The 230,686-nt window shown below is 64.4% G+C and carries 193 protein-coding genes and 4 riboswitches (2 of these 197 running past the window's edge); of the genes, 47 read left to right on the top strand and 146 right to left on the bottom strand.

Going from position 1 to position 230,686, the window contains the following annotated elements; genetic code table 11:
• A protein-coding gene (locus B8V81_RS11950) for an iron ABC transporter permease (protein WP_043111473.1) crosses the window boundary here: on the top strand, positions 1–335 show its 3' end. The gene continues 1,681 nt to the left of window position 1, outside the view; 335 of the gene's 2,016 nt are visible here — the last part of the coding sequence; its start codon lies beyond the left edge, outside the window; it ends in the stop codon at positions 333–335.
• A gap of 110 nt (positions 336–445) precedes the next feature.
• Here B8V81_RS11950 and B8V81_RS11945 read toward each other — a convergent pair whose 3' ends face one another.
• On the bottom strand, positions 446–1,474 hold the full coding sequence (locus B8V81_RS11945; RefSeq protein ID WP_101808442.1) for an acetylxylan esterase: 1,029 nt from the start codon (positions 1,472–1,474) through the stop codon (positions 446–448).
• Positions 1,475–1,725: 251 nt separating this feature from the next.
• Between B8V81_RS11945 and B8V81_RS11940 the strand changes: the two genes are divergently transcribed.
• Positions 1,726–1,920: a hypothetical protein gene (locus B8V81_RS11940; protein WP_028599448.1), complete on the top strand. Its 195-nt coding sequence runs from the start codon at positions 1,726–1,728 to the stop codon at positions 1,918–1,920.
• 72 nt (positions 1,921–1,992) lie between these two features.
• On the opposite strand, the gene B8V81_RS11935 is transcribed toward B8V81_RS11940, so the two are convergent.
• From B8V81_RS11935 to B8V81_RS11890, 10 genes are all read right to left on the bottom strand, one after another.
• On the bottom strand, positions 1,993–2,964 hold the full coding sequence (locus B8V81_RS11935; protein ID WP_101808441.1) for an ABC transporter ATP-binding protein: 972 nt from the start codon (positions 2,962–2,964) through the stop codon (positions 1,993–1,995).
• 12 nt (positions 2,965–2,976) lie between these two features.
• Positions 2,977–3,954, bottom strand: a complete 978-nt coding sequence (locus B8V81_RS11930; RefSeq protein WP_028599446.1) for an ABC transporter ATP-binding protein — start codon at positions 3,952–3,954, stop codon at positions 2,977–2,979.
• A 140-nt stretch (positions 3,955–4,094) separates the two neighbouring features.
• Positions 4,095–5,036, bottom strand: coding sequence for an ABC transporter permease (locus tag B8V81_RS11925; protein ID WP_028599445.1), 942 nt, complete (start codon positions 5,034–5,036; stop codon positions 4,095–4,097).
• A 6-nt stretch (positions 5,037–5,042) separates the two neighbouring features.
• On the bottom strand, positions 5,043–5,969 hold the full coding sequence (locus tag B8V81_RS11920; RefSeq protein ID WP_028599444.1) for an ABC transporter permease: 927 nt from the start codon (positions 5,967–5,969) through the stop codon (positions 5,043–5,045).
• A gap of 138 nt (positions 5,970–6,107) precedes the next feature.
• Complete coding sequence (locus B8V81_RS11915) at positions 6,108–7,814, bottom strand: peptide ABC transporter substrate-binding protein (protein ID WP_028599443.1); 1,707 nt, start codon at positions 7,812–7,814, stop codon at positions 6,108–6,110.
• Between the two features lie 583 nt (positions 7,815–8,397).
• Positions 8,398–9,612 carry a response regulator gene (locus tag B8V81_RS11910; protein ID WP_028599442.1) on the bottom strand — a complete coding sequence of 405 codons (1,215 nt, stop codon included), beginning with the start codon at positions 9,610–9,612 and terminating at the stop codon, positions 8,398–8,400.
• Entirely contained in the window at positions 9,609–11,459 is a 1,851-nt protein-coding gene (locus tag B8V81_RS11905) for a cache domain-containing sensor histidine kinase (protein ID WP_028599441.1), read from the bottom strand. Before B8V81_RS11905 ends, B8V81_RS11910 begins: the two co-directional genes overlap by 4 nt.
• A 204-nt stretch (positions 11,460–11,663) precedes the next feature.
• Positions 11,664–12,488, bottom strand: a complete 825-nt coding sequence (locus B8V81_RS11900; protein WP_028599440.1) for a carbohydrate ABC transporter permease — start codon at positions 12,486–12,488, stop codon at positions 11,664–11,666.
• Between the two features lie 16 nt (positions 12,489–12,504).
• Complete coding sequence (locus B8V81_RS11895) at positions 12,505–13,398, bottom strand: carbohydrate ABC transporter permease (RefSeq protein WP_028599439.1); 894 nt, start codon at positions 13,396–13,398, stop codon at positions 12,505–12,507.
• A gap of 143 nt (positions 13,399–13,541) precedes the next feature.
• On the bottom strand, positions 13,542–14,912 hold the full coding sequence (locus tag B8V81_RS11890) for a sugar ABC transporter substrate-binding protein (RefSeq protein ID WP_028599438.1): 1,371 nt from the start codon (positions 14,910–14,912) through the stop codon (positions 13,542–13,544).
• Positions 14,913–15,201: 289 nt separating this feature from the next.
• On the opposite strand from B8V81_RS11890, the gene B8V81_RS11885 reads away from it, so the two are divergent.
• Genes B8V81_RS11885 through B8V81_RS11875 form a run of 3 tightly spaced genes read left to right on the top strand, consistent with a single transcriptional unit; the run spans position 15,202 to position 16,987 of the window.
• Complete coding sequence (locus B8V81_RS11885; RefSeq protein ID WP_101808440.1) at positions 15,202–15,522, top strand: PadR family transcriptional regulator; 321 nt, start codon at positions 15,202–15,204, stop codon at positions 15,520–15,522.
• Complete coding sequence (locus tag B8V81_RS11880; protein WP_028599436.1) at positions 15,519–16,079, top strand: HAAS signaling domain-containing protein; 561 nt, start codon at positions 15,519–15,521, stop codon at positions 16,077–16,079. The genes B8V81_RS11885 and B8V81_RS11880 overlap by 4 nt, the downstream gene beginning before the upstream one ends.
• Positions 16,076–16,987 carry a DUF4097 family beta strand repeat-containing protein gene (locus tag B8V81_RS11875; RefSeq protein WP_101808439.1) on the top strand — a complete coding sequence of 304 codons (912 nt, stop codon included), beginning with the start codon at positions 16,076–16,078 and terminating at the stop codon, positions 16,985–16,987. Before B8V81_RS11880 ends, B8V81_RS11875 begins: the two co-directional genes overlap by 4 nt.
• Before the next feature lie 146 nt (positions 16,988–17,133).
• On the opposite strand, the gene B8V81_RS11870 is transcribed toward B8V81_RS11875, so the two are convergent.
• From B8V81_RS11870 to B8V81_RS11855, 4 genes are all read right to left on the bottom strand, one after another.
• Positions 17,134–18,783 carry an extracellular solute-binding protein gene (locus B8V81_RS11870; protein ID WP_043111472.1) on the bottom strand — a complete coding sequence of 550 codons (1,650 nt, stop codon included), beginning with the start codon at positions 18,781–18,783 and terminating at the stop codon, positions 17,134–17,136.
• 160 nt (positions 18,784–18,943) lie between these two features.
• Positions 18,944–19,843, bottom strand: coding sequence for a carbohydrate ABC transporter permease (locus B8V81_RS11865; RefSeq protein WP_028599433.1), 900 nt, complete (start codon positions 19,841–19,843; stop codon positions 18,944–18,946).
• 17 nt (positions 19,844–19,860) lie between these two features.
• Positions 19,861–20,772, bottom strand: coding sequence for an ABC transporter permease (locus B8V81_RS11860; protein ID WP_043111471.1), 912 nt, complete (start codon positions 20,770–20,772; stop codon positions 19,861–19,863).
• A gap of 283 nt (positions 20,773–21,055) precedes the next feature.
• Entirely contained in the window at positions 21,056–23,269 is a 2,214-nt protein-coding gene (locus tag B8V81_RS11855; protein ID WP_101808438.1) for an AraC family transcriptional regulator, read from the bottom strand.
• 828 nt (positions 23,270–24,097) lie between these two features.
• Here B8V81_RS11855 and B8V81_RS11845 point away from each other — a divergent pair.
• From B8V81_RS11845 to B8V81_RS11835, 3 genes are all read left to right on the top strand, one after another.
• Positions 24,098–24,826, top strand: a complete 729-nt coding sequence (locus tag B8V81_RS11845; protein WP_101808437.1) for a futalosine hydrolase — start codon at positions 24,098–24,100, stop codon at positions 24,824–24,826.
• Between the two features lie 2 nt (positions 24,827–24,828).
• Positions 24,829–25,842 (top strand): 1,4-dihydroxy-6-naphtoate synthase, encoded by a 1,014-nt coding sequence (locus B8V81_RS11840; RefSeq protein WP_028599429.1) that lies wholly within the window; start codon positions 24,829–24,831, stop codon positions 25,840–25,842.
• 602 nt (positions 25,843–26,444) lie between these two features.
• Positions 26,445–27,611: a cation diffusion facilitator family transporter gene (locus B8V81_RS11835; RefSeq protein WP_084137383.1), complete on the top strand. Its 1,167-nt coding sequence runs from the start codon at positions 26,445–26,447 to the stop codon at positions 27,609–27,611.
• A 114-nt stretch (positions 27,612–27,725) separates the two neighbouring features.
• Here the strand turns inward: B8V81_RS11835 and B8V81_RS11830 are convergent, their stop codons facing one another.
• A complete protein-coding gene (locus tag B8V81_RS11830; RefSeq protein WP_028599428.1) occupies positions 27,726–27,935 on the bottom strand; it encodes a hypothetical protein in 210 nt (69 codons plus the stop codon).
• 148 nt (positions 27,936–28,083) lie between these two features.
• Here B8V81_RS11830 and B8V81_RS11825 point away from each other — a divergent pair, with 148 nt between their 5' ends.
• The 3 genes from B8V81_RS11825 to B8V81_RS11815 all read left to right on the top strand — a co-directional run bounded on the left by B8V81_RS11825 (position 28,084) and on the right by B8V81_RS11815 (position 30,050).
• Positions 28,084–28,491 carry a VOC family protein gene (locus B8V81_RS11825; RefSeq protein WP_028599427.1) on the top strand — a complete coding sequence of 136 codons (408 nt, stop codon included), beginning with the start codon at positions 28,084–28,086 and terminating at the stop codon, positions 28,489–28,491.
• A gap of 21 nt (positions 28,492–28,512) precedes the next feature.
• On the top strand, positions 28,513–29,763 hold the full coding sequence (locus tag B8V81_RS11820) for a copper amine oxidase N-terminal domain-containing protein (protein ID WP_028599426.1): 1,251 nt from the start codon (positions 28,513–28,515) through the stop codon (positions 29,761–29,763).
• A 68-nt stretch (positions 29,764–29,831) separates the two neighbouring features.
• A complete protein-coding gene (locus B8V81_RS11815; RefSeq protein ID WP_028599425.1) occupies positions 29,832–30,050 on the top strand; it encodes a hypothetical protein in 219 nt (72 codons plus the stop codon).
• A gap of 120 nt (positions 30,051–30,170) precedes the next feature.
• Here the strand turns inward: B8V81_RS11815 and B8V81_RS11810 are convergent, their stop codons facing one another.
• The 7 genes from B8V81_RS11810 to sdaAB form a co-directional block, all read right to left on the bottom strand.
• Positions 30,171–31,973, bottom strand: a complete 1,803-nt coding sequence (locus B8V81_RS11810; protein ID WP_228551236.1) for an ABC transporter ATP-binding protein — start codon at positions 31,971–31,973, stop codon at positions 30,171–30,173.
• 242 nt (positions 31,974–32,215) lie between these two features.
• On the bottom strand, positions 32,216–32,755 hold the full coding sequence (locus B8V81_RS11805) for a copper amine oxidase N-terminal domain-containing protein (RefSeq protein WP_127464475.1): 540 nt from the start codon (positions 32,753–32,755) through the stop codon (positions 32,216–32,218).
• A gap of 183 nt (positions 32,756–32,938) precedes the next feature.
• Complete coding sequence (locus B8V81_RS11800) at positions 32,939–33,757, bottom strand: carbohydrate ABC transporter permease (RefSeq protein WP_028599422.1); 819 nt, start codon at positions 33,755–33,757, stop codon at positions 32,939–32,941.
• Between the two features lies 1 nt (position 33,758).
• Positions 33,759–34,721: a carbohydrate ABC transporter permease gene (locus B8V81_RS11795; protein ID WP_028599421.1), complete on the bottom strand. Its 963-nt coding sequence runs from the start codon at positions 34,719–34,721 to the stop codon at positions 33,759–33,761.
• Between the two features lie 58 nt (positions 34,722–34,779).
• The gene (locus B8V81_RS11790) at positions 34,780–36,036 is read right to left on the bottom strand and encodes an ABC transporter substrate-binding protein (RefSeq protein ID WP_028599420.1); all 1,257 of its coding nucleotides are present in this window, start codon (positions 36,034–36,036) and stop codon (positions 34,780–34,782) included.
• Positions 36,037–36,293: 257 nt separating this feature from the next.
• Positions 36,294–37,178 carry an L-serine ammonia-lyase, iron-sulfur-dependent, subunit alpha gene (gene sdaAA / locus B8V81_RS11785; protein WP_028599419.1) on the bottom strand — a complete coding sequence of 295 codons (885 nt, stop codon included), beginning with the start codon at positions 37,176–37,178 and terminating at the stop codon, positions 36,294–36,296.
• Complete coding sequence (sdaAB, locus tag B8V81_RS11780) at positions 37,147–37,866, bottom strand: L-serine ammonia-lyase, iron-sulfur-dependent subunit beta (RefSeq protein ID WP_052333361.1); 720 nt, start codon at positions 37,864–37,866, stop codon at positions 37,147–37,149. The genes sdaAA and sdaAB overlap by 32 nt, the downstream gene beginning before the upstream one ends.
• Before the next feature lie 260 nt (positions 37,867–38,126).
• Positions 38,127–38,226: riboswitch (glycine riboswitch) on the bottom strand.
• A 333-nt stretch (positions 38,227–38,559) separates the two neighbouring features.
• Between sdaAB and B8V81_RS11775 the strand changes: the two genes are divergently transcribed.
• Positions 38,560–39,339, top strand: a complete 780-nt coding sequence (locus tag B8V81_RS11775; RefSeq protein ID WP_028599418.1) for an SDR family oxidoreductase — start codon at positions 38,560–38,562, stop codon at positions 39,337–39,339.
• Between the two features lie 1,060 nt (positions 39,340–40,399).
• On the opposite strand, the gene B8V81_RS11765 is transcribed toward B8V81_RS11775, so the two are convergent.
• The gene (locus tag B8V81_RS11765; protein WP_101808435.1) at positions 40,400–40,624 is read right to left on the bottom strand and encodes a hypothetical protein; all 225 of its coding nucleotides are present in this window, start codon (positions 40,622–40,624) and stop codon (positions 40,400–40,402) included.
• 96 nt (positions 40,625–40,720) lie between these two features.
• Positions 40,721–41,257, bottom strand: a complete 537-nt coding sequence (locus tag B8V81_RS11760; protein WP_101808434.1) for an RNA polymerase sigma factor — start codon at positions 41,255–41,257, stop codon at positions 40,721–40,723.
• Between the two features lie 198 nt (positions 41,258–41,455).
• Here B8V81_RS11760 and clpP point away from each other — a divergent pair, with 198 nt between their 5' ends.
• Both clpP and B8V81_RS11750 read left to right on the top strand, forming a co-directional pair.
• The gene (gene clpP, locus B8V81_RS11755; protein ID WP_028599416.1) at positions 41,456–42,031 is read left to right on the top strand and encodes an ATP-dependent Clp endopeptidase proteolytic subunit ClpP; all 576 of its coding nucleotides are present in this window, start codon (positions 41,456–41,458) and stop codon (positions 42,029–42,031) included.
• Between the two features lie 135 nt (positions 42,032–42,166).
• A complete protein-coding gene (locus B8V81_RS11750) occupies positions 42,167–42,370 on the top strand; it encodes a hypothetical protein (protein WP_028599415.1) in 204 nt (67 codons plus the stop codon).
• Positions 42,371–42,481: 111 nt separating this feature from the next.
• On the opposite strand, the gene B8V81_RS11745 is transcribed toward B8V81_RS11750, so the two are convergent.
• Together B8V81_RS11745 and B8V81_RS11740 are read right to left on the bottom strand one after the other, a co-directional pair.
• Entirely contained in the window at positions 42,482–43,048 is a 567-nt protein-coding gene (locus B8V81_RS11745; protein ID WP_146000490.1) for a hypothetical protein, read from the bottom strand.
• Complete coding sequence (locus B8V81_RS11740) at positions 43,045–43,434, bottom strand: hypothetical protein (RefSeq protein WP_101808432.1); 390 nt, start codon at positions 43,432–43,434, stop codon at positions 43,045–43,047. Before B8V81_RS11740 ends, B8V81_RS11745 begins: the two co-directional genes overlap by 4 nt.
• Before the next feature lie 111 nt (positions 43,435–43,545).
• Positions 43,546–43,651: riboswitch (guanidine-I (ykkC/yxkD leader) on the top strand.
• 118 nt (positions 43,652–43,769) lie between these two features.
• Here B8V81_RS11740 and B8V81_RS11735 point away from each other — a divergent pair.
• Together B8V81_RS11735 and B8V81_RS11730 are read left to right on the top strand one after the other, a co-directional pair.
• Positions 43,770–44,120 carry a DMT family transporter gene (locus tag B8V81_RS11735; RefSeq protein WP_028599413.1) on the top strand — a complete coding sequence of 117 codons (351 nt, stop codon included), beginning with the start codon at positions 43,770–43,772 and terminating at the stop codon, positions 44,118–44,120.
• 1 nt (position 44,121) lies between these two features.
• A complete protein-coding gene (locus B8V81_RS11730; RefSeq protein WP_028599412.1) occupies positions 44,122–44,436 on the top strand; it encodes a DMT family transporter in 315 nt (104 codons plus the stop codon).
• An 803-nt stretch (positions 44,437–45,239) separates the two neighbouring features.
• Here B8V81_RS11730 and hflX read toward each other — a convergent pair.
• Positions 45,240–46,547 (bottom strand): GTPase HflX, encoded by a 1,308-nt coding sequence (gene hflX / locus B8V81_RS11725; protein WP_028599411.1) that lies wholly within the window; start codon positions 46,545–46,547, stop codon positions 45,240–45,242.
• Between the two features lie 55 nt (positions 46,548–46,602).
• On the opposite strand from hflX, the gene B8V81_RS25260 reads away from it, so the two are divergent.
• Positions 46,603–46,770 carry a hypothetical protein gene (locus B8V81_RS25260; protein ID WP_180968436.1) on the top strand — a complete coding sequence of 56 codons (168 nt, stop codon included), beginning with the start codon at positions 46,603–46,605 and terminating at the stop codon, positions 46,768–46,770.
• A gap of 400 nt (positions 46,771–47,170) precedes the next feature.
• Here B8V81_RS25260 and B8V81_RS11720 read toward each other — a convergent pair whose 3' ends face one another.
• Together B8V81_RS11720 and B8V81_RS11715 are read right to left on the bottom strand one after the other, a co-directional pair.
• Entirely contained in the window at positions 47,171–47,473 is a 303-nt protein-coding gene (locus B8V81_RS11720; protein WP_028599410.1) for a hypothetical protein, read from the bottom strand.
• Positions 47,445–48,068, bottom strand: coding sequence for a DUF3990 domain-containing protein (locus B8V81_RS11715; protein ID WP_228551789.1), 624 nt, complete (start codon positions 48,066–48,068; stop codon positions 47,445–47,447). Before B8V81_RS11715 ends, B8V81_RS11720 begins: the two co-directional genes overlap by 29 nt.
• A gap of 230 nt (positions 48,069–48,298) precedes the next feature.
• Here B8V81_RS11715 and B8V81_RS11710 point away from each other — a divergent pair, with 230 nt between their 5' ends.
• Together B8V81_RS11710 and B8V81_RS11705 are read left to right on the top strand one after the other, a co-directional pair.
• Positions 48,299–49,945: a DNA-binding protein gene (locus tag B8V81_RS11710; protein WP_101808431.1), complete on the top strand. Its 1,647-nt coding sequence runs from the start codon at positions 48,299–48,301 to the stop codon at positions 49,943–49,945.
• A 395-nt stretch (positions 49,946–50,340) separates the two neighbouring features.
• Positions 50,341–54,081, top strand: coding sequence for a glycosyl hydrolase 53 family protein (locus B8V81_RS11705; RefSeq protein ID WP_101808430.1), 3,741 nt, complete (start codon positions 50,341–50,343; stop codon positions 54,079–54,081).
• Positions 54,082–54,525: 444 nt separating this feature from the next.
• Here the strand turns inward: B8V81_RS11705 and B8V81_RS11700 are convergent, their stop codons facing one another.
• From B8V81_RS11700 to B8V81_RS11680, 6 genes are all read right to left on the bottom strand, one after another.
• The gene (locus B8V81_RS11700) at positions 54,526–55,791 is read right to left on the bottom strand and encodes a hypothetical protein (protein ID WP_101808429.1); all 1,266 of its coding nucleotides are present in this window, start codon (positions 55,789–55,791) and stop codon (positions 54,526–54,528) included.
• Between the two features lie 67 nt (positions 55,792–55,858).
• Positions 55,859–56,335, bottom strand: coding sequence for a GNAT family N-acetyltransferase (locus B8V81_RS11695; RefSeq protein ID WP_101808428.1), 477 nt, complete (start codon positions 56,333–56,335; stop codon positions 55,859–55,861).
• Between the two features lie 350 nt (positions 56,336–56,685).
• The gene (locus B8V81_RS26150) at positions 56,686–57,753 is read right to left on the bottom strand and encodes a cupin domain-containing protein (protein WP_084137381.1); all 1,068 of its coding nucleotides are present in this window, start codon (positions 57,751–57,753) and stop codon (positions 56,686–56,688) included.
• Between the two features lie 112 nt (positions 57,754–57,865).
• Positions 57,866–62,425, bottom strand: a complete 4,560-nt coding sequence (locus B8V81_RS11685) for a carbohydrate binding domain-containing protein (RefSeq protein WP_180968435.1) — start codon at positions 62,423–62,425, stop codon at positions 57,866–57,868.
• 232 nt (positions 62,426–62,657) lie between these two features.
• Positions 62,658–62,783, bottom strand: coding sequence for a hypothetical protein (locus B8V81_RS26015; protein WP_267238402.1), 126 nt, complete (start codon positions 62,781–62,783; stop codon positions 62,658–62,660).
• Positions 62,784–63,799: 1,016 nt separating this feature from the next.
• Positions 63,800–64,873 (bottom strand): branched-chain amino acid aminotransferase, encoded by a 1,074-nt coding sequence (locus tag B8V81_RS11680; protein ID WP_101808426.1) that lies wholly within the window; start codon positions 64,871–64,873, stop codon positions 63,800–63,802.
• A 190-nt stretch (positions 64,874–65,063) separates the two neighbouring features.
• Between B8V81_RS11680 and B8V81_RS11675 the strand changes: the two genes are divergently transcribed.
• Positions 65,064–65,972 carry a LysR family transcriptional regulator gene (locus B8V81_RS11675; protein WP_101808425.1) on the top strand — a complete coding sequence of 303 codons (909 nt, stop codon included), beginning with the start codon at positions 65,064–65,066 and terminating at the stop codon, positions 65,970–65,972.
• Positions 65,973–66,698, top strand: a complete 726-nt coding sequence (locus B8V81_RS11670; protein WP_101808424.1) for an SEC-C domain-containing protein — start codon at positions 65,973–65,975, stop codon at positions 66,696–66,698.
• Positions 66,699–66,760: 62 nt separating this feature from the next.
• On the opposite strand, the gene B8V81_RS11665 is transcribed toward B8V81_RS11670, so the two are convergent.
• The 13 genes from B8V81_RS11665 to B8V81_RS11605 form a co-directional block, all read right to left on the bottom strand.
• A complete protein-coding gene (locus B8V81_RS11665; protein WP_101808423.1) occupies positions 66,761–71,266 on the bottom strand; it encodes a hypothetical protein in 4,506 nt (1,501 codons plus the stop codon).
• A 23-nt stretch (positions 71,267–71,289) separates the two neighbouring features.
• Positions 71,290–74,496, bottom strand: a complete 3,207-nt coding sequence (locus B8V81_RS11660) for a type I restriction endonuclease subunit R (protein ID WP_101808422.1) — start codon at positions 74,494–74,496, stop codon at positions 71,290–71,292.
• Positions 74,493–75,860 (bottom strand): restriction endonuclease subunit S, encoded by a 1,368-nt coding sequence (locus tag B8V81_RS11655; RefSeq protein WP_101808421.1) that lies wholly within the window; start codon positions 75,858–75,860, stop codon positions 74,493–74,495. Before B8V81_RS11655 ends, B8V81_RS11660 begins: the two co-directional genes overlap by 4 nt.
• On the bottom strand, positions 75,857–77,599 hold the full coding sequence (locus tag B8V81_RS11650; protein WP_101808420.1) for a type I restriction-modification system subunit M: 1,743 nt from the start codon (positions 77,597–77,599) through the stop codon (positions 75,857–75,859). The genes B8V81_RS11655 and B8V81_RS11650 overlap by 4 nt, the downstream gene beginning before the upstream one ends.
• A gap of 53 nt (positions 77,600–77,652) precedes the next feature.
• On the bottom strand, positions 77,653–78,951 hold the full coding sequence (locus B8V81_RS11645; protein WP_180968434.1) for an McrC family protein: 1,299 nt from the start codon (positions 78,949–78,951) through the stop codon (positions 77,653–77,655).
• Between the two features lie 23 nt (positions 78,952–78,974).
• Complete coding sequence (locus B8V81_RS11640; protein WP_219623321.1) at positions 78,975–80,495, bottom strand: AAA family ATPase; 1,521 nt, start codon at positions 80,493–80,495, stop codon at positions 78,975–78,977.
• A gap of 13 nt (positions 80,496–80,508) precedes the next feature.
• Positions 80,509–83,277, bottom strand: coding sequence for a DEAD/DEAH box helicase (locus tag B8V81_RS11635; RefSeq protein ID WP_180968433.1), 2,769 nt, complete (start codon positions 83,275–83,277; stop codon positions 80,509–80,511).
• 5 nt (positions 83,278–83,282) lie between these two features.
• Positions 83,283–84,536: an EH signature domain-containing protein gene (locus B8V81_RS11630; RefSeq protein ID WP_101808416.1), complete on the bottom strand. Its 1,254-nt coding sequence runs from the start codon at positions 84,534–84,536 to the stop codon at positions 83,283–83,285.
• Positions 84,529–85,107 (bottom strand): OmpA family protein, encoded by a 579-nt coding sequence (locus tag B8V81_RS11625; RefSeq protein ID WP_180968432.1) that lies wholly within the window; start codon positions 85,105–85,107, stop codon positions 84,529–84,531. The genes B8V81_RS11630 and B8V81_RS11625 overlap by 8 nt, the downstream gene beginning before the upstream one ends.
• A 177-nt stretch (positions 85,108–85,284) precedes the next feature.
• Positions 85,285–86,625 (bottom strand): coiled-coil domain-containing protein, encoded by a 1,341-nt coding sequence (locus B8V81_RS11620; protein WP_146000488.1) that lies wholly within the window; start codon positions 86,623–86,625, stop codon positions 85,285–85,287.
• 38 nt (positions 86,626–86,663) lie between these two features.
• On the bottom strand, positions 86,664–87,344 hold the full coding sequence (locus tag B8V81_RS11615) for a hypothetical protein (RefSeq protein WP_101808413.1): 681 nt from the start codon (positions 87,342–87,344) through the stop codon (positions 86,664–86,666).
• Positions 87,345–87,619: 275 nt separating this feature from the next.
• Positions 87,620–90,727 (bottom strand): S-layer homology domain-containing protein, encoded by a 3,108-nt coding sequence (locus tag B8V81_RS11610; protein WP_101808412.1) that lies wholly within the window; start codon positions 90,725–90,727, stop codon positions 87,620–87,622.
• A gap of 150 nt (positions 90,728–90,877) precedes the next feature.
• The gene (locus B8V81_RS11605) at positions 90,878–91,807 is read right to left on the bottom strand and encodes an aromatic acid exporter family protein (RefSeq protein WP_043111469.1); all 930 of its coding nucleotides are present in this window, start codon (positions 91,805–91,807) and stop codon (positions 90,878–90,880) included.
• Between the two features lie 188 nt (positions 91,808–91,995).
• Between B8V81_RS11605 and B8V81_RS11600 the strand changes: the two genes are divergently transcribed.
• From B8V81_RS11600 to B8V81_RS11590, 3 genes are all read left to right on the top strand, one after another.
• A complete protein-coding gene (locus B8V81_RS11600) occupies positions 91,996–93,387 on the top strand; it encodes a carbohydrate-binding protein (RefSeq protein WP_043111468.1) in 1,392 nt (463 codons plus the stop codon).
• A gap of 253 nt (positions 93,388–93,640) precedes the next feature.
• Positions 93,641–94,384, top strand: a complete 744-nt coding sequence (locus B8V81_RS11595; RefSeq protein ID WP_101808411.1) for a class I SAM-dependent methyltransferase — start codon at positions 93,641–93,643, stop codon at positions 94,382–94,384.
• Between the two features lie 485 nt (positions 94,385–94,869).
• Positions 94,870–96,054 (top strand): IS256 family transposase, encoded by a 1,185-nt coding sequence (locus B8V81_RS11590; RefSeq protein ID WP_101807766.1) that lies wholly within the window; start codon positions 94,870–94,872, stop codon positions 96,052–96,054.
• A 325-nt stretch (positions 96,055–96,379) separates the two neighbouring features.
• On the opposite strand, the gene B8V81_RS11585 is transcribed toward B8V81_RS11590, so the two are convergent.
• The 4 genes from B8V81_RS11585 to B8V81_RS11570 all read right to left on the bottom strand — a co-directional run bounded on the left by B8V81_RS11585 (position 96,380) and on the right by B8V81_RS11570 (position 100,913).
• A complete protein-coding gene (locus tag B8V81_RS11585; RefSeq protein ID WP_101808410.1) occupies positions 96,380–97,108 on the bottom strand; it encodes an ABC transporter permease in 729 nt (242 codons plus the stop codon).
• 288 nt (positions 97,109–97,396) lie between these two features.
• The gene (locus B8V81_RS11580) at positions 97,397–98,113 is read right to left on the bottom strand and encodes an ABC transporter permease (RefSeq protein WP_244912753.1); all 717 of its coding nucleotides are present in this window, start codon (positions 98,111–98,113) and stop codon (positions 97,397–97,399) included.
• Positions 98,113–99,072: an ABC transporter ATP-binding protein gene (locus B8V81_RS11575; protein ID WP_240479037.1), complete on the bottom strand. Its 960-nt coding sequence runs from the start codon at positions 99,070–99,072 to the stop codon at positions 98,113–98,115. The genes B8V81_RS11580 and B8V81_RS11575 overlap by 1 nt, the downstream gene beginning before the upstream one ends.
• A gap of 80 nt (positions 99,073–99,152) precedes the next feature.
• Positions 99,153–100,913, bottom strand: coding sequence for a glycoside hydrolase family 2 protein (locus tag B8V81_RS11570; RefSeq protein ID WP_180968431.1), 1,761 nt, complete (start codon positions 100,911–100,913; stop codon positions 99,153–99,155).
• A 461-nt stretch (positions 100,914–101,374) separates the two neighbouring features.
• Between B8V81_RS11570 and B8V81_RS11565 the strand changes: the two genes are divergently transcribed.
• Positions 101,375–103,852 (top strand): family 43 glycosylhydrolase, encoded by a 2,478-nt coding sequence (locus B8V81_RS11565; RefSeq protein ID WP_101808409.1) that lies wholly within the window; start codon positions 101,375–101,377, stop codon positions 103,850–103,852.
• A gap of 209 nt (positions 103,853–104,061) precedes the next feature.
• Here B8V81_RS11565 and B8V81_RS11560 read toward each other — a convergent pair whose 3' ends face one another.
• From B8V81_RS11560 to B8V81_RS11550, 3 genes are all read right to left on the bottom strand, one after another.
• Positions 104,062–105,513 carry a HAMP domain-containing sensor histidine kinase gene (locus tag B8V81_RS11560; protein WP_101808408.1) on the bottom strand — a complete coding sequence of 484 codons (1,452 nt, stop codon included), beginning with the start codon at positions 105,511–105,513 and terminating at the stop codon, positions 104,062–104,064.
• Positions 105,510–106,193, bottom strand: coding sequence for a response regulator transcription factor (locus B8V81_RS11555; protein WP_028599396.1), 684 nt, complete (start codon positions 106,191–106,193; stop codon positions 105,510–105,512). Before B8V81_RS11555 ends, B8V81_RS11560 begins: the two co-directional genes overlap by 4 nt.
• A gap of 253 nt (positions 106,194–106,446) precedes the next feature.
• The gene (locus B8V81_RS11550) at positions 106,447–111,936 is read right to left on the bottom strand and encodes an S-layer homology domain-containing protein (protein WP_101808407.1); all 5,490 of its coding nucleotides are present in this window, start codon (positions 111,934–111,936) and stop codon (positions 106,447–106,449) included.
• A gap of 600 nt (positions 111,937–112,536) precedes the next feature.
• Here B8V81_RS11550 and B8V81_RS11545 point away from each other — a divergent pair.
• The 3 genes from B8V81_RS11545 to B8V81_RS11530 all read left to right on the top strand — a co-directional run bounded on the left by B8V81_RS11545 (position 112,537) and on the right by B8V81_RS11530 (position 116,762).
• Positions 112,537–114,123, top strand: coding sequence for a CAP domain-containing protein (locus tag B8V81_RS11545; protein ID WP_180968430.1), 1,587 nt, complete (start codon positions 112,537–112,539; stop codon positions 114,121–114,123).
• A gap of 356 nt (positions 114,124–114,479) precedes the next feature.
• Complete coding sequence (locus B8V81_RS11535) at positions 114,480–115,478, top strand: TRM11 family SAM-dependent methyltransferase (RefSeq protein ID WP_101808404.1); 999 nt, start codon at positions 114,480–114,482, stop codon at positions 115,476–115,478.
• 237 nt (positions 115,479–115,715) lie between these two features.
• A complete protein-coding gene (locus B8V81_RS11530) occupies positions 115,716–116,762 on the top strand; it encodes a hypothetical protein (RefSeq protein ID WP_101808403.1) in 1,047 nt (348 codons plus the stop codon).
• Positions 116,763–116,794: 32 nt separating this feature from the next.
• Here B8V81_RS11530 and B8V81_RS11525 read toward each other — a convergent pair whose 3' ends face one another.
• Together B8V81_RS11525 and B8V81_RS11520 are read right to left on the bottom strand one after the other, a co-directional pair.
• The gene (locus tag B8V81_RS11525) at positions 116,795–118,342 is read right to left on the bottom strand and encodes an MFS transporter (protein ID WP_180968429.1); all 1,548 of its coding nucleotides are present in this window, start codon (positions 118,340–118,342) and stop codon (positions 116,795–116,797) included.
• A 291-nt stretch (positions 118,343–118,633) separates the two neighbouring features.
• Positions 118,634–119,839, bottom strand: a complete 1,206-nt coding sequence (locus B8V81_RS11520) for a substrate-binding domain-containing protein (RefSeq protein ID WP_028599388.1) — start codon at positions 119,837–119,839, stop codon at positions 118,634–118,636.
• Positions 119,840–119,990: 151 nt separating this feature from the next.
• On the opposite strand from B8V81_RS11520, the gene modA reads away from it, so the two are divergent.
• Together modA and modB are read left to right on the top strand one after the other, a co-directional pair.
• The gene (gene modA / locus B8V81_RS11510; protein WP_101808401.1) at positions 119,991–120,887 is read left to right on the top strand and encodes a molybdate ABC transporter substrate-binding protein; all 897 of its coding nucleotides are present in this window, start codon (positions 119,991–119,993) and stop codon (positions 120,885–120,887) included.
• Positions 120,884–121,585 (top strand): molybdate ABC transporter permease subunit, encoded by a 702-nt coding sequence (modB, locus tag B8V81_RS11505; RefSeq protein WP_028599386.1) that lies wholly within the window; start codon positions 120,884–120,886, stop codon positions 121,583–121,585. The genes modA and modB overlap by 4 nt, the downstream gene beginning before the upstream one ends.
• 106 nt (positions 121,586–121,691) lie before the next feature.
• Here the strand turns inward: modB and B8V81_RS11500 are convergent, their stop codons facing one another.
• From B8V81_RS11500 to B8V81_RS11480, 5 genes are all read right to left on the bottom strand, one after another.
• The gene (locus B8V81_RS11500) at positions 121,692–122,777 is read right to left on the bottom strand and encodes a tetratricopeptide repeat protein (RefSeq protein WP_028599385.1); all 1,086 of its coding nucleotides are present in this window, start codon (positions 122,775–122,777) and stop codon (positions 121,692–121,694) included.
• A gap of 358 nt (positions 122,778–123,135) precedes the next feature.
• On the bottom strand, positions 123,136–123,417 hold the full coding sequence (locus B8V81_RS11495) for a GNAT family N-acetyltransferase (protein ID WP_028599384.1): 282 nt from the start codon (positions 123,415–123,417) through the stop codon (positions 123,136–123,138).
• A gap of 87 nt (positions 123,418–123,504) precedes the next feature.
• Positions 123,505–124,263 carry an AraC family transcriptional regulator gene (locus B8V81_RS11490; RefSeq protein WP_164820117.1) on the bottom strand — a complete coding sequence of 253 codons (759 nt, stop codon included), beginning with the start codon at positions 124,261–124,263 and terminating at the stop codon, positions 123,505–123,507.
• A gap of 268 nt (positions 124,264–124,531) precedes the next feature.
• The gene (locus B8V81_RS11485; RefSeq protein ID WP_028599382.1) at positions 124,532–124,888 is read right to left on the bottom strand and encodes a transcriptional repressor; all 357 of its coding nucleotides are present in this window, start codon (positions 124,886–124,888) and stop codon (positions 124,532–124,534) included.
• 139 nt (positions 124,889–125,027) lie between these two features.
• Positions 125,028–125,441: a phage holin, LLH family gene (locus B8V81_RS11480; protein ID WP_028599381.1), complete on the bottom strand. Its 414-nt coding sequence runs from the start codon at positions 125,439–125,441 to the stop codon at positions 125,028–125,030.
• A 683-nt stretch (positions 125,442–126,124) separates the two neighbouring features.
• Positions 126,125–126,281, top strand: a riboswitch (cyclic di-AMP (ydaO/yuaA leader).
• A 154-nt stretch (positions 126,282–126,435) separates the two neighbouring features.
• Between B8V81_RS11480 and B8V81_RS11470 the strand changes: the two genes are divergently transcribed.
• The 4 genes from B8V81_RS11470 to B8V81_RS24805 all read left to right on the top strand — a co-directional run bounded on the left by B8V81_RS11470 (position 126,436) and on the right by B8V81_RS24805 (position 129,906).
• Positions 126,436–127,095 carry an HAD family hydrolase gene (locus B8V81_RS11470; RefSeq protein ID WP_043111467.1) on the top strand — a complete coding sequence of 220 codons (660 nt, stop codon included), beginning with the start codon at positions 126,436–126,438 and terminating at the stop codon, positions 127,093–127,095.
• 61 nt (positions 127,096–127,156) lie between these two features.
• The gene (locus B8V81_RS11465) at positions 127,157–128,410 is read left to right on the top strand and encodes a mannitol-1-phosphate 5-dehydrogenase (protein ID WP_164820116.1); all 1,254 of its coding nucleotides are present in this window, start codon (positions 127,157–127,159) and stop codon (positions 128,408–128,410) included.
• A 394-nt stretch (positions 128,411–128,804) separates the two neighbouring features.
• A complete protein-coding gene (locus B8V81_RS24810; RefSeq protein WP_028599377.1) occupies positions 128,805–129,305 on the top strand; it encodes a Panacea domain-containing protein in 501 nt (166 codons plus the stop codon).
• Positions 129,292–129,906: a hypothetical protein gene (locus B8V81_RS24805; RefSeq protein ID WP_127464385.1), complete on the top strand. Its 615-nt coding sequence runs from the start codon at positions 129,292–129,294 to the stop codon at positions 129,904–129,906. The genes B8V81_RS24810 and B8V81_RS24805 overlap by 14 nt, the downstream gene beginning before the upstream one ends.
• A 168-nt stretch (positions 129,907–130,074) precedes the next feature.
• Here B8V81_RS24805 and B8V81_RS11455 read toward each other — a convergent pair whose 3' ends face one another.
• Positions 130,075–130,752 carry a helix-turn-helix transcriptional regulator gene (locus B8V81_RS11455; protein WP_028599376.1) on the bottom strand — a complete coding sequence of 226 codons (678 nt, stop codon included), beginning with the start codon at positions 130,750–130,752 and terminating at the stop codon, positions 130,075–130,077.
• Positions 130,753–130,898: 146 nt separating this feature from the next.
• On the opposite strand from B8V81_RS11455, the gene B8V81_RS11450 reads away from it, so the two are divergent.
• Positions 130,899–132,194, top strand: coding sequence for an MDR family MFS transporter (locus B8V81_RS11450; protein ID WP_101808399.1), 1,296 nt, complete (start codon positions 130,899–130,901; stop codon positions 132,192–132,194).
• 147 nt (positions 132,195–132,341) lie between these two features.
• Here B8V81_RS11450 and B8V81_RS11445 read toward each other — a convergent pair whose 3' ends face one another.
• The 4 genes from B8V81_RS11445 to B8V81_RS25255 form a co-directional block, all read right to left on the bottom strand.
• Complete coding sequence (locus B8V81_RS11445) at positions 132,342–133,550, bottom strand: S8 family peptidase (protein WP_052333351.1); 1,209 nt, start codon at positions 133,548–133,550, stop codon at positions 132,342–132,344.
• 111 nt (positions 133,551–133,661) lie between these two features.
• The gene (locus B8V81_RS11440; RefSeq protein ID WP_101808398.1) at positions 133,662–134,894 is read right to left on the bottom strand and encodes a Fic family protein; all 1,233 of its coding nucleotides are present in this window, start codon (positions 134,892–134,894) and stop codon (positions 133,662–133,664) included.
• 205 nt (positions 134,895–135,099) lie between these two features.
• Positions 135,100–135,288 carry a hypothetical protein gene (locus B8V81_RS24800; RefSeq protein ID WP_146000487.1) on the bottom strand — a complete coding sequence of 63 codons (189 nt, stop codon included), beginning with the start codon at positions 135,286–135,288 and terminating at the stop codon, positions 135,100–135,102.
• Positions 135,263–135,439 (bottom strand): hypothetical protein, encoded by a 177-nt coding sequence (locus tag B8V81_RS25255; RefSeq protein ID WP_153782644.1) that lies wholly within the window; start codon positions 135,437–135,439, stop codon positions 135,263–135,265. Before B8V81_RS25255 ends, B8V81_RS24800 begins: the two co-directional genes overlap by 26 nt.
• Before the next feature lie 126 nt (positions 135,440–135,565).
• Here B8V81_RS25255 and B8V81_RS11435 point away from each other — a divergent pair, with 126 nt between their 5' ends.
• Both B8V81_RS11435 and B8V81_RS24795 read left to right on the top strand, forming a co-directional pair.
• The gene (locus tag B8V81_RS11435; RefSeq protein WP_101808397.1) at positions 135,566–137,404 is read left to right on the top strand and encodes an ABC transporter substrate-binding protein; all 1,839 of its coding nucleotides are present in this window, start codon (positions 135,566–135,568) and stop codon (positions 137,402–137,404) included.
• A gap of 173 nt (positions 137,405–137,577) precedes the next feature.
• Positions 137,578–139,026 carry a kanamycin nucleotidyltransferase C-terminal domain-containing protein gene (locus tag B8V81_RS24795; RefSeq protein WP_127464383.1) on the top strand — a complete coding sequence of 483 codons (1,449 nt, stop codon included), beginning with the start codon at positions 137,578–137,580 and terminating at the stop codon, positions 139,024–139,026.
• 134 nt (positions 139,027–139,160) lie between these two features.
• Here the strand turns inward: B8V81_RS24795 and B8V81_RS11425 are convergent, their stop codons facing one another.
• The 7 genes from B8V81_RS11425 to B8V81_RS26010 form a co-directional block, all read right to left on the bottom strand.
• Entirely contained in the window at positions 139,161–140,846 is a 1,686-nt protein-coding gene (locus B8V81_RS11425) for a PH domain-containing protein (protein WP_028599373.1), read from the bottom strand.
• Positions 140,836–141,486, bottom strand: a complete 651-nt coding sequence (locus B8V81_RS11420; protein WP_180968428.1) for a PH domain-containing protein — start codon at positions 141,484–141,486, stop codon at positions 140,836–140,838. Before B8V81_RS11420 ends, B8V81_RS11425 begins: the two co-directional genes overlap by 11 nt.
• Positions 141,487–141,580: 94 nt before the next feature.
• The gene (locus B8V81_RS11415) at positions 141,581–141,853 is read right to left on the bottom strand and encodes a hypothetical protein (RefSeq protein WP_101808395.1); all 273 of its coding nucleotides are present in this window, start codon (positions 141,851–141,853) and stop codon (positions 141,581–141,583) included.
• Between the two features lie 233 nt (positions 141,854–142,086).
• The gene (locus B8V81_RS11410; protein WP_101808394.1) at positions 142,087–143,760 is read right to left on the bottom strand and encodes a sensor histidine kinase; all 1,674 of its coding nucleotides are present in this window, start codon (positions 143,758–143,760) and stop codon (positions 142,087–142,089) included.
• The gene (locus tag B8V81_RS11405; protein WP_028599369.1) at positions 143,757–144,443 is read right to left on the bottom strand and encodes a response regulator transcription factor; all 687 of its coding nucleotides are present in this window, start codon (positions 144,441–144,443) and stop codon (positions 143,757–143,759) included. The genes B8V81_RS11410 and B8V81_RS11405 overlap by 4 nt, the downstream gene beginning before the upstream one ends.
• Before the next feature lie 220 nt (positions 144,444–144,663).
• Complete coding sequence (locus B8V81_RS11400; RefSeq protein ID WP_052333348.1) at positions 144,664–146,070, bottom strand: BclA C-terminal domain-containing protein; 1,407 nt, start codon at positions 146,068–146,070, stop codon at positions 144,664–144,666.
• 305 nt (positions 146,071–146,375) lie between these two features.
• Positions 146,376–147,776: a BclA C-terminal domain-containing protein gene (locus B8V81_RS26010; protein WP_052333347.1), complete on the bottom strand. Its 1,401-nt coding sequence runs from the start codon at positions 147,774–147,776 to the stop codon at positions 146,376–146,378.
• A 264-nt stretch (positions 147,777–148,040) separates the two neighbouring features.
• On the opposite strand from B8V81_RS26010, the gene B8V81_RS11390 reads away from it, so the two are divergent.
• Positions 148,041–148,676 (top strand): TetR/AcrR family transcriptional regulator, encoded by a 636-nt coding sequence (locus B8V81_RS11390; protein ID WP_028599368.1) that lies wholly within the window; start codon positions 148,041–148,043, stop codon positions 148,674–148,676.
• Positions 148,677–149,586: 910 nt separating this feature from the next.
• Here B8V81_RS11390 and B8V81_RS11380 read toward each other — a convergent pair.
• A complete protein-coding gene (locus B8V81_RS11380) occupies positions 149,587–150,333 on the bottom strand; it encodes an SDR family NAD(P)-dependent oxidoreductase (protein ID WP_028599367.1) in 747 nt (248 codons plus the stop codon).
• A 208-nt stretch (positions 150,334–150,541) separates the two neighbouring features.
• Between B8V81_RS11380 and B8V81_RS11375 the strand changes: the two genes are divergently transcribed.
• Complete coding sequence (locus B8V81_RS11375; RefSeq protein WP_028599366.1) at positions 150,542–150,778, top strand: DUF3977 family protein; 237 nt, start codon at positions 150,542–150,544, stop codon at positions 150,776–150,778.
• A 304-nt stretch (positions 150,779–151,082) separates the two neighbouring features.
• Here the strand turns inward: B8V81_RS11375 and B8V81_RS11370 are convergent, their stop codons facing one another.
• From B8V81_RS11370 to B8V81_RS11355, 4 genes are all read right to left on the bottom strand, one after another.
• On the bottom strand, positions 151,083–151,547 hold the full coding sequence (locus B8V81_RS11370) for a RidA family protein (RefSeq protein ID WP_028599365.1): 465 nt from the start codon (positions 151,545–151,547) through the stop codon (positions 151,083–151,085).
• 129 nt (positions 151,548–151,676) lie between these two features.
• Entirely contained in the window at positions 151,677–153,308 is a 1,632-nt protein-coding gene (locus B8V81_RS11365; protein ID WP_028599364.1) for an N-acyl-D-amino-acid deacylase family protein, read from the bottom strand.
• Between the two features lie 16 nt (positions 153,309–153,324).
• Positions 153,325–154,461 (bottom strand): alanine racemase, encoded by a 1,137-nt coding sequence (locus B8V81_RS11360; protein WP_028599363.1) that lies wholly within the window; start codon positions 154,459–154,461, stop codon positions 153,325–153,327.
• The gene (locus B8V81_RS11355; RefSeq protein ID WP_028599362.1) at positions 154,451–155,104 is read right to left on the bottom strand and encodes a helix-turn-helix transcriptional regulator; all 654 of its coding nucleotides are present in this window, start codon (positions 155,102–155,104) and stop codon (positions 154,451–154,453) included. Before B8V81_RS11355 ends, B8V81_RS11360 begins: the two co-directional genes overlap by 11 nt.
• 310 nt (positions 155,105–155,414) lie before the next feature.
• On the opposite strand from B8V81_RS11355, the gene B8V81_RS11350 reads away from it, so the two are divergent.
• Both B8V81_RS11350 and B8V81_RS11345 read left to right on the top strand, forming a co-directional pair.
• Entirely contained in the window at positions 155,415–155,882 is a 468-nt protein-coding gene (locus B8V81_RS11350; RefSeq protein WP_028599361.1) for a VOC family protein, read from the top strand.
• Positions 155,879–156,283 (top strand): hypothetical protein, encoded by a 405-nt coding sequence (locus B8V81_RS11345; RefSeq protein WP_028599360.1) that lies wholly within the window; start codon positions 155,879–155,881, stop codon positions 156,281–156,283. The genes B8V81_RS11350 and B8V81_RS11345 overlap by 4 nt, the downstream gene beginning before the upstream one ends.
• Here B8V81_RS11345 and B8V81_RS11340 read toward each other — a convergent pair.
• Both B8V81_RS11340 and B8V81_RS11335 read right to left on the bottom strand, forming a co-directional pair.
• Positions 156,280–156,693, bottom strand: coding sequence for a hypothetical protein (locus B8V81_RS11340; RefSeq protein WP_101808393.1), 414 nt, complete (start codon positions 156,691–156,693; stop codon positions 156,280–156,282). The two genes, B8V81_RS11345 and B8V81_RS11340, sit on opposite strands and share 4 nt — an antisense overlap.
• A gap of 305 nt (positions 156,694–156,998) precedes the next feature.
• A complete protein-coding gene (locus B8V81_RS11335; protein WP_028599358.1) occupies positions 156,999–157,931 on the bottom strand; it encodes an aldo/keto reductase in 933 nt (310 codons plus the stop codon).
• A 151-nt stretch (positions 157,932–158,082) separates the two neighbouring features.
• Positions 158,083–158,192: riboswitch (TPP riboswitch) on the top strand.
• 259 nt (positions 158,193–158,451) lie between these two features.
• Here B8V81_RS11335 and B8V81_RS11330 point away from each other — a divergent pair.
• The 3 genes from B8V81_RS11330 to B8V81_RS11320 are packed head-to-tail and all read left to right on the top strand — an operon-like array spanning position 158,452 to position 161,823.
• Entirely contained in the window at positions 158,452–159,069 is a 618-nt protein-coding gene (locus B8V81_RS11330) for an ECF transporter S component (RefSeq protein ID WP_028599357.1), read from the top strand.
• Positions 159,070–159,073: 4 nt separating this feature from the next.
• Positions 159,074–161,029 carry an ABC transporter ATP-binding protein gene (locus B8V81_RS11325; protein ID WP_101809391.1) on the top strand — a complete coding sequence of 652 codons (1,956 nt, stop codon included), beginning with the start codon at positions 159,074–159,076 and terminating at the stop codon, positions 161,027–161,029.
• Positions 161,026–161,823 (top strand): energy-coupling factor transporter transmembrane component T family protein, encoded by a 798-nt coding sequence (locus tag B8V81_RS11320; protein ID WP_101808392.1) that lies wholly within the window; start codon positions 161,026–161,028, stop codon positions 161,821–161,823. The genes B8V81_RS11325 and B8V81_RS11320 overlap by 4 nt, the downstream gene beginning before the upstream one ends.
• Positions 161,824–162,194: 371 nt before the next feature.
• Here the strand turns inward: B8V81_RS11320 and B8V81_RS11315 are convergent, their stop codons facing one another.
• From B8V81_RS11315 to B8V81_RS11275, 9 genes are all read right to left on the bottom strand, one after another.
• A complete protein-coding gene (locus tag B8V81_RS11315) occupies positions 162,195–162,395 on the bottom strand; it encodes a cold-shock protein (protein WP_028599355.1) in 201 nt (66 codons plus the stop codon).
• A 203-nt stretch (positions 162,396–162,598) separates the two neighbouring features.
• Complete coding sequence (locus B8V81_RS11310) at positions 162,599–162,832, bottom strand: DUF6953 family protein (protein WP_028599354.1); 234 nt, start codon at positions 162,830–162,832, stop codon at positions 162,599–162,601.
• Between the two features lie 265 nt (positions 162,833–163,097).
• Positions 163,098–167,381, bottom strand: a complete 4,284-nt coding sequence (locus B8V81_RS11305) for a glycosyl hydrolase (RefSeq protein ID WP_101808391.1) — start codon at positions 167,379–167,381, stop codon at positions 163,098–163,100.
• 180 nt (positions 167,382–167,561) lie between these two features.
• Positions 167,562–168,194, bottom strand: coding sequence for a hypothetical protein (locus tag B8V81_RS11300; protein WP_228551230.1), 633 nt, complete (start codon positions 168,192–168,194; stop codon positions 167,562–167,564).
• Between the two features lie 169 nt (positions 168,195–168,363).
• On the bottom strand, positions 168,364–168,795 hold the full coding sequence (locus tag B8V81_RS11295; RefSeq protein WP_180968427.1) for a type II toxin-antitoxin system RelE family toxin: 432 nt from the start codon (positions 168,793–168,795) through the stop codon (positions 168,364–168,366).
• Between the two features lie 6 nt (positions 168,796–168,801).
• Positions 168,802–169,101 carry a type II toxin-antitoxin system Phd/YefM family antitoxin gene (locus B8V81_RS11290; RefSeq protein ID WP_028599352.1) on the bottom strand — a complete coding sequence of 100 codons (300 nt, stop codon included), beginning with the start codon at positions 169,099–169,101 and terminating at the stop codon, positions 168,802–168,804.
• A 185-nt stretch (positions 169,102–169,286) separates the two neighbouring features.
• Entirely contained in the window at positions 169,287–170,417 is a 1,131-nt protein-coding gene (locus tag B8V81_RS11285) for a TolB-like translocation protein (RefSeq protein WP_101808390.1), read from the bottom strand.
• A gap of 92 nt (positions 170,418–170,509) precedes the next feature.
• Complete coding sequence (locus B8V81_RS11280) at positions 170,510–172,000, bottom strand: sensor histidine kinase (protein WP_101808389.1); 1,491 nt, start codon at positions 171,998–172,000, stop codon at positions 170,510–170,512.
• Positions 172,000–172,698 carry a response regulator transcription factor gene (locus B8V81_RS11275; protein WP_028599351.1) on the bottom strand — a complete coding sequence of 233 codons (699 nt, stop codon included), beginning with the start codon at positions 172,696–172,698 and terminating at the stop codon, positions 172,000–172,002. The genes B8V81_RS11280 and B8V81_RS11275 overlap by 1 nt, the downstream gene beginning before the upstream one ends.
• Before the next feature lie 140 nt (positions 172,699–172,838).
• On the opposite strand from B8V81_RS11275, the gene B8V81_RS11270 reads away from it, so the two are divergent.
• A complete protein-coding gene (locus B8V81_RS11270) occupies positions 172,839–173,351 on the top strand; it encodes a DUF6376 family protein (protein WP_052333341.1) in 513 nt (170 codons plus the stop codon).
• 256 nt (positions 173,352–173,607) lie between these two features.
• On the opposite strand, the gene B8V81_RS11265 is transcribed toward B8V81_RS11270, so the two are convergent.
• On the bottom strand, positions 173,608–174,174 hold the full coding sequence (locus B8V81_RS11265; RefSeq protein ID WP_028599349.1) for a DUF420 domain-containing protein: 567 nt from the start codon (positions 174,172–174,174) through the stop codon (positions 173,608–173,610).
• Between the two features lie 134 nt (positions 174,175–174,308).
• Positions 174,309–175,154, bottom strand: a complete 846-nt coding sequence (locus tag B8V81_RS11260; protein WP_101808387.1) for a class I SAM-dependent methyltransferase — start codon at positions 175,152–175,154, stop codon at positions 174,309–174,311.
• Between the two features lie 215 nt (positions 175,155–175,369).
• Here B8V81_RS11260 and B8V81_RS11255 point away from each other — a divergent pair, with 215 nt between their 5' ends.
• Positions 175,370–177,439 carry a beta-N-acetylhexosaminidase gene (locus B8V81_RS11255; RefSeq protein ID WP_101808386.1) on the top strand — a complete coding sequence of 690 codons (2,070 nt, stop codon included), beginning with the start codon at positions 175,370–175,372 and terminating at the stop codon, positions 177,437–177,439.
• Between the two features lie 378 nt (positions 177,440–177,817).
• Here the strand turns inward: B8V81_RS11255 and B8V81_RS11250 are convergent, their stop codons facing one another.
• From B8V81_RS11250 to B8V81_RS11050, 48 genes are all read right to left on the bottom strand, one after another.
• Positions 177,818–178,537, bottom strand: coding sequence for a transcriptional regulator (locus tag B8V81_RS11250; protein ID WP_240479036.1), 720 nt, complete (start codon positions 178,535–178,537; stop codon positions 177,818–177,820).
• 127 nt (positions 178,538–178,664) lie between these two features.
• Positions 178,665–178,889, bottom strand: a complete 225-nt coding sequence (locus tag B8V81_RS11245) for a hypothetical protein (protein ID WP_028599347.1) — start codon at positions 178,887–178,889, stop codon at positions 178,665–178,667.
• A gap of 33 nt (positions 178,890–178,922) precedes the next feature.
• Positions 178,923–179,585, bottom strand: a complete 663-nt coding sequence (locus tag B8V81_RS11240; RefSeq protein ID WP_028599346.1) for a peptide-methionine (S)-S-oxide reductase MsrA — start codon at positions 179,583–179,585, stop codon at positions 178,923–178,925.
• An 86-nt stretch (positions 179,586–179,671) separates the two neighbouring features.
• Complete coding sequence (locus B8V81_RS11235; protein ID WP_028599345.1) at positions 179,672–180,502, bottom strand: energy-coupling factor transporter transmembrane component T family protein; 831 nt, start codon at positions 180,500–180,502, stop codon at positions 179,672–179,674.
• On the bottom strand, positions 180,499–182,307 hold the full coding sequence (locus B8V81_RS11230) for an ABC transporter ATP-binding protein (protein ID WP_240479035.1): 1,809 nt from the start codon (positions 182,305–182,307) through the stop codon (positions 180,499–180,501). Before B8V81_RS11230 ends, B8V81_RS11235 begins: the two co-directional genes overlap by 4 nt.
• An 88-nt stretch (positions 182,308–182,395) precedes the next feature.
• Positions 182,396–182,950, bottom strand: coding sequence for an ECF-type riboflavin transporter substrate-binding protein (locus B8V81_RS11225; protein WP_028599343.1), 555 nt, complete (start codon positions 182,948–182,950; stop codon positions 182,396–182,398).
• Between the two features lie 99 nt (positions 182,951–183,049).
• Positions 183,050–184,639, bottom strand: a complete 1,590-nt coding sequence (locus B8V81_RS11220) for a stalk domain-containing protein (protein WP_164820115.1) — start codon at positions 184,637–184,639, stop codon at positions 183,050–183,052.
• Between the two features lie 236 nt (positions 184,640–184,875).
• Positions 184,876–186,255, bottom strand: coding sequence for an LLM class flavin-dependent oxidoreductase (locus B8V81_RS11215; protein ID WP_028599341.1), 1,380 nt, complete (start codon positions 186,253–186,255; stop codon positions 184,876–184,878).
• Between the two features lie 26 nt (positions 186,256–186,281).
• Complete coding sequence (locus B8V81_RS11210) at positions 186,282–186,752, bottom strand: DinB family protein (protein WP_028599340.1); 471 nt, start codon at positions 186,750–186,752, stop codon at positions 186,282–186,284.
• Positions 186,712–187,956, bottom strand: a complete 1,245-nt coding sequence (locus B8V81_RS11205) for an amidohydrolase (RefSeq protein ID WP_101808385.1) — start codon at positions 187,954–187,956, stop codon at positions 186,712–186,714. Before B8V81_RS11205 ends, B8V81_RS11210 begins: the two co-directional genes overlap by 41 nt.
• Positions 187,953–189,056, bottom strand: coding sequence for an MsnO8 family LLM class oxidoreductase (locus B8V81_RS11200; protein ID WP_052333339.1), 1,104 nt, complete (start codon positions 189,054–189,056; stop codon positions 187,953–187,955). Before B8V81_RS11200 ends, B8V81_RS11205 begins: the two co-directional genes overlap by 4 nt.
• 17 nt (positions 189,057–189,073) lie before the next feature.
• Complete coding sequence (locus B8V81_RS11195) at positions 189,074–189,826, bottom strand: amino acid ABC transporter ATP-binding protein (RefSeq protein WP_028599339.1); 753 nt, start codon at positions 189,824–189,826, stop codon at positions 189,074–189,076.
• The gene (locus B8V81_RS11190; RefSeq protein WP_028599338.1) at positions 189,823–190,533 is read right to left on the bottom strand and encodes an amino acid ABC transporter permease; all 711 of its coding nucleotides are present in this window, start codon (positions 190,531–190,533) and stop codon (positions 189,823–189,825) included. Before B8V81_RS11190 ends, B8V81_RS11195 begins: the two co-directional genes overlap by 4 nt.
• Positions 190,530–191,315 (bottom strand): amino acid ABC transporter permease, encoded by a 786-nt coding sequence (locus B8V81_RS11185; RefSeq protein ID WP_052333338.1) that lies wholly within the window; start codon positions 191,313–191,315, stop codon positions 190,530–190,532. Before B8V81_RS11185 ends, B8V81_RS11190 begins: the two co-directional genes overlap by 4 nt.
• Positions 191,316–191,353: 38 nt before the next feature.
• Complete coding sequence (locus B8V81_RS11180; protein WP_052333337.1) at positions 191,354–192,259, bottom strand: transporter substrate-binding domain-containing protein; 906 nt, start codon at positions 192,257–192,259, stop codon at positions 191,354–191,356.
• Positions 192,260–192,287: 28 nt separating this feature from the next.
• Positions 192,288–192,791 carry a GNAT family N-acetyltransferase gene (locus tag B8V81_RS11175; protein ID WP_028599336.1) on the bottom strand — a complete coding sequence of 168 codons (504 nt, stop codon included), beginning with the start codon at positions 192,789–192,791 and terminating at the stop codon, positions 192,288–192,290.
• Positions 192,792–192,902: 111 nt separating this feature from the next.
• Positions 192,903–193,784 (bottom strand): LysR family transcriptional regulator, encoded by an 882-nt coding sequence (locus tag B8V81_RS11170; RefSeq protein WP_101808384.1) that lies wholly within the window; start codon positions 193,782–193,784, stop codon positions 192,903–192,905.
• 168 nt (positions 193,785–193,952) lie between these two features.
• On the bottom strand, positions 193,953–194,789 hold the full coding sequence (locus B8V81_RS11165; RefSeq protein ID WP_101808383.1) for a formate/nitrite transporter family protein: 837 nt from the start codon (positions 194,787–194,789) through the stop codon (positions 193,953–193,955).
• Between the two features lie 156 nt (positions 194,790–194,945).
• Positions 194,946–195,176, bottom strand: coding sequence for a cold-shock protein (locus tag B8V81_RS11160; protein ID WP_028599334.1), 231 nt, complete (start codon positions 195,174–195,176; stop codon positions 194,946–194,948).
• Between the two features lie 86 nt (positions 195,177–195,262).
• Positions 195,263–195,466: a cold-shock protein gene (locus B8V81_RS11155; RefSeq protein ID WP_028599333.1), complete on the bottom strand. Its 204-nt coding sequence runs from the start codon at positions 195,464–195,466 to the stop codon at positions 195,263–195,265.
• Positions 195,467–195,640: 174 nt separating this feature from the next.
• Positions 195,641–196,306: a response regulator transcription factor gene (locus tag B8V81_RS11150; protein ID WP_028599332.1), complete on the bottom strand. Its 666-nt coding sequence runs from the start codon at positions 196,304–196,306 to the stop codon at positions 195,641–195,643.
• Positions 196,278–198,107, bottom strand: coding sequence for a sensor histidine kinase (locus B8V81_RS11145; RefSeq protein ID WP_180968426.1), 1,830 nt, complete (start codon positions 198,105–198,107; stop codon positions 196,278–196,280). Before B8V81_RS11145 ends, B8V81_RS11150 begins: the two co-directional genes overlap by 29 nt.
• Before the next feature lie 553 nt (positions 198,108–198,660).
• On the bottom strand, positions 198,661–198,840 hold the full coding sequence (comX, locus tag B8V81_RS24790; RefSeq protein WP_127464377.1) for a competence pheromone ComX: 180 nt from the start codon (positions 198,838–198,840) through the stop codon (positions 198,661–198,663).
• Between the two features lie 321 nt (positions 198,841–199,161).
• Positions 199,162–200,082: a polyprenyl synthetase family protein gene (locus B8V81_RS11135; protein ID WP_084137366.1), complete on the bottom strand. Its 921-nt coding sequence runs from the start codon at positions 200,080–200,082 to the stop codon at positions 199,162–199,164.
• A gap of 247 nt (positions 200,083–200,329) precedes the next feature.
• Positions 200,330–200,866: a GntR family transcriptional regulator gene (locus B8V81_RS11130; protein ID WP_052333334.1), complete on the bottom strand. Its 537-nt coding sequence runs from the start codon at positions 200,864–200,866 to the stop codon at positions 200,330–200,332.
• The gene (locus tag B8V81_RS11125; protein ID WP_043111465.1) at positions 200,863–201,633 is read right to left on the bottom strand and encodes a nitroreductase family protein; all 771 of its coding nucleotides are present in this window, start codon (positions 201,631–201,633) and stop codon (positions 200,863–200,865) included. The genes B8V81_RS11130 and B8V81_RS11125 overlap by 4 nt, the downstream gene beginning before the upstream one ends.
• Before the next feature lie 70 nt (positions 201,634–201,703).
• The gene (locus tag B8V81_RS11120) at positions 201,704–203,083 is read right to left on the bottom strand and encodes a YcaO-like family protein (RefSeq protein ID WP_028599329.1); all 1,380 of its coding nucleotides are present in this window, start codon (positions 203,081–203,083) and stop codon (positions 201,704–201,706) included.
• Positions 203,080–203,670, bottom strand: a complete 591-nt coding sequence (locus tag B8V81_RS11115; protein WP_028599328.1) for a TOMM precursor leader peptide-binding protein — start codon at positions 203,668–203,670, stop codon at positions 203,080–203,082. The genes B8V81_RS11120 and B8V81_RS11115 overlap by 4 nt, the downstream gene beginning before the upstream one ends.
• Positions 203,667–204,491 carry a daptide-type RiPP biosynthesis methyltransferase gene (mpaM, locus tag B8V81_RS11110; RefSeq protein WP_052333333.1) on the bottom strand — a complete coding sequence of 275 codons (825 nt, stop codon included), beginning with the start codon at positions 204,489–204,491 and terminating at the stop codon, positions 203,667–203,669. Before mpaM ends, B8V81_RS11115 begins: the two co-directional genes overlap by 4 nt.
• A 334-nt stretch (positions 204,492–204,825) precedes the next feature.
• A complete protein-coding gene (locus B8V81_RS11105; RefSeq protein WP_052333332.1) occupies positions 204,826–205,674 on the bottom strand; it encodes an SDR family NAD(P)-dependent oxidoreductase in 849 nt (282 codons plus the stop codon).
• Positions 205,675–205,686: 12 nt separating this feature from the next.
• A complete protein-coding gene (locus tag B8V81_RS11100; protein ID WP_052333331.1) occupies positions 205,687–206,928 on the bottom strand; it encodes an ABC transporter permease in 1,242 nt (413 codons plus the stop codon).
• Positions 206,925–207,821, bottom strand: coding sequence for an ABC transporter ATP-binding protein (locus tag B8V81_RS11095; protein WP_028599326.1), 897 nt, complete (start codon positions 207,819–207,821; stop codon positions 206,925–206,927). The genes B8V81_RS11100 and B8V81_RS11095 overlap by 4 nt, the downstream gene beginning before the upstream one ends.
• A gap of 33 nt (positions 207,822–207,854) precedes the next feature.
• Positions 207,855–209,057, bottom strand: a complete 1,203-nt coding sequence (mpaP, locus tag B8V81_RS11090; RefSeq protein WP_101808381.1) for a daptide biosynthesis intramembrane metalloprotease — start codon at positions 209,055–209,057, stop codon at positions 207,855–207,857.
• 197 nt (positions 209,058–209,254) lie between these two features.
• The gene (locus B8V81_RS25250; protein ID WP_164820113.1) at positions 209,255–209,392 is read right to left on the bottom strand and encodes a daptide-type RiPP; all 138 of its coding nucleotides are present in this window, start codon (positions 209,390–209,392) and stop codon (positions 209,255–209,257) included.
• A gap of 39 nt (positions 209,393–209,431) precedes the next feature.
• The gene (locus B8V81_RS26005) at positions 209,432–209,557 is read right to left on the bottom strand and encodes a daptide-type RiPP (RefSeq protein ID WP_255309619.1); all 126 of its coding nucleotides are present in this window, start codon (positions 209,555–209,557) and stop codon (positions 209,432–209,434) included.
• Between the two features lie 38 nt (positions 209,558–209,595).
• Positions 209,596–209,733, bottom strand: a complete 138-nt coding sequence (locus B8V81_RS25245; protein ID WP_164820112.1) for a daptide-type RiPP — start codon at positions 209,731–209,733, stop codon at positions 209,596–209,598.
• A gap of 41 nt (positions 209,734–209,774) precedes the next feature.
• Positions 209,775–209,891: a daptide-type RiPP gene (locus tag B8V81_RS26145; RefSeq protein WP_304363383.1), complete on the bottom strand. Its 117-nt coding sequence runs from the start codon at positions 209,889–209,891 to the stop codon at positions 209,775–209,777.
• A 45-nt stretch (positions 209,892–209,936) separates the two neighbouring features.
• The gene (locus B8V81_RS26140) at positions 209,937–210,056 is read right to left on the bottom strand and encodes a daptide-type RiPP (protein WP_304363382.1); all 120 of its coding nucleotides are present in this window, start codon (positions 210,054–210,056) and stop codon (positions 209,937–209,939) included.
• Positions 210,057–210,101: 45 nt separating this feature from the next.
• Positions 210,102–210,212 (bottom strand): daptide-type RiPP, encoded by a 111-nt coding sequence (locus tag B8V81_RS26135; protein WP_304363381.1) that lies wholly within the window; start codon positions 210,210–210,212, stop codon positions 210,102–210,104.
• Between the two features lie 164 nt (positions 210,213–210,376).
• The gene (locus B8V81_RS26000) at positions 210,377–210,508 is read right to left on the bottom strand and encodes a hypothetical protein (RefSeq protein WP_255309618.1); all 132 of its coding nucleotides are present in this window, start codon (positions 210,506–210,508) and stop codon (positions 210,377–210,379) included.
• 8 nt (positions 210,509–210,516) lie between these two features.
• Positions 210,517–211,935, bottom strand: a complete 1,419-nt coding sequence (mpaD, locus tag B8V81_RS11085) for a daptide-type RiPP biosynthesis aminotransferase (RefSeq protein ID WP_101808380.1) — start codon at positions 211,933–211,935, stop codon at positions 210,517–210,519.
• 17 nt (positions 211,936–211,952) lie between these two features.
• A complete protein-coding gene (locus B8V81_RS11080; RefSeq protein ID WP_028599324.1) occupies positions 211,953–214,319 on the bottom strand; it encodes a hypothetical protein in 2,367 nt (788 codons plus the stop codon).
• A 252-nt stretch (positions 214,320–214,571) separates the two neighbouring features.
• Positions 214,572–215,438: a DUF5808 domain-containing protein gene (locus B8V81_RS11075; RefSeq protein ID WP_240479034.1), complete on the bottom strand. Its 867-nt coding sequence runs from the start codon at positions 215,436–215,438 to the stop codon at positions 214,572–214,574.
• A gap of 63 nt (positions 215,439–215,501) precedes the next feature.
• A complete protein-coding gene (locus tag B8V81_RS11070) occupies positions 215,502–216,998 on the bottom strand; it encodes a TIGR02679 domain-containing protein (protein WP_101808379.1) in 1,497 nt (498 codons plus the stop codon).
• Complete coding sequence (locus B8V81_RS11065; protein ID WP_101808378.1) at positions 216,995–221,203, bottom strand: TIGR02680 family protein; 4,209 nt, start codon at positions 221,201–221,203, stop codon at positions 216,995–216,997. Before B8V81_RS11065 ends, B8V81_RS11070 begins: the two co-directional genes overlap by 4 nt.
• On the bottom strand, positions 221,200–222,405 hold the full coding sequence (locus tag B8V81_RS11060; protein ID WP_101808377.1) for a TIGR02678 family protein: 1,206 nt from the start codon (positions 222,403–222,405) through the stop codon (positions 221,200–221,202). The genes B8V81_RS11065 and B8V81_RS11060 overlap by 4 nt, the downstream gene beginning before the upstream one ends.
• Complete coding sequence (locus B8V81_RS11055; RefSeq protein ID WP_028599319.1) at positions 222,402–223,955, bottom strand: TIGR02677 family protein; 1,554 nt, start codon at positions 223,953–223,955, stop codon at positions 222,402–222,404. Before B8V81_RS11055 ends, B8V81_RS11060 begins: the two co-directional genes overlap by 4 nt.
• A gap of 190 nt (positions 223,956–224,145) precedes the next feature.
• Entirely contained in the window at positions 224,146–224,757 is a 612-nt protein-coding gene (locus B8V81_RS11050; RefSeq protein ID WP_028599318.1) for a YdhK family protein, read from the bottom strand.
• Positions 224,758–225,427: 670 nt separating this feature from the next.
• On the opposite strand from B8V81_RS11050, the gene B8V81_RS11045 reads away from it, so the two are divergent.
• Positions 225,428–225,784, top strand: a complete 357-nt coding sequence (locus B8V81_RS11045; protein ID WP_101809388.1) for a DUF2500 domain-containing protein — start codon at positions 225,428–225,430, stop codon at positions 225,782–225,784.
• A gap of 104 nt (positions 225,785–225,888) precedes the next feature.
• Here B8V81_RS11045 and B8V81_RS11040 read toward each other — a convergent pair whose 3' ends face one another.
• From B8V81_RS11040 to B8V81_RS11020, 5 genes are all read right to left on the bottom strand, one after another.
• Positions 225,889–226,335, bottom strand: a complete 447-nt coding sequence (locus B8V81_RS11040) for an SRPBCC family protein (protein ID WP_028599316.1) — start codon at positions 226,333–226,335, stop codon at positions 225,889–225,891.
• 131 nt (positions 226,336–226,466) lie between these two features.
• Positions 226,467–227,309 (bottom strand): aldo/keto reductase, encoded by an 843-nt coding sequence (locus B8V81_RS11035; protein ID WP_101808376.1) that lies wholly within the window; start codon positions 227,307–227,309, stop codon positions 226,467–226,469.
• Positions 227,310–227,412: 103 nt separating this feature from the next.
• Entirely contained in the window at positions 227,413–229,545 is a 2,133-nt protein-coding gene (locus B8V81_RS11030) for a pectate lyase family protein (RefSeq protein WP_244912752.1), read from the bottom strand.
• A gap of 298 nt (positions 229,546–229,843) precedes the next feature.
• Positions 229,844–230,350 carry an NAD(P)H oxidoreductase gene (locus tag B8V81_RS11025; RefSeq protein ID WP_280522974.1) on the bottom strand — a complete coding sequence of 169 codons (507 nt, stop codon included), beginning with the start codon at positions 230,348–230,350 and terminating at the stop codon, positions 229,844–229,846.
• Positions 230,351–230,429: 79 nt separating this feature from the next.
• Positions 230,430–230,686, bottom strand: the 3' portion of a protein-coding gene (locus B8V81_RS11020) for a carbohydrate ABC transporter permease (RefSeq protein ID WP_028599313.1). It continues 631 nt past the right edge of the window; only the last 257 of its 888 coding nucleotides appear in the window; its start codon lies beyond the right edge, outside the window; it ends in the stop codon at positions 230,430–230,432.

The raw sequence follows: 230,686 nt of genomic DNA, 5'->3' as shown, positions 1-230,686 counted from the left end.
ACAGCGCCGCCGGACTGGGCCTGCCGGTGCGCAAAACCCGATTGGCCGCGATGACGACAGGCGTCCTGCTCGCCGCAGGGGCCGTCGCCGTCGCCGGAACGGTCGGCTTCCTCGGACTGATCGTCCCGCACATGGTCCGCAGCCTGATCGGCCACAACACGCGCCGCTCGATCCTTTTGTCCAGCCTGATCGGAGCTCTCCTCATGGTGATGGCCGATGCCGTCGGCCGTACGATCCTCGCTCCGGTCGAGATTCCGTCCGGACTGTTCATCACCTTGATCGGGGCGCCCTATTTCCTGTTCTTGATGTTCCGGTCGCAGACGAGAAAGATCTGAGCATGGCGAAGCCCCCCTGCCGCTGCGCGCGGCCGGAGGGCTTCTTCGAGTTCAATTACGGAACAGGGCTGCCTGCGATCTCCGCAGCTGCGCGCCCGAGTCCGGCCGACTTAGCGTCCCGCATGCTCCAGCACGAACTGCAGCTTGTCCCGACGATGGGCGCCGTTCACCTCATGGCCGAGAAACGGGTAGTCGCGGATTTCCTTAGGCGCATGGATGCGGTTGTACGCCGCGTAGACCGTCTCCGGAGGACAGATCGGGTCCTTCCAGCCGACGCTTGCGAGCACCGGCGCCGAGATGCGGCAAGCGAGATTCATGTTGTCGAAGCAAGCCAGATGCTCCAGCAGCCGCGACAGCTCCTCCGGCTTGCGGCTCGCCAGCTGCCCGGCCTCGGACAGCGAGCCAGCCGAGCTGAAGATCGCCTGGTCGACATGACATAGGTTCGGGATGTCGGCGAGCACGGCCGCCAGATCGATGCCGGCGGGCGCCTCCAGGCCGCATAGCGCGGCCACCGCCAGCGCGAGGCCGCCTCCTTGGCTGCCGCCGCAAGGCACGAGCCGGCGCGCGTCGACCTCCGGCTGCGAGGCCGCCGCCTGCAGCGCCTTGAGGCTGTCGACAAAAAGCGCCATGTAATACGTCCGGTCCGGCCCCTCCAGCAGATTTTGCGTCATCCATCCTTTGGCCATGCCATGCAGCGAGGGCAGCAGGCTGCCCGTCTCGCCCCCCTGGCCTCTCGCATCGACGGCCAGCACCGCATAGCCCGCCAGCAGCCAGCCCGCATGATCCTCGGGGTAGCCGGCGCCTGCCGTGTAGCCGGGGTAGATGACGATGCACGGAACTTGCCGGCCCTCCCGGGCCGCTTGCGCGGGCACCATATACAGTCCGCTTACCGGCGTCTCGTCATAGCCCTCATACGTGATCCGATACACATCCGCATAGGGAAACAGCTCCTCGTCCACGCGCTTGCGCGTCTCGCGCAGCGGCTTGCTCCAAGCCTGCTTGAGGCGCGGCTGCCAGAACGCCTCGCTTTTCTCCTTCTCCATCGTCAGCGGCGGCATATACAGCTGCAGCTCCATCTTGCGCCGCTGTAGATGGTTCAGCTCGGTGTTGCCGGGTATGCTCGCATAAGAATTCATCATCCCGCCTCCTCGCCCGCTCGGGCTTCCTTCTGTGCAAAGGGTACCTGCTTCGCCCGCCCGCCGTCAACGCCTCGTTTCCTATTACCCATTCCGCTCTCGCTCCCCAGGAACATTTGTTCCGTCTTTTTTTGGATTGCTGCCACCCTGTTGTCACAGCTGCCGGTTAAGCTGGATTCAGATCGCAGCCCGGCAAGCTTGGACTAGGCATTCCCGCCTTTCCGCTTGACGGGGAACCCAAGGAGGAACCCTTTATGATGGCAGATGACCTATATCGCTACGAGCTGGAGCTGAAGCGGCATCACCGGCAGTCGGGCCAAGCGGCAGGAGGGCCGAGGCTTCCGGGACAGGCCGCGCCTCCGAATCCGCTCGTCCGCCCCGGCAGCGTTCGGCCCGGCACCGTGAGCCCCGGCGCCGGCCGCGCGCTCCTGTCCTGGTTCCGCAGCTGACCGGACGCAGGGCGCCGTCGGCAAAAAAAGCCTCCGCCCTCCCGGCAAGCGGGATGGCGGAGGCTGGATCGATCAGGCATAATGGCAGGCGGCCCAGTGGGACGGATTCGGTCCGACCTGGCGCAGCTCCGGCACTTCGGCCGCGCAGCGCTCGGTCGCCGCCGGGCAGCGGGTGCGGAACGGGCAGCCGCTCGGCGGGCTGATCGGGCTCGGCAGATCGCCGCGCAGCACGATGCGCTCCTTGTTCGCCTCGATCTCCGGATCCGGGATCGGGATCGACGAGAGCAGCGCCTGCGTGTACGGGTGGCGCGGATCGGCGTACAGATCCTCGCTGTCGGCGATCTCGACGAGCTTGCCGAGGTACATGACGGCGATGCGGTCGCTGATGTGCTTGACCATCGCCAGGTCATGCGCGATGAACAGGTACGTCAGGCCTTCGGCGCGCTGCAGGTTCTGCAGCAGGTTGACGACCTGCGCCTGGATCGACACGTCGAGCGCGGAGATCGGCTCGTCGGCGACGATGAATTTCGGATCGACCGCGAGCGCGCGGGCGATGCCGATGCGCTGGCGCTGGCCGCCGGAGAATTCATGCGGGTAGCGCGTCAGATGCGAGGGGTTCAGGCCGACCTTATCGAGCAGGAGCTCGACGGCGACCTTGCGCTCCTTGGGACTGGACACGAGCTTGTGGATGTCCAGCGGCTCGGCGATGATGTTCTCGACCGTCCAGCGCGGGTTCAGCGAGGCGTACGGATCCTGGAATACCATCTGCATCTCGCGACGGAAAGCCTTGAGCTTGGAGCCTTTGAGATCGTAGATGTTGGAGCCATTGTAGCGCACTTGGCCGGAAGTCGGCTCGTACAGGCGCATGATCGTGCGGCCGGCCGTCGACTTGCCGCAGCCGGACTCGCCGACCATGCCGAGCGTCTCGCCCTTGCGGATGGACAGGCTCAGGCCGTTGACCGCCTTGAGCGTCTTGCCCTTGCCGACTTCAAAAAACTTGCTGAGGTTGTCCACCTCGAGCATCGCGTTCGGTTGGCTTGCCATCGGTTCTCCTCCTTACTCCGGCTTGGCGTGGAGCCAGCACTTGGATTCGTGGGTGTCGCTGTGCGTAAACATATACGGATCCTGCTCGAGGCAGACCTCCATCGCGTACGGACAGCGGGCGGCGAACGCGCAGCCTTGCGGAGGATTCGCCATGTCGGGAGGCGTTCCATCGATCGGGATGAGCGGCTCGTCCTTGCGCTGGTCCAGACGCGGCAGCGACTTGAGCAAGCCTTGGGTGTACGGATGCTGCGGCGACTTGAAGATCTCGAACTTGTTGCCGCGCTCCACGACTTGGCCCGCATACATTACGATCACTTTATCACACATGTCGGCGACGATGCCAAGGTCATGCGTGATAAGGATGATCGACGTGCCGAGCTTCTCCTGCATGTCCTTCATGACCTGCAGGATCTGCGCCTGGATCGTCACGTCGAGCGCGGTCGTCGGCTCGTCGGCGATCAGCAGCGTCGGGTCGCAGCTGAGCGCGATCGCGATCATCGCGCGCTGGCGCATGCCGCCCGAAAACTCGAACGGGTACTGCTTCACGCGGGCTTCCGGGTTCGGAATGCCGACGAGGCGGAGCATGTCGACCGCCTTTTTGGAGGCGGCGTCCTTGCTCATGTTCTGGTGGCGCGTCAGCACCTCGACGATCTGGGAGCCGATCGTCATCGTCGGATTGAGCGACGTCATCGGGTCCTGGAAGATCATTCCGATATCGCGTCCACGCACGGATTCCATCTGCTTCTCCGTCTTCTTGAGCAGGTCGCTCCCCTCAAAGACGATCTGTCCGCCCTTGTACGTGCCGGGCGGCGTCGGAATGAGGCGCATCATCGACTGGGCCGTGACGCTCTTGCCCGAGCCGGATTCGCCGACGATCGCAAGCGCCTCGCCCTTGGCCATCTCGAAGGATACGCCGCGCACGGCTTGGACTTCGCCGCCGCGCACGCGGAACGAGACGCGCAGATCATCGACTTTAAGAATCGGTTCCATGGTGCTTCACCTTCCTCATCTATCGGTTGCTTAGCGCAGGGGCCGCGCTAGGCCCGCTGCGAGAAGTCATATGAAATGCTGCCGCCCTGCCTTCACCGGCAGCCGGCGGCGGCAGAACGTTCATGGTCGGATCGGACGTTTTATTCCACCCGGGTCTTCGGATCGAACGCATCCCGAAGTCCATCGCCGAAAATATTGAACGCGAGCATGGCGAGGCAGAGCATGCCTGCCGGGAAGAGCAGCGTCCACGGGTAGATCGTCCAGCTCGTAAGCGAGTCGTTGATCATGACGCCCCATGATGCGGCCGGGGATTGCACGCCGAGGCCGAGGAAGCTGAGGAACGCCTCCGCGAAGATGGCGCTCGGTACGGTCAGCGTCATCGTGACGATGATCGGGCCCATCGTGTTCGGGATGAGATGCTTGAACAGAATGCGGAAGCCGCCGGAGCCCATGGCTCTGGCTGCCAGGACATACTCCTGGTTTTTGAGCTGCATGATCTGGCCGCGCACGATCCAGGCCATGTTGATCCAGCCCGTCGCGGTGAGCGCGATGATGAGCGTCCACATGCCTTGGCCGAGCACGACGCCGAGCAGGATGACGACGAGCAGGTAAGGAATGGAGTAGAGAATTTCGCTGATCTTGTTGAGCACCTCGTCGACCTTGCCGCCGAAGTAGCCCATGATGCCGCCGATGATGATGCCGAGGATGACGTCGGCGATGGCGGCGACGATGCCGACCGTCAGCGAGATCTGAGCGCCTTTCCAAGCGCGGGCGAACAGGTCGCGGCCGAGCTCGTCCGTACCGAAGTAATGCGTGCCGCCTGGCGCGAGGAACGTGTCCAGCAGCTGCTGCGAGCGGAAGTCATGCGGCGTGAACAGCGGGTAGATGACCGCCATGATGATCATCAGCAGCAGCACGACACCCGAAGCCATGGCGAACTTGTTGGCCGTCAGCTTCATCATGGCCAGCTTCCAGGTCGTGTAGCTCGGCGCCATTTGCTGCTGCGCGAAATCGCGCTTTTTCAGCGGCACGAACTTCTTCGGATCGGGAAGAGGCCGTTTCGTTTCTTTGATCTGGTCCATTGTTGATCAGCCTCCCTTGCTGCTCTTCTTCATCCGCGGATCCACCATCGCGTAGCCGATGTCGGCGAGGAAGCGGGCGAACATCAGGATGACCGCATAGAACAGGGTAATGCCCATGATGAGCGGATAGTCGCGGTTCGTGACGCTGTTCGTGAAGAACTGGCCGAGTCCCGGCACGTTGTAGATCTTCTCGACGACGACGCCGCCGGTGATGATGTTGGCGCTCATCGGCCCGAGATAGGTGACGACGGGCAGGATCGCGTTGCGCAGGCCATGGCGGAGCGTGATGCGCAGCGGCGACATGCCTTTGGCCTTGGCGGTGCGGATGTAGTCGGCCGTCAGCACCTCCAGCATGGAGGAGCGGGTCAGCCGCGCGATGAACGCGATCGGCAGCGCCGACAGCGCGAACGTCGGCAGCACGTAGCCGAGCGGCGAGTTGAGGCCGGAAACCGGCAGCCATCTCCACTCTGCGCCGATATAGTACTGCGTGACGGAAGCGACGACGAAGTTCGGGATCGAGATGCCCAGGATGGAGATTACGACGGCGAACTTGTCGATGAGCTTGCGGTTGTACATCGCGGAGATCATGCCGAGCGCGACGCCGACGATGACCGAGACGATGATCGCGAAGATGCCCAGCTTGGCCGAGTAGAGGAACGACTGGGAGATGATCTGCGTGACGGTTTGGCCCGGCGTTTTATAGGAAATGCCGAGATCGCCCTGCACGATGTTGCCCAGGTAGACGAGATATTGCTGCCAGAGCGGCTTGTCGAGGCCGTAAAAGGCTTTGAGAGCTTCTTGCGCAGCCTTCGGAGTCTTTTCATCCAGGAAAGGGTTGCCCGGCACCGCCTGCATGAGGAAGAAGGTCAGGGTTGCAAGGACAAACAGAGACAGGAGAATGTTCAGAAATCTCCGGCCGATGAAACGAATCATTCCAGCACCTCTTTTCATTACCTTGCCCAACCGCAAAGAAAGAAGGGACGTCCGGAGACGGTCCGGCGCCGGAAAGCGCCGGACGACGGCTCCTGCCGCGGTCCCTTCTTCTCTCTGTCAGTTGCTCAGGCGGTATGCTTATTTGGAGATGTAAGCGTAGTTGTAGTTGATGTTGCCGTTGTACGTCATGAAGGCATCCTTCACATAAGCCTTGACGAGGGAAGAGCTGGTGTCATAGTAAACCGGCATGACAGCCATGTCGTCGATCAGGATTTTTTCCGCTTGAGCGAGCAGCTTCACGCGCTCAGCCTTGTCGGCGGAAGCGTAAGCGTCCTTGATCAGCTTGTCGTAATCGGCGTTTTTGTAGCCGATGTCGTTGTTGCCGCTGCCCGTGATGTAGAGGTCGAGGAACGTCATCGGATCGTTGTAGTCCGCGCCCCAGCCTGCACGAGCGATGTCGTACTTCAGGTTGGTGCGGTTGTCGAGGAAGACTTTCCATTCCTGGACTTCGGTCTTCACTTCGATGCCGAGGTTCTGCTTCCACATTTCCGTGATTGCGGTCGCGATCTTGGCGTGCTTGTCCGACGTGTTGTAGATGAGCGTCGTCGCCGGGAAGGAGTCCATGCCCTCTTCCTTGAGGCCTTCGGCCAGCAGCGTCTTGGCTTCATCGACGTTTTCGGAGAAGTACGTCTCTTGCGTCTCTTCGCGGAAGCTCTTCTCGGCGCCGGTGATGCTAGGCGGCACGAATCCGAATGCCGGCTTCTGGCCTTCGAGCACGACGCGGTCGATCAGCAGCTGGCGGTCGATGGACATCGACAGAGCCTTGCGGACCTTGGCGTTGTTGAACGGCTTTTTGCTTTGGTTGAAGATGTAGTAGTACGAGCTCGCGGCGTCGGTGATCTTCAGCTGCGGATCGTTCTCCTTGCGAAGCTTGTCGATCTGCGGGCCCGGAATCGTGCCCGTCGGCTTGCCGGCCCAGTCGAGCTGGTCCGTGTTGAAGTTGTTCAGCTCGGTGTTGGAGTCCGCCATCATGGCGAAGTCGACCTTGTCGAGCTTCACGTCGGCTTGGCCGTAGTAGTTCTCGTTGCGCTCGATCACGACTTTGGCGTTGTGCTCCCATTGGGTCAGCTTGAACGGACCGTTGCTGGAGAAGGTAGCGGCTTCGTTCGCCCAGTTGGGATCTTTTTCGACGGTGACTTTGTCGACCGGGTAGTACGTGTAGAAGTTGACGAGGCTGAGGAAGTACGTCGTCGGGTTGACGAGCTTCACTTCGAGCGTCGTGTCGTCGAGAGCCTTGACGCCTACGCCGGCTGCATCGCCCTTGCCGGTGTTGTAGGCTTCAGCGCCTTCGATGTAGTACAGCTGGTAAGCGTAAGGAGCCGGCTTGGCCGCGTTCGGGTCGAGCGTGCGCTTCCAGGAGAATTCGAAGTCATGCGCGGTGACCGGGTTGCCGGAAGACCATTTGGAGTCCGAGCGGATCTTGAACGTGTACGTCTTGCCGTCCTCGGATACTTCCCAGCTCTCGGCCATGCCTGGAACGGTCTCGCCGTTCTTGTCGTTCTTGGTCAGGCCTTCGAAGATGCCGTCGGCTACCGTGCCGGACACGTTGTCCTGCATCAGGGCCGGGTCGAGCGTCGGAGGCTCGGACGTGAGGTTCATGCGGAACACTTGGTCGCCGGAAGGAGCTGCCGCTTCTCCGCCTGCATTGTTCGCAGCCGCATTCTCGTTGCCCGTATTGGCTGCGCCGGTGTTGCCTGCATTGCCATTATTGCTGTCGCCGCATGCAGCAAGTACGCCGCCCGCGATCATAAGTGCCGCCAGTGTCAATCCTGTCTTTTTGTACACTAACCTTACACGCCCCTCACATTAATGGTTGAATAGCATATATTGAATTATACTATTCTACTTGATGAAGCACAACTTGCATTATTTTCTTTTGCCAAATAAATTTATCACTATGCACTCATCGTGTAAATCATTTAAATTTACTGATAATTATGCAGTTTTATTGACTAATACGTTGTCGCTTTATTCAATTAACGCAAATGTTTGATAAAGTAAAACATCTGCATAATATAAGCTTTTTTTGCTTCCATTCCCTTCCTTGTCCGCTTGCGGCCTCTTGGAAGCCAGAAACCGAAATGAATATCCATTCATCTTTATTCATAATATTTCACGCCACTCCCGGCTCCGCAACGGCCGGGGCATCCGCATCCGCTCGGCTCCGGATTCGCTTCTCCGTTTCCGAGGCTCCTTGACGGGATCGTCCGCCTGTGTATTTTTACCTGCTCTCCTTGGTTTTATGTATCTGTCCCAAGGCCCTCCCCGACGCCGCATCCGCCCTACGCCAAAATCGTTTTCTGCGAGAACGGACCTAAGCCTCCTGTCCTGTCGAGACGGGAGGCCGGCCATAGATTCCATTCTGATGTCAGGTATTCGAAATGCCTGGAGCCGTGTTCTTCTTCTCTTGCCGATATTCTGTCGGCGTCATCTGGAATCGCTTGCGGAACACCTGCGTGAAATGCCGCATGTCCTGATAGCCGATCCGCTCCGCGATCTCTCCGAGCTTCAGATCGGACTCCCGCAGCAGCTGGCGCGCTTCCTCCAGGCGCAAGCCGATCAGGTAGTCCTTGAAGCCCTGGCCCGTCTTCTGCTTGAACAGCTGGCTGAAATAGACCGGATTGAGATAAACGACGGCCGCGATCCGCTCCAGCGACAGCGACTCCTCCCGATAGTGGGCGGCGATATATTGAAGGGCGACCTCGATCGCCTTGTTGTCGCTGCCGCCCTTGATGCGCAGCGGCGCCTGGCCCGGCTCGTCCGCGGCCGTCATCGTCCGGTACAGCTTCCGCACGGCGTCCGGAACTTCCCCGATCTCGCCGATCCGGCCGCTGGAGGCGATCTGGAACGGAATCCGCAGGTAGCGGCCGAGGTAGCCGCGCAGGCTGGCCAGCAGGCCGGACAGCGCCTCCTCCGCTTCCACGGCGGCGACGCCGATGAGCGTATGCCGGTCATAGCTGACGACGAATCCGTCGCCGCTGCGCTCCAGCAGCTCGCTGAACACGTTGTCCACGACAAAATGCTCCAGCCCCGCGTCGCGCAGTCCCGGCTCGAGGCGCACCATGACGAGATGGAACGAAGGATAGCGGTCCATCAGGGAAGGCACGTCCAGCTGCCCGACATCCTGGCCCGAGGCGAGCCGCTGGAACATCGCCTCGCGCAAGTATTTGCGGCTGCTGCGCAGCAGCTCTCCCTCCTTGAGGGCGCTGCTCTCCGCCGCGAGCTCGGCCGCCAGCTCCCCGACGAGCTCCAGCAGCCGCTTCTTGCCGATCGGCTTCAGCAGATAGTCCTTCGCGCCGAGCTGCACCGCTTTTTGCGCGTAGGCGAATTCCGAATGAGCCGAGATGACGACCCATTTGATGGCGGGATAACTGCGCCGCGACAGGCGCATGAACTCCAAGCCGTCCATGCCGGGCATGAGGATGTCGGTCAGCACGATGTCGATGGGATGCTCCGACAGCACGCGCGCCGCCTCGTCGGCCGAGGCGGCCAGATGGATGCCGCAGTCCGGCATGGACTGCTCCAGCGTCCGGCGGATGCCGGTGCGGATGATGCTTTCGTCGTCTGCGATCAGGATGTTCATGACTGCTGCGTCTCCTCTCCCTTTTGCGAGTCGGCTGCCGGCGCAGGCTCCGCCTGCGCTTGCGTCCGTCCGGCCAGCGGCGGAATCGGCAGCGTCAGCCGGATGACGGTGCCGCCGTCCGGCTCGCGGTCCGCCTGCAGGCCGTAGCCGGCGCCGAACGTGTGGCGCAGCCGGCGATGCACGTTGGCGAGCCCGATCCCGCCCTGCCTGCGCTCGGCTCCCGGCTGGATCTTGACCTGCGGCGCAGCCTCGAACGAGGCGCGCAGCCGCGCGAGCGTCTCCTCCGGCATGCCGACGCCGTTGTCGCGCACCGTCAGCAGCAGCCGACCTTCCCGCGCCTCGGCCGTCAGCTCCAGCCGGCCGTCGCCGGACAACGGCTCGAGGCCGTGCTTGACGGCGTTCTCGATGACCGGCTGCAGGATCATTTTAGGCATCGGCACGTCCAGCCATTCCTCCGGAATGTCGATGCCGACCGACACCCGGCCCTCCAGCCGGATCGTGATGATCGTCAAATAGTCGCGGATCTGCTCCAGCTCCTCCCTCAGCGTCACCGGCGCGCCCTGCTCCCAGTGGCTGCTGTAGCGGAACATCCGCGAGAGCGCGAGCACGACCTCTCCGAGATCGTCCTCCTCCCGCTCGTCCAGCATCCAATAGATCATGTCGAGCGTGTTGTACAGGAAATGCGGATTGACCTGGGACTGCAGCGCGAGCAGCTCGGCGTTCTTCTCGCCGGCCGCGCTCTGGCGCACCCGGTCGACGAGCCGTCCGATCTGCCGCACCATGCGGTTGAACGAGGACGCCATCGCGTCCATCTCGCGGTAGCTGCCCGATTCGATGACGCCCTGGAAGTTGCCGAGCTCGACGCGCTTCATCTCGCGGATGAGGCGGCGCATCGGCGAGGAGATCATGTTGGACAGCACCGAGGCGGCGACGATCGACAGCAGCACGAGCACGACGCCGACGATGATGAGATAGCGCTGCATTTCGACGAGCTCCACCTTGAGGTCGCGCGCCGGCGTCACCGTGATCGCCGTCCACTCCGCGAACGGCAGGCGCGAGGAGACGACGAGCTTGCCGTCCTTCTCCGTGACGAGCGATTCCCCGGCCGTCTCCGGACGCGGCCCCTCGGCGATCGCCGGCAGCTGCCGCGCTCCGCCGGTCGAGCTCACGAGCCGGCCGCCCTCGTCGATCAGATACACCTCGCTGCTCGGACTCAGCTTGAGGTTGGCGAGCGCCGCGACGATGGGGGCTGGACTCGACTCGTACAGCACGACGCCGATCGGGCGATGCTCGTCGAGGTCGAACAGCTGCCGTCCGAAGGCAAGCACCGGACGATGCTCGTTCTGGTCCACGATCGACGACGGATAGATGCCGAGCCAGACGATCTTGCCGCCTTCCTCGACGATCGAGCGGTACCAGTCCGCCGAGCGGTAGCCGGGCACCATCTCATTGATGTAATTGCCGTAATTGTACACCGGCCCGCGGTCGGTGATGATATGGATGCCGATCATATCGTCGCGGGAGAAGTAGTTGGTGCCGATGATGTTCGTGATCGCCCGCTCGTTCGCGAACCGCTCGCGCGGCTCGGTCGGGCTCGCCTGCAGCAGCCGCACGAGGTCGAAGTTGTTGGAGATCGACTTGGACAGGCTGTCGAAGCCTTTGTCCAGCAGGTCGAACAGGCCGATCGTCTGCGACACGTTGCGCTGGGACAGGTCGGTGATCTTGCGCTGCAGCTGCTCGGTCGTGCGGTTGTAGAACAGCAGGCTGACGACGATGACGATCCCGGTCATGCAGCAGAGCAGCACGAGAAAGAGCCGTTGCTGGAGCGTCTGGCTGCGCGGCCACATGAGCTTCCCCCCTTTGGACGGCAGAATGACGGCAAAGCCCCGCGCTCCCGCGCGAAAAAAATTCGCGCGGGAGGCGGGGTTCGCTTTTGAAGCGGATGAACCGAATAAGCGGTTGACGATGAAGGCTCCGGACCGCTCCGGCTGGACCGGCCCTGCCCGGTTCTGCCCGGTTCTGCCCGGTTCTGCCCGGTTCTGCCGAGAGCGTCAGCCCTTGACGGCGCCGGCCACCATGCCCTTGGTGATGCGCTCGGACAGGATGAAGTAGATCAGGATGACCGGAATCGCGCCCATCACGAGGAACGCGCCGATGTTGCCGTAATTGGTCGTGTACTGGCTGACGAAGCTGTTGACGCCGAACGGCAGCGTCTTGAGCCGCTCCGAGGATATGAACGTCGCCGCCAGGATGTACTCGTTCCAGATGTTGATGAACGTCAGGATGCAGACGGTCATGATCGGCGGCACCGAGATCGGCAGGATGATGCTGCGGAAGATCCGGTACACGCTCGCGCCGTCCATGAACGCCGACTCCTCGATCTCATGCGGGATGCCTTTCATGAAGCCGCTCAGGATGAACACCGCGACCGGCGTCTGGAACGCGATGTACGGCAGGATGAGCGACCAATGCGTGTTGAGGATGCCGATGTTCTTGAACATGACCATCAGCGGCAGCAGCGTCGCCTGCATCGGGATCATGAGGCCGAGCATGAAGACGAGCAGCGCGGCCGGCGCCAGCTTCCAGCGGAAGCGGGAGATCGCATAGGCGACCATCGACGCCAGCACGATGACGACGACCATCGTGATGACGGTGACGAAGATGCTGTTGAACAGATAGCGCAGATAGTTGCCCTGCTCGTACGCCTCCGTATAATTCGCGAAGCGCGGAGACGCCGGGAGCGCGAAGAAGCTCCCGCCTAGGATTTCCTCATTGGTCTTGAAGGAATACAGGATGAGCCAGAGCAGCGGGTACACCTGCGTGACGACAAGGATGCCGAGGAGAAGATACACGACTCCTTTTTTGATGGATGCCATAGACCGTATCTCCCCCTTAGCCGACCTTTTTCTCGATGCGGTTGAAGACGCCGTTGATGACGAAGGTGAACGCCAGGCAGATGAACACCAGCGTCATGGCCAAGGCGCTGCCGTACCCGTACTTGAAGGTCAGGAACGTGTTGTTGTACATGAGCGTCGAGATGACGTCCGTCGCGTGGGCCGGTCCGCCGCCGGTCATGACCATGATGAGGTCGAATGCCTGCAGGGAGCCGATGAACGCCAGCACGATGGAAATCTTGAACACCGGCACGATGAGCGGCAGCGTGATGTAGCGGTCCGCCTTGAAGCCGTCCGCGCCGTCGATCTTGGCCGCCTCGTAGATGTCGGACGGGATGTTCTGGACGCCGGTGAACTGGATGATGAGGTGATAGCCGAAATACTGCCAGAGCGAGACGAAGTACAGGCAGTACATCGCGAACTGCGGCGAGCTCAGCCAGGCGCGCATATGCCCCTGCATGCCGAGCGCGTTCAGGATGCCGTTGATCATGCCGCCCATGTCGAGCGGGTTGTAGATCGTCTTCCACAGCTGGCCGATGATGACGACCGACAGGATGACCGGCATGAAGTAGATCGACACGAGCCGGTTGCCGCGCTTGACGTAGCGGTTGATCAGGATCGCGAACAGCAGGCAGATCGGAATTTCCGCCATGGAGAACACCGCGTACATCAGCGTGCGGCGCACCGCCGGCCAGAAATGCGGGTCATGGAACAGGATGTCGACGTAGTTGTCGAGGCCGACGAACGTCTTGTTGACGCCGATGCCGTCCCACTCGACCAGGCTCGTATAGCCCGAGATGACGATCGGGACGAATACCATCATCATATACAGCAGCAGACAAGGAAGCACGAAGATTCCGATCGTCCACCAACGCACTTTGAGCACATTCATGGTTTTATCTCTACTCCTCTCCCGCAGCGGACGAGAGCCGTCCGCTGTGCCGAAAAGGCAAGGACAGCCCCCTTTCGGGGAAACCGTCCTTGCCGCCCGGCCTTTCTTCCGGCCAGGGGGCCGGCTAGCTGCCTATCGCAGGCTTACTTGTTGGCCGCGAACGCGTCTTGATGCTCTTTCGCCACTTGCTTGGAATCGACCTTCTGCACGAACAGGTTCTGGATGCTGCTCAGATGAGCCTGGGCTACGGCCGGGTTCATCGTGTTGTCGAAGGCGAGGTCGCCGCCGCTGACGCTCTTGAACAGATCGAGGATGCCGACCGCCAGATCGGAGTAGCCCGCTGCCGCGAAGTCGCCTTCGACGACTTGGCCGAGGCCGACTGCGTCCTTCAGCTCGAATTTCTTTTTCGGGAAGTTCGTCATGAAGTAGTTCAGGAAGTCCTTCGTTTCTTGCGGATGCTTGCTGTTCGCGCTGATCGCGAAGCCGGAGCCCGGCGCCAGCATGAACTGGTTGACGTCGCCCTTGCCGTTCACCGTCGGGAAGGAGAACGCGCCGACCTTGCCCGCTACGCTGGAAGCGTCGATGTTGCCCGTTTCCCACGAGCCGATGATGAACATGGCCGCTTTGCCCGTCTTGAAAATGTTGCCGCCTGCGTTGGCGTCGATGCTCGTCGCGCCCTCTGGGAACGCGCCGGCCTGCACCAGCTCCTGGAACGCGTCGACCGCTTCCGTGAACGCCGGATCGTTGAAGTCCTTCTTGCCGTCCATGACGTCCTGCAGGAAGCCCGGGCCGCCGTTCGTGCGGAGCAGGATGTTCATGAACAGGAACGAGCCGGTCCATGTATCCTTCTCGCCGATCGCGATCGGCGTGATGCCTTTCGCCTTAAGCGCCTTGACGTCCTCGAGCATCTCGTCGAACGTCTTCGGCACGTCGGTGATGCCCGCTTGGGCGAACAGGTCCTTGTTATAGTAGACGACCTCGATGTTGTTGCCGTCCGGCAGGGCGTATACGTTGCCGTCGAAGCTGTAGTAGTCGAGCAGCCCTTTTTGGAACGTATCCTTCAGGCCGTTCTGGTCGAGCATGTCGTTGAGCGGCGCAAGCACGCCCGCGTCGACGAACGGCTTCATCTGGGCGGCCGGATTCACGATCGTGATGTCCGGCACTTCCTTGGAGGCCGCTTGCGTCTTCAGCTTCAGCTTCTGCTGGTCGGTATTGAGCGAGTCGAGCTCGATCTTGATGTTCGGGTTGGCCGCCTCGTAGTCGGCGACGAGCTCCTTCATGATCTTGTTCGTCACGGAGGTTTCGTCCGGGTAGATGTTCTGGAACGTGATCGTCACTTTTTTGCCGCTGTCGCCGCCGGAGGCTCCCGTATTGGCTGCCGCCTCGTTGGACGCGCCGCCCGTATTGGCCGCCGGCTCGTTGCCGCTGCCGCATGCCGCGAGGCCGACCGCCAGCGCGCCTGCCGTCAGCAGCAGCGCGGATTTCTTCAGAGCTTTCTTTTCGGACCTTCTCATCTGTTTTTCCACCTTTCAAGTCCCCCTTGGCAAGTTATATCTGGATTATGCGCTCGTGAAGCGGTTGCAACAAGGCAGGAACTTCAGGGGTGAGGTTTGATTTTTTCAGGTGTTGGTTCGGCGGCCCCTCCGTCTCGAGACGGAGGGGCCGCCGGGCTTTCGTCCGATTTTCGCGCCGCTATCTTGCCATGATGAATAGCGCATGGTATGTTGGTTCCAGCGAACGGTATTCCTCATCGACAGCTATTACACATTAATCAATACCGTGCATAAGATAGGAGCCATGCGGATGAACGTGCAATTCAAAAAAGGCGTGCTCGACCTGTGCGTCCTCTCCCTGACCGCTTGGGAGGACCGCTACGGCTACGAGCTGGCGGTGGCCATGTCGTCCAAGTTCGAGGTCGCGGTCGGCAGCGTCTATCCGCTGCTCAACCGGCTGACGCAGGAAGGGTACTTCACGACCTACCTGCGCGAGTCGACGGAAGGCCCTCCCCGCAAATACTACAAGCTGACGCCGCTCGGGCATCAGCATCTGATGGAGCTCGTGCGCGAGTGGCGGACCTTCTCGCATGCCGTCGACGAATTGATCAAGGAAGGTGTGGAACGATGACGAGGGAGCATTACTTGAACGAGCTGTGGCAGCAGCTCGCCCCCGTTCCCGAGGCGAAGCGGCGGGAATGGATGTATGACTACGAGGAGCATTTTCGGATCGCGGCGGAGCAGGGGCAGCCGGAGGAGCAGACAGCGGCGGAGCTCGGCGATCCGCGGGCGGTCGCGCGCGAGCTGCTGCTCGGCTACCGCGTCGAGGCAGCCAGCCAAGGAGGCGGAGGCGTGCGGCTCGTCTCGAGGGCGGTGTTCGCCGCGGTCGGGCTCGGCTTTTTCAATCTCGTGTTCGTGCTCGGCCCGTACCTCGCCCTGCTCGGGCTGCTGCTCGCGCTGTGGGCGGTCGCCGGCTCGTTCGTCATCGCCGCCTTCGCGGTCCTGCTGGAAGGATGGACCGGCGACGCGATCGCGATGCCGCTCGCTGTCTTCGGCGCGATGATCGCCGGCGGACTCGGGCTGCTGCTCGGAGCCGCGGCCTATAAGCTGACCGGAGGCATCATGCGGCTGACGCTGAAGTATTTGCTGGCCAACACGAAGATGATGAAAAGGAGCGTGGCGAGATGAACCGCAGCATGAGGAACGTCGTCCTGCTCGGCCTGATCCTGCTGCTCGGCGGCTTGATCGGCGCCGGCGTGACGTTTGGCCAAGGCGACCGGGAGTCGCTCCTCCAATTCGGCACGGAAGAAGTGAGGCTGAGCGAGGAGGTGCCGGCGGACGGCATCTCGCGCCTTCGGGCGGAGGCCGGCAGCATGGATATCGAGCTGGCGGCAGGCGCGAGCGACGACAAGATCATCGCGACGATCACCGGTCGCGCGAGCAAGAAGTCGCTCGACAAGATCAAGCTGGAGCTTGATCCGCAAGGCGACGAGCTGACGGTCAAGGGCAAGGAAGGCGGCGCCTTCACGTTCGGCTTCAACATCGTGAACGTGACGATGCGCATCGAGCTCCCGGCGCGGAAGTTCGAAGCGCTGCAAGCGGAGCTCGGCAGCGGCGATATCGACGCCCAAGGGGTCGAGGCCGGGGAGCTGACGTTCAAGACCGGCTCCGGCGACATCGAGCTGACCGGCGTCAAAGGCGGCGTCATCAGCCTGCGGTCCGGCTCGGGCAGCATCGACGGCGAAGGCGTCGTCGCGGAGGAGCTGGCGGCCAAGGCGAGCAGCGGCAACATCTCGCTCGAAGACGTGCTCGCCGCCCTCCAGCTCGATGCGGGCAGCGGCAACATCCGGGCCGAGATGGACCGGCTGGAGCTGCCGGTCACCGCGAGCAGCGGCAGCGGCAACATCACGCTGGCGACGAGGATCGCCCCGGCCTCCGCGACGGTCCAGTACTCGGTCGGCTCCGGCCGCTTCCGCAGCGACTGGAACGAGGACGAGGACGGCGAGCGCAAATCGCGCGAGCTGGTCTTCGGCGACGGCCAGGTGCAGGTGAAGCTGAGCACCGGCTCGGGCAACATCTCGCTGCGGGAGGAATGACGCCTTCCGGCCGGCCGGCCGGAAGGGCTCCGGCGCGGAGCGGATTGAAGCGCATCGCGAAAAACGAGAAAAAACCGGCTCTTTCCGCCGGTTTTTTCTCGTTTTCACGCCGCTTCGCGCGCTCGGCTCCCGCCGCGCCCGCTCGGCTACTTCTTCTCGATGGCCGCCTGATAGATGTCGATGTACTGCTTCAGGTTCAGGCCGTCGAAGCCTTTGACATACGCGTCCCAATCCGTGTCCAGATCCTTGTTGCCGATGACGAACTGGGCGAGGTTGGTCATGACGTACTCCTTGATTCCCGTCGTCAGCTGGGCCGCCGTCTCCGTATCCTCCGGCCGCAGGTACGCGCCGGACGGATAGAATTCCGCGGGAGCGTACGGCTCGTACAGCTTGGTCGCTTGGGCGAGCCGCGTCTCGTAGCCCTTCGAGCTGAGCGGGTTCTGGCTGGAGGCGAACGCGTCGCGGAACTCCTTGGACATATCCTTCGGTCCGAGCAGCGACCAGCTGTCGTTGCGGATCTCGTTCTCGTCGGCGGGCGGCAGGTTGTCGAAGCTGTACTTGGCCGGCTTGCCCCAGATGTTGAGCTCGCCCTCCTTCGCCTTGTTCCAGCCGATGCCCTCCTGGACGCCGTATTCGCTCAGCAGCGCGCCTTCCTCGCTGAACGCGTAGTCCACGAGATGAATCGCCGCGATCTGCTGCCGCTCGGACGCCTTGTTCGTCAGCGCGAAGGCGAAGTCGGTGATGCCCTGCTGCACGCCGGTCAGCTGCACGCCTCCCGGTCCCTTGAGCGGCGGCACGGCGACCCAATGCTGATGGCGCGTGATGCCGTCGTCCCACACATTGACGAGATAGCTGAGCAGCGCCGTCGTCATCGAGCCGACGATCTCGTCTCCCTCGCGATTGCCGAGCTGGCTGATCGCCTGGTCGTTCTGCGTGAACGCGGCCGGATCGATGAGCCCTTCCTTGTACAGCTTGCGCATATAGGCGAGGCCCTCCCTCCACTCCGGCTTGTCGGCCGCGAAGCCGACCTGGCCGTCCTGAAGCGTCAGGTACTTGTCGTTGTCGTTATAGATGAAGGCATTCATCAAATAAGCGTCGAAATTGCCGTTCCAGACGTTTTTGTTCGGAGCCCCCGTAAGCGGGATCTCGTCGGCCTTGCCGTTGCCGTTCGGATCCTTCGTCTTGAAGGCCCGGAGCACCTCGTACAGCTCGTCGGTCGTCGTCGGCACCTGCAGCCCGAGCTTGTCGAGCCAGTCCTTGTTCATCCAGTACTTCTCGGAATAAGTGCAGTGGTAGCACTCGTTGAAGCGCGGGATGCCGTAAATGTTGCCGTCGGGAGCCGTCATCGACTCCTTCAAGTACGGCTTCTTCTCCATGAGCGCCTTCAGGTTGGGCGCGTACTGGTCGATCAAGCCGTTGAGCGGAATCAGCACCCCCTGCTTGCTGTACGTCAGCAGGTCGGTGTTGGAGAACTTGCCCTCGAGGAACACCTCCGGGTAGTCGCCGCTGGCCAGCAGCAGCTGCCGCCGGTCCTTGAGCGCGTCCTGCGGAGCGAGATCCCACTTGATCTTGACGCCGAACTTCTCCTCCACCCGCTTCGTATACTCGTTCTCTTCCAGCGGAGCCTTGCCCTGGACGGCAAAAAACGTCATCTCGACCGGCTTTCCGTCCTCCGCCGCTCCCGCTGCCTCGCCCCCGGCCGCTCCGTTCTCGCTGCCGCTCGAGCAAGCTCCCAGCAGCAGGCCCGTCGCCGCCAGCAGCACGGCCAGCCGCTTCCCCTCGCGCTTCCATCCCATACGCTCAGCCCCCTTCGATATGGTCCAATCCAATCATGCGCAGCCTTGCTCCGGCCCGTCCGGCTTTTCGCGGACGAGCCGGCCGTGCTGTCTCCCGCGCCTCCTCCCAGGGAAGAGGCGCGCAGACGGAAAGCCTCACCTCCTTGAAGCCGCGCGCCGGTCAACCCTTCAGCGAGCCGACCATGACGCCCTTGGCGAAATGCTTCTGCACGAACGGATACAGAACCAGCACCGGCACGCTGGCGACGACGATGAGCGCATACTTCAGCGCCTGCTCAAAGCCCTGGTCGCGCATCCCCTTGGTCGTATTGGCCAGCATTTCCGGATCCGACGCGTTCAGGATGAGCAGGTTGCGCAGCACGTACTGCAGCGGGAACAGATGCTCCGACCGCAGGTAGATGAGCGCGTCGAAATAGGCGTTCCAGTGGCCGACCGCATACATGAGCGTGAGCACGGCGAGGATCGGCTTGGACAGCGGCAGCACGACGCTCCACAGGTAGCGGATATCGCGGCAGCCGTCGATCTCGGCGGCTTCCTGCAGCTCGGCCGGAATCGACGTCTGGAAGAAGGTGCGGGCGACGATGACCTGGAATACCGAGAACACGCCCGGCAGCCACATCGCCCAGCGGGTATCGAGCAGATGCAGCTCCTTCACGAGCAGATAGGTGGGAATGAGGCCGCCGCTGAAAAACATCGTCGTCATCATCAGCACCATGAAGAAGCCTCTTCCGGCCAGGCGCCGCTGCGACAGCGGAAAGGCCATGAGCACCGTGAACGCCACGTTCAGGAACGTGCCGACGACGGTGTAGACGATGCTGTTCCAGTAGCCGAGCATGAGCTGCGAGCTCTGGAAGATCGAGGCATAGGCCCGCAGCGAAAAGTCGACCGGCAGCAGCCACACCTGTCCGGAGACGACCGCTCGCGGAGAGCTGAAGGACGAGCTTACGATGTAGAGCAGCGGATAGGCGACGGCGACGGCGACAAGAGCGAGAGCCGCGTAGATGGCGGCGACGAGCATGCGGTCGCCGATCGGCTCCTTGATGCGCCGGGAGCGGAGCATGGGCATCCTCCCTTCTTTTACCACAGGCTGTTCTGCGACACCCTGCGGGAGATCGTGTTGACCGCGACGAGCAGGATGAGGTTGATGACGGAATTGAACAGGCCGACGGCGGACGAGAAGCTGAAGTTCGCCCCGAGCAGGCCGACCTTGTACACATAGGTCGCGATGACTTCGGAGGTGGCGACGTTGAGCGGGTTCTGCATGAGGTAGATCTTCTCGAAGCCGACGCCCATGATGTTGCCGAGGCTCAGGATGAGCAGGATGACGGTGATCGGCACGAGCGCGGGCAGGTCGATGTGGAGCATCTTGCGCAGCCTCGACGCGCCGTCCATCCTCGCCGCCTCGTACAGCGACGGATCGACGCCGGCCAGCGCCGCCATATAGATGATCGAGGCGTAGCCCATCTCCTGCCAGACGCCGGACCAGACGTAGATGGACTTGAAGAAGCCCGGCTCGCCCATGAAGTTGGGCGCGGTCCAGCCGAACAGGCCGTACAGCCGGTCGGCGATGCCCACATGCGGCGAGAGCATCAGGATGAGGATCGAGACCATGACGACGGTGGAGATGAAATGCGGCGCGTAGGTGACGAGCTGCACCGATCGCTTGAACAGTCCGGTCCGCACCTCGTTCAGCGCCAGCGCCAGCAGGATCGGCACCGGGAAGCCCGCTGCGAGCGAGTACAGGCTGATGAGCAGCGTGTTCTGGATGAGGATCGGAAAGTTCGGCGAGCGGAACAGCGCCTCGAAATGCTTGAGGCCGACCCATGGGCTCCCGAGGATGCCCTGGACGATGTTGAAATCCTTGAAGGCGATCAGGACGCCGAACATCGGAACGTACTTGAAGACGATCAGATACAGGACAGGCAGCAGCAGCAGCACGTACAGCTCCCAGCTGCGCTTGACCCTTGTCCATGCATGAGCCATAGGCATCTCCTTTCGCAACCGCTTGGATGGGACCGGCTCGGCCCGGGCGGCCGGCGTCGCTGATTCGATGGTAGCCCGCCCGCCGCCGCAGCCGCAATGCGTAAGATTCGTTGACTTCACGATTTTCTCCGCGCCGTTTCAGGCCGAAACGGCCGCCATTCCGATCCGGTCGCAGCCGTCTCTGTGACGTCCGCGTCACATTATCTGACCCGATCGGCGAGCGGAATAGAAAAAAGCCTTGCCTGCGCCAAATGGCGTAGGCAAGGCCGGAAGGCCGGAAGGCGGCGGATCACCCCGCGCTCGGTCGCGGCGCCCGCTTGCGGAAATCGCTCGGCGACATGCCGGTATGGTTCTTGAACGCGCGGTTGAAGGAATTGTAGTTGTAATACCCGATGTGCCGGCTGATCTCCTGCAGCGACAGCGACGGCTCGCCGAGCATGCGCTTCGCCTGCTCCATCCGTAGCCCCATCAGGAAGTCGATGAAGTTTTCGCCGAACTGCTCCTTGAACAGCTTGCTGATCGTCTTGGGATGGATGGAGAAGCGATCGCCGAAATAGTCCAGCGACAGCTCCGGGCTGCCGAAGTTCTCCTCCATGTAGGCCCGGATCTCCGCGATCTCGCTGCGGGCCGACTGCGAGTCGCGCAGCTCGCTCATCCGCGCGTCCATCCGCTCCAGCGCGCCGAGGCAGCCTGCCTCCAGCTCGTCCAGCGCCTCCCACTCCCGGTCGAGGGCGAGCAGCTCCGCCTCCGTTTCCTTCCACGCCGTCCAGTACTCCTTGGCCAGCTCCAGGAACATCCGATCCATCTGCTGGTACAGCACCTGCTGCAGGCTCTCGATCTCCTGACGCGAGAAGCAGGACTGGCGGATCTGCGCGTACAGGCTGCGCAGCCGCTCCCTCCAGCCGGGGTCGCCCGTGCGGAACGCCTGGGCGAGCTGCTGGATCGTGCCGAAATGATCATGCAGCGGACTGCCGCCGCTGCCGAGACGATCCGGCGTGATGACCTTGCCCGTGCCGAGCGCGGCCTTGTAGGCCAGCAGGCTGGCGGCGATGTCCGCCGAGCGGCGGATCTCCTCGAGCGGTCCGGCCGGACCGTGCAGCGCCATCGTGGCGCCGAACGCCAGATTGTCGCGGATCCAGTCCGACGCCTCGGCGGCCAGCCGCCTCGCCTCGTCCAGCCCCGCCTCCGGCGGCAGCCAGACGATCGCGCTCATGCGCCGGTCTCCCGTCCATTCCGCCCAAGCCGCTCCGCCGCCGCCCTGCACCGTCTCCGTTACGACGCTTGCGAGCACGAACTTGAGCATCGCCTGGTCGTGGGCGCTGTAGGCTCGGGAAAAAGCGGCATGGCGGTCGATCTCCAGCGTCCACGCAAACGCCGTCCGCCCGCGGGGCTCGAAGCCAAGACGCTCCAGATCGGACTCCCACTCGGCCTGGGAGATCGGAGCGCCGCCCGCCAGCGCCTCCAGAAAGCGATGCCGCTTGCGCAGCAGCCGGTTCTCCGTATCCTGCTGCTTGGAGCGCTTCATCTCCTCCATCAGCTGCTCCAGCGACAGGCGGATGAAGCCGAGCTCGTTGCGATCGGCTCCCGGGCCGTCCTGCGGTACGAGCGAGCTGGATCGGATCAGCGAGACGAGCTGGCTGATCGGCCGGTAATTGCGGCGGGTGACATGCACGACCCAGGCGATGCCGAGCAGGACGGCGCCCAGCGCCAGCACGAGCCAGACGCTGTACAGGTCGAGCGTCAGCTTCAGCCCTTTGCCCGTCGGGCCGCTGGAAACCGTCCAGCCTGTGTACGGCGAGACATACTGGGCCAGAACGAGCTCGCCGCCGTCCAGCCTCGGCCCGATCGCAGACTGGCCGCTGCGGTCGGACATGGCGATGAACGTCTGGCCGGGGTCGTACATGGAAGCCAGCTCCTGCCCCAGCTTGGACAAGCTGACGTTTACGACGACGTAGCCCGTCTTGGCGCTGGAAAAGCCCGGGTAGGCCCGCACGATCGTCATCACCTCCGCCGGCTTGGACATGGCATACGGCTGGAACGAGCGCTTGTCGCTCCATTGGCCGATCGGCCGCTCCCCGTCGAGATAGGATCGGAGGAAGGCGGCGTCGCGGAACGGCTCGGTCTTGAGCGAGCCGTCGCCGAAGACAAAGCCGTCGCGGGGGCGGTACAAATAAATGGAGTCGATGGCGGGATTGCCGAACGCCCATGAGTCCATCAGCCGGTCCGCCTGCAGGTTGACGAAGACGTCCTCCGCCTCCGCCCGGTAGAAATCCTTGAGCACGGCGGAGCCGAGGATGTCCTGCAGGATGCGGTAGTCGATGGCGCGCAACGAGTTGTCGGCATGGCGGATCGCCTGCTGCACGAGGAAGTCGTTCGCCTTGGCCGCTTCCTTGCGGCTCTGCTCGTTCAGAGCTTGAAAAAAGACGACGAACAGGATCGACACGACGATGAAAAAAGCGGGAAGGTACGAGAGCAGAAGCTTGCGGAACCAGCTGCTTTTCATGAAGATCCTCCCTTCAGCCATGGTAGACGAAGCCCGAAGCGGCCCTACGGCGCGGCGCTTGCGCGATTGGCGGCCGTTATTCAGACGCGAAGCCGCAGTATAGGCGCGATCGGAGCGGGACGGTCCGCGGCGGCTTCGGTTGCGGGGGGCGCGGATGCGGCGGCGGACTCGGGTGCGACGGATTCGGTTGCGGGGGGCGCCGAGACGGCGGTGGCTTCGGCTGCGGCCGCTCCGGCTGCGGGGGTCGCCGAGGCGGCGGATTCGGTTGCGGCGGATTCGATTGCGGGGGTCGCCGATGCGGCGGTGGCTTCGGCTGCGGCCGCTCCGGTTGCGGGAGGCGCCGAGGCGGCGGCGGACTCGGCTGCGACGGCTTCGGTTTTGGGGGGGCGCCAATGCGACGTCGGCTTTGGTTGCGTCGGCTTCGGCTGCGGCAGGACGAGGCCCGCCGGGGCTTTCTAGGCTTCGCTTTGCTTTTTTCTCCATGCTAACCTATCCTCCTCTCTCAGGTTACCATACGCAGGAAGACGAGCTTTGCCAATTCTCAACATTCGCCGACTTCACGATTTTCCCCGCCGCTGATCCGGCCTCCGCCGCAGCCCGCTTTTTCGCCGGTGATGCGGCATGCTCCCCCGCTTCGCCCCCTCTCCCTTGCGCCGCGCCGCCTCCCACGCGCTCACGCCGTTTTCCGTCCTGACGCGCGGCTTCCTTGAATCCGGCAGCCCGCAGGAGTATCGTTAGAGGAAGCAGCCGAACCTGCCCCGGCCTCGCCGCGCCTATGCGGCCCGAGGACCGGCAGGCGGCACATCCGAGGAAAGAGGTCCATTCCGAATGAAAAAACGTATCCTGCCCGACCCGCCCGCCTATGTCCTGATCGTCGCCGCCGTCGAAGCGGAGCGGGATGCCGTCGTGCGGGGCCTGATGAAGGCGTGCCCCGAAGAAAGCTGCGGCGAGGCGGAGGGCCCCCTGCGCCGGGTCGGGCGCTACATCGTCGTCGCCGGCGGCGTCGGCCCGGCCGCTGCGGCAGCCAGCACGGCGCTGGCGATCGCCGGCGGGCCGCCGCTGCGCTATGTCGTCAGCGCCGGCATCGGCGGCGGCTTCCCCGGAGCCGCGCCGGTCGGCTCCGTCGTCGTCGCGACCGAGATCGTATGCGCCGATCTCGGAGCGGAGACCGCGCAGGGCTTCGCCAGCGTGGACGAGCTCGGCTTCGGCTCGTGGCGCGTGAAGACGGACCGCGAAGTCGCCGAGGCGCTGGCCGAGGCGCTGCGGCAGGCCGGCATGGCCGCGACAGCGGCGCCGGTGCTGACGCTGTCCACGGTGACGGGCAGCGGAGAGACGGCCGCCGAGCTGCTGCGCCGGGTGCCCGGCGCGGCGGCGGAGGCGATGGAAGGCTACGGCGCGGCGCTCGCCGCCTCGATGCACGGCATCGAGGCGATGGAGGTCCGCGCCCTCTCGAACGCGGTCGGTCCGCGCGACCGCGACGCCTGGCGCATCGGCGACGCGCTGGCGGCGCTGGAGCGGACGGCCGCGATTTTGCCGGAGGTGCTGAACATCCGATGAAGATGAAAATCGCTTATTCTCCATGTCCCAACGATACCTTCGTGTTCCACGCCTGGGCGCACGGCCTGATCGCGGGCGCGCCCGAGCTCGACGTGACGTACGCCGACATCGACGTCACCAACGGCTGGGCCGCTCGCGGCGAAGGACCCGAGGTCATGAAGATCTCGTATGCCGCTCTCCCCTACGTGCTGGACCGCTACGCCCTCATCCCATGCGGCGGCGCGCTCGGCCGCGGCTGCGGCCCGCTCGTGCTGACGGCCGGCGGCGGCCGGATCGCTGCGGAGCGGGCGGAAGTTGGCGGCGCGGCGGAGCCGACCGCAGGAACGGATCGGCGAGAAGCCGGAGATGCTGCGGCGAGCTCGCAAGGCGGCAGCGGCGCAGCGGCACGCCCGTCGGCCGACGCGTCAGCCGGAGCGGCTCGCTCCCATGTCGGCGCTGCTGCGCCGGGCATGGACCCGTCCTGGCTGAGCGGCCGGACGGTCGCCGTGCCGAGCGACCGCTCCACGGCGTACCTGCTGTTCCGGCTGTGGACGGCGCAGCAGATCACCGGCGAGCCGCCGCGCATCGTCGTCCTGCCTTTTCACGAAATCATGCCCGCCGTCCGGGACGGCCGCGTCGATGCGGGCCTCGTCATCCACGAGGCGCGCTTCACCTATCCCGACTACGGCCTGACGCTCATGGCCGACATGGGCGTCTGGTGGGAGGCCGACACCGGCCTGCCGATCCCGCTCGGCGCGATCATCGCCCGCCGCGGCATGGACGTCGAGTCGCTGGCCCGTTGGACGCGCGCCTCGGTCGAATACGCTTGGGCGCATCCGGACGAATCGGCGGGCTATGTACGCGAGCACGCCCAAGAGATGTCGCCGGACGTCGCGCGTTCCCACATCGCGCTTTACGTCAACGAGTTCACCCGGTCGCTCGGCGAGGACGGGCTGGCCGCCGTCGAGTCGCTGCTCGGCCGCGCCGCCCGCGAGGGCCTTGTCCCCGACTTCGACCCGGCGCTGCTGCGGAGCTAAGCGCTGCGCGAATGTCCCGGTGCGGAGCCTTTGCGGGGATGGCGCCGCGGTCCTCCTGGCCATAAGAGCAATTAGCCTCGAACAGCTGCGATCCGCCCTGATTCGCAGCTTGGATCGGGGCTTTTTTGCAGCTATTCGAGCGATAAACCATGCCGGCCTCTTCGTCGCGCTTCGTCCCGATCGCGTGCATCGCACCTTCGCTCCAGCGGAAGGCGCTCCGTTTTGCAAGCGGCTTCTCCGGTCGATACATGACGGCTGCTGACGACGAATCAGATCGTTAGCAGCCCTAAATGGGACAGCTTCAAAATCTAACGACGCGCGAGGAGCTTAGCCATGCCAAAACGCCGGAAAAACATGCGGAAAGAGGCGAATTGCTAGTCTAAGCGTCTGAGGAGTCGTTCGATTTTTGGAGACGCGAAAAAAGGGCGGCTAAGCGTCTGAGGAGTCGTTGGCATCGAATGGGAAGCGCATGGTTCTCCAGGCGAGCGCCGTTCTCAACTCTCTATTCAGCCTCCCTCACGGCTTGACATGACGAGGCGGCTCAAGTAAACTCAATACATGAACAAGTGCTCATGTATTATTGAGGGATAAGGAGGCTCATGATGAGTCATGAACCGGATCTAAGGCGCAGAGTTGGAAAGGACACGCCTCCATTCGAAAGCACGCGCAGCCTTGGGCAGGCAGAGCCAGGGCAAACCCACAACCATGACCACCTCAGCCGCTCCCACGACGGACACAGCCACGCCCGCTCTGCCCATAGCCGCTCCCACGACGGACACAGCCATTCCCACTCAGGCCATAGCCACTCCGGCAACGGACACAGCCACTCCCACGCGGGCCATAGCCACTCCCACAATCACGGCCACTCCCACGCCGGGCACGGTCATTTCCACGGAGGCGGGAGCGGCAACAAGCGCGGACTGCTCATCGCCCTCCTCATTACGACCGGCATCATGGTGCTGGAGTTCGTCGGCGGCCTGGCGACGGGCAGCCTGGCGCTGCTGTCCGACAGCGGCCATATGCTCAGCGACGCCGGCGCGCTGCTGCTGAGCCTCGTCGCCGTCGGCTTCGCCGCCCGCCCTTCCTCGCCGAAGCGCACGTTCGGCTTCCGCCGGTTCGAGATTCTGGCCGCCTTGTTCAACGGCGCGACGCTGATCGCCATCGCGATCTTCATTGTCGTCGAGGCTTGGGGCCGATTCTGGGAGCCGCCGACGGTCGCCAGCCGCTCGATGCTGCTAATCGCCGCGGTCGGGCTGCTCGCCAATCTCGCCAGCGCCTGGTTCCTGATGCGCCAGGGCGACGTGAAGGGCAACGTCAACCTGAAGAGCGCCTATCTGCATGTGCTCGGCGACGCTCTCGGCTCGGTCGGCGCGATCGCGGCCGGGGCGCTGATGTGGGCGTTCGGCTGGTACTGGGCCGATCCGGCGATCTCCGTGCTCGTGTCGCTGCTGATCGTAAAAAGCGCCTGGGGCATGCTCCGAAGCACCGTCCATATCCTCATGGAAGGCGCTCCCGAGACGGTGGACACGCAGCGGGTGCAGCTCGAGCTGGAGTCGCTGCCCGGCGTCATCGACGTGCATGATCTCCATATCTGGACGATCACCTCCGGCTTCGACGCCATGACCTGCCATCTGCTCGTCGAGGACGACGCCGACAGCCGCCGCGTCCTGCAGCAGGCGATCGCCCTCCTGCGGGACGGGCACGGCATCCGCCACTGCACGATCCAGATCGAGGATTCCAGCGTCCGGCACGAAGAGCTCGGCTGCTGATCGCTCCGGCATTCGCCCCGAGTCCAGCCGCGAGGCCCATTGCCTTGCCGTTCCGCGTCAAAAGCCCACCCAAACGGGTTTCCCCGCCGGATGGGCTTTTGGACTTTTCTTTCCTCAAACGCGGATGAACTGAATGACGCCTATCGTAAATAGAAGTAGAACCAGCACGGCCGCGCCGATGCCGATGCCGATTAAAAACTTACCCCCGAGCCCGGTGTCCCTGCGCCCGACCGGCCCATATCCCCGCTCCGACGTCGCCAGCTCCCGCTCCTCCAACTCCTCGACCCGCCGCTTCAAGTCCTGCACTTCCCGCTCCAGATCCATAGATGCATCCCTCCTCGCCCTACCCTATCACAGTTCATCCGGATTTTGGAAGATCACAGAAACCTTTCCATTCCCTTTACGTCTAAAGGAAAGGAAAATAAGAGCCCCGCTCCTCAGGCTCCACTACAGCGCCAAGGAGAGAGAATTCATGCTGCATCACATCGAACTATATGTCTCCGATCTGCAAAAGTCCGCTTCCTTTTGGGGCTGGTTCCTCGGCGAGCTCGGGTACGAGCCCTTTCAGGAATGGCCGGAGGGCCGCAGCTGGAAGCACGGCTCGACCTACCTCGTGTTCGTGCAAGCGAAAGAGAAATACTTGGACGTGCCGTACCACCGTGCCCGGGTCGGACTGAACCATCTCGCTTTCCACGCCGCCTCGCGCGAGCAGGTGGACCGGCTGACCGACGAAGTCCGCGCCAGAGGAATGAACCTGCTCTATGAAGACCGCCATCCCCATGCGGGCGGGGCGGGGACGTACATCCTCTTTTTCGAGGATCCGGACCGGATCAAGGTCGAGCTCGTCGCGCCGGCCGAGGAGCAGAGACTGCCCGAATGACCGATCAAAGGAGATGAGCTTATGAAGCCTGTCCGCCATGCTCATGCAAAAGCCCCCCTCGGAACGAGGCGCGCCGGCCGCAGCGCGCTCGGAATGCTGCTCGCCGTGCTCCTGCTGTCCGGCTCGGCTACGACGCCCGCAGCGGCTGCCGAGCCGGCAGGGTCCCAAGCGCCCGCAGCGGCCGTCAAGCCGACTGCTTCTCCCACGCCAGCGACCTCCTTTAAGGAGCTGGCCGCGTCCTGCGGTCCGAGCACGCTGAAGTCGGTGCTAATCGGCGGGGCAAGCGGCGTCGACGACCAGTTGTACGGAGCCCGCAAGGAGGATGCCGCGCGGATCAAGAAGGTTTGCGGGATGGTGCAAGCCTTTGCGAAGAAAGGCAAGCCCGTCAAGGCTTTCGATTCTACGCCTTACAGCTTCTTCTATGGACTCAGCCTGACCTTCTCCAATAAGGGCGATGCCTCCATCTTCGGCTCGACCGGCGGCCTGTACCTGGAATCCGGCTCCACCTTCCTGCAGCTTGACGACATCAGCGTGTCGAAAGACTACAGCTCGCTGTTCGTCAGGAATGAGGAAATCGCCGAGATTCCCGCGACCGCTCGCTTCGGAGAGAAGATTCGGCTGAAAGGACATGATCCGCTCCTTTTCTCCCCGGAGCTCTTTGTGTATTGGACGCCAAATGCCGAAACCTATTCCTCCTCCTCGGATTCATCCGGTTATCCCTATGACCACTCCCTGCTGATCGGCACAGGCACGCAGCAATTCGGCTACTACGACTTCTCCATCACGCTGCCCGCCTATGGCAAAGCAAAGGATGGAACGATGAAATTCCTTGAATCAAAAGGTTCTCTCAGCCTATACGTCGCCTATGGAGGCAATGGCAGCCGAACGTTAGGGGAGATGTCGCTGCTCCCCGCCGCCGAGCCGTTCCTGTCCGTGGACGGCAAGCCCGCGCTGGACGCGGCGCTGCGGCCCATCCTGCGGGAAGGGCGCGCCCTGCTGCCGCTGCGCTCCATCGCCAAGCTCGCCGGCAAGTCCGTCGTCTGGGACAAGGCGTCGTGGAGCGCGCTCATCCGCTCCGAGCCGCCCGCTCCGCGCAAGGGCGCCTACTCCTTCCCGCAGCTGTGGATCGACGGCAAGCTCGCCGCTCCGGAGCTGCAGCCGATTCTGCGCGACGGGCTGACCTACGTGCCGATCCGCGCGCTGACCGCGGCGTTCGGCATCTCCGTCTCCTGGAATGCGGCCAGCCGCAGCGTCGATATCGAGCTGCCCTGAGCTATGGTATAATGGCCGGAGCCAAGCCCGATCCGGGCCATCCCCCTTTGCAAAGGAGCGCCGCCGCCATGGCCTATATCCGACCTCTCCATACCGATGCCGACTTCCAGGAAGCGCTCGACGAGCGCATCCCGGTCCGCGTCTTCCGCGACGACCATATGGTCGAGTCCGGCAGCTGCATCGTGCGCTTCGACGAGCGCACCGTCGTGCTGCAGTCGGGCGTCGCCGATCTCGCCTACCACGCGCGGGCGCAATGCGAGTTTTTCGAGCTGCGCAAAAAAAGCTGAACCTGCTCGGCTCACGCGCGCGGCGGAACTCCCGCATGCGCGGTCCAGATTTAAATCAAGCAAAAAAAGCCTGCCGCTTCGGCAGGCTTTTTTGCACTATTTAAACCATATACTCCAAGCCTACATCTGAAGCTGCTTGAGGTTGTAGAATTCGCCCTTGCGCGCGATCAGCTCGTCGAACGTGCCGACCTCGGCGATGCGTCCGCGCTTCATGACGACGATGCGGTCCGCATGGCGGATCGTCGAAAGGCGATGGGCGACGATGAACGTCGTGCGCCCCTGGATGAGCTGCTGCATCGCCTGCTGCACATGATGCTCGGAGGCGTTGTCGAGCGCGGACGTCGCCTCGTCGAGCAGGATGACGCTCGGATCGCGCACGAGCGCGCGGGCGATCGCGATCCGCTGGCGCTGGCCGCCGGACAGCTTGCCGCCATGCTCGCCGACCATCGTGTCGATGCCCTTCGGCAGGCGCGAGACCATCTCGGTCAGATGCGCCCGCTCCACCGCCTCCATCACCTGCTCCTCCGTGATGCCCTGCAGGCCGTAGGTGATGTTGTCGCGGATCGAGCCGGAAAACAGGATGTTCGTCTGCGGCACAACGGCCAGATGGCGGCGGTACTCGGACAGATCAAGCGCGGACAGCGGCACGCCGTCGACGAGCACCCGTCCGGAGGTCGGGTTCAAGAACCCGATGACGAGGTTGAGGATCGTCGACTTGCCCGCGCCGGACTCCCCGACGAACGCGATGCACTCGCCCGCGCGCACGTCGAGCGATACTTCCTCGAGCACATGCTGGTCGCCGTCCGGGAACTTCAGCTGCACGTCCTCGAAGCGGTACTCCCCGCTCAGCCGGGTCAGCTTGAGCTTGCCGGCGTTGTCCTCGATGTCGGTCGAGCGCAGGATCTCCGTGATCGAGGAGATCGACTCCGTGCCCTTGGCGATCATCGGGTAGACGTTGATGAGCGCCGTGATCGAGCCGAGGATCATGCCGAAGTAGCCCTGGTACATGACGATGTTGCCGACCGGGATGCTGCCCGTATAGGCGAGATAGGCGGTGAACAGCAGGCAGACGACCTGCACGATCTGGAACGTCACCCAGCCGGAGGCGCCGAAGTACGCCTCGACGAGGTCCATCCGGTACCCCTTGCCCTGCAGGCGCCGCAGCGTCGTGTCGATGCGGTCGATCTCGACCTGCTCGAGCCCGTGCGCCTTGGTGACGGGGATCATCTCCACCATCTCGGAGACGTGGCTGCTCATCGTCTCGATCTCCTTGCGGAACTCGCGATTGCTCTGCCGGATGCGCCGCTTGAACATCTGCATGACGCCGATCGCCGCCGGCACCGTCAGCACGTAGAAGAGCGAGACGAGCCAGTTGGAGTAGAGCGTCAGCCCGAAGGCGATGACGACGTTGAAGATGGCCGGGATGAACGCCAGCATGAGCTGCTTGCTCATGCCCTCGACGGCCTCGACGTCGCGCAGCACCTTGGACTGCAGCCGGCCGGCGGCGAGCTCGCGATGCGAGTTGATCGACAGCTGCTGCAGCTTGCGCACCATCGCGCCGCGCAGGCCCGCCTCGACCGAGCGGATCGCGCGGCTGAGGAAGCTGACGTAGGCGGCGTGGGTCGGGATGTTCTGCAGGACGACGGCGATCAGCACGGCGAAGTTGATCCACAGCTCCCGCAGGCTGTGCTGGTCCGGCTGCGCGACGATGTTGATCATGTTGGCCGTCACGATCGGCAGCACGTAGACGGGCAGGCTTTTGACGAGGAAAAAGACGATCGAGATCGTCAGGTTGAGGAAGTTCCCCTTGTACAGCGACATCAGATACTGGAATGCCGTCCGGTTCTCCGTCGTCGCCGCCTGCTGGAAGGCGCTCTCGAAGGAAGCGCTGGAAATCGGGGCCGGCGCGGTCCGGTTCATCATGTTGGATCATCCTCTTCCGTTAGGCTAACACCCGTTCGACAGGTCAAAGGAAGAATAAGAGATGGCCGGGCTCGGTGTCAATGGCCTGCATGCGGATGAGAGGGGACGAAGAAAGGAGGTCGAATTAGAAATGGAATAGTACTGGAAGGGGACGACATCGCCCCCGCAGCCGAACGATCTCGACCGAAAAAGGGACCTCTCCGCGCCTGATGGGCGGGGAAGGTCCCTTTCTCAAGTTGATCTTAATCAAAATCAAGGGTCACCGTAAGCGTGCTCTTGTCAAAGCCGACAATTCCGCCAAATGCTTCGGCGATGAATCGCACATTGACATACATCAAGTCATCATCGTCTGACAATGACGGACCTTGAATGAGCTTGATTTCCTTGCCGTTGATCGTCCCGGTCATTTTGCCGGCGGTCAAAGTAACGGTTGTCGTTTCGTTCTTGGCGGTCACCGTTTTGGTCTTGTTGTCGAATTCAGCATTCAGGTCCAGAGCTTCAAAAAAGGAACGAAACGGAACCATCGCCGACCCGCTTGGCGGGATCACGGCCTTCAGCTCGGCAACCTTGCCGTTGATGACAATCGCAGGGCGATGAATTCCGTCGTTATTCGATGGAGCTTTAGCAGCCCCTGCCAACCCGGCCCCAAAAACAGACAGTCCGACGATCAATGCCAGAAAGAGTACTTGGATTCGACGAGACAATTTTCTCAGCCCTTTCAAGATAAGGATCATATTCTCAAATGAGTAGACGCGATTTCCTCGAAAAGGTTGCTTTGTCAATCACAAGCAATTTCCACTGTATTGTTCGCATCCCGAGTAACGTCGCATGATCCACCAGAGGTGCGGAGAAGTTAGCCGATGTCCTTCCATCGACAGCCTTGATAGCCGATTCAGAAGGAGTATTTGCAATTTATTTTACAGATCCATTTATCAATCGGCTCGACTTATCCCGGCAGGAAAGCGTCAGCTCTTGATCGCGCCCGCGGCGATGTCGGAGATGAACTGCTTGCTGACGAACAGGAACAGGACGATGAGCGGGATGACGGCCAGCAGCGTGCCGGCGATCACCATCGAGTAGTCGGACAGATAGATGCCGTTCAGCGAGGCGAGCGCCACCTGCAGCGTGTACTTGCTCTCGTCGGTGAGGATGATGAGCGGCCACAGGTAGTCGTTCCACGCTCCGATGAACGTGAAGGCGCCGAGGAACGACAGCGCCGGCCGCAGGATCGGCAGCGCCACGTTCCAATAGAGGCGGAAGAAGCCGCAGCCGTCGATGCGGCCCGCGTCCAGCAGCTCGCTCGGCACCGACTCCTGGGCGTACTGCCGGATCCAGAAGATGCCGAACGCGTTGGCCATGCCGGGGATGATGAGCGCCTTGAACGAGCCGACCCAGCCGAGCTTGGCCATGATGACGAACGACGGCACGAGCGACAGCTGGGCCGGGGCCATCATCGTGGCGAGCAGCAGCACGAACAGGATTTTTTTGCCGGGAAACTCGAACTTCGCGAACGTGAACCCCGCCAGCGAGTCGAAGAACAGCACGAGCGCCGCGCAGGCCGTCGCGACGAACAGCGTGTTCCAAAACGCGCCGAAGAAGTCGATGTTCTCGAACACGCGGGAGACGTTGTCCCCGAGCTTCGTGCCGAACCACAGCTTCGGCGGGAAGCTGTAGATGTCCGCTGTCGTGCGGGTCGCCATGACGAGCAGCCAGTAGAACGGGAACACGGAGAGCAGCAGTCCGGCCGTCAGGCCGACATGCAGCAGGATCGATCGGGCTTTCATCTCACTTCACCCCCTGGTCATGGGACGGCCGGCCTTGGACGAACAGCCAGTTGACGATGGAGAAGAGGGCGATCAGGATGAACATCCCCCACCCGACAGCCGCGCCGTAGCCGAAATAGTTGTGCACGAAGGCTTCCCGGTACAGATAAAGGACGATCGTAAGGCCGCCGCCCCCGGCGCCGCCGTCGTTGCCGACGAGCACCTGGGGCTCGGTGAACACCTGCATCCCGCCGATGGTCGAGGTGATGAGCGTGAACAGGATGATCGGCCGCAGGTTCGGAACGGTGATGCGGAAAAACGCCTGCACGCCCGAAGCCCCGTCGATCTTGGCCGCTTCGTAGAGCACGGTCGGGATGCTCTGCAGCCCGGCCAGGTAGATGATCGCGTTGTAGCCCGCCCAGCGCCAGATGACCATGACGGAGATCGCGAGCTGGATGCCCCAGGTGCGGTTCAGCCACTCGATGGAATTCAGGCCGAGCAGGTTCAGCGTGTAGTTCAGCAAGCCGTAGTTGTTGGAAAAGATCGTGCCGAAGACGATCGCCACCGCGACGAGCGAGGTGACGTTGGGCAGGAAGTAGCCGACGCGGTACAGCGTCCGCATCCGCACGAACGAGGAGTGGAGCAGAAAGGCGACGACGAGCGCGAGGAACAGCATCGGGATCGTCGAGTAGATCCAGATCAGCAGCGTGTTGCCGACGGCTCTCCAGAATTCCGGATCGGTCAGCATGAAGCGGTAGTTGTTCAAGCCGTTGTAGCTCATCCGTCCGATTCCGTCCCATTTCTGGAAGGAGAGGTACATGGAGAAGGCGATCGGGAACAAGCCGAATACCGCGAACAGAATGTAGAACGGCGATATGGCCAGGTATTCCTTGCGATGCTTCCAGATGCGGGCGGCCAGGCCGCCCTCGGTCCGTCTGGACGAGGGGACGCGGGCGGGCTCCGGGTTCAGCATAGGTTTTCCCATCGGATGACCTCCTGTCAGCCATTGGTCTGTGGATGCGGCGGCCGGCGGACCGCGCCCGTCAGCGCAGCAGCTCCTTGCGGATCCGGCTCAGCGCGTCGCGCCACGCCTTGTCGGGGTCCTTGCCCTGCAGGGCGACCGAGTTCAGCTCGCGCAGGGCGATGCCGTTCACATTGGTGAATTTGTCTCCAAAATAAGCGGGCTTGACGCCCCGAGCGGATTCCGCGAAGATTTGCCCAGTCGCCTGATCGCCGAAAAACGGCTCCTTCTCCTGCAGGATGGGATCGTCCAGCGCTTTCGCCGCGGACGGGAACAGGTTGATGTTCTTGTACGTCCGGATCTGGTTGTCGGGGCTCTGCAGGTAGCGGATGACGTCGAACGCTTCCTTCGGATAGCGACTCGACTTCATGATGGCGAGGAACGATCCGCCGTTGTTGCCGTCTCCCCCAGGCGCCCGGGCGACGCGCCATTTGCCGGCCGTATCCGGTGCGCCCTGCTCCAGGATCTCCTTCATCCAGACGGCGCCGACAAAGGAGGCGATGCTGCCGTTGTTCATGGCGGCGTTCCACTCGCTCGTGAAGGCGTCCGCGTTGCCGGCCAGCTTCATCCGCGCGGCCTGGACGGCGAGATCCCACGCCTTTTTCACCGACGATTCCGGCTTGTCGCCGATGAACTCGCCGTCCGTGGAGAAGTAGATGCGGTCCGACTGGGCGTTGAACTGCGTGTAGATGTTCTTGACATTGTCGAGCAGCTTGACCTTGCCGCCAAAATGGTCCTGGAGCTGCCGGCCCGCCTGGAGGTAGCTCTCCCAGGTGCCGAGCTCCCGCTGGACGTCGGCCGGCTCGGACGGCAGGCCGGCCTCGGCGAACAGATCCGCCCGGTAGAACAGCGCGGTCGGGCCGGTATCGATCGGCAGCGCGATCATCGTCCCTTCCGCGGTGACGCCGAAGTTCCATTTCCAGTCGAGAAAGTCCGGCTCGATCTCCTTGGCGCCGAGCTCATACAGATCGTAGAAGCGGTCCGAGCTGACGAACAGCTCGGAGACCCAGTCGTTGAAGGCGACGATGTCCGGTCCGTCCGTGCCGGCGGCGAGCGTCGTCTTCAGCTTCGACTTGAAGTCGCCTCCGATCTTCTGGGCGTTGATCTTGATGCCGGGAAACTTCTGTTCGACCGATTGGATGAGTCCGTCGTCGAGGCTGCGGTTCCAGTACCAGAGCGTAAGCGTCTTCGTATTCTCGGCTGGAGCCGGGCCGCCGCAGCCGGCGGCGACCAGGGCGAGCGACAGCAACGGCAAGCCGATCCTTCGGAATTTGACCACTCCGCCATTCCTCCTGACATGCTGGACTTCGCCCGGACCAGGGACAGGCCTCTGCCGGTCCCGGAGCCGGGCGCCTGATTGATGTATCCGCTTTCAGTTTATTCCGCTTTTCACCTGAACTTGCTCGTCCGGCATGAATTTAGGCCCTCGGACCGAGGTCGGCGAAGAGCCGAAAAAGCCCGGCGAGGTCGTCTCGCCGAGCTTTTTGCTGCGATATTCCTTTAACCGGCGGCACGGTTGGCCGCATTCGAAAACCGCTAGCGCCGCTTCTTCTTGCGCAGGTCCTCCATCAGCTTTTTGCCAGTCGGCGTCTGGGCCAGTCCGCCGCCGGCGGTCTCGCGATGCTTCTCCGGCATCGCCGCGCCGACCTCGAGCATGACCTGCACGACCTCGTCGCTCGGGATGACGCTGCGCACGCCGGCCAGCGCCATGTCGGCCGCGGCGAGCGCGGTGACCGCGCCGAAGCCGTTGCGCACGATGCACGGGATCTCCACGAGCCCGCCGACCGGATCGCAGATGAGGCCGAGCGTGTTCTTGAGCGCGAGTCCGACGGCATGCACCGCCTGCTCCGGCGTGCCGCCGCGCAGCTCGGCGAGCGCGCCCGCCGCCATGCCGATGGCCGAGCCGACCTCGGCCTGGCAGCCTCCCTCCGCGCCGGAGACGAAGGAGTTGTTGGCGATGACGTAGCCGATCGCGCCCGCGGCGAACAGCGCCTCGGTCATGATGTCGTCGTCCCAGCCGAACCGCTCCTGCGAGCTGACGAACACGCCGGGGATGATGCCGCAGGAGCCCGCCGTCGGCGTCGCCACGATGCGGCCCATCGAGGCGTTCACCTCGGAGACGGCGAGCGCGTACGCCATCGCCCGTCCGGCGTCGCCGCCGAGGCTCGGCTCGGAGCTCTCGTTGTAGGCGGCGACCCGCTGAGCGTCGAGGCCGGTCAGTCCGCTGCGCGACGTCGTGTCGCGGGTCAGGCCGTTATGCACGGCGTCTTTCATGATGCCGTAGTATTCCTTCATCGTCGCGAATTCCGCCGCTTCCTCGCGTCCCGACTCCTTGGCCTGCTGCTGCAGCATGAGGCGTCCGATCGACAGGCCGCTCTCGCGGCAGCGCTCACTGAGCTCCTTCAGCGTCCGAAAGTTCATCCGCCATCTCCTCCTCTTCTCCGTTCAGATCGACGTAATCGGTGCCGAGCACATGCGGCAGCCGCCGCACCCGCTCCAGCAGCGTCACCGCCGCCTCGCCGTCCAGCTCGACGACCGCCAGCGCCTCGCCCTGCCGTTCCATCCGGCTCAGCGACAAGCCGGCGATGTTGAGCCCCGCCTCCTCCAAGGCGGCGGTCAGCCCGGCGATGACGCCCGGCTGGTCGCGATGGCGCACGAGCAGCGCCGGGCAGGAGCAGCCGAACTTGACGGCGAAGCCGTTCACCTCGACGATCTCCACGTTGCCGCCGCCGATCGAGGTGCCGAGCAGCGACAGCTTGCGCCCGTCCGCCGCCTGCAGGTCGAGCCGCACGGTGTTGGGATGGGGGAACAGCCCCTTGCCCTCGCGGAAGGTCAGGTCCATGCCCGCCTCCTCGGCGAGCTCGACCGCATCCGGCAGGCGCGGATCGTCGGTGCGCATGCCGAGCAGCCCGCCGGCGACGGCCGTGTCCGTGCCGTGGCCTTGGTAGGTCGCGGCGAACGAGCCGAAGAAGGAGACGCGAGCCGTCTCCGGCATCGCGCCGAGCAGCCTGCGGGCGGCCAGCCCGATGCGCGCCGCTCCGGCGGTATGCGAGCTGGACGGGCCGACCATGGACGGCCCGATGATCGAGAAGACATCCTTGAAGCGCATGCGCTTCCTCCTTTTTAGTGGCTGAAATGAAAAGGAACAGGGCGGCGGAATGCGTCGAAACAAAGGCTCGTGCGAGCCCTTTGCTTCCCCGTATTCCACCGCTCTGTCCCTTGTACCTGAGAGTTGCCCCCGACAGCGCCGCGATGCCGGCGCCATGAAGTTTCCCCTTGGGTGATTCCGACGCGCCGCCCTGCGGCCGGACCGGGCTTGGATGCCCGCTCGGCCGTCCGCAAGGCGGCGCGGAATGCTCTCCAGAGCTGCGTCCGGCAAAGGTCCTTTTGCCTGAGAGATTCCCCTGCGTGCAGGTTGCTCCTTCGGCGCTGCCTCGATCATGCAGGCAATCTCTCCCGCTGCCATCATCCGCTGTGCCTTCTCATTATATGCAGGAGGACAGCCGGCTTCAACCCGGGCGGGCAAGTTCGGCCTCAACCGCTCGGCAGCCCAGGCGATGGCACTAGGAGGGCAAGTTCGGCCTCAGCCGCTCGGCAGCCTGGACGATGCCAGCCGGGAGGGCAAGTTCGGCTTTAGCCGTTCGGCAGCCTGGACGATGCCAGCCGGGAGGGCAAGTTCGACTTCAGCCATTCGGCAGCCTGGACGATGCCAGCCGGGAGGGCAAGTTCGGCTTTAGCCGTTCGCCCCCCTACTCTCCGACGCCTCTGGGGCTTATGCTGGTTGCAGAAGGAGGAGATGCGCATGACGTTGAAAGGAAGGGCGGCTCTCGTCACCGGCGTCAGCCGGGAGGCGGGCATCGGCACAGCGATCTGCCGCGCGCTGGCGGAGGGCGGCGCCGATCTGTTCTATACGCATTGGCGCGCTTACGACGCGGAGGAGGGCTGCGGCCTGCAGGAAGGCTGGCCGGACCGGCTGCAGCAGGAGCTGGAGGGCATCGGCGTGCGGGCCGGGCAGATGGAGGCCGACTTCATGGACCCGGACGTGCCCTTGCAGGTGCTGGACGAAGCCGAGCGCGCGCTCGGACGGCTGCCCTCGATCATCATCCACAACGCGTGCTACTGCGCGCCGACCAGCTACCGGACGCTGACGCAGGAGTCGCTGGATCGGCATTATATCGTCAACAATCGGGCTCCGGCCCTGCTTAGCATGGAGTTCGCGCGCCGCTTCGAGCAGGCGCATCAGGCCGGCGGGGCGGGACGCATCCTGTTCCTGCTGTCCAAAGGGCCGGACGCCGACAACCTCGCCTACCTCGCGACCAAGCAGCTGCTGGCGGGCCTGATCGAGCCGCTGGCCGCCGGACTCGCTCCGCTCGGCATCACGGTCAACGGCCTCGATCCGGGCCCGACCGACTCCGGCTGGATGTCGGACGAGCTCAAGCGGCAGCTGCTGCCGCTGTTCCCGATGGGCCGCATCGGACAGCCGGAGGACGCGGCCCGCGCGCTCGCCTTCCTGGCGAGCGACGAGGCCCAGTGGATCACCGGCCAGTCGATCCGCTCGGAGGGCGGGTTCCTCGGGCGCTAGCGAAGGGGCGCTGGGGGACCGCCAGCCAAGGCACTCTGGACCCCCTGTTGTGCTGGTGCGCCGGGGTTCTGCGGGCCAAGGCACTCTCGACTCCCTGGTTGATTCAATGCGCCGGGGTTCCGCCAACCAAGGCACTCTCGACTCCCTCGTTGAGTCAATGCGCCGGAGTTCCGCCATCCAAGGCACTCTCGACTCCCTGGTTGAGTCAATGCGCCGGAGTTCCGCCATCCGAGGCACTCTCGACTCCCTGGTTGAGTCGATGCGCCGGAGTTCCGCCATCCGAGGCACTTTCGACTCCCTGGTTGAGTCGATTCGCCGGGGCTCTGCCGACCAAGGGACTCTAGACTCCCTCGTTGAGACAATGCGCCGGAGTTCCGCCATCCAAGGCATTCTCGACTCCCTGGTTGAGTCGACGCGCCGAAGTTCCGCCATCCAAGGCACTTTCGACTCCCTGGTTGAGTCGATTCGCCGGGGCTCTGCCGACCAAGGGACTCTAGACTCCCTCGTTGAGACAATGCGCCGGGGGGCTACCATTCAAGGCACTTTCGACTCCCTGGTTGAGTCAATGCGCCGGGGGACCGCCATCCAAGGCACTTTCGACTCCCTGGTTGAGTCGACGCGCCGGAGTTCCGCCATCCAAGGCATTCTCGACTCCCTGGTTGTGTCGACGCGCCGGAGTTCCGCCATCCAAGGCATTCTCGACTCCCTGGTTGTGTCGACGCGCCGGAGTTCCGCCATCCAAGGCATTCTCGACTCCCTGGTTGTGTCGACGCGCCGGAGTTCCGCCAACCGAGGCACTCTCGACTCCCTGGTTGTGTTGACGCGCCGGGGGACCGCCAGCCAAGGTACTTTCCACTCCCTGGTGCTGCCACTCCGGACGAACCGACGACGCATCACGTTGTTGTCGACCTCCGAGAAACGGTTGGCGAACCGGCTTGCTATTCCCTCGAGAGCGCGATGCGAAAAAGACCGTCCGCCGACCGCGATGCCGCCGCGCGCAGCAAAAAAGCCTTCCCGCCTCGATCCGAGGCTCGGGAAGGCTTTTATGCTTGGGCCGTGCTTAACCGGCCAAGCCCCAGATGGCGCAGCCGGCCAGACCGGCGGGATAGCCGGCTGCGGAAGCTCCGCTCCAGGTGGCACCAACGCCGCTCCAGGCGGCAAGCGCCTGCGGCGCGACCGCATCGGAAACGGCGTTCCAGCCGGCTTGCGCCTGCGGCGCGCCATCGCACGCGCCGCGGCCCTCCGCCGGCACGGCGGCTGCGCCGGCCGCGGCACGCGCCTGCACGCGCCCCGCCAGCGCGGCGGCGGCTACGGCCGGCTCCAGCGCTTCCTGCTCGGCGAGCGCCGCGATCGCGGCGGCGTCGCCCGTGCGCAGGCCCTCCTAGGCCGCGCACGCGCGCGAGCAGCGACTCGTCACGCTCGCGCACCCCGCCGGCTCAGGTCGCGGGCTAAATGCGCCGAGCGCGGCCTCGGGTGCAGCCCGCCTTCGACACGCCCTCGTCGGTATGCCGAGGCGGAGCGCCGTCTCGGCGATGCTGCTGCCGTGCATTTCACGCAGCAGCCACACCGCCAGCTGCAGCGGCGTCAGCCGCCGGCCAAGGGAGTGGAGCATCGTCTCCAGCTCCCACCCGCCGGCGGCCTCGCCGCTTGCTTCCCGGTTCGGCTCGGCTGCGGCAAGCTCCGGCAAGGAGCGTTGGTGCAGCGCCTTTTTCCTCTGCTGGTCGGTCCACAGATTGCGCGCGATGCGCAGCAGCAGCGCCTCGCGGTTGGCATGCGCCTCCCAGCCGGGGTAGGCCAGCGCGCGGCACCAGGCGGACTGCTCCAGGTCCTCGGCGTCCCAGCGCGAACCGGCCAGGGCGAGGCAGTAGCGGCGAAGGGCGCTGCGCTCCTCCTCGGCGGCCATGCGAATTGCGTCCATGCGGGCAGCTCCTTTCCAACGTGCGGATCTCGGTATTCGGTAAACGAACGGCCGCCTCGAAAGGATACGCGAACCGGCGAAATTTATTTCTCCCGCAGCCCCGTATCCTCGACTGGCGCCGGTTCGTTTACCGGGGGCAAAAAGCAAACCAGCGGCCGACCGCCCCTGAAGCGGCCCGGCTTACGAGGAGGAACCCCGATGAACCACGTGCCGTACGTCGTCGAGCAGACCGCCAAGGGCGAGCGCTCCTACGACATCTATTCCCGCCTGCTCAAGGAACGCATCATCCTGGTCGGCTCGGCCATCGACGACGCCGTCGCCAACTCGGTCATCGCGCAGCTGCTGTTCCTGGCGGCGGACGATGCGGAGAAGGACATCACCATGTACATCAACAGCCCCGGCGGCTCGACGACAGCCGGGCTGGCGATCTACGACGCGATGCAGCTCGTGAAGCCGGATGTCCAGACGATCTGCACCGGCGCGGCGTACTCGTTCGGCGCGATCCTGCTGCTCGCGGGGGCAAAAGGCAAGCGCAGCGCCCTTCCCCACAGCGAGGTCATGATCCACCAGCCGCACGGCGGCGCGCAAGGGCAGGCGAGCGACATCGCGATCTCCGCCCGCCGCATCCTGAAGACGCGCGAGACGCTCAACCGCATCGCGGCGGACCGGACCGGCCAGCCGCTCGAGCGGATCGAGCGGGATATGGACCGCGACTATTTCATGTCGGCGGAGGAGGCGCTGGAGTACGGGATCATAGACCGTATACAAATCTAGCGGCAGCGCGCTTGTTCCAAGCTCGATCATAGACCGCATACAGATTTAGCGGCAGCGCGCCTTTTCACCCATTCTATTCCCTGATAGGGTAAGATGGAAGCAAGACCTATTCCGCTCAAGCGAGGTGAACCGTTCATGCTGGATAAGCTCATTGGAAAAAAGGTTCTGATCCACTTCATCGACGGCACGCTGGCCGAAAACGGCGTCCTCGAGCAAGCCGACGACAAGTTCGTGAAGTACGTCACCGACTACCAGGAGCTGTACATCCCCATCACGTCCATCCGCACGATCAACCTGCCTCTGAAGGAGAGGGAAAAGCCGAAGGTCGGCTTCGCCTGACCTCGATGATTGCCGTTCCGCTCCGCCGCCTCGGCTGCTGCCGGGGCTTTTTCTTTGCCTCCGCGCCCCTCGCCCGCCTCCATCTCCGGATGAACCTTCATTGCCTCGCAGCTATGAAAAATAGCCCTGATGCTGCATCAGCAAGCCTAAGGGCCTCTCTCGACCCGCCAGCCGCCCCAGCAGCAGGTTCGCCCCCGCATACAGCAGCCCCGCCAGCCCGAACATCCACCACGACGTCCACGGGCTGAGGCCGTAGCCCTCCCGGAAGTCCAGCGGGTAATCCCGGTACTGCAGCTGCCCCGCCCATAGGAACAGCCCGGTGAACAAAGCCGTCTGCAGCAGCGGGTGGCGCAGCCAGCGGTTTGCCGCGAGCGTGATCGGCAGCATCACAACGGCATAAAGCGCGACCGCGAGGAGCAGCGTCAACGCGATGAAGATGCCTCCAATATTCATTAATCCGTAATACTCCGTCGTCGCGATCTTATACCCCTCGATCCGCTCCACGCCGAGCACCGCCCCCATGAACAGCGCGATGAAAATGAAATTCAGCAGCAGCAAATAAGTCACGATGGCGCTGCCGTTTTTTCGACCGTTTTGGGAGCCGCCGCCGGCTAGTTGTCCGGACCTTCCCGAAACCGCCGCTCGCTCCCTTGTCGTCGACCTGTTCTTCTCCATCATCGCCCGCCTCCTTCTCTGCGGAATCCCGGCGCAAGCGCCAACCAAGCCCTCGCCAACGCCAAAGCCAGCGCTCCGCCGCTGAACAGCAGCACGCCCCACAAGCCTGCCTGAGCAAGCGGCGATTCGTGGTCCCAAGGCGTATCGTCCGCATGGGTCAGTCCGTACCGCAGCAGCGCGAGGCTGCATCCCGCGAGCAGCAGAGAGCCGCCAAGCGCGGCGCTGACGAGGCGCTTCGCCCTCTTGTCCGCCCCGCCGGCCGGTCCGATCCGACCTTTGTGCCCACCCTGGCGCCCGCCCCGATCTTGGCCGCTGCCGGATTCGGCATGGCCGCCCGTCCCTTCGCCCCGCTCCTGCCGCCTCTTGTCCGAACCGCCGCCTCGCCTCATCCGGTCCCGCTCCTCTCCATAGCTCGCTGTTATCCGGTTAGACGCCTCTCCCTGCAAGAAAGTTCCAGATGCTGCCCTTGCCATCTGTCGCCCCGGTTGCTATAATGTCGGGAATCAGTTGCCTAGGGTTCCGCGGCGCAGCGCGCCGGACTGGTCCGAGAGGGAACGGCACGGCCGCATGGCCGCGCAGACACGGAGGGATAAAAGCCCGGGAGATGACCGCGTATTCAGCGTCGGGCATCTCCTGCGCGGGATGGGGCATACTGGAAACGGCGGTCGCACGGAGCGCGTCCAGCGAGCCGCAGCAAGTGCGGCATCAGAAAGGGGACTTCATCATGAATCGTTACTGGCTTCAAATCGTCGGCGCCTGCGTGTTCGAGGTAGGCTGGGTCATCGGTCTCAAGCATGCCGACACGGCGCTCGAATGGGCGCTGACCGCCGTCTGCATCCTGATCAGCTTCTATGTGCTGCTGAACGCGGCGCGCCACTTGCCCGTCGGCACCGTCTATGCGGTATTCGTCGGACTCGGCACGGCCGGCACCGTCCTGGCCGACATGATCCTGTTCGGCGACCCGGTCAAGCCGATCAAGCTCGCGCTCATCGGCGTGCTGCTGATCGGAGTCGTCGGCCTCAAGCTGCTCGGCCACGAGCCGGCGGCGGACAAGTCCGGAAAGGAGGCGGTCTGACATGGCCTGGGTGTATCTGATCGGCGCAGGGCTGTGCGAGGTGTTCGGCGTGACGATGATGAACCGGCTCAACGAACGCCGCAGCTTCGCGAACTTCGCCCTGCTGGCCGCCGGCTTCATCCTCAGCTTCCTGCTGCTCAGCCTGGCGATGCGCGATCTGCCGATGGGCACCGCGTATGCGGTGTGGACCGGCATCGGAGCGGCGGGCGGCGCGGTCGTCGGCATGCTGTTCTTCGGCGAGTCGCGCAGCGTCCTGCGCATCCTCTGCATCACGCTCGTGCTCGGCGCGGCCGTCGGCCTGAAGGCGCTCGGCTGAGCAGGATGAGCGAGAGAGCAGGATGAGCGAGGGAGCAGGATGAGCGAGGGAGCAGGGCCAGATGCAGCATGAAGGACAATTCAGGCAAGCGGCGGCATCCCTTTCGGCGAATCAGGATCGGCGAGCTCGGGCATCATTTATAAAAAAGCGTCCCGCCCCATTCATCAAGAATGGGCGGGACGCTTCTTTAATTGGGACCGAGCCGCGCTCCGGCTCATCCAAGGCACTTTTCTGCCTTGGATCCATCGCTACGGCCGGGCTCCGGCTCATCCAAGGCACTTTTCTGCCTTGGATCCATCGCTACGGCCGGGCTCCGGCTCATCCAAGGCACTTTTCTGCCTTGGATCCATCGCTACGGCCGGGCTCCGGCTCATCCAAGGCCCTTTTCTGCCTTGGATCCATCGCTCCGGCCGGGCTCCGGCCCATCCAAGGCACTTTTCTGCCTTGGATCCATCGCTACGGCCGGGCTCCGGCCCATCCAAGGCACTTTTCTGCCTTGGATCCATCGCTACGGCCGGGCCCTGGCCCATCCAAGGCACTTTTCTGCCTTGGATCCATCGCTCCGGCCGGGCTCCGGCCCATCCAAGGCACTTTTCTGCCTTGGATCCATCGCTCCGGCCGGCCGCCGGCTCATCCAAGGCACTTTTCTGCCTTGGATCCAGCGCCCCGGCCGGACTCCGGCTCATCCAAGGCACTTTTCTGCCTTGGATCCATCGCTCCGGCCGGAACCCAGCCCATCCAAGGCACTTTTCTGCCTTGGATGAGCCGCGCCTTTTCCACCGGATGCCGCTCGCCCCCTCGCCCTACTCCCGGACCGCCGGCTGCCGCTCCGCGCCCGTCTCCTGATAGAAGCGGTTCAGATCCGCCTCGCGCACCTCGAGCTTGAGGCGCGTGCCGGCCTCTTCGTACTCCGTCTCCTGCACATGAGCATGCTCGTTGAAAAACGACACCCAGGCGCCCTGGTGGAAAGGCACGACGACCTCGGCGGCGATATAGTCGCGGAAGATCTGCTTGCGGATCTGCGCGACGAGCTCGTCGACGCCCTCGCGCCTGGAGGCGGACAGATACACCCGGTCCTGCTCTACGCGCGGGTAGCTTCGGCCGGCGAGGTCGGATTTGTTGAACGCATACAGCATCGGGATGCCGTCCGCGCCGAGCTCCTTGAGCGTCTGCTCGGTGACCTCGATCTGCTGCTTGAACTCCGGGTTGGAGGCGTCGACGACATGCACGAGCAGGTCGGCCTCGGCGACCTCCTCCAGCGTCGAGCGGAACGCCTTGATGAGATGATGGGGCAGCCCGCTGACGAAGCCGACCGTGTCGGTCAGCAGGAACGACTTGCGGTCCGGCAGCTCGATGCTGCGCACCGACGTCTCCAGCGTGGCGAACAGCATGTCTTTGGCGAGCACGTTCTTGCCGGAATCGGGGTGGAACGTATCGACGAGCGCGTTCAGCAGCGTCGACTTGCCGGCGTTGGTGTAGCCGACGAGCGCGAGCACGGGGATCTCGTTCTTCTTGCGGCGCTTGCGCTGCACCTGGCGCTGGTGGACGAGCTTCTCGAGCTCCGTCTCCAGCAGGTGGATGCGCTCCTCGATCCGCCGGCGGTCGAGCTCCAGCTTGGTCTCGCCCGCGCCGCGGTTGCGCAGTCCGGCTCCGCCTCCGCCGCCTTGGCGGCCGAGCGACTCGCGCAAGCCGACGAGGCGCGGCAGCATGTAGTTCAGGCGGGCGACCTCGACCTGCAGCTGCGCCTCCTTCGTCTGCGCCCGCTCGGCGAAGATGTCGAGGATGACGATCGTGCGGTCGATGACCTTCGTCTTGACGGCGGCCTCGAGGTTGCGGATCTGCGAAGGCGACAGCTCGTCGTTGCAGATGACGGTCGGGGAATCGTACGCCTCCATGAGAGCCGCCAGCTCCTCGAGCTTGCCGGAGCCGAGGTAGTGCGTGCTGTGGATGCGCTCCGCCTTTTGCGTCAGCTCGGCCACGACCTCGATGTTGCAGGCTTCGGCCAGCCCTTGCAGCTCCTGCATCGAGTAGGCGAACTGGTGGTTGTTCTGTTCGTGCACGCCGACGAGAATCGCGCGCTCGCGGGGGTGTTGGTTGGAATGTGTTGTCATATGGGAAATCATCCTCTCTTGGGGCGGGTATGAAAAAACACGGGCCTGGCGGCCCGTGTTCGCAGTTATGCAGGATGGATCGGCTTCGTCCCTGTCCGCCTCGCCGCATGGCAGCGGCGCCCGGAGGGACGCGGACGGCAGCATGCCGCCGCGCCGCTCTCCGGCCGGACAGAAAGGCTCCTCCGCGGACGGAAGAGGCGGCCTCGCCGACATCTCCGCCTAAGGGGCCGAAGCCGCCGGGAGACGGGAGATGCGAAAGAGGCGCGTCAAAGCGATGAACGTGGATTCATCCACGATTCGAGATCCCTGCACAAAGGCAGAACATGGGCGTTATTCCATTAGCGACGCACCGTGCGGATCCGAATCGAATGAATCACACGCAACCCTCCGTTCGATCGCGAGCCGCCCGGCTGGAGCCTGACGGCCCGCGGACGGCTTTCGCGTTTGATTGCTACGAGTGTAGCATAGCCGCTTTCCGTCCCGCAAGCGCTCCACATCACTATAGGAGAACTTTACCACTCTAGTCTGGTCGCCAAGCGGGGGCGTTATCCGTTCATCGACTCTCGCTCCTTCAAGCGCGATGGATAAGAAAAACCCACCTCTACATGAGGTGGGTTTAAGTATTAGTGGGAGATTAACGCCGCAGCCATCTCAATCTTGGTAAGAGGATCTATGCCAGAGTCGGACTTGCTTTGCTTTGACACTTTGCGGATGTTGGCTGCGGAGCGGGCGGGGGAAATGTTTTTCTCCACGCACTTAGCAATGGCCTCAGCGTGCTCGTAAGGCGGGTCATAGCTACCAATAAGATGGATAGGAGTCCGGTAACGGATGACCAATTCTTCACCCTGCTCTTCGGAAAAGCCGAAGTGATGGTGCAATTCCCTGGCAATTGCCGTTTCATACGGAGTCAGCTTTTCGCTCTTCATGGTTCCACGCTCCTTCCTCGCTATAAACATAATACCCGGTGAGTGCCAGCCGCGAATCCCACACGTCGGAGCAAAATGCAATCTGCGTTCCTAATCTAGGGAGACTGAGCTTTTGATTTTGTCGGGAATGAATAATCCTGTCGTAGAACCAGTCGAACCCGTACTGGTATTGTATCTCTTGTTGAACAATAGCGCCAGTGTCGTTGTCGGCCATAGGCCCGATTACAACAGCGGGGTGTTTTTTACAAGGGTCTCCGGATTGGCTAGAAGCTAACCGGTGTTGATAAATAAAATACGCCCACGAGCGCGAGACACCACTGAAAATAGTCGTCTCGTTCTCCACGCCACCATCATCATCTATGTAGGGTTGAGGGAGAAAATCAACCTCCAGAACGCAGGGTCGGACAAACTCACCCACACGCGCTCGTTTCTCCGCCGCTTTGTGCGCCCATTCACGTGCTTGGTCAATGTCGGGCGTTGCGTAAAAGCCCGGTCCGAAATCTCGTCCCGGCCTCCAGTATTCGGAGTTGATCAGCTGACGGGAAAACCCAGCTAAGCTGTCATCTGTCGTTCCGTGGTAGAGCTTTTCAATCACGAGCTGCAAATAGGATCCTCCTAAGATCAGTCTATGCTCCCTATGTTATCATGTCGGTTGACTTAGAGGGAGTATCTTCCACTTGAACAGGAAAAGGTTCCCTGCCGACATTTACAAAAATATGACGGACATGCCCCTCACATCCCTCTATCCGAACTCCCTCCTCTCGCCTTATAGTAGTCTCAGCCGGAATGGAAGAAGATTCCGCGCCCATCGAAAGGGGACGAGTTATGAAACCAGCTTTGTCATGGAAGAAACGCCTGCTCGGCGCGGCCGTCGCCGCAGCCCTCCTGCTCCCTGCCCCGCTGGCGCAGCCCGGAGGCTACCGCGCCTATGCGGAGGGGCCGTCGGACCCTGCGCCGTCCATCGCCGCCAAGGTCGTGAACGGCAACGCCGGCAAGAAGATCCTTTTCGACAACACCCATGCCCAGACGGCCGGCGCCGCGGACTGGGTCATCGACGGCGGCTTCTCGGACTTCGGCAACGCGCTTGCGTCCGCCGGGTTCTACGTCAAGGAGCTGCGCAAGACGACTCCGATCACCCTCTCCGACCTGACGCCGTACAACGTGTTCATCACGGCCGAGCCGAACGTGCCGTACAAGGCGACGGAGCAGGCGGCGATGGCGCAGTACGTGCAGAACGGCGGCAGCATCTTCTTCATCGGCGACCATTACAACGCGGACCGCAACAAGAACCGCTGGGACGGCAGCGAGGCGATCAACGGCTACCGCCGCGGCGCCTGGACGAACCCGGCCAAAGGCATGAGCGCCGAAGAAGCCGCCTCCCCCGCCATGCAGGGCGTCGTCAGCTCGGACTGGCTCGCGACGAACTTCGGCGTGCGCTTCCGCTACAACGCGCTCGGCGACGTGAACGCGACGCAGATCGTCGCGCCGAGCCAGGCGTTCGGCATTACGCAGGGCGTGTCGTCCGTGGCGATGCATGCCGGCTCGACGCTCGCGATCATTGATCCGGCCAAAGCCAAGGGCATCGTCTACCTGCCGCAGACATCCGCCAAGTGGGGCAGCGCCGTCGATCAGGGCGTCTATGCCGGAGGCGGCGTCGCCGAGGGGCCGTATGTCGCGGTCGCGAAGAAAGGCGCAGGCAAAGCGGCGTTCATCGGCGACTCCTCCCCTGTCGAGGACGCCTCGCCGAAGTACAAGCGCGAGGACACCGGAGCGAGCAAGACGACGTACGACGGCTTCAAGGAAGTCGACGACGACACGCTGCTCGTCAACCTCGTGAACTGGCTGGCCGTGCCGGAAAGCTACACGAGCCTGTCGCAGGTGAGCGGCCTGACGCTCGACAGCCCGACGCCGCTGCTCGCCTTTGAGAATCCGGCCTCCTCGACCGAGCCGCAGGCGGAGCCGTGGGCCGCGCCTGCGGCCGGCTACAAGTGGTACGATTCCTCCACGTTCAAAACGGGCTCCTACGGCTACGGCGCCGCGTCTCCGACGCCGACGCCTACCGTGACGCCGACCCCTACGCCGACCGCTTCGCCGACGGCAACGCCGACTCCGACGCCGGGCGTGCTCAGCTACAGCTTCGTGACGCCGGCGACGCTGCCGAGCAACGGCACGTCGTTCCAGATCACGGTCAAGGCAACCGGCTTGACGCCGAACGGCACGACAAGCGGGTACAACGTCGGCATCTACCTCACCTCCGGCGGCACGCAGATCGCCCAGGTGCAAAACGCCGACGGCAGCTGGCCGACCGCATACGGCTACAGCTCTTCGTTCAGCCTGACGGCCGACAGCAGCGGCAACGCCTCCAAGCAGCTCACCGTCCGCATCAAGTCGGGCTCGAGCGGAGCCGCCAGCCTGCGCCTGCGGCAGAACAGCACGAACCTGACGACGGTGTCCGTCACGCTCGGCAGCTAGGCGCTTGAAGGAGCGGCCAGGCCAGCGCTCCGGCGCAAGGGCTTGGCGCGAGCTCCAGATCGGATCCGGAGCGTCGGCTTGCATCCCGTCAAATCGCATAGCAGCGAGTAGACCGCCTAACCTTTTACGAGGTTCGGGGCGGTCTGCTTTTTTTTTCGAGCGGCTCCGGCGGCTGGCGGCCGGGCTCCTCAGTGCCATATTTACCACTGATGAAGGCCTTTCCTCGGCAGCCGGGCCTCTCAGTGCCATTTTTACCACTGGTGAGAGCCGTGCCCCACGCTCCTTCCGCCCCGCATCGTTGAAAGTGTATCTCTTTTTGTTGACCCGCTGAATGGGTGCGCTTTCACCTGTTCCCTACAATAGGAGAGACAACGGTACAAGGGGGAATCATCATCGTGCATACCAAGCTGCTGCGCCGACTCGGCGCCGCCATGCTGGCGCTCGTCATCGGGCTCGCCGGACTCGGCCTACCGGCAGGAGGAGCGGTCGCCGACGCGGCCGCTTCGTCCGACCCGGACGGCTTCATCAAGGGCGTAGACATCTCCACGCTGCAGGCGCTCGAGGACAAGGGCGTCGCCTTCTACGACGACGGAACCGAGCGCGACCTGCTCGCGATCCTCAAGGAGCATGGCGTCAACTACGTGCGCCTGCGCCTGTGGAACGATCCCGTCCAGGCGGACGGCTACAACGACAAGGCCCATCTCATCGAGATGGCCAAGCGGGTGAAGGCCGCCGGCATGGGGCTGCTCGTCGACTTCCATTACAGCGACTTCTGGGCCGATCCCGGCCAGCAGGTCAAGCCCGCCGCCTGGGCTTCGCTCGGCTTCGACGAGCTGAAGGCGGCGCTCTACGGCTACACCCGCGAGGTGATGGACGAGCTGCTCGCCGAGGGCGCATACCCGGACATGGTGCAGATCGGCAACGAGATCAACTCCGGCATGCTGCTGCCGGACGGCTCGACGAGCCGCTTCGCGCAGCTGGCCCAGCTGCTGTCCGAGGGCGTGCGCGCGGTGCGCGAGACGACGCCCGCCGGGCACGAGACCAAGATCATGCTGCATCTGGCCGAAGGCGGCAGCAACGCGAAGTTCCGGACGTTTTTCGACCAGGCGCGGCTGCAGGGCATCGATTATGACGTGATCGGACTGTCCTACTATCCGTACTGGCACGGCACGTTCCAAGAGCTCAAGAGCAACATGGACGATCTGGCGGCCCGCTACGGCAAAGAAGTCGTCGTCGCGGAGACGGCCTACCCGTACACGCTCGAGGATGCGGACGGCCACGGCAACATCGCCGGCGAGGCGCAGACGAAGCTGACCGGCTTCGAGGCGAGCGTGGCGAGCCAGAAGCTCGTCACCGAGCTCATCCTGAACACCGTCGCGCATGTGCAGGGCGGCAAGGGGCTCGGCGTCTTTTACTGGGAGCCGGCCTGGCTGGCGGGCGTCGGCTGGAAGGCCGGCGAAGGCAACGCGTGGGAGAACCAGGCGATGTTCGACTTCGACGGCAACGCGCTGGAGTCGCTGGATGCGTTCCGGTTCGTGCCGGGCGATCTGGACGACATCAAGCCGCTGCTCGTCTACCCCTCCCTGGACGTGACCGCGAGCGCCGGCTCCGCGCCGGAGCTGCCGGCCGAGGCCGAGGTGCTGCTCAGCGAGGGCAGCATCGAGAAGCGGGCGGTCGTCTGGGACGAGCCGGCCGATCCGGAGCAGTGGAAAGTGCCGGGGACGTACGCGCTGCAAGGCTCCGTGCAAGGCGTGGACGCCGCGATGCGGGCCGCCGTGACCGTCAAGGTCGTGGACAATCCGAACCTCGTCCGCAACCCGGGCTTCGAGCAGGACGGCCTGGCCGGCTGGACGCTGAGCGGCACGGAAGGCGCGGCCAAGCTGTCCAAGGAGGCGGGCAACGCGCATAGCGGCGGGCATTCGGTCAACTATTATTACGGAACGGAGTACGGCTACCGCATCAGCCAGACGGTGACGGGGCTGGAAAACGGCACGTACCGCCTCAGCGCCTGGGCGTCGGGCGGCGGCGGCGAGACGAAGCTGCGGCTGTTCGCCGAAGGGTACGGCGGCGATCCGCTCGGCGCGGATGCCGTCAATGCGGGCTGGAACGTCTGGAAGCCGTATGCCGTCGAGGAGATCGAGGTGACGAACGGACAGGTGACGATCGGCTTCGACGTCGAGGCTCCGGGCGGCACATGGGGGTATTTGGACGATTTCGAGCTGGTGAAGGCGCCGGAGAAAAATCCCGTGCAGAACCCCGGCTTCGAAAGCGGCGACCTGACCGGCTGGACGCTCGGCGGCACCGCCGGCGCGGGCAAGGTCGAGAACAATGCGGCCAATGTCCACGCGGGCACGCATGCGTTCAACTATTGGTATGTGGATCCGTACCGCTTCACGCTGACGCAGATCGTGAGCCAGCTGCCGAAAGGCGTCTATGAGCTCACGGCCGCCGCATCGGGCGGCGGCGGCGAGACGAAGCTGCAGCTGTACGCCGAGACGGGCATCGGCTCGCGCTGGAACGCGGACATCGTCAACACCGGCTGGAATGTATGGAAGGAATACAAGGTCAGCGGCATCGAAGTGGCCAACGGCCAGGTGACGATCGGCTTCGACGTCGAAGCGCCCGGCGCGGCATGGGGCTGGTTCGACGACATTCGGCTGACGCGGACCGGCGACCTGCCGGGCACTGGCGAGCCTCCGGCGACCGGCGAGCCTCCGGCGACCGGCGAGCCTCCGGCGACGGGCGAGCCTCCGGCGACCGGCCAGCCTCCGGCGACCGGCCAGCCTCCGGCAACGGGCGAGCCTCCAGCAACGGGCGAGCCTCCGGCAACGGGCGAGCCTCCGGCGACCGGCGAGCCTCCGGCGACGGGTGAGCCTCCGGCGACCGGCGAGCCTCCGGCAACGGGTGAGCCTCCGGCGACCGGCGAGCCTCCGGCGACGGGCGAGCCTCCGGCAACACCGACGCCGACGCCGGAGCGGACTCCGGCGCCAACCGCTACGCCGGCGCCAAGCGCGGCCGCCTCGCCGACGCCGAGCGCCGGCAGCGGCATCGTCGCCGTGCAGGCCGGCCAGCTGTCCGGCGATGCCGGAGCCGCCGCCGTCCTCAAGCTGGACGGAGCGGCGACCGTGCGCCTGGGCGCCGAGCTGAAGCCGCGGCTGGCGGACGGCCTCCGCCTCGAGCTGCCCGGCCTGAGCGCCGAGCTGTCCGGCGACGAGCTGCGCCAGCTTTGGCAGCAGGCCGGCGATGCGCCGCTGTCGATCCGCCTGAGCGCGGCGGCCGGCGTAGGAGAGCAGCTGGCTCCGCTGCAGCAGCCGGGCAGCCGCGCGTATGCCGCCGCAGGCGGCAGCGTGGAGCTCGCCATCGGCTCGATCGCCGCGGACGGCCGGGAGCTGCCGCTTGAAGCGGCTTCGATCCGGCTGAAGCTGAGCGCGGCAGCCGGCTTCGATCCGGAGCGCTCCGGCATCTTCCGCCTGGACGCGAACGGCGCGCCGGCCTACCAGCTCGGCTCCCGGCTCGCAGGCGGCGATTGGACCGCCGACGTCCGCTCCGCCGGACGCTACGCCGTGCTGGAGCTGAGCGTCGCGTATGCCGACGTGCCGGCCGGCCACTGGGCGCAGGCGGGCATCGCCAGCCTGTCGGCCAAAGGCATCGTGCAAGGCGCAGGCGCGGCAGGCTTCCTGCCCGCCAAGTCCGTCAGCCGCGCGGAGCTGGCGGCCATGCTCGTCCGGGCGCTCGGCCTGAGCGCCTCCGGCAGCGCCGCGGCAGGCTTCGCCGACGTCTCGGCGGACGCCTGGTATGCCGGAGCGGTCTCGGCCGCTCTGGACGCGGGCATCCTTCGCGGCCAGGCGGACGGCATCGCCGCTCCGCAAGCTTTGCTGAGCCGCGAGCAGATGGCGGCGATGCTCGTGCGCGCCGCCGCCGCAGCGGGCAAGCCGCTCGTGGCTGCCGCCGGCGAACGGCCGGCTGCCGCCGACGCGGGAGCGATCGGTGCCTGGGCGGCGCCGTCCGTCGCGGCCGCCTACGAGGCCGGCCTGCTGCAAGGCGACGCGAACGGCGCGTTCCGGCCGCAGGCGGAGCTCACCCGCGCGGAAGCCGCCGCCGCGGTGCAGCGCCTGCTGAAGCTGCTGCAGGCGTAGGTTCATTCGCCCGCAGCGGTCCGTTCTGACGCAAGCACCCTCATTAAAGAGGCTAACGACGAATCCGCTCATTAGACGGCCGAATTCAGCCCTCGCCGAACTTTAATGACTCGTGAGAAGCTTAGCGTCGGGAAAACAGCGTCCAACGAGTAGAAATACCGCCATGCGAACGTTTAAGCGTCTGAGGAGTCGTTAACGCAGAGGAAAGCGGAAAAACAGGCGTCTAAGCTTCTGACCCGTCGTTAGAACACAAACCCGCATCGAAGCAAAGCGGCTCCGAAAGGCTGCTGCCTATATCCTCAAGCCCGCCACCGGCCTCGGCCGGTGGCGGGCTTTTTTATCGCGCTGCACGGGGCGAACCGCTTCCCGATCCGCCGCGAAGCGCTCACCCGGCCGCGGCCAGCGCCGGCCGATCGAGCTCCCTGCCGATGGCGGCAGCGCTCGTCAGGCAGGCTCATCCTTCGGCTTGCGGGCGGGCAGACGCTTGAGCTGCCGGGCCAGCCTTTTCAAATACAGCGCCTGGAGCAGGAAAACCAGTCCATATAGACCCGGCAGCAGGATGATCTCGAACGGATAGCCGCCCAGGCGGGCGATGTAGACGACCACAAGCGCGAGGCCCAGCCCCGAACCGATCAGCGAAACCCAGAAGCGGCGAAGCCTGCGGGCGAGATCGCCTCCGTACAGCGTCAGCGCCGCCGCCGTGATCAGCACGCAGAGATTGTAAAAAAGCTGGCGGTTGATCGGGAAAAGGAGCCTCTTCGAAGAGGCATAGCTGATCGTCCACTCCTCCAGGGGCAGGCGGTCGAGCTTCACCCGGCAGACGCCGTCCTCGCAGCGCAGCGGCACGTTGCTATGCAGCCTCCAGCCCCAGCTATCCGGCAGCCGGGCCTCCAGCTCGACTTCAGGCTGCCCTTTCCAATAGGCGGCCGGCGAAAGATAGTACCGATTCGCCCCGACCGCAGTCGCCACCGAGATCGTCTCCATCCCGCCCTGGTCGCGGTAGCGGATGGACAGGCGCTTCGTTTCGCCGGGAGCGAACGTCAGCGAGTAGCGCGAGCCCGCAAGCGTGAGCAGCTCGGAGGGAGGCGGGAAGGCGCGTCCGTCGATCGGGTCGATAATCGTCTCATCGTTGCGCCGGCTGTTCATCATCCCCTTCAGCGAAGCCGGATCGACCGCCTGCGCGGGCAAAAGGCCGCCGTCCGCCTCGCGAACGTCCACGCTCTGCTGCCCCGGTCGGACGAACAGCATTTCGACGCTCTGCCTCGCTTCGCTCTCGTTCTGGAGCTCGTACTCGACGGACACCTCGGCTTCTTCGTGCGCCTCGATGCCGGCCGGCAGCTCGAGCACGACCTTCTCGCGCACGAGCCGGATCGTCTCGGAGGGTTCGAATGTCAGCGGTCCGAAGCCTGGGGCAGCTTCCCGGACCGGCCCTCCGTTGGCGGCGGCAGGCTCAGGCGCAAGCGCGGCGCTTGCCGCGAGCAGCAGGATCAGCGCAAGCGGCGCCCGCCGCAAGGCCGCGAGAATGCGCCAAGCCTTCGACAAGCCTCCCGATGCGCCGCCATCCGCAAAGCCGCGCAAGCCTCTCCCCACGCCTCGGCGCGGAGCCTCCTCCGCAAGCCCGCGCGCCGCGCCGACCTGCGCCCGAGACGGCAAGCCTTGCGCCGCGTCCGCCCCTTTTGCCGCAATCGCCATCCGCGCCCTTTGCTGCATCCACCGTCCGCCCCTTTTGCTGCATCTGCCATGCCCCTTTTGCCGCATCCGGCCGTCCTCCTGTCCCTTACTCCTCATCCCGGCGCTCCCGCTTCGGCAGCCGCTTCTCCAAAAAGACGAGCGTCAGCCGTTCGTCGACGAGCCTTTCCTTGAAGGGCTCGTAGCCGAGCTTGCGGTAGAACGCCAGATTTTTCATGCTGCGATGGCCCATGAACAGCTCTGCGCGCGCCGCATCCGGCCAAAGCCGCTCCGCCTCCAGCAGCAGCCGCTTGCCGAGGCCTCGGTTCTGGGCGGACGGATGCACGATCAGCTTGCCGATGCGCACGCTGTCCCCGTCGCGCTTGGCGCGGACGGAGCCCACGATGTCGCCGCCTTCCACGACGATCAGCACGACGCCCTCCCGATGATCCTGCTCCAGCTCCTCCAGCGTCTGCGTCAGCGGGGGGATCGCCATGCCGTCATACAGCTCGGCCTCGCTCAGATAAGCGAGCCTCTGCAGCGAAAGGATGGCCGGCAGGTCCTCCCGTTTCGCTCGTTCGATCATCCGTTCTCCTCCTCCTGGATCGATTGCGGCCATCCCGGCCGGCGGATGGTCCGGATGCCGCTTCCATCTCTTCCAGTATATCGAGGATTTCCCGCTTGCCTAGAGCGCTTTGCGCTGGAATCTCCCGCTGCGAGGAGTGCGGCGCCCATGCCGATCGCACGTCAAAAAGCCGGCCCCCGAGGGCAATGCCATCAAGTCAAGCTGATCTTGATGGCATTGCCCCTGAGGGACCGGCTTGGCGACAAGCTTGAAGCCGCTCGCAGACGCCTGCGAGCGGCTCCTGCATCGGCGCTGCCCTGGCGGCGGCGAGGCCGGCTCGCCTCAGCGGCAGGCGAGGCCGCCGCTGGCGCTCAGCGCCAGCCGCCGCCGGGCGCCTGCTGCGGCGCATACGCCGCTGGCGAGCCGTAGCTCCGCTGCGCGTACGCCGCGGACGCTCCGTAGCCCTGCGGCGCGTAGGCCGCCCAGCCCTGCTGCGGCTGCCCGTAGCCGGCGTAGTAGGCCGCCTGCGGCGCATACGCCCGGGCGGCGGCCGCCTGATGAGCCGCGTAGCCGGCCGCATACGGCTGGCCGGCCTGCGCGTAGGGCTGGCCGTACGGCGGCTGCGCCTGGAAAGGCGACTGGCCGTACACATAGGCCGGCTGGCCCGACACGCCGGTGCCGGCCCAGGAAGGCGCGGTCCGGTAGGCGGAGATCGCGCCGACCGTCGGCGCGTCCTCCAGCTCCTCCGCTCCCTGCGGCCCTCGAGCTCCTTGAGCTCGCGTCTCCCTCGCCCCCTGCGGGCCTTGAGCTCCTTGAGCTCGCGTCTCCCCCGCTCCCTGCGGCCCTCGAGCTCCTTGAGCCCGCGCCTCCGCAGCCTGCCCTTCCTCCCCGCTCTCGCGCGCCTGCTTGCAGCTGTCGAGCGGACCGATCGCGACGGTCTGCTTGATCGGCGCGATCGCTTCCTTCCATTTCGCCTCGTCGAGGCAGTACGTCTGGGCGATCGCCTTGGCCGGCGTCAGCCGCAGGATGTCGGAGCCGAGGATGACCTGCGGCGTCGGCGCGTCGAAGATCGCCAGAATATGCGTGTCGTCCGAAGTCGCCTCCTCGAAGTGCCACCAGCCCTGCGGCACGATGACGACCTCCTGCGGCACGATCGGGATGGAGATGAGCTTGTTCGTGAACGGATTGATCATGCTGACGGTCGCGCTGCCCGAGATCAGATAGACGAGCTCCGAGGCGTTCTGATGATAGTGCGGCTCGACATAATGCCCCCGGCTCAGGAAGATGTCCAGCAGCGAGGCCGAGCCGAGCGTCGGCAGCTGCTTGTAGCCGAGGATGTTGATGTAGTTGCTCGCGTTCGTCTTGAACGCCGTGCTCTTCTTCATGTCGAACGAGAACTTGAGATCGGGATCCGTATAGTCCATGTACGAGACGGTCATGTTCCCCATCCTTCCCCCTGCGTGATGCCTACTGAAAAGGATATGAAGCTCGGAGTCCGTCCCATTCCCGCCACCCGTCCATTCGGCTGCAGCCGGACCGGCTTTGCTCTGCCTAAGGCAGCAGCTCGCGCACGGCGACGTCGTCGATGCGGATCGCATGCGGAGCGTCCGGCGTCGCGGCCGCGCCGTCGACGACGTTGCCGAGCAGGAACTTGAGCTCTACCGTGCCGTCTGCCGCGGGCGTGACGACGACGCGGTGCACGCGCGCGCTGTCTCCCGTCAGGCGGACCGCCGACTTGCCGACGCCGGCCGCGCCCGTCCATTCAAGCTCGATCGGACGGTCGGCGTCGCTCCATGCGCGGAACGTCAGCTCGTAGCTGACCCCGCCTTTGAGCTTGAGGCCGCCTTGGATGAGCTGGCTCGACCAGCTCACCGGCACGTTCCACTGCGGATGGATGCCCCCGTGGTAGAAAATGTCGATCTTCGCCGCCCCGTCCTCCACGGCGAAGGCGGAATCTCCGCCTTCGCCTTTCCAGTACGTCCAGCCGGCCTCGCCGCTTGCGAACGAGCCGTTCGCGAGCAGATTGCCGTCCGCCTCCATGACCGGCTGCCGGACGGAGGCGTCGGCATAGCCTTCCGCCTGCACCGTCACCGTCGCCGTGCCGGCCGAAAGCCCGGCTGCCGGCAGCAGCCGCAGCACGCCCGGCTCCAGGACGTAGGCGTCCGGCGCCAGCGTCCTTCCGTCCGCCGCCACCGAGCGGACCGCCGCCCGCCAGTCGGCATCGTCGGCGAACGTCAGCTGCAGCTCCGAGCCGGCATAGTTGCCGTCCAGGTCCTCGTTCAGCCGCACCGGCCGCTTGAACGGAGCGTCGGCGACCTCCAGCACGACGTTGCCGATCCAGACCTGATGGCTTCCCGCCGGCGTGCCGGGCAGCCTGCCGAGCAGGAACTTGAGCGCGAGCGTCTCGTCGGCGGTCGGCCGGAACGTGTAGGCGAAGCGCTGCCAGTCGCCGGTCAGCGCCTTCTCTCCGGAGTCGAAGCGCCGCGCGTAGGAGGCGTTCTCCAGCGTCGCCTGCAGCGGCCGCGCCTCGCTCGCCTTGGCGTCGAACTCCAGCTTGTAGGCGAAGCCTTTCTTGAGGCTCAGGCTGCCTTGGTTCAGCATGACGTTCCAGCTCTCGCTCCCGGCATTCGAGATGTCGATGCGTGCCGCGCCGCCATCCGCCGCGAAGGTCGCTCCGGCTCCTTGGACGAACGGCTCCCACGAAGCCAGGCCGCCGCTGAAATCGCCGTTCTGCAGCGGGAACAGATCCACGCCGGAGTAGTCGACGTTGCGGTCCGACAGGCGGAGCAGGCGAACCTCGTCCAGTACGATTTCGCCCGCGGCGCCTCCGAACAGGAAGGACAGTCGTCCCAGCGGATCGCTTTCGCCCGCCGGCATCGTGAAGGCGAGCTTATGCTCGGCCATCGCCGTCCCGGCCGCCATCTCCTGCGAGGCGTACGTCCGGCTGCCGCCCTGGCTGCCGAGCTGCACGCCGACCGTCCGCCCCGCCGTGGAAGCCCGGGCGCGGAACGTCAGCTCATAGTCGTCGCTTTGCAGCAGCTGCAAGCCGTCCTGGCGCAGCGCCGCGTCCTGCGGCGCGCCTGCCGCTGCGGTCGTCAGCCGGACCTCGCGGGCGGACGGATCGACCGATGCGGACGCGCCGGCGGTCGGCGCCGCATCCAGCGTCCAGTAGGTCAGCCGGTCCATCTTGCCCAGCTCGAAGCTGCCGTTGTAGATATGGTTGCCGTTCTCGAGCGGCTCCTTGGCCGCCAGCGGGTCGCGCAGCTGCTCGACCTCCTCCAGGCGGACGTTGCCGATCCAGACGTCGCCGGCCGCGAGGCCGACGTTGAACTCCAGCCGCGCCGTGGAGTCGGTCGCGTTGCCCATCGCGAAGCGGTATTCGAACGGCTTGACCTCCGTGCCGAGCTGCGGCGCGAACTGGTCCGTGTAAGCGGCCCAGCCGTTGTCGGCGTCGCCGCCCAGCTTGACGGCGATCGCGCGCGGAGCCGAGGCTTTGGCGTCGAAGGCCAGCCTGTAGTTGCGGCCCTTGACGAGCGTCCCGTGCTGGATCAGCTGCAGCGAATAGTTCTGTTGGCCGCCGTCCGTCGCCGTGATGCGGGCCATCGGCGTGCCGCCGACCGTCTCGATCTTGGCCGTGCCGGCCCCGCCGAATTCGCCGGTGTGCAGGAAGTTCCAGTAAAGCGGATCGAGCGTCGCCCCCGGAGCCGCGACGTCGGTCAGGCCGCGCGCGAATTCCCGGTCATGGATCCAGCTTCCGTCCACCGGCTGCTTGGCGTCTGCCGGGATCGGCTCCTTGACCCCGCTCGGCTCCTGCGGCGTACGGTAATCGCGGCCCGTCAGCTCGTACGCGCGGACGTAGTCGACCTCGACGCGGCCCGGAAGGTCGGAGTCCTGGGGCGTCCGGCCGCCGTCGTAGTTGCCGCCGACCGCCAGGTTGACGATGAGGTGGAACGGCTGGTCGAACGGCGCCGGGAACGCGTACTTGTCCGGCTGCCCGACGCCTTGGCTGCTCCACTCGTTCTGCGTCTGGTACAGCTTGCCGTCTACGTACCAGCGGATCTCGCCGGGCTCCCACTCCACGCCGTACGTGTGGAATCCAGTGATGTCCTCGCCTTCGGGGAAATGGTACTCCTTGCCGGTGTAGCGGTTGTCCGGCCAGGTCTTGCCGTGGTGGAGCGTGCCGCCCACCTCGCCGAGCAGCCGGCCGCGCGCCTCCATGATGTCGATCTCGCCGGAGGACGCCCAGACGCCGTAGACGCTGTCCTGCGGCATCATCCAGAAGGCCGGCCACAGTCCCTCCCCGGCCGGCAGCTTCATGCGCGCCTCGAACTTGCCGTACGTCTGGCTGAACGTCGGCGACGTCCACATCCGGCCGGACGTGTACGGCTTGCCGCCGACGCTCTCCTTGCGCGCCTCGATGACGAGCTTGCCGTCCTCGACCTTGATGTTCTCCTTGCGATAGAACTGCTGCTCGTTGTTGCCCCAGCCGTCGACGCCGTACTCCGCGCCGTTGCCGAGCTGGTAGCCCCACTTGCTGAGGTCGACGCCGTTCGTATCCGGCTGCGCCGCATTGCCGTCGAACTCATCCGACCAGGTCAGCGTCCAGTCGCTTTCCGTCGGCGTCGAAGTCGGAGCCGGCGTCGGGGATGCGGTCGAGGTGGACGTCGGCGTCGGCGTTGGGGTCGGCGTCGGAGACGCAGACGACGTCGGCGTTGGGGATGCGGTCGGTGCCTGCGTCGGCCAAACGATCGGCGGCGCGGCGCTTGGCGTTGGCGAAAGGCTCGGCGAAGGGCTCGCGGCCTTGCCGCCGCTCACGGCGCCGGAAGCGACCGTACGGCTCTCGCCCGCCGGCAGCGGCTCGCCGTTCAGCGTCACGCCGGTTCCCGCAGCCGTGACGCGCCCTGCGCTGCCCCGGATCGACAGCTCGGAGCCCGCTCCGCCTTGCCCGACCTCCATCTCGCCGACCTCGGCCTGCGGCCCGATCTCGATCGTGGCGCGGCTTTGCGCCTGCAGCCGGCCGACCTCGCTGGAGCCCTCGAGCACGACCCGCACCGGTCCGGACGGCTTGTCCACGACGACTTCGCCCGCCGTGCTGTCCTCGAGATGGATGCTGCTGGCGCCGCCGCCTTGCACGAGGATGCGGCCCTTGACGCGGACGCCCTTCAGCGTCACCTCGCCTTCGCCGATGCCCGGCGCCAGGTACAGGTCGCCCGCCACCGCCGTGCCCTGCACGACGACGCCGCCCGTCTTGACGACGAGATTGCCGGCCTCCGCCTTGGCATGCGTGCCCGGCGCGGCGACGATGTCGCCCGACAATCGGTCCAGCAAAGCGATTGCCTCCTCCCTCGTCACCGGCGCGCCCGGCTTCAGGCTGCCGTCGCCGTAGCCCGACAGGTAGCCGCCGGCGAGCAGCGCCTCCAGCGCCGGCCGGGCGTAAGCCGCAGCCTTGGCTCCATCGGAGAACGCGCCGAGCTTGTTCGCCGTCGGGCCCGCATCCGCCAGTCGGAACAGCTTGGCGGCCAGCACGGCGGCCTCCTGCCGCGTGACGGCAGACGAAGGACGGAAGCTGCCGTCCGGATAGCCGCTGGCCAGGCCCGCGGCGCGCAGCGCCTCGATCGCTCCCGCGTGCCAGGCGCCCGGCTTCACGTCGGCGAAGGCCGCCGACGCCCGTTCAGGCGTCGGCAGGCCGAACAGGCGGACCATCAGCTGCGCCAGCTCGGCGCGCGTCACGGCCGCCTGCGGACGCGCCGCGCCGTCCGGATCGCCCGCCGCCAGTCCGAGCTGCGCCCATTTCGCCATGACCGCATCCGACCAGCGGCCGGCCGCTGCTGGGGCTGGCGAGGCTGACGGAGCAGCTCCGGCTGTCGATTCGGCCGCCGGTACAGATCCGGTCGCTGCCAGTGCCGCCGCTGGGGCCGTCGAGGCCGCGTTCGCGCCTTGCGCTTGTCGTGTTGCAGCTCCATTCGCAGCTTTCGCCCCGATCGTCTGCGCAGCCTGGCCGCTGCTTGGCGCAGCTTGTCCTCCGCCTGCCGGCGCTCCATAGGCCGGCATCGCTCCTGCCGCGACGAGCAGCGCGCACAGCGCTGCAGCGGCCGCTTTCCCTTTTCTCATTCCAATGCCCCCTTCTGATGTTAACGCTTTCATAATGAGATGCTACTTACTATAGAGGAATCCAATGTTGGATTATATCCCCATATTTCAGGTAAGGTGACGGGAGTTCGGATCGCCGCCGACTTTATTCCTGCGCTGTTGAAACGTCCCTCCGAATGTACTCCTTGCTGCCGAACGTCCGTCTTGCCATCTCTCTTCTCACACCCGCCTCGCCTCGTCGCTCCAGCCTCGTTCATCTCGTCCAATCGTCCACCTCGCCCGCCCCACTGATCTCGTTCATCTGTCCACCTTGCCCGCTCCGTCCATCCCGTCCATCCCGTTCATTCGTCCATTCGCCCGCCTCGTCCAACTCGTTCATTCGTCATTCGCACGCTCCGTCCATCTCGTCCATCTCGTTCAATTCGTTCATTCGTCCACCCGCCCCTCGCTCAACTCGTTCCTTCGTCCATTTCACCGGTCTCGCCCACCAAGCTCTTGGTTCCATTCGTCGCTCGTCTCGTTCCTCATGCCATCCCTCCAGCCGCCTGCTGCCTCGTCCGCCTCGCCTGCTCGTCAGCCGTGCCGCTAACGATACGGAGAAGCGCTATTTTGCCCAAAACGAACAGCTGGAAATTCTAACGATACTGAGGCGCGCTATTCGACTAAAATCGGCCAAAATCATCGTTCTGGACTCGAATAGCGCTCGCCAGTATCGTTAGCTGACAAAAAGGCTCGAAAATCAGCAAATAGCGTCTCTGAGTATCATTAGCATTCGCAGGCAGCCCTGGATGCGGCACATCCGAGGCTAGACTCACTGCGCTGCGAAAGAAAAACCTCGGCTTGGCAACCAACAAACAGACGCCCCCCTGCAAGAGGCCGCCCATCATCTGAGCAGGTGCCCGCAGGGCACGGCTCCAGCCCTTAGCGGCGCCACCGGCCAGGCGCCCGCAGCGCGACGTCTCCAGCCCCCAGCGACGCCTTCGGCCAGGCGCCCGAAGCGGTGCGACGGCTCAAACCCCTAGCGGCGCCTCCAGTCAGGCGCCCGCAGCGGTGTGGCGCCTCCAGCCCTCAGCGACGCCTCCGGACAGGCGGCCGCAGCGGCGCGACCGGCTCCGCGGGCGGCGATCGCCACCTCCGCGAACGACAAAAAGACGGCTCCCCTTGCGGGAAGCCGCCCCTCTACGCGCGCATGCATTACGGTCCGTCGATTCGTCATTCCGACGATCCATCGTTCCGTCGATTCGTCATTCCGCCGATCCAACGATCCGCCGGTCCGTCATTCCGCCGATCCAACGATCCGCCGGCCCGTCATTCCGCCGATCCATCATTCCGACGTTCCATCGTTCCGACGATCCGCCGGTCCACCGACCCGTCATTCGGCCGCCCGCCGATCCGTCAGCCCTGCAGCTCGACCGTCCAGCCGAACGGGTCTTCCTTCTCGCCGCGCTGCAGGCCGGTGAGCTCGTCGTACAGCCGCTGCGACAGGTCGCCGGTGCGGCCCTCGTTCACCTTCATCGCCTCGCCCTGCCAGTACAGCTCGCCGATCGGCGAGATGACCGCCGCCGTGCCCGTGCCGAACGCCTCGACGAGCGTGCCGGCCCGATGCGCGTCGGCGACCTCCTGCATGGACAGCTGGCGCTCCTCGACCTCGTAGCCCCAGTGGCGGAGCATCGTGATGACCGAGTCGCGCGTGATGCCGTGCAGGATGCTGCCGTTCAGCGCGGGCGTAACGACCTTGTCGCCGAGCACGAAGAACACGTTCATGCTGCCGACCTCTTCGATGTACTTGCGGTGCACGCCGTCCAGCCACAGCACCTGCGAGTAGCCCTTGGCCGTCGCTTCCTCCTGCGCCTGCAGGCCGGCCGCATAGTTGCCCGCCGTCTTGGCCTCGCCGACGCCGCCCGGCACCGCGCGCACGTAGCCGGACTCGACGTAGATGGAGACCGGATTGACGCCCTCGGAGTAATACGCGCCGACCGGGGACAGGATGATCATGAACTTGTACTGGTGGGAAGGAGCCACGCCCAGCGTCGCCTGCGTCGCGATGACGAACGGACGGACGTACAGCGACGTGCCTTCCTCGGACGGCACCCAGTCGCGCTCGACGACGAGCAGCTGGCGCAGCGCCTCGAGGAACAGCTCCTCGTCGATCGTCGGGATGCTCATGCGCGCGTTGGACAGGTTCATGCGCTTGATGTTGCTCCGCGGACGGAACAGCAGCACGCGGCCGTCCTCGGTCAGGTACGCCTTGAGCCCCTCGAAGATCGTCTGGCCGTAGTGGAACACCTTGGCGGCCGGATCCAGCGTGATCGGCTGGTAGGGCACGATGCGGCCGTCATGCCAGCCCTGCCCCTTGTCGTAATCCAGGATGAACATATGATCCGTGAAGCGGGTGCCGAATACGGAGCCTTGAAGCGACTCCTTGGCCTTCGGCTCCTTGGTGCGCTCGATCTTGAACTCGTAAGCCATCTGCGATCCTTCCTTCCGTCGTCCGCCTCGTGCGGCGTCCGAGCATTCTTCTACTAGTCATCCTACCACTTGATCCCCTATAGTGAAAGGATCGGTTTCATTCAGTTCTCCATACCTTCCGGGTATGGCATTCCGGACGATCGCCCGCAGCCGCCAGGCTTTTCCATTGTTGCCGAAAGGAGTCTTCCGTATGGATATGCGCCAGCTGAATTACTTCGTGACGATTGCCCGCGAAGGCCAGATTACGCGCGCGGCGCGCGCGCTGCACATGGAGCAGCCGCCGCTCAGCCGCCAGCTGCGGCAGATGGAGGAGGAGCTCGGCGTCGTGCTGTTCGACCGCACGGGACGCAGCCTGCGGCTGACCGCCGCCGGCAAGCTGCTGCTCGAGCGCGCGGAGCGGCTCATGCGCGAGTTTTCCGACACGCTGCAGGAGGTGCGGGAGCAGGGCGAGGGCATCCGCGGCGTGCTGTCCGTCGGGGCGGTCGTCTCGTGCATCTCGCTGCTGCCGGATCCGATCCGCAAGTTCCACCGCCAGTATCCCGACGTGACGTTCAAGGTGCATGAAGGGGATCATTTCTCGCTCGGCCAGGAGCTGGACGCGGGCGAGATCGAGCTGATCGTGACGCGCCTGCCGTTCGAGTTCGACTCGGAGCCGTCGGCCTACAAGATCGCTCCGCTGCCTTCGGACCCTTTCGCCGCCATCCTGCCTGCGGGCTGGGCGCCCGAGAGAGGGGGGCCGATCTCGCTCGGCGAGCTGGCGGAGCATCCTTTCCTCACGCTCAAGACCGAGCGCACGACCGCCATGCACGAGAAGCTGCTCCAGCAGTTCCGGCTGGCCGGCTGCGAGCCGCATATCCTGTGCGAATGCTCCAGCGTCGCCGTCATCCTCGCGCTCGTCTCCGAAGGCATCGGGGCGACCGTGCTGCCGCGCTCCGTGCTGGCCTCGTTCCAGATGTCCGGCATCGAGCTGCGCGAGCTCGGCGGCGAGCGCTTCCACTCCGAGGTCGGCATCGTCTGGCGCAAGGACCGGTACCTGTCCAAGAGCGCGGAGCGGTTCATCGCGACGCTGCTTTCGCGGAATGAAAAGGAGAGAGATTGAATGACGAATGCAAGACAGGCTTTGCCCGTCGGAAGAAATGATCGCTGCCTATGCGGGAGCGGAAAGAAATTCAAGAGCTGCTGCCTGCCCCGAACAGAGGAGGAGCGGAAGCGGCTGTTCGAAGACATGGATGTCCCGAGGCTAAATGACGGATTTTTTCACTTCCATCCGTTCCGACAGCTCTCGAGCGCAATGCTTCTTCACTCCAGCCTAGCCACTCCCACGTTGGAGCAGCTGGCCATGCAGATAGCCGGGAGAATCCGGCCGGATGAAGCAGAGCTTATCCGCTCCGAGCCGGATCCGTTGAAGCTGCTCGATCTGCTTGAAGAAGGCCGCATTACAAATTCCAACCATCCCTATCTTCTCCGAAAGCTCCTGCCGCATGAAGCGGTCGTTATCCCGGCTCTGCTCAGCAAGCTGAGCGAATCGGATCAGGATGCGCTGATCGAGCAAGGAATCCGGTTTCTAAACAAGACGACTGGATTCCCGCTTCCTCAGCTGGAAGAACTGGCCCTAAGCGCATCTTCCCCTTATGTCCGCTCCTGCGTCTGCCTTCTGCTGGGCGTAAGAGGGCCTGAGACCGTCTTGCCGCTCCTTTGGAGGCAGTTCCACTTGTTGCGGACGGCGCATCCGGAGGAAAGCCTCTCCGAAGGCCCGCTCTACGGCTTGTACGAGCTTGCCGTACGTTTCGGTCGGATCAGCTTGAAATTTCCTGAACATCTGTAACGAGGAGGGGCGACGGAAACGTGGCCTGAAGCTCCTCTCATTCAACAAACAAGACCGCTCCATCAGGAGCGGTCTTGTTGTCTGGAATAAACCATCCCATCCTCGACGACAAACGGCGCTTCGTTTCGCTCCAGCTTCATGGCCGTCTCGTACATGAAGCGACCTTCCTTGGAATACTTCAGTTCCGCAAGCCTGTGCTGGAATGCTGCCGCATCCACCTTTCCGCCGAACTCCGTCTCCAGGAGCATCGCCAGCCAATCCGTCTCGCCGGCGATCCGGGGATGGCCCCGCCTGACAACGATATGATCATAAGAGCCGACCAGCAGGAACGATTCGCTTTTGTGCAAGCAGTCGGACAGCAGATCCTCCGTCCAGGGCAGGCCGGCTCCCAGCTCGCCCAGGGGCAGCTCCCGCATCAGCTCCCCAATCGTCGCGTAGGGACGGCCGCCGCGCTCCTTGCTCTCCAACGCACGCTCCACATCGCGGACCAGCTCCTGCTCCCGCTCGGCCGTCCAACCAAGCCTTATCCGATGAATGTATTCGCCGAACTGACCGGCGCGGTAGTAGAAAATATTTTTGCTCGATGCCAAGGCGTTGTCGAGCGTCGCCGCGCTGGCGCCCACATCATCCGTCACCCATTCGTACACTTCCTCGCGAGGCACCTGGGCTTCCTGATCCTCCATGTACTGCTCGACCATCGCGAGCAGCGTCATCCCCTCCGCCGGATGGCTCGACAAGGTGATGAGAGGATAGCGGAACATGCGGAATCGCTCATCATCCAGCCCCGTCAGCAAGTCATAAAGAAGATAGGACGAGCCAATCCCCATCGCTTGCATGCGGCTTCTCTCCAGCTCATAAAGGCGGCTGACATGCAAAATGTCCGTTTCCTGCAGCATCGCCCACAAGCGATCGAGCACGCCGTGAAAATCCTCGGGAGCAAAAGGGTAGAACTCCCGCAATCCGACGATTCCGTAGTCCGCGCTGACAAAGTCCGGATCTTTGGAGATGGAGAATTCCAGAGTGAATCTCTTCCATCCCCGTTTCTGCACGAACTCCTCCCGCAGCCGCTCCACCGGAAGGGGCTCGTACTGCTCGCGGATGAACATCTTGATCTGCTCCGCGTTGCTCAGTTGCAGCCCGCCGTCGTCCACATGCCAGATATGAGGGAACTTGTTCGGCGCAAGCTGGTCCGAGCCGAGCTTGCGCAGCATCGTATAGAGCGCATATTCCGTCGGGATGCCGTTGTCTTGCAGCCGTTCCCGATACGATCCGAACAGGCGGTGGACGGAAATCGGACTGCGCTTTTCAAGAAGCTGCAGCGCATGATCCGAAATTCCCCTGACCAGCGCTTCGTCTATCTGGACCTTGTCGCGGTGAATGTAGACGCCTCTGCCCCATAAATAAGCCGTGTCGCTGAACTCTTCCCGGCTGAACACGGCCGTGAGCTCGCGCTCCTTTTCAAATTCGCCCGGCCGGATTCGATTGCCGATCTCCATCAGTTCTTCGGCCCGCTTGTATACCTCGACGCCTTGCGGAAACTGACGGAGCACCATCTCGGCGATATCCGCCTTCGTGGAAGACGAGAGGAAGCTGGCTCCATCGAGCGTTCGAGACATCCCCGTCCGCGCCATCTCCAGAACGAGGCCGAGAGGGAATCCGAGCTCGTCCGCCAGCGGCTTGACCTGCTTGCGGAGCTGTTCCTCCGTCCACAGCCGGCCGCCCAGAGGTTCTTTCAGCCGTTTGCGCAGTTGCGCTTCCTTGGTTTCCACTTCTTCCAGCGGAACCGTCGTCCACCACCCGTACCGCTCCAGATAAAACAGGCCTTCGTATTCCTCCAGCGCCTGCTCGATGATGCCATGGATAAAATTCGCTTGCAACGGAAAACAGAAAAATCCTTGTTGCTGCGCGCAGGCTTTTTCAAGCTCCTGCTCCAGATCCAGCAGGTCGCCATGGAACTCGCGCAGCGTCTTGCGGATGACCTGCCTCACTCGCTCCCGCGTCAAGCCGAACTGCTGGCCAAGCCATTCCAGCGTCGCGCGGCGGCCTTCCGCGCGTTCCTGCCAGCGGATCCGCACCATCTGCAGGTTGCGGCTCGATCGGATCGCCTCGTCGCTCAGCTTCGGAGCGAGCTTGGCCGAAGCATGCCGCAGCCGAAAGCCGATCCGCTCGCCCGGACTCATCGCCTCGAGCGTCGCCGCCGTCTCGCGCAGGGCTCTCGCTTCCTCCAGCAGCTCCACCAGCCGTACCACAAAAGCTTCCATTGAGATCTGCCCGATGCCCGTTCCCTTGATGAGCGAAGCCAATACGGTCGGCAGCTCGCCGACTCGAGTGATGCCGCGTCTCGCCAGCCGCACGGGCACACGGTTCCCGGAGGGGAATTCAGTGGGGCGTATCGGCAACTGAAGATCCTCATCGCTCAGGTCCAGAACAATCTGCTGCCAAATCAGCCGCCTGGATATGTCCGCGGGCTGATCTCTGTCTGGCGCAAGCTTCGGTTCCGGAGGCGCCTGCTTCGATCGGGCAGGGAGCGCTGGCGCTTCGCCGCTGCCTTCCTTCTCGACGAACGACTTCAGCTGATGCATCAACTTGAGCATCGCGCCTTGACCAGCGCTTTTGATGTAGGGCAGCAGGCTGCCCATATCTTCCGGCAGGTCCGCCAGCCTCGTCACCTGACAATTGTGGATCAGTCCCCGCATGAGGGCATTGCAGCCTTTGATCGGAAGATCTTCCAGCAGCGTCTCCTGCCGTTCAGCGGGAATCGTGACGGACACATCGGCAAAGTAGAGCGTGCGGCTCGTTCGGGCCGTATTGCTTTCGGGTTCGTCCTGCATCAGCTGGTCTTCCTCCTGCGGCAGCGGCTCGTCGCGCCGCGCCTCCAAAGCAAACAGCTCCGACTCCACGCCCTCATAGCGGTCGCGGAACAGCCACTTCAGCCCGTACGTCGGAAGCCCGCTGAGCTGTCCCGTCTCGGTGATGCCGAACCGCTCCAGCTGCCTCGCGATATCGAGCGGGAACCGCTCGCCCAGCGCGAGGCCGGGCATCAGGTCAGGGACGAACGTCGCCTCGCCCGGCCGCTCCAGCTTGACGAACCGGCTCAGCTCGCCCGCGAAAGCAACGCCGTAGAACCACAGTTGGACGAGCACTTCATGCAGCAGCTTCGGCTGCAGCCGATAGAGCTGCTTGAGCCGCTCTTCAGTCCAGTCCTCGAATGTGACGACACCGAGCGTTTCCGCGATCTCGCTCATCCGGCTCGGGCGATACTCCGCTACGGCACGCTTCTGCAAGTACGAAGGCACGAGCACTTTCGGATCCTCCTGCGCCGGCGCGTCCGGCCGTGCGGATGAACGCTGCAAGTCGGCAGATGCCGGTTGCGCTGCGGGTACAGCTGCTGCGGGTGCCGCCGGCGCTGCGGCATTTGCCGTTGCTGCAGGTTGCACCCTCGCTGCAGGTTGCGCCGGTGCTGCGATTTCCGCCGTCGCTGCAGGTGCCGCTTCTGCAAAGAAGTCCAGCTCGACCTGCACCGCCCCGCTCCGCACCGCCTTGCTGCCTGCCGGCACCTGCACATAGCGCTTGGCCGTCTGGTTGTTGCCGATCAGGAACCAGGCGGGCTTGCGTTTCGTCGAGAGGCTGCCGCCTTTGGCATAGCGGAAATAAAACCGCTGCTCCTTGAGTGCAAGCAACTCGTCCTTGATCTCCCAGCCGCCGACGATCCATAAAGCGCCGCCGCTCTCGCGCTTGTCGACGACAGTCAGTCCTTGGCCGATCAGGTAAGGGGCTATCTCGACGCTTTGAGACCCGATGGAAGGTTCCGGCTGCGACGCTTCCGCCTGAGATGCCGCAGCCTGCGGCGGCTCCGGTTCAAATCCATGCTTCGCTGCCTGCGTCAGGGCCGTCTCGATCGATCCCGCCTCTGATGAAGGGGCATCTGCCTGCTCGGCCCTGTCCTGAACCGCAGGCCGCTCCTCCGCCCACTGATTCATCTGCTGCGAGAACTTCGCCAGCAGCTCGCTCATCTGGCCGAGCCGCTCGTCGATCGACGGCAGCAGCTTGTCCGCCACCTGATTGCGGAGCGCCTCCTCCAGACGGTGCTGGAGCTCCGCTTGCGCCAGCCCGACTTGACCGGCATCGGCGCGGATGTCCGCGCCAGGACTCGATGTCCGCAGCGGCATCTCGTAATCGGGCACCGCCAGCTCGGGAGAGCCATATGCCTCGACATACCAGGCCGCCAGCTCGTACAGCCGGCGATGGGCCGTCAGCGCCAGATCGACCGGCACTTCCCGCGCGTCATGCGCTGCGGCGTTGCCGTTCATCCGCAGCCATTCGAAGGCGCTGCGGATGTCTTCGGAGATGATGTCCTTGCGGGCGAGCAGATGGATCCGGTCGATCTGCTTGATCGCATAGACTGGCTCGACCTTCTCCGTCTGAGCGACGAGCGAAGCCAGCTGCTCGCCGAACAGCCGGCCTTGCAGCAGCGTCGTCCGCGGACTGATCCAGACCGTCTGCTCGACTTCATCTGCCAGCTGAGACAGGCCGGGATGCGCCGGCTGCAGGAACGCGAATAAAGTCATCTTGACCGTCTCCTTGTCTGCGTTTATTCGTAGCTTTTCTTTCCATCCGCAGCTTGGGAGTGGCTCCAGCCTGGAAGCGGATAGCGGTCTTCTACGGCGACAGCCGCTTTTTCTGCCGCGCGGGACCGCAGCGATTCATACAGACGGCCTGGACCGAGCAGGATCTCTTTCAATCCTTGCCGGGTCTTTTCCGAATCGAGCGCCTGCTTGCTCATCGCGTTGTGCGCCTTGAATGCATCGATGATCGCATTCATAATTTCCTGATTCAGATCCGGAGAGTTGTCGAACTGCGCCTTCGTGTTGTTGGCCGCCTGCTGCATGAGGATATCCGACTCCAGCAGCTTGCCCTTGATGACCTGATTGGCATAGACGAGCTTGTCCTCGTCGGTCAGCTCTCCGCTGAACAGCTTGTTGACGCCTTCGATGATCTCCGCCAGCAGCGCTTTTTCCGGATCCCGCAGCTCGCCTTCTCCAACGTCCGTCAGCGGCTTGAGCTTGTCGCCCTCTCCGTCGCCGAGCCGCATGTCGCGCTTGCCCTTGTTCCTCAGCTTGTGGTGGGTCAGCTCCAGGCTCGACACGTCGATCGTCTCGCGTTCCCGGCCGAATTCCAGCAGCGGCAGCAGCCGCTTGAAGAAGATCGCCCGCTTCTCGATGTCCGTATTGCCGTAGTCGAAGATCTGCGACAGGAAGTTGTAGACACGCAGATAGGCGCCCAGGTTCCGCTTGAACAACACCAGCACGTTCATCGCGTCCCGCGCTTCCTTCTCCCTCTTCTCGTCCTTCGCCGCAGCCGCCAGCCGCCGTTCTTCCTGGGCAGCCTTGTACCGCTTAAGCAGCCGATCGGCCACCGGCTCGATCGCCGCGACCAGCTCCGACTGCGATGCCGCCGGATTCATCTCGACCGCCACGACGCGCTCGACTTCATGCTGATCGTAATGGCCGGCGGCGTCAAGCTTGGCTCGCAGATCGTACACGAGATTCGGATCCGTCACGTCCAGCAGCTCGGCTGTGTCGTGATACGTCTTGAACGCAGCCAGAATCTCCTCCGGATCGTTGACGAAGTCGAGGATGTAGGTCGCGTCCTTTTTGCCGTAGGGGCCGTTGTAAGCCCGGTTCAGCCGCGACAGCGTCTGCACGGCCTGGATGCCCGCGAGCCGCTTATCGACATACATGCCGCACAGCAGCGGCTGGTCGAAGCCCGTCTGGAACTTGTTGGCCACGAGCAGCACCTGGTACTCGTCGGTCGCGAACGCCTCGCGGATGTCCCGTCCTCTCAGGTTCGGATTGAGCAGCGAACTGTTCTCCGTCACCGGGTCGGGGCTCGACTCCGGATCGCTCACTTCCTGGGAAAAGGCGACCAGCGTCCCCATCCGGTAGCCCTGGCTCTTGATATAGTTCTCGATGGCCAGCTGCCAGCGGACCGCTTCGAGGCGGCTGCCGACGACGACCATCGCTTTCGCATGGCCGCTCAGGAGCGGACCGACGTTCTCGCGGAAATGCTCGACGACCACCTGCACCTTCTGCGAGATGTTGTACGGATGCAGGCGGACCCAGCGCATGATGCCCTTCATCGCCTCGCTGCGCGCCACTTGCTGCTCGTCCCACTCCTGTCCGGCCGCCGCTAGCTTGAACGCCATGCTGTAAGGCGTATAATTGCGCAGCACGTCCAGGATGAAGCGCTCCTCGATCGCCTGGCGCATCGAGTACACATGGAACGGCGCCGGCAGATTGTCCGGACCCGCCGGGGCTGCCGGATCGGGGCGGCGGCCGAACAGCTCCATCGTCTTGGCCTTGGGCGTCGCGGTGAAGGCGATGTACGTGATGCCCGACTCGCGCGCGCGAGCCGCCATCTGGGCGGCCAGCAGGTCCTCGACGCTGACCTCTCCGCCGTCCTGCAGCTCGCGGACCTCTTCCGCCGACAGCAGCTGCTTGAGCTTGGATGCGGCCTCGCCGGTCTGCGAGCTGTGGGCCTCGTCGGCGATGACGGCGAACCGCTTGCCTTCCGCAGCGGCCAGCTGCTGCACCGCCTTCAGCGCGAACGGGAACGTCTGGATCGTGCAGACGACGATCTTCTTGCCGCCGCTCAGCGCCTTGGCCAGCTCCCCGCTCTTGCTCTGCGACTCGCCCTTAATCGTCGCGACGACGCCCGTCGTGCGCTGGAAGTCGAAGATCGCCTCCTGCAGCTGGTCGTCCAGCACCGTGCGGTCGCTGACGACGAGCACGGAGTCGAACAGCTTGCGCTGCCCGGCATCATGCAGGTCGGCGAGGAAATGCGCCGTCCAGGCGATCGAGTTCGTCTTGCCCGATCCGGCCGAGTGCTGGATCAGATACTTCTGTCCCGGGCCGTGCGCGAGCACGTCCTGCACCAGCTTGCGCGTCGCATCGAGCTGATGGTAGCGGGGGAACAGCACGGCCGCGATCTGCTTCTTGCTGTCGCGCTTCGTGACGAGATAGCGGCCGAGAATCTCCAGCCAGCTGTCCCGCTCCCACACCTCCTCCCACAGGTAGGCCGTCCGATGCCCGGATTCGTTCACTGGATTGCCCGCGCCCCCGCCGTCCCCCTTGTTGAAAGGCAGGAAGGACGTCGCCGCGCCTTGCAGCTTCGTCGTCATGCGGACCTCGCGGTTGCTGACCGCGAAGTGCACGAGCGCTCCGCTCGGGAAGCTCAGGAGCGGCTCCGCCTCCCGCCCTTTCGGCTGCGGCTCGCGGTCGAAGCGGTACTGGTCGACGGCATCCTCGACCGATTGGGTGAACTGGCTCTTCAGCTCCGCCGTCGCCACGGCGATGCCGTTCAGGAACAGCACGAGATCCAGCGCGTTCTCGTTATGCTTCGAGTAGCGCACCTGCCGCACGACGCGCAGCCGGTTCGCGGCGTACTTCGCCTGCAGCTCCGGGTTCATCCCGAGCGCCGGCTTGAACTGCGCGAGCTGCAGCGGCTGCCGCAGTCCGATCAGCTCGATGCCGCTTCGCAGCACGTCGAGCGTGCCGCGGTCGTCGAGCTGCTTGCGCAGCCGGTCCAGCAGCGCGGAGCGGCCCGCCGCTCCGTTCGTCTTCTCCAGCGCCTCCCACGCCTGCGGCTGGGTCTGCTGGATCCAGGCGACGAGGTCGTCGGGATAGAGCGCGCGCTCGCGATCGTAGCGCTGCGCGTCGCCGTCGGCATAGAGCCATCCGTTCGCCGCGAGATGGGCGCAGATCTCGTTCTCGAACTCGATCTCCTTGTGCAGGCTCATGCCTCCACCGCCTCTTGCTGCGGCACGAGGCCGCGCACGTCGATCTTGCCGGTGACGGCGGCGGAGATGAGCGCGGAGCGGCGCTCCTGGAGGAGAGCGATGGATTTTTGGGCTTGGTGGATGAGCGCGTTGTATTTTTCCAATTCAATGTTCAGGTGAGATACAATTTTATCTTGATCTTCAGTCGATGGTACTGAAAGCACAAAAGAGCGGAAATCGTTTTGAGATAAATTTTGCATACTTGAGCTTGTTCCAGAACAAGAGACTTTAACTTGATTTCTGTAATATTGAGTCATTGTCCAAAAGTGAATGAACGCTGGTAATACACCCTTAAAGTGAACTTGCCACAATCTGTCCGGAAGATAAAGATTTTCTTCACTTTTCAAAGCGAGTCCTGCGAATCCAACTAAATCAGGTGTGTTCATCCGGCTAACTATTAGTGTGTTTTCAATTACTGGACAAGAAACAAGATGAAGTTCAGAAGGGACAACAATTTTATTTTCTCCCCTATTAAATTGTCCACTATATACACAACTTGTTTTAAGGACCCCAATCTCCCCATTAAGAGCTGGGGAATCAATAGAGTTGACACTCTTCCCGGATTCCATTTTCAAAATGAATGACTTCAGTTTGACTACTTCCCATCCTTCGGGCACCTCTCCAAGCCACTCAATTCCCGAATCCTTCATCGGCACCGTAGGGTCAAGCCCCTTGGTGACGGCATGGGAGATTACGGCCTGGCGCTTTTCTTTCAGGAGATCGATGAGTTTTTGGGCTTGGCCAATCAATGAATTAATTTCCCTGACTTCAGCTTCCAAATAAGCTACAATTAATTTTTGCTCTTCTATTGGAGGCAAAGGAATGCGAGTGTGTAACAGCAGATTCGTTTCAAGACTTTCTACCGTTGCCCCTTGCTTTCCCCATTCTAAAAGCAATTCTTTATTATATCCTTGCACAAATCGCATGAAGTATAAGGGAGCCCAAGCCTTTTGAACGTCTAATGCTTTAATGTCTTGATTAATTGCTGTTTCCACATCATTTATTCCAACCGGGAGAGTATGCTTAAGTATGCCTGAACGCATTACTAGAAGAACCTGGTTGGTTTTTAAAATGGAGGCAGAGCTGTTTTGAAGACCACGCTCAGTTATTCGTTCCTCAGAATCTACAAGAATATCAGCTTTCATGTCTTTAGGCGTAATCCATGGAATCTCACCGTTCCAGTATTCCAACTTCTCTCTATCAGGTGTCCCGCCACCATTCAACCTGCAATGATGACCAATTTTAACAAACCCCCAATGACTCGGAATCTCCCCCAGCCACTCCACTCCACTGTCTTTATACTCCTCATACCGCGGAAAGCTCATGCCCGCAATCCCTCCAGCATCGCCTTGATCCGGTCCGTGACCTCCATTAATTCCGCGTCGATCTCTTCCAGCGGGCGCGGCGGCTGGAACACATAGAAATGCCGGTTGAACGGAATCTCATATCCAACCTTCGTCTTGTCGTGGTCGATCCACGCGTCCGGCACATGCGGCAGCACTTCCCGCTGGAAGTACGTCTCCACGTCTTCCTTCAGCGGCACGCTCTCCGTGTCTCGCAGGCTGCTGTCCGGCTGCGGCTTGCCTTTCAGCTTGCCTTTCTGACCGAGCACGATCCGGCCCTGCTCATCCCGCAGCGGGCGCTCCACCGTAATCGTCCGATAGCCGAAGTCGCTGTTGCGGAAAATGCGGCTGACCGGCTTGCCATCCCGCTCCGCCTCCGCGAAGCTGCCGAACAGGCGCGTAATCTCGGCGATATGCTCGTCCGAAAATTCCTTGCGCTTGCTGCCGAGCGACTTGCGCATCTTTTGCCACATGCCGCTGGCATCGATCAGCTGCACCTGCCCCCGGCGATGCTCCGGCTTGCGGTTGGACACGATCCAGACGTACGTCGCGATGCCGGTGTTGTAGAACATGTCCGTCGGCAAGGCGATGATCGCCTCGAGCAGATCGTTCTCCAGCACATAGCGCCGGATCTCGCTCTCTCCGCTGCCGGCGCCGCCGGTGAACAGCGGGGAACCGTTGAGGACGATGCCGAACCGGCTGCCGCCCTCATTCGCCGGACGCATCTTGGAGAGCAGATGGAGCAGGAACAGCATCGAGCCGTCGGACACGCGCGGCAGCCCCGGTCCGAACCGGCCGTTGTAGCCGAGCTGCTCATGCTCCTGGCGCACTTCCTTCTCGACCTTCTTCCACTCCACGCCGAACGGCGGATTGGAGAGCATGTAGTCGAACTTCTTGTGCGCGTGGCCGTCGTCGGACAGCGTATTGCCGAACGTGATGTTGGAAATATCCTGCCCCTTGATGAGCATGTCGGCCTTGCAAATCGCGTACGACTCCGGGTTCAGCTCCTGGCCGAACATTGTCAAGCGAGCGCCCGGATTGTGCTCGTCGATATAATCTCCCGCCACCGACAGCATCCCGCCCGTGCCGGCCGTCGGGTCGTAGATCGTCCGTACGATGCCGGGCCGGCCCACCACTTCGTCATCTTCGATGAACAGCAGATGGACCATAAGCCGGATGACTTCGCGCGGAGTGAAGTGCTCCCCCGCCGTCTCGTTGGAGATCTCGGCGAACTTGCGGATGAGCTCCTCGAAGACGAGTCCCATCTGATGGTTGTCCACCCGCTCGGGATGCAGGTCGGTATTGGCGAATTTCTCGGCCACCTGGTACAGCAGACCAGCTTTATGCAGCCGCTCGATCTGGATATGTAATTCGAAGCGGTCGAAGATATCTCGCACCGCCGGCGAGAATGCCTGGATGTAGCTGTACAGGTTGTCGCGGATATGATCCGGGTCGCCCATCAGCTTCTTCATATCGAGCGGGCTTGTATTGTAAAAGCTCTGACGCGATTCGCGCAGCAGGAACGGCTCCGGATTGACGCCCATGGCAGCCATCTCCTGATTCGTCTTGAGAACGGCCCCCTTGGTCTCCTCTAGCAGGCAGTCCAGCCGCCGCAGCACGGTGAACGGCAGGATCACCTTGCCGTAGTCGGACTGCTTATAGTCTCCGCGCAGCAGATCGGCGACGGACCAGATGAATGCGGATAAGTTCGGTTGGTTCATGGTAGTATGTTTCCCCTCTAAGTGCTTGGAATTAGAAATGAAGCTATTCATAGCTATAGGAAAATTATATCTTGATTAGCGTTGGATTGGGAGACGATCTCTCTGAGCTCTCTTGCCAGCTCATCCGTACAGCGGCTTCCCATCGTCAGGTTCACGAGCTCGACCCGCACGACAACGCCATCTCCACTTTCATACACGAGGGGCTCCCTCGCATCCTGCACATTCGGCACCCAGGGATAAAGCAGCACCACCTGTCGGGCATCATACTTTTTTGCATACGCATAGGCCTGATACATATCCGATTGTGCAATTCCGTAATTGCCGCCGACCGAAAGCAGCTTCCACTTCGTGTCCACAATGACAGTTCCCGAGCGTCCTTCTAGTACAATGTCAGGTCGCAGCTGGAACTTGGCCGGGGATTGGAACAAGTGATGCTTGCCATCTTGCAGACGGATGCGGATGTCCAGTCCTGCTAGATTCTTTTGAAGTAGGCGAGCCATGTAGCGTTCGTACAGCTTCTCCATAGGAAACAGCAGCGCATATGCAACACCGCCGCCCTTGAAAGGCGTAAAGCTCCGATCGGAAAGGAAAAGCCGGCACCAGCTTAGAATGGGTTCATATTCTTGCATGCCCCTGTCAAGAGAGACCCTCTCCCAGTCCAGATCAAGATCAACGGGTGTGTCGATGAGGTCGAATGCTTCCAGCAGCACGGACAGTTTCTTCTGGACCTCTGCATTTGTTGCGATCTTACGCAGCCGTTCGATCGTCGCCTTGATCAGCCGATTTTCAGGACGATCGATCGTAAGCTCGTCATACGCAATGAAGAAGCGCTCTCGATACGCGACGTTATGCTTGATCTGCTGCGAGACATCAAGCTTGCCTTTATAGTAATGTTCGTTGCTCTGATGTTGCCGATAGTCCGACTTCAATCCCCTTTTCACTAGCAGTGCCGCTTCATCGATGAACATCCGCATGAACAGCTCGAGAATAGGAAACTTCCTGGAATCGAGCCCTGTCGAAGAAAAACGCTTGCTCGGAATGTCTCGTACCATCTGCAGCATCTGCAGGAAAATGTCCTTTACGACCGTTTCCGATGCCGTCACGCTTTGGCCATATAATTTAGGCAGAATCTCGATCTGCGTACCGTCCTGCAGCATCAGGACCCCGACGTAATTTTTCGCCGTGATGACCTTTCCGATCCCTCTGCGGCTCGACAGGCCCGCTACATCCAGCGCTTCCTTCAGAACCCAGCGCTCCAATGGATCGAACTGTTCTTCCGTGAGCACGGTATAGCCGTATTCCGCTCCGTCCGGATGCTTGCATAAGCGGCCATGCTCCTGGATGGTGAACACCTTGCCCGCACCTGATCTCTTTCTCATCGCGAGTAAATCTGAACATAAGCGCTCAGCCGTGCGAACGCCGATCGATTTATTCTATAGCGGACGAACTCTCCCAAGTCCTCCTCTTCCAGGTCTCCGAAGAGCGCGCCGGCATTCACCTTTTCCTCCACGACAAATTGCTCCGCTGCAGGCTTTCTGTTGTCTCCAAGCACAAGCCTGACCTTCGAATCATCGTCATAGAAATATTCCTGCAGCAGCGGAATGATCGCATGCTCAAATACATGCCCCAGCTTCTCCAGGCTCCGCTCCTTCAGCACGGGGATCAAATACGCATGGCCAATTGTATGCTCCCGGTCATACAGCACCTCGATCCGCTCATTCATCGCTGCCAGCATCGCCGATAGGTTCAGCTGCTCCCCGTTGATTTCTACTGCACCGAGGCAATTCGGATCCGGCATCACCTCGGAAAAAGCAAATCTTCGCCGTAGAGCTGTATCCAGTCGGGAGATCGAACGATCAGCGGTATTCATTGTGCCGAGCAGGTAGACATTGGCCGGAACGCCGAACGGCTCCTGCGAGTAGGGGAGGGTCAGTTCCCGCGCTTCCTGCATCCCAAGCCGTTTTGAAGGCTCGATCAGCGTAATCAGCTCGCCGAATAGTTTAGAGATGTTGCCCCGGTTGATTTCGTCGATGATGAAGACATAATTGCGATCGTTCCGATGGATGGCCTTTTCCGCTTGACCAGCATGATGGCGCTGCAGCATGCCTTGCACATCGGCCAGCGTAATTCGGTTCAGACGATAAACAGATCCTAGCGTCATTACCTTGTTGCCATTGAGCTCATAGATATTTTCTCGAATATCTTTAACCAGCCAGCGCACGGGGCGGGATCTTTTGTACTCCTCCATCTGGCTGAGCCACGCGTATTCACCGGTAACGACGCCGATGGCATCTATCGTCTCTTCATCATGCAGAGTGAGGACGATATCGCCCCGCCGCATTTCGTTGATGAACCGCTTGATGATCATCTCTCCGCCATTTGTCTTGTAGTCGGTCTCTTCGTCTACGTGCTCGCCGTACATGTCCCACCCGATGCGAATACGGTTGTTTGCAAAACCGTCGCGCTTTACCGGATTGTCTTTCGAACCCCCGAGAGATACCTTCCATATCGTAGGATTCTGTCGGATTCCGTAGTCGTTGCTTGCCTCGATGACCGGCTGACCGGCTTTATCGCAGAACCGCTTGAATACCCCAGGCACAATCTCGTATCCCACTTCACCGTTCGATGGAGTGGATTGCTCTTCACTCAGCAGCCGCGGCTTGATTCCTTCGATGAATTCCTCATACCCATACGATGGATGAAAAGTCGTCAAGGCGATCTGTCCTTCTTCCTTGTACTCTTCATACCGGGCTTTGATTCCATCAAATCCATCCGTCTTGAGTTCCTGGATGACAACATCGAGCGGCTTGTTTTCAATGATTGCAACCGCATATAGAACCGTATGGTACGTCTTGCCCGTTCCCGGCGGGCCATGCAGGATGATGTTTTTGTCCATTCGGCAATTCCTCCTATGCTTCGAACGCTCTCGCCATGACTTCCGCATCCACGTTCGCGTTTCGGCTCGAGACGATGACGGATGAAGCCAGCGACTGCTTATCCGCGAGCAGAGCGTGCACGATCTCTTCGACCGTTCCGCTGCGGAGCGTCTTGTCCTCGTCCGCGACGATCGGATAGTAGACGAACACAGGCTTCGTCTGTCCGATGCGGTAGACGCGATCTGTCGCCTGGCTTTCTACCGCAGGATTCCACCAGCGGGTGTAGTGGATGACATGATTGGCCGAAGTGATGGTCAATCCCGTGCCCGCCGCGCGCGGAGACAAGATCATCACATTGAAGCCGGCGCTTTGGTTGAACTGGTCGACGATCGCCTGCCGGCGCTCGGTCATGCCGTTGATGATCGGAGGATTGATGCCATGCTTCTCGCGGATGAAGCGGCGCAGCAGCTCTTGCACGCGCTGCAGCTCGGTGAAGACGAGCACCTTTTCCCCCTTCTCCCGGATGCGCTCGATCAGGTCGAGCGTCTTTTGCAGCTTCGGCAGCCGTTCCGGCCCGATGTCTTCATATCGCGGATCATGCAGGCCAGGATGAGCGCAGATCGCTTTCAGTTGCTGGATGGCAGGCAGAGCCGGAAGGCTCTTCTGCTTGACCTGACTCAGCACGCTGCGGTACAGATCCGATTGTTCCGGACTCAGCCGTACCCTTTCTTCGATGATCGTCTTGGAAGGAATCTGGCCGCTCAGCTCCTCGGATTTCGTTCGCCGCTTGTACACCATGGACAACCGTGCGACCAGCTTCTGCTCGGCAGCAGCTTCGGCATGCGTCGAAGTCGCATCCTTCTTCGCAACGAACTCCTCCTTGAACGCATGGAGGCTGCCGAGCAGTCCAGGCTGCACGTAATCCATGATCGACCACAGATCCATCAAGCTGTTTTCGACCGGCGTGCCGGTCATCGCCAGTCGGAATCGGGCCGGCATCGCCTTTACCGCCTTGCTCGCTGCCGTCGAGCTGTTCTTAATCGCCTGCGCTTCATCGCAGACGACGGCTTGCCATTGCACTTGGCCGAGCAGCAGCTGATCGCGCGTCAAGGTGTTGTACGTCACCAGCACGATGTTGGCCCGGCGCAGCACGTCGGGAGACTTGGTCCGATCGTTGCTATTGTGGACCAGCACGCCGTAGCGGAGCGCAGGAGCAAACCGTTCGATTTCTCCGACCCAGTTCTGGACCAGCGACTTCGGCACGACGATCAGCGACGGCTGCAGCATCTGCTGCTCATGCAGGTAAGCGAGCATGGAGATGACCTGGATCGTTTTGCCGAGACCCATGTCGTCCGCGAGCAGTCCGCCCATATTGCGGAGGTAGAGCGACTTCATCCATATGTATCCATCCAATTGGAACGGCTTCAATTGCGCCTGGAATGAAGGCGGGAGCGTGCGGTCGAGCGCTCCTTGATCCGCCAGCATCGCCTGCGCATCAAGAATCGGCTTGTTGAATTCCAGCGAGCTGATGTTTTCGAAGATCTCCAGAATATAAGGGAGCTTTGTGACGTCGATGCGTGGATGCTGCTGTATCGCCTGCTCCAACTGATCTACGGCATGGACGAATTGCTCCGCATCCTTCGGCACGCGCACCCAGCTGCCGTTCCAGTCGACGAACTCTTCGCCCGATTCCCTGGCCTCCTCAACCAGCTCGCTGAACTGCTGCGATGTCATGTCCTCCAGAGCCTCGCCAGCCTCATCGAAGATCGAGGCCCCTGCCGCGAAGTCGAACCAGCCGCGCTCCTGGCCCTCTGCATGGACATAAGGCTGCGCGCGGTAGACCCGAATGCCGAGAGCCTTCACCCGCTCGCCGAACAGCGACAGATCAAGCTGGTCCAGCTCCGGCAGGAATGCCTCCGAATTGTCCGCGAAGCGAGGGATGTCCGCGCCTCGGATCGGAGCAAGCTGGCGGATCCGTTCCGCATTTGCTGCCGTCCCAGGGAGCACGAACACTTTCTGCCCGTGGCCATCCGACGCATACGCCTTTCCGGAATCATTCAATTTGTCCAGAAGCTCCTGCTTCGTCTCGTCATCGCCCCGGAGCATCGGAAGAAGTTTAATGCGGCTGCCGTCATAGTCCGCCTCCAGCTCCAGTCGATCGACGATCCGCAAATCCTGCGACTCAATGTAGCTGCTCATGGCAATGCCGAGACGCTTCGCTTCTCGCCGAACTTCGGCGACGTAGCGGAAGATCGCCTCGGCATCCATGGCATCCGGAGGATGGTCGATCAAATTCAGGAAAGCGGTCTGCTGTGGCTCGATCAGCAGCGTCTGTCCATCGGGCAGAGTCAGCCACGGACCGCTCCGTTTTCCTGTTCGGTGGAGGTTTTTCCAGCTTTTATAATCCATGTGCGGCTGAAATTTGAAATGCGGCATGCCGACAGCGCCATCGTTGTCCAGCGATAACGAGAGCTTGACCGGCTCCGGAATGCCGAGAATTCGTCTCGCTTCTTTTGGCGCGGAAACGAGCGCTTCGTGCGGCAGCAAATAGCTGTTCTCGGCGCGCGGCTCAAGAATCTCGTCATACCACAGGGCATCGACCAATTCGAGCCTCTCCAGCTCCGGCTGCTTCAATAATTCGGCCAGAGGCAACGACAACGGGAGGGTCACGGCCTCTCCCGTCGCCTCTTGTTTCAAGTGAATGACGAGGCCTTCCGCCGTCGGCGTCAGTACGTGCTTCAGATGCACGGCTTTCAATTGTTCAACGGGCTTGTCCCGATTCCAGCGACTCAGCCAACCCATGTTCATTACTCCTTATAAGAATATTCCCCACGCAGATAGGCATGGATATGCCTGTTGAACTTGGCTGTCCAGGATTCATAATAACCGCCATGGCCCAACCTCTCGATAAACAAAGGCTCTCCATGCATCATTTCGGACATTTCTTTGAGCATGAACGTCTTGGCCTGACTGCCCGCAAAGCGATAGTTCGGCGTGCTGGTCAAAATTTGAATCCACTTTTCAAACCCTTCTCGATGGTAGAAATATGCCCGTCCTACCTCGCCAAACTCTAGAACGACAAAATTTTCAAAGTAGATGAAGGCAGCCATAGGCTCGTTCCGGTTTTTCAAACGAACGACAAGCTCAATATACTTCATGTAAGTTCGCCAGTACTCCGCCCTTCGTTTTCCATCATGCTCAAAGATGATGTCCAGTTCTTGAGCGCTGAGCCATTTTTCTACCTGCCGCATCGCTTGTTCATCCAAAAACGCCCACTCCGCTTGGCGTTCTCTTGGATCATGCAGCCGCTGAACAGCTTGATCAAGGAGAATCTTGTCAAACTCCTGATACTCCCTTGCCTCCAGATACCCTTTCATCAACAACTGATAATCCGACAATATATACCGTTCTAGCTTGCTCCGCAGAAAAGCTGCTCCTTCGCGCTTGACAAAAGATTTGATGGATAACCCTGTCTGAAGCACGTCAAAGTTCAAGCAACGATCCAGCTCGGATCCTTCTTTGACCTTCAGGGCTTTCAGCATCTCTTGAAGGGTGGCGTGGGAATGAATAAGTCCGGAAACGAGTCCAGGCAGCAGCCCATTCGGGTGCCGGAAAGCCTCGTTGAAAACCGACTGCTCCTCATGCTCCAACGACCCGTGGCTGCTGAACATGCGGTCATTCGGATAGATGAGGACAAGCAGATCCTGCACGAATCTATGGCTGGGCTGCTCCTGGAACCGGCTCCAGGCTTCAATTCCGAAGATCGGCTGAAACCGTGAAGACAAGATCAGATTTATCTTATGCTGGACTTGCTCTGACTCCTCGTCATAAGGCCATTGGCGAATCAGCAGCCTGACATACCGATCCGGCCAATCTTGGATGAGCTGTCCGATGGCATCGACCGGAGCAAGACGAATCTCTGCGAGCAATTCAGGCAGCCGATTCATGAGGCTTGCTGCCACTGTCCCTGTGCCCTTATATTTTTTTTCGATCCTGCGCGTCACTTGAATGAGCTGATGAGGGACGAAGTTAAACACATAGTTCTGCGGGAGCTTATCCATGGGGATCCATCAGCCCCTGCAGACGGTCGAGCAGCTGCTCGTCCTTCAGGCGGAATTTGAATTCGACCCTTCTGGACTTGTCTAGATTGATCGAACCATCCTCATTTCGAATCGGCACACTGAAGGAACGGCCGTTTGCCGTGATGACGTTCTTAAGAGAATCCTGATACTTGAATGTTGGAAAATCCGGCGCGAATACTTGCTGAACGACAGATAGCGCCCGATCCTGCGATAGCTGGAGATTGTATAAATAACCTCCATCTGTATCCGTATGTCCTTCCACGATGATTTGCGAGATTTGATCCCGGAAGCGGTCCGACAACAAGATCGCATTGTATTTCGGAATGAATTGCTCCAAATACTGTCTCCCGCTCTCGCTGACCGCGCTGCTTTTCCGATCAAAGAAAACGCCTCCCGAGAAGCGGATCGCCCCGGTCTGCTTATCGACTTCCAGGTTGAGATCGGAATCCTGAAAGGCTTGAAGCAGTTCTTGAATGATTTTAGATTTTACACCGACTATCTCTTCAATCAGTTGATTCTTCTCCTCTATTGCCGCTTCTTGCTTGCTCAACTCCGCTGTCTGCTGCTCGTATGAGGATTGGTTGTCATACATAGTGATCATGAGAACGAGCGCGAGAACAATCAGGAGAGCAGACATAAGATCCGTAAACGAAATCCAGTATCCCTCTCCCTCCTCTTCCGTCCGTGACGCATGTCGCAATGATCCGCGGTACCCTCTAGCCACGCGTCATCCCCCTTGCTGCGCAGCAGCTACGCGATTCATCTGCTTGCTGATTTCGGCAACGGACTGCTTCAACAACTGAATCGTATCCGGCATCTCTTCCAGTCCATCCTTCATGGAATCGACGCCTCTGACAAGGTGATCGACAGCGCGCGCAAGCTCTTCATCAAACTGCTTGAACGTATGGCTGATGCCAGCGTGCATATTCTGAGAAAATTCGTGAATGGACTTCGTCAGCTGCGTACTCGATTTGTTCATGGATTCGCTCATGGATCCCCATGATGTCGAGAGCGTCTCCATGCGCTCGTCCATTTGAGAGAGCTGATCCGTCAGCTGCTGCTCGATTTCTTGTACGAGCTGGTCCAGCCGTTTCCTTTCCTCGGATGTTTCACCGAGCAATTGTGTCGCACCGTCCGTGACTTCCGTTAGAATCGTCGTGACTTTTTGGAATTGCTCGACAAGCTCGACCATCTGCTGGCTGGAGGTTGAACTTAAATCCGCCTGCTCCTTGAGCGTTTCGGCAAGATGCTGATGGCTCTCCGCCGTGCTCGCGATATGCTCCAGATTGCCGTTCAGCCGCTGCTGGACGTCCAGCTGCACCGCAGTCTGCTCCGTCAGCCTCTCGACATTGCTCTGGAACTGCTCTCGTTCGCCTGCCATCTGCTCCAGCAGCGCAGCCGTGCCTTGGTTCAGCTCGGCGTTTTTGCCAGTGGTTTCGGCCAATACGGCAGTGACGTCCCGGAACTGAACGACGAGTTCTCCCATCTGTTCGCTGCTTGCTGAGCTCAGCTCGGAGTAGACTTTGAGCGTTTCGGCCAGATGCTGATGACTCTCCGCCGTGCTCGCGATATGCTCCAGATTGCCTTTAAGCCGCTGCTGGACATCCAGCTGCATCGCAGTCTGTTCCGTCAGCCTCTCGACATTGCTCTGGAACTGATCTCGTTCGCCTGCCATCTGCTCCAGCAGCGCAGCCGTGCCCTGGTTCAGCTCGGCGTTTTTTTCTGTGGTTTCGGTGAGTTTATGTACGGTTGCAACCAATACGTTTTGATGTTCGGTAAAGGTATCTGTATATCCATGCAAGACATCAGAAAGCCCCGTTGTCTTGTCCGCCATTTGCGACTGGACACCTGCAGCATGCTGCACGGTGGCGACGAGTCCAACCATTTCTTGCTGGACAAGCTTCTGCCATTCCATCGTCTTCTCTAGCACTTCACTTAAATGCTGCATCTGATCTACGGTAGACTTACTGATCGAGCTGGATAGATTTGCAGCCAAATCTTGTCCAACTGTCTTACTCAACGCCTTGGACATTCCTTCAACTAGGTCAGGAATCAATCGTTCCGACATGAATGTTTGGAAATCCTTCATATGCTTTTCTTGATTCTCTAGCATGTTTTTAAAAACGATGCTTTCCGGTTCAACGGATAGGTCGCGTCAATGGATTCTCTTACCGTTCTAAAACTAGTGGTAAGAAGCTTGTGCAGTATGCCCTTATCGAATAACTGCCATAAAACAGAAATAGCGATCCCTGCGATCGAGGAAATGAATTTGACTTCCATCCCACTTAAAAGCAAACCAATACCATGTTTCATTGCAGTGGAGTCTCCGCTAGGATCAAGTCCCCCAACACCTGCAGCAATACCCACAAATGTCCCAATGATTCCCATCGCCAATATCGTGTTCGGTACGAATTCCGCCAGCTTCCTCTTTCCAAAATGATGGACAAAAAGATCTTCATGAAAATAATCATAAACATCCGGAAGAACAGGGTTGCCTTGCTTCGTAGACTCGTTGTACTGCGTTTCGTAACGCTGCCAAGCCGGATAGACGCACTCCTTGATGTAGGGTTGTTTTTCTTCCCCCGCCAGCCACTGGCTTAAAAGTTTCACTCTTTCTTCGGTGGAGTCTACTTTTCTAAGTTCCTCAAGTTTGAGCTCGATGCTCTTTGAAGTTTTTTTAGCATTGCAGTAACGGCCCCAATAAATCCGATAGGCAAATCCAAGAGCCAAGCAAAACATCACCCCGATATAAGCGTAATACGTTTCCGGCTTAATCCAAAACTCCATCTTCTATCTCCTCGTTTCTCAAGATACGACAGATTTCAAAGAACCCGAGTCTATAGACATAGTTCTTTTTATCTACAAAGTTCGCTTTTTAGCTCCTAAATTCCTCCAGTCAATCGTATTGGAATTTCAAAGATTAAACAGATAGCAGAAAGCACCCTGCTCCAGGGTGCTTTCTGCTGCTGCTTTGTCTCCATTACGTTAAGACGTGTAATTTATAGGTGAACCCGAATCTGGATTTCAAGGCGTTTAAAGGGGGAGCCAGCGCAATGCATGGCCTAGGCCGCTTGCTGCGCGCTCAGCCGCACCAGCAGCGCGGCGGCTTGCGCCCGCGTCACCGGAGCCGTCGGAGCGAAGCGGTCGCCGCCGATGCCGCCCATGAGGCCGGCCTGCTGCAGGGCGGCCACGGACGGGCGCGCCCACGCCGGGATGCTCGCCAGGTCGGCGTAGTCCGGCCGAGCGCCGGCGGCCGGGCTCAGGCCGGCCGCCTTGGCGGCCAGCACGGCCAGCTCCGCGCGCGTGACCGCGCGGTCCGGACGGAAGCTGCCGTCCTCGTAGCCGCCGATCAGGCCGGCTTCGGCTGCGCCGGCGATGGAGCCGCGCGCCCAGGCCGGAATCTGCGCGGCGTCCTTGAACGCCGCTTGTCCGCCGGCCGACGGAAGCTGCAGCGCCCGCGCCAGCAGCACCGCCAGCTCCGCGCGGCTGACCGAGGCGTCCGGACGGAAGCTGCCGTCCTCATAGCCTTGGGCGATGCCGAGCTGGATCGCCTGCCGGATGCTTGCGGACGCCCAGTGCGTCGCCGGCACGTCCTTGATCGGCGCCGGGGCCGGCGTGGCCGACGGCAGCGCCGATGGCGCCGGGGTCGGGCTGCTCGTCGGCGCCGGGGTCGGACTTGCCGTCGGGCTTGCGCTCGGCAATGGCGTCGGCGTTGGCGTCGGCGTGACGACCGGAGTCGGCGCCGGGGTTCCGCTCGGCGACGTCGTCGGGCTTGCGCTTGGCGATGTCGTCGGGCTTGCGCTCGGCGATGCCGTCGGACTTGCGCTCGGCGTCGGGCTCGTGCTTGACGTCGGCGTTGGCGACGTCGTCGGGCTTGCGCTTGGCGTCGCCGTCGGGCTTGCGCTCGCCGTCGGCGTTGGCGTCGGAGTCGCGCTCGCCGTCTCCGCGTTCGTCTTAACGAACGCCGCGGCAGAGTTGCCGCGTCCCGCCGTGGCGCGGACGGCAAGCTCGTACTTGCCTTTCGGATCGGCTCCTTCGAGCACGTAAGCGTAGGCCGTCTTTCCATCGACATGCGGCACTGTGACCGTCCAGTTCGCGCCCAGCGCGTCGCTGCGCTCATAGAGGCGGTAGGCGGTCGGAGCGGCGCCGGCCGGAGCCTTCCATTCCACCTGCAGCTTGCCGTCCGCGTTCACCGACCAGCGGGCGTCCCGCACCGCCGCCGGAGCGGCGTCCGTGCGCTTGATGCGGTAGGCGTCGTAAGCATCGGTCGTGCCCGCCTCCGTCGTCGTGTACGCCTGGAAGCCGATCGAATCGTCGCTCACCTGCACGCCGGTGAACATCTCCTTGCCCGGCTGCTCGTACTTGGCCGCGTAAGGGAACTCCATGCCGGTCTTGACGTTGTAGCGCTTGTCGCCGGCCGCGTTGGTGATGAGGTACAGCGTGCCCTTCGGATCGACGACCTGTCCGTCCGCATCCGGCAGCTTGTCCTTCTGCGCCTCGCCCCCGAGCATCTGGAAGCTGCGCGTATACGTATGGTCGTGGCCGCCGAGCACGAGGTCGACGCCCATCTCGTCGAACACCTTGGTCAGCTCCGAGCGGAAGCTCACGACGTCGCTGTCCGACACATGGCTCGCGACGGAGTACATCGACTTGTGCAGCAGCACGACCTTCCACTTCTTGTCCGTGCGGGCCGCCTCGGCGCGCAGCCATTCCACCTGGTTGCGGTAGATCTGCTGGTACTCCGCGCTGCTCGCGGCAAGCGAATATTCCGTGTTGATGACCATGAAGTGCGCCGGGCCGTAGTCGAACGAGTACACCGAGCCGTCCGGCTTGGCGCCCGTCTGCGACAGGTTCGGCAGGTTGAAGTGCTGCGTGAAGTTGCCGTAGCTCTTGGACTCGTGGTTGCCGACGAGCGGCACGAGCGGCCGGCTCATGAGCAGCTCCTTGGGCTTGTCGAAGAACCAGGACCACTGCTCCTCGAGGTCGCCGTTGTCCACCAGGTCGCCCGTATTGGCGACGAACGCCGACTGCGGGAACCGGTCCAGCCCTTCCTGAAGCGTATGCGCCCAGGTGACGAAGTCCGCGTCGGTCGTGCCTTGCGAATCCGTCGTATACAGGAACGTGAACGCCTCCGGCTGCGCCGCCTCCGTCCGGAACGAGCCGGTGCCGCTCCAATGGCCGTCTTCCCCGTCGCCGACGCGGAACACATAGTCCGTGCCCGGCTTCAGGCCGACCGCCTTCGCCTTGTGGCTCTGGTAGACCGTCTTCTTGCCGGCGGCTTTGTCCGCCTTGGTCTGGTACGTCTCGACGCGCTCCGCGGAGCCTTCGAACGTCAGCGCCTTGTCCGCCGGGAAGCCGCCTCCCGCCGGAGCGCCGCTCTTCTCGGCGACCTGCAGCTTCGTGCCCGGGTAGTCCTCATAGGTATACCAGGCGACGCCCAGCTCGGTGCGCGGATCTCCATGGAACGTCAGCGCCACCGACTGCGGCAGCGGCGACTGCGGCGGATCGACCGGCGTCTGCCCCGCCGTCTTGTACGCCAGCAGTTCCATGTCGAAGTACAGGTCGGAGCTGCTTTTGCTCTGCTGATGCACCTCGACGGCGATCTCGTTGGCGCCTTCCTTGACGACGCCGGCCAGCTTGTCCGTCAGGTCGACGTCGTAGAACGACAGCGGCGCCGATTTGCCTTCGACCGACAGGGTCGAGTAGCTGATCGGGCCTTCCGGCATGTTGTAGCGGGCGATTTCCGTCCCGTTGACATACAGCACCATGCCGTCGTCGACGCCGAAGCTGCCGACGAAGCGCTTGTAGTCGGCAGCGCCGCTCAGCTGCACCGTCTTGCGGAAATATGTCGTCAGGTACTTGTTGCTGCTGCTGCCCCCGTAGCCGATCGTCGTGGCGATGCCGCCGAACCTCGACGTCGCCGTCTCCGCCCGTACCGGGTAGCCGAGCGGAGCCGTCCCCGCGTCCCATGACGAGTCGTCGTAGACCGCCCTCCAGACGCTGCCCTGATCGGCCGGCGTCACCAGCACCTTCCAGTTGCCGCCCCCTTCGACCAGCTTGAGCGGCGTCTCCTCCGCGGCTTGCGCCGGCTGTGCCCCCGGCCATGCGATGCCGGCCGCCAGCGCGGCGCTCAGCATGATGCCGAGCCCTTTCCGTACCCACTGTCTCATGCGCTTCCTCCTGCCTGTCCGTTGTGGTTGCATCGCCCATTAGCGTACGGGACTTCATTCAGCGGAGGATCAGCGTTTCATGATGCTTTAGTAAAGAAATAAAAAAACGGCCCCCCGTCCTCCGGCCTTAGGGCATGTTGGAAGCACGCCCTAAGCCAGGGTCAGGATGAACCGTTCCAGCTCGTTGGCCATGCCGTACAGGCTGGCCCTCGTCTCGAACTCCTCGCGCGTCTCGGGCAGCGGAAGCTCCTTGTGGTAGTCGCGGATCGAGCGCAGCCGCTCGTGGTAGTCGCGGCCGCCGGGAATCGTGTTCCAGTGGTCGGCCAGATCGTCCAGGAACTCGCCGATGCGGCGGCCCTGCTCCAGCCTCGCGTCGACCTGGGAGACGAGCGGCATCATCGTCTTGAGGATGTCGGCCTGGCGCCTTCGCGTCTCGTAGTAGGTGTAGAACAGGCTGCGCCGGCCGCTGAAGTCGTTCTCCGTCGCCTGCACGCCGAGCGCCCGCGCCTGCTCCAGCAGCTTGTCGAGCTCCAGCAGCTCGCGGCCGTCCCACAGGCTGCTGCCGTCCTTGAGATAGATCGCCAGCTCGCGCAGGATGCGCTCGATGTTGTCCTCGATGCGCCGCCGCAGGGTCATCACCTGACGCTCGATGCCCGGCATGTACAGGTTGACGACGAGCGACAGGCCGAGGCCGATCGCGATCAGCGCCAGCTCGTTGCCGATGAACGAGAGCGTCAGGTCGCCGTGGATGTACACATGCATCATGATGACCGAGCTGCTGGCGATGCCGCCGGTGCAGCGCAGCCCGACGCACAGCGGGATCAGCACCAGGTAGATGGGCACGAACAGCAGCGCGTAGTAGCCGGCCAGCTCGAAGGCCAGCCCCGAGACCGCGATGCCGACGAGGCAGGCGAGCAGCCGCTCCCAGATCGCGTTGAACGACTGGCGCCTCGTCTTCTGGATGCAGAGCAGCGTGAGGATGCCGGCGGAGGCGAAGTTGAGCAGTCCGAGCTGCTGGGCGGTCAGCACCGACAGGCTGACGCCGACGGCGGTTTTGAGCGTACGGAATCCGATCCTCATGATTCGCTCCTTGTCTCGTCAAAAATGTCACCCCGATTATAGCATCCGCGAAGTTCCGTGACGAACCGGCGTCTTTCTTCAAAAAATCTGCCCCTGATTCTCGGAATATTCTCCCTTATCTGAAATCTATTTCAGTGGTCCAATAGAGTAGAAGATTCCGCAAGGAAATTCCGAAAGGGGATGGATTGATGAAACGCAAAAGTCTTGCCCTTACCCTGATCCTCATGCTGCTGGTGGCGATCGTGCCGGCAACGGTGTTCGGCGCCGCGGCCTGGACGCCCGGCACCGCCTACAAGGCGGGCGACGTCGTGACGTACGCCGGCAAGGACTACCGCTGCGTGCAGTCCCATACGGCGCTGACCGGCTGGGAGCCGCCGAACGTGCCCGCGCTGTGGACGCCGACGGGCGGCACGACGCCGACTCCGACGCCTTCCGCCACGCCGACGGCCACTCCGACTCCGACCGCCACGCCGACGCCCAAGCCGACCGTGACGCCGACGCCTACCGCGACGGTGACGCCGACTCCGACCAAGACGCCGGTTCCCACCGCTACTCCGACGCCTACGGTCGCGCCGACCGCCACGCCGATTCCTTCGGCCACGCCTTCGACCGGCAAGGTCGTCGTCGGCTACTGGCATAACTTCGACAACGGCTCCGGCGTCATCCCGCTGCGCGACGTGTCGCCGAACTTCAACGTCATCAACGTCAGCTTCGCCGAGACGCTGAGCGACCATGCGACGCTCACGTTCGTGCCGTTCCAGACGACCCCGGCCCAGTTCAAGGCCGACGTCGCCTACCTGCAAAGCCAGGGACGCCGCGTGCACATCTCCATCGGCGGCGCCAACGCCACCGTCGAGCTGAACACGGCGGCAGCCAAGGCCAGCTTCGTCAGCTCGCTGAAGAACATCATCAATACGTACGGCTTCGACGGCATCGACATCGACCTCGAAGGAAGCTCGCTGTCGCTGAACGGCGGCGACACCGACTTCAAGAACCCGACGACGCCCAAGGTCGTCAACCTGATCAGCGCCATCAAGGAGATCATGGCGACGTACGGCTCCGGCTTCGATCTGACGATGGCGCCGGAAACGGCGTACGTGCAGGGCGGCCAGATCGCCTACGGCGGCCCGTGGGGCGCCTACCTACCGGTCATCCACGCCGTGCGCGACCAGCTCGACTACATCCACGTCCAGCATTACAACAGCGGCTCCATGCAAGGACTCGACGGCAAGTCCTACGCCCAGGGCACGGCCGACTTCCAGGTCGCGATGGCCGAGGTGCTGCTCAAAGGCTTCCCGATCGCCGGCAACGCCAGCAACCTGTTCCCGGCGCTGCGCGCCGACCAGGTCGCGATCGGCCTGCCGTCGTCTCCGGCCGCGGCGGGCGGCGGCTACACGCAGCCGGCCGACATCGTCAAGGCGCTGAACTACCTCACCAAGGGCCAATCGTTCGGCGGCCAGTACACGCTGCAGACTCCGGGCGGCTACTCCGGCTTCCGCGGCGTCATGACCTGGTCGATCAACTGGGACAAAACGACGAGCTACGTCTGGTCCAACGCAATGAAGGGCTACTTCGGCTAAAGCGGTTGTTCCCGCCGCTGCGCGAAGCCGCATGTCCATTGCCCGGCCTCTTCCGAGAGGCCGGGCTTTCGCATGATTGCAGCGTCGCCCGGCCATGCCTGGCATAGCCCGACTTGGCTGGCATGGCCCGTCTTGGCTGGCCTTCCCGTTCTTGCGCCGGATGCCGGCCACGCATAAAAAACGGCTCAAGCCGTTCTCTGCCGGTTGCGCTGCGGTCGGGCGAGGTAAAATAAGAGAAAAGGGGGCTTGCACGATGAAGGAAAACAAATACGACGATCCGGAGTTTTTTGACCGCTACAGCCGGATGCCCCGTTCGCAGGGCGGGCTGGACGCCGCCGGCGAATGGCCGGCGCTACGCGCCATGCTGCCGCCGCTTGACGGCAAGCGCGTGCTCGATCTCGGCTGCGGCTACGGCTGGCATGCCCGCTACGCGCGGGAGCAAGGGGCGGCGTCCGTGCTCGCCATCGACCTGTCGGAAAAGATGCTGGAACGCGCCCGCGAGCTGACCGACGATCCCGCGATCGACTTTCGGCGCGGCGCGATCGAAGACATCGCTTTCCTTCCGGGGGAATTCGACGTCGTGCTGAGCTCGCTCGCGTTCCACTATGTCGGCGACTTCGCCGCGGCTGCGGTCAAGGTGCATGACGCGCTCGCGGACGGGGGCAGCTTCGTCTTCTCGGTCGAGCATCCGATCTTCACCGCCCTACCTGCGCAGGACTGGCAGTACGGGACGAACGGCGAGAAGCTGCACTGGCCCGTCGACCGCTATCACGACCAGGGCCTGCGCTCCGCCCGCTTCCTCGGCAGCGACGTCATCAAGTATCATCGCACCGTCTCCACGTATCTGAACGCGCTGCTCGCCGCCGGCTTCTCGATCCGCCAGCTGTCGGAGCTCGCTCCGACGGCGGAGATGCTCGAGCGCAATCCCGCCTGGGCGGAGGAGGCCCGACGGCCGATGTTCTTCCTGATCGCGGCCGACAAGACCGGCAGACGGTAGCCGGAGCCGTCGGGGGCTGGGGCGGTCGGTTGCTAGGGCGGTCGGTGGCTAGGGCGGTCGGTTGCTGGAGCTAGTCGGGGGCTAACTCGGCCATTGCTGGAAACCTGAAAAGCGTCCGTGCCACCTTAAGGTGACTCGGACGCTTTATTCAATCTTGAGACTCCGGCCATTCGGCCGATTCTCGGGAATCCAAGGCACTCCTCTGCCTTGGATTCGGCCCTTTGGCCGAGATCCGGCCCATCCAAGGCACTTTTCTGCCTTGGTTCCGGCCCCTTCGACCGAGATCCGCCCATCCAAGGCACTTTTCTGCCTTGGTTCCGGCCCCTTCGGCCGAGATCCGCCCATCCAAGGCACTTTTCTGCCTTGGATTCGGCCATCCAGGGTGACGTACAATAAGTTGTGTACCAACATTTGGAGCCTAGCTAGGCACAAAAAAAGTAGGGTATTCTCGGGGTTACGACGCCACCAAGAAAGGACCCTACTTCATGACTAGTATAACCGAAAACCACCTGAACCATCTCTTTGAAAATTCTGTCATCCCCTTCGTAAAGGAGCGGATCGAGTTCCTCATTCGCACGGAGATTCAGCACCACATGGCCGAGGCTGCGGCAGCAGGTATCCGCAACAGCCGAAACGGCTACTACTACCGGGATCTGCACACCCGCTACGGCCTGATCGAGGATCTGGAGATGCCCCGGGACCGAAACGGCGACTTCCAGACGCAGCTGTTCGAGCCCTATCAGCGGCGCGACGGCTGGCTGGAGGAGGCCGTCATTCAGATGTACAAAGGCGGCATGCCGACCCGCGACATCGCTCGGTTCATTGAAGGCATGTTCGGTCAAGCATACTCGCCGACCACGATCAGCAACATTACCTCGACGGTTCTGGAAGACGTGGAACGCTGGCAGACCAGGCCGCTCGGCAAGCGCTACTCCGTCATTTACCTCGACGGCATGTACGTCAAGCTCAAGCGCAGCACGGTCAGCGGCGAAGTCGTTTGTTTTGCGATGGGCATCGACGAAGACGGGTACCGATCCATCCTCGGCTTCTACGTCGGGGGAAAAGAGAGTGCCAACGTATGGCGCGACGTGCTGAAAGACTTGCAGCAGCGCGGCGTGGAGGAAGTTTTGCTTGGCGTATTCGATGGGCTGCCTGGGCTGGATACGGCCTTCCGGGAAGCCTTTCCCAAAGCCGACGTCCAGCACTGTGTCGTCCACAAAGTGCGCTCGACCTTTCCCAAGATCCGCATGCAGGACAAGACGGACTTCGTTGCCGATCTCAAAACCGTCTACAACGCTCTAGACCGGGACTTGGCTTTGGCTGCTTTTGACCGGCTTAAGGACAAATGGCAGAAGCGCTATCCCAAAGAAATTCAGTCCTGGGAAAACCAGCTCGACACGCTGCTCACGTTCTACTCGTATCCCGCCGAAATGAAGCTGGCCATCTACACGTCCAATCCGATTGAACGCATGAACAAGGAATTCCGCAAACGACTTAAGCCCATGAACAGCCTGACCAACATGGAGGCGGTCGAGAAAATCCTTTACCTGACGGCTAGCGAGTACAACGAGTATTATGGCAAAAAAGTCATTCGCGGCTTCGGCGACCCGTCGGTAAAACGTAGGTTGAAGCAGATGTTTGAGAAACGCTACCCCCACCACCAAGAGTGACGTCAACCCATTTTGACTGGGAATATCTTGCTGCTTACACATACTTCTTGACGCTACCCCATCCAGCCGAGATCCGCCCATCCAAGGCACTTTTCTGCCTTGGATTCGGCCATCCAGCCGGGATCCGCCCATCCAAGGCACTTTTCTGCCTTGGTTCCGGCCCCTTCGGCCGAGATCCGCCCATCCAAGGCACTTTTCTGCCTTGGATCCGGCCCCTTCGGCCGAGATCCGGCCCATCCAAGGCACTTTTCTGCCTTGGATTAGGCCTCGGGCCGCTGCGCCCCCCGGTCGTGTCGGCCGCCGCGCCCCCAGCCGACCCGGCCCGCTACACCGCCCGCCGGCGGAAATGCAGCCAGCCGGCGGCAAGGAACAAGGCGAAGCTGCCGCCGATGACGAGGAACAGCGACTCGGCGGGGACGTTGAATGCGCCGAAGCCTTCCTCCGATCGCGGCATCATCGCGAGCAGCGGCTGTGCCCACGGGTACCAGGGGGCGAACCGCTCGGAGTTTACGACGAGCATGTTGGGCAGCGTGAACACGGTGCCCAGCACGAGCGGAGCCGCGAAGCTGGACCACGCGAACGAAGCCCACAGCTGCAGCGCTGCTAGCGGCAGGCAGGCGACCCAGCCGCCGAGCAGCGCCCGGCCGAGCTCGGCCCACGGCACGCCGCCGTCCATGCCTCGCAGCAGGCCGCCGGCGAGCAGCGCCGCTCCGAGCAGCTGCTGCAGCAAGGCGACAAGCCCGGCCAGCGCGGCCAGCTTGGACAAATAGACCGCGCCTGGGCGAACCGGCAGCGCGAGCAGCTGCTTCCAGCCGCCCGAGGCATGCTCGAAGCGGCACAGCAGCGCCGCAAAGATGCCAACGAGCAGCGGCAGGAACATCAGTCCGTGCACATTGGCGCTGATGATGTACGCCTCCATCCAGCCCGCTCCGCCGATCGCCTCCAGCGGGGCTTTCCAGGCGACGGCGAAGGCGATCAGCGGGCTGACCGGCAGCAGCAGCCAGACGATGGAGCGGCGCAGCTTGAGCCATTCGGCCGACAGCAGTCTCCTCATGACGGCTCACGCCCCTCTCCCGTCCATTCGGCCGACAGCAGTCTCCTCATGACGGCTCACGCCCCTCTCCCGTCCATTCGGCCGACAGCAGTCTCCTCATGACGGCTCACGCCCCTCTCCCGTCCATTCGGCCGACAGCAATCTCCTCATGACGGCACGCCCCTCTCCCGTCCATTCGGCCGACAGCAGTCTTCTCATGCCGACACACGCCCCTCTCGCATCCAGTCGGCCGACAGCGGCCTTCTCCTGCCCCAACGCTGCTTTCTTCCCGACAGCAGCAGCCTCATGTCAGCTCACATCCTTCCGCGTAAAATGCATGCAGCCGACCGCGAGCAGCAGCAAGCCTCCGCCCAGCCCCGCCGCTGCCGCACGCAGCGCGGTCTCCGCCTTCAGCGCGAGCCACGGCCAGTTGTACGGAACCCAGTCCGGCAGCAGCATGCCGAACAGGCTGACGACCATGCCGAGCACCCCGATCGTCATCGGCACCGCCTGGTTGCCGATGGCGAGCGACAGCCCGATCTGCAGCGCGACGAACGGCATCGCCGCCGCATACGGCGCATACGACTGCCGCAGCAGATCGGGCCAAGGCAGCTCCTGCAGGCTGAATCCAAGCACGGCGCCAAACGCCAGCGTAAAGACGGCCAGCAGCGTGCATGACAGCAGCAGGAGCAGCAGCGTGAGCAGCGTCTTGGCCGCGAACACCTGCAGCCGCGTCAGCGGCAGCGCCAGCAGCTGCTTCCAGCCGCCTGCCGCATGCTCGACGCCCGCGGACAGCGAGGCGACGAGCGCCAACCCGATGAACAGCGCCGGCAGCATCAGGCCGGTCGTCGCTTGGAGCAGCCCGCCCCACGGATCGTCCGCGTTCTGCTTCATCAAGTAGTCATAGCGAAGCCCATAGTTGACGGCCTGCAGCAGGACGACGCCGAGCGGGCCGATGACCGCCAGCGCCAGGATCCATTTCCGCTTCAGCTTGAGCCATTCGGCCGCTATCGCCCGCGCCAGCATCAGAGGCTCCCCCCTGTGCCCGTCATCTCCAGAAACACGCTCTCCAGCGACGAGCGCTCCTCCTCGACGCGGTAGACGGCATGCCGCTCCCGCACGAGCTCCGCCACGATCGCCGCGATGTCGCGGTCGTCGCCGCCCGGCACGGTCAAGCCGCGCTCGTCGCGCCGCGCCTCCCAGCCTTGCTCGAGCAGCCGCTTCCAGGCGGCCTCCGGCTCGCTGACGGCAAGGCGGATGCGGCCGGCCGTGCGCCGCTTCAGCTGCTCGATGCGATCCTGGTACACCAGGCTGCCGCTCGTGATGATGCCGACGCGGGTCGCCATCTGCTCGACCTCGGACAGCAGGTGGCTCGACAGCAGGATCGTGACTCCGCGCTGCTGCGGCAGGCTTTTGATCAGCTCGCGGATTTCCTGGATGCCGGCCGGATCGAGGCCGTTCGTCGGCTCGTCCAGAACGAGCAGCCGCGGATGCCCGAGCAGAGCGGCGGCGATGCCGAGCCTTTGCTTCATGCCGAGCGAGTAGCCCTTCACGAGGCGGTTCGCATCCTTTTCCAGCCGCACGATGCCGAGCGCCTCCGCGATCCGCTCCTGCGGCGCGTCCAGCAGCCGGCGTACGACCTCCAGATTTTCCCGGCCCGTCAGATGGCCGTAGTACGACGGGTATTCGACGAGCGAGCCCACCTGGCGCAAAATGTCGAGCCGGTTCTTCGCCAAATCCTTGCCGAATACGGTCACGCGGCCGCGCGTCGGCTTGGCGAGGCCGAGCAGCATGCGGATGGTCGTCGTCTTGCCCGCGCCGTTCGGCCCGAGAAAGCCGTAAATGTCTCCTTCGCCGATTCGGAGCTCCACATCCCGCACGACGGCCTTGCCGCCAAGCTTCTTCGTCAGGCCGCTCGTCTCGAGCAGCCAGGGCTGGCGCCCCTCTTGGCCGAGGGGCTGGCCGATGCCATGATTCATGTCCATCACCTCTGACCTCATCGTAACGGACCGAGGTTAAATCCCGGGGAGGAAGCCGGTTAAAATACGGTTAAAACGCGAAGCCGCTACCCGAGATTGATTTCGCGGATCTTCTCCAGCGGCACCTTGGGCCGGCGGTCCTCGGTCAGCAGCCCGTTGACCTCCTGCTGCACGTCGGTGATCTGCGTATAGCAGTAGCCGACGATGTAGTCCGTCGCGCGGATCGCCTCGTGGATGCTGCGGAAGCGCTCGAGGAAGCTTTCCTCGCTGCCCGCCTGGCTGCCGTAGCCCCAGCCCTTCTCGGAGCGGAAGGCGATGCCGCCGAACTCGCTGACGATGACCGGCTGGCCCCGGTACGCATAGCCGTCCGCGAAGGCGTATTTCGACTTGTTGAAGCTGATGCCGTTGCCGACGATATCGTCCTTGGCCGCGTAGCGGCGAAGGAACTCCTCCCCGCGCTCGACGTAGTCGTGCAGCGTCAGAATATCCGATACGGTGTGCTCCCAGCCGTCGTTGGCGACGACCGGACGATGCGGATCGAACGCCTTGGTCAAGTGGTAGATCGCCTCGGTGAACTTCTGCTGGCGCTCGTCCTTGAGGATGTTCGGGACGCCCCACGACTCGTTGAACGGCACCCAGGCGACGATCGACGGGTGGTTGTACTGCTGCCGGACGACCTCCATCCACTCGCGCGTGAACCACTCCACCGCCTGGTCGCTGAACTCGAACGTGGCCGCCATCTCCGACCAGACGAGCACGCCCTTCACGTCGCACCAGTAGAGGAAGCGCGCATCCTCCACCTTCATATGCTTGCGCACGCCGTTGTAGCCCATCTCGAGCAGCTTGCCGATATCCTCGAGGATCGCCTCCTCCGACGGTGGCGTCAGATGGGTGTCCGGCCAGTAGCCCTGATCGAGGACGAGGCGCTGGTAGAGCGGCACGTTGTTGAGCAGCACCTGCCCCTTTTCGATCGAGATCTTGCGCATGCCGAAATAGGAAAGCGTGCGGTCCGCCTCGCGGCCGTCCTCGTACAGGATGAACTCTACGTCGTACAGGCTCGGATGCGCCGGCGACCAATGGCTCTGCATCCACGGGCCGCTCGCCTCGTGGACGAGATCGAGCTCCAGCTGCAGCCGCGGCCGGTCGAGGACGAGGCTCGCCTTTTTGACCGTCTGCCCCCGCAGCGTGACGATCGTCTCCAGCCGCAGCTCGCTTCCCGCACGCAGCCCCGCCACCTCGTACTCGAAGCGGACGGTGCGGGCGTCGAGATCGGGCGTCGTCTTGACCGCAGCCAGATGGGCCGGCTCGACGAACTCCATCCATACCGTCTGCCAGATGCCCGTCGTCTGCACATAGAAGCATTCGAAGCTGTCCTGCACCCAGCGCTGCTTGCCGCGCGGCTGCGTCGCGTCGAGGCTGTCCTCGACCTTGACGGTCAGCGTATTCTCCTCCCCGAAGGCGAGCCAAGGCGTGATGTCGAACTTGAACGCCGCATAGCCGCCTTCATGCTGGCCGACATAATGGCCGTTGACCCACAGCTTCGCCCGGTAGTCGACCGCCTGGAAGTGCAGCAGAGCGCGCTTGCCCTCCGCATCCGCAGGGATGTCCACCGTGCGGCTGTACCACACCTGGGCGTGATGCTCCTCGCTCCCGATGCCGCTCGCCTTGGTCTCGTAGGTGAAAGGAACCTGGATGCCGAGCTGGCCTCCAAACTGCTGCGGCCACCCGAGCCGCTCCCCCTCGTCGGCGTCGTCGAAGCCGAACCGCCATTCGCCGTTCAGGCTGATCCAGCCGTCCCGGACCAGCTGCGGCCGGGGGTAGTCCTTGATGTAGCTTTTTGTCGTCATGATCGTTTCTCGCTCTCCTTTGCCGTCCCGATGCGGAAGTGAAGAATACAACGGTTATTATGTTTTATTCCATTTTATTTGTTTCCTTTGTGACTATAGCCTCTTTATCTTCTTCATGTCAACGCTTTCTTTCGCCTCTATCGGATCGATTCACGATGGGGGCAGGCTTTCCGAGGGAGCGTCCGTCGGAAGACGGCAGGATCCAATTCCCCTGCCCGCTGCCGATTATTCCCTATAAATAGCGGCTTCAAGCACCTATCTTCCCGCTATACGGGAACGATCATCATTTATTCTATAAAATCGAAAATAGTTCTTTCGATTTTCCAGCGAATTTGCTATACTCCGGAATTGCAAGCGCTATCAAGCGGCTCTGCCGGAGGGGAGGAGATGCCGGGCGACAGGCCCGATGTCCTTGAGAAAGCAAGCTTTTGCTTTTATTCGCTCAAAGGAGATGATCGTTCATGAAATGGAAGCCTCTGCTGCTCGCCGCCGCTGCCTTCGTGCTGCTCCCTTCCGCTGCGGGAGCCTACAGCAATCCCTTCTCGCTGCCCTCCTCCTGGCATTGGGCCAACGGGGACTTCTACGGCGAGGGCGATCCGTACATCCTGAAGTTCAACGGCGTCTATTACCTCTACGTCAGCACGGTCGACGACCAGACCGGCGTAAAGGTATGGTCCTCGACCAACCTGGTCGACTGGACCTACCGCGGCCTGTGCGCGACCGACCCGCTCACGAAGGGCGCCTACGCGCCGGAGGTCGTCTACTGGAACGGCCAGTTCTACATGTACACGTCCCCGGCCGGCCACGGCCACTACGTGCTGTCGAGCCCGAGCCCGCTCGGACCGTTCACCGTGCAGACGGGCAATCTCGGCATGGGCATCGACGGCCACGTCTTCATCGACGACGACGGCCGCTGGTATTTCTACTCGACGGGAGCCGACCGGATCGACGTCCGGCCGATGAGTTCGCCGCTCTCCTTCGGCGCGCCGGTGTCCGCCGGGTTCTCGATGGCCGGCTGGACGGAGGGACCGACGACGTTCAAGCGGGGCGGAACCTACTACATGACCTATACCGGCAACCACGTCTGGAGCACCGCCTACCGCGTCGACTATGCGGCCGGCTCGAGCCCGACGACCGGCTTCGTCCCTGCCGCAGGCCAAAATCCCGTGCTCATCCGCACGGAAGGAAGCAACGTCGGCCTCGGCCACAGCTCCATGGTGAAAGGTCCCGATCTCGACTCCGACTACATGGTGTACCACAGCCACGCCTCGCAGGGCAACGCCACGTATCCCGGCCGCAAGATGAACCTCGACCGCGTCGCCTGGAACGGCGGCCGGATGACCGTGCTCGGCCCGACGGCCGGCGCCCAGCCGAATCCGGCCGGACCGACGTTCGAGGACCGGTTCGCGCGGACGGCGATCGGCTCCGGCTGGACCAACGTCGGCGGCGGGACCTGGGGCATCTACAACCAGGAGCTGATGTGGCAGGACACGATCGGCACCTCCGTCTGGCATCGCCAGGTGACGGCCGCCTCGACCGAGTCCGACTATACGGCCGAATTCCATGCCAAGCAGATGAAGATGGGCACGAGCGCCAATCCGCTGTATGGAGCGGTGTTCTCCTATACGGACGAGAACAGCTACGGCACCGCCGTGCTGAACCGCAAGCTGAACCGGCTCGAGACGAATTTCGTCGTCGGCGGCGTCTCGCAGGGCTGGCAATACTCGGCATTGCCCGCTGGATACGACTATACGAAGTGGCATCAGATCCGCGTGGAGAAGCGCGGCTCGGCCTTTTCCATCTATGTGGACGGCATGAAAAAGCAGACGCGCGCTGTCGGCGGGCTCGGCGGCGGCCGGATCGGCTACTCGACGCTCGACGCCCACGCCGACTTCGGATACACGGCGTTCAGCAACGACGTCGAGGGCAGCAGCGTCTGGAACGCCTACAAGCCGCTGCCGGGCACGATCGAGGCGGTCCATTACCGCAAGGGCGGAGAGGGCGTCGGCTACCATGACCTGACGGCCGGCAATACCGGCGGCGCCTATCGGAGCGACGGCGTCGACATCCGTTCCTCCGCGGCCGAGGGCAAGGAGGTCGTCGGCTGGAACCAGCCGGGAGAATGGCTCACGTACCGGGTCAACGTCGCCGAGACCGGCCTGTACGACGTGAGCGCCCGCATCGCCACGACATTCCCTTCCGTTGGCTTTCGCATCTGGGACGGCGCGGCCGACCTGACCGGCGTCGTGCAGTCGAGCGGCAGCGGCGACTGGGAGAAGTGGATCAACGTCGCCAAGAAGGGGCTTTACCTGACGGCGGGCTACCATGAGCTGAGGGTCGAGACGGTGCAGGGCGAGTTCGACTTCAGCAGCCTGACGTTCGAGCGGGGGCAGGCTCCGAGCGTATTTACGGACGACTTTGGCGACGGCAACGACAACGGCTGGACGCGCTTCGAGGGCGGCTGGTCGGTCGCAGGCGGGGAGCTGGCTGCGGCGGGAAGCGGCTTTGCCAAGACGGTCGTCGGCTCCTCGCTGTGGTCGGACTACTCCGTCGAGGCGGACATCAAGCTGGTCGGCACGACCGGCGACGCCGGCATCCTGACGCGGGTGAACAACCCGTCGAACGGCACCGTTCTGGCGAACAACCCGGACTATGTGCAAGGGTACTACGCCTTCCTGAAGCCGGACGGAGTCTATCTCTGCAAAATGAACTACGGCTGGCAGCAGCTCGCTTACGCGCCGCTGCCGATCGCCTCGGGAGCCTGGCAGAAGATGAAGGTGTCTGTCAGCGGGCCTGTCATCCGCGTCTACGTCGGCGACATGAACGCGCCGAAGCTGACCTACGCGGACAACAGCCCGTCCCCTTTCCTGCACGGCAAAGCCGGGCTGCGCTCGATGTACAACGAGACCCGCTTCGACAACGTCAAGGTGACGCCGTAGGGGCGAGTCCGCGCCGGTTGCCGGCGAAGGCTCGGAGCAATCCTTCTCCGTAGAAAAAAGCCCGACCGGGATTGCGTCATCCCGGTCGGGCTGTTCAGGTTTTGGAGCGCTTGAGCGTCAGCGTTGCTAGGCGCATGTCCGCAGGTTCGGCGTGGGGATGCGAAGGCCGTCTCTCTTGCGGACAGAGCCGGGCCGAGGCTCCTCCCGCCTCAGGGCTGATCTGCGCCTCGATCCGCCGAGCCGCCGGCGGCCGAGTCCGCGCCAGCCCGCTCCGCCGGCCGGATCTCCACGACCGTCCCCTCCTTCGAAGACCGGACCGTGCGGCTGAGCCCCTGCTCGCGCAGCATCAGCTCCGCGATCGCCAGCCCGAGGCCGCTGCCCTTGGCCGCGGACGGAGCGTCCATGCCGGGGCCGCGATCCTCGACGCGGAGCGTGCCGCCCGCCTCCGGCGACAGGCGCACGGCGCACCAGCCCCCGGCGGCGGCGTGGCGCAGCACGTTGAGCAGCAGGTTGTCGAGCACGCGCTCCAGCCAGCGCGGATCGGCAGTCCACCAGAGCGGCTCCTCGGGCAGATCCGACTCCAGCTCGAGGCCGGCCTGCTCGAACGCCGGGTACCAGGCGGCCAGCTGCGTGCGGACGAGCCGGGCGGCGTCGAGCCGCTCGGGACGGTACGGATATTTGCCCGCGGACAGCAGGTTGTAGGAAAAGAGGTTCTCCATCATCTCCGAGAGATAATCGAGCTTGCCCGTCATGAGCGCCAGCGACTCGCGGCCGGAAGGTCCGAGCGGCTCCTTGGCCAGCGTATGCGCATGGGCCCGCAGCACGGTGAGCGGCGTGCGCAGGTCATGGGAGAGGCGGGCGATGAGATCCCGCCGCAGCTCCTCCTCCTGCCGCTCGCGGCGGCGGGCGTCCTCGAGCTGGCGCACCATGCCGTTGAAGCTGCCCTCGAGCCGTCCGATCTCGTCGGCGCCCGACAGCTCGACCGGCTCCGGCAGGCCGCCGGCCGACGGGCGCTCCATCGCGGCCTGCAGCCGCACGAGGCGGCGGCGGATGCGCAGGAAGAACAGCATCGACACGAGCAGGAACAGGCCGAGCATGAGCAGCACGCCGCCCGCGTACACGCCGCCGCTCACGCGGTCCATCCGCTGCGAGTAGGGCAGCGTCAAATAACGCGGCACCTCCATCGCGATGAAGCCCTCCGTGCGCGAGGAGCCGACGAAGCTGACGACCGTGAAGCGGTCGCCGCTCACCGCATCCTTCATATATTCGACCGTATAGGCCGCGGACCAGACGGACGGCAAGTCCTTGCGCGCCGGCATGACGTCCCGCAGCCGGCCCTCCGCATCGACGCGAAAAATATAGGTGCGGGGGTAGCGCTCCTTCCAGGCCGCCATGCGGGCGGCCGCTTCAGCGGGACTTTCCCCGCCCATCGCGGCCGCCTCCGCCTCCCACGCAAGGCGCAGCTTCGTCGTGTCCGAATAGATCGACGGCTCGTCCCGCGGCCATAGCCAGCCGAGCGACGTCATCGTCACGACGCCGACGAGCATGAGCAGCAGCGGCAGCAGGATGATTGCCGACAGCACGATGCCGCCGTAGCGCAGGAGCAGCGACGGCCGGCGGAGTCGGCGGAGCAGGCGGCGGGGCGACGGCAGGCGGCTCACGACGGCCTCGCCCGGTAGCCGATGCCGCGCACCGTCTCGATCAGCGACGGGTTGGCGGGATCCTTTTCAATGCGCTCGCGCAAGTACCGGATATGCACCATGACCGTCTTGTCCCCCTCGAGGTAGGGCTCGCCCCATACCGACTCGTAGATCTGCTCCTTCGTCAGGATGCGTCCGGGGTGGCGCAGCAGGAAAAGCAGAATCTGCAGCTGCTTCGGCGTCAGCGCGATCTCCTCCCCGCTCTCTCCGTCGGTGACGGTCAGCTCGCGCGGGCGCACGAGCAGATGGCCGAGCCGCACCGGCTGGTCCTCGCCCTTGCCGAAGCGCCGCAGCAGCACCTCGATGCGGGCGGCCAGCTCCTCCGGATGGAACGGCTTCGTCATGTAATCGTCGGCGAAGCGCAGTCCCTGCAGCTTGTCCTCGACGGCCGAGCGGGCGGACAGCATGAGGATCGGCAGGCCGGGGCAGCCTCGCTTGAGCTTCTGTCCGACCGTGAAGCCGTCCAGTCCCGGCAGCATCACGTCGAGGATCGCCATGTCGGCCGTCTCCGCGAGCGCCTCCGCTCCTTCGCCGCTCTGCCGCCACTCCACCTCGTAGCCGCGCTCCCGCAGATCGCGCGACAGCCAGCCGCCGATTTCCGGATCGTCCTCGATGTACAGCAGCCTCGCTTTTCCGTTCATGCGCCGCCTCCTCCGCTTCTCTGTGTTCGAGCCGCTCGATGATCCTTTCATCATAGTCTTTCCCGATGGCGGCGCGGTAGTTAAATTTCGTTTAAAAGGAACAACAAAAAAACCACGGCCGCTGTCGCGTTCACCATGGTTTCGAGGGTCAAGAGGATGGGATCGGATTGTTCCAGATCAATGTGAAGCTCATGCTAGTGACAGAAATACGGCCTCCCCTGGTTAAAGGGAGGCCGTAACGGAATATCACCTTTTAGCCGCGGTTCGCCCGCAGGTCGATCAGCCCGATCAGCGCCGCGGCCGCCTGGGCGCGCGTCACCGGCTGGGCCGGAGCGAACTGGCCGCCGCCGATGCCGTTCATGAGGCCGGCGTCTTGCACGGCCGCCACGTACGGCTTCGCCCAGGCCGGAATCTTCGCCGCATCGGCGAAGTCCGGCTTGGCGCCGGCCGGCGCCTGCAGCCCGGCGGCGCGGGACAGGACGGCGGCGAGCTCGGCGCGCGTCAGCGCGCGCTGCGGCCCGAACGTGCCGTCCGCGTAGCCGCCGATGATGCCGGCCGCTGCCGCTTGGGCGGCATAGCCGCGGGCATACGCCGGAATTTTCGCCGCATCGGCGAAGCTGTCCGCGCGGCCGCCGTCCGGCCAGCCGAGGGCGCGGCCGAGCATCGTCGCCAGCTCGGCGCGGCTCACGCCGGCGTCCGGGCGGAAGCGGCCGTCCGCGTCGCCCGTCACGATGCCGAGCGCTGCCGCGCGGCCGATCGCGCCGACCGCCCAGTGGCCCGGCTCGACGTCGCTGAACTTCGGCGCAGGACTTGCGCTTGGAGCCGGGCTGGCGCTCGGCGTCGGCGACGGAGCCGCGCTCGGCGAAGGACTCGCCGTCGGGCTCGCGCTTGGCGTCGGCGTCGCGATCGGTCCCGGCCCGGTGCCCGTACCCGGCGTCGGCTCGGCGCTCGGCGTCGGTGTCGGGCTTGTCGTCGGCGTCGGGCTTGTCGTCGGCTTCGGCGTCGGCGTTGCGCCGCCCTTCGCCGCGAAGCTCCAGATGTCGGAGCGCGCATAGCCGCTATGCTCGTCGCGGGCGACGGCATACCATTGATGCAGCCCGTCCGTCAGGCCGGTCCATGCCGCGCGCGCGACAGCGCCGCTCGCGGCCTTTTGCACGGAGCCGATCGGCGTCTGCGTGTACACGCTCGCGGTCATCGAGTCGGTCGCGACCCGCTTGACCATCGGGGCCAGGTTCAGTTCGAGGCTGAACTCGTCCTTGCCAGGATGCACGTCGGCATCGTAGTAGTTGTAGTCGTCGAGATACGGCGAGTACGTCTTGATGTCCACGCGGTTCGCCGCGAGGTTGAACTGCATCAGCCGGATGTAGCCGAGGCCGCCCATCTCCGCGCCCTGGTAGTCCGCGAGCATCTGGTACACCTTGCGGTCCGGCACGCCGTCGCCGTTGTCGTCGATCTCGTCGATCTTCGTCTCGGCGTCATGGTAGTGGCCCGACAGCACGGCGAACACGTTCTTGTTCTTCGTCACGACATGCTCGTAGATCTCGTCGGCGATCGGAGCGCGGTTGCCGGAGACGAGCAGGTACTCGTGGAAGGCGAGAATCGCCTTGCGTTCCGGATATTGCTTCAGCACGCCGTCGATCCACTGGATCTGCTCCTCGCCGATGCCCCAGCCCATGTAGACGATGATGAAGTCCTGGCCGCCGGCGGAGATCAGGTCGTAGTGGCCGCGGTTGTTCTCGTAGGAGCCGCCGTAGTACGGCTTGTCCTTGAAGCGGTCCTCGCCGTAATGCTTCCCATACTCCGTATAGTCGCCGGTCTGGTGGCCGACGTCATGGTTGCCCGCCAGCACGCCGTACGGCATGCCCGCGTCGTCGAACGGCTTCATCGCCCGCTGGGCGTTGTCCCACTGCTCGGGCTTGTACGACTTGTCCACGATGTCGCCGGTATGGATGACGTACTGGATGTCCATCGCATCGCGGTTGTCCAGCACCCACTTCGTATTGCCCTCATAGATGAAAGGCCAGCTCTCGGAATAATACTGCGTATCCGACATCCAGACGAAGGAGAAGTCATAGCCCCGCCCCGAGGCGGCGGTGGCGGCAGCTCCGCCCTCCTGCCCGTCGCCGCCTGCGGCTGCCGGAGCGGCAGCGATCTCGTCCTGCACGAGCGCGTGCACGACTCCGTCCACGGCGTAGGCGCCTGCCTCCACCGAGGCGCTCAGCTCGAACGGCCCCTCGTCCGCCGGCACGTTCTGCGCCAGCCGCTCCCACTTGGCTGCGGCCGCGCTCCAGGCGTACAGCGTCACCTTGCGGCCCGCGAGCGAGCTGCCCTTCCACTCCAGACGGACCTCGTCCCGCGGCTTCACCGCCGCGTCCAGCTTGATCTCGAAGCGGTGGTACGGGAAAGCGTCCGTGGCGTCGTTCACCAGCTTGTCCCCGTCTGCCGACGCGATGCTGGCGTATTCGGCCGCCGTCAGCTCGCGCTCGCCTTCCGGCCGCAGCACCGGCGGCGGCTCGACGGCCGCCTGGCCGGCGTACGCCCGGAACGATTCCTTCCGCTCCGCGCTATGCTTGAAGCCCTCGTAGAAGCCGACGCTCAGCTCGTCGCCCGTCGGGTCGGCGACCCGCACGGCCAGCTCCGCCGAGGAGCCGGAGACGTCCGCGCCTTGCAGCGGAGCGACGAGCTCCGGCGCCAGCGGGTTCTCGTCCGGCACGAGGAAGCGGACCGTCCGCTCCGTCCGGTTGCCGGCGTTATCCTCGGCCGCGATGACGAGGACATGCTTGCCGCCGCCCAGCGCGGAGCTGGTCGCCGCATAAGGCAGCTTCACCGGCTTGCCGTCCAGCGTCGCCGCGACCGAAGCGGCCTTCACGCCGGAGAGCGCATCCGTAATCGTCGCGTCGATCGCGAATTCGCCGCGGTACGTCCGGCCTTCCTCCACGGTCGGCGCGATGACCGGAGCCGCGTTGTCCACGACGACGCTGCGGGCGAGCGACAAGCCCCCCGGACCCGTCAGGACGATCTCATGCCTGCCGTCCGCCTCCGCCGTCGTATCCCAGGCGTACGTGCGGGAGCGCAGCTGCTCGGCGAGCAGCGGGAACTTGAACTCGATCCCTTCGATCTTGCCTTTGTCGCCCATCTCCAGCACCTTGCTCCGGTCCGCATAAGCCGGATCGTAGATGATCGTGCCGTCCGCCAGGATGAGGCGCACGTTGCGCATTTGGAAGTCGTCCTTGTTTTCCTCCGTGCGGTCGTCGAACGGACCGGACTTGGATCCGACCCGGATCCAGATGCCGTTGTCGCCGGCCTTCAGCCGCTCTTGGCCGATCGGATAGAGCAGCGTGCGCCACGACGGGATCGGATCCATGAACGTATACAGAATCTCTTTGCCGATCGTCACCGCGTTCTTGAAATAGTAGTCGACGCCGCTGACGTCGAACGCCAGATAGGCGTCCTGCTCGAGCGAGGCGTACACGCCCTCCGTCACCGTCTTGCCGTCCAGCGCCAGCTGCAGCTCGCCCGGCGCATGCTGCTCCGCCGTGCCCTTGAGCGTCTGCACGCCCCGGACGAACTGGCCTTCGGCCACGTTCAGGCGCAGCGGCGACTTGTCGCGGCCATCCTTCACCGGCACGCGCACGGCCGGCAGCTCCGTCCGGTTCTGGCCGTCGGAGGCGACCGCCTTGTACTCGACGTAGCTTTTGCCGATCAGATCGGCCGCCGGGATGAGGTAGTGATAGTACGTGTCGTTGTAGTCCTGCGTCAGGTAAAAGCTCGCCCAATCGCTCTTGTCGGTGCGGTACTGGAGCCGGACGGACTTGATGCCGTTCTCGTCCTCCGCCTCGAGCCGGATGTCGAGGTCCTTGGACGCGTCCGCCTCGGCGACGCCGGTGCGGTCGAGCAGCGCCGGCGCAGCCGCGTCGTCGGCCGCATGGACCGGACGGGCGGGCAGCTGCCACGGCTCTACGCTGCCGGGGGTCGACTTGGCCGCGGCCGGGCCGAGATTCAGCATGTCCTTGCCGCCGAGCGTCGGGTAGCGGTATTGGATGCCCTTGTCCGCCTTGACGTCCGCCGCCTCATAGGAAGCGGATGCGATGTCGACATGCGCGTTCGTGCCGACGACGAGCGCGCGCGGCGAGCCGTTGGCCATGCCGGCGCTGTGCACGCGGAACAGGTTCTGCCCTTCGACGAGCGAGCTGCCGAAGTTCGCGTTGAACTGGGCGGCCGTCGCCGAGCCGTTGGCCGCATTGATGACCCACAGCACGATGGCGCTCTGCGCCGGGATCGTGACCTGCTCCGGATCGCTCGCCCAGACAACGTCGGCTTCCGGCCCTTTTTCCGGATAGCGGTAGTAGAGCTTGTAATCGCCAAAATCGAGCTCGCGATCCGTATTGTTGTAGATCTCGATGAACTCGTAGCCGTCGGAGCCGCCGATGTTCGCCGTATCCGGCGTCACCTCGGTGACGAGCAGCGGCGGCACGCGGTCGGGATCGGCCTGCGGAAGCTCGACCTGGACCGCGGCGGCAGGAGTCGTGCCCTTGACCCCGCCGTTGTCCGCCTGGATGTAGTAGTACAGCGTCTCCTCGGCGACGGCCGCCGCCGGGATGCTGCCTGCAAACGCGGTGCCGCCGCCGTCCGCGGGGCGCAGCGCCGCGCTCTTGTACACGGACTGGTTGACCGTGCGGTAATAGACGGCCGCTGTCGCCGTCTGGAGCGGCTGGCCGTCGCCGTCCGCCACCTGCGCGACGATCGGCAGCGCTTGTCCGCCCTTGGCGGACGCAGCCGGCTCATGCGCGAGGACCGGCTGGCCCGGCACGACGGGCGGCGGCGGCGCGATCAGCTGGCCCGCCTCGACCGAGCCCGGCGTCGGCACGGCCAGCACGGCGTATTTGCCCTGCTCGGCCGTGCGGGAGGCTTGGTAGTGGACGCCGAGAGTCGGGTTAGCCTTCACCTCAGTCCCCTGATAAGCCGCGATGGCCTTGTCTTCGCCGTTCGTCTTCAGGACAACAGCCCTGTTCCCTCCGTTGGCAAAGCCCGAAAAGCCGCCAGTCGGCTGCTTTGGAATAGATACGACCTGGCTTGGAGCGAGTTCGGTCCGGTAATAGGCATTGAACAGGGAAAGATCCAAGGAGCTGACGTTGTACCAGAAAACCTTCGTCTCGCCAGGGGCAAGCACCGTGCCGGCGGGGAGGGCAAACTTCAGATCCGGCGAGCTGCTGGTTGTATAGCGGTAATACAGCGCGTCCGTCACGTCCTGCGGCACCGTGCCGAGGTTATGCAACTCGAAGAACTCGTATACATCCGTTCCGGTCGTCACATCATCAGGCACGATCTCCGTCACGATGACCGGCGACAGCGAGCCGCCGTTCGGAGCCGGCGCTGCCGCCGCTTGCGGCAGCGGGCCTGCGACGGGCAGCAGGCCCGCGATCAAGCTCGCGGCGAGTCCGCCGGCGAGCCATTTGCGCCACGGCATGCGCCGCAGGCGGCGCTGCAGACCGCGCAGGCTGAGCGTCCTGTGCGGCTCAGCCTGCACGGAACGCTGTCCGTCCTGCCGGCGGCGGCCGTCGCGCATGAAGCTCTGCCCGTCCTGATGACGGCGGCCGTCCCGCATGGAGCAAGCGGCGACTGCCGCCGCCTTTTCGCCAGAAGCCTCGCCGATTCGGGAGCCGGTACCTCCGGCGGAAGCCTCCCTATTCCCTGTCATCCATCCCTGCGCCTGGAGCCCTTGGCGCCGCTCTTCCTTCGGCACGTTCCTGTTCCTCCTCTTGTCGCAGCAGGCTTGTCCATCCCGCCCGTCCGCGATCCGATGTCTCTCCATCTCGAACCCAATCTTTACTAGGCTAAAGAACTTTTGTTAGCCGGGCGTCAGAAGCAGATGGAGAAACGGTAAAAGGACGCCGCCCGTTTTTTTCGGGCTGTGGCGTCGGATTCTGGCCTCCCGGTTCCTGCAGTCCGATTTTTTCGGGTTACGGCGTCGGATTTCGGCCTCCCGGCTCCTGCAGCCCGATTTTTTCGGGTTTTGGCGTCGGATTTCGGCCTCCCGGCTCCTGCAGCCCGATTTTTTCGGGTTACGGCCTCGGATTCTGGCCTCCCGGCTCCTGCAGCCCGTTTTTTTCGGGTTACGGCGTCGGATTCTGGCCTCCCGGCTCCTGCAGCCCGTTTTTTTCGGGTTACGGCCTCGGATTTCGGCCTCCCGGCTCCTGCAGCCCGTTTTTTTCGGGCTACCGCGTTGGAACTCCCTCCGCAACCGGGACTTTTGGAGCAATTAGATCCACTCCGCACGACCTCGGCCTGTCCCGCGCGTCCAATGGACATCCATTCCCGCATCCAGAAAGGAAGATCAGATTTGATGAACCTCTTCAGCAACCTCTTCGGCCCATCCGCCACCCTCGCGGGCTCCCCGCAGAGCCAGCATCCTGTCCGCGTCGCGGCAGCCGCCCTGCTCGCCGCCTCCCTGGTCGCCGGCAGCGTCGCCGCTCCTTCGTCCGCCTCCGCGCAAGGAGCCGGCTTCGCCGATGTCCCCGCCAAGCATTGGGCCGCCGGCGACATCGCCTGGGCCGTCGCCGCCGGCTTCGCCCAAGGCGACGGCAACGGCCGCTTCCGGCCCTCGGCTGCGCTCAGCGAGCCGGAGTTCCTCGCCCTGGCGGCGCGCGCCTACGGCGCCCCGCCTGCCGCGGGCGCAGCCTCCGGCGCGGCCTGGCACGCGCCGTATTATGCCGCTGCCGCCGCCGAAGGCTGGGCAGCGTTCCATGCCGCGCAGCCGGCCGCCCGCTATACGCGGGGCGAGGCCGCGCGGCTGCTGGCCTCCGTCGCCGGGCGCTCCGGAGGCGAAGCCGACGCCGTGGCCTGGCTGCTCGCGGAAGGCATCGCGAGCGGGCGCACGGCGTCGACGGCTGCCGGCTACGAGAGCGGCAGCACGCTGACCCGCGCGGAGGCGGTCGCCCTCCTCCGCCGCATGCTCCAGGCTTACCCGGCGCAGCCGTCCGCCTCTCCGGCCCCATACGCTGCGCCTTCGGCTTCGCCTGCTCCTTCGGCCTCGCCGAAGCCATCCGCATCGCCTGCTTCGTCCGCATCGCCGTCCGCATCGCCGTCCGCCTCGCCGTCGCCTTCGGCTACGCCGGCTCCGGCGACAGCCGCGGCCGGGCCGCAGCTGCGCGGCATCCAGCTTGGCGACAGCGAAGCGTCGCTGCTGCAAGCGCTCGGAGCTCCGGACCGCAAGGCCCCCGCGCTCGAAGGCTTCACCTGGTACGTCTACAACAAGGACTACAGCCGCTACATGCAGGCTGGCGTGGCCGGCGGCAAGGTCGTCGCCCTCTATTCCGGCTCCCCAGCGTCCTACGAGGACGGCGGCGGCCTGTGGAAGACGCTTCGTCCGGGCATGAGCGCCGCCGCGCTCCAGCAGGCTTCCGGTCAGAAGATCGAAGGATCCGCCAAGACGCATAGCTTTGCTTCCGGAGGCATCCGCACGACGTTTTATCTCGATACGCTCGACGAAGGCAAGCTCGACGCCGTGCTCGTCGTTGCCGGCGCCCCTTCCGGTCCCGAGCCGGCCGCCGAGGCGCTCGCTTCCGGTTATGAGCGGCAGGTGTTCGATCTGACCAACGCCTTGCGCGCCAAGCGCGGCCTCCATGCCTTGGCCTGGGACGACACGGCGGCCCTTGCGGCCCGCAAGCATAGCGCCGACATGGCCAAGCGCGATTATTTCAGCCATACCGATCCGGACGGGATCAGCCCGTTCGACCGGATGAAGGCCGAAGGCATCCGCTACGTCGCGGCCGCCGAGAACATCGCCTACGGCTACCGTTCCGCCATCGAGGCGCATAACGGCTGGCTCAACTCTTCCGGCCACCGCAAAGCGATGCTAGCGGAAAGCTACACGAATCTCGGCGTAGGCGTCTACGACTATCGCTATACGCAGAATTTCTACAAGCCGTAAGCCTTCCCGGCCCTGCCACAGACCTTTGCCTCACGCTTGCCGCAAGCCCTCCCAGGCATTCCGAAGACCCGCCGCCCCGATGGGCCGCGGGTCTTTCCGCTTTCTCCGCTCCTTCGTCCCTCCTTTTTCACTCCTTTTTCCCTCCTTTTTCACTCCTTCATCCCTCCCTCGTCCCTCCTTCATCCCTCCGTGTTCCCAGCAACGCGCTTCCGCCCGCTCCTCCCCTCCGTCCCGCAAGTCCGCCTCCTCATCCTCCTGCGCCCCGTCCGCCGCTGGCCTCCCCTCCCCCCGGCGAGGTACAATGAAGCATCGGCGGCGAAGCGCCCCGAACGACATACGCAAAGGAAACGCCTTCTATGAATCCGACCAAATCCCGTCCCGGCAAAGACTCTGCGCCCATCGCCGGCGACTTTCTCTACGTCTATGCCTGCCACGAATCCGAGGCCGAGCTGTGCGCGCTCGAGCTCGCCTGCCTGTTCCCCGGCTTCCTCATGACGCCGGACAGCCGCGCCTTCCGCCATGCCCGCCGCCTCGATCCGAGCCGCAGCCCGTTCCTCAAGCAGCGCCTGGACATCCGCGCCGAAGCCGCCTCCGAGCCGGAGCTGCTGGAGGCGGCCGGAGCCGTCCTTTCGCCGGGAGAGCGATTGTTTCGAGCCCGCTATGTGAAAACGGGGGCGCCGGACCAGCATCCCGACCGCCGCCGCCTTGAGCTGGAACGAGCCCTCGGCCTCGCCGTCACCGGCGAGCCGGAGCTCAAGCGGCCGGATATCGTCTACGGACTCACCCGGCACGAAGGCCGCTGGCTGGCCGGCGAGCTGGCCGAGGCGGAGCCGCTCTGGCTGCGGCATCAGGACAAGCCGCGCCAATATTCCACCGCGCTGCCGACGCGCGCCGCGCGCGCCGCCGTCAACATCGCCGCTCCCGGCGAGCCGGCCGGCAGCTCGCTCGTCGATCCGTGCTGCGGCATCGGCACCGTGCTGCTGGAGGCGCTCTCGCTCGGCTTCTCCTGCCGCGGCAACGACCTCAACCCGCTCGCCGCCGTCGGAGCGCGGGAGAACCTGCGGCATTTCGGCCATGCCGAGGAGCTCGTCTCCATCGGCGACATGCGCGCGCTCGGCGGGGCCTTCGACGCCGCCGTGCTCGACATGCCGTACAATCTCTGCTCCGTCTCCCCGCCGGAGGAGCAGCTCGGCATGCTGCGCGCGCTGCGCCGGCTGTCCGGCCGCGCCGTCGTCGTCACGACCGAGCCGATCGAGGCGATCGTCCGGGAGGCCGGCTTCCGCATCGAGGCGACCGCGCGGCTGACCAAAGGGCATTTCGTCCGGCTGTTCCATCTTTGCCTCGAAGACGGTTGACAGCCTCCGCCGGCCTTGGTATAGTGATTTCACGAACATACGTACGCTCCAAGCATGCGGAAGCACCGCAGCATTGGGCTCGACTCGAGCCTTTTTGCTGCGGTGCTTTTTGCGTTGACAGACAGGCTCAGCCGCTTGCCGAGCTTGTCTTTCTCGCCAGCGAAGCTGCATCGCCGTCAGAGGACGGCGAATGCCGATTCGCCTTGCAAGGGGCGATTCCAGAGGAGGTTCTTGCCCATGCCGTTGTTTTCTGCCGTCCGTCCGAGGCGCGTCCCCGCCCGTCCGAAGCGCGTCCGCCGTCCCGTCCCGATTGCGCCCGAGCCGTCTCCGCTTCCGCTCCATGGCCCGCTTTTCTCTGCGCTTGCCGCCGGCTCTCCGCCGTCCTCTGTCGCCGCCTCGCCCGCTTCTCTTGCCGATGTCCCGGCGTCCCCGTCCGCCAAGCGCGACCCGGCCCGTACGGGCCGTCTTCGCCCGCTCCTTTCCGTTCCGCTCCTGCTGCTTCTGCTGCTCGTGCTCCCTGCCGCGCCGGCAGCCGCCTCCTCGATCGAGATCAGCCCAAGCGCGCAGGCCGCCTTCGAAAAGACCGCCGCCAAGGCTTCGCCGGAAGCGGCCAAGCGGATGAACGACCGCAGGCGGCAGTACGCCGCCCAGCTGCAGGAGCTTGACGCCGCTCGCAAGCAGGCGCAGGACGCGCATGCGGCTGCGGCCAAGCTGGCGACGGCGGTGCGCCAAGCCGCGACCGCCATCGACGACGAGGCGATCCGCGTCCAGCAGGCGCGCATCGCCAAGGCCAAGAGCGTCTATGAGCCGCTCTACGCCGGCTATACGGCGCTCGGCCAGCGCAGCCGCAGCGCCGGCAGCAAAGAGATGGCCAAGGCGCTGCGGCTGCAGGCCGATCTGATGAAAAGCGGCGTGCAGCTCGCCCGCCAGGCCGTGCGCCTGCAGGAGGATCAGCTCAAGGAGCTGCGCCGCGCCCGCTCGGCCAAAATCGCCGACGTCCGCAAGACGCTTGCCGGCCTGGAGCCGTTGAACGATACGCTGCGCGTCCGCAAGGCTTCCGCCCGCATTCCCGAGGCGGCGCTCCGGGACGCGATCAAGGACTTCTCCGCCGCCGCCCGCAAAGGCGACGCCGCGCTCGTCGAACGCGCGCTCGGCTCGATGCTCGGCAGCGGCTCGCAGCTGCTCGCTCAGTGGCGGGCGATTGTCGAGCTCGAGCGGCAGTATTCCGGCATCGCCGAGCAGGCCCGCCGCCAGCTGGCCGGCTACGGCGTCAAGGCCGGGTGAGCGGCTCGGCGGCCGCTCCGTTTGCCGCGTCCCTATCCGGCAGCCGCCTGGGCCTCGGCGGCGGCCTCCGCAGCGTCCGCTTCCCGGGCGGCAGCATCAATCCGATGCCGGAACAGCGCCGTTAGAATCGCGGTCGTCAGGTAGAACAGGCCGGCCATCGCATAGACGGCTCCGACTCCCCAGCGATCCGCCATCCAGGACAGCAGCACGACCGACAGGCCGAACAATGAATAGACAAGCGTGTTCTCGGCGCTCATGACCTTGGGCAGCTGCTCCGGCGGACAGACCTTTTGGAATACGGTCCGTCTCGTCACCTCGCGCAGCTGCTGCGGAGGCCCCATCAGCACGACGAGCGCCAGCGCCAGCAGCGGAGCCGTCGTCCAGGCGAAAGCAAGCGTGAACAGTCCCATCAAGCCCGCGCCCGCCGCGATCGACAGCGCCGGCTGGCGGGACAGCCGCCGCGTGAAGGCGACGACGAGCAGTCCGCCCGCGATGCAGCCGGCGAAGTAGCCGGCGTTGATGAAGCCGTACCATTGCGTGCCGGAGCCGAGCTGCTCCGTCGCATACACGAGCAGCAGCGCTCCGATCCACGTCGCGCTAACCGTGCCTTCGATCGTCTCGATGAAAAAGATGAGCCGCAGCACCGGATTGCGCCAGATGTTCCGCCAGCCCTCTTGGATCGAGGCCCATGCGCCGTTCTCCAGCTTCGTCCCAGAGCCGCCGCGGCGCTGAGCCTGCGCGCTCTCGCTCCATTCGGCTCCAGCATCGCTCCTCGCGTCTGCTTCCTTGCGAACGCCTGCGTCCGCTTTCGTGCCGCTAGCCGCCGCTCCGTCCACATCTGCTTTCATTCCGCTAGCCGCTGCTACGCCCGCTTCCGCTTTTGCGCCGCTAGCCACAGCTCCGTCCACGTCTGCTTTCGCGCCATTAGCCGCCGCTCCGTCCACGTCCGCTTTCGTGCCGCTAGCCGCCGCTACGCCTCCGTCCGCTTTCGCGCCCTCTCCCGTTCCTGCGCCTTCCGGTTCGCGCAGGCGCAGCGTCATGAACAGCGCGGCAGCATAGATGCCGAGCGTCGCGTTCAGGACCGGCGAGGCTCCGAGCCAAGCGACGATGATTCCCCCGGCCGCCCAGCCGGCCATCATGACGATCTGGTCGGTCGTCGACATGAGGCCGTTCGCGCGCAGCAGCTGCTTCTTGCCGGCATACCGGGGCACGAGCGCATTGCGCACCGGCGTCGTGATTCCGTCGGTGAAGCTCAGCAGCCCGATCAGGACGAGCACGTAGCCGATGCCGTCCTCGGTCAGCCCCCGCACGGCGAGCAGCAGCATGAGGAACAGCAGCACCTGCAGCAGCTGAGAGAGCTTGATGAGCCTCGTCAGCGGCCAGCGGTCCATCACGATCGGCGCGGCTGCGCCGCAGGCCAGCTGGCCTGCCACTCGCGCGAGCGGCACGAGCGAGGAGAACAGCGCCGAGCCGGTCAGCTTGTAGACGATCGTCACGATCGCCAGCAGGTAGAGCGCGTCGCCCAGATTGGAGATGCTCTGGCCCGCCCAAAGCCAGCGGAATTGTCGCGGTTGATTCATAGGTGACCTGCTCCTTTTCGGCTGAACCGACTGCTTGATCCACGCCTTAACTTTATAAATATTTTTCTTTATAAAGTCATCATACGGAAGGCAGGCTTTGCGTGTCAATGCCGTTTTGATTCGACACGCATGATCCCGAGCTTCTTCTTCCCGTGGATTCATGCCATCCGAGAACAAAAAAGCGCGCCCCGCGGGGGCGCGCCATGCGGCCATGCTCAATTCTTCGTCGACCGCGTTCGCATTCTCGGCACGGGCCGCCGCCTTTTCGTCTTCCTTCGCCGGCCCTTCCGCTCAAGCCTCCAGCCAGACGGTTCCGGTCCGGCTCACGTCGCAGCCCGTAATGGCGCCCAGCTCCTTGCGAAAAGCCGGCAGCTCCAGGACGCGGCGCAGCTCCGCGAGCAGCCGTTCGTTCGCTTTCGTCCGGAGGACGACGAGATCGTACCGCTCCTGGATGAGCGGCAGAAAATCAAGTCCGCCGACAAGCTCCGCCGCCTTCGCCATGCCGACTCCGGCATCCGCTTCCCCGGAAGCGACGGCCGCCGCAATCTCCAGATGGCTGTTCACGCATCGGTCATACCCGGCAATGCCGTCGGCCGCCAGGCCGTGCAGCCGCAGCTGCTCGTCCAGCAGCACCCGCGCTCCGGCGCCGCGCTCCCGATTGACGATGCGCAAGCCCTTCCGGCCGAGATCGCCCCAGCCCGTCAGGCCGAGCGGATTGCCTTGGGCGACGTACAGCCCGGCCGGCCGGACGAGCAGATTGACGACGATCAATGGCGCTCCGACAAGCAGCCTGCGGATATAAGGCAGATTGTACGTATCCGTATCTCCGTCCCACAGATGGGTGCTGACGACGTCGGAGGCTCCCTGGTACAGGTCGATCAGGCTGTCGAGGCTTCCCTTATGGGAACGGAGCGGCCGAAAGCCCGCCCGGGACAAATAAGCGGCAAGCAAGTCCATGCCGGGATCCTGTCCGGTCAGGACGACCGTATGCGCAGGCTCGAATGCCGCCAGCGGACGTGCGGCCTCGAAGCTGCCGATTTCTCCCCGGGGCGTCCCGATCGACGCGGCCGGATTTGTCGGGTCCAACGACGTGCCCAGCCCTGTCCGGTCCGGGTACGCCAATCCGGGCCTGTCCGAGTGCACGCCCGGACCTGTCCGGTCCGAGTAAACTCCCTGCCCGATCCTGTCCGAGTGCATGTCCAGCCCTGTCCGGTCCGGGTACGCCAATCCGGCCCTGTCCGAGTGCACGCCCGTCCCTGTCCGGTCCCGCTGCGCGCCTGGCCCAGGCTTGTCCGAACGCGCGCCATACGCCGATGCGCCGGCTTCCCGTTCCTTGGCTTTTTGCTTGTAGGCTTCCAGGTCGGAAGCGTCCACTCGCATCTGCTTGCCGACCCGGTAGGCGGACAGCGCCCCCTTTTTGATGAGATCATAGACGGTCAGCTTCGATATTTTCAGCAGGCGGGCGATGTCTTCGGTCGTATAGGATTCATCCGGCATGGCGGTATCTCCCCGGCTTTCAGCGATAGTGTCGATCTCCAGTTTACCATAGATCGAATCGGCTCATTTACAACGGCTCTCCCCCTCTATATAATCATACTAATTATATCTAGATATAACAAAACCATATGGATTAGAGGGAGTAAGAGAGATGAACCGATACCGCCGTTTTGCCTTCCCGTTCCAAAGCGCCTTCTTCCTGGCGCTCGCATTCGCGCTGCTGCTCGCCGGCTGCGGACAAGCCTCCGACTCGAACCGCACGGACAGCGGGGCCGCCGCCGCCGCCTCCCCGGCTCCGTCCGCCGCCGCCAGCACGGAGCCGTCGCCGCAGGCTTCTCCGGCGGACGCCGAACCCGTCCAGCTGACCGTCTCCGCCGCCGCCAGCCTGACCGGGGCGCTCGGCCAGATCGAGACCGCGTTCGAAGCCGCGAACCCGAACATCGAGCTGAATTTCAATTTCGGCGCTTCCGGCACGCTGCAGAAGCAGATCGAGCAAGGCGCTCCCGCCGATCTTTTCCTGTCCGCCTCCACCAAGAACATGAAGGCTCTCTCCGACGCCGGGCTCGTGGACGCCGCCCATTCGGCCGATCTGCTGGCCAACAAGCTCGTGCTTGCCGTCTCCAAGGACAGCACGCTGGCGCCGAGCGGCCTGGATGCTCTCCAGGACGCGGCATACTCCCGCATCGCCGTCGGCATCCCGGAGAGCGTCCCGGCCGGCCAATACGCCAAGCAGGCGCTTGACGGCGCCGGACTGTGGGATGCCCTCAAGGACAAGCTCGTGCAGGCCAAGGACGTCAAGGCCGTGCTGCAGATGGTCGAGACGGGCAACGCCGATGCCGGCTTCGTTTATGAGACCGATGCGCTCGGCTCGGACAAGGCGAAAATCGCCCTTGAGGTCGATCCCGCCGCGTACTCGCCGATCCTGTACCCGGCGGCCGTGCTCGCCGAGAGCGAGCATCCCGAGCAAGCCGCGGCCTTCTTCGACTATCTCCGCTCTGCGGAGGCGCTGGACGTGTTCCGCAGCTTCGGCTTCTCCGAAGCGCCATGAGTTTATCTGCCATCGACTGGGAGGCCTTCTGGCCTCCCGTTCTGCTTTCGCTGCGAGTCGCGCTGCTCGCCTCGATCGCCGCCCTCTTCGCCGGCACGGCTGCCGCGCGCTGGATGTCCCGGACGCGGCTGCGCGGCAAGCTGCTCGTCGAGACGGCGTTCCTGCTGCCGCTCGTGCTGCCGCCGACCGTCGTCGGCTTCGTGCTGCTCGTCGGACTCGGCCGCCGTAGCTGGGCGGGGCGGCTGATCGAGGCCGTCTTCTCGTCGCCGCTCGTCTTCACCTGGTGGGCCGCGGTCATCGCCTCGGTCGTCGTATCGTTTCCGCTCGTCTACCAGACGATGAAAACCGGCTTCGCCTCCATCGATGCCGACCTGGAGCAGGCTGCCCGGTCCGCCGGGGCCAGCGAGCTCCAGGTGCTGCGCTACGTCGCCCTACCGCTCGCATACCGCTCGCTGCTCGCCGCCTTCGTGCTCGGCTTCGCCCGCAGCCTCGGGGAGTTCGGAGCGACGCTCATGATCGCCGGCAACATCCCGGGCGTGACGCAGACGGTGCCGACGGCCATCTATGTCGCCGTCGACAGCGGACAGACCGGCATGGCCTGGGCGTGGACTGCCGCCATCGTGGCCTTCTCCTTCGTCCTGCTGCTCTGCACAGGAGGCATCCGCCCCGGCTCGCCGTCCGACCGCCGCTCCCGCTGATCGGCGTCTCTGCCGACATGCCTTCCTCCGCAAGAAGCCAAAAAAGACGGGCCATGCAGAGAGCTTTCCGCTCTGCATGGCCCGTCCTATTGATCTTGGCTTCGCTTTACTTGCCGGTCGGCTGAGCCAGCTCAGCCTGTTTCTGCTTGTATACTTCCTGCCATTCTTCCTGGTAGCGGCGGTAAAACGCCGGGTAGCGGAAGCGCAGCTGCAGGATGCCGTGCATGAGCTTTTCCGGATCGGCATCCAGGCGGCTCAGCACTTCGGCCGGCAGCTGGGCGCGAAGGCCGGCGGCGGCTTCCTCGTTGAACTCGCCATAGTACCATTCCATGTTGCGGATGACGATGGCCGGGTGGACGGCCGTGTCCTTCTGAAGCTTTTCGAGCTCCTTGCTGAGCGCGTGCATCTCTTGCATCTGCTTGCGCAGCTCGCGGATCTCCTCGCTCTTGCTGTCCATGCCGTAGACGAGCTCTGCGAACAGCTCGGCCTCGCGGAAGCGTCCCGCCTGCATGTAGGACTGGCACTCGAGCAGCAGCACGATGCGGGCGCGGACGAGATCGTCGCCCTGCTCCAGCGACTTCAGGAAGCGGCGGACGCGCGGCTGGATTTTGGACCAGCGGTCCCATTTTTTAAGGTCGATGACGCGGTTGATCTGAGCGACGAGCAGCGGCAGATGCTCCGGCTTTTCCTCGCCCTCGGCCGGCAGCGCTTCTTCGACGACGCTCCAGGCATCCGCTTCGCGGCCCGTCCGGATGTACGCTGCGGACAGCAGGGCGGCAAAGCCCGACTTGCGCTCTGGATGCTCGGCGACGAGCGCCTCGAGGCGCTCCACGACGCGGCCGTAATGGCCGAGCTCTCCGAGCAGGTTGGCGACCATCGCCTGGATGTCCGCCTGCTCGTCGGCGTTGGAGGCCGTCTGCAGCAGCGCCTTCTCCCGCTCCTCGAACGCCTCCCACTTCTCTTGGGCAATGAGCGCGTACAGCACGGCCGCTTGGGCCGCGCCCAGCTCGGGCTCGCGCTCGACGATGCCGCCCAGATGCGTCTCGGCGGCGGCGTAGTCTTCGCCGGCGATCGCTTGGCGAGCTTCCTCGAGCAGGCCGTTCAGGGCATCGCCCTGTTCGCCGGCAAGCTCCGTCCGCTTCTCGATCTCGCCGGATATGATGGAGAATAAGTTCTCGATTCCTGGTTTCAATGTCCCTGCTTCTTGCGGGGAAGTTTGATTTTGCATGTCGAATTCCTTCCTCTCTGCTTCCCCAGTCGCAGCGCTCCATGCTGGCGCAAGCCAGGCTTCCGGGCCGCTGCCGGGACAATATCCCGTCTATTATACCATAGCCGGGGATGAATGCGGATACTGGGAGATTCCACTAAGTAGACGTACGGAAAATACCGTTTGTTGCAGCCGGCTCCGGCCCTCCGCCCCAGCAGCTGTTCCAGCCGCGTTTTGCGGAGCGAACGGCAAAAAGCCGGACCCGGATGATCCGGTCCGGCCGCAGCCGATGCAACGTTCCGCCGGCCTATGGCGGCGGCCGTCCGTTGCCATCCGCTCGCCTTCAGGCGAGCAGGTCGGCGTAGTCCTTGCGCCGCTTGAACTGAGCGGCCGCATACGAGCAGGCCGGCTCGATCTTGACGCCTTCGCGGCGCGCCTCGTCCACGACGGCCTGCAGCAGGCTCGCCGCCAGGCTCCGTCCCCGATGCGAGGGCGATACGTACGTGTGGTCGACGATCCATACTTTGCCGCTTGCCGCAGGGGCGTAGGTGATCTCTCCGATCGGCTCTCCGCCCTCGCGGATGACGTAGCCGTTGCCCGATTTTTCCGGCGCTGGTTCAGCCATGGACGATTCCTCCTTTGGGCGGCGCCGGTGCGGCTCCCGCCTTCCCTTATGTCATACCCCGAGAAGGCCGGTCTTAGTCAGGATCGCTCAGCCGAACCGATGGCCCGCCGCTTCCGGCAGCAGGTAGCGCTCGGCAAGCGCGCTGCGGGCAAGCATGCCCGCCGGGCGCTTTCCCGCCCGCCGCAGCTCCTTCGTGTATTCGCCGATCGTCATGCCGTAGCTTTCCTTGAAAAGGCGCATCAGGTGGCGGGGACTGATGCGGGACATCTCCGCCAGCCGTTTCACGGTAACTTCCTTTTCGTAATGCTGCTCGATGTAGGTCCGGACCGTCTCCAGCGCCGCGTCGAGCTGCTGCTCCGACCCGCTCAGCGCTTCCTTGAACAGCCGATGCAGCAGATCCTCGAAGACGGTCTGCCCGCGGAACCGCTCCAGCGGATCCAGGCTGCTCCTGCATGCGCAGACGGTCTTGCACAGCGACACGAGCGCCGTCGCCGGGTACGGAAGAGGCTCGCCCGACAGCGGAATCTCCGGAGCATGGCGCGGCAGCGGCACGGCTCCGCTGTCCGTCTCGTCCGGCGTCAGCGCCTGGAACCGGAACACGTACATCTCCAGCCGATAGGCGGAAGCGACATCCGCGCGGAGGTTCTCTCCGGGCGGACTGATGTAGACGACGCCGCTCCGCAGCGGCACGGCACGGTCTCCGGCCGCCAGCATGCCTTGGCCGCCCGTCACGGCGACGAGCCGAAAGTCCGACTGCCATTCCGGCCGTACCGGAGTCAGCCCCGCGGCCCCGAACGGCGCCGCATCCCGCAGCTTGAACCAGATCTCGTCCAGCCCTCGCGGCATCGGCAACTCCTGCGGTCCGGCCTGTTTCTCTCCTGCGCCCATTCGCATCCACCGTCCTTGTCTGAAGAATGTCCTGCATCGCGCGATCGACAACCTGTTGTTTCTCCATCTTAGTGAAAATGATTCTCATTGTCAATTAAAGGCGTTTTGCCGGCAGCATCCATCTCCCTCCCCGTCTCCTCCTTCGGCGCCGCCTCTCGCGATCCGGCAGGAATGGAAAAAGCCGCTGCTCCAAAGACGAGCAGCGGCACGAAAAAGCTTTGGACCGTCAGACTGCGGGACGGGAGCTGCGGGCAAGAGCGGGTCCGTAACACGGAACCTCGCCGTCCCTTTTGGACTCGCGCACGAGCCCCATCCGCTCGAAGACGCGGAGCTGGCTGTAGACGGCAGTCGCTCCCGCTCCGCGGCCATGCCCGGAGACATGGAGCTCGCGGACGAGCTGCTCGACGGTGGAAAGGCGGTCGGCGGTGTAGATATATTCAAGCAGCGCATAGCGCTGGGGATTGAGGCGGATGCCTCTCGCCTCGATCTGATCGACGGCATCCTGCAAGCGGCAGGCAGAGGACGGAGCGGCAGGAGACAAGGGCGACGGGGCAGCATTGCGTCCATTCGGCGCGATCGCCATAGCGAACCTACTCCCTTCACGAATTAATTCTATTTGATAATAATTATAATTAACTCAAGGGAGCTTTGCAACGTCTGTCTTCGGCGCTCCGCTCCATTTCAATCCGCCAGCGTCTCCTTCCCCTGCTCGGATCCTGCCGCTACTGGCTCACGCCTTCCCCGTAGGGACTGCGGATGACGGCCGATGCCGGGATGCCCTCCCAGGGCTTGATCATGGCATTGTAGTCCAAGACGGCCTTCTCGATGGAGGCGCGCAGCACCTCGGAGCCCGGTCGGATGCCGAGACGCTGCGCCTGCTCCTGCGCATACTTCATCGCCATGGCCAGCTTCTGCGGCCCGCCGCCGTTCGGATAGGCGGACTCGGCGAGCGCCGCGGCCTCTTCGGCGATGCGGTGCAGCAGCACCCGCTGCTGCTCGCCGACTCTCGCCGTCAAGTACGCGACGCCGCGCCGGCACAGAATCGGCACCATGACAATGACGGCAAGCGCCAGCAGCGCCGTCAGCACATCCTCCGCAAAAGACGCCCAGAGGGGCCAATCTTCGTTTTCCATCATGAACCGTTCTCCTTTGTTCCTCAAGGTGTCTGCCCACAGCAGGGCTCGCTTCTGCCTCTCCGGCTTTGGCCGGGTCGCGGCATCGCCTCCTCTCATCCGTCCGCGGCGCAGGGTAGATACCCTTGACATAACCGCGATCGGCATGTTCGGAAGCAGCCGCCTGCGGCTCGCCAGCCGCCAATCGTCTCGCGGACTCGTACCTAGAATTAGGCTTTCGCCTCGCGTTTCCCTTCTTTGTTCGCCATTTTAAAAGAGCGCTTCCCCTATTGCGATAAAACGGGACAAAAGGGAACAAATGTTCTTACCCCTACCATAAAGGATTCTTCCATCTGCCGTCAATCCTCGCCGCCGGAAGCGGTTCCGTCCGGTTTTGAAAAAAATTTTTTCCATGCGGAATCCGCTTTATTTCCGCTGCCGTGCTCCCGGCATGGAACGCTGTTCTCTCCGGTCTTCCGCAGCCCGTTGAAGGCGGTTTCGGCAAAGGCAATCCGGCAGCGCTTCCATTGCCGCAGCGGCCGGCATTCCATGCCGTTCGGCGGCTCGTCCCGGCCGGGACTGCGGGCTGCGGTCCGGCCGCTCCGATTCCGCCGTCCGCAGCAGCTCCCGGACAGCGCTTACACCCTGCGGGCGGACGCCATTCCTGGGCCGATGCCTCCCTTTACAATCTTTTTCAAGCCAGGTACGATTGTTCTGTGCTTAGTTCCCGGCAGCCATTTTCCGGGAAGCGGGGAAACCACTTTTCAGGGGCGAATCGTCCGCCGCGGCCACCGGGCCGCAGCGAGCGTAGGGTACCATCCACCCGAGTCCGTCAGCTAACCTCGTCAGCCTGAGATGGGTCACTCATCAGCGTATGCTTCCATGGCCCGCTTGCCTTGCAACGGGTCTGTTTGCGTTATCCTCATCTCCGGGCAGAGCTCCTTCCGAGCTTTGTTCCTGGCCCCCGCTTCTGCCGGACTGCCGCCCCCATCCTACCGACGAAAGGGAGCAGATCCATTTGAACCAAACGACTAAAGCCGTCATTTTCGATTTCGACGGGACGATCATCGACACCGAGACCGCTTGGTATACCGCTTTCCGCGACGCCTACAAGGAGCATGGAGTCGACCTGTCGCTCGACATGTACTCCGGCTGCATCGGCACGAGCCTCCACCGCTTCAATCCGTACGAATATCTCATGACCGATCTCGGCCTGCCAATCGACAAAGCCGAATTCCGCGACGCGGTCCATCTCCGCCACGCCCGCCTCATGGAGCGGGAGGCGATCCGCCCGGGCGTCCAGTCCTACCTCGACGAAGCGCGCCGCCAAGGCATGCGCATCGGACTCGCTTCGAGCTCCAAGCGCGAATGGGTCGTCAAGTTTCTCGCTCAGCTCGGCCTGCTGGATTATTTCGAGGTCATCCGCACCGCCGACGATGTGGAGCAGGTGAAGCCCCATCCCGCCTTGTACCTGCAGACGATGGAGGCGCTCGGCGTACAGCCGGAGGAGACGGTCGCGATCGAGGATTCGCCCAACGGCGCCAAAGCCGCCCATGCGGCCGGCATCCGCTGCGTCGTCGCGCCGAATGCGATTACGCGCGGCCTGGAGTTCGGCCCCTGCACCCATCTGGCCGACTCGCTGGAGCAGATCGACTTCAACCGCCATGTGCTGATTTGACCGAATATTCCGTAAAATCGACAGAGAGAAGCATCGACGATTCGAAAGGGGAGAGTCTATCTTGAGTGCAGCCATACCGAATCCGGCCATCCGGGAGACGGCAGCCGGACGGATCGGCGCCGAGCCGGCGGGCTTGTCGGCTTCGCGCCGCGAGGAAGCGGCCGCGCGGCCCAAGGCGGTCCATTTTGGAGCCGGCAACATCGGGCGCGGCTTCATCGGCGTGACGCTGGCGAAGTCCGGCTACGAGGTCGTATTCGTCGCCCGCAATCCGGAGCAGATCCGGCTGCTGCGGGAGCAGAAGGAATACGCCGTCGAGTACGCCAGCGAAAGCGGCGAGCGGGAGACGGTCGGCCCGGTGGACGCCGTGCCGATCGGCAGCGACAAGGAGCTGGCCCGCCAAATCGGCGAGGCCGAGCTGATCACGACCGCCGTCGGCCTCTCCGCCCTGCCCTCCATCGCCAAGGCGCTGGCCAAGGCGCTGGAGAAGCGGCTGGACAAAAGCGGCGGGCGGCCGCTGCCGATCATCGCCTGCGAGAACGGCATTCGCGCGAGCAGCCAGCTGAGACGGCTCGTCTTCCGGCATCTTCCGGAGGCGCTGCATGAGCAGGCCCAGCGGCAGCTGACGTTCCCCGACGCGATGATCGACCGCATCGTGCCGGCGCAAAAAAACCGCGATCCGCTGTTGATCCGCGTCGAGCCGTTCCACGAGTGGGTCGTGGAGACGGGCGGAGCCGAGCCGATGCAGCGCATCCGCGGCGTCAAGTACGTGCGCGATCTCGGCCCGTGGACGGAGCGCAAGCTGTTCACCGTCAACACCGGCCACTGCGCCGCCGCCTACTTCGGCTACCTGGCCGGCTTCCGCACCGTCCAGGAGGCGCTCGCCAGCGAGCCGGTGCGGGCCAAGGCGCGCGCCGTCCTTGAGGAGACGGGCGCGCTGCTGCTCGCCCGCCACGGCTTCGACGCGGCCGAGCATGATGCCTACGTCGACAAGACGCTGGAGCGCTTCGCCAATCCGGCGCTCTCCGACAAGATCAGCCGGATCGCCCGCTCGCCGCGCCGCAAGCTGGACCGCAGCGACCGGCTCGTCCGCCCCCTGCTGCTCGGCCACGAGCTCGGCCTGGAGATGCCGACGCTGCAGGAAGCGATCGCGGCCGCGCTCGCCTACCGCAATCCGCTCGACGAGGAGTCGGTCGAGCTGGAGCGCATCCTCCGCCGTGAAGGGCTGGACGGAGCGCTCAGCCGCAAGCTCGGCCTGCCGCGCTCGCATCGCCTCGTGCGGTCGGTCGCGGACGCCTACGACCGGCTCGGGCGGTGACCGCGCCAAGGCGACGTGAGCCGCCGCTATGCAAAGCTAATAATGGAATTTATAAATTCTGATGTTATTCCCACGATTACTCGATTTCTCGTCATTTTCGAATATCGTCCCGATCAATGTGCTTAGCCCGACATAAACTCTCTTTAGGTAATGGTTAAACCATTCAATAAGCAATTACGCGCTCGTTAAATTCGAGCCAGTTCCTTAGTACCGAAGGGCTACTCTAAGGAGCGGCCTTTTTTAAATTTATCAAAGAAATTTCAACATAAACGTATACAAAACCCTTGTCTTGTGTAAAATGAAGGTATGGGTGTTTACATTAGTAACACCCATTAAACCGGCCTCTTAAAGAACATACGTTCTATTGAGAGGTAGGAACTGGAGGATCTTCTCTATGAATACTACAGGGGCTCTTTTTGAAGTTGATACCGTCGCAAATTACCTTTATGGCAAAAAGCCTGATATTTCACCTTTAAAGCTTCAAAAAAGTCTATATTTCTTATTTGCTTATCATGGTGCGTATTATACTGAAGAAGCTGAGGAAGGCGTTTTAGAAGGCTCTATAGCTAGCCAAAATAAATATCTTTTTAATGCAGAGTTTCAGGCATGGAAATTTGGTCCAGTTATTCGTGAGGTTTATTTCCGGGATCGAGACGGTCTGTACGGATCACCAGAAGAAATTGCCGAGGCAAATATCGTTATTGGGCAAAACCCCGAAGCCAAAAAGTTTATTGATGAGCTTTTTGAACAAATAGATGCAGTCAGTGATTTTACTCTTGTTGATCGGAGTCACGAGGATTGGGTATGGAAAAAGGCATTCGCAAAGAATCAATCCACTCCAATGAATAGTGATGAGATTATAAAGGAATACTCCGACAGATATGTCACCCTCTAGAAGAAAGTCAAAGAATCTCTTTAGTAGCTCAATCAAGCCCAAAGAGAATATTAGCTTTCTCAAAAAAATGGGTGTAGATAAACTAAAAAGTAGCGGATTTACTGAATCTACTGCACATATACTTCATGTTTTTGAATTGCACAACGAAAACGTTAAACATTCTAAGCGAATTGATGAATTACAGTTTACAAATTACCTTAGCAATACAACAGAATCTGCAAAGCGCGATAAAATTGCCGAATTAGGATATGATTTAAGCTATATCGACAATGATAAAGGCGATCAAGTACGATTAAATGATCGTATAAAGAGTTGTCTCGCTCTCTATATTGACCAAATTGAAATTGACGAGAATATTTTTAAAATCGACCTATCCTCATTTTATAGTGGTCAAACTGGAGTCCGTATATTCGTTAAGTGTGAAGTAAGCAGAAATGACGAAGGACAATTCAAAGCAGCTTACAAGATAATTATGATTGATCCTTTTCATCTAGTCATTCCGAGCCAATTTAACGGCTTCACTAAAGAATATGTGATGAATAAAACTTTTCGAGAAAACATTGGTAATAATTTATGCATTAGCACTTATTTTGACAAATAGAAGTAAGACGTTTACTCGACTCTTAGTTTATTTCATTTACATCTACGATTTCCGAAATGGAGTTACCGTAGCAACAAATAATCATAAAAAAGCTTCTCCATGCAGCCTGAGCGGGCTGCATGGAGAAGCTTTTTGGCATGGGCCCTATTGCCCCCGGCTGCCCCGCGCTCACGGCGTAATGCGGTACACGCAGCGGCGGCCTCCGCTCAGCATATGCTCGGTCCGCTCCACCCCGACGCCGTCGCCAAGCACGCCGCGGATCATGCCGGTCTCATACCGGCACAGGCTCGCGCAGGCTTGCGCGGCGTCGCAGATCGGGCAATGCTTCTCGGTGAAGACATACGTGCCGTCCGGCTCGCGCTCGTACTCGGCCATATAGCCCTCCGCCGTGCGGAACTCCGCGAGCCGCCGCAGCTTCTCCTCCAGCAGCGAGCCGCCGTCCCGCGCCTGCTCCGCCTCGCCCTCCGACAAGGAATAGTGGGCGATCTGCTTGCCGTTGCGGACGGAGAGCAGCTTCTCCAGCCCCTCCTCGCCGAACGTCTCGCGCACCGAGTCCATGAGGCCGATCGTCAGCTCCGCATAGCCGGCCGGGAACAGCCGGTTGGCCTCGGACGTCAGTCCCCACAGCTTGGCCGGACGGCCCATCGCGCGCGGCTCCTCGCGGTGGTCGATCATCCCTTCCTTTTCGAGTCCGTACAGATGCTGCCGCACCGCCATGCCGGAGACGCCGAGGCGTCCGGCCAGCGCGGCGGCGTCGAGCGGGCCGTGCTGCTTCAGGAGATCCACGATCTGCCTGCGGGTCCGGGTCGCGCTGGCGCTGTCCGGCTGCTTGTCTTTCGTCGACATCCGTATCCTCCCCCTCGCTCTTCGCCGCCTGCGCGGCTCCTTTCCTAGATTGTAAAGATAAGCGTTGACAAAGTCAAAGGAAACCGGATACGATGCTCCTTGACTGTTCTCTTATCGATAAAGGATTCCGTAAAGGAAGTGCCCGAATGAAGCTCCGCCACTGGGATGCCAACCTCAAGCTGCGTCTCGGCGGGGAGTTTGTCACGAACGTCATCTTCTGGACGTTCTTTCCTTTCCTCGCCATTTACTTCGCGCGCGCCTTCGGCAAAGGCGCGGCAGGGCTGCTGCTCGTGCTGTCGCAGCTCGCCGCCGTATTCGTCAATCTGATCGGAGGCTACTTCACCGACCGCTACGGCCGCAAGCGCATCATGGTGCTCGCCGCCTGCGGCCAGTCGCTCGGCTACGGCCTGCTGGCGGCAGGCGGGTTGGCGGGCCTGCCGGCGCTCTCGTTCGCCGGCTTCGCGCTCGCGAGCGGCTCCATCAGCCTGTACCAGCCGGCCAGCCAGGCGATGGTCGCCGACGTCGTGCCGGTCAAGGACCGCGCCTCCGTCTTCGCCGTGTTCTACACGTCGGTGAACATCGCGGTCGTCGTCGGACCGCTGCTCGGCTCGCTGCTGTATGCCGCCCAGAGCACGATCCTGCCGGCGGCGGGCGCGATCGCTTGCGGCCTGCTGGCCGCGCTGCTCTCGCGGCGGCTGCGCGAGACGATGCCTGCCGCCGGCCCGCCCGCAGGCGGGCCGGCCACCCTTCAGCCGGCATCCTGGAAGGAAGCGCTGGCCGCGCAGATCCGGGGCTACCGCATCATCGGCTCGGACCGGGTGTTCCTGCTGTTCATCCTGGCCGGCGTGCTGCTGTCGCAGACGTTCATGCAGCTCGACCTGCTGCTGCCGGTCTATTTGGAGGAGGCCTACCCGTCGACGCCGCTCTGGAGCGGCTCGGCCGTCGAGCTTGCCGGCGCGCAGACGTTCGGCCTGCTCGTCGCCGAAAACGGGCTGCTCGTCGCGCTGTTCACCGTCGCCGTAACCCGCTGGGCCTCGCGCAAGAAGGACCGCTGGATCTTCATCGGCGGCGCGGTCTGCTATGCGGCAGCGATGGCTCTGTTCAGCCAGCCGCTCGGCTTCGCGGGACTCGTCGCGATCGTCGCCTTGTTCTCGTTCGGCGAGCTGCTGTGCGCTGGTCCCCAGCAGCAGTTCGTCAGCCGGCTCGCGCCGGAGCGCATGCGCGGGCAATACTTCGCCGCCTCGAGCCTGCGCTTCACGATCGGGCGCGCCGTCGCGCCGCTTTCCATTCCGCTGAGCGGATGGATCGGCTTCCCCTGGACGTTCGGCGCGCTCGCCCTGCTGGCTCTCGCGGCCGCGGTCATCTACAAGATCATGTTCGATCTGCACGAGCATGACGGCCCCTCGCCTGCCCGGACGCTGCAGGAGGGCGAGGCGCTCTGAGCGGGTTCGCGCGCGGCGCCCGGACGGGCAGACAGGAGCCGCCGGCTGCCGCTTCGCTCTCGGCATGCTCCCCTCCCCTTCCCATTGCAAAGAGCCTTTCGATTCGACTCGAAAGGCTCTTTTTGCCGCTCCCGCCAGACTCGCCGGTCAGGCGGCTCCGTCCGTTCCGCCTTCGCCGCCGCCCGCTACCGCCTGTCCGGCGTCGACGCGGCCACAGCTCCAGCACAGTCCGCCGTCTCCGGACCGGTCGGCCGTCTCCAGCAGCCGGGCGCGGATCTGCTCGCCGGTGAGGCCGAGGCTCGCCAGCAGCGCGGCCGTGCCGGCCACATGCGGAGCGGCCATCGAGGTGCCGCTGAAGTACGTGTACCGGCCGCCGGCATACGTGGACGCGATCCGTTCGCCGGGCGCCGCAAGCTCCACCCAGGGCCCGTACGCGGAAAACGCCGACGGCAGATCCTGCGGATCGACCGAGCCGACGGCGATCACCTCGTCGTAGGCGCCGGGATAGACCGGATCGGACGAGCCCGTGTTGCCCGCCGCGGCGACGACGACGGCGCCCTTGGCGACCGCGTAGCGGATCGCCGCCCGCAGCGCCGACGATCTCGCCGGACCGCCGAGGCTCAGGTTGATGACATGCGCGCCTTGATCCGCGGCATAGCGGATGCCGGCGGCGATGCGCCGCAGCGTCCCGTTGCCGGCGGCGTCCAGCACGCGCACCGGCAGCAGCGAGACGCCCGGCGCGATGCCGGCGATGCCGATGCCGTTGTCCGCCTCCGCCGCGGCGATGCCGGCCACATGCGTGCCGTGGCCGTTGCCGTCCTCGCCCGTACCGGCCGGATCGACGAAATCCTTTCCCGGCAGCACTTTATCCGCCAGATCCGGATGCGACGAGTCGATGCCGGTGTCGAGCACGGCGATGATGATCCTGCGGTCGCCCCGCGTCTTCTCCCAGGCCCGCTCCGCGCCGATCTGCTTCGGCCCGTGCTGCAGGCTGTAGTAGGGATCGCCAGGCACGAGGCATGTCCGGTACACGTAGTTCGGCTCCGCGAACTCCACGCCGGGATGCCGCTCGTACAGCGCCTTGAGCTTGCGCGCGCTCGCTCGGCCGCGGACGGAGCGGACGACATGCAAGCCTGTCCGTCCAAGCTCCTCGACCGCCTCGCAGCCGCAGCGGCGGTGGATGCGGTGCCTGCCCTCCGCAGCAAGCCCTTCGGCGAACTTCACCAGCATCTCGCCCGGCTCATGCTCCGGCATGCTCCGCTCCGCCAGCCAAGCCCCGGCCTGTCCGGCCATCCACCAGACGCCGGCCGCGGCAGGCAGCAGCAGCACGGCGGGCAGCCATTGCCAATCCATCATGCGAACCGCCCCCTTGTCGCTCGCAGCTTGTCGCTGCTCTACTACTCTATGGGGGGGTCTCGCAGATGGCTTGGACGGGCGAGGCGGACGATCGGAAAAGGGCTCCTTTTCTTACAGAGATAATATTTTTTCTATGCAGCCGTCGCAGATTTGAATTGATTTCGGCTTCTTCGCAACCACTTCAACATATCCTTCTTGAACAAGGCAATCCATCGCCTGATTCACTTTATGCCTGGACTTGCCGGTGTAGCCCATCAACTCTTTCAACGATAAAACGGTGTTTTCGGCGATAAAGACATTGATCGTCAGCATGAAAGACAAAATCTGTCTTGCATCTCCGTCTTTTGACCATTTTTCTTTTTTCATATATTCGTTGATTCTTTCGAGCTTGATCAGGCTAAGCTCCAAGTCTTCGATGATGCTTTTTTGACCCGTCGACAGCAGCTCCAGCATGTCGATCAGATAGAAGGTCAGGTCGCCTTGATTCAAAGGGAATGCGATTTCCTCCAGCGCTCGATAATACTTGGCTTTATTCTTGTTGATCGCATAGGAGAATGTAATCGCGGAGTACTTCTCCAGATAGCGCGACAAGTAACTGCCTACAAGCAGACGTCCCGTACGCCCGTTGCCGTCATAAAAGGGGTGGATATACTCGTAATAATAATGGGCCACCATATAACGATATAAGGGAGGATGGGCGTCATCCTTTAAATAATGAATTAGCGCCCCGAGCGACGCGATAATGTTTTTTTCCGTGCTCACGCCTATATGAGTTGTGACCTGGCCATCGCTGACCTCGACAGGGCCTTGCCGGAACAGATCGCCATCCGGTCTGTCCTCGGCTTTAATTTCATCGGCTACCAGCTCATCGTACAAGCTTCTAAAGTCTTGAACTTTTTCGAACGCGTCGATCTGATCGATATAAAGATAGGTCTTCATCAAACCATTAAATCTTTTGTGTTTAGGCTCCACATTTTTGACTTCACGGAGAGCCTCCTGCAGTTCCTTCTTCGTACTGCGTACGCCTTCAATTTCATTATTGCTCTGCGCCTCGTTAACAATGAGCTTTTGGAAATAAGGCTCTACGATAAAATCAGGCAGCTTGCTGATGAGAGAAGAAATCTTCGAGCTGTTCAACAACACTTCGTTGTTAAGACTCATTAATTCATGCGTATTTACATAAAACAACTCGAATGAGTCTGCCGTCGTTTGTCCTTTTCTAAATCCCTTAATGAATAATGAGCTCAAATAGCTGCCGTAACCGTTTTTTCTATGATCTAATTCCTTGGCCAACGTTTCCCGATCCACTTTATAAAAAAGCTTAGTTAACCTTTCGTATCTCAACCCACTCGCCCCCCTATTTTCAAGAATGGGACTTTTTTTAAATTATAGTTCCAATATACCCTCATTTCAAACCTATTATTCGCTTTTTCCCACAGGATGATCGCCGCGCAGAGAGTTGTCATCAATGGCCATCGCCAAAAAGGAGCCTGTCCTTCCATCTTCTTTTCCTCTTTTACCTGCGGGCCTAAAAAGAAAAAGCGCCGCATCAGCGGCGCATTGCCAGCAGCGAGGCGATCGCGGCAAGCGCTCGGCCGAGCCGGGAGCGTCCCGATCGGCCAGCCGGCGCTTCGTCCTTTTCCAGCTCCAGACGCCATCGTCCCTGCCGCTCCATCCTCCTGTACTTCTCCTGCCGGAACTGCTCCAGCTTCTCAGCCAAGTATTGATCCTCCATCATGCTCCTCATCTCCCGTCCGATTGATCCGGCTCCATCGTCTGAACGCCCTCGCGCCGAGCTTGCCAAGCAGCGCTCCCTTGCCGCTGACGTTCCGGCGCTCCTCCTGGCGGAACTGTTCCAGCTTCTCCGACACATATTGATCCTCCAACATGCCCTCATCTCCCGTTCGTTTCGTTCTGAACCAAGTATGCGCTAGGCAAAAGGGGCTAAAAAGCGTATAATCGCTTCGACTCTTTTCCTCTTTTGCCATTTTCCAGCCAGAAGGAGGCCAACCCCAATGTATGCAGCCGAACGCTACTTGTCCCTGCTGGAGCGGTTTTCGGGCGTTGCGGCAGAAGGCTCGCCCGTCGAGGCGACGCTGGACGGCATCGCCGCCGCGCTGTTCTGCACGCCGCGCAACGCCAAGCTCATCCTCCGCCGGATGCAGGAGGAGGGACTGATCGAGTGGCTGCCGGGACGCGGACGCGGCCATCGCTCGCGGATCGTCTTTCTCCGCCCGAAGGAGCCGTACCTGATGGAGCTTCTCCAGGCGGAAGCCGAGGCGGGCAATTACCCGGCCGCCTTCGAGCTGATCGGCCGGCATGCCGGAGGCACCTCCGCGAAGGAGCGGTTTCTCGAATGGCTCGACGGGCGGTTCGGCTACCGCAAGGAGCAGCAGCAAGGCCAGCCGTCTCGCGACACGCTGCGCTTCCCGCTGCTGTACGGCGTGCGCACCTTCGATCCTTCCCAGCTCAACTATGCGCTGGACGCGCATGTGATGCGCCAGCTGTACGACCGGCTGCTCCAGTACAGCGAGGAGAACGAGCGAATCGTCCCCGCCGCCGCGCATCATTGGAGCGTGAACGGCGAAGGAACCGTATGGACCTTCTTCCTGCGCAAGGGCGTGCTGTTCCACGACGGCGCCGATCTGACCTCGCGCGATGTCGCCTTCACCTTCGAGCGGCTGCGCCACGGCCCCAATCGCTGGCTCATGCGCAGCGTCCGGAGCGTAGAGGCGGTCGGCACCCATGTCGTACGCTTCCATCTGCATCAGCCGAACTTCATCTTCGATCGCTTCGTCTGCGCCGGCGCCGCCTCGCTGCTGCCGGAAGGGCTGCGCGGCCTGCCCGAGGAGGAATTCTGGCGCCGGCCGATCGGCACCGGTCCGTTCCGGCTGCTCAAGCACACCTCCTGCGGCCTGGAGCTCGGCGCCCATGAGCCGTATTATGGCGGCCGCCCCTATCTGGACGCCGTCGATATGGTCGTCCTGCCCGAGGGCTGCCAGCCGGTCCAGGTCGCGCCGAGCGTTCCCGGACTGCTGCGCATCCGCGACGGCTTCTTCAACGAGCCCGAGACGGCTCCCCCGTCGGAGGGATGGTCGTCCATCCACAACGTCAACCATGGCTGCGCCATGCTCGGCTGGAACATGAACAAGCCCGGTCCGCATCAGTCCGAGGCGTTCCGGCGGGCCGTGCGCATGATCCTCGATCCGTCCGAGCTGCTCGACGAGCTCAAGGACAAGAGCGTCTTGCCCGCCTACGGCTTCCTGCCGGAAACGAGCGCGCTGCGCTCCCCCGAGCCGCCGCGGCCAGACAGGCTGCGCGCGGCGCTGCGCGAAGCGGAATACGACGGCACGCCGATCCGCTTGACGACCGTAGCCAAGTACAAGGACGAAGTCGACTGGGCCGCGCGCAAGCTCGCCGAGTGGGGCATCCGGGTGGAGACGAAGCTGGAGGCGATCGCATCCAAACACGGCTTTCGCGAGGCCGATCTGACGGTCTGGTGCATCGTCATCGCCGAGGACGAGGTATGCGAGATCGAGGCTTACGAGCATGGCGACTGCATCCTCGGGAACTATCTGACCGACGATACCCGAAGCTGGATCCGGGGACGGATCGATGCCGCCCTGGCGACGCCGGACGCGGTAGGCCGCCGCCAGATCATGAGGCAGGTCGAGGAGCAGCTGCGCGACGACGGCTCGCTCATTTTCCTCCACCATCAGCAGCTCAGCACCTACCTCCATCCGTCCGTGCATGGCGTCCGCCTCAACCGGCTCGGCTGGGTCGACTTCAAGAACGTCTGGCTGGAGAACGGCCTCGCCGCGCCCGAGCTGACCGCTTCGGAGCTGCGCCCTTAGAGCTGCCGACGCTCCGCCCTCGCCGCCCCGGCCACGACGCCGGAGCGGCTTTTTTTGCTGCGCCGGCGTCGTGGCCGGGGAAGATCGGCTTCAGCCGTTCTTGACCGCCTCCGGCCCGCCTTGGGCAGGTATACTTAGGGATGGACGAAATGACCGCCAAGGAGGATCTTTCCATGCTGCCCTATCCCGCCGCCACGACCCGCGAGCAGAAGCTCGCCTACGCCCATCGCGTCAAGGACCGGCTGCTCGCCGAGCATCCCGGCCGCATCCTCGCGATCGGCCTGTACGGCTCCGTCGCCCGCGGCACCGACCAGCCCTGCTCCGATCTCGAGCTGCATGTCGTCGCGCCGGACGGAGCGGAGCCGTTGCCCGGCGACGAATTCGTGGAGCTGCCGTTCAAGCTCGAGCTGAGCTGCCGGACCCGCGCCGGCTATCTGGCCCGCGCCGCGCGCGTCGACGACGGCTGGCCGATCTGGGCGGGCAGCTTCACGCATGTGATGCCGCTCCACGATCCGAAAGGGCTGTTCGCGCTCGGCGCGCAGGCGGCGCTGGACGGGAGCGAGGAGGCTTTTCGCGGCGTCATGCGCGAGTTCATGGTGTGGGAGCCGTACGAGACGATGGGCAAGATCCGCAACCTCCGGGCAAGCGGCGAGAACGGCCATCTGCCGCGGGCGGCGATGGACCTGACGTGGCAGGCGGCCAAGCTGATCGGGCTGGCGAACCGCCGGCCGTTCACGACGCGCGTCCGCACGCTGCGGGAGGCGGCCGCCCTGCCCTCGCAGCCGGACGGCTTCGCGGAGCTGGCGGCGCTGAGCGAGTCCGGCCGGCTGCAGCATGCGGACGAGCTGCACGCTGCGTGCGAGCGGCTGTGGTCCGGCCTGAACCGCTGGTTCGAGGAGCTGGGGCTGGAGTATAGGCGGGATGCGGCGGCAGAGATGGACGGGAGCGATGACGAGCAGGCGGGCGGGTGCGGCGGCGAGCAGGCTGACGAGAGCGACGGCGAGCGGGCTGACGAGAGCGGCGGCGACAAGCGCGAATCGAGTGCGGGCGAGTTTGCCGGTCCGATCGACGAGATGGACGGCGCCGGCTGGTCTTGGACTCCGGTCGGCACGTCGGCGGAGGAGCGCGAAGCGCTCGCCGCGCTGCTGACGGGCGAGCCCTGGCCTTATCACGGCATCGTGCGGCCGGAGGCCGAGACGATTCGCAAGGCTTTCGACGACGGGGCTTATCACGGGGATGAAACGAGGACGTTCTGGATCGAGGACGCCGCCGGCGCCAAAGCCGGCCTCCTCAAGATCATGGACACGCAGGACCCGACCCTGCTGTTCGACCTGCGCATCCGCCAGGCGTATCGCCGCCAGGGAGCGGCTCGCTCCACGCTGCGCTGGATGGCGGACTATGTGTTCCGGGAATTCCCGTCTGCGATCCGCATCGAAGGCCACACGCGGACCGACAATGCCGGGATGCAGGCGGCGTTTCGCGGCACGCTGTTCGTGCTGGAGAGCTGTCACCGCCAAAGCTGGCCGCAGGAGGGCCGGCTATACGATTCGTTCGGCTACGGCCTGCTGCGAGGCGACTGGGAGCGCGGCGCAGCGACGCCCGTTCCGGCGATGCCGCGCTGAACCGCAAAAAAACTTGCCTGACACGGACAGAGGGTCCGGTCAGGCAAGTTTTTTTAGAGTGGACTTGATTAACTGGGCGGGCGTTTCCCCGACTCCGGCGTGCATCAGTGGCATATTTACCACATATGCGGGCGTTACTCCGACTGCGGAGCGGATCGCACAGCGGCAGGCGATCCGCTCCCGCGCCCCGGCCGCCAGCTCAGCTGGCGCAGCAGCCGCTCCACCGCCGCGGCCGGGGCATGGCGCAGCTGGAACGAGCGGGCGCCCTTGCCGGTCGCGATGCTGACCGACAAGCTCGCTCGGCCTCGGCGCCTCTGCATAGGGGAAAGGCTCATCCGATGCCACTGGATGCGCCTGCCCGGCAGCAGCAGCTCGGAGCGGATGAGCGCGCCGCGGCGCAGCGACAGCTGGCCCGCCTCCAGCGCCCAAGCCGCGTGGCGGTGCTCCAGCAGGCCGTACGCGAGCACGGCAGCTGGAAGCAGCGCGGCCAGCCAGCGGTACGGCTCCGGGATCCAGATCCACCCGGCCGCTGCCGGCAGCAGGCTGGCGAGCGCCGGCCAGCCCGCGTAGGCCGTCCAGGCGGAGCGCTCGAGCCGGCTCCAGTCCGCCGGGAGGACGAACGCCGGAGCAAACTCCCGCAAGAACGCCTCCGCCTCCGCACGCTTCAGCAGCGGAAAGAGCAGCAGATGGCGCTCTTTCTCCTCGGCGTTGCCGGCGATGAAGGCACGCACCGCCACCCAGCCGAGCGGCCGATGCAGCAGCGGCTGGGCGAGCTCCAGCGCCTGGATGCGGGCGATGTCGATCGTCTGCCGCTTCTTCTCCAGCAGGCCGCGCTCGACATGCAGCTTGCGCCCGCGGCGCTCGAGCCGGAAGCCCCAGTTCGCATTAAGGAGCTGCAGCGCGGTCAGCAGCCAGGCGGCGAGCAGCAGCAGCAGGCTCGCGGCCGCGAGAACATAATCCCCGAACAGCTGCTCCAGCTCGGCCTGCATGTCCAGCCTCCGCAGCCAGCCGCTGTCCGCCGCACGCGAGAGCAGGCCGGCCAGCAACAGAAAGACGAGGCCGGTCCGGTACGAGGTGAGCGCGTAGCCGAGCAGGTCGCCCGGCCGGATCTTTCGCTGGCCGACCGCCAGCTCGGTCCGCCGGCCTGCCGCCGAAGCTGCCGCGTCCAACGTCGGCTCCGGTTGCCGCGCCGCGTCAGACGCAGCCAGGACAGCGCCGGCTTCGCGCTCGAGCCCATCGGGGCCTATGTCTCTCCCCGCTTCGGACGCGGCGGCCCGCCGCACGGCTTCAGCCCCCGCGCCCACGCCGGCGGCAGGCTCCTCCGGCTCGGCCGCTCCGGCCTCCGCGAAGCCGAGCAGCCGCTGCAGCCGTGCCGCCTCGGCGGCGGATAACGACGGCAGCACAGCTTCGGCCTTCTCGCCGCCCCCAGCCGTCTCGATGCGGAGCTGGACGAGGCCGAGCGCGCGCTCGGCGAGATTTTGCCTCGTGTCGACGGACTGGATGCGCTCGCGCTGGATCCAGATCGTACGGCGGCTCCATACGCCCTGCTCGATGCGGATCGCACCCGCCTCCGCGGCGTAGCCGAAGCCCCTCCAGCGCAGCCAGGCGGCGGCGAGCAGCGCGGACAGCCCGACGCCCCCGAGCAGCGCTCCCAGGCCGATCCGGCTCACATCCAGCCCCGTCGCTCTCGGCACCCACAGCACAAAAAGCGGCAGCAGCGGCAGCATGCCGTACATTTCCTTGACTCCCTTCGCCAGGAAAAACAGCATGGAGGCGGGATGCACGCGCCGCAGCTCTGCGGAGGCGGCCTCAGATCTCATCGTCGGCCCTCCTCGTCAGCTCCGCCAGCCGGCTCCGCATCGCCTCGGCCTGCTCCTCCGGCAAGCCGGGGATGGCGTGGCTGCCGGCCGCCGTCGCCATCGTCAGCGTCGCGATGCCGCAGCGCTTCTGGATCGGGCCTTGCTTCGTGTCGATATGCTGGATGCGCGCGACCGGGACAAGCGTGCGCTTGCGGACGATGAAGCCATGGGCCAGCTCGATCTCATGCTCTCGCACGAGGTAGCCCCAGCTGCGATGCAGCAGCCTCGGCAGCCACAGCAGCTCCAGCGCCGCCCCGGCCAGCGCGAGCGCTCCGGCGCCGGCCGCGATCCACCACGGCCAGCCGAACCGGGCGCTCAGGAGAGCCAGCGCCAGCACGACGGCGGCATACACGCCGCTCGTGACCGCCCCCTCCAGCCGGCGGGCGCGGATGACCCGCAGATCGAGCGGACGCAGCGGCTCGCTGGAGGACGGTTCCCCGTCCGTCGCGAATGGCCGCTCCACCTGCCGCCCTCCACCGGCTCCCGCCTCGCCGTCCGGGCGCTCTTGCGCTTGTCCGGCAGCGGCGCTCGTCGGCTCCGGCGCCGGTGCCGCTCCGCCCGTGACGATCGAGCGCTCCGGCTGTCGTTGATCCTGCTCCATGTCCGCACCCCTCCTGATTGATGTCCGTCCTCGCTTCACCCGCTTCATACGCGCCGGACAGCCGCAGCGTTGCCGCGATCGGAAGGAGCGTCCGCTATTTCGACGGAGCGTCGTGAGGCTCGATCTTCTGAAGCACCGCATGGCGGAATCGGTTCCGGTCGACGACGATGCGATATTCCCGTCCGACCTCCAGCAGCGGCAGCAGCAGCTGCGGCGCCTCGGCTCGCAGGTCCTCGCCGTCCTCCGATGCGAACACCAGCTCTTCTCCTTCAATCGCCTTCAGGACCGTGACGGCTTCCTGGCGTCCATCCCGATGCACATGATCCATCCACAGCGCGGCAAGCGCAAGCCCGAGCAGCACCAGCACGACGGCCGATACGGCGTTGAGGCGGGACTTCTGCTTCCGTTCGATATCGCTCTCCCTCTTTCTGCTTGATTATTCTTGGCGCCCGAGGCGCAACTCCCCCCAGCATACCACAGACGAAGGCGCTTTCGGCAGCCGCTCCGGCCGCAAGCGAAAAAGCCGGAGGAGCGGGGCCCTCGCCCCTCCCATCCGGCTTGCCGCGGAGCGGGCCGCGCCCGTTTCCTTCACGCTCCGCCTCACTCCCGGCCCTGCGCGCCGCCTTCCGGCAGCGTCACACGGAACGCCGCTCCCTGGCCCGGCTCCGACAGCGCCTCGATGTCCCCGCCGTGCAGGCGGGCGATGCGCTGCGCGATCGACAAGCCGAGCCCGCTGCCCGCGCCCGACGGCGGCGATGCCTGCCCGCCTCCCGTAGACAGCGGCCGGGGATCTCGCCGAGGCGCGCCGCCGCCTTCCGCGAGGACGCCTGCGGACGAGTCCTCCGGCGCGAAGCCCTCCCGATGCGGGCCGGCGGATGAATGCTCCGTCATGCCGCCGGCCTGCCAGGTGCGCGCCCGGTCGGCCTTGTGGAACCGCTCGAAGATGTGCGGCAGCTCCTCCGGCGGGATGCCCGGCCCTTCGTCCGCGATGACGACCTCGAGCCAGCGGCCGGCGGTCGCCTTCCGGTTGTCCCGGCGCTCCTGCGAGCGTCCTGCCGGCCGCCCCGTCCCCTCCGCGAGCGGATGATCCATGTCGGCGCTTCCGTCCCGCCCGTTCTCCAGGACGCGCAGCGAGACGCCGATGACGCCGCCCTGCGGACTGAACTTGATCGCATTGCCGAGCAGGTTCAGCCAGATTTCGTAGAGCAGCCCTTCGTCCGCGAAAACTGTCCGCTCCGGCAGCTCCAAATCGAGCTCCAGCTCCTTGAAGGTCCACTGCCATTCGAGCAGCAGGAGCGCCTGGCGCAGCTGCTCGTCCAGCCGGAACGAGCGCCTGTCGAGCGCCCGGTCCGGCCGGTCCACGTCGGCGAGCAGCAGCAGCTGGCGGCTCATCGAGCTGAGACGGCGGCTCTCCTCGTCGATGATCGTCAGATAGCGGCGCGCCTCCTCGTCCCGCGCGGCCGCCCCGCCGTCCAGCAGCGTGCGGATGAAGCCGCGGATCGACGTCAGCGGCGACTGGAACTCATGCGAGACGTTGGCGACGAACTCCTGGCGCATCCGGTCGAGCTGGCGCACCGCGCCGGCCATCGCGGTGAACCGCCGCCCGAGCTCGCCGATCTCGTCGCGGCGGGCGGTGTCGACGCGCACGTCATAGTCGCCGGCCGCCATCCGCTGGACCGCGCGGGTGAGCCGCTTCACCGGCGCGACGATCAGCCGGCTCAGCGCCGCGATGAGCAGCAGGCTGAGGCCGAACGTGCTGGCGAGCAGCACGGCGAGGATGATCCGCACCTCGCCGATCTGGCTTTCTAGATCCGGACGAATGAAGACGGCATCGATGCCGCCGTCCGGGCGGGGCAGCGGGAAGCCGTATGTGTTCCGGGGGCTGTTTTCAAAATAGGCCAGCAGCTTGAATCGCCGGTCCTCCTCGGTCATGCCGGGGTAGATGCCGCCGGACCGCACCTCGCGCACAGCCTTCTCCGGGGGGAGGAAGCCGTGCCGAAAAGCCGCTCCGTACGTCTGCGCCGAGCCGTCCGGCCGCACGACGTAAAGCTGGTAGCTGAGGCCGGACACCGCCTGCAGCGTCTGCTCCCTGCGCTCCGCTCCGGCAAGCGCGTCGAGCTCGCGCACCTGCCGTGACGCCTCCTCCATCGCGTGCTCGCTGCCCGACTTGAGCTTCGCTTCATAATAGAAGCTCGTCACGGCGAGGCCGCCGAGGCCGCTCGCGAGCGCGATCAGCACGAAGATGAACACGATGCGGAAGTAGAGCGTCCTCATCCGCGGCGTCCTCCCGGCTCGAGCTTGTAGCCGAGCCCGCGGATCGTGACGATCGTAAAATCGTCGCGGTACGCCTCGAAGCGCTCCCGCAGCCGCTTGATATGGACGTCGACCGTGCGGCTGTCGCCTTCGTAGTCGGCGCCCCAGATGAGCGAAATCAGCTGCTCCCGCGTATGGATGCGCCCCGGCTGGCTCGCCAGCTGCGAGAGCAGCTGGAATTCGCGGAGCGGCAGCGTGAGCGTCTCGCGGCCCGCCGTCACCTCGTAGCTCTGGCGGTCGATGACGACCCGCCCGAGCGCGATCGTCTCGGAGCTGGCGATCCGGTAGCGGCGCAGCAGCGCCCGGATGCGGAACAGCAGCTCCTGCGGCTCGAACGGCTTGACGAGATAGTCGTCGGTGCCGGCCGAGTAGCCCTTTTCCTTGTCGGCCATCTCGCCCTTCGCCGTCAGCAGGATGACCGGCAGGTCGTAGTGCCGGCGGATCTCCTCCGTCAGCTGCAGCCCGTCCTTATGGGGCATCATGACGTCGACGACGGCCAGATGAACCTGCTCCCGCTCCAGCACGGCAGCCGCCTGCTCGCCGTCCGCCGCCTCGGCGACCGCGTAGCCCTCCCTCGTCAGCACGAGCCTCAGCAGCTCGCGGATATGGGGATCGTCGTCGGCTACGAGCACATGGATCCGCATGTTGTCCTCTCCTTCGTCCCCTGCCGCTGCGGGCCGGGCTTCTCTGTCCGTATCATGCCTCATGCCGGGGGGCGAAAGCAAACGGATCGGCAGGGATGAGGCCGCCGGCAGCGCCGATGGGGCCGCCGGCAGGATAAAAAGCCGGAGACGGGGTTCGTCTCCGGCAAGATGGCTTCCCGACTGCCGCAAGAACGGCAGCCGTGGACATCTATCTCGGGCCTTAGAAAACCCGGATAAGCGTAAGCGAAGCTCCCTGGCCGCCATCCAGATCGACCGAGCCCGCGATGGAGCCGAACAGCTGCAGGGAAACGACATCTCCGGCATTCAGCCGGATGAGCCCGGATGCTTGCCAGCGGCTCTGGCTCGACTGGTTCAGGTTCGAGAATTCCGGTATTTCCAATTGGTTGACAAGGATTCGAGAATTGGCGGCTCTCGTCTGATTGCTGCGAATGCTGTAAGACAGATAGTAATAGCCGCTGCTGTCGATGGTGAATCGGCCGCTCGATATATCCGCAGCAATGGAGCTGTTGGGCGTTGAGGTGAGCTGAGTGAAGCGAATGTTGTTTCCATTCGAATCGAGTATAATCCTGTCTTCGGGAATCGTATTGTACGCCGACATGCTCGGCAGGTAGCCCGTTCCGGCCGGCCCCGGATCGCCTTGCGCGCCCTGCGGGCCTACCGGTCCCATAGCTCCCTGCGGGCCTGCAGCTCCCTGTGGACCTGTGGCTCCCGCGGGACCTGTCGCGCCGATGTCGCCCTGGTCGCCTTTCGGGCCTGCCGGACCCGCTGGTCCTTGCGCGCCGGTGTCGCCCTTGTCCCCTTTGGCTCCTGCCGGACCTGCCGGGCCTTGCGCGCCGGTGTCGCCTTTGTCTCCTTTGGCTCCGACCGGACCCGCCGGGCCTTGCGCGCCGGTGTCGCCCTTGTCCCCCTTGGCTCCTGCCGGACCTGCCGGGCCTTGCGCGCCGGCGTCGCCTTTGTCGCCCTTCGACCCTTGAGCGCCGGTCGCGCCGCTCGATCCCGCAGCGCCGGAGTCGCCCTTATCGCCCTTATCGCCTTTGTCGCCTTTGTCGCCTTTGTCGCCCTTGTCGCCTTTGACAGGAACGACAGCGGTCGAGCCGGACTCGTCGCCGGCTTTTCCGAGCGTCAGCTGCTTCTCCTTGGCGTTCCAGGACGCCGTCAGGCCGAGCGCATCGGCCAGCGCCCGCATCGGCAGGAACAGCGTGTCCTGCTGGAACAGCGGCTGCACGGCTTTGCCGTCCGCATCGACGAGAGCGGTCAGCTTGCCGTCGAGGTAAAATGCGATGTCCAGCCGCTTGAGCTCCAGCTGCTGGGCCGGCGCGATCCGGTCCACCGCTTTCGCCGTCTGGCCGCTCGCCAGCGTATCCAGCCGCACCTCCTTCTTCGCGCTGTCCCACTCCGTCTTGTAGCCGGTCGCGGCCGCCACGGAGCGGATCGGCACGTACAGCACGCCGTCCGCGATGATCGCATCGGTCGTCGTTTTCGAGCCGGATACTTCCACCGATGTCTTGAGCGTCGTGCCGCTCTTCGCCTCGTTCGCGGCGAACGCCGTTCCGCCGAGCGCGGAAGCCAGCAGCATGGCTGCCAGGAATGCGCTTGCTTTTTTCATTTCACCTTACCTCCTGATAAAAAGTATCCTTCTATAAAAATGCACAGTGAGAGTATCGTCATTATGGGAATGAAAACGGATAGATCCATCCTAAAGCGGCCGGAACGATGGAACCGCCCAAAGCCGATCTCCGCGTGCAGCGGGCATGCTGGAGATCGCCCGCCCGTACGTCGCCGAGGGACTCGCGTTCTCCCGGCCGAAGGAAGCGGCGGTCCACGAAGACAAGCCGGAGAAAGGGCTCGTCTCCGGCTGAAAAGAAGCCTTCTGCAATGACGCCGGCTGGACGCGGCCCGGGCCGCATCCGGTCAGATCGTGCTGTCGAGGGCGATCCGGATCAGGGACAGGGATGCCCCTTGTCCGCCATCCAGTTGAACGCTTCCCATATAGTCGTACAGCTGCAGCGATACCACGTCGCCCGCTTGCAGATGAATGAGTCCGGCCGCCTGCCAGCGGGACTGGCTCAAGCCCAGGTTGTCGTTCGACAGCTCTGTTTTCTCCACGTCGTTGACCACAATGCGCGAGCTCGCCGGCGCGGCCGACGTGCTGCGGATGCTGTAGCTCAAGTAATACCAGCCGGACTGAAGGACGGTGAAGCGGGTGTGGTCGCCGCTCCTGGAAAATGCGCTGTCCGAGGCGACAAATGTCGGCAAGGGAATGCTCGTGCCTTGCAGCAGAGTCGAAACCACGCCGTTCGAAGTGTACGCCGACATGGCGGGCAGCGATCCCGTTCCTGCCGGTCCCGGATCGCCTTTTGGACCTTGCAGGCCTTGCGGACCTTGCGGACCAGGGATTCCTTCGGGACCGACGGCTCCTGCCGGGCCTACCGGACCTTGCGGGCCGGTGTCGCCCTTGTCGCCTTTCGGGCCCGCCGGACCCGTTGCGCCCGTGTCGCCCTTGTCGCCTTTAGCTCCTGCCGGACCCGCCGGGCCTTGCGCTCCGGTGTCGCCCTTGTCGCCTTTTTCGCCCTGCGGACCCGCCGGACCGGTGTCGCCTTTGTCCCCTTTGTCCCCTTTGTCGCCTTTCGGACCCGCCGGACCTTGCGCGCCGGCGTCGCCTTTTTCACCTTTGTCGCCTTGAGCGCCGGTCGCGCCAGGCGCTCCTGCAGGGCCGGGCGAGCCGGTGTCGCCTTTATCGCCCTTGTCCCCTTTGTCCCCTTTGTCGCCCTTGTCCCCTTTGACAGGAACGACAACGGTCGAGCCGGACTCGTCGGCTTTTCCGAGCGTCAGCTTCTTCTCCTTGGCGTTCCAGGACGCCGTCAGGCCGAGCGCATCGGCCAGCGCCCGCATCGGCAGGAACAGCGTGTCCTGCTGGAACAGCGGCTGCATGGCTTTGCCGTCCGCACCGACGAGAGCGGTCAGCTTGTCGTCGAGGTAAAAAGCGATATCCAGCCGCTTGAGCTCCACCTGCTGGGCGGGCGCGATCCGGTTCACCGCTTTCGCCGTCTGGCCGCTCGCCAGCGTGTACAGCCGCACCTCCTTCTTCGCGCTGTTCCACTCCGTCTTGTAGCCGGTCGCGGCCGCCACGGAGCGGATCGGCACGTACAGCACGCCGTCCGCGATGATCGCATCGGTCGTCGTTTTCGAGCCGGATACTTCCACCGATGTCTTGAGCGTCGTGCCGCTCTTCGCCTCATTCGCGGCGAACGCCGTTCCGCCGAGCGCGGAAGCCAGCAGCATGGCTGCCAGGAATGCGCTTGCTTTTTTCATTTCACCTTACCTCCTGATGAAAGATTTTTTGCTATAAAATAGAAAGATTTTCGGAACTTACTATAAGAAAAAAGGGAGGATTAATCAATAAGAACTTTGCGCTTCGGGAGCCGCGCGCTGCAGGCATCCGCAAAGGCTTCCTGAGCCGTTTTCCCGCCTTGGAGCCCTTCTGGCGCTTCCAGGCAGGTTGGAGCTTCCTCTTTTCTTTTCTGGCGGCTATACTAGCGGAACAAGGAGATGGACAGCGAAGAGGAGGCCGAAACGATGAAACCAGCCAAAGTCGATCCCCGCGTGCAGCGGACGCGCCGGCTGCTGCGGGAAGCGCTCGTGCAGCTGACCGAGGAGCGCGGCCTGGACGGCTTCTCCGTGCAGGAGCTGGCCGACCGGGCGACGGTCAAGCGGGCCACCTTCTACCTTCATTACGAGGACAAGCAGGCGCTGCTCGCCGACTACATCGCGGAGCTGCTGGAGGAGCTGCGCGTCGCCGTGTTCGATCCGGGCGGCCAGCCGCCGGACTACGACTATGCGAGCGGCGAGCCTCATCCGAGCTTCGTGCGGCTGTTCCGGCACCTGGCGGAGCGCTACGACGTCTATCACGCGCTGCTCGTCCGCAGGCGCGTGCCCGAGCTTGCCGCGGGCATGCTGGAAGTCGTCCGCCAGTTCGTGGCCGAGGGACTTGCCTTCGCCCAGCCGGACGACCGGCTGCTGACCGCCCGCCGCGACGTGACGCTCAAGTATACCGAAGCCGCCTATGTCGAGGTCATCATCTGGTGGATCGAGCAGCAGATGCCCTATGCCGAAAAGGAGATCGCCGCGCAGCTCATGGACCTGTCGATCTTCGGTCCGTATCGGGAGCTTCCTGCCTGGGCAGGCTCCGGGCGCGGAAAGACGAGCGGTTAAATCGGCCGGCTCGCACGGTGGACAGGTCATTTTCCGCTCAGAAGCGAGAAGGAACGAGAAAAAGCAGAGATGGAAGTTAAACGGTTATTTGGCATGTAATGAATGAGCAGATTACAGGATGAAAAGGAGACTTTGCTGATGCTTCAGAGAAGAGAAGAAACTGCAAGCCATCCTGGACCGGGCTGCCGATCAAGCGAGGACGGAAGCCAAACGAGCTGGGGCATCCATTTATTATATTAGAGAAAAGAAAAGAATCCGCGAGTCCGCGGACGGGAAGAAGTTTGAAATCATGATTGACGAATCGGGCAACCGAGTCGAACGGGTACTGCATGAGCCGTAAAGCTGTCATGACGGTCTTTGCCGGAACGGAGCGGGGGAAAGCACCTTGAGCCGGCTGATGAGCCAGATTGTCGCAAATGTCCAAGGATCAAGGATATCAGATTGTTCTCTATTACATCGGCTAATGGATGTGCACATGCATATTGACCGGGTGGCATCCAGAGTGGAGCAGGGAGGGCATTGGATTTCCGAAACGGATATTCGGTGGAGGTATGGGCAATCTCTTCAGAATCTTGGCCCCGCCCTCGGAATAGCGGACGAAGTCATTCTTATTGATAATTATTGCTGAGATCGCCTCGGATCAGCTATTAAGTTGTATTAAAGAACCTCCGGAATGGGCGATGAAGGTATTGGTCAGGTACGGCACTTCGACAAGTTAAACGGCCTCTGTGGAAGCTGCTGATCGTCACAAGCCTCCCGCTCGCAAGACGGACAGGTCCGCACCGCGCTGCGCGCAGAAAAAGCCGTTTCTTTCCGTCCACACGGAAAGAAACGGCTTTTTAGACCCGCACGGGGCGAATGAAGCGGGCGCGCCCCGCGTCTGGCTCGGGCCGTCTTTCCCGTCAAAAGCTTACAGAGCCGTCCAGCCCCCGTCGATGACGAGCTCGGAGCCGGTCATGAAGCGGGACTCGTCCGAAGCGAGGAACAGCACGCCGTACGCGACATCCTCCGGCTTGCCGAAGTACGGCAGCTGGGTGAACGTCTGGTAATACGGCATGGCGTCCTTCATCGACGGCTCGGTCATCGGCGTGACGATGATGCCGGGATGGACGGAGTTGACCCGGATGCTCTGCTTGGCGTATTCGACGGCAGCCGCTTTCGTGAGCGTGCGCAGGCCGCCCTTGGCCGCCGTATAGGCGCTCGAGCCGGCCATGCCGACGATGCCCCCGATCGAGGAGATGTTGATGATCGAGCCGGCGCCGGCCTTTTGCATTTCCGGAATGACCGCCTTCATGCCGACGACGCAGCCGGTCAGGTTAATGTCCAGCACGCGCTGCCACTCCGCCAGGTCGAGATTGCCGATCGTCGTGCGCGCCGCGATGCCGGCGTTGTTGACGAGGATGTCGACTTTGCCAAAGCGGGCGACCGTCTCCTCGACGACCTTCGTCCACTCCTCTACGGAAGCGACATTATGCCGGAGCGCCAGCGCCTCGCCGCCTGCCGCCTTGATCTCCTCCGCGACTTGATTCATCGCCTCGAGGTTCACATCGGTCAGCACGACCTGCGCTCCCTCGCGGGCGAACAGACGCGCCTCCTCCGCTCCCATGCCCGTAGCCGCTCCCGTAATGATCGCCGTCTTGCCTGTCAGACGTCCCATCGTTGTCGTTCCCCTTTCGATCTGGTTTAAGCGCCGCGCGAAGCGAGGCATCGGCCTGCGGCGAGCCGCAGCGCCTTCAGCTTGCCCCCAAGTCCTGCAAGCGCTTTAATCTCTGCCGCTTAAGTATACGCCATGACGTCCATTTTGTGAAGTTATGTACATAATGTATATTAAGTTTTCAGAGGAAACAACTGGAGGAGGAACGGAGATGAAATACATCGAAGCCGGCATCGGCAACCGGTGGTGGCTGCGGACGGAAATCGAGCATGCCGACGGCACGGAGGAGGAGCGGCGCGGCGCGGTCGGACCGATTCGGATCCGGTCGCTGTATGTCCGTCTGTGGATCGGGCGCCGCGTGTACATTTTGGATACGCGGGACGGCTGGAAGTCGGGCCGCAAGCGGCAGAAGCGCTTCAAGCTGGTGCTCGGCCTGTGCAGCTTCTAGGAGTAGATGCGCGGCTGCGCAAACGAAAAACAGGGATTGTCCAGCTGCCGCGGCCAGAGAATCCCTGTTGGAACAACGCGTTCAAATAAAAAAGCAGCCGCAAAATGCGGCTGCCTGCAGGACAGGACGATCCTGGCCGTTCGCAGCTCCAACGATACTCACACGCTATTTACGCCAAAAGAGGCTCGCAAAAAACGTAACGATACGGAGCGGGCTTATAGCTCCAGGATGAGCTTTTCCCCCGCCAAAAAGGCTGAATAGCGCTCGTCGGTATCGTTAGATCGCAAAAACCATCCGATTCGGGCTAGTCGCGGATTTCCGCGATCAGCTCGATCTCGACCGGCGTGTGGAACGGCAGATCGCTCGTGCCGATGGCAGAGCGGGCATGGCGGCCGTTTTCGCCGAACACCTCGATCAGCAGATCGGACGCCGCGTTCATGACGTAAGGCTGGTCGCCGAAGCCCGGCGCGCTGTTGACGAAGCCGAGCAGCTTGACGATTTTGACGACGCGGTCGAGATCGCCGAGGTACGCCTTCATGGCGGCGAGCAGGTTGACAACGACCTGGCGGGCCGCTTCCTGGCCCTGCTCGATCGTCAGGTCGGAGCCGACCTTGCCTTCGTACAGGAGCACGCCGTCGATGCGGCAGTCAAAGCCGGACGTGTAGATCAGATTGCCCGTCCGGTTGACCGGGATGTAGGAGAATTTCGGGGCCGGCAGCTCCGGCAGCGTGATGCCGAGCTCGGCGAGACGTTTTTCGATGATGGACATGAGTTCGTTCCTCTCTTCTTGGGAAATGGGGGCCGGCGAAATCCCGGCAAATCCGCCGGCGACAGCCTGGAGCCGCTTGCTCCGAGCCGACTTGGCCCAGAGGCGATGCCGCATCGGCCGGCCTCGGCCTCAGCGGCCGGCGCCGCCATGCGCGTACCCGTGGCCGCAAGCGCAAGACGAGGCGCGCAGGAAGCCGCCGCCGCGCGCGCCGGTATGCGCGCCGTCCTGCATGGCGATGCGGCCGGCGACGACGACGGTCGAGATGCCTTCCGGCTGCTGCTTCGGTTCGGAGTAGGTGGCCGTGTCGCGGATCGTATCCGGGTCGAAGACGACGAGGTCGGCCGCGTAGTCCGGCACGATCAGGCCGCGCTTGCCGAGGCGGAACCGCTGCACCGGGAAGCTCGTCAGCTTGCGCACGGCGTCCTCGAGCGTCAGCACGCGCTCCTCTCGCACATATTTTGCGAACACGCGCGGGAACGTGCCGTAGAGGCGCGGATGCGGCATGCCGGTCTCGCAGGTGAGGCTGTCGGAGGCGATGAGCGAGCGGCTGTAGCCGATGACCTGGCGCACGTCGTCGTCCGACATGTGGAAGTAGACGATCGGCACCTGGCCGTCCTCCTCCAGCAGCAGGTCCATCATGCAGTCGGCCGGGTGGACGCCGCGCGCCTCGGCGATCTCGGCGATGTGCTTGCCCTCGAGCCCGGCGTTCGCTCCGCTCGCGGAGGCGACGAAGACGCTCTGCCAGCCGGTCGAGCAGACGAGGTTGTCCCAGTCGTCCTGCTCGCGGCCGAGCTCCTCGCGGATGCGGCGGCGCAGCGCCGGGTCGCGGAACGCCTCGAGCGCCCCCGGGATGCCGCCCTCCAGCACCCACGGCGGCAGGATCGTCGTGAGCGACGTGGAGCCGGCGTTGTACGGATAGACGTCGACGGTCACGTCCATCCCGCGGGCGCGGGCGTCCTCGACGAGCTCCATCGCCTCGAGCGCCTTGCCCCAGTTGGCTTTGCCGGCGGCCTTGAGATGGCTCACATGCAGCGGGATGCCCGCCTGCTCGGCGATCCAGATGACCTCCCGCACGGACGGCAGCAGGTTGTTGCCCTCGCCGCGGATATGCGTGCTGAGCAGGCCGTCGTAGCGCGGCAGCACCGAGCACAGCTCGGCCAGCTCCTCCTTGGACGTGTAGCTGCCGGGCGAGTAGAGGAGGCCGATCGACAGGCCGATCGCGCCGGCTCGCAGTCCTTCCTCGAGCAGCTCCTTCATGCGCTGCAGCTCCGCCGGCGTCGCCGGACGGTTGTCGAAGCCCATGACGGCGATGCGCAGCGCGCCATGCGCGACATAGGTCGCCATATGCTCGGCTGGAGCGGAGCGGCCGACGTAGTTCATGTATTCCCCGACGGTATTCCACTGCCAGTCCTGCTTCGTGCTGCCGATGACCGGCGAGATGTAGCTGCGCAGCAGCTCCTCGCGGTCCGGGAACACCGGCGCCGGCGCGAGGCCGCAGTTGCCGACGACCTCGGCGGTGACGCCCTGGCTGAGCTTGATCTCGCTGAGCGGATGGTCGAGGATCATCAGGTCGGAGTGGCAATGGCCGTCGATGAAGCCCGGCGCGATGACCTGGCCTCGGACGTCGACCGTCGCGGCCGCCTCCTCGTCGATGCGGCCGACGGCGGCGATGCGTCCGTCCTTGACGCCGACGTCGCCCCGGTACCACGGATTGCCGCTGCCGTCGACGATGCGGCCGTTTTTGAGCACTAGATCCAGCATGGGTTGGTCATCTCCCTCATTGAATGCAGCCGCGCGCGGCGACCGGCACCCGGCGCAGGCCGGACTTGCCGCTCACGTACACGCTGCCGTGCAGGTTGACGGTGCTGCAGATATGGTTCGGCACGATGCGCAGCATGTCGCCGGGCTCGCAGGTGTCGTCCGGCGAGATGCGGATGACGCCGTGCTCCTCGTTCATGCGCTCGAACACCGCATGCGGCAGTCCGATGACGCGGCCGAAGCCCTGCAGATGAAGCGGCGGCTTATCCGGCTGCACGTCGGTGGCGAACGTCTTGCTGCCGCCGTCGATGACGATGCGGTCCGGGGCGGGACGGCTGACGACGGTCGCCCACACCTCGGCGGCGCAGTCCTCCGGACGGCAGACGCCGAACGCCGTCTGCATCCGATCCTGAAACACGTACGTGCCGGGCCGGATCTCCGTGACGCCGTCGATCTCGGCGGCGTAGATCGCCGTCGGCGTCGACCCGACGCTCACATCGCGGATCGCGATGCCGCCCCGGCGCAGCGTCTCGGCGACGCCGGCCATGAGGCGGCCTTCCTCGTGGCCGGCCGCCCGCAGGTCGAGCGTCGGCGCTCCGCCGAGCATCGCGCCGCGGTAGGTGAAGATGCCGGTCAGCGACAGCCCCGGCATCGCCGCGATCTCCCGCGCGAGCGCAAGCGCCGCCTCGGGCGGCACGCCCGTGCGCTGCAGGCCGCTCTCGATCTCGAGGCGGACCTCCAGCGCCAGCCCGGCGGCCTCGGCGGCCGCCGACAGCTGCCGCGCGCCGGCGAGGCTGTCCACGCCGACGAGCAGCCGGACGCGCCGCGCCAGCTCGGCGGCGCGCCGCGCCTTGACGGCGCCGACGACGGGATAGGCGACGAAGATGTCGCCGATCCCGCCGTCCGCCATCGCCTCCGCCTCCGACAGCTTGGCGGCGGTGATGCCGCAGGCGCCTGCGGCGACCTGCCGATGCGCCAGCTCCGGCAGCTTGTGCGTCTTGACATGCGGCCGCAGCCGCACGCCGCGCCGCGCCGCCTCCGCGGCCATCGCCGCGATGTTGGCGTCGACCGCCTCGCTGCGGATGACGACGCAGGGCGTGTCGATGCCGTCCGCGAGCCTTTCCCCCGCTCCAACCGCTGCTTCGTTACGCTCCATCTCCATCGCTCCCCTTCGCTTCCTCCAGATCGCTGTACAGCGTGTACTTCGAGATGCCGAGGTAGGCGCATACCTTCTCGCCCGCCTTCTTGATCAGAAACGCGCCCTTGCGGTCGAGCAGCGCGATGAACCGGATCCGGTCCTCGCGCCCCATGAGCGCCGGCGGGCAGCCGACGGCGTCCTCCGCCTCCTGGATGAGCGAGTCGAGCAGGTCGCTCACGTTGCTCGCGAACGACTCCCGGACCGGCGGCAGCTCCTGCAGGCCGATCAGCCCTTGAAGCGCTTTCTCCGCGGCCATCAGCTCGGAGATGTCCAGGTTGATGCAGAGCGCGCCGATGCCCTGGCCCTCGTCGTCCTTGAGGTAAATCGAGGTGGAGCGCAGCAGCCGCCCGTCCTTCGTGCGCGTGACGTAGTTTTGCCGGTGGCCGCCCTCGGACGTGCCGCGCATCACCTCGAGGCCGAGGTTCGTGCCGGGATCGCCGACCTTGCGGCCGGTCACCTGCCCGTTGGCGATGAACACGATCGTGCTGTCGTACGGCCGCGACCAGTCGTGGATGACGACCTCGCAGCGCTCGCCGAACTGCGCCGCGATGCCTTGCGCCAGCTCCGTCAGCATCGGCAGCATGGCGGATACGGTTTGCATCGGCTTGGCTCCTTTCGCTTCGAATTGACGAATTCCGTCATCCGAATGCGGCTTTCATTCATTTCGATTGGTTCTATCCTACACCCGCACAGGCAGAATCGGCAAACTTTTTTTCTGATTCCTGACGTTTCGTCATGGACGGAGAGGGAAAGCGATCGCAGGCCGGCAGGAGGGGACAACTTTTCCGCACCTTGCCGCGTTCAAGAATGAGAGCCGTAGACTTGCGGACACACAGACAAAGCTTGCGACGGGAAAGAGGAGAGTCGGCATGCAGAAAAAAACGACGAAGACGGACGGGCCGCAGAAGAGCTTGATCGAAGGGCTGTACGAAGCCCATCTGCCCGTATCGAATCTGGAGCGAAGCCGGGCGTTTTACGCGGGTCTCGGCCTTCGCCAGGCTTGGGAGGACGAGGACACCGTCTTTTTCTGGATCGAGGAGGGCAAAAGCTGGATCGGCCTGTGGCTCGCTCCGGAGCTGGCGGCTCTGCCCTATCATCCGGCCATCCGGCATGCGGCGTTCCGCGTCGATTGGGAAGGGCTGCTGCGCAGCGCGGCCTGGCTGAAGGCGCGGGGAATCGAGCCGGCGCCGTTCGGGCGGCAGCCGGACGCCGCCCCGTTCGTAAGGCCTCATCAGGCCAACGCGTCCATCTACTTCGACGACCCCGACGGCAACAGCCTCGAGCTCATGTGCTCCGTGGAGGTGCCGGCGGACTGGCGGGAGCACGCGGGCAAAATCCCGGCCGCCGACTGGCCGCCGGGCAACGGAGGGACAGCTTGAAGCGGGCGGCCGCCTGGCTGCTGCCGCTTCTGATCTTTGCCGCCGGATCCGCCGCCGCAGCCTGGCTGCTGATCGGGCCGCCCGCCTCCGGAGACGGCTGGGCGGCCATCGGCAAGGCCGCTCCGGACGAAGCCGCCTCGGCGCGGAAGAGGGTGGTGCTGGCCGCATATGCCGGCCTGACGCCGGAGGAGAGCCGGCTGCTGCCGGCCAGCCCGAAGGATTCCGCCGTCTCGGCAATGACGGCAGGCCCGGAGCTGGCGCAGCGGATCGGCGCGGAGCATGAAGGCCGGACCGTGCATGCGGTCCGCTTCCGCGTCATAGGGCCGGGCGATGCGGGCACGCTGACCGTGTACTTGTCGCAGGACGGCAAGACCGTACTCGGCAAAGAGCGGGCCCGCTAGCGGATTTTTTCCGGCTGCAGCTCCATCTGGCGCGTCCGGGCAGCCGGCAGCCCGACTTTTTCCGGCTGCAGCTCCGGCTGGCGCGTCCGCGCGGCCGGCAGCACGACTTTTTCCGGCTGCAGCTCCGTCTGGCGCGTCCGGGCGGCCGGCAGCACGACTTTTTCCGGCTGCAGCTCCGGCTGGCGCATCCGCGCAGCCGGCAGCCCGACTTTTTCCGGCTGCAGCTCCGGCTGGCGCGTCCGCGCGGCCGGCAGCACGACTTTTTCCGGCTGCAGCTCCGGCTGGCGCATCCGCGCAGCCTGCAGCACGACTTTTTCCGGCTGCAGCTCCGGCTGGCGCATCCGCGCAGCCTGCAGCACGACTTTTTCCGGCTGCAGCTCCGGCTGGCGCGTCCGCGCGGCCTGCAGCACGACTTTTTCCGGCTGCAGCCTCTACTCGCGTTGCTCCAGCCTTCCTCCCTGCTTGCCCGCGCGATCCAACCTCGAAAACGAAAGGAGCCTTCATCCACGGTGTGGATGAAGGCTCCTTGTCGACGCGCTGACGATTCTAAAGGGGGCTGAACCTGCCCTTCGCGAGCCGCCGGCCCTGGGCATCGGCGGCCCTGGCAGGCTTGACGCTCGCCTGCGCCTCGCCGGCGCTTAGGCGCGGGCCGCGCCGCCTACGCTCGCTCCGCGCCTACGCCCGCCCCTGCGTCCGCACGCTGCCGTCCCCCGCCTTACGCCCGCGCCGGAGCCGGGACATCCTGCGGATGCGGCTCCGTCACCAGCGCGACGGCATCGGCGTTGCTCTGCACCTGCTGCGGATTTTTGCAGCCGGGGATGACCGACGTCACCGCCGGATGGCGCAGGCACCAGGCGAGCGCCCATGCCGCCATGTCGACGCCCTCCGGCACTTCTTCCGCAGCGATGCGCTCCACTTCCTCGAGGCGGCGGCGCACCTGCTCCGCATCCTGGCGGTGGCGCACGTCGGTCGCGCCGAACTCCGTGCCCGGCTTGTACTTGCCGCTCAGGAAGCCGCTCGCTAGCGGCACCCGCGCCAGCACGCCGAGATCCTGCGCCTCGCAGGCCGGGAAGACGCGCTCCTCCGGCTTGCGGTCGAGCCGATTGTAGACGACCTGGATCGCCTGCGAGCCGACCCGCGTCGAGGCCTCGGTCTGGTGGAGGTTGTCGTTGCTGCCGATGGAGGTGCCCAGATGGCGGATCTTGCCTGCCTGCACCTGCTTGTCCAGCGCCGTCCACAGGTCGTCGTTGTCGAACGCCGCGTCCGGACCCGAGTGGAACTGGTACAGGTCCACGTAGTCGGTGCGCAGCGCTTTGAGCGAGGCGTCGAGCTGCCGCACGACATCCTCCGCGTCGTACACGTCGGTCCGCTTGAACCGCTCGTGGAAATGATGGCCGAACTTCGTGGCGACGATCCAGTCCTCGCGCCTGCGGCGGCTGAGGTACCCTCCGATGAGCTGCTCCGACAGATGGTCTCCGTAGCATTCCGCCGTGTCGATGAGGTTGATGCCGAGCTCCGCGCCCTTGTCGAGAATCGCGTCCGCCTCGTCCTGCGAGAAGTCCATGCCCCACTCCCCGCCGAATTGCCAGGTGCCGATGCCGACGACCGACACGTTCAGCTCCGTTTTGCCCAAGCGACGATATTTCATTGGCCAATCCCTCCTTTTCTTCCAGCTTACCCGCCTTTGAAAACGGATGCAACCGCCGACGCCCTCAACTCCGTCCGCAATGCCCGTCCTGCCGCCCGCCGGCACTCCCTATTGCCGAACCGGATTTTCCAAGGTATAGTAAGAGCACTTTCATAGCATGCATGGGGGCTCGATGAAGTCGGGCTGAGACTGCGGCCGCATGCCGCTGACCATTGATCTGATCTGGGTAATGCCAGCGTAGAGAGAATGCATCGCGCCAACTTGGGAAAGGCCCTGTCCGCTTAGGGACTTCCGTCCGCCGCTCCGTCCGGGCGGGCGGAGCCTTTCCTGTCCGGCCTGCCGCGTGCAGGCCGGCCGAGTCCTGCGTTCCGCCGCCATAGGGGGACGCGAGGCGCGCCTGTCCGATTCCATCTGCCCGCCGGCTGTCCGGCGGGCTTTTTTTCGCATCCGCCGACAGCAGCCGCTCCGGGATCATGCCGCTGTGAGAGACCGATTCCCCATCCGAAAGGAAGCTGATCCCATGTCCACCGCACCAGCCTCCGGCCGCGCGACGCGCGCCGGCAATCGCCTCACCCTCGCCGACATCCTCGTCACGATCGTCGTCTCGGTCGTCTTCGGCCTCGTCTACAAGATCTGGGGGCCGATGTACGACGTCCTCAAGCCGCTCGGCCTGCACGCCGAGCAGCTCAGCTACGGCATGTGGTTCATGGCCGGCACGTTCGCGTTCCTGCTCATCCGCAAGCCCGGCGTCGCCATCCTCGCGGAAGTCGCCGCCGCCGCGATCGAGGCGTTCCTCGGCGGATCGTGGGGCATCTCGACGCTCTGGTACGGCCTGTTCCAGGGCCTCGGCGCCGAGCTGTTCTTCGCGCTGTTCCTGTACCGCAAGGCCGGTCCGATCGTCGCCGTGCTCGCCTCCGTCGGCGCCGCCGTCGCCTCGATCTTCATCGACCGCTACTACGGCTACATCGACCAGCTCGCGTTCTGGAACTACGCGCTGTTCGTCTCCATGCGGCTGCTCGGCAGCGTCGTCATCGCCGGGCTGTTCGCCTGGGCGCTCGCCCGCGCGCTGGAGCGCACCGGCGTGACGAGCCTGCTGCGTCCGGCTTCGGCCAAGGACTACGACGCGCTGGATGGCTGAGCGGATGAGCGGCCTCAACCGGGGCGCGGCAGCGCCGGGTAACGAGGCGGAGTCGGGGAACGCGGAGGAGTCGGGAAAAGCGGCCAGTCAGGACGCGGAGCGCGCGGCTGCCGGCTCGCTGCGGACGGAAGCCGCCGGAGCGCCTGCCCGGAGCGGCGCTGCGGCCGTGCCGGTCGCGGCCGAGGCGATCGGCCTGCGGCTCAAGTACCCCGGCGAAGAAGCGCCGCTGCTGTTCCGCGACCTCGACGTGACGATCCGGCGCGGAGAGAAGGTGCTGCTGCTCGGACCGAGCGGCTGCGGCAAGTCGACGCTGCTGCAGGTGCTCGGCGGCCTCGTGCCGTCAGCGATCCCGATTCCGCTGAAGGCGGAGCGGCTCGTCGTGCCGGAGCGGCCCGGCTACGTGTTCCAGGATCCCGAAGCGCAGTTCTGCATGCCTTATGCGGACGAAGAGATCGCTTTTGCGCTGGAGAACCAAGCCGTCCCCCGCGAACAGATGCCGGAGCGGATCGCGGCCTGCCTCGAGCAGGCCGGGCTAGAGCTGCCCGACCCGCACACGGCCGTCTCGGAGCTGTCCCAAGGCATGAAGCAGCGGCTCGCCGTCGCCTCGATGCTGGCCGTCGATCCTGACGCGCTGCTGCTCGACGAGCCGACCGCGCTGCTCGACCCGGAAGGCACAGCTCAGGTATGGGACGCGCTGCGCCGCATCTGGGACGGCCGGACCGTGCTCATCGTCGAGCACAAGATCGACCTCATCGCCGGGGATATGGACCGCATCCTGCTGTTCTCGCCGGACGGACGGCTGGAGGCGGACGGCCCGCCGGAGGAGATCTTTCGCGACTGCCGCGCGCAGCTGCGTCGCTACGGCGTCTGGTACCCGGGCTTCTGGGACGATGAGGCAGCGGCAAAGGCAGGCCGCTTCGGCTCCACGGACGGCGGAGCGCATGCGGGAGCGGCGGCTCCGCTCGATGCGGCCGACGAGACTCATGTCTTGCCGCATGCGCCCGTTCCGGCCGGCGGCGGGACGCTTCTCGCAGCGGCAGCGGCAGCGCCAGGCGCGGACGCTTCTGCCGCGGCTGCACCCGCTGCAGGCACGCCGCCGCTTCCCGCCCCGCTGCTGGAGCTGGACGGCTTCGCCGGGATGCGGGGCCGCGAGGTCAAGGTGCGCGCCGACCGGCTGTCCGTCTGCGCCGGCGACTGGATCGCCGTCACCGGAGCCAACGGCGCCGGCAAAAGCACGCTGCTGCTCGCCATCATGCGGCTCGTCCGCAGCGAAGGGCGGATGCGCCTTTTGGGCGCGCCGGAGGCCCGGCTGCGCAAGCCCCGGCAGGCGGCGGAGCTGGCGGCGTACTGCTTTCAGAACCCCGAGTTCCAGCTCGTCACGGACAGCGTCGCCGAGGAGCTGGCGTTCTCGATGCCGGAGCGGCTGTCACCGCCCGAGCGGGACGGCCGGGTCCGGACGCTGCTGGAGCGGTTCGCGCTCGCCGGGCTGGAGCGGCGCCATCCGTACCAGCTGTCGATGGGGCAGAAGCGCCGGCTGAGCGTCGCCTCCGCGATGGCTTGCGGCCAGCGGCTGCTGCTGCTCGACGAGCCGACGTTCGGCCTCGACGCCGCCGGCACCGTTTCGATGATGGAGCAGCTCGAGGAGCTGCGCCGCAGCGGCTGCGCCATCCTCATGGTGACGCATGACGACGAGCTTGTCCGCCGCTTCGCCACCCGCCGCTGGCAGGTGGAGCAGGGCGTCGTGCGGGAGCTTCCCGCTCCGGCGCGGCCTGCTCCCTCCTCGCCGCCCGATGACGGAGCGAGTCGTCGACCGGGCCGCGGAGCGGCCCCCGCATCGGATCACAAACCGGATTACGAACCGGATCACGGAGCGGATCCCGCTGCAGAAGCCTCGCCGACAGGCTCTCCCGAGGCGGCCTTGGCCCGTTCCGTCTTGCCGAAAGGAGCGCCGACCCGATGAACCTTTCCTTTCCGTACCGCGAAACGTGGCTGCACCGTGTCAATCCGACGCATAAGCTGGCGGTGTCGGCGCTGCTGTTCCTGCTCGTGCTGCTGACGCATGACCCGAACGTCATGCTGCTGCTCGCCGTCGCCGCGCTGCTGCCGCTGGCGCTGTTCTCCGGGCATCCGCCGCTGCGGCTGCTGCTGTACGCCTCGCCGTTCCTGCTGCTGTTCGTCAGCTCCGCGTCCGGCATGATGATGTTCGGCAGCGGCGAGACCGTCTGGTTCCAGTACGGCCTGATCCGCATCACCGAGGAAAGCTTCTACCGCGGCCTGCATCTCGGCTTCCGCTCGCTGCAGGTGGCGGCCGTCGGCCTCGCGTTCGCGCTGACGACGCGGCCGGTCGCGCTGTTCTACTCGCTCATGCAGCAGCTGCGGCTGCCGGCGCGCTACGCCTACAGCTTCCTCGCGGCGTTCAACATGCTGCCGCTGCTCGCGGAGGAGTTCGTCACGCTGCGTCAGGCGCTGCAGATCCGCGGCGGCCGCAGGCCGCGCGGCCTGCGCGGCTTGTACGAGCGGCTGCGCATGTACGCGATTCCGCTGCTGGCGCAGTGCATCCGGCGCGCCCATCGGACGGCAGCGGCGATGGAGGCCAAGCGCTTCGCCAGCGGCGCGGGCGCGCGCACCTTCTATTACCGCTATCGCCTGTCCGCCGCCGACGCCGGCTATGCGCTCTATGTGCTCGCCTCGACGCTGCTCGCTTGGCAGCTTGGCCAGCATTGGCCGCTGCTGCCGGTCAAGAGCGTTGTCTGACAGGGACGCTCGAGCGGAGTTTTTCCGCGCAACTCCGGCGTCAGGGCGTCTGCTCGAGCAGAGTTGCTCGGTTTTTCCGCGCAATTCCGGCCTCAGGGCGCCTGCTTGAGCAGAGTTGCTCGGTTTTTCCGCGCAACTCCGGCGTCAGGGCGACCGCCCGAGCAGAGTTGCTCGGTTTTTCCGCGCAACTCCCGTCAACATCGTTCCCTCCGCCTACCTCCCTTCACCCGCCCGCTGACTCGATTTTAGAATCGCCTTCCTTCACGGTAAGCGGCACTACGAAACTCTGCACCCGCCCAACGCAAAAAAAGGCTGCCCGCTCATCTCGAGGATGAGCAGGCAGCCTTTTTGGCGCTTGCCGAATCGGAAGCTTACAGCTTCACGACGTTTTCGGCTTGCGGTCCGCGGCTTCCGTCAACAACGTTGAACTCGACCGCTTGGCCTTCGTCCAGCGTCTTGAAGCCTTCGCCCGTGATGGCGGAGTAGTGTACGAATACGTCGCTACCGCCTTCAACTTCGATAAAGCCGTAGCCTTTCTCAGCGTTGAACCATTTTACTGTACCTCTTTGCATGTGTTACACCTCCTGCCGTACTGAGATCTAACCTTTGTATCTGAGATGCAACATATTCAGGGTTATTGAGCAATAACGCAACCAATATGAAGATTCAGCCGAGTGGTTATTACGGTTATGGTAGCATATCCATGAAAGCAATTGCAACCGGACTTCCAGCAAAAAGGGAAAATTTTCTGACTTCGGCCGCCCTGTTCCTTCCTCTACGTCCAAGCCCAGAAAAAGCCGTCCCGGTCCCAGGCGATCCGCCCGCGATGGAGCTTGCGGAACGCCTTCTTGACCTCCTTCTCCAGCGAGACGTTGCCCGCCTCGTTGACGAACACGTACGCCTCGCCGTAGACGCCGCGCACATGCTCGATCGCTTCCTCCTGGCGCAGCATCCCCCTGTCGCGGATCGTCTCGACCATCCACTGCGCGATCTCGGCTTCCTTGCTCAGGCTTTTCTCAGCGGAGCCTTCCGTTCCTTCGCCCTGTCCCTCTGCAGTCGTGCCTTCCTCGACCTCAGCCGCAGCGCCGCCGCTGCCGGCGGCTTGCTCGTCCACAATCTCGCCTGCTTCAACCTTCTTGCTCTCGCTCATGCCGCATCCTCCCGCAGCGCGCTTGTCCGCTCCGCCTTTGCCGGGCAGCGGGACGCGCGCCGATTTCTTTCCTCCATCCTACACGAAATCGGCGCGGCTTGCTCGCATCGGAACCAAGCGCCGCCTACTCCAGCGTCACGTCGTCGATGTACACCGTGCCGCCGCCGGCCGCGTCGTACACCTGCAGGCCGATCGCCTGCAGGAACGACTTGTCGATCGGCTTGCCGTAGCTGTCCGGGCCGTCCAGGTCGATCTCGTACCACTGGTACTCGCTCGTCAGCGGCTTGCCGCCCGCCGCCGCCCACGACCAGCCGCCGCCATGCTTGAGGAACAGCTGCGCCGAAGCGCTGCCGCCCTCGATGCGGGCCCGCAGCCGCAGCTTGGAGCCGCTGCTCAGATCGAGCGCGCCGACGCGGGCGATCTCGCCGTTTTTGCCGGCGGCCGGACTGGCGCCGATCGTCACGGCCAGCGCCTGGCCGCCGCCATCGGCAGCGAGCGCCGCCGCGCCGAGGCCGATGTCGTTGCCGCCGATGGCCCAGCCGCCGAGCGACTGCTCGAAGTCCTGCAGCACGCCTTTCGGCAGGCCGGCTCCGCCTTCGCCGCTCGGCACCGTGCCGGCAGCCGGATCGTTCAGCGCCCGGATGTCGTCGAAGTACATCGAGCTCGTCAGCCGGTTGCCGTCCGGCACCGCGTTCGTATAGATCGAGAAGGCGTTCACGCTCTTCAGGTTCAGCCTCGTCAGCGTGCCGGTCGCGCCGTTGGCCGGCTGAAAGTCGCGGAACGGAGCGACGATCAGCTGCGGCTCGGTGCCGGTCGTGTCCGGGTAGTACTCGTACGTCTTGCCGGAGGCGTTGATCTGCATGACGAGCTTCTGCCCCTTGCCGTCCGGCTCGTACCAGAACTGGAGCGCGTTGTAGTCGGACCAGTCGGCGCCGCCCATCGACTTGGTGATGCCCGCGTACCCGCTCGAGCCGAGCGTGTACGTGTACTTCAGGCCGTAGCCGCCGCCATGCTTGCGCGAGCTGTCCAGCGCCGCCGAGGCGCTGTCGCCGCCGGCATGGACGAACTTCGTCTGGAGCGCGGCATCCTGTCCCATGTAGCCCTCGAAGTCATCGACCGACGCCGGATCGAGCGAAGCGTCGACGAACGTGCTGTACAGCCCGATGCGGTCGATGTACACGCTGCCCGCGCCGGACAGGCCGCTGCCTGCCAGCGAGACGAACAGCTCCTGCGAGGCTTGCAGCTTGGCGAGATCGGTCAGGTCGAACTCCGGCGCGTAATGCGCGTAGACCTGCTGCCCGACCGTCACCGTCGGCAGCTCGCTCAAGCGGACCTGCGTCGTGCCCATGCCGTATTTCGCCTCGAAGTCGGGCGGCAGCATGCCGAACGCCTGGATCTTCGCCTCGTCGCCGCTCGCCGCCGCAAAATCCAGCGGGATGTACGCGTCCAGCTTGACGCGCCGCACCTGGCTCATGTCGGCCAAGCCGAGCTTGGCCGCGGCTCCGTTCAGCTGCAGCTTGATCTCCTGCCACGTCTCAGCCGGATCGAGCCCGCCGACGTCGAGCTTGAGCGCGCCTCCGCCGTTCCACTGCACCTGCTGCGCCTCGCCGACGTCGGCCTTCCAGCCGCCGCCGCTCGACGCTCCTTCCAGCCCTTCGTCGAACATGTACTCCCCGAGCGGCGCCTCCGGAATCTTGACGGCCACCGTCTTGGTCTCCTCCTGCAGCAATTCGCCGTCCGCGGCATACGCCCGCACCGTCACGGCCGCCGCCGTGCCGTTCAGCCGGCCGTCCAGCTGCCAGTCCGCCTCATAGAAGCCGGTCGCCGGATTGAGTACCAGCGGCTGCTCCTGCGTCATGCCGTCCGCCGTCATGACGACGCGGGCTCCCTCGGCGTTTTGCACGCGCACCCGCACCTTGAAGCTCGGCGTGCGGACGGACGCTTGGTTGGTCGGCGAAGCGACATGCACGAACGGCTTTTCCTCCGCCGCCTCGGTCTGACGCTCGTACGCCTGCCGCACCTCCCGCGCGAACAGCGTGTACGGCTCCTCGTAGAAGCGGATGAAGTCCGGCAGCATCTCGTTCGGCTCGCCCTCGGCGCGCGGATACGGGACGTAGGTCGACGTGTCGCCGAAGTTGGCCCAGGTGAGCATGTAGGCCATCCGCTTCGCATCGGGATCGGACTGCAGGGCGGCGGTCAGGCGGGTATAGAAGTCCGGCGTCGCGTTGCCCGAAGTCTTCATCTTCTGGTAGCCGAACTCGGTCAGCGCCGCGATCTTGCCCTTCGCGTCCGCGACGCGGGAGACGGTCGCCGCCTCGACGGCCACGCCGTCGAACCACGACTGGCCCTCGCCGTTGTAGTAGCTGTCGAAGCCGAGCAGATCGACGTAGTCGTCGCCCGGATACGTCTCCAGGTAGCGCGCCTCGTCCGTGCCGAAGCCGCCGCCCGGCGAGTAGGCGTACAGGAAGTTGCGCACGCCCTTGAGGTCGCGCAGGTACTCGACCGTGTAGCGGTAGATCTCCTTGTACTCCACCTTGGTCGTGAACGCCGCGCCCCACCAGAACCAGCTGCCGCTCTGCTCGTGGAACGGACGGAAGACGACCGGAATCGGCTTGCCGCCGTCATCCTTCAGATGCAGCGCGAAGTCCGCGATGAGGTCGAGGAACTCGTTGTAGGCGCCATGGTTGCTGCCGCCCGGCAGGATCGTCGAGACGACGTTGCCGCGCAGGTCGTAGAAGTCGCCGCCGGTGACGAAGTTCGGCATATGCGAGCTCAGCGTCAGCACGCCTCCGCTTTCGTAGGCTTTTTTCATGACGGCAACGAGATTGTCGCGGCTCTGGATCGGATCGCCTTGGACGCCCGGCTTCTCATGGCCTTCCAGGCTGAGCGTGTCCCAGCCGAACACGGCCGGGTAGTCGCCGACGGCGTTTTTGGCGTCCGACTGCGTGCCGTCGCGCTCCGTGATGCTGAGGCCCTCGGTCGTCGCATGCTGCTGGCCGAACAGGATGCCCGTGCCGCGGATTTCGTTCAGATAGCTGAAAAGCGAGCGGGTCTCCGCCGTCGCCTGGCGGTCGACGAAGTCGATCGTCTGCGGCGATGCCGTCGGCGTCGCGGTCGGCGATGCCGTCGGGGTTGGCGTCGCGGTCTGCGCCGGCGTCGGCGTTGGCGTCGCGGTCGGCACGAAGGTCGGCGCGGCGGTCGGCCCCGGCGTCGCGCTCGGCGCCGCCGACGGCGCAGGCGAAGCGGCGCCGAGCGGCGCTAGCGCTCCGTCGGCCCAGCGGTACTCGCCGGCGGAGACGGCTTGGCCGTTCACCAGCGCTCCGCCCTGCGGCACGACGAGCCTGCCGATGCGGGCTTGGCCGCCGACAGTCAGCTCGGCTTGGCCGCTCAGCTCCAGCATCTCCACGCGCGCGTCGCCGGCCAGCTCGATGAGCGCCGAGCCCTGCACGGACAGCCGCTGGACCGTGCCGCCCGTCAGCACGAGCCGCACCTTGCCCTGCTTGCGCTCGACGACCGTCTCGCCCAGCGCCGAGTCCGTCACGCGGATGGAATGCTCGCCGCCGCCCGCGATCCGGGTCGTGCCCGCCACCTGCACGCGCTCGAGGCTGGCGTCGCCGTCCCCGATGCCCGGCGCGAGGTACAGGTTGCCGTCGATGGCCATATCCTTCAGCTTCACGCCGTCCGCGTTCACGATGGCATGGCCGTCCGCATCGGCGGCGCGCTCCGTGCCCGGCTTGCCCTCATAGGCCGCGACCAGACGGTCGAGCAGCTGAGCCGCCTCGGCCCGCGTCAGCGGCCCGGCAGGACGGAACGTGCCGTCCGGATAGCCGCCGAGCGCCGGCCGCAGCGCCTCGACCGCGTCCCGGGCATAGGCGCGGATGCTCGCGCTGTCCGAGAAGCCTGCCGTCTCGGCTCCATCCGCCGCCTGCAGCCCGAAGGCGCGCGCCAGCAGCACCGCCGCGTCCTGGCGGCTGACGGCAGTTTCCGGCAGCGCCTTGTTCGCGCCGTCGCCCTGGTAATACCCGGCCTCACGCGCAGCGGCAAGCGCCTCGGCGTACCAGGCGGACGCCGGCACGTCGCTGAAGGCAGCGGCGGAGCCGTCTGCCGTCAATCCGAACAAACGGTTGACGACCGCCGCGAGCTCGGCCCGGGTGATCGTCCTGGACGGCCGGAATTGTCCGTCCGGGTAGCCGCTCAGGATGCCCGCGTCCGCCCAGCGGGCGATCGCTTCCCGAGCCCAGTGTCCCTGCGTGTCCGCGGACGGGGCCGTTGCGGCTTGTCCGGCCGCCGTTGCCGCTGCGGACGGCGCCTCCCGCCGCTTCGGCAGCGGCGGCTCTTTCTCCCTGTCCGCCTGCGGCGGCAGCGGCGACAGGCGCGACGGCCAGGGCAGCGGCAAGCGCTCCGGCAAGCCAAGTCGTCTTCTTTTTCATCTCATCCCTCCTGATTCTGACACCGCCCGAGAACAGACTGGAAGCGGTTACATATAAGAAAAGAATAAAGCACCGCTGCAGGAAGAAACAGGGCGCTCTTTGCGATTTATGGGATTGTATTGTCGCGTTTGTTAGCTTTCCGTTAGATCGCCGCCCGCTCAGACCGCAGCCCTTTTCGGCAGCCGCAAAGGAAGGCTCTCCCCCTCGGCCGATCCGGCGCGACGGCCGTCCCGGTCGAGCAGCGGGTAGTCGGAGAGCAAGCCCTCGTACACGACCTGCAGCTCGGGATGCTCCAGGAAATGATGCGGAGCGGTCAGCGCCGGCGGCTGGTCGAACAAGGCGATTCCGCTCCGCTCGAGCGCATCGGCGACGAACTGCGAGCAGAAGTAACGATCCTGCGGCTCGAAGCGCAGGTTCAGCACGAAGCCGAGCAGTCCGAGCAGGTTGTAGCCGTACCGGTCCACGGTCTGTTCGAAATAGCGGATGACGCCGCAAGCTCGCCGGAACTGCTCCTCCGTCGCTTCGAGCCGGAGCAGCACGCAAGCCATCCCCGGGTACTCCCGGCACATGCCTGCCGCTTCCTCCCGGACGAATCCGGCCGCCAGAGGATGGGATTGATCCTTCCGTCCGAAGCTGTACATATGCCGCAGACTCGGATCCAGCGCCAAGGAGGCGTGATTGCAGGGCGCTCCCGTATAGGCTTTGATCAGCCGCGTGAACAGCGTGCCGGTATCCGTGAGAAGGATGTACAGCCTTCTCCCTTGCTGCTCCTCGGGAATGCCCATGCCCATGCCTCTTCGCCTCCTTGGCTCGATGGAAACAGATTACCATCGCGGACGGCGGCCCCGGAAGCGGCTGCAGCCGCAAGCCGGTCTGGACCCGGGACCAGTCTGCCATGCGGCCAGGGACTTGGGCATTCGAAGGCGTCCCGCTCTGCAGGCAGAAGAAAGGAGGAACGAATCAAGTCGCTCCTCCTTTTTTCCCTCTTCGAGTAGAAGCTCGAAGCGGCCATGTATGTTGTTCTTCGTGAAATCGTATAAGATCCTTCTTGCTGATTTTCCGATACTGTTTATAACGCGAATGAGCGATTTTGAACGCCATATCGCGAGTGCGCCTTTCAATAGTCAGGATATACACGATTCGGAGCACATGCACGATCTCGTCCGTCACTCGATAGATGATTCGTATTCCAGCGTCGCGAAGCTTGATCTCTCTGCAGCCCGCAAGTTTCGTATGGATAGAATTGCTCAGAACTTTGCCTACTTCATCGGCCCGATAAACAAGCTCGTCGATCGCAGCGTTGACAATAGCTAGAACAGAACCGTCCAGTCGGCCATATTCCTTTTCCGCATCCACATCCAGCCGAACATCGAAGCGATCTTCCAACGTCACGGAACGCTACCTCTCCCGCCTGACGTTTTTCCAGGACTTCGCGGACTCTGGATCCCGCTCTATGCGCTCCAGACGATGAAGGAGAGTACGCTCTTCCTCCTCCGCCTCCAACCGGCTCAAGCGATCATAAATATCCTCGAACAAAGAATAGCTGAGCAAGACCGTATCGACCGTTCCATTTTCCGTAATATACTGTGGAACTTGCTTCGCTTTCTTCCGCAGCTCACCGAATTTTTTGGAAGCTTCCGAAGAGGAGGTTAACTGATCCACCGTAAACGTCGGTTTCGCCAAAACCTTCACCACCATTCTCATCTTCTCCTTTGTCATAGTATTCCGTCAGATGCATCCAGTATACTATAAGTTCACCCAATAAGTTACGTAAAATCATACGGAGGCAAGCTTCATCTATCGGTGAAGCATGGCCTAGTCCCGCTCACCCCGCACCAAAAACGCCGGAATCCCGCTTGCGGAATTCCGGCGCCTGCCGCCTTTTATTGATCCTTGAAGCGAACGATCGTCGTCTTGAACTCGATGCCCTGGCCGCCGTAGGAGGACGTCGTCATCATCAGCTGCTTGCCGGAAGGGCTCCAGCGGACGGCATCGCCCGCGAGGTCCCGCGTGCTGACGAGACTCGTCTGCTTGCCGGTCTCGGCCTCGGACATGAACAGCCCCTGATCCTCGACGCCCTCCGCGCTGAGCGAGTAGGCGAGCGTCTGGCCGTCCGGGGACCAGCTCGTGCCGAAGATCTGCGTGCCGGAGGCGAGCTCCTTCTGCTCGGCGCCGCCGGCATCGGACAGGACGAGCTTGACGCCGGCCTGTCCGGACCGCTTCACGAGGGCGAGGCGGCTGCCGTCCGGAGACGGAACGACCCAATCGATGCCCTCGGCCACGGCTTTTTTCTCCTTGGTCTCTTTGTCATAGGCAAACAGCGTCTGGTTCTCGCCCGCGATGTAATACCAGGTAGCACCCGATACGGCCAAGCCGCGGATGAACTTGTCCTTCTCCTTCACTACGACCGTCGCCTTGCCCTGGAGATCGACCTGCATGAGCTCTCCTTCGAGCGTCGGGAAAATCACGGTGCTGTCATCGGCCCATGCGCCTTCGGTGGCGGGGATGTGGATGTTGTCGAGCTCCGTCACCGTTCCCGTCTCGAGGTTCAGGATCCGGCCGAAGCCGGTCGCCTCCTCGGTCTTCTTGAAGAACAGATGCTTCTTGTCCGGCGACAGCGCGGCGAAGCCGGTATCCGACGGAGAAGCCTGCAGCGTCTCGAGCTCGCTTCCTTCCGCCACCGCGCGAATATACAGGTTGAAAGGCTGGCGCTGCTCGCCCTCCGTCGCGGTCGGCGGCTGCTCGGCGTTCGGAGCCATCGCGACGATGCGCTCCTCGTCCAGCCATTCCTGGCCCCGCACGCCCTCGAGCGTGCTGACCTTGTCGATCTCCAGTCCGGTATCGTACACCGACTCCTGCTTGTTCTCGACGACGGTCACCTTGGAGCCCGGCTTCTCGACCGTCTCGCGGTCGGGAGCGTTGCCGGAGGCGCAAGCGACGGCGGACAGCAGAGCGGCGGTCGTCAGGACGGCGAGCGCCGAGCGGCGCATCTTGTTCGGGTTGGCTTTCATCATGTTCGGTTCCCCCTTGCGGTTGTTGCTTTCAGCTTAACCGTAGGATGCGTCGGCGCGATGTCGAGGATGTTTCCGAGTTGTAAACAAATGCCTCACTCCCCGCTCCGCCCGTCTGCAAGCGGCAGCCGCAGCGTGAACCGCATGCCTCCGCCTGCGCGCCGGCCCGCCTCCACGGAGCCGCCCTCCTTGGCGGCCAACTCGCGCACGAGCGGCAGGCCGAGGCCGGTGCCGCCCGTCTCGCGGCTGCGGTCGCGGCTCACCGTATAGAACGGCTCGAACACCCGCTCCAGCAGCTCCTCGGGGATGCCGATGCCTCCGTCTTCGACGTCGAGCACCGCCCAGCCGTCCTCGGCGCGGCTGCCGAGCCGGACGAAGCCGCCCGGCCGGTTGTACTTGATCGCGTTGTCGATCAGATTGACGAGCATATGCATGAGGCTCTCGCGGTCGCACCATGCCTGCGCGTCCCGCAGCTCAAGCTCCAGCCGCAGGCCGAACTTCTCCGCCTTGCCGCGCATGCGGCCGGCCACATCCTCCAGCAGCTCGCGGGCGTCGAGCCGCTCGGCCCGGGACTCGAACTCGTAGCGCTCGAGCGAGGACAGCTGGAGCGCCTTTTCGACCATGTCGTACAGACGGTCGGTCTCCTTGCCGATGCTGCGATGCGCCTCGCCCAGCAGCTCCGGGTCGTCCTTGTACATGCCGACGAGCTCGACATACGCCTTGATTGAGGTGAGCGGCGTCTTGAACTCATGGCTGATGCTGCCGATGAACTGCTTCTGCTGGCGCTCCAGCGCCTGCAGCTTGTCGACGGCGAGCTGCAGGTTGCGCCGCTCGCGCTCCATCGCGCCGATGCCGCTCTCGAGCTCCCGGCTCATGAAGGCGATGCCTTCGCCGAGCTCGCCCAGCTCGTCCCGCCGCCGCACCGGCGACGCCGCGATGAAGTCCTGGCGGCGGATGCGGTCCGCCGCGCCCTTCAAGCGGACGACCGCGGACGCGATGCGGCTGAAGTACAGGTAGCCGAGCGCGAACGCCGCCGCCAGCACGCCGCCGCCGATGACGAGGAACAGCCGCCGGATCTCCTGGCGGAACTGCTCCGATCCGCGCAGCGAATACTGCAGCTGCACCGCGCCGAGCTGTCCGTCCGGCCCTTCGAGCGGAGCGAGGTAGATCAGCGTCCCGTCCGATTCGGTGAAGGCAACTTTATTGTCCAGCGCGTAGCCGAGCAGCTCGCTCGCGGGCGAGCCGGCGGGCGGAGCGGCTCCCGTCCCGTCCTGCAGCGAGCTGCCTGCGACCGTGCCCCCCATGTCGTAAAGCGTCAGCGGCAAGCCGCCGTAAGCGTACAGCTCCTGCGCGAGCTGACGGCCGCTGCGCCGCAGGAATTCCTGCGGATCGCCTCCGGAGCCGGAGTAATACGCCTGGCGGATGCGCAGGTTCGCCATGCGGGTCTGCTGCGCCAGCTCCTGCTCCATGCGCGCCTGCTGGTTGTCCTGGATGCCGCGCTCGACGAGCAGGCTCAGCAGGCCGGCCGCGAGCAGCAGCAGCGCCGCGAGGAACAGCGTCAGCCGCAGCCTCAGGCCGAGCCGCATTAGTCCGAGCCTCCGGCCGCGGAGGGCGACGCCTTGTAGCCGATGCCGTAGACGGTCTGCAGCGCCGCCTGCCAGGGCTCGCCGAGCTTCTTGCGCAGCCGCTGGATATGGATGTCCACCGTGCGCGTGCCGCCGGCGTAATCCATGCCCCAGACGAGATCGAGCAGCTCCTCGCGCGTGTACACGCGCTCCGGATGATGCAGCAGCGCGGCGAGCAGATCGAACTCCTTGGGCGTCAGATCGAGCTGACGGCCGTCCGCATAGGCGGCGCGCCGCTCGGGCAGCACCCGCAGGCCGCCCTCCGCAGCGGCCTCCTGCGCCGCCTCGGGGATGCGCTCGAGCCGGCGCGCCAGCGCCTTGACGCGCGCGAGCAGCTCGCGGATCTCGAACGGCTTGGTCATGTAGTCGTCCGCGCCGAGCTCCAGGCCGACGACCTTGTCGACGATATCGTTCTTGACGGTCAGCAGGATGATGCCGATGTCCTCGCGTCCGTCCAGGCGGCGGCACACCTCGTAGCCGTTCAGCTTGGGCATCATCACGTCGAGCACGACGACGCGCGGACGGAAGCTCTCGACCTTGGCGAGCGCCTCTTCCCCGTCCTGCGCCGTCTGCACCTCGTAGCCCTCCCGCCCGAGGGCGTAGGCCACGGCGGAGGCGATGCTTTTCTCGTCGTCGACGACGAGCACGCGCGTCTGCATCGGGCATTCACGCTCCCTTCTGCTACAAGTATACCCGACTCGACCCGGTTGAAAAGGGACGCCCGGCGCCGAAAGGTGAAACCATCCGGCCCTGCGGGGAGTAAAGGAGAGGAACGACACCGCGAAAGGATGATGAACCGATGAAGCAAAACCACCGGCTCCGCCTTCCCGCGCGAGCCGTATCTCTCGGCCGCCGGCGGCTGCTGGCGCTGCTGCTCGCGCCCGCCCTGCTGGCCGGCTGCTCGCTGCCGGGCAGCGTCGACGAAGCGCTCGGCGGCGTGAACGATTCCCTGACGTATGTGAATGAAGCGACCACCTATATCAACGAAGCGAACCAGTTTTCCAACGAGCTGCCCGGCCTGGCCCAGCAGGCGCTGACCGATCCGGACGCGCTGGCGAGCCTGGAGACGGAGCTCGGCGCCATGAAGGCGGACATCGCCGCCTTCAACGGCTTGACCGCGCCGGAGTTCGCCTCCGCGATCGACGCCAAGCTCGAGCAGTACAACGGCGTGCTGAGCGGACAGATCGACGGCCTGCTGCAGGCGGTGAACAGCGGCCAGCTGACCGCGCAGGCGATCGAGCAGTCGCAGATCGGCCAGACGCTGTCGCAAATTACCGCCATCCTGGACCAGGTCCAGCGGCTGGGCGGCTGAATTCTGCTTAGATAAAAAACACCCTCTAGCAATTAAAAAATGCCAGAGGGTGTTTTTTTGAATTCTCAGGAGGGCGCGCTGCGCTTCCAGAACCGCCGCGCCGCCAGGCTTCAGGAATCGTTCGCATCGGATGAGGAGGGAGTCGGGCTCGTGGAACATTCGGAAACCGGCATCTGCAAGAGCAGTGAACCGATGCTTATGCCGGACCCATCCTCCGTTCCATCACGAATCGACCAGCTTCCGCATCAGCGTGGTTTCAGCCGCTCACATAATAAGGCGCCATGAACAGATACACGATGACGCCGGTGAAGCTGACGTACAGCCAGATCGGCATCGCCCAGCGCACGATGCGCTTATGCTTCTTTACCTGCATCGTCCAGCCCCAGACGAGCGAGAACAGCGCGAGCGGCACGATGACCGCAGCCAGGAAGCTGTGCGTGATGAGGATCGTGAAGTAGATCGGCCGCACGATGCCTTCGCCGCCGAACTTCGCCGTCTCGGGCGACAGGTAGTGGAACGTCAGGTACGTGACCAGGAACAGCAGCGTCGACGAGAACGCCGCCAGGATGAAGCCCTTGTGGAGCTTGATGTTCTTGCGCAGGATCGACACCAGCGCGGCCACGAGGAAGATGAACGTGAAGCTGTTCAGGATGGCGTTGATCCGCGGCAGGACGGTGATGTCCCAGCCGACGCTGCCTTTGTAGCCGATCGGCCCGAAGAACAGCGCCAGAATGATGACGTTCGCCACCAAGGAAATGCCGATGATCCAGGTCGTGAAATTGCGGCCGGATGTCGGCTGGATGGAATTCGGAGACTCGTTCAAGGCGGATGGTCCTCCTTCTCGCATTGCCTGTTGATACTCTTCATTATAGGCAACGGCATGTCCTTCATGTGTGACAACACGTTGAATCTTGCCTATCTCGGCCGCCGCGGCGTCTCGCCGAAGCCGTCCGAAGCTCAGCCGGCCGTCATCGCCCAGCTGTCCATCGATTCGAAGCTTGAGCCGGCGGAGGCGTATGCGGCCAGCAGGCCGAGCTGCGACTCCAGCAGCTGACGGCTCTTGCGGGGGAGGCCGTGCAGCCGCGGCAGCTCCTCGGCCTGCTCTCCCAGCGCCAGATCGACCTCCCACCCTCCGTCCTGAAGGCCGCCTGCCGGAAGCGTCGCCTCCTCGTCCACGCTCCAACCGGCGCTGTGCGCGATTCGCCGGATGTCCGCCGGCGCGAGCAGCGTGCGGACGTTGGCCTCGCTGTCCGTTTTGAAGCACTCGGCCTGCGCCTGCACGAGCACGGCGAGCAGATGCGGCAGCTGCCCGATCCGGCCGATGCGCGGGTCCCACTCGGCGAAGCAGAGCCGGCGGCCCCAGCGCCGCGCGCGGGCGAGCAGCCGCTCCAGCTGCTCCGGCGACTGCAGGTACCAGGAGCTGTGCGAGAAGACGATCTCGTCATAGGCATTTTCTCCGAAATCCACGCCGTCCTGCAGCACGTCGAGGCCGAACTCCATCCGCACCGGACCGCCGATCCGGGACTGCTGCAGCCTTGCCGCCGCTTCGCCGACGGTCATCGGCGCTCCGTAGCCGGGCGGCGCGATGTCGACCCCGCGCACGAGGCCGGACGGACCGACCCGGCAAGCGAGCACCGCGGTCGTGTCTCCTTGCCCGCATCCGATCTCCAGCACGCGAGCGCCTTGCCGGATGCCCCAGAACTCCGCCAGCCTCATGCGATGCGCGGTCTGGACCCGCTGCACCTCGGCCATCTTGCCCTCCAGCCCAAGGCTGTCCAAGATCGTTTCCAGCATGTCGTCCATTCCTTGTCCTCCTCGTCTCCGTTGCTGCCGCTGCATTTCCCCCAGCTTATCCTTTCCCGGTCCCCGACGCAATTCCCCGCGATTTCACCCCCTATTTCGTTGATTTCTCACCGTTCAGCGCCGAGCCGCCATCCGGTACAATGAAGGACAGGATCGAGGAGTCCGCGCCGACGGGGACAGCCGCGCGGCAGCGGAAGGCATAGGGGGCAACGACAATGAAGACGACATGGACATGGATCGGCGAGCTCGGCGAGGTGGAAGCCGGACTGCGCGAGCTGGCGGACGAGCTGAAGCTGAAGTTCGAGCTCGGCGGGGAAGGCAAGGCGGGAGGAGCCGAGGCGATCGGACGCGGGGAAGACAAGGCGGGAGCCGAGGCGATCGTCGGCAGCGAGGCCGCGGACGATCGAGCGGCACGGGAAGCCGGCGGCCACAGTCGCGGCGACGGAACGACGGAGGCCGAGCGGGCCGTGACGGTCCGCGTCGAGCGGGGCGGCGAAGGGCTGGCGGCCGGCTATGCGGACGGACGGGCGTGGATTCGCTATGAGCGCAAGCATCAGTTTTTCCGCGCGTTCTCGCTGCTGCTGGAAAAAGGCGTCGACGGTCCGGCCTGGGAGCTGGCCGAGCAGCAGCGGATCGGGACGGTCGGACCGATGTTCGACCTGTCGCGCAACGGCGTGCTTACGCTCGACGCCTGGCGCAGCCTGCTGCGCCGCATGGCGCTCATGGGGCTGAACAGCGTCATGCTGTACATGGAGGACACGTACGAGATTCCGGGCGAGCCGTACTTCGGCTACATGCGCGGGCGCTACAGCGCGGAGGAGCTGCGGGCGATCGACGATTACGCGGATCTGTTCGGCATCGAGGCGTTCCCGAGCATCCAGACGCTCGCCCATCTGGAGGAGTTCCTCAAGTGGGAGCCGGTCAAAGGCTACAAGGACACCAAGGGCGCGCTGCTCGCCCAGGACGATCGCGTCCTGGAGCTGGTCGAGCGGATGATCGAGCGGGCGACGGCGCCGTTCCGCAGCCGCAAGATCCACATCGGCATGGACGAGGCGGAGGAGGTCGGACGCGGCAAGCATCTGGACCTGCACGGCTTCAACGGCCGCTTCCCGATCATCGCGGGGCATCTGCAGGCCGTGCTGGACATCGTGCGCCGCCGCGGCCTGTCGCCGATGATGTGGAGCGACATGTTCCTCAAGCTCGCTTCCGCGAACGGGGCGGAGCATTTCGACCGGAACACGGTCATCCCGGAGGAGATGGCCCGCCAGATCCCGTCCGACGTCGACATGGTGTACTGGGACTACAACCACTTCGAGCCCGAGCACTACGAGGCGCAGCTCGGCAAGCACCGTCCGCTCGGCTGCCGCGTCGTGTTCGCGGGCGGCGTTTGGGTGTTCAACACGTTCGGCGTCAACTACGGCCTGTCGCTGGCGGCGACGGAAGCGGCGCTGCTCGCCTGCAAGGCCGAGGGAGTCGACGAGGTGTATGCGACGATGTGGGGCGACGACGGCATGGAGAGCAACCCGTTCATCGCGCTGCTAGGCCTGCAATACTACGCGGAGCAAGCGTACTGCGACGGCAAGCCGGAGTGGAGCCGAGTCGAGGCCCGGACGCTGGCCTGCACGGGCACCGAGGCGGCGGCGTTCCTACTGCTGAACGGCCTCGACGAGACGCCCGGCGCGGAGCCGGGCAACCGCAAGCAGACGAACCCGTCCAAGTTCCTGCTGTACCAGGACGTGCTGCTCGGCCTGTTCGACCGCCAGATCGCCGGCCTGGAGCTGGATGCGCATTATGCGGAGCTGGAAGCGGAGATCGCCGCGTCGCGGCGGCCGGGCGCGGCGCTCGATCCGCTGTTCGAGGTGCCGGAGCGGCTATGCGGGGTGCTGCGCTGGAAAAGCCAGGCCGGCCTCCGGCTCAAGGCCGCCTACGACGCGGACGACCGCGCGGAGCTGGAGCGGCTCGCGTCGGAGCTGCTGCCGCGCATCGCCGAGGCGGTGCGGGCGCTGCGCGAGGCGCATCGCCGCCAGTGGCTGTCGATGTTCAAGCCGTTCGGCTGGGAGGTGCTCGACATCCGCTACGGCGGCGTGCTGACGCGCCTCGACACGGCGGCGCTGCGCCTGCGCGACTACCTGGACGGCCGCGCGGCGCGGCTCGAGGAGCTGGAGCAGGAGCGGCTCCCGTACAGCACCGTGAACCTGGAGCAGGGCGGCAGCCTCGGCTGGTGCAGCTACTACTACCGCATGGCCAGCCCGAACGTGTTCTACCACGTGCAGAATCCTTTCTGACGCGCATGGCGGAGGCACGCTCGCCGCGCTGACGGCGGATGCCGCGCATGGCGGCGGACGCGTATGACGGCGGACGCTCACACGAATGTCGCGCATGGCGGCGGACGCGCGCACGAATGCCGCGCATGGCGAGACTTGCCCGCAGCGCGTTGGTCCGCCCTAACCGTTTGCGACGATGCAAAAGCCCGTTCCTGCCTCGACGGCGGGGAACGGGCTTTTGCATCGCACATCTCCTCGCTAACGACGGCTGAGATGCTTAGAAGCCCCTTTTCCACGCCTCCAGAAAGCTAACGACGCGTCAGACGCTTACAGCAGCCAACAGCCTCTTTTTTGTCGGCAGTTCCGTCCCTTTGGCACCGCTAAGCCCACCACGCGTCGTTAAAATTCCTGGCCGCCCGATTTCGGCCTTCTAACGATCTGATTCGTCGCCAGACCCTCGGCAAGGGAGCGTTCCGACAGTCCGTACAGCCGATAGCGCAGCTTTCCGCTGACGATGCTCAGATAGCCTCCGTCGACCATCTTCCCGAGCAGCTTCCGAGTATGGGATTCGGATGTCCTCAGATGGCTGGACAGCTCCATCGCAGAGAAAGGCACCATCTGCCGAAACGCGAACCTCAGAATCTCCGCTTCTTGCCAGTCCAGCTCCCGGGATACGCTCATCGCCACAAATCGGCCGACGAAGGCGAGCACCAGCTGCTGGCAGCGCTTCGGCTCCTCCAGAATCGACGGATAGGCGACCGGGAGGACCACCCAGCTGTCTATCGCGAGATAGCTATGTCTCCAGCTCAAGTCCTTGAAACGACGCACGTCCAGATCCCGGGCGTGAGGACCGTACCCCTGGATCTCGAACGCGCCTCTTCCGCCGGCCGGGGGCAAGTAAGCCAGATCGATGTAGCGGCAGCCTCCCCCCATGTCGCGGACTTCCCACTCCGGGTGCAGGTGCTGGAACCCTCCGATGGCCGGGAACCATGCTCTGCGCAGAAACTCTACCGTGCCGTGCCCCAGTCCTTCTGCCAGCCGCTCCCTGCGGCGGACATTCTCCTCCCGTTCCACCACCTCCTCCAGCCATGCCGTATACGCTTGCTTGAAGTCTGCCACGCTCGTCTCCTCCTCGCCAGGTGCCGTTAAAAAAAGCGAACGCCGCCCCGCGCGCTCCCGAAGACGGGAACGAGCAGAGGCGGCGTGTGCTTCACGGCCTGGTCTGTGCTATAGATTTATCATATAGCTAGATTATAACGGGGTGGCGCGCGGCTTGGCAAGCGGCTGCCGCATCATGCGGCAGCGTCCCCGCTTCGCTCGGCAACGTCCCCGCTTCGCTCGGCAGCGTCCCCGCTTCGCTCGGCAGCGTCCCCGCTTCGCTCGGCAGCGTCCCGCTTTGCTCGGCAGCGTCACCGCTTCGCTCGGCAGCGTCGGTTGGCGGCTTGGCGAGCCGTACGGCCAGCCCGATCACGCTCGCCATCCTTTTGAGCCCGCGGCCGGCCCGCTACCAGCGGATGCTGCGCACGGCGGCGGCGAGCTCGCGCCGGCGCTCCGGAGCTTCGCCGGTCCACCGCTCCAGCTCGTCCAGCAGCGCGGAGCGGTTGGCAAAGCCCTTGGCCAGCCCGTTCAGCCGGCAAGCCAGCCGGGAGCTTTCCGCCTCCGCTTCGGACGGGAACAGGCCGAGCAGCTTTGTCCAGGCATCGGGGTAGCGCTTGAGGGAATGCTTCTGATGGCGCTCCTCCGCGGGGAAGAACCGCCCCAGCTCCCTGACCTCCGTATCCGGCTCCGGCAGTCCCGCCAAGCGCCGCTCCTCCAGCCAGCCCTCGATCGCCGCGAGCTGCTCCGGCTCGCTCCAATGAACGATGGACTGGTACTGGCGGCCCTTGTAGCCGTTCGTATTGGCCGGATCGTGATGCTCCCGGAACAGCCGCAGCAGCTCCTCGTACGAAACGGCCGCCGCGTCATAACGGACGAGCACCGTCTCCGAATGGTCTCCCATCTCGCGGTACGTCGGCGCCTCCGAGGAGCCGCCGGCATAGCCGGTCTGCGTGGCGAGCACGCCTTCCTGCGCGCCGAACAGCGCCTCGGGACTCCAGAAGCATCCCATCGAGAACGCCGCCGTTCTTTCCTTTCGCCCTGCCGCTGCCTTCGCCTCGGTTCCATTCATGCGCCTATCCGCTCCTTCCGCGCGCCGCGTCGCTTCTTCTTCATTATGCCCCGCCCGGCGGCCGCCTCCAAACGGCGGCGGCGGCGCTACGCAAACGGATTATAAAAGCGCGAGCCGTCCTCGAACGTCAGCCAGAACGACGCCGCCGCGAGCAGGACGACGAAGGCGATCGCCGCGATATCGGCGGCGCGCAGCGGCCGCGCGCTGTACCAGGTGCGCTTCGGCCCTTGGCCGAAGCCGCGCAGCTCCATCGCGGCGCTGACCGTCTCGATCCGCTGCACGCTCGTCAGGATGAGCGGCAGCAGGATGCCGACCATATGGCGCACTCGTTTGACCAGCTTCTCCTTGCGGGAGATGTCGAGGCCGCGCGCCTGCGCCGCGAAGCGGATGTTCTGGAAATCGCGCTGGATGTCGGGGATGTAGCGCATCGCGATCGACACCGAGCAGGCGATCCGGTAGCTGACGCCGACCCGGTTCAGCGACGAGGCGAACTCGCCGGGATCGGTCGTCAGGATGAACAGCAGCGCCATCGGGATGACGGCCAGGTACTTGAGCGCCACGTTGAGCTGGTAGAACAGCTGCTCCTCCGTCACCCACCAGCGGCCGACCAGGTGCAGCAGGTCGTGCCGGGTCCCGTAGATGCGGACGCCCTCCAGCGGCGAGAACAGGAAGATCGCGACATGGTTCATCAGGAAGAAGACGAGGATGAGCGCAAGCACGAACGAGAAGTCCCGGAAGCGGACGCGCGAGACGCGGAAGGCGATCAGGCCGAGCGCGAGCAGCACGAGCAGCACCCGGGTGTCGTAGGTGATCATGGCGGTGACGGACCAGACGGCGAAAACGACCAGCTTGGCCGCGCCCGTCAGCCGGTGGATCGGCGAGTCTTGTCCCGTATAGGCGATCAGCTTGGCCTTCATCGTCCTCTCCCCTCCCGGTCGCGGCGGATGAACCGCCCGACGAATTCCGCCGGCGCCCCGATGCCCGCGCGCTCGGCGAGCCGCTGCAGCGACGTCTCGCGCAGGCTCGCCCGGCGCACGAGCTCCGCATCAGTCAGGATCGTCGCGGGAGGCGCGTCCGCCAGCACCCGGCCGTCTCCGATGACGACGGTGCGCTCGGCGTACTCCATCATCAGATGCATGTCATGCGTGATGACGAGGATGCTTTTCCCCCGTTCCTTGAGCTGCAGCACGAACTCCATCATCTCGTTGTAATGGCGGTAGTCCTGCCCGGCCGTCGGCTCGTCCAGCAGCAGGATGTCGGGATCCAGCACGAGGATGGAGGCGATCGTCACCCGCTTCTTCTGGCCGTAGCTGAGCGCCGAGACCGGCCAGCTGCGGAAGGGATGGAGGCCGCAGATGCGCAGCGTCTCCAGCACCCGCTCCCGCGCCTCGTCCTCGGGCACGCCGCGCAGCCGCAGGCCGAGCGCGACCTCGTCGTAGAGCAGCGTCTTGGACAGCATGTGGTTCGGGTTCTGCATGACGAATCCGATCCGCTCCGAGCGTTCCTTGATCGTGTCGCCCGCCAGGTCGCGCCCCCGGTGGAGGATGCGCCCGGACGTCGGCCGGTAAAAGCCGCAGATGAGCCGCGCCAGCGTCGACTTGCCCGCTCCGTTATGCCCCGCGACGGCCAGCAGCTCGCCCTCGCCGAGCTGCAGCGACAGCCCGCTCAGCACCGCCGGTCCCTCGTCGTCATAGGCGAACTGCACGTCCTCCAGCTCCAGCACGGGCGAGCGGCGAGGCGGAGGCGGGTCGGACGGCGCCGCCTCATGCCAGTCGCGCAGCGGCTCGCGGATGCTGGCGAGCTCCAGCCGCTCGAGGCTCTCCGGATGCAGCTCCGGCGAGATCGCGCAGCCCGCATGCCGCAGCGCGGTCACATACAGCGGCTCGCGCAAGCCCGTCTCGGCCAGCAGCGGCGAGCTGAGCAGCTCCGCCGGCGGCAGGTCGGCCACGATCCGGCCGTCGGCGAAAACGACGATGCGGTCGACCGGGCGATGGAGCACCTCCTCCAGCCGATGCTCGACGATGACGATCGTCTTGCCCGTCTCGCGGTGGATGGCGTCGATCCGCTCCACCGCCTGCCGTCCGGCCTCGGGATCGAGGCTGGCCAGCGGCTCGTCGAACAGCAGCACCGGCGTGTCGCTGACGAGCACGCCCGCCATCGAGACGCGCTGCTTCTGGCCGCCCGACAGCGTCTGCGGCGAAGCGCCCAGATGCGCCTCCATGCCGACGGCGCGCGCGGCCCGCTCCACGCGCTCCCGCATCTCCGTCTGCGGCACGGCGCGGTTTTCCAGCTCGAAGGCGATGTCCTCGCCGACCGTCATGCCGACGAACTGCCCGTCGGAATCCTGCAGCACCGTGCCGATCAGCCTCGACAGCTCGAGGATGCCGAGTCCGGCCAGCTCCCGGCCGCAGACGCGCGCCCGGCCCGTCATCTCGCCGGAATGCACATGCGGCGCGAGGCCGTTCAGGCAGTGGGCGAGCGTGCTTTTGCCCGAGCCGGACGGACCGACGATGAGCACCTTCTCGCCGGCGGCGATCGTCAGGGTGATGTCATGCAGCGTCGGCTCCTGCTGGCTGCGGTACTGGAAGCCGAAGCCGTCCAGCTCGATGACCGGCGGCCCGTTGTCGGCGCGGGCTCCGGCAGCGCGGCCCGCCGCTGCCGGCGGCGCGGCCAGGCCGATGCCGCCCGCATGCGGAGCCGTCTCGTCCATGCGTTCGTTCATGATGATGTCCTCCTCTGAAAAAGCAGCGGAGCCGGCGCAGCGCGCCGGCCCCAAGCTTGTCTCGATTGATCTCGTGCCTGCAGGGCAATTACAGCTCGCGCGTCAGGCTGCCTTTTTTGGTGCGGGTCTTGGCGTAGGCCGCCAGCAGCAGCGAGCCGAGGACCGCGACCGTCACGATGTTGGACAGGCCGGCGACGAGCCCTTGCGTGAACACCTTGTTCACCGGTTCGGCGTAGATGACGATGTCCAGCACCGGCGCTACGACGAACCAGGCGGCCGCGTTCGCGATGATCTGGTACAGGTTGAAGCGGATCAGGTCTTTTTTGCCGAACTCCCCGTCCCGCACGTCGATCTTGCGCGCCGCCAGGCCGATGATCAGGCCGACCACCGCCGAGGCGATGATCCAGCTGAACCACGGGCCGAATGAAATCGCGTCCTTGATCGTGTGGCCGATGAGGCCGATCAGCAGGCCCGCGAGCGGTCCGTACAGCACCGCGAACAGCGCCAGCAGGGCGTAGGTCGTCTCGATGTTCGTGTCCGGTATGCCGGACGGAATCGAGCCGAACCTTCCCAGCACGACGAACAGCGCCGCGCCGATGCCGATGGCGACGACCTGCTCCACCGGCGAAGCTTTTCTTGCCATGATTGAATTCCTCCCCCGAATGATCCCCATGTAGCGTTGATGTAAGCAGATTATATATCGGAATAGTCGGGTATACAACGGGCAGTTGAAAATATCGCTTTATTTCGTCACCGCCACCGCTTGAACCGCGCTTCCGTCCGCCGGTACGACGATGGAAGCGACCTTTCTCTCGTTCCCGCTGTAGGGACCGGCCGAGCCGGAGACGACGAGATCATAGCGGCCCGGCGGAAGATGCAGCCGGCACTTCCCGTAGTGGACGGACAGCGAGAGCAGCAGGCTGCCCTGCGCGTCATAGAGCCCGCCGTAGCCGGACCAGAGGTCGGCGCGCTCTGCTTCCACGGAGACCGACACGTTGAACGCAGGCAGCCGCAGCTGGGATGGCACGGCCTTGCCCGCTGAAAGAGCGATCGTCTGATCGCTCAGCAGCCACGCTGCCGGACCGCTCGTGACGTTGCGCAGCCGATAAGCCCCGTCCGCCCGATCCACATATGCAGCAGGGCCGTTCCAATACAGCGGGAACTCCGGCTGCGCGTCCAGGCCGAGCAGATAGCTTCCATAAATCAGCGCGTTTCCTTGGTCGTCCAGGAAGGACAGCTCGGGAATCGCTGGCTTGGCTTGACTTGGGCGGAGCCACTTCGACAGGCCCTGCATGCGAGCCGTGCCTGCGGCGCTTCCCCGGTTCCCGACGGAGCGCTCGGGATCGGCTCCGCTCGCCAGCAGCAGCTGCGTCGCTTCGAAGCTTCCGCCAAACACCGCTTGGGCAAGCGGCGAGCCTACGTTCGGGTCGGCGCCATGCTGCAGCAGCAGCCGGACGAGCTCCGGGTCGATCTCGAAGAAGACGTCCTTGCCGTCGACGGTATAAGCGCCGCCCGAGCTCGCGATTTCCAGGAGGGAGCGTCCTGACACCGGCTCGATCGTGTTCGGATCCAGGCCATGCTCCAGCAGCAGCCGCAGCAGGCCGCTCTTGCCCGCTCTCTGAGACGGCTCGAGGAAGTCGGCGGCAAGCTGCGGATCGAACGTCGACCCGGCGGCGAGCAGAGCTTCGACCGCATCCATCCGAGCGAGGCGGATCGCCACATCCAGAGCCGTCGAGTCGCCGTAGCCATGTCCGCGCGCCAGCGGATCGGCTCCGCGCCGCAGCATCTCCTTGACCGTGGCCGCCTCTCCATCTCTGGCCGCATGAAACATCCGTTCCTCGAATTCCATCGCCTGGTAAGGGCTGTAGGAAAACGTCAGCTTTCCTGTCGCTTTCTCATAGGCGCTTTGATCCATTCCCAGCGTCTTCGCGGCCATGAGGACCGGAATATAGAGCGCGCCTTGGATCAGCTTCGGCGAATAGGGCAGTCGGACCGACTGGCCGTTCGCGACCGCTTTAGGCGATCCGACCGCTCCGTTTACCTGGATCGCCCCTTTTTTCAGCGTGATGGCGCCTTTCGAGAAGACCAGGCTGGCGCCGGCTCCTTTGGCGAACGCTTTGGCGGGCAGCATCATCTGGCCCGACAGCCAGATCGGCTCGATCTTGAGCTCGAAGCCGAGGGACGGCTTCGAACCATCGGCATGAGCCTGGGCTGCGGAAGCGGCCGGCAGCGAAGGATGGAGCGGGCATGCGGCTGCCAGCAGCAGCGCCGCGGCGCCCGCAAGCAGCAGCTTGCGGGCAGGAGGCAAGCAAAGGCGGGGCATCTTAGGCATGGACGGGACTCCTCGTCTGGTTCGATCTACCCATGGTTGTATCATGGCTGTCCGGCGTCTGTCTACGGCGGAATCGACTTTCGCGAATACGCGAAAAAGAAGCGGGGCTTGGCCCCGCTCCAGTCTGCCGCTCGGCGCAGGCGCATCCGCCCGCCGATCGTCGCTGCCGCCTCCGCAGACCTGCTTCCTCAGCCCTGCTTCCTCAGCCCTGCGCCTGATCCGGCCGCTTTCGCAGCCTATGCCTCCGCCGGCGTCCTCGCATCCACCGCTGCCCCCGCATTCGTCCGCACTTCCGCACGTCGGGCGGCGGCGTAACGGGTTTCCGGAACCGGCAAGCCGAGGTTGCCGCGAAGCGTATCCGCCTCATACTCGTGGCGGAACAGGCCGCGCGCCTGCAGGATCGGCACGACATGGTCGATGAAGTCCTCCAACGCCCGCGGCACGCTCGCGCCGATCATGAAGCCATCCGCCGCGTCCGCCTCAAACCACGCCTGTACGCGGTCCGCGACCTGCTCCGGCGTGCCGATGAACGGCGTCCGCGGCGTCGCCACCTGCAGCGCCGCCTCGCGCAGCGTCAGTCCCTGCTCGCGGGCCGTCGCCTTGATGCGGTCGGTCGTGCTGCGGAAGCTGTTCTGCCCGAGCTCCCCGAGATCCGGGAACGGAGCGTCAAGCTCGTACTGCGAGAAGTCATGATGCTCGAAGAAGCGGCCCAGATAAAGCAGCGCGTCCTCGGCCGAGACGAGCTCCGCCGTCTCGCGGTACTTGCGCTCGGCCTCCTCCTCCGTAGAGCCGACGATCGGCCCGATGCCCGGAAAGACGAGCAGGTCGTCCGGATTCCGGCCGAACGAGGCCGCGCGCCTTTTGACGTCCGCATAAAAAGCAGCCGCCTCCTCCAACGTATCGTGGCCGGCGAAAATCGCATCCGCCTCCCGAGCCGCGTAGTCCCGCCCGACCTCCGAGGCTCCCGCCTGGAACAGCACGGGATGCCCCTGCGGCGAGCGCGAGATGTTCAGCGGCCCCTTGACGGAGAAGAACTCGCCCTCGTGGTTCAGCTCATGCAGCCGGCTGCGGTCGAAGTAGATGCCCCGCTCCTTGTCTCGCGGAAACGCATCGTCCTCCCACGAGTCCCACAACCCGCGCACGACGTCCAGATGCTCCTTAGCGATGCGGTACCGCTCGTCATGCTGCGGATGCCGCTTCGGCCCGAAGTTGAGCGCCGAGCCCTCGAGCGGCGAGGTGACGATGTTCCAGCCGGCGCGGCCGCCGCTGATCTTGTCGAGCGAGCCGAACTGCCGGGCGACCGTGAACGGCTCGCTGTACGACGTCGAGAGCGTGCCGACGAGGCCGATCCGCTCGCTGGCGGCGGCGAGCGCGCTCAAAATCGTGATCGGCTCGAAGCGGTCGAGGAAGTGCGGAATCGACTTTTCGTTGATGTACAGACCGTCGGCGACGAACACGAGGTCGAACCGGCCCTCCTCCGCCTTGCGCGTCCACTCCCGGTACAGCTTGAAGTTCGTGCTCGCATCCGCCTGGATATCAGGATGCCTCCATAGCGACGTGCTGCTGCCGACGCCGTGGAGCATCGCTCCCAGGCGCAGCTGTTTGCGCTTGCCCATCTCGAATTCCCCCTTGTTTTCCGCGTTCAGCGCACGGCTTCCACGGCCCGCCTTATGCGGGCGATCTGCGCCAGATGCGTGCCGACATGCCGGACGAAGCCGTCCACGATGCCTCGCAGGTCGATCGGGTCGCCTTTGAACGTAATGCCCCGCTTGGCCAGCTCCCCCGCATCCAGCCGCTCCAGCAGCCGGGCGTTCGCCCGCAGCAGCGCCGCGAACGCCGCCAGATGCTCCGCTGCCTCCTCCTCGTTGCCATGCTGGCCCGACACCCAGCGGTCCTGATCGAAGCGCGGCAGCCCGGCCTCCGTATCGGCGAGGATGTCGCGGATGCGGAACGACACGACGATGCTGTGGTCGGCCAGATGGGCCAGAACCTCCGTCACGCTCCACTTGCCGGGAGCCTCCTTTTCCTTCAGCTGCCGCTCGTCCAGTCCCTCGATGGCCTGCGCCAGCTGCTCATGCGTCTGGCGAAAGGCTTGCAGATCGATCGCGCTCATGCGCTTCTCCTCCTCCATGCTTCGACTCTCCGCTTTCTTCGGTCCCCGTCCCATCCCCCTCTGCCGCGAACCGCCGCAGCGCCCGCTCGGCCAGCTCGGCCAGCAGCCGCGCCGCCGGCAGCAGCGCCCGCTCGTCGACGTCGAAGCGGGGATGATGCCACTCCTGCGGCCCGTTCGTCCCCAGGAACACGAACAGGCCCGGGACCTCGCGCTGGTAGAACGCGAAGTCCTCGCCCGCCAGCGATGGCGAGGGCTCGACCGGCTCCAGGCCGGCCGCCGCGGCCGCCTCGCGTCCCAGCTCCGCCAGCGACGGATCGTTCAGCACCGGCGGCGGACCTTGCACCCAGCGCAGCGTCGCCTCCGTTCCGAGCGCCGAGGCGACGCCGACGACGATCGCCTCGAAGCGCTCCAGCACGCGCCGGCGCACCGCCTCGTCGAACGTGCGGATCGTGCCCTCCAGCACCGCCAGGTCGGGAATGATGTTCCATGACGTGCCGCTATGGAGCTTCGTCACGCTGACGACGACGCTGTCCAGCGGACCGACGCTGCGGCTCGCGATCGTCTGCAGCGCCGTCACGACATGCGCCGCCGCCGCGATCGGATCGAGGCCCGCTTCCGGCACGGCCGCATGCGCGGCGCGGCCCCTCACCTCGACGACGAAGCCGTCGGCGGCGGCCATGAGCGGGCCGGCCTTGATGCCGGCAGCGCCGACCGGCAAGTCGGGCTTGTTGTGCAGCCCGAACACGGCGCGCGCGCCGTCGAGAGCGCCGGCGGCGATCAGCTCGCGGGCGCCGCTCGCCTTTTCCTCCGCCGGCTGGAACAGCAGCCGCACCGTGCCGGGAAGCTCGCCCGCCCGGCGCTGCAACAGAAGCGCGGCTCCGACGAGGGCCGCCGCGTGGAAGTCATGCCCGCATGCATGCATGACGCCCGGCGCCAGCGAGGCGAACGGCAGCCCTGTCTCCTCCTGGATCGGCAGCGCGTCGATATCCGCGCGCAGCGCCACGACCGGACCCGGCCCGCCGATCTCGGCGATCAGGCCAGTGCGGAGCCCGTAGCGGCCGAGCGGGCGAATGCCCGCCTCCTCCAGCCAGGCCTGCAGGCGGCGCGTCGTCTCCCGCTCCTCGCGGGACAGCTCCGGATGGCGGTGCAGCTCCCGCCGGACGGCGACGAGCCGCGCCTCCAGCTCCTGGTCCGTCCCGCTCACGCCGGCTCTCCGGCGGCCGCCCCGGCTTCCAGCCCCGCTGCCGCTTCGACCCCCAATCCTGCATCCGCCCCGGCTTCCAGCCCCGCCGCCGGCTCCGCAACCAGCTCCGCCAGCAGCTCGAACGAGCGCAGCCGCGCGGAGAAGTCCGGCACGTTCGTGACCACGATGAACTCCGCCGCCCCGGTCGCTGCCTGCAGCGACCGCAGCTTGCGTCCCACCGTCTCCTTGGAGCCGGCGTAGACGATCGCTTCCTTCTCCTCGATCCGGTACTCGAGGCCGGACTGGCGGCCGAACTCCTCGGCCTGCTCCCGCGTCCCGAGCGTCACCGTGCGCCCGTCCTGCAGATGCGTCTTGACGACCTTCTGCGGCGTCAGCTGCGCCTCGGCCGCCGCGTCCGTATCGGCAGCGACCGCCGCGACGGCGACGATCAGCTCCGGCTGCCGCCCGGAGGAGGCGTCGAAGCTTTCGCGGTACGCCTGCGCCGCTCGTATTGCCAATTCCTCGTCTGCGCCGATGAACAGCGAGAATACATAAGGCAAGCCGAGCTTCCCGGCCGAGCGGGCGCTTTCCTCGCTCGCCCCGAGCACATGCAGCAGCGGCGGCTGCGCCGGTGCCGGCGCGGCGCGCAGGCCCGCCAGCGGATGCGGCTCGGCGAGCGGACGGCCGCCGAGGTAGCCGCTCAGCTCCTCAAGCTTGCCTTCGAGCGGCCCGCCCGCGCTGCCCGCTCCCTGCCGCAGCGCCTGCGTGCTGCGGGGCAGCCCGCCGGGCGCGCGGCCGACGCCGAGATCGACGCGGCCCGGCGCCAGCGCCGCCAGCACGTGGAACGTCTCCGCTACCTTGTACGGACTGTAATGCTGCAGCATGACGCCGCCCGAGCCGATGCGGATGCGCTCCGTGCGGGCCAGCAGGTAGCCGATGAGCGCTTCCGGCGACGAGCCGGCGAGCTGCTCGCTGTCATGATGCTCGGCGACCCAGAAGCGCCGCAGCCCGAGCTCCTCGGCGCGGCGCGCCAGCCGCACGGTATGGGCCAGCGCCTGCTCCGGCGTCTCGCCGGGATGGATCGGACTCTGGTCAAGCACGCTGATGGACAACGAAGACATGGCGGAACCTCCCTATTTCAGATTGAATACGTCGCCTCCGGCGTGATGCGCCGCAGGAACTGCCGCGTGCGCTCCTCCTTGGGCCTGCGGAACAGCTCCTCCGGCGGCCCCTCCTCGACGACGGCCCCGTCGTCCATGAACACGACGCGGCTCGCGACATCCTGCGCGAAGCCCATCTCGTGGGTGACGACGATCATCGTGATGCCCTCGCGGGCGATGCGGCGGAGCACCGCCAGCACCTCGCCGACGAGCTCGGGATCGAGCGCCGACGTCGGCTCGTCGAACAGGATGACCTCCGGCTCGAGCGCCAGCGCCCGGGCGATGCCGACCCGCTGCTGCTGCCCGCCCGACAGCTGGCTCGGATAGGCGTCCAGCCGCTCGCCGAGCCCGACCTTCTCCAGCAGCTCGACGCTGCGCCGGCGCGCTTCCTCCCGGGGCATCCGGCGGGCGACGACCAGCCCCTCCATCACGTTCTCGAGCGCCGTCTTGTGGCGGAACAGGTTGTACTGCTGGAACACCATCGCCGTGCGGCGGCGCAGCTCGTGGATGTCCCGGCGGCGGATCGAGCGGCAGTCGGCGGAGAAGCCGCCGATATGGATGCTGCCCTCCGACGGCCGCTCCAAAAAGTTCAGGCAGCGCAGCAGCGTTGTCTTGCCCGAACCGCTCGGGCCGAGGATCGCGAGCACCTCTCCTTTTTCCACGCTCAGGTCAATGCCCTTGAGCACCTCCGTCCGTCCGAACGACTTGCGGATTCCCTTCAGCCGAATCATGCGACTCCCCCCCGATGGTAACGACTGACGCGCTTCTCCAATACCGCCCCGATCCGCTCCAGCACGAGCGTCATCGCCCAGAACAGCACCGCCGCGGCCAGGAACGCCTCAAAGTACTTCCAGTTCGTCGAAGCGACGATCTCGGCCTGCGCGTTGATGTCGACGACCGACACGACAAAGGCGAGCGTCGAGGCGTGCAGCATGCCGATGACGAAGTTCGTCAGGTTCGGCACGCTCGCCGCCAGCGCCTGCGGAAAGACGATGCGCCGCAGCGCCTGCGGCACGGTCATGCCGACCGAAAGCGCCGCCTCCATCTGCCCGCGGCTGACGGCGAGCAGGCCGGAGCGGATCACCTCCGAGCCGTACGCGGATGCCGTGATCGAGAACGACAGCATCGCGAACGCGATCATCGGAATGCGCGCCGACGTCCACGACGAGCCGAGCTGACCGGCCACGCTGTCGATCAGCAGCGGCAGCCCGACGTAGAGCAGCAGCAGATGCGTCAGCATCGGCGTGCCCCGGATGACCGTCACCCAGCCGGCGGCGAGCCGGCCCAGCACCGGCACCGAGAAAAATCGCAGCAGCGCCAGCACGCTGCCTGCCGCAAGGCCGCAGAAGGCCGACACCGCCGTCAGCAGCAGCGTCGTCGGCACGGCGGGCAGCAGCTTCAGCAGCGCCTCCGCGATGAACGCCAGGTCCAGATTCATGGCGCGTTCCCTCCTTTCAGCTCCTGGATCGGAGATGGCCGCACGGACGGCCTCAGGCCCGCGAAGCGGCGGGGGCTCCCCGGCTCATCTCCGCTCCGCTCATGCCGCAGCAGCCGGCGCTCGCCGAGCTTCATCAGCTTTTCCAGCACGAACGCGACGACGAAGTACACGAGCGCCAGCGCCAAATACGCTTCGGCGAAATGCTGCGTGAGCGAGGCCAGCGTCTGCGACTTGCCGGTCATCTCCATGACGCCGAGCGTGAAGGCGAGCGAGGTGTCCTTGAGCAGCGCCAGCGTCAGGTTGGACAGCACCGGCACCGCGATCGCCAGCGCCTGCGGCGCGACGATGCGGCGGAATGCCTGCACGCCGGTCATGCCGACCGTGTAGGCGGCCTCCACCTGCCCGCGGTCGACCGCCTGGATCGACGCGCGGATCGTCTCGGAAACGTACGCCCCGGTATGAAGCCCGTACGTCAGGATGACAAAAACGAGCACCGGCGTCTTGCTCACGTCCACATGCGCCAGCTTCAGCAGCTCCGGCAGCCCGTAGTAGAACAGGAACAGCTGGATGAGGATCGGCGTCCCCCGGAAAAACGACGCGTACAGCTGCGAAAGCTGCGCCAGCACGGGGATCCGGTACAGCCGCGGCAACGCCGCCAGCAGGCCGGCCAGCAGGCCGAGCAGCAAGGAGCCGGCGACGATCCGCAGCGTCAGCCCGAGCGTGCCGAGCAGCTTGGGGATGAAGTCGATCACATAGGCAAAGTCAAACGGCAATCCGCCCATCGGCAGGTCCTCCTCGTTCCCGAAGCCGGCTCGGGCTGTTAGTCCTCTTCGGAGGTGAAGTCCGCTCCGAGCCACTGCTCGCTCAGCTTCGCCAGCGTGCCGTCAGCCTTCACTTCCTTGAGCGCGGCGTCAATGTCGTCAGCGAGCTTTTGCGACTCGGGCTCGTTCTTACGGAAGACAAACAAGATGTCCGCCTCCGACAACGCCTTGCCGACCCGCTTCAGCTTGCCCTGGGGATCGATCAGCGACAGCGAGAAGTCGGCTGCGAGCGCCGCGTCCACGCGGCCGCTCGTGATCTGATTCACCGTATCGTTGGCCACTCCGCTGGAGTAGACGATTTTCAGCGGATCGCCGTGCTCCTTGTTGTAGTTTTCCAGAATCTGCGCCTGCGCGCTCGTCGGCGAGGTCAGGAACTTCTTGCCGTGCAGGTCGGCCAGCGACTCGATCGGATCGTTATTGTCCTTGGCGACGACGATCTTGTTGCGCCAATGGGCGTAAGGCTCCTTGTTGAACAGGTACTTCTCCGTCCGCTCCGGATTTTTCTCGAACTCATGCGCGGCGAAGTCGATCTTGCCCGTCTCGAGGCTGAGCAGCAGGCTCTTGAACTCCAGCGTCTGAAACTCGAACTCGTAGGCGGGCAAACGCTTGTCGAGCTCCCGCACCAGCTCCACGTCGAACCCGGTCAGCTTGCCGTTGGCGTCGATGAAGCACACCTGAGGGAACTGCGTGCCCGTGCCGACGATGATCTTTTTCGCCGGCTGCGCCGAGCCTTCCGCTCCGGGCGCCGCACTGGCCTTCGAAGCGCCGGTATCGGCGATTCCGCCATTGGCATCGGCATTGGTTCCGGCTCCGCAGCCGGCCAGCGCCAGCCCCGCGAGCAGCGCGGCGGACAGCAGCAGCGGCCGTGCCGAATAAGTCCAGGATGGTGAAAGTCGTCTGTTCATCGGAATCTCCCCTTTTTCAATCGTTCGCTTAGTCTTGCAGCTGCGGCTGCAGCCGTTTGCGCAGCAGATGCATCGTCCCGTCGCCGTTGCCGAAGTCGATCGCTCGATACCGCTCGTAGCCTTTGCGCTCGTACATCGAGAGCAGCCACGGATGCCGCTCCGCAGTCGCCAGCGTGACCGCCTCTGCGCCCAAGCGGCGCGCCAGCACCTCCTGCTCGACCCAAGACAGCAGCTTGGAGCCGACGCCGCGGCTCTGCAGCTCCGGGGCGACCGCGAACCATTTCAGGAAGGGCAGGTCGGTAATCGCCTTCGCCTCCTCGCCCTTCGACAGCGTGATCGTCGCGGCCAACTCCCCGTCCAGCTCCAGCACGTAGCATTCATGTTCGCGGATGTTGCTTCGGATCAATTCCTCATCCGCATGGGCGGCAGGCCAGCTCAGTTTCAGCTCGCGGATCTGCTCGTAGGCGCCGTAGACGATCTGCTGCAGGCGCGGCGCATCCTTTTCGACGGCGATCCGGTACAGCTCCCCCATCCTGATTCCTCCTCAGCCATTAATTTCATAACAATTCCTATGCAATTAGTATGAATTAAGCCCTGTGTCTACTGTAGCACCGTCTGCCGCCGCCCGGCCAATAGACTTGTTCTATTCGATCATAGAAAAGGCTTGGAAGCTCCGGATCGCTTCCACCAGCTCGGCATATTCGCCGCTGCGCACGCTGAGGCTCGTCTGCAGGGAGATGCCGGCCGTCTCCGCGATCTCGACGGGCACGAGCCGTCCTTTCGCCGCTTCCTCCCGAATGCAGACGCCAGGCAGGAAAGCGATGCCCGCGCGGCCAAGCACGAGCTTTTTGGCCGTCTCGGATTGATCGGCATGGCAGACGATATCCGGCGGCTGCTCCAAGCTCTCGAACACCCGATGCAGCCGCAGCCAGTCAAGCGACCCGCATTCGAAGAACACCAGCTTCTCCCCCGCAAGCTCGGACAGCTCGATCCGGCCGCGAGCGGCAAACGGATGGCTGTCGTAGACATAGAGCCGGATCGGATCGTCGTAGAGCGGATAGGAGCGGAGGGAGGGATGAGTCAGCTTGCGCACGAACGCGATGTCGATCTCCTGCTCGAGCAGCCGCGCGCCCAGCTCGTCGGTCGTAGCCGTCATCAGCTTGAACGTCAGCTCGGGGAAGAGGCCCTTGAGGAAGGGCAGAAGCTCCGGAATGATGTAGGTGGAGACGGAGACGGTGCTTCCGATGCGCAGCTCCTGAGGTACGGACGGCTTCTTCTGCAGATGAAGCTTGCCCTTGCGATACGTCTGGAGGATCTGCTGCGCGTAGGGAAGGAACGTCTTGCCCGTGTCCGTCAGCTGCACTCCCTTGGCCTGGCGCTCGAACAGCTTGGCGTCCAGGTCCCGTTCCAGCGTTTGTATGCGTGAGGTCACGGACGGCTGGGAAAGATATAGCGCATCGGCCGCCTTGTTGAAGCTCCCGTAATGGTTGACGTAGACGAATGCCTCGATATTGTCGATATTCATGGGCCGCCCCCCAAAGTATATTTCTCACATCTACATAGTGGGTTTAATTTGTATGACTATAGCTTACCCCTCCCGGGCTGTCAACGGGCCGTTTGCAGCAGCAGGACGGCCAATCGAAAAAAGCGCCTCGGCCCGCATGGAATGCGGATCCGGGCGCTTCTTGCCGCTTTAGAGCACTTGACGGCGGCGCTTCGGCCCGTCGCTGCCGCCAGTTGGTCGCGGAGCGCTCCCTCCGAGCCGCACCGGGCTGATGAACCAGTAGGACGCGCCGATGATCAGGCCGCCGCCGACGATGTTGCCGAGCGTGACGGGAATCAGGTTATGCAGCCATCCGGCGAGCGTGACCGTGCCGGGATGCGGCAGCAGCAGCGACAGGCTGAGCAGCGTCATGTTGGCGACGCTGTGCTCGTAGCCGCTCGCGATGAAGGCCAGCAGCATCCACCAGATGAGGATGAGCTTCGCCGTCTCCGACTTGGCGCGGGCTCCGCACCAGAGCGCCAGGCAGACGAGCATGTTGCAGAGGATGCCGCGGAAGAACAGCTCGGCATAGCCCAGATGCATCTTTTTCGCCGCGATCGCGAACAGGATATGATCCGGACCGATGCCGTGGAAGACGCCGGCCCCGACGACGAGTCCGCACAGCGCGAGCGCGCCGAGCAGGTTGCCGGCGAACACGAACGCCCAGTTGCGAAGCGCGTCCCCCCAGGTGACCGTTCCCGAGAGGCGGCCGATCGTGAAATACATGTTGTTGCCGGTGAACAGCTCCGCTCCGGCGAATACGACAAGCGTGAGCGCGATGCCGAAAAACGCGCCCATGACGAGCGAGACGACCGGCGAGTGCGCCGCCAGCAGCGGCGCGCCGATCAGGAAGATCAGCACGATTCCCAGGCCGACATACGCTCCGGCCAGCATGCAGTGCACGAGATAACGCAGCGGCCGCTCGCGCTGCATCCGGCTTTTGTCCGCAGCCAGCCTCGCCAGCTTCTCCAGCGGTTGTTCGTACATGAGGGCTCCTCCTTTGGTGGCGCGCTAGCCTTTGCCTCCATTGTAGAGGCGGGAGGCAGGAGAGACTGTGATCGTCCTCACGTTTTCGCCTGGAAAAACATGCACGAATGCGGCATAAAAAAAGACAGCCCGCTCGGGGCTGTCTTCGGGTCTGGCTTATTCGTCGCCGGAAGCCTGCTTTTTCAGCGCGGAAGCGCTGTTGTCATGCAGCACCGGCAGCTCGCGGGTCGCGTGCTCCATCGGAGACTGGCATAAGAAGCATGTCGGCACTTCGTCCAGAGCGAAATTTTTGCGCATCCATCCATTGCAGTCCTCGCTTACGCAGGACCAGATCTCGGTGATCTCGGTCGGCAGCTCCGCCTGAGGTTTCTTGCGGGAGTAATACATTCGAGCTTCGCCTCCTGTTCAAAGTAGCCCGCCTCCTGGCGCCGGCAATTCGAGAAAAAAAGCCCTGCTGATGCAGGGCGCGGCAATTAGTAGATTTTAACGACGTTCTCGGCTTGCGGGCCGCGGTTGCCGGCAACGACGTTGAACTCAACGCGTTGGCCTTCATCCAGCGTGCGGAAGCCTTCGGATTGGATGGCGCTGAAGTGTACGAATACGTCTTCGCCGCCCTCTACCTCGATGAAGCCGTAGCCTTTTTCTGCGTTGAACCATTTTACAGTACCTTGTTGCATGGAACATTCCTCCTTGATGGGATTTACGTAAACAAAAGAAAAAGCCGCCGTTCGGAAAAGGGCAGCATCGCCGGCCCTCTTCGCCTAGGCGACTGGTGTCTCCTATACGATTCCCCTATTGTAGCACGTTCCGGTACCCAAAAGCAAAGAATCCGCTGGAAAAAGTTCCACTTTTCACCGGAACTCGCTCGCCGACAAGATGCCGAGCCGCTTGGCCTCGACGATCGCCTCGGAACGGGAGCGCACGCCGAGCTTCTCGAAGATGCGCGTCAAATTGTATTCCACCGTGCGCTGGCTCATGAGCAGCTTGCTCGCGATATCGCGATTGCTGCTGCCGCTGGCGACCTCCTGCAGGATCTCGGTCTCGCGCTCGTTGATGCTGACCTCCTCCAGCACGCGCTCGCCATGCTCCTGCGGCAGCCGGATGTCGCGGCGCCGCAGCTGGCGCAGCAGCTGCACGGGCACGATCGCTTCGCCCCGCAGGACGCAGCGGATCGAGGTGAGCAGCTGCTCGCGCGAGGCGGTCTTGCTCACGAAGCCGCTGACGCCGGACTCGATCAGCAGATTGAAGTTGGGACTGATCTCGTAGCCGGTGTAGATCAGGATCCGGTGCTCCGGATTGGACGCCATCAGGCGCTTGGTCAGCTCCAGGCCGCTGATGACCGGCATGTTGAGATCGAACAGCATGACGTCGAAGGCCTCCGCCTTGACGATCTCCAGCGCTTCCATGGCGGAATGCAGAACCGTAACCTTCATGTCCGGGTCTTGTTCGATCATCGTCTTGGTTCCTTCGCCTACGGAAGGGTGATCGTCAACCAGCAAGATTCGAATCGCGCTCATCTATCCCATCTTCTCCTTCATGAGCCGCCGATTCGATCGGCAGCCAAAGATCGACTTCCAGTCCTTCGCCCGGCTCCGACAGGAACCGGATCCGGCCTGCATGGCTCCGCACCCTTTCCTTGATGCCGGAGAGGCCCATATGCTGATACGAATCCTGCAGCTTCTCGAGCGCCAGCCCGACGCCGTCGTCCCGGTAGCGCAGCCGCACGCCGCCCTCGTCCTCGCGCAGCTCGATGCGGATGAGCGTCGCGCGGGCATGCTTGCTCGCGTTGACGAGCAGCTCCTGCACGATGCGGAACAGCGTCAGCGTCTCCTCGTCGCCGAGCGACTCCGGCGGCTCGCCGGCGTTGAACTCGATCGCGTAGTTCGCGCGGATCTGCTGCTGCTCGAACAGGCTGCGCAGCGATTCGACGAGCCCCATCTCCTTGAGCAGCGGCGGCCGCAGCTCGTTGCACGTCTCGCGGATCTGATGGATGACGTCCAGCAGCCCCTCGCGGATGTCCGTCAGCTGGCCGCGCATTTCCGGCGGCATGTCGTGGTCGAGCATCGCCGCCTCCAGCTTGCGGTACCAGACGAGCTGGTCCTGGAGCGCCGTGTCGTGCAGATCCGAAGCCAGCTTGCGCCGCTCGCTCTCGGCCAGCTGGAAAATCATGCGCAGCACCCACGAGGGCGTTCCTTGGCGCTTGGACATCTCGGCCTCCAGATCTCCGATCAGATTCTCGATCAGATGCAGGTTTTCGAATACGATGGCGCTGTAGTTGGCCAGCGTCTTGAGCCACCCGAGCTCGTCGGGATTGAACTTGGTGCGGTTCGTCTTGTCTCCGATCCAGAGGATCTGGTAGGAGGAGCGCTTCTGCCCGATGACGACGGCCAGGCCCGTCGACAGGACGACGGCGGCGCCGACGCCGAGCCGGCGGCCGCTCGCGGCGAGCTCGCGGGCGGCGATCGCCTGGGGCGTCTCGGCCGCGTCTTGCGCCTGCGGCGCCGATTCCGGCTCATACCGGAAAAAAGCGACCTCGCGCACAGGCAGGATGGACCGCACCTCCTGCTCGAGCACCCGCTCGAGATCGGCCTGCTTCATGACGCGCGAGATGCGCGAGGAGAAGCGGTCGAGGCTGCCCTGGAAGTTGTTCAGGTCCTTGTTCCATTTCGGCCGCAGCCGGTAGTCGAGGAATTCCTTGCCGAACAGGAAGGCCGTGATGAGCAGGTACACGACGAGGAACAGCTGCACCCAGCCGACCCAGGCGAGCTGGCGGTGGTTCGTGAGCACGACCGCCAGTCCCGTGATGAGCAGCGTCGGGAAGAAGGCGATGATCGTGTAGTACGAGAACCGGCTCAGGAAAAAGTCGATGTCGAACAGCCGCTGCGTCGTGAACATGTACAGGTAGACGATCGGCAGTCCAAGCAGGAACGCCGCCGCCACCTGCCCCGGGATGATCGGCACGCCGAACAGCAGCGGCACGCCGAACAGCAGCAGAAACGGCAGAAACCCGACCAGATGGCCGAGCAGCGTCAGCTTGAACAGCGACTTCAAGTCATCCTGCCGATGAGCGAGGTACGAGCGGACCAGCTTGTAGATGATGTATGCGTTGCCGAGCACGAAGTAGGCCATCAGGAAGATCGACTTGAATGGTACCGCCCCAGTCATCTCGATCGCCTGAACGGCAAGCTGCGCGATGAAGCCCGCTTGCATCAGGAGCAGAGCCGCCTTCGAGGCGAACCGCTTGCCGAAGCGCTGCAAGTAGCGGTCCAGGAAGAGCAGGAAGGTCAGCGGCACTCCGGCAAAGGAAGCCGTAAGCACGACTCTGCCGACCAGATCCCCTCTCCCGGAAACCATGGCGCTGAGGTAAGCGAACCCGATGCACAGGAAAAATAAAATCAGGCGGAGGGCAGCAGGGTCTTCTTTTTTTCGCTTGTAGACAAAGGATGAAAAAGAGATAAAGATGAGCAAAGCAATCGAAGGCAGAATGAGATAAAAGATCAACTGATTTCCTACAAGCCTTTGAGGCACGACAAAGGTCAGGTTTTCCTCTCCAGCGTCTGTCTGTCTGACTAAATTTATTGTAGATACCATTTCCAAATAGCCAAAGGTCCGAAGATTGAATAAATGGTCCGGATCTTGCCCGTCTGTCGAAACAAGCCGGTCTCCAACCTGAATTTTTCCATGACCCCAGAACTCCGGCTCGATGCTTTCGACGGTGTATGTGCCGTCTTCGCTTCGTTGTACGTTTACTCCGAGGAGTGGATGAATGGCGATGGTCTGTACGAGATAAAAGGCGAGCAGTAAGACTGTCAGGATGAATCCGACTGGCTTGAGCTTGAAAGACAGCTTAACTCACCTACCCTTGGATGGTTTAAGTCCAGATACCCGATTGCAGCAAGCTGGTTCCCTTGCCTTGCTCCCGGCGCTCCACTACGTCTACGAACGCTCTTTGCTCCGCATCGCTGAGGCCTGCCAGTTGAAGCTGTCCCATTTGAATTCGCATCACAGAGCCGGATTCCTTCACGATAGATTGGATCATTTCTTTCAACATGGTACATCCCTCCGAATTGGGTTTTAAGAGCGTCGCATCTCTTAACTCCACTATAGCAAGGCGCCAGGATGTCGGAAACGAAAAGCAGCTAGGGGAAAGCCGCAAACGTTGTTGCGCGCCCCGCATGCGGCTGCTTGCGGAGATGGCGGGCTGCGGGATGGCGGAGCCGCTGATATGCCGGATGGCGGGATTCAGCCCCTCGGCCGGCGGCGTTGCCCTCTCTTGCACCGAAGAGTCCGCCCGACTCGGTCTGGCTCGCCCCCGCGCCGAAGCATTCGCCCGCACTTGGCCGAGCCGGCTCCCGCACGGAAAGTCCGCCCTTTACTCCGCCAGAGCGAGCATCTGGTCGCGCCAGCCTTCCTCCAGCTCCAGCTGCTCCAGCAGCTCCAGGAAACGGTAGTAATGCGTGCGCATGCGGACCGACGAGTAGAGCATCGTGCCGGTCTTCTCCAGAATCGCCTCCAGCTCCTCGCGCCGGTGGCGGACCTCCTCCATCGAGAGCCGGCCCTCGTAGTAGTCGATTACCCAGCGGTCCTCGTCCGTGACGGCCTGCAGCAGGAACAGCGTCGGCAGCGTAAGCTTGCGGTTCAAAAAGTCGTTCTTGTCCGTCCAGTTGGCCAGATCGCGGATGTCGTTCTTGATCTGGGCGGCGATGCCGAGCTGCTCGGCGTAGCCGCGCACCTGCTCCTTCCACTCGCCGGTGGCGAGCACGGTGCCGATCATGCAGCCGCAGACGAGCAGCGCCGCCGATTTCTGGCTGACCATCGCCAGATAGGCGTCCTCGTCGGGGATGTCGTTGAGCAGGTCGAGCGTCTGCCCGTGCACGGCGGTCAGCACCTGCATGCTGAGCAGCCGCGCGGCCTGCTGCGCCCGCTCCGGCTCGAAGCCGCTCTCGAGCAGCAGCCGCTGCGCGATCATCAGCATGCCGAGCGCCAGGTTCAGCGCAATCTCCGGCCGGTACGCGCTCCACGGGACCGCCGGATTGTCCTGGTCCTGCACGTCGTCAATCATGTCGAGGCTCAGGATCATCAGCTCCACCGCCGCCGCGGCCCGGTAGATCCGCTCGTCGTCCTCGCCCTTGTACATGCGGTAATGCAGCATCGTCATCTTGCCGAACAGCATCGATTCGCTCAGCTTCTGCTCCAGGCAGGCGAGCGCCATCTCGCGCAGCTGCGGCAGCACGAAGTGCGCCTCGACGCTTTCCTTCATCGCCTGCTCCATCCGTCTGATCGTCTGCTCCATCAAATCCCCCCCGATCTGATCCCTATGCCCCAGGTGTGAGCGACTACGGCGTGTGCATGAGGTCCCATGACTTATTCCACAGAAAATTATCCATATCCTTCAATCCCTGGGAGCGGACAGCCGAAAAAAGCCGTTTCCTTGCCTGCAGGCAAGGAAACGGCTGGATAGGACCGCAAGGCCATTCCACGCGGCCTCCGAAAAGTCCCGCCTGCGCCGGCGCGGGAACCGCTTTCTGCATCCGGGACGCTTACGGACCGCCGCTCGGCTCGCCGTCGCGGGGACGCGGGCCGAGCGGGCGCTCGTCACGCGGCTGGCCTCCGCCCGAGCCGCCCGCAGGTCCCGGATCCGGCGCAGGTCCCGAGGCGCATCTCTCGAGCTGCTCCTCGAGCAGCAGCCGCATCTCGTCCGGCTTCAGGCCATACTTCGAGCCGGTCGCGACCGCGCTGCGGAACGACTCCTGCACGAGCGCCCGCGACCATGACCGCCGCGCGGAGCGCTCCGAGCCGCTGCGGCAGACGAAGGTGCCGATGCCTTTGGAGATCGTCAGCAGCCCTTCCCGCTCCAGATCCAGGTAGACGCGGCGAACAGTGATGAGGCTGCAGCCCAATTTCGAGGCGAGATCCCGCAAGCTGGGCAGCTGCATATCCTCCGGCAGCGCCCCGCTGTGGATCAGCTCGCGCAGCTGAGCCTCCAGCTGGGCGTATAGCGGCTGCGCGCTATCCGGCGAGACGCGCAGCGGCAGCTCCCCCGGGAGAAGGGGGAGCGGCTCGGTGCGGTCTGTCATCGGGAAGCCTCCGGCTCGGCCTGCAGCAGCAGGCAGCTCAGCGCGACCTCGTACTGGCCGTCAAGCCCGAGCAGCTGATGCACGCGGCTGTCGTAAAAGCCGAGCACCGGCTGCAGCCTGAGCCCGCTGCCGGCCGAGCAGGCGGCCAGCCTTTCCGTGATGCGGCCCCCTTCGAGCAGGCTCAGCCGGTAGCCGCGCTCGCCGAACAGCTGCAGCGACCGATGCAGGTTGGCGGCGACGAAAATCGCGCCCTGCAGCGGACCGGCATTCACCGCCGGATCGAACAGCGCGGAGCAGCGCTCCTCGTCCGGAGCGCCGAGCTCCTGCAGGCAGTCGCCGTGCGGATGAAAGTAGAACAGCTCCAGCCGCTTCGTCGCCAAGCTGCGCGAGAGGATGTACAGCTCCGGCGAGTCGAGCGCCGCCCCGCCGAGCTCCTCGAGCGGACCGAAGTCCGCGAACGGAGCCGTCTGCGGCTGCTGGCGGCGCAGGCGGACCAGCAGCCGGCGCAGCGCGGGATGGTCGTTCAGGCCGCCCTCTGCCTCCGCCTCCGGATCGTCCGCCAGCCGGGAATGCGGCGCGGAGAAATACCGCTTGGCGGGCGTGGCGGGAGCGTTCATCTGCGCGAACAGCTTGCGCAGCATTTTCATCCGGGAGCGGGTGAGCACCTCGAGCTGGGGATAATGGCTGGAGTTGAGGTGATACGTCAGGGACAGAGAATCTTCGCCGGCGAGCGCGTCGGCGCGCCAGTCGATGAACTTGGATTGCATGGAATCACGCCCTTATGGGTTGATGGTGCGGCCGAGGCGCGGGAGGCGCGAGGCCGCCGGTCGAGGCCAATCAAGGAAAAGGATGCGGGCTGACGTTCAGCTCGGAAGGAGCGATCGGCGAGCTGCGCCAGCCGAGCTCCACCGGCACGTCGTAGATGCGGCGGCTGGCGATCAGCCGCTCGCGCTCGCTGCGCGGCAGCTGGATCGTGCCGGGCACGATCATCTTGACGACATGCAGCCCGAGCTCGCGCACGTCGTCGGTCGTGACGTCGACGCAGAGCGGCTCCAGGCCGCGCGCCTGCAGGGCTTCGACGAGATAGGCGAGCCGCTCCGCCTCGGAGGCGGAAGCGACGGCCGGAGCCGGCGGCACCGGACGCAGCAGCGGCGAGGCCGCCGTGAAGGCCAGCTCCTCATGGGCGAACGGCTGCTCGTAATACGGAAGCCGCAGGCCGTAGTCGGTAATTTGATGCGGCAGCAGCGACGGCAGTCCCTCGGCGTAGATCTGCGCCTTGTTGCCGATGAACAGCTGGCTGATCTCCATCAGCGTCTTGACGACTGCCTCCTCCATGGACAGACGCGCCGAGCCGCCGAAGCTGACGCGGCCGTCGTTCGTCCGGAGCAGGCCGAACGACGACGGAATGCCGGTGTCGCCGGTCGTGTCCACGATCGACAGCTCGAAGCGGCTCTCGTCGAGCAGCTCGCGGAACGGCCGCGCCAGCGGATGATCCCGGATGTCGAGCCGCGGCAGCGAGGCCATGTTGTACCACATCATCATGAACGCGTCGCGCTCGACGATTTCCAGCAGCCCGCCGATCATCGCCTGCTCGAGCGTCGAGCCGGCGGCCGATCCGGTCATCAGGCCGAAGCAGATCGCCGCTTCGTCGTCGCTCTGCGGCACATAGGAGTCCCACGCGATCGCGGCGGGCACAAGCTTCTCGCGGCCGGTCGCGAGCGATACGGCCGGCACCCAGCGGATGCGCGCCTGTTCCGTGAACGGCTGGTAGGGGAACTGCCAGGCCGCGTGCTGCTCCGGCGTGTACAGCGGCAGCTCGCGCGGATGCAGCGCCTCCGCCCGCAGCTCGCTCCACGAGGCGAACACGGTGCGGTCCGGCATGACGTAAGCGGCGCAGTAGCGCTCGACCGCTTCGGCGACCGCCGAGACGTTCGCTTCCTGCAGCGTGAAGCCCATGCCGCTGGCGAACCGGTCGATCAGCCCGTGCTGGCGGCCGCCGAACGCCTTCGGATCGGCCGGAGCGGCGAGGCTGAGGAACAGCGCCGGATCGCCGGGATCGGTGCTGAGGCTCATCAGCCTGCGCACCATGCCGCCCTGCGGGCTGATCGCCCGCGCCAGCGGCTCCGTCAGGCCGAGGGCAAGGCCGAGCGGCCGGCTGGCGACGCTTGGGGACGCCGCCGCCGCGCCGCTCCAGCGGCGGATCAGCTGGCGGCTCATGGCCGATGCACCAGCCCGGCCTCGGTCCACGGCTGGGCCGCGAGCCGCGCCTGATGGCGCAGCCCGCAGGACGGGCAGGTGGGCAGCCGGTACACCGGGTTCACCTCGCCCTGCAGGTGAAAGGCGTCGAACTCGACCTGATGGCCGAGCGACAGCGGCGCGAAGCTGTTCGTGGAGCGGGACAGCCATTTGACCGTCTCCATGACGGCCAGCGACGCCACCATCGACCAGCTCGGATCGAACCGGCTCGGCTTCGGCGCAAGCGGCGGCACGCCGTTCGCGCGTCCGCGCAGCTCCAGGCATTCGTAGCAGGCCGTCTCGCCGGGGACGACGATCGGTCCGAGCCGGCCGACCGTATGCGAGAACGCGACCGGCAGCCACGTCAGCCCATGCTCCAGGGCGTAGGCGTTGAACGCGGCGCCCTGGCGCTCCGCCTGGAGCACGAGCACGAGGTCGCTGCCGGGATCGATCTCGCCGAACGCCGACGCGGCGCGCGCTTCGACGCCGAGGCCGCGCAGGGCGGCGGCGATCGGCTCGGCCTCGCCGCTCTCTCCCCAGCCGCCCAGAAGGGTGACGAAGGCGTTCATCGGGCGCCCTCCTTCTCCAGAATCAGGCAGCGCACATTGCCGTCGCCCTCGACGCTGTACGTGCGGGTGTCCACGATGCGCAGGCCGGAAGCGGCGATGCTGGCGTAGATGTCCGGCTCGGGAAAGAATTTTTTGAACGTGGAGCCGAAATAGCGCTTCGTCTGGCCCCCCTGGATGACCTCGGCGTAAAAATTCATGACCGCGCTCTGATCGTCCAGATTCTCCTCCTCGCCCATGAGCACGAACTGCTTGTGGTCGGGACCGAGATCGAGCGTGACGCCGTTGACGCGGCCGCCGCGCAGCTGGCTGTTGTGGATGTCGTTGGACAGCACGTAGTCGAAGACGAAACGTCCGCCGTCCGCCAGATGGCGCTCCACCGTCTGCAGCATGCGCTCCAGGTCGGCCTGCTGGCGCAGCAGGCTGATGCTCGTCGCCGACAGGATGATGAGCGGGAACTTCTCGCCGAGCTCGAAGCTCGTCATGTCGCCTTGGCGCACTTCGATGCGGTTCTTCAGGCGCGGCGGCAGCTGCTCGCTCTTGCGGCGGCACAGCTTGAGCATATCCTCCGACAGGTCGAGGCCGACCGTCTGGAAGCCGCGATTGGCCAGATGCATCAGAACGCGGCCCGAGCCGCAGGCCAGCTCCAGCACCTTGCCGTCGCCCGCAAGGGCCGCCGCCTGCTCCAGCAGCAGCGGGATGTCGTAGTCCGTGCGGCCCGCCACCGCCTCGTAGAACTCGGAATAGTACCCTTCATACAGGTCGAAATCCTGGCTGCCGGGCAGCCCCAAATTCCTCAGGTCCTTGAATACGCCGAAATACATCGCAACCGCCTCCTCGCGTCGAATGGATAGGGATAAGTGCCGCTTTGAAGCGCCGTCCGCCCTCGCGGAAGCCGCCGGGCGCCAAGGCCCGGGAACCGGCTCCGCTGCGGACGATGCTTGATCGGGCCGGGTATCCGGCCGGGCGCTGCGCCGCCGTCTGGCCGCCGGGTATCCGGCTCTCGGCGCTGCTTATGGATGCTCTTCGCCGGGTATCCGGCTCGGGTGCTGCTTATGGATGCGCTTCGCCGGGTATCCGGCTTGCGGTGCTGCTTATGCGTGGCGGACCCTCGAAACGGAGCTCCCGGTCGGGCAGCCGCCTCAGGCGCTGCCGCCGTCAGATGGCGGTCCAGCCGCCGTCGACGACGAGATTGTGCCCGGTGATCATGCCGGCCGCGTCCGTCGCCAGGAACAGCGCCGAGCGGGCGATGTCCTCCGGCGTCGCGAACTTGCGCAGCGGCAGCTTGGGCAGGTTGGCCCGCAGGAACTGCGGGTCGGTCAGATGCGGCTCGCTCGCCTCGGTCAGCACGAACGTCGGCGACACCGTGTTGACGCGGATGCCGTATTTGGCCCATTCGACCGCGAGCGCCTTGGACAGATGGATGAGTCCGGCCTTGCTGGCGCAGTAGGGAGCGCGGTTCTCGTTGGCGACGACGCCGTGCTGCGAGGCGATCATGACGATCGAGCCGCGCTTCTTGCGGACCATCGCCTTGGCCACCTCGCGGGTCAGGAAAAACGTGCCCTTGAGGTTGATGTCCACGACAAAGTCCCATTCCTCCTGCGTGAGCGACAGCGCCGGCTGCAGCAGGTTGACGCCGGCGTTGTTGACGAGGTAGTCCACGCCCGCTTCAACCTCGCCGCCGATGCGCGCCGCCGCCGCCTCGATCTGCTCGAATCGGCGCAGGTCGAGCGGCAGGCAGCTCGCCTGCACGCCATGCTCCCGCCGCAGCGCGGCGGCGCTCTCCTCCAGCAGCGGCAAGCGATCCGGCAGCTCGGTCAGGACGAGCGACGCGCCGGAGGCGGCGAACTGCCGCGCGATCTCCTCGCCGATGCCGCGCCCGGCTCCGGTCACCATCGCCCACTGGCCGAGCAGCGGCCGGGCCGCCGCCTCCTCCCCCCGGACGGCCGGGGGCGGAATCGGGACGGGGCGGACGGACGGCGTCTCCTTGGTGATGTCTATCGCCATGTGCGCCCCTCCTTACATCGTCGACCGAAGCGCTTTGTAGATCAGCTTCGGCGTCGGCTTTTGCCCGTAGAGCAGCACGCCGACCTGATAGACCTTGGCGGAAATCCAGCAGGCGAGGACGGAGGAGGCAAGCAGGATGAGCGTCGGCACGAGAATCTCCGTCCAGGACGGGTCGGACATGCCGATCCGGACGAACATCGCGAACGGCGTCGCGAACGGGATGTAGGAGCTGACGACGGCGAGGCTGCCTTCCGGGGAGCCGAGCGAGAGCAGCGCGACCACGAAGCCGCCCATCATGAGGAGCGAGACCGGCAAGGTCACGGCGTTGACCTCCTCGCTGCGGCTGACGAGCGAGCCGCAGGCGGCGAACAGCGCCGCGTAGAAGAAGTAGCCGAGGATGAAGAACATCACGAGCAGGACCATCGTCTTGGCATCCAGCATCGAGAAGTCGACCGTGAAGCCGAACAGGCTGAGCCCGCTGCCCGAGCCGGAGGCGAGGATCATGCCGTAGCCGATGCCGAGGATCAGGACGAACTGCAGCAGGCCGGCGAGGCCGACGCCGAGCACCTTGCCGAACAGCAGCTGCTCCGGCTTCACCTTGGTGATGAGGATCTCTTTGACGCGCGAGCTCTTCTCGACCGAGACGGAGGTAGCCACGCTGCCTCCGCACATGTAGAGCAGCAGATAGAGCATGAAGCTGATCAAGTAAATCGGCATGTACATGGAGAACATGGACTTGCTGCCCGCCTTCAGCTCCTGCACGTCGAGCTGCAGGGCCGCGGTCACGCGCTCCTTCTGCGCCGGGTCCAGCGTCAGCTTGGCGAGCTCGCTCGCCGTGTACGCCCCTTGCAGGTAGGTGCCGAGCGCTTCGGCGTAAGGCGCGTCGTCGAGCTTGTTGACCGTAAGCGAGAGCACCGGCTTGCCGTTCTTCTCCTCGATCGCCGCCAAGCCGAGCAGGCTGTCGTCGTCCTTGGCCAGCTGCGCCAGGGCTTCGGCTTCTCCGGACGGCTCGATCAGCTTCCAGGCGTAGGAGGGCGATACGCCCTGCTGGAGGCTTTCCGACGTGACCGCCAGGTCCGTCTTGTTGACGACGGCGATCGTGCCGTCCACCGATTCGCTGTCCGATTGCAGCAGCTTGGGGAGGAAGATGAGCGCCGCCAGCAGCACCGCTGCGATGTAGATCGTCAGCGTGAACGCTTTGGAGCGGAGACGCTCCCGGAACGAGTACTGGAATACGAGGCCGAACTGCTTCATGCTCCTTCGCCTACCTTTTCAATGAAGATTTCATGGAGCGTCGGCTCCTTGATCTCGAACTTGAGCAGCTTCACGCCCGCGCCCGCCATCGACTGCATGAGGCCGTGGGCCTGCTCCTCGCTGTCGACCTTGACCTGCCACTCGTGGAGCGACTCCTCGACCGGCCGCACGCCGAACGTCGCCAGATGCGGGGTCAGGTCCTGCTCGCTGCGCAGCAGCAGGCTCGTGCGCCCGTAGGAGCGCTTGATGTCGGCGAGCTTGCCGGAGACCGTCATCTCGCCGCGCTTCAGGATGCACACCTGGTCGCAGAACCGCTCGACCTGGCCCATCTGGTGGCTGGAGAAGATCATCGTCTTGCCGAGCTTCAGCTGGTCCTGCACGACGGCGGCCAGCATGTCGGAGTTGACCGGGTCGAGGCCGCTGAACGGCTCGTCGAGGATGACCAGCTCGGGATCGTGGATGAGCGACGAGATGATCTGCACCTTTTGCTGATTGCCCTTGGACAGCTGCTCGACGCGCTTGCCCTCATGCTCGGCGATGCCGAGCCGCTCCAGCCAGCCGCGCATCGCCTTGACCGCCGCCGGCCGGGACAGCCCTTCCAGCATGGCGAAGTAGACGAGCTGCTCGCTGACCTTCTCCTTCGGATACAGGCCGCGCTCCTCCGGCAAATAGCCGATGCTCGGGCGGTTGTCCTTGATCGGCTTGCCGTCCCACGTGATGGAGCCGGACTCGTACTCGACCAGGCCGAGGACGGAGCGGATCGTCGTCGTCTTGCCCGCCCCGTTGCCGCCGAGCAGGCCGAACGCCTGGCCGGTGCGAGCCTCGAGCGAGATGCCGTGCAGCACCGTCTTCCCTCCGTAGCGCTTGATCAGATGATTGATTTCCAGTCCCATCTCATATCCCACCTTGTCTTGGTTTGGAGCCGGTCAGGCCGGCTGTCTCATCGTCCGGAAAAACTTGCCCATATGATAGAGCATGACGACCGCGATGCAGGCGGTCACGAGGAAGCTGAAGGCGCCGATCCAGGCTTGCAGCCGCTGCTGCACCTGCAGGATGCCCCACAGCCAGAAGCAAGGAGTGAACGCCGTCGCCGCCGCGCCGTAGGCGAGCAGGATCGCGCGCTCCCGGCGGCTGGCGCCGCTTTGGGCAGCCTCCCCGCGGAATTTCGTCAGCCGCAGCAGGCTCCACAGGGAGCGGAACGCCTTGGCGCGCAGGTTGGCGATGCCGAGGCCGTGGCTCAGCATCCAGTAGCCGTCGAGCTTGACGAGCGGCAGCAGGTTGAGCACGCTCATGCCGAGGTTGGCGAAGGCGTAGTACAGCAGCAGCTCCGACGGCTGCGCTCCGGCCGCTTGGAGCGCGCCGTAGGCGAGGATGGCGAGCGAGGAGAGCAGCCACTGGCTGAACACGCCCGCCGCCAGCACGGCCAGCTTATGCCGCCGGCGCCGGAACGTATACGTGTCGCTCACGTCGCAGAACATCGCCGGGCTGAAGTAGAACAGCATCGCGCCCATCTGCTTCACGCGCCCGCCGTAATATTTGCACGTCATGCCGTGGCCGAGCTCGTGGATGACCGTCGTCAGGACGATCATCGCGTAGATCGCCGCGTACTGGCCCCAGCCGAGGCCGTACGGGTCGAGGCCGACGGTCAGCTGCGGCTGCGACAGCAGCAGCGCGAACGCGCCGAGCATGACGAGCCCGTAGGCGGCGATTGCCGCCGGGTGGAGCAGCAGGCGGATGAGCGGCAGCCGCCGGTCCAGCCAGGCGTCGGGATCGACGGAGAAAAACTTGATCGTCGTCAGGTCGTCGATGCGCCAGTTGAAGCGCCACTTGCGGGCTCCGGCCGCCTCCTCCTCCGGCAAGGCCGGGTCGAGGAAGCCCCATTCGCCGAATTTGGCGGCGAGATAGGCCCGCTCCTCCTCCGTCAGGCTGCCGGCGTAGGCCGGGGCGGCTTGGGCGGCCGCTTCGCCCTGCGGCGGGTCCGCGGCGGCGGCGGGGACGGCGGCGAGGAACTGCAGGTACTCCGTCTCGCGCGGCCCCATGCGGATGAACTTGCGGCTCGATTTATGTTGAACCAGGAATAGGTTGTTTTCGATCTCATGGATATCGAAGGCTAATGATGCGGTCGACATCTCGTTCACCTCGAATCGTGGATAATGTCCGGGTCAGGCTTCATCGTTAATCCAGGAAAAAAATAATGCGGCGATGCTCGTCATGGGGAGGACTCCCCCGCCCGGCTCCATCGTCCGGGCGGGGAGAGAGTCTCCCATCTGAAGCGGCTGAGAGGCTCAGCCGGGTCTTGCGGGCGATTGTTCGTCCGAAGCGGTTCTTAGGTGAAGGCGATGATGGCCGTGACGGCTGCGACGGCGCCCAGGCCGACCGCTACGCCTTCGACGAAATCTTTGCCGCTGCCCGGAGCGGATACGTCCTCCAGCAGCTCCATGTGCAGGTTCAGCGATTGGTTCATGGATGATTCCTCCTTGGATAGGGTTAAGTAAAGCTTCGATTACGTGAAGGCGATGATGCCGATGCCGATCGCGACGCCTACCGCTACGCCGGCGATGTACGCGCCGTCGCCCGGTGCTGCGATGCTTTCCATTTCCTCCAGTTGGAGGGACAGAGCTTGGTTCATGGTTTTGGCCTCCTTTCCGAAAAGGTACGGGGTCGCTCTTACGTGAAGGCGATGATCGCCGTGACAGCCGCGACGGCGCCCAGGCCGACCGCTACGCCTTCGACAAAGTCCTTGCCGCTGCCCGGAGCGGATACGTCCTCGAGCAGTTCCATATGCAGGTTCAGGGATGGATTCATGGATCATTCCTCCTTGGATGAAAGTGGATGGGATAAATGGATTACGTGAAGGCGATCGCGCCGATGCCGATGCCGATACCGATGCCGACGGCAACGTCTTTCCAGTCCGGAGCGGAAACAGCTTCCAGCTCCTCGAGCTGCAGGGACAGGTTTTTCATGGATTTCACCTCCTTGGCGTAATGTCGGATGCAGGGAAACGCGGATTACGTGAAGGCGATGGCGCCGATGCCGATGCCGATGCCGATGCCGATCGCGACATCGCCCCAATCGACCGGAGCGGCGACCGCCTCGAGCTCTTCGAGCTGCAGGGACAGGTTTTTCATGGATTTCACCTCCTCTCAAGGAATATCGCTATGCGGGAATCGGAACTAGGTGAGGGCCGCGATGCCGAGTCCGATGGCGATGATGACGACAGTATCTTGCCAGCCTGGAGCCGCGACGGCTTCCAGCTCTTCGAGCTGCAGGGAGATTTCGTTCATGGATCTCACCTCCTGAAAGGGAATGGGCGGAGCGGGAGCGATTAGAACAGGATGATCGGGTCGATCGGGAACGGAAGCGGGATCGGAAGCTTCGGGAACGGAAGCGGCCAGATTGCCATCACGGTCATCACCTCCTGAGCGGAATGTCGCCGTTGCGAAAAGGGTCAGCGGAAGGAAAGGAAGCTGCCGATGCGGTGCAGGCAGGCCCGCAGCCGGGAGATGACGGCGGCCTCCGGCTCCGGCTCGGCCGGAGTCAGCTCCAGCGGCGAGGCCAGGTCATGCTTGGCCGGACTCATGCTCGCTCTCACCTCCCTCCCAGCGAGCGGGCGACGATCTGGACGATCTTGCGGATCTCGCCGTCCTCGATGATCAGCGGAGGGAACAGGTGGAAGCCGGTCGTCACGCCGGGCGTGTGGATCGGGTAGACGAGCAGGCCGCGCTGCCTCAGCCGGGCGACGACCTCCCGCAAGCGGTCCGGATCGAGCAGCGCCCGGGCCGAGCGGTCCGAGGTCAGGGCGACGCCGATCATGAGCCCTTTGCCCCGCGTCTCGAGGAACATCGGATTCGCGGCCAGCGCTTCCTCCAGCAGGCGGCGGAGCAGCTCGCCCTTGCGGGTCACCTCCGCCAGCAGGCCGGGCCGCTCCAGCGCCTCAACAGTCGCGAGGCCGGCGGCGCAGGCGATCGGATTGCCGTTCTGCGTCGACAGATGCTCGATATGCGATCCGGCCCGGGCGAACGCCTGGTAGATCGCGTCGCTGAACAGCGTCGCGCCGAGCGGCAGATAGCCGCTGTTGATGCCCTTCGACAGGCAGAGGATGTCCGGCGCCGCGCCGCTGTGCTCGAAGGCGAACATGCGTCCCGTGCGTCCCATGCCCGTCGCCACCTCGTCGAAGGCGAGCAGCGCGCCGGAGCGGTCGCACAGCTCGCGGACCCGCCGCAGGTAGCGGTCCGGCAGCGGCAGGATGCCGCCCGAGCCGATGATCGGCTCGAGGATGATGCCGCCGAGGCGGCCCTCCTCTTCCTCGAACAGCCGCTCCAGCTCCGCCAGCCGGCGCTCCAGCAGCTCGCCCTCCAGCACGGCGGGCTTGCCGTCGTCGCCGAGCGGCACCGGATGGAACCGGAAGCCGGGCACTCGGGGGCCGTAGCTCTCCGAGATCTCCTGGTCGATGCCGCTCGCGCTCATCGAGCCGTAGTACGTGCCGTGATAGGACTTGTCGAGCACCGCGATGAGCGTGCGTTCCGGACGGCCCGACAGCTGATGGAACTTGCGGATGAGCTTGATTGCCAGCTCCACCGACTCCGAGCCGGTGCAGGTGTACGCGACCTTGGCCAGCGCCGGCGGCGTCAGGCGCAGCAGCGTCTCGGCAAAGGCGAGCGTCGTCGGGTTCGCTCCGTCGACAGGGTTGACATAAGGCAGCCGGTCGAGCTGGTCGACGATCGCCTGGCGGATGCCGGGATGCCGATAGCCGAGCGAGACGTTCCAGAGCCCGCTGATGCCGTCGATGTACGTCTTGCCGTTCGTGTCCTGGACGTAGATGCCCTCGCCGGCCGCGAAGGAGGGGAAGGCTTCGCCCAGACGGACATCCTTGAGCGGATGGACGATCGGGTAGCCGGGCGGCGGCAGCGGAGCCGCCGGAGCGGCGGCGCTTCCCGGCGCAGGGACGGATGCAGGCGCCGGCGCAGACTCGGGCGCAGATGCAGGTGCAGGTGCAGGTGTCAGCATAGCGGATCTCCTTTCGTTCACGATGCCCGTGCGGGCAGATTGAGGCAGCCTTGGCGGCTGAACAGCTCGATCGCCTGGCTGACGGCGGCCGCCGCGTAGGACGGCTCCGTGCCGTACGCCGCTTGCAGCGCGCCGGCCAGCTCGGCTTCGGTCGCGCCGACCATGAGCCCTTCGAGCAGCAGCGCCATCGGCTCGCTCAGCTTGAGCACCTTTTGGCTGACAGCCTGGTAGAGCACCGGCGTGCCGTCCGTCGTCAGGAGAAAGACCGCCTCGCTGACGAGCGAGGGACGCTCGGCGCCTCCGGCCAGCGGGTAGTAATGCGTGCAGGTCGGCAGCGAGACGAGCAGCGTCTCGGCGTCCAGCGCGGACAGCGCCTGCGTATGGCGGCGGAGTCCCTTGACGAGCTGGACCACCTGCATGTAGCGATGCAGCATGACATGCTTGCGGCGGATGGAGCAGTACTGCGCCGCCGTCATGTAGGACGGCAGGAACGCGCACTGGGAGCAGGTCGATCGAATCTCGCAGGAAGCGCATCCGCGCAGCAGCTGCTCCTGATCGGACAGCACCGCGGCCTGCATGAGCAGCTGGTCGGGCGTATCGTCCAGATGGCCGATCGGCGCGCAGCCCCGGCAGGCGGCGACATCGCCCTCCCCGTCCGCGAACAGCCTCGGCAGCTTGCGGGCCGAGCAGGCGCCCGCCGCCGACCAGCGGCAGCTGTCCGTTACGTACGACTGGACCTCGTAGCCATGCGCGAAGCGTCCCGTGCGGCTGAACGCGTCGACGTCCTCCAGGAACCGGTCGAGGTCGCGCTCGCTGCGGATGTCCAGCAGCCGGAAGTCCGCAGAAGCATCGGCGCCTTCCTCGGCTGCGGCTTCCTCGTAGCGCTGGCGCAGCAGCGAGATCGGCTCGGCCAGCAGGAAGTCGTTCAGCTGAAGCTGCCAGCGGCCGCCGCCCAAGCGTTCCAGCCGGTTGGCGTTGGAGAGATAGGTTCCCTCGCGCTCCGCCTCGCTGCTCGCCTGATCGAAGCGGCGGTCGAGCCGCTTCCACTTGCCGTCCTGGTCATAGAAGATCGGGGGCTCGACAGAATTCGAGTTTTCTTCCCCGCATGCTTGGTTTTGTTCGAAGAAGACGGCGCTGTTGAGGGCGGAGTGCTCGCCTATGCGTCGAATCGTCTCGGGCCTCCAGCCGTCCTCGCCGACGCCGATATGCTTCGCGCCGCCCCCGAGGACATGGGCCGGATAGTGCCCGGTCATGAAGGCGAGAAAGCCGTTCACAAGCGCCGTCTCCGGGCTGGAGCCGAATCGCTCGCGCGCCAGCTCCTCCAGCGGAGACGGCAGCAGCGTGCGGGCTTGCGCGCCGGCGGCAGCCGGGACGGCAGCAGCGATCGCATCCCGGGCGAGCAGTCCTTCGTCCAGGCACTGTCTGAGCTGCCCGGCGACCCGCCGCGCCCCCGACTCCGTGCTGCCAGGCGCTGTCTCCAGCACGATGCGCAGCCGCAGGTCCGGGTAGGCGATCCTCAGCTCCCGCAGCATGTCGGCCAGAAAAGGCTCCGCCTCGGCCAAGCTGTCCGGCAGCCGCAGCGTCAGCGTGCTGGCGCCCAGCTCCGCGAGGCGGGCGGCGCCGCCTCTCCGCCAGCGCTCCAGCGTCAGCTCCGCCGACCAGGTCGCGCTTGCTCGGCACGCCTCCAGCGCTTCGGCGACAGCGGCCTCCCGCGCCTCGTCGGCAGTCGCCGCCTCGTAGCCGAGCAGCTGCAGCTCCGGCCGCATCTGGCGGGAAGCGGCGGCCGCGAGCCGAATGTCGCGGAGCAGCCGCTCCGGCGAATGCAGCCGGATGCCGCCCGGGGCCGCATCGCCTCCGAGGCGATCCGCCGCCTTGACCGCCAGCAGCGGAGCCTGCCGCATGGACGCCGCATCCTCCCATACCCCGGCGATGGCGTCGAGCGCGTCGGCCTCGTCCGCTTCCTCGCTCGGCGCGTCCGGCTCCAGCAGCCGGTGCAGGACGCGTTCGGGCTCCGAGCGGACGAGCCGCTCCACCGCGTCCGGCAGCGAGCCGTCCGGCAGCTCGGCCGCCCATTCGCCGAACCAGAAGATCCGGAGCGAGCCGTCCAGGGCTCCGAGCGTCCCGCTCAGCTCCCGGCAGAGACGGTAGGAGGCCGGAGTGACGTGGAAGGCGACGGCATCGTTGCCGAGCGAGAGCAGATCCTCGGCCGTCTCGTACAATCCGGCCAGGCTGGCCTGGATGTACTGCGCCGTCGGCGTGCCCTGCTGCCTGAAGTAGGCCCTCACGTACCGGCAGTCCAGCTGGTCCGTCGCTGCGAACAGCCTCGGCGAGCTCGCCTCCAGATGGACCAGCGTCAATCCGCTTCCGAATGAAAATCCCTGCATGCCGTCTCCTCCTCGCCCTCGTCGTCTCTTCGTTCCGTTGCCCGCTTCCGGTTCGTGCTGTCGTTGTTTCCCTTGATTTCACTATAAGCGATCTTTTTCCATTTCACACCGAAAACGAGGCTTCGTCATTCCACAAACGGCTTGCGGAAAAGAACCGAAAAAAAGCCGCAAACCCGCGCCATGGCGCGGGTTTGCGGCTTTGCGGAGGCGGCGCTGCCGCCGCTGCGGGAATTGCGGCGGCGCGAGCCTGGATCAGCGGCTGCCCTGCAGCCGCTCGTACAGCTCCCGCGTCCGCGCGGGATCCTCTTCATTGTAGTACACATAGCGGCCATCCAGCCGAAAGCGGATGTACGGCGGGCGGTCGCGATAGACGAACAGCTGCGCCTTGCCGAGCTCCCTCAGCCGGAAGCTGCCTCTCAGCACCTTGCCCGTCGCTTCCCCGCTGAGCTTGGCTCCTCGCGGAATCTCGTCCGTCAGGCTCAGCTCGGCGACCTCGCCGAGGTCAAAGGAGGCGGAGTGCAGCGGATAGTCGATGCGCACCTGCTTCTCCGCCAGCTCCAGCTTCGGCGAGACGAGCTCGGACACGAGCAGCAGGGCGCAGGCGAGGCCGAGCACCGCCGCTGCGAGCCCCAGCGTCACGCCGAGGAACCACTTGCCGCCGCGCGACGCCGAGTTCACCGTCATCCCGATGCCGACCCGCTTGGCGACGAATACGGCCGAATCATGCGGATTATGATAGGTGAACCCGTTCGCCCACCATTCGTCCTCTTCCTCCGGCTTGCCGGGCCTTGCCGTCGGAGCGGACCAGCCTTCGCGGCGCTTGAGCGCCAACGTCGTCCGGAACGCGCGGCGGAACGGCCGGACGAGCAGCAGGACGAAGGCGAGCAGCCAAGCCACGAAGTAGAGGGACTGGAAGGCAATCCAGTCATAGAGCGCGTAGAGCGGGATCAGCGCCAGCGCCATGCCGAGCGCGGCGGTCTTCATCTCGCGCCGGAAGCGGGCGCTCGCCGCCTCCAGCTCGGGATGCGACGCCGCTTCCGGAGGAAGCGCCACCGCGAACCGCATGCCATGGCGATAGGCGGCCTGCGGGAGATAGGTGCCCAGCATCGAGGCGTACACGATGACGACAACGACCGACAGGATGATCAGAAAGGCGACGATAGACCCTCTCTCCTTTCATTGTCATGCATTCGGGTTGAATGCCTCCATCCAATCCGAGACGAGCAGATCGAGCAGCTCTTCCTGAAACAGCTTCCTCTTCGATTGCAGCAGCCTGGCGGTCAGATCCGGCTGCCACTCTGCCCGCAATTTGGAAAGCTGCCGGCACTCTTCCGGCGAAAAATGGAGGCCGCGGGCAGCCAGCTTCCCTTGCGCAAGCGAATCCGCATACGTCTCGCGATCGAAACGCCAGGGCCGGAAGCGCTCCCGATACCGTCGGCAGAGCACATTGGCCATGACGATTCCTTTCCCATCATAATCGCCGGAGTAGCGGATCATGCCGCTCAGCCTGCCGGACTCCACGAGCCGGTCCATCAGCCGCAGCGCGGCAGCGCTTGCCGGCCCGCTCGTACAGAGCAGCAGCGGACTGCCGCTCCTCGCCCCTGCGTTCCCGATGACGGCTCCGTTCCTACGCTCATCGATCAAGGCGGCATAAACGGCCGGATTCTCCACCACGAACAGCTCCGAGACGAGCGGAAGGATTCTCGCTTCTTCTACATGAGCCAGCGTCCAAACGGCATGATGGCCCGACTGGGCTGACGGATCTGATCCTTGCCTATACAGATGGACGTAGGACGAGAAGTCGTCGTCGAGCACTCCCCAGCTTCGGTAGACTTCGCGCGCGGCCAGCGTATCCAACCCTTTGGCGGCCTCGCGAACCATCCGCTCGAGCGGGGGTTCTTCCTGCCTATCCGCAGCTTCCAGAGTCGAGTCCTCCGCCCCTTCCCTAACGACAAGTGAAGCCTGATCCGCCTCGCGAGCTGCCCTCTCTGAATGGCCGCTTGGAGCCGGCATCGACAGCAGGGCCTGGAAAAACAGGCGGCCGGCCGGCTGATCCCGATCGAGCGCATGCGGGTTGCCCGACACTTCCGCCGCCAGCACGGGCTTTCGGATCGGCCGCCTCGCCCCTCGCTCCTCCTCGCCGCTTAATCGGCACCATGCCAGCGTGGCGTGCAGCAGCGCTTCCGAAGCCTCCGCTTCTCCCCGGTCCCACAGTTCTTTCAACGTTCGATAGCCCATCCCTTTCCCGCTTCTCAGCATGAGCCACCATTCCTCGACGAAAGGCGGGGGCAGCAAGCCTTCTGCATACAGCCGGCGCTCAGCCGCGGTGAACAGAGCCTGCCAATTTTGCTGGCTCATCCGTTTCCTATCTGAACGGCTAAGCAAAGGCTCTCCGTAAAGACGCTGATAAAGCTCTTCCAGGCCGCATTCAAACACGGAGCGGCGAAGCTCGAGCTCCATCTCACTCAGGCTGATTTCGGCTTTTTCCCCCGGCCTGTAATACGTTCCGAAGAATCCATTCAGCGCTTCGCACTCTTCCGGCCTCAGCTTCGGCACGACCGCCTTGCCGCCGATCCGCCCCAGGCCCTCGTACCGCTTCCAGATCGCCTGCAGCAATCGATTCATGCCGGGCCGCAGGAAATACGCCCTCGCCTCTTGTTCGGCCTGTCCTTGCGTCACGACGGCTCATCCGCCTCGACATACGTCCTGCGCTTGCCGTTCCATCGATAGTGGAACAACGTGACGAAGTCGACATCCTTCGGACGGGAAATCTCATAGATCGCCAGCTGCGGAACCGTATCGTAGCAGCCCCACAGCACCTGCGAGGTCATCATGAAGTCGAAGCCCATATCCGTCAGCAGCTTGAACATGTCGCGCATGTTCTCCTCGTCGACGCCGGCGAAAGCCTCGTCCAGTGAAATGAGCCTCGGCGCATCCTCACGGGCATCCGAATAGCGCGACCAGGCTGCCGCAAACAGCGGGATGTACATCGCCATCGCTTTTTCTCCGCCGCTCAGGACGTTGAATCGGGCATCGGTCAGCGGGCGATAGGCGGCTTGGGTTCCTTTTTTGGACTTCAGTCCGAACTCGAACCAGTTCCGGTAATCGAGGATGCGGTAAAGATGCAGCCGCAGCGATTCCTGCTCGTTCTGAGCCGTTTCCTTGGCCAGGCGGATCTGCTCCCGGAAGTGGCGGATCATCGCTTCGATCTCATCCTCCCGCAGCCGCTGCGAATCGCGCTTGAGCAGCTCGACCAGATCATGGACGTCGAGCTGCTCCTCCGTAGCGGCGCTTTTCGGCCCCCATTCCAGGCGCAGCCTGAGGCCGCTGGAAGTCTCGCGCGCTTCCATGAGGCGGTTCATCTCGCGCACCCATTGCTCGGCCCGATGGATGCGCTGGCGGATCGCCTTGCCGACGCTGGACAGGATGATGTCCTCGAACAGCACGCGATCCTTCTCGCTGAGCAGCGCGTCCTGCTCCGCCTCCAGCTCCTCCAGCTCCTGCAGCAGACGCTGCGGAGCGAGCGGCTGCTGCGGGTTGCGCATCGACCAGACCATGAATCGGCCGCTTCGCTCGTCGACAGCCAGCTCCAGCACATAATCGGTCAGCTGCGTCCGCGCCGCCGACATCTCTTCCAGCAGGCGATTCGTAATGTTGTCGACGTTGCGGTTCTCGAACAGCCCGGCGTACTCGCTCCTCACCTCCGCCGCCAGCCGTCCGAGCGCAGGCTTGCCGGCAGCGCGCGCCTGATGCAGCTGCGATTTCCAGTCTCCGGCGAGCCCGAGCTCCATCTCCTGCTCCAGCTGCCCGCTCGTCTGCCTAGCCGCATGCTCGCGCTCCTGCTGCTGCTCCCGCAGCAGGACCAGCCGGGCATCCGCGCGCGCCGCTTCGCCCTTGGCCCGATCCACGGCCGCCTCCTCGTCGCGTACGGACCGGAACAGCGCTTGCAGCTGCTGGCGCAGCTCCTCCAGCCGCCTGGACACATCGGCCAGCCCCAGCTCCTCGATCAGCCTCTTCAGCGCATCGGTCTGCGCCTGCTGGTCGCGGCGGCGGAGATCGAGCTCGTCTTCGAGCTGCAGCAGATCCTCCCGTTCCTGTCCAGCGGAGGCGATCTCCTCGGACAGGCGTTCCAACGCGCGCGCCGTTCCCTCATGCTCTTTCCAGAGCGAGGCAAGCTCGGACAGCTGCGCCTCGTAGTCCGCTGCCGAGCGCAGCGCCGCGGCTAGCTCGGGCTCCCGCTTCAGCCGGCTCCAGTCTGCCGTCGCTTCGGCGAGCTCCCGCTGCAGCCGATGCCACTCCTCCGCCTTGGCCTTGAACCGCTCGAGCGCCCGCTGCTCCTGATGCAGCGCTGCCGCCAGCCGATGCCCCGCTGCCTCCAGCTCCTTGCGCGCCGCTTCCATCATGGATGGAGACGGGTAGGCGTCGCGCTCCTGCGCCAGCCTGCTCTCGGCCTCCGCCGCGGCTGCCAGCCTTGCCGCCGCAGCCGCAAGCTGTCCGTCCAGCTCCGAGATCTCCTGCTGGAGGCGGGCGATCTCCAGCAGCCTCGTCCGCTTGCGCGTCTCCCGGCCGATATATTCGGCCCGCTCCTTCACGGCGGACCGCCCGGACAACGGACCGAGACGATACGAGCCGTCGGCTCCGATCGCGCCTCCCCAATCGCCGTCGCCCGCCGCGCCGCTCTCGTCCCACAGGAAGCTGCGCAGCACCTGCCGAATCCGCTCGGCGCTCAGACCGCTGCCCTCCGGCGGATCCGCGACCAGCACATCGGCCAGCGTATAGCCGAACTCGTACGGAACCGGAGCCAGCCAGCTCTCTTCCTCGCCGGCAGCCGCCGCTTCGATCCGCCCGTCCGGCGCGATCCAGGCATCGAGCAGCCCGCTTTTTTCCAGCGCTTCCTCGATGCGTGCCCGCGCCTCTTCCGTCAGGCCCGAGGCAAAGTCGCAAGCTGCATAAAGCGGAGCTCCGGCGATCTCGCCCGCCAGCCGGGACCTAAAGCGGCTGCGCGCCTCGCTGCGAGGCGGCTCCGGCTCCCGGCTCTGCTCCCAGCGCCGCTTCTCCATGACCAGCTGCTCGCGATCTGCGGCCAGCTGGCGGCTTTCCCTCTCCAGCTCCAGCCGCGCCGAGACGAGACGCTCGCGCTCCCCGTCATAGGCGGCGGCCAGCGGCGCGCGCAGCGGCTCCAGCGAGCTGCTTTCCTCGCTGTACTCGCTGACGGCTTCCAGCGCCGCCCGCAGCGACGCCTCGTCGAACGGGAGAACCTGCAGCCGGCCGGCCCAGATCGCCAGCTCATTTCTCAGCTCTTCTCTGGCCTCGTCGAGCTTCCGTCCGCGATCTCCCCGAATCCGCTCCGCTTCGTCGCGACTGCGGCTCGCTTCGCCCAGCTCGATCTCCCGGTCCCTGGCGGCCGCTCCCGCTTCCCGCTCCTGGATCGCCCGGGCAAGCGCCTGCTCGATGCGCTGACGATGCTGCCTCAGATCCCGGCGCCAGGGCTCGCGCCATGCATCCCCGGCCGGAACATCCGGCATCCAATAGCGGTGATAGACCGCATGCTCCTGGAACTCCAACTCGCCGGCCAGCGCCTCGAGCTCATCCAGCAGCTCGAGCTGCCCTCCGCCGAGCCGCTGCAGATCCGCTTGCCGCGCCTCCTGCTCGCGCCGCAGCTGGTCCTCCCGGGCTCCTGCCTTGCGCAGCGACTCCCTGGCCCGAGCCAGCTGGCGCTCCAGATCCTCCAGCATCTCCTGCGCCTTCTCGTACTCCTGCTGCTTGCCGATCGCTTCATGCCGGCCCAGCAGCTCGCGCTCCGCGTTCAGCGTGCGGACCTGATCCTGCAGCGCGGCCAGCCTCGACTCCGCCGCCTCCCGATCCTGCCCGGCGGCGTCCAGCTCCTGCTGACATGTCCGCACCTTGGCCAGCGCCTGCTCCAGCTCCGCCGCCGCGGCGCGATAGCGGTCTGACCGCTCCAGCAGCTGATGCTTGTTGTAGAAATCATACCGCTGCTGCAGCTTGTCCACGCTCGCCCGGTGCCGGCGCAGCTCGTCCAGCCGATCCGTGATCTGGTCCATGTCCTCCAGCACTTCGGACAGCGGGCGCAGATCGTCCTCGAGCAGAGGCGGCAGCGCCTGATGCAGGATCTGGTAGATGGCGGACGGCTTGAAGTCCTTGGACAGCTTCGGACTGCGCAGCTGGATCATCAGCTGCAGCAAATCCTGGAACGCGTCGCTGTCCGGAAAGCCGAACAGCTGCTTGTTGACGAGATCCTGATAGGCTTTCTGGTCGTGGACGACCTGCCCGCCTGCGCCGATGAGCTTCTCCAGCTCCTTGCGGTCGAGCGGCGTCTTGATCTTGTCCTCCAGCCAGGCCGGACGGTCATACAGCCAGAGATCGCGTCCGATCCGCCTGCCGTCGGTGATCGCGAACCCCCAGAACTGCACCTGCGCTCCGCCGCGCCGCGCTCTCAGCCCGATGCCGATCGTGCGATGCAAGCCGGTCTCGCCATGCTTGAACTCCATCCACAAGTATCCGGTCGAGTCGGTCTTGACCGACCCGCTCTCTTCTTCGCCGAGCAAATAATACTCGATCCGGCGGTCCCTCGATCCGAACGGATCGAGACGATGAGCCCGCTTGTCGCCGTCCAGCACGAGCGGCAGGAAGCTTTGCATCGTGACCGACTTGCCGGAGCCGTTCGCTCCGCGCAAGATGATGCGGCCATTTTCCAGCTGGAACTCTTCCTCGTCGTAATACCAGAAGTTCAGGATGCCGACCCGGTTCATCTGCCAGCGGGCCGAGGACGGCGCCGCCGCGGCCTCCGCCGCTCGAAAACTGCTTTCTCTTCCGTCGTCCTCCTGCTCATCTACACTTTCTTTCTGACGCGTTTCGATGCTCATTCCCGCTCCTCCTCCCCATATTCGGCCTGCCATCGCCCAAGGATGGCCGATATTCGGACCTCTCCTGCCGCCGTGCGCTCCGCCAGCCCCCAAGACTTCAGATGGTCCAGGCACAGGGCGGCCAGCTCGCTGCTGGACAGATCCTCCCTCCATTCCTTGCTCCAGTACTTTCCATGCTGCTTGCGCAGGCGAAGCAGCATCGTCTCCAGCTCGGACATCGTCAAGCGGATCGCCCCATCCGGCTGCGGCTCGAGGCTTCCTTCGTCCTTCAGGCGCCGCAGCTCTCCGGACACGAGCAGCGCGAGATCGGAGACGGCGGCTTGCGTCGGGAACAGCTCGCTTTCCGAGGTGAGGCCAGGGTGGAAAAAGGCCATGCCTTCGCGATAGCGCCGTCCGTTCCAGCCGAGCGTCTTCTCAAGCTGGTCCAAAATCGCGCGTCGCTGACCTTGCACGTACTTCAGCTCCTCCTCGCTCCAGTCCCGATCCTCGACCAGCGGCTCCATCAGCAGCCGGCGGAACACCCGGTGCCGGATGCGTCCGTTCTGTCCATCGGCCGTATCCGCGTACGCGACCGGATCCTCGAGCTGCCGCAGCTCCCGGGCATCCGTCAGGTCCCAAGGGAACCGGCGCAGCACATACCGGGCGGCAGGGGAGCATTCATACAGCACGTTGCGCTCCTCGTTCTGCGCCCATAGCGATTCGTCGCCGTCTACGCCGAGCAGCACGCCGAGCACGCGCAGCTTTTTGAGCGCGCGCGCCATCGAGAGCCGATGCGAGTAGACTCGCCAGTCCGCATCCATGCCTCCGGCGATCATCTGCTCGCGGATCTGCTCCACCATCTCGGACAGCAGGAACTGGTCGAGCTCCGTCTTGGACTCCAGGTACCAGAGGCCGTAGGTGAAAAAGACATAGTCCTGCGGCTCGCGGAACTCCTCGAATCCCATCCAGGGCTGCGCGCCGACCGGAGCCTTATCCAGCTTGGCCATCGTCCGCGTCAGCAGCAGCGGCAAGCCCGCCTTGTCCATGAACCAGCCTCTCAGCTCCTCGTAATGATCCTTGACCGCATAATAAAGCTCGGCGTCCTCTTCCTTGGACACCCACGGCCGGTTGAGCAGAGCCTGCGCGCATTCCTGCTTGCGCTCGGCCAGCTGCTCCGCGCTGCGCTCTCGCTTGGCTGCGCGGCGTGCCGCTCCGCGATTCATCGCCTCGCCTCCTCTTCTTCTCTCTCGGCCAGCTCCAGCTCACTTGAAGCGGCCTCGGTCAGCTGGAAGCTCAGCCGATAATCCGCCATTTCGAGCTCTCCATCCTCCGCCTGCAGCAGCGCCCGCTCACCATGCTCCGGCTTCTGGAGCGTGATGCGCACCCCTTCCGCCGTGACGAAGCTGCGCCTCGTTCCTGCCGTCATGCAGCGGCCGATCCATTGCAGCAAGCGGATCCGCTCCTGGGCCGTCACCGGCCCCAGCTCGGAGATCGACAGCTCTTTCAGCCGCAGCATCCGTTCGATGCCGCGCCTCTCTTCCGCCTGCCTCGCCTGATAAGCTTCCCGCTCCCGCTGCTTGCGCGCCCCATGATCCGTTACCGAATCCGACACGGAGCGCTCGGAGCGCTTGCGGCTGCGGGAACGCAGCCGGCGCAGCATCGGCTGCTCCTCCCAGGAAGATTGATCGGAGCGGTCCGTCGTGCGGAGATCCTCGCCCTGCAGATGGCGCGTGCGGAACAAGCCGAACGCATGCGCGCCGAGCCGATGGGCGTCCTCGATGGACTCCAGGCGGGCGAACCAGCTCGCGAGATGCTCCAGCTCCTTTTTGCGGCTCATCCCGGAGCGCTTGCGCTCCTGGATGCGGATGGCGCTGCGCACGATGCGGGCGATGGCATCCTTCGTCGCCCGTTCCAGCATCGTCAGCTCGCTCGCCGCGGAGCCGCTGCCAAGGAACCAGCGCCGGATATTGCCCCAGCCCTGGCGCAGCTCCTCCAGCAGCTCCTCCTTGTCTGGCCCGTCCTCCAGCCGGGGACGGTTCAGCTCGCCTGCGGCGACACGCTCCAGGAACAGCTCCATGACCGGCTCGCGGATCTGGAGCAGATGTCCTTCAATCGAGTAGGAGCTGCGCTGCAGCGCCTGTACGAAATGCTGGAGATAGTCGGTCAGCTTCTCCTTGAACAGCAGGAAGGCGTCCGTCACCATCATTTCCTCGGCTTTTGCGGTGTGCAGGCTGGCCATGTAGTCGGCGGCATTTTCATGCAGCTTGACGAACGATTCGTACAGCGACTTCCATAGCTGCAAAGCGGCCTCCGGCTCCAGCTCGACCGCATCGAGGCGGATCGCGAACAGCTTTTCGGCAATCGTGTCGAACAGGCTCGCCTCCAGCGATCCGCCGTAGCCGGTCACCTTCTCCAGCGATTCGAGCATGCGCTCGATCTCGATGGAGTACGGCCGCAAGCAATACTGCAGCTTTTTCTTCAAGTATTCCTCCAACGTCGACGAACGGCCGCCTTCATGCCGCGACGTCAGGTTCTGCCACTGCGCCAGCTGCTCCAGATCCTGCTGGCACATCTCCAGCGTATAGCCAGGCCAAAGGCTCGCGGCGGACATGGCGTCGAAAATCTCTTCCGGCCTCAGCCAGTAGCGCAGCCGCTTGTATTCCAAATAAAAAAAGCGCATGATCGCGCGATAACGCACGACATTGTCGGCGTTCACGTACTTCAGCTCCGGTATGCCCCGCAGCGTTTGCGCGCTTAGCGAACCCTCTTTCACGGACATTTCCTCCGTTCTTCCATGCTTCTTCAATCATAGGAGATAGATGGAAGCTCTGACAAGCCGGAAACGTTGGAGAAGAAAGGAAAGAGGCCATCTGAGCGTCTTGTGTCGGTTGGATATCCTAGCAAAAACAGCACTCGGCTCCTCCCAGAGCCGAGTGCTGCAATACAATCCATTTCGCCGTAGCCTACTCCGCCTTCAACTCGCTCTCCGTCACCCACCTATGGTTCTTGACGGGCTCGCCGCCGTCCACAGGGACATAGTCCACGGCGTACACCGTTGTCTGCTCCGCCGTATCGATCGTCGCCACGGCGCCGTCCATGCCGGCCATATGCTCGGCATCCAGCACGACCTCGTCGCCGGGCTTGTACGGCTCGGAACCGGCGCCGTCGATTTCCTCATGCACGACCCACTCGTGGTTCGTCACCCGTTCCCCGCCGGTCGTCGGCGTGTAGGACACGGAATAAACCGTCGTCGCATAGGCGCCTGCGATCGTCGCCTCCGCGCCTTCCATGCCCGGCATATGGCCGGCCTGCAGCTTGGCTCGGCTGCCGACCGGGAATGCCGGGTTTTGCGCCGCCACCATGTCGTCCGGGAGCTCGTCCGAGCCATGGTGCATGCCTTCATGGGCGGAATTCGCCGCTTCCCCGCCCGGCGCCGCCGTGTTTCCCTCCGCATTGCTCGCCGCTCCGTGGTTTTCCACGTTCATGGCCTCATGTCCTCCGTTCTTGGCTCCGCAGCCGGCCAATACGACCGCCAGCACTGCGGCCGCAGCCAGTCCTTTTCCGATCCGTCTCATGCTTCTGCCGCCTCCTTCGCTTCTTGTCTAGGCTCTTCTAGAGGCAAGTATCTCCTTTTCCTTGCCGTTCCAGTACTCGATCCGCTCTAGTCTCGATACGGACGACTGCCCCGCCGGCCATCCAAGGCACATTTGTGCCTTGGTTGGCCAAATCCGTCGCTACCCAACCCCATCCAAGGCACATTTGTGCCTTGGATGGCCAATTCCGTCGCTGCCCAACCCCATCCAAGGCACATTTGTGCCTTGGTTGGCCAAATCCATCGCTGCCCAACCCCATCCAAGGCACATTTGTGCCTTGGTTGGCCAACTCCGTCGCTGCCCAACCCCGTCCAAGACACATTTGTGCCTTGGATGGCCATTTTCGCCGACGCCTCGCCCTGCCTCTACTGTACCGAGAGGTTGTGAAGATGCCGTGTAGATTTCCATTTATCCATTTTTAACTATTTCTGAAACTTCACTCCTGCTCGTTGCGTCTCACCTAGAAGCAATCATCCCAAAGGAGGCGCTGCAGATGGAAATGAGCTTTGGCCCCGAGTTCGGACCGGACTCCCGCATCAGCTTCGAGCCCGACAGCGGCTTCTCGCCGGAGATCGACTTCGGCTCCCCAGCCAGCTTCGGTTCGCATGGAGGCTTCGGCCCCGTCGCCGGTCCCGGCTCCGGCTTCAACTTCATGTTCACGCTCGTGCCGGTGCTGATCGGCATCGTGTTCGTCATCGTCATCGTCACGATGATCGCGCGCGGCGTCCGCTACGCGCAGAACGCCAGCTCGCCGCGCGAATCCGTCCACGCCCGCATCGTCTCCAAGCGGATGGAAGTACATCATAGCTCCGGCCATTCCCACGGCCCGGACAATCAGTTCCATACGTCGGGCTCCTCGCGCACGGACTACTACATCACGTTGGAGTTCGAGAACGGCGAGCGCAAGGAATTCCTCGACGTCAAAAAGCTGTACGGCCTTGTCGCCGAGGGCGATGTCGGCTACGCGCAGACGCAAGGCGAATGGATCGTCGCCTTCGAGCGCAGCTGACCAGGCAGACCCCTTGCGATCGGCCATTCCAACGCAAAAAGACAGCCTGCCCCTCTCATCGGGGCAGGCTGTCTTTCTCTTTCTTCCGATCGGCTTCGTTCGCGTCAGCTTGCCGCCCGCTCCTCGATGGCGGCCGCCGTCGCTGCGGTCAGCTGCTCGACCGCGCGCGGCACGAACTCCTTCATGACGCTGTTCATCATCATCGCCATGAGCCCCTTGCCGCTGATGTCGAGGCTGCCGACGAGGCTCGCCGCCGCGCCTGCGGCCGCAGCCTCGAAGCTGCCGCTGCCCTCGACGGGATCGGAGAGGCCGGTCAGGCGGAAGGCGACCCGGCTCGGGTCCGCTTCCTCCTCCAGCTCGAGCTTCAGCTCGACGGCTTTTTTCGTGAAGCCCAGATCGGCCTTGAACGTCCAGACCGACTCCCGCGCGCTGACGATCTCGTGCTTGATGTAGCCCGGCATGAGCGGCTCCCATCGGTCGGGATCGCGGATGAAGGCTTGGACCTGCTCCAGACTGGCCTTGACCTCGCTGCGATGCGTTCCGCTTGGCATGGTGAATCCATCCTTCCGTCGGCATGTTGGTTCCCGGCTTCCCTCGCCTCTGCAGCTGTTGCATGACAGATGGAAAGCGCTATCATCTGTTTAACACAGCGCTGCCGCCCGCGTCAAGCTGCCGCACTGACTCAGAATTCCTCGTATTCCGCCGGGCCTTGGCCCCACAGCCATCCGTCCGGCCGATGGAGAGTACCGATCGCCTCCATCTGCTGCGCCGACAGCTCGAAGTCGAAGATCGCCAGATTTTCCCGCTGATGCTCGGCCGAGCCGGCTTTGGGAATCGGCAGCGCTCCGAGCTGCACATGCCAGCGCAGCACGACCTGCGTCGGCGTCTTGCCGACCTGCTCCGCGATGCTGCGGATCGGCTCCAGCCCGGCGAGGTCATGGTCGCGGCCGAGCGGGCTCCACGACTCCGTCACGATGCCGAGCTCGGCATCCTTGGCCCGCTGCTCCGGCTGTTGGAAGAGCGGATGCAGCTCCACCTGATTCAGGCTCGGGGCGACGCCCGTCTCGGCGACGAGCCGATCGAGATGCTCCGGCAGGAAGTTGCACACGCCGATGGAGCGGACATGCCCTCTTTTCTTCGCCTCGATCAGCGCCTGCCAAGCCTCGACGTAGCGGTCCCGCTTCGGATTCGGCCAGTGGATCAGATAAAGGTCGTAATAGTCGAGGCCGGATCGATAGAGCGACTCCTCGACCGTCAGCAGCGCCTCCTTGTAGGCATGGCGGCGGCCCGGCAGCTTGGAGCAGAGGCGCAGCTCCTCCCGCGGCACGGAGCTTAGGCGCACCGCCTGGCCAAGCGCCCCCTCGTTCTCGTAGTTGAACGCCGAATCGAGCAGCCGGTAGCCGATGTCGATCGCCCCGGCGATCGCCTTCGCGCCTTCGGCTCCCCGCAGGCTGTACGTGCCAAGCCCGATGGCAGGTACCTTGAGGCCGTCGTTGAGTTCTCGCTGCGGAATCGTCTCTTGCATGTCTATCGCCTCCCTTTTTCCGTTTCTGAATCTAGTATATACCCGAAAAGCCATGGACCGGAACCGGTCCATGGCTTTGGCATGCTCGTGCAGCCGGCTTCCGTCACGAAGAAGGAACCAGCTTCATGTAGTACAGGTTGGCGACCGCGTTTTTCGAGATGCTGTGCGCGCCCGCGGACAGGGCGACGCTGACGGTCCCGTTCGTCATCGCATGCGCCGCGCCGTCGATATTGACCTTCGTCCCGTCGGGCGAATTGAAGACGAGCGTCAGCGTCGAAGCCGTCGCGGCCGTGAACGAGATCGAGGTCGAGCTTTCCATCTTCAAGCAGCTCGTCAGCGTCAGGCCGTCGTAGATCACCGTGCCCTTCGTCGACGACAGGCTGCCCTGAATCGCGAAGAAGGAGCTGGTCAGGCCGTCGGCCGTAAAGTTATGCACGCGGACTCCTGCACCAGGAGTCGCGGTCGGTCCGGACGTCGGCGTCGGCGTGGCCGTTGGCGTAGCCGTTGGAGCCGCCGTCGGACTCGCGGTCGGAGATGGGGTCGGGGTGGCCGGGCTCGCGTTCCCTCCGACCGAGACGAGCTGCGTCCGATACGAGACGATCTTGGCCATCAGCGGCGCAAGGACCGCATAGGACGTATCATCCGCCGCATCGTTGAACGTCCACGCGAAGTCGCCGCCGCCGAGGCGTCCGGCCTCTGCCGTCACGATCGCCTCGACCTGGCCGGCGGGATCGACGTCGGAGGCGTCGGCTCCGGTCGCGATCCGGGTATCGAAGTTGTTGTACGGCGTGCCGCCCTTGAGCGCCTTGTAGGCTGCCGGAACCGCCTCGCTCCGCGCCGATGCGAGATAAGCGTCGAACGAGGAGGCATGGGCCGGAGCCGTGCCCGCGTCGGAGTTGGCGTAGATCAAGCTCTCGGCGTCGACGACGATGTTGCCGTACGCCTTGATCATGCCGCCGTTCTCGCCCGAGAACGTGCCTTCTCCAAGCGCGTCGGTGCCTTGCAGCGAGCTCAGCATCGGATGCTTGGCGTGCCGGAAATAGTTCGCTTCGACGAAGGCCGAAGCCCCCGTCGTCACGCCTACGCCGTACTTGGAGATTCCGTCGAAGAAGTTGTTGTAGATATGGACGGAGGCGACGCGGATGCGCGGATGGCGGGAGTCGGAATGATCGAACCAGTTGTGGTGGAAGGTGGCGAAGAATTCCGCCGTCTCGCTCAAGCCGACGAGGGAGGCTTTCCCGGAGTCCCAATAGTGGTTGTACGAGATTGTAATGTGCGTCGAGCCCTTCTTGAGATCGGTCGAGCCGTCGCCCTTGGCCTGATCGGCATCGCTGCCGGCCTTGCCGTAGAACAGATCGTTATGATGCACCCACACGTTCGCGTTGCCGGTGTCGAGCGAGATGCCGTCGTCGGGGAACAGCATCCAGCCGATGTTGCGGACCTCGACGTTGCCGACGGAACGCAGCAGCAGTCCCCAGCCGTAGGCAGAGGCGTCTTTCCCGATGCCTTCGATCGTCAGGTTCAGCTCGGCGTAGTCGGCTTTCCCCTTGACCTGCAGGTAGCCGCTGCCGTTCAGCTGCCCGCTCATGTCGCCCTCCGTAATTTGTCCGACGATCCGGACCGCCAGCGGCGTCTTGTCGTAGCCTTTTTGCCTCAGCTCCATGATCTGGGCGATGCCGATGCCCTTCTGCACCGCTCCGGAGCTGCTCGTGACGACATCGAGCTCGACCGTCCGCGCCGTCGCAGAGGTGACATACAGCACCTTCGCTCCTGCCCGGAGCGTGCCGTCCTCGTTGTAGGCGCCCGATCCGGTGCCATAGGCCGAGCCCGGGGCAAAAGCGAATCCGGAGCGGTCGTGGGCCGCTACCGGCAGCGCGCCGGTGACGACGCTGGTCCTTCCGCCGCCGGACAGCAGCGCTTCGACCTTCAGGACATACGATCCCGCGGCCAGCCCTACGGCGTCGGCCCGCCAATAGGACGGGTAGCGGCGGATCAGCTCGTTGTCGAGCTGGCGGTACTGGGCGTCGGCGGCGCCGGCCGGCTTGACGTAGACCTGGTAGCCCGTCGCCCCGCTCTCCGGCGTCCATTCCACATAGGCCGTCTCGTTCCAGCCCCCTGCGCTCGAGATCGCCAGGCCGGCAGCATGGATCGTGGCGGCCCTTCCGCCGGACAGGATCGTCAGCAGCAGCGCTGCCGCCAGAGCCACGCAGGCCAAGCGGATGATTCTTTTCTTCAATGGAATCCCTCCTGAATTCATGCAGGATTTCGGCCGATGCCGCTTCGCTGCCGTTCTCGAATGCATGCAACCGCTTTCAATAAATCGCTTCGCTTGTCCTCCTCTCCCCTCCGGATGCGGACTCTAGAATCGGCTCCCGACAGAAGCTCTCGAAAGCTCCTTCACCTTACCTTCCCGACTCCAGGTTGCGAAACAATCATTTGCTGGGATTTGCCGCTTCCTATCGCAGAACTGAGTCGATGATTATCGGAATAACCGCAAAAGCCATGAACCGGAAGTTCCGGTTCATGGCTTCGCATCAGATTTCCGTCCCGACCTTGAACCTCGCGGCATGCTCCGCATGCCACTGGTCATAATGGACGCCCAGCTCATGCGCATCGTCCAGCAGCTTCTCCATGTACGCTTGATCGGAGCTGAGCGTATCGTACAGGATCTCTAGCCTGGACTCGGCTATGCCGGAGTAATGGGCCAGACCGACATTGAGCTGGTGGCCGAGCATCTCGTCAAAGCCCCTCTTCCGGAGCTGCTCCTGCGTGGCCGCCGCCAGACCGATCCACAGCACGCGCTGATGCGGAAGCTTGGAGTCGCCGTAAGCGAAGCCGTAGTTCCAGACGCGGTCGATATATCCCTTCAGCATGGCCGGCAGGCCGTACCACCAGATGGGGAAGATGTAGGCGAGCGCATCATGCCGCCTCATCCGCTCCATCTCCGCTTCCGCCTCGGCGGAGTATTTCTTGCTCCCGTTCGACCAGTCGGGCTCATCCTCCTCCCGCAGCACCGGATCGAAGCCGCTGCGAAGCGGCATTCTGGACCAGCTATGCGAATGGGGAGAGAAGTTCATTCGGGGCGACTTTCAAACGAAAAGAAAGGAGTAGGACCGAGTCCTACTCCTTCACCGCTCCGAGCATGATGCCCGACACGAAATATTTCTGCAGGAACGGATAGACGATCAGCATCGGCACCATCGCGATGAACACCTTGGCCGAGTTCAGCGTCCGGTTGGACAGCTCCGACAGCTTCTTGTACTGGTCGGGCGTCAGGTTCGTCCCGGTCGGGATGTTGACGACCAGCTGCTGGATGTACGTCTGCAGCGGGTACTTGTCGGAGGTGTTCATCAGCACGAGCCCGTTGAAAAACTCGT

Origin of the sequence: Paenibacillus pasadenensis (assembly GCF_002864175.1) — a bacterium.
GTDB lineage: Bacteria > Bacillota > Bacilli > Paenibacillales > Paenibacillaceae > Paenibacillus_O > Paenibacillus_O pasadenensis.
The sequence above is the reverse complement of the archived record's forward strand: the minus strand, read 5'-3'. Positions and strand labels throughout refer to the sequence as shown.

Excerpts from the sequence above, each read along its gene's own strand:
- B8V81_RS11945 (WP_101808442.1), bottom strand. The coding sequence starts at position 1,474 with ATGATGAATTCTTATGCGAGCATACCCGGCAACACCGAGCTGAACCAT.
- B8V81_RS11940 (WP_028599448.1), top strand. The coding sequence starts at position 1,726 with ATGATGGCAGATGACCTATATCGCTACGAGCTGGAGCTGAAGCGGCAT.
- B8V81_RS11935 (WP_101808441.1), bottom strand. The coding sequence starts at position 2,964 with ATGGCAAGCCAACCGAACGCGATGCTCGAGGTGGACAACCTCAGCAAG.
- B8V81_RS11930 (WP_028599446.1), bottom strand. The coding sequence starts at position 3,954 with ATGGAACCGATTCTTAAAGTCGATGATCTGCGCGTCTCGTTCCGCGTG.
- B8V81_RS11925 (WP_028599445.1), bottom strand. The coding sequence starts at position 5,036 with ATGGACCAGATCAAAGAAACGAAACGGCCTCTTCCCGATCCGAAGAAG.
- B8V81_RS11920 (WP_028599444.1), bottom strand. The coding sequence starts at position 5,969 with ATGATTCGTTTCATCGGCCGGAGATTTCTGAACATTCTCCTGTCTCTG.
- B8V81_RS11910 (WP_028599442.1), bottom strand. The coding sequence starts at position 9,612 with ATGAACATCCTGATCGCAGACGACGAAAGCATCATCCGCACCGGCATC.
- B8V81_RS11905 (WP_028599441.1), bottom strand. The coding sequence starts at position 11,459 with ATGTGGCCGCGCAGCCAGACGCTCCAGCAACGGCTCTTTCTCGTGCTG.
- B8V81_RS11900 (WP_028599440.1), bottom strand. The coding sequence starts at position 12,488 with ATGGCATCCATCAAAAAAGGAGTCGTGTATCTTCTCCTCGGCATCCTT.
- B8V81_RS11895 (WP_028599439.1), bottom strand. The coding sequence starts at position 13,398 with ATGAATGTGCTCAAAGTGCGTTGGTGGACGATCGGAATCTTCGTGCTT.
- B8V81_RS11890 (WP_028599438.1), bottom strand. The coding sequence starts at position 14,912 with ATGAGAAGGTCCGAAAAGAAAGCTCTGAAGAAATCCGCGCTGCTGCTG.
- B8V81_RS11885 (WP_101808440.1), top strand. The coding sequence starts at position 15,202 with ATGAACGTGCAATTCAAAAAAGGCGTGCTCGACCTGTGCGTCCTCTCC.
- B8V81_RS11880 (WP_028599436.1), top strand. The coding sequence starts at position 15,519 with ATGACGAGGGAGCATTACTTGAACGAGCTGTGGCAGCAGCTCGCCCCC.
- B8V81_RS11875 (WP_101808439.1), top strand. The coding sequence starts at position 16,076 with ATGAACCGCAGCATGAGGAACGTCGTCCTGCTCGGCCTGATCCTGCTG.
- B8V81_RS11870 (WP_043111472.1), bottom strand. The coding sequence starts at position 18,783 with ATGGGATGGAAGCGCGAGGGGAAGCGGCTGGCCGTGCTGCTGGCGGCG.
- B8V81_RS11865 (WP_028599433.1), bottom strand. The coding sequence starts at position 19,843 with ATGCTCCGCTCCCGGCGCATCAAGGAGCCGATCGGCGACCGCATGCTC.
- B8V81_RS11860 (WP_043111471.1), bottom strand. The coding sequence starts at position 20,772 with ATGCCTATGGCTCATGCATGGACAAGGGTCAAGCGCAGCTGGGAGCTG.
- B8V81_RS11855 (WP_101808438.1), bottom strand. The coding sequence starts at position 23,269 with ATGAAAAGCAGCTGGTTCCGCAAGCTTCTGCTCTCGTACCTTCCCGCT.
- B8V81_RS11845 (WP_101808437.1), top strand. The coding sequence starts at position 24,098 with ATGAAAAAACGTATCCTGCCCGACCCGCCCGCCTATGTCCTGATCGTC.
- B8V81_RS11840 (WP_028599429.1), top strand. The coding sequence starts at position 24,829 with ATGAAAATCGCTTATTCTCCATGTCCCAACGATACCTTCGTGTTCCAC.
- B8V81_RS11835 (WP_084137383.1), top strand. The coding sequence starts at position 26,445 with ATGAGTCATGAACCGGATCTAAGGCGCAGAGTTGGAAAGGACACGCCT.
- B8V81_RS11830 (WP_028599428.1), bottom strand. The coding sequence starts at position 27,935 with ATGGATCTGGAGCGGGAAGTGCAGGACTTGAAGCGGCGGGTCGAGGAG.
- B8V81_RS11825 (WP_028599427.1), top strand. The coding sequence starts at position 28,084 with ATGCTGCATCACATCGAACTATATGTCTCCGATCTGCAAAAGTCCGCT.
- B8V81_RS11820 (WP_028599426.1), top strand. The coding sequence starts at position 28,513 with ATGAAGCCTGTCCGCCATGCTCATGCAAAAGCCCCCCTCGGAACGAGG.
- B8V81_RS11815 (WP_028599425.1), top strand. The coding sequence starts at position 29,832 with ATGGCCTATATCCGACCTCTCCATACCGATGCCGACTTCCAGGAAGCG.
- B8V81_RS11810 (WP_228551236.1), bottom strand. The coding sequence starts at position 31,973 with ATGATGAACCGGACCGCGCCGGCCCCGATTTCCAGCGCTTCCTTCGAG.
- B8V81_RS11800 (WP_028599422.1), bottom strand. The coding sequence starts at position 33,757 with ATGAAAGCCCGATCGATCCTGCTGCATGTCGGCCTGACGGCCGGACTG.
- B8V81_RS11795 (WP_028599421.1), bottom strand. The coding sequence starts at position 34,721 with ATGGGAAAACCTATGCTGAACCCGGAGCCCGCCCGCGTCCCCTCGTCC.
- sdaAA (WP_028599419.1), bottom strand. The coding sequence starts at position 37,178 with ATGAACTTTCGGACGCTGAAGGAGCTCAGTGAGCGCTGCCGCGAGAGC.
- sdaAB (WP_052333361.1), bottom strand. The coding sequence starts at position 37,866 with ATGCGCTTCAAGGATGTCTTCTCGATCATCGGGCCGTCCATGGTCGGC.
- B8V81_RS11775 (WP_028599418.1), top strand. The coding sequence starts at position 38,560 with ATGACGTTGAAAGGAAGGGCGGCTCTCGTCACCGGCGTCAGCCGGGAG.
- B8V81_RS11760 (WP_101808434.1), bottom strand. The coding sequence starts at position 41,257 with ATGGACGCAATTCGCATGGCCGCCGAGGAGGAGCGCAGCGCCCTTCGC.
- clpP (WP_028599416.1), top strand. The coding sequence starts at position 41,456 with ATGAACCACGTGCCGTACGTCGTCGAGCAGACCGCCAAGGGCGAGCGC.
- B8V81_RS11750 (WP_028599415.1), top strand. The coding sequence starts at position 42,167 with ATGCTGGATAAGCTCATTGGAAAAAAGGTTCTGATCCACTTCATCGAC.
- B8V81_RS11745 (WP_146000490.1), bottom strand. The coding sequence starts at position 43,048 with ATGATGGAGAAGAACAGGTCGACGACAAGGGAGCGAGCGGCGGTTTCG.
- B8V81_RS11740 (WP_101808432.1), bottom strand. The coding sequence starts at position 43,434 with ATGAGGCGAGGCGGCGGTTCGGACAAGAGGCGGCAGGAGCGGGGCGAA.
- B8V81_RS11735 (WP_028599413.1), top strand. The coding sequence starts at position 43,770 with ATGAATCGTTACTGGCTTCAAATCGTCGGCGCCTGCGTGTTCGAGGTA.
- B8V81_RS11730 (WP_028599412.1), top strand. The coding sequence starts at position 44,122 with ATGGCCTGGGTGTATCTGATCGGCGCAGGGCTGTGCGAGGTGTTCGGC.
- hflX (WP_028599411.1), bottom strand. The coding sequence starts at position 46,547 with ATGACAACACATTCCAACCAACACCCCCGCGAGCGCGCGATTCTCGTC.
- B8V81_RS11720 (WP_028599410.1), bottom strand. The coding sequence starts at position 47,473 with ATGAAGAGCGAAAAGCTGACTCCGTATGAAACGGCAATTGCCAGGGAA.
- B8V81_RS11710 (WP_101808431.1), top strand. The coding sequence starts at position 48,299 with ATGAAACCAGCTTTGTCATGGAAGAAACGCCTGCTCGGCGCGGCCGTC.
- B8V81_RS11700 (WP_101808429.1), bottom strand. The coding sequence starts at position 55,791 with ATGCAGCAAAGGGCGCGGATGGCGATTGCGGCAAAAGGGGCGGACGCG.
- B8V81_RS11695 (WP_101808428.1), bottom strand. The coding sequence starts at position 56,335 with ATGATCGAACGAGCGAAACGGGAGGACCTGCCGGCCATCCTTTCGCTG.
- B8V81_RS26150 (WP_084137381.1), bottom strand. The coding sequence starts at position 57,753 with ATGACCGTCTCGTACATGGACTATACGGATCCCGATCTCAAGTTCTCG.
- B8V81_RS11685 (WP_180968435.1), bottom strand. The coding sequence starts at position 62,425 with ATGAGAAAAGGGAAAGCGGCCGCTGCAGCGCTGTGCGCGCTGCTCGTC.
- B8V81_RS26015 (WP_267238402.1), bottom strand. The coding sequence starts at position 62,783 with ATGAACGAGTTGGACGAGGCGGGCGAATGGACGAATGAACGGGATGGA.
- B8V81_RS11680 (WP_101808426.1), bottom strand. The coding sequence starts at position 64,873 with ATGGCTTACGAGTTCAAGATCGAGCGCACCAAGGAGCCGAAGGCCAAG.
- B8V81_RS11675 (WP_101808425.1), top strand. The coding sequence starts at position 65,064 with ATGGATATGCGCCAGCTGAATTACTTCGTGACGATTGCCCGCGAAGGC.
- B8V81_RS11670 (WP_101808424.1), top strand. The coding sequence starts at position 65,973 with ATGACGAATGCAAGACAGGCTTTGCCCGTCGGAAGAAATGATCGCTGC.
- B8V81_RS11665 (WP_101808423.1), bottom strand. The coding sequence starts at position 71,266 with ATGACTTTATTCGCGTTCCTGCAGCCGGCGCATCCCGGCCTGTCTCAG.
- B8V81_RS11660 (WP_101808422.1), bottom strand. The coding sequence starts at position 74,496 with ATGAGCCTGCACAAGGAGATCGAGTTCGAGAACGAGATCTGCGCCCAT.
- B8V81_RS11655 (WP_101808421.1), bottom strand. The coding sequence starts at position 75,860 with ATGAGCTTTCCGCGGTATGAGGAGTATAAAGACAGTGGAGTGGAGTGG.
- B8V81_RS11650 (WP_101808420.1), bottom strand. The coding sequence starts at position 77,599 with ATGAACCAACCGAACTTATCCGCATTCATCTGGTCCGTCGCCGATCTG.
- B8V81_RS11640 (WP_219623321.1), bottom strand. The coding sequence starts at position 80,495 with ATGGACAAAAACATCATCCTGCATGGCCCGCCGGGAACGGGCAAGACG.
- B8V81_RS11635 (WP_180968433.1), bottom strand. The coding sequence starts at position 83,277 with ATGGGTTGGCTGAGTCGCTGGAATCGGGACAAGCCCGTTGAACAATTG.
- B8V81_RS11630 (WP_101808416.1), bottom strand. The coding sequence starts at position 84,536 with ATGGATAAGCTCCCGCAGAACTATGTGTTTAACTTCGTCCCTCATCAG.
- B8V81_RS11620 (WP_146000488.1), bottom strand. The coding sequence starts at position 86,625 with ATGTCGGAACGATTGATTCCTGACCTAGTTGAAGGAATGTCCAAGGCG.
- B8V81_RS11615 (WP_101808413.1), bottom strand. The coding sequence starts at position 87,344 with ATGGAGTTTTGGATTAAGCCGGAAACGTATTACGCTTATATCGGGGTG.
- B8V81_RS11610 (WP_101808412.1), bottom strand. The coding sequence starts at position 90,727 with ATGAGACAGTGGGTACGGAAAGGGCTCGGCATCATGCTGAGCGCCGCG.
- B8V81_RS11605 (WP_043111469.1), bottom strand. The coding sequence starts at position 91,807 with ATGAGGATCGGATTCCGTACGCTCAAAACCGCCGTCGGCGTCAGCCTG.
- B8V81_RS11600 (WP_043111468.1), top strand. The coding sequence starts at position 91,996 with ATGAAACGCAAAAGTCTTGCCCTTACCCTGATCCTCATGCTGCTGGTG.
- B8V81_RS11595 (WP_101808411.1), top strand. The coding sequence starts at position 93,641 with ATGAAGGAAAACAAATACGACGATCCGGAGTTTTTTGACCGCTACAGC.
- B8V81_RS11590 (WP_101807766.1), top strand. The coding sequence starts at position 94,870 with ATGACTAGTATAACCGAAAACCACCTGAACCATCTCTTTGAAAATTCT.
- B8V81_RS11585 (WP_101808410.1), bottom strand. The coding sequence starts at position 97,108 with ATGAGGAGACTGCTGTCGGCCGAATGGCTCAAGCTGCGCCGCTCCATC.
- B8V81_RS11580 (WP_244912753.1), bottom strand. The coding sequence starts at position 98,113 with ATGCTGGCGCGGGCGATAGCGGCCGAATGGCTCAAGCTGAAGCGGAAA.
- B8V81_RS11575 (WP_240479037.1), bottom strand. The coding sequence starts at position 99,072 with ATGGACATGAATCATGGCATCGGCCAGCCCCTCGGCCAAGAGGGGCGC.
- B8V81_RS11570 (WP_180968431.1), bottom strand. The coding sequence starts at position 100,913 with ATGACGACAAAAAGCTACATCAAGGACTACCCCCGGCCGCAGCTGGTC.
- B8V81_RS11565 (WP_101808409.1), top strand. The coding sequence starts at position 101,375 with ATGAAATGGAAGCCTCTGCTGCTCGCCGCCGCTGCCTTCGTGCTGCTC.
- B8V81_RS11555 (WP_028599396.1), bottom strand. The coding sequence starts at position 106,193 with ATGAACGGAAAAGCGAGGCTGCTGTACATCGAGGACGATCCGGAAATC.
- B8V81_RS11545 (WP_180968430.1), top strand. The coding sequence starts at position 112,537 with ATGAACCTCTTCAGCAACCTCTTCGGCCCATCCGCCACCCTCGCGGGC.
- B8V81_RS11535 (WP_101808404.1), top strand. The coding sequence starts at position 114,480 with ATGAATCCGACCAAATCCCGTCCCGGCAAAGACTCTGCGCCCATCGCC.
- B8V81_RS11530 (WP_101808403.1), top strand. The coding sequence starts at position 115,716 with ATGCCGTTGTTTTCTGCCGTCCGTCCGAGGCGCGTCCCCGCCCGTCCG.
- B8V81_RS11525 (WP_180968429.1), bottom strand. The coding sequence starts at position 118,342 with ATGAATCAACCGCGACAATTCCGCTGGCTTTGGGCGGGCCAGAGCATC.
- B8V81_RS11520 (WP_028599388.1), bottom strand. The coding sequence starts at position 119,839 with ATGCCGGATGAATCCTATACGACCGAAGACATCGCCCGCCTGCTGAAA.
- modA (WP_101808401.1), top strand. The coding sequence starts at position 119,991 with ATGAACCGATACCGCCGTTTTGCCTTCCCGTTCCAAAGCGCCTTCTTC.
- modB (WP_028599386.1), top strand. The coding sequence starts at position 120,884 with ATGAGTTTATCTGCCATCGACTGGGAGGCCTTCTGGCCTCCCGTTCTG.
- B8V81_RS11495 (WP_028599384.1), bottom strand. The coding sequence starts at position 123,417 with ATGGCTGAACCAGCGCCGGAAAAATCGGGCAACGGCTACGTCATCCGC.
- B8V81_RS11490 (WP_164820117.1), bottom strand. The coding sequence starts at position 124,263 with ATGCCGCGAGGGCTGGACGAGATCTGGTTCAAGCTGCGGGATGCGGCG.
- B8V81_RS11485 (WP_028599382.1), bottom strand. The coding sequence starts at position 124,888 with ATGGCGATCGCGCCGAATGGACGCAATGCTGCCCCGTCGCCCTTGTCT.
- B8V81_RS11480 (WP_028599381.1), bottom strand. The coding sequence starts at position 125,441 with ATGATGGAAAACGAAGATTGGCCCCTCTGGGCGTCTTTTGCGGAGGAT.
- B8V81_RS24810 (WP_028599377.1), top strand. The coding sequence starts at position 128,805 with ATGAATACTACAGGGGCTCTTTTTGAAGTTGATACCGTCGCAAATTAC.
- B8V81_RS24805 (WP_127464385.1), top strand. The coding sequence starts at position 129,292 with ATGTCACCCTCTAGAAGAAAGTCAAAGAATCTCTTTAGTAGCTCAATC.
- B8V81_RS11455 (WP_028599376.1), bottom strand. The coding sequence starts at position 130,752 with ATGTCGACGAAAGACAAGCAGCCGGACAGCGCCAGCGCGACCCGGACC.
- B8V81_RS11450 (WP_101808399.1), top strand. The coding sequence starts at position 130,899 with ATGAAGCTCCGCCACTGGGATGCCAACCTCAAGCTGCGTCTCGGCGGG.
- B8V81_RS11445 (WP_052333351.1), bottom strand. The coding sequence starts at position 133,550 with ATGATGGATTGGCAATGGCTGCCCGCCGTGCTGCTGCTGCCTGCCGCG.
- B8V81_RS24800 (WP_146000487.1), bottom strand. The coding sequence starts at position 135,288 with ATGATGGAGGATCAATACTTGGCTGAGAAGCTGGAGCAGTTCCGGCAG.
- B8V81_RS25255 (WP_153782644.1), bottom strand. The coding sequence starts at position 135,439 with ATGTTGGAGGATCAATATGTGTCGGAGAAGCTGGAACAGTTCCGCCAG.
- B8V81_RS11435 (WP_101808397.1), top strand. The coding sequence starts at position 135,566 with ATGTATGCAGCCGAACGCTACTTGTCCCTGCTGGAGCGGTTTTCGGGC.
- B8V81_RS24795 (WP_127464383.1), top strand. The coding sequence starts at position 137,578 with ATGCTGCCCTATCCCGCCGCCACGACCCGCGAGCAGAAGCTCGCCTAC.
- B8V81_RS11425 (WP_028599373.1), bottom strand. The coding sequence starts at position 140,846 with ATGAGATCTGAGGCCGCCTCCGCAGAGCTGCGGCGCGTGCATCCCGCC.
- B8V81_RS11420 (WP_180968428.1), bottom strand. The coding sequence starts at position 141,486 with ATGGAGCAGGATCAACGACAGCCGGAGCGCTCGATCGTCACGGGCGGA.
- B8V81_RS11410 (WP_101808394.1), bottom strand. The coding sequence starts at position 143,760 with ATGAGGACGCTCTACTTCCGCATCGTGTTCATCTTCGTGCTGATCGCG.
- B8V81_RS11405 (WP_028599369.1), bottom strand. The coding sequence starts at position 144,443 with ATGCGGATCCATGTGCTCGTAGCCGACGACGATCCCCATATCCGCGAG.
- B8V81_RS11400 (WP_052333348.1), bottom strand. The coding sequence starts at position 146,070 with ATGAAAAAAGCAAGCGCATTCCTGGCAGCCATGCTGCTGGCTTCCGCG.
- B8V81_RS26010 (WP_052333347.1), bottom strand. The coding sequence starts at position 147,776 with ATGAAAAAAGCAAGCGCATTCCTGGCAGCCATGCTGCTGGCTTCCGCG.
- B8V81_RS11390 (WP_028599368.1), top strand. The coding sequence starts at position 148,041 with ATGAAACCAGCCAAAGTCGATCCCCGCGTGCAGCGGACGCGCCGGCTG.
- B8V81_RS11380 (WP_028599367.1), bottom strand. The coding sequence starts at position 150,333 with ATGGGACGTCTGACAGGCAAGACGGCGATCATTACGGGAGCGGCTACG.
- B8V81_RS11375 (WP_028599366.1), top strand. The coding sequence starts at position 150,542 with ATGAAATACATCGAAGCCGGCATCGGCAACCGGTGGTGGCTGCGGACG.
- B8V81_RS11370 (WP_028599365.1), bottom strand. The coding sequence starts at position 151,547 with ATGTCCATCATCGAAAAACGTCTCGCCGAGCTCGGCATCACGCTGCCG.
- B8V81_RS11365 (WP_028599364.1), bottom strand. The coding sequence starts at position 153,308 with ATGCTGGATCTAGTGCTCAAAAACGGCCGCATCGTCGACGGCAGCGGC.
- B8V81_RS11360 (WP_028599363.1), bottom strand. The coding sequence starts at position 154,461 with ATGGAGCGTAACGAAGCAGCGGTTGGAGCGGGGGAAAGGCTCGCGGAC.
- B8V81_RS11355 (WP_028599362.1), bottom strand. The coding sequence starts at position 155,104 with ATGCAAACCGTATCCGCCATGCTGCCGATGCTGACGGAGCTGGCGCAA.
- B8V81_RS11335 (WP_028599358.1), bottom strand. The coding sequence starts at position 157,931 with ATGAAATATCGTCGCTTGGGCAAAACGGAGCTGAACGTGTCGGTCGTC.
- B8V81_RS11330 (WP_028599357.1), top strand. The coding sequence starts at position 158,452 with ATGTCCACCGCACCAGCCTCCGGCCGCGCGACGCGCGCCGGCAATCGC.
- B8V81_RS11325 (WP_101809391.1), top strand. The coding sequence starts at position 159,074 with ATGAGCGGCCTCAACCGGGGCGCGGCAGCGCCGGGTAACGAGGCGGAG.
- B8V81_RS11320 (WP_101808392.1), top strand. The coding sequence starts at position 161,026 with ATGAACCTTTCCTTTCCGTACCGCGAAACGTGGCTGCACCGTGTCAAT.
- B8V81_RS11315 (WP_028599355.1), bottom strand. The coding sequence starts at position 162,395 with ATGCAAAGAGGTACAGTAAAATGGTTCAACGCTGAGAAAGGCTACGGC.
- B8V81_RS11300 (WP_228551230.1), bottom strand. The coding sequence starts at position 168,194 with ATGGGCATGGGCATTCCCGAGGAGCAGCAAGGGAGAAGGCTGTACATC.
- B8V81_RS11290 (WP_028599352.1), bottom strand. The coding sequence starts at position 169,101 with ATGGTGGTGAAGGTTTTGGCGAAACCGACGTTTACGGTGGATCAGTTA.
- B8V81_RS11285 (WP_101808390.1), bottom strand. The coding sequence starts at position 170,417 with ATGATGAAAGCCAACCCGAACAAGATGCGCCGCTCGGCGCTCGCCGTC.
- B8V81_RS11280 (WP_101808389.1), bottom strand. The coding sequence starts at position 172,000 with ATGCGGCTCGGCCTGAGGCTGCGGCTGACGCTGTTCCTCGCGGCGCTG.
- B8V81_RS11275 (WP_028599351.1), bottom strand. The coding sequence starts at position 172,698 with ATGCAGACGCGCGTGCTCGTCGTCGACGACGAGAAAAGCATCGCCTCC.
- B8V81_RS11270 (WP_052333341.1), top strand. The coding sequence starts at position 172,839 with ATGAAGCAAAACCACCGGCTCCGCCTTCCCGCGCGAGCCGTATCTCTC.
- B8V81_RS11260 (WP_101808387.1), bottom strand. The coding sequence starts at position 175,154 with ATGGACGACATGCTGGAAACGATCTTGGACAGCCTTGGGCTGGAGGGC.
- B8V81_RS11255 (WP_101808386.1), top strand. The coding sequence starts at position 175,370 with ATGAAGACGACATGGACATGGATCGGCGAGCTCGGCGAGGTGGAAGCC.
- B8V81_RS11240 (WP_028599346.1), bottom strand. The coding sequence starts at position 179,585 with ATGAATGGAACCGAGGCGAAGGCAGCGGCAGGGCGAAAGGAAAGAACG.
- B8V81_RS11235 (WP_028599345.1), bottom strand. The coding sequence starts at position 180,502 with ATGAAGGCCAAGCTGATCGCCTATACGGGACAAGACTCGCCGATCCAC.
- B8V81_RS11230 (WP_240479035.1), bottom strand. The coding sequence starts at position 182,307 with ATGAACGAACGCATGGACGAGACGGCTCCGCATGCGGGCGGCATCGGC.
- B8V81_RS11225 (WP_028599343.1), bottom strand. The coding sequence starts at position 182,950 with ATGGCAAGAAAAGCTTCGCCGGTGGAGCAGGTCGTCGCCATCGGCATC.
- B8V81_RS11220 (WP_164820115.1), bottom strand. The coding sequence starts at position 184,639 with ATGCCTAAGATGCCCCGCCTTTGCTTGCCTCCTGCCCGCAAGCTGCTG.
- B8V81_RS11215 (WP_028599341.1), bottom strand. The coding sequence starts at position 186,255 with ATGGGCAAGCGCAAACAGCTGCGCCTGGGAGCGATGCTCCACGGCGTC.
- B8V81_RS11210 (WP_028599340.1), bottom strand. The coding sequence starts at position 186,752 with ATGAGCGCGATCGATCTGCAAGCCTTTCGCCAGACGCATGAGCAGCTG.
- B8V81_RS11200 (WP_052333339.1), bottom strand. The coding sequence starts at position 189,056 with ATGTCTTCGTTGTCCATCAGCGTGCTTGACCAGAGTCCGATCCATCCC.
- B8V81_RS11195 (WP_028599339.1), bottom strand. The coding sequence starts at position 189,826 with ATGATTCGGCTGAAGGGAATCCGCAAGTCGTTCGGACGGACGGAGGTG.
- B8V81_RS11190 (WP_028599338.1), bottom strand. The coding sequence starts at position 190,533 with ATGAATCTGGACCTGGCGTTCATCGCGGAGGCGCTGCTGAAGCTGCTG.
- B8V81_RS11185 (WP_052333338.1), bottom strand. The coding sequence starts at position 191,315 with ATGGGCGGATTGCCGTTTGACTTTGCCTATGTGATCGACTTCATCCCC.
- B8V81_RS11180 (WP_052333337.1), bottom strand. The coding sequence starts at position 192,259 with ATGAACAGACGACTTTCACCATCCTGGACTTATTCGGCACGGCCGCTG.
- B8V81_RS11175 (WP_028599336.1), bottom strand. The coding sequence starts at position 192,791 with ATGGGGGAGCTGTACCGGATCGCCGTCGAAAAGGATGCGCCGCGCCTG.
- B8V81_RS11170 (WP_101808384.1), bottom strand. The coding sequence starts at position 193,784 with ATGAATATCGACAATATCGAGGCATTCGTCTACGTCAACCATTACGGG.
- B8V81_RS11165 (WP_101808383.1), bottom strand. The coding sequence starts at position 194,789 with ATGTACGAACAACCGCTGGAGAAGCTGGCGAGGCTGGCTGCGGACAAA.
- B8V81_RS11160 (WP_028599334.1), bottom strand. The coding sequence starts at position 195,176 with ATGTATTACTCCCGCAAGAAACCTCAGGCGGAGCTGCCGACCGAGATC.
- B8V81_RS11155 (WP_028599333.1), bottom strand. The coding sequence starts at position 195,466 with ATGCAACAAGGTACTGTAAAATGGTTCAACGCAGAAAAAGGCTACGGC.
- B8V81_RS11150 (WP_028599332.1), bottom strand. The coding sequence starts at position 196,306 with ATGAGCGCGATTCGAATCTTGCTGGTTGACGATCACCCTTCCGTAGGC.
- comX (WP_127464377.1), bottom strand. The coding sequence starts at position 198,840 with ATGTTGAAAGAAATGATCCAATCTATCGTGAAGGAATCCGGCTCTGTG.
- B8V81_RS11135 (WP_084137366.1), bottom strand. The coding sequence starts at position 200,082 with ATGGAGCAGACGATCAGACGGATGGAGCAGGCGATGAAGGAAAGCGTC.
- B8V81_RS11130 (WP_052333334.1), bottom strand. The coding sequence starts at position 200,866 with ATGACAGACCGCACCGAGCCGCTCCCCCTTCTCCCGGGGGAGCTGCCG.
- B8V81_RS11125 (WP_043111465.1), bottom strand. The coding sequence starts at position 201,633 with ATGCAATCCAAGTTCATCGACTGGCGCGCCGACGCGCTCGCCGGCGAA.
- B8V81_RS11120 (WP_028599329.1), bottom strand. The coding sequence starts at position 203,083 with ATGAGCCGCCAGCTGATCCGCCGCTGGAGCGGCGCGGCGGCGGCGTCC.
- B8V81_RS11115 (WP_028599328.1), bottom strand. The coding sequence starts at position 203,670 with ATGAACGCCTTCGTCACCCTTCTGGGCGGCTGGGGAGAGAGCGGCGAG.
- mpaM (WP_052333333.1), bottom strand. The coding sequence starts at position 204,491 with ATGTATTTCGGCGTATTCAAGGACCTGAGGAATTTGGGGCTGCCCGGC.
- B8V81_RS11105 (WP_052333332.1), bottom strand. The coding sequence starts at position 205,674 with ATGGCGATAGACATCACCAAGGAGACGCCGTCCGTCCGCCCCGTCCCG.
- B8V81_RS11100 (WP_052333331.1), bottom strand. The coding sequence starts at position 206,928 with ATGAAGCAGTTCGGCCTCGTATTCCAGTACTCGTTCCGGGAGCGTCTC.
- B8V81_RS11095 (WP_028599326.1), bottom strand. The coding sequence starts at position 207,821 with ATGGGACTGGAAATCAATCATCTGATCAAGCGCTACGGAGGGAAGACG.
- mpaP (WP_101808381.1), bottom strand. The coding sequence starts at position 209,057 with ATGTCGACCGCATCATTAGCCTTCGATATCCATGAGATCGAAAACAAC.
- B8V81_RS25250 (WP_164820113.1), bottom strand. The coding sequence starts at position 209,392 with ATGAACCAATCGCTGAACCTGCACATGGAGCTGCTGGAGGACGTATCC.
- B8V81_RS26005 (WP_255309619.1), bottom strand. The coding sequence starts at position 209,557 with ATGAACCAAGCTCTGTCCCTCCAACTGGAGGAAATGGAAAGCATCGCA.
- B8V81_RS25245 (WP_164820112.1), bottom strand. The coding sequence starts at position 209,733 with ATGAATCCATCCCTGAACCTGCATATGGAACTGCTCGAGGACGTATCC.
- B8V81_RS26145 (WP_304363383.1), bottom strand. The coding sequence starts at position 209,891 with ATGAAAAACCTGTCCCTGCAGCTCGAGGAGCTGGAAGCTGTTTCCGCT.
- B8V81_RS26140 (WP_304363382.1), bottom strand. The coding sequence starts at position 210,056 with ATGAAAAACCTGTCCCTGCAGCTCGAAGAGCTCGAGGCGGTCGCCGCT.
- B8V81_RS26135 (WP_304363381.1), bottom strand. The coding sequence starts at position 210,212 with ATGAACGAAATCTCCCTGCAGCTCGAAGAGCTGGAAGCCGTCGCGGCT.
- B8V81_RS26000 (WP_255309618.1), bottom strand. The coding sequence starts at position 210,508 with ATGAGTCCGGCCAAGCATGACCTGGCCTCGCCGCTGGAGCTGACTCCG.
- mpaD (WP_101808380.1), bottom strand. The coding sequence starts at position 211,935 with ATGCTGACACCTGCACCTGCACCTGCATCTGCGCCCGAGTCTGCGCCG.
- B8V81_RS11080 (WP_028599324.1), bottom strand. The coding sequence starts at position 214,319 with ATGCAGGGATTTTCATTCGGAAGCGGATTGACGCTGGTCCATCTGGAG.
- B8V81_RS11065 (WP_101808378.1), bottom strand. The coding sequence starts at position 221,203 with ATGAGCATCGAAACGCGTCAGAAAGAAAGTGTAGATGAGCAGGAGGAC.
- B8V81_RS11060 (WP_101808377.1), bottom strand. The coding sequence starts at position 222,405 with ATGAATCGCGGAGCGGCACGCCGCGCAGCCAAGCGAGAGCGCAGCGCG.
- B8V81_RS11050 (WP_028599318.1), bottom strand. The coding sequence starts at position 224,757 with ATGAGACGGATCGGAAAAGGACTGGCTGCGGCCGCAGTGCTGGCGGTC.
- B8V81_RS11045 (WP_101809388.1), top strand. The coding sequence starts at position 225,428 with ATGTTCACGCTCGTGCCGGTGCTGATCGGCATCGTGTTCGTCATCGTC.
- B8V81_RS11040 (WP_028599316.1), bottom strand. The coding sequence starts at position 226,335 with ATGCCAAGCGGAACGCATCGCAGCGAGGTCAAGGCCAGTCTGGAGCAG.
- B8V81_RS11035 (WP_101808376.1), bottom strand. The coding sequence starts at position 227,309 with ATGCAAGAGACGATTCCGCAGCGAGAACTCAACGACGGCCTCAAGGTA.
- B8V81_RS11025 (WP_280522974.1), bottom strand. The coding sequence starts at position 230,350 with ATGCCGCTTCGCAGCGGCTTCGATCCGGTGCTGCGGGAGGAGGATGAG.